The organism is Dendrosporobacter sp. 1207_IL3150 (genome assembly GCF_036763085.1).
In the GTDB taxonomy this organism is placed as follows: domain Bacteria; phylum Bacillota; class Negativicutes; order DSM-1736; family Dendrosporobacteraceae; genus JBAIYU01.
On record NZ_JBAIYU010000010.1, the window covers coordinates 1 to 230,686 of the forward strand.

The 230,686-nt window shown below is 39.5% G+C and carries 207 protein-coding genes, 1 rRNA gene, 1 other RNA gene, 2 pseudogenes and 3 riboswitches (1 of these 214 cut by a window edge); of the genes and pseudogenes, 44 read left to right on the top strand and 167 right to left on the bottom strand.

Annotated features, from left to right (window positions below; genetic code table 11):
* Positions 1-347: ribosomal RNA gene (locus tag V6C17_RS03510) — 16S ribosomal RNA — on the bottom strand; the annotation flags it as partial.
* 549 nt (positions 348-896) lie between these two features.
* Between V6C17_RS03510 and V6C17_RS03515 the strand changes: the two genes are divergently transcribed.
* The gene (locus tag V6C17_RS03515) at positions 897-1,073 is read left to right on the top strand and encodes a hypothetical protein (RefSeq protein ID WP_333521158.1); all 177 of its coding nucleotides are present in this window, start codon (positions 897-899) and stop codon (positions 1,071-1,073) included.
* 50 nt (positions 1,074-1,123) lie between these two features.
* On the opposite strand, the gene V6C17_RS03520 is transcribed toward V6C17_RS03515, so the two are convergent.
* From V6C17_RS03520 to V6C17_RS03555, 8 genes are all read right to left on the bottom strand, one after another.
* Entirely contained in the window at positions 1,124-1,906 is a 783-nt protein-coding gene (locus V6C17_RS03520) for an enoyl-CoA hydratase/isomerase family protein (protein ID WP_333521159.1), read from the bottom strand.
* A gap of 49 nt (positions 1,907-1,955) precedes the next feature.
* Positions 1,956-2,219 carry a GIY-YIG nuclease family protein gene (locus V6C17_RS03525; RefSeq protein ID WP_333521160.1) on the bottom strand — a complete coding sequence of 88 codons (264 nt, stop codon included), beginning with the start codon at positions 2,217-2,219 and terminating at the stop codon, positions 1,956-1,958.
* Positions 2,219-2,824 carry a peptidylprolyl isomerase gene (locus V6C17_RS03530; protein ID WP_333521161.1) on the bottom strand — a complete coding sequence of 202 codons (606 nt, stop codon included), beginning with the start codon at positions 2,822-2,824 and terminating at the stop codon, positions 2,219-2,221. Before V6C17_RS03530 ends, V6C17_RS03525 begins: the two co-directional genes overlap by 1 nt.
* Before the next feature lie 23 nt (positions 2,825-2,847).
* A complete protein-coding gene (locus V6C17_RS03535; protein ID WP_333521162.1) occupies positions 2,848-3,564 on the bottom strand; it encodes an MBL fold metallo-hydrolase in 717 nt (238 codons plus the stop codon).
* A 21-nt stretch (positions 3,565-3,585) separates the two neighbouring features.
* Positions 3,586-4,080 carry an energy coupling factor transporter S component ThiW gene (thiW, locus tag V6C17_RS03540; RefSeq protein WP_333521163.1) on the bottom strand — a complete coding sequence of 165 codons (495 nt, stop codon included), beginning with the start codon at positions 4,078-4,080 and terminating at the stop codon, positions 3,586-3,588.
* Between the two features lie 17 nt (positions 4,081-4,097).
* Positions 4,098-4,895, bottom strand: coding sequence for a hydroxyethylthiazole kinase (thiM, locus tag V6C17_RS03545; protein ID WP_333521164.1), 798 nt, complete (start codon positions 4,893-4,895; stop codon positions 4,098-4,100).
* Positions 4,896-4,958: 63 nt separating this feature from the next.
* Positions 4,959-7,451, bottom strand: a complete 2,493-nt coding sequence (gene hrpB / locus V6C17_RS03550; RefSeq protein ID WP_333521165.1) for an ATP-dependent helicase HrpB — start codon at positions 7,449-7,451, stop codon at positions 4,959-4,961.
* 246 nt (positions 7,452-7,697) lie between these two features.
* On the bottom strand, positions 7,698-7,898 hold the full coding sequence (locus V6C17_RS03555) for a hypothetical protein (RefSeq protein ID WP_333521166.1): 201 nt from the start codon (positions 7,896-7,898) through the stop codon (positions 7,698-7,700).
* A gap of 140 nt (positions 7,899-8,038) precedes the next feature.
* Between V6C17_RS03555 and V6C17_RS03560 the strand changes: the two genes are divergently transcribed.
* A complete protein-coding gene (locus tag V6C17_RS03560; protein WP_333521167.1) occupies positions 8,039-9,178 on the top strand; it encodes a metallophosphoesterase in 1,140 nt (379 codons plus the stop codon).
* Between the two features lie 84 nt (positions 9,179-9,262).
* Here the strand turns inward: V6C17_RS03560 and xdh are convergent, their stop codons facing one another.
* The 7 genes from xdh to dpaL form a co-directional block, all read right to left on the bottom strand.
* Positions 9,263-11,812 carry a selenium-dependent xanthine dehydrogenase gene (gene xdh / locus V6C17_RS03565; protein ID WP_333521168.1) on the bottom strand — a complete coding sequence of 850 codons (2,550 nt, stop codon included), beginning with the start codon at positions 11,810-11,812 and terminating at the stop codon, positions 9,263-9,265.
* A 112-nt stretch (positions 11,813-11,924) separates the two neighbouring features.
* Entirely contained in the window at positions 11,925-12,875 is a 951-nt protein-coding gene (gene arcC, locus V6C17_RS03570; protein ID WP_333521169.1) for a carbamate kinase, read from the bottom strand.
* Positions 12,876-12,877: 2 nt separating this feature from the next.
* On the bottom strand, positions 12,878-13,882 hold the full coding sequence (locus V6C17_RS03575) for an ornithine carbamoyltransferase (RefSeq protein WP_333521170.1): 1,005 nt from the start codon (positions 13,880-13,882) through the stop codon (positions 12,878-12,880).
* Between the two features lie 55 nt (positions 13,883-13,937).
* Entirely contained in the window at positions 13,938-15,182 is a 1,245-nt protein-coding gene (locus V6C17_RS03580; RefSeq protein ID WP_333521171.1) for a YgeY family selenium metabolism-linked hydrolase, read from the bottom strand.
* 195 nt (positions 15,183-15,377) lie between these two features.
* Positions 15,378-16,709 (bottom strand): nucleobase:cation symporter-2 family protein, encoded by a 1,332-nt coding sequence (locus tag V6C17_RS03585; protein WP_333521172.1) that lies wholly within the window; start codon positions 16,707-16,709, stop codon positions 15,378-15,380.
* A gap of 574 nt (positions 16,710-17,283) precedes the next feature.
* Positions 17,284-19,047 carry a sigma-54-dependent Fis family transcriptional regulator gene (locus tag V6C17_RS03590; RefSeq protein ID WP_333521173.1) on the bottom strand — a complete coding sequence of 588 codons (1,764 nt, stop codon included), beginning with the start codon at positions 19,045-19,047 and terminating at the stop codon, positions 17,284-17,286.
* A 107-nt stretch (positions 19,048-19,154) separates the two neighbouring features.
* Complete coding sequence (gene dpaL / locus V6C17_RS03595) at positions 19,155-20,366, bottom strand: diaminopropionate ammonia-lyase (protein WP_333521174.1); 1,212 nt, start codon at positions 20,364-20,366, stop codon at positions 19,155-19,157.
* Between the two features lie 348 nt (positions 20,367-20,714).
* Here dpaL and ygfK point away from each other — a divergent pair, with 348 nt between their 5' ends.
* The 4 genes from ygfK to V6C17_RS03615 all read left to right on the top strand — a co-directional run bounded on the left by ygfK (position 20,715) and on the right by V6C17_RS03615 (position 28,280).
* On the top strand, positions 20,715-23,810 hold the full coding sequence (gene ygfK / locus V6C17_RS03600; RefSeq protein ID WP_333521175.1) for a putative selenate reductase subunit YgfK: 3,096 nt from the start codon (positions 20,715-20,717) through the stop codon (positions 23,808-23,810).
* Between the two features lie 9 nt (positions 23,811-23,819).
* The gene (ssnA, locus tag V6C17_RS03605; protein WP_333521176.1) at positions 23,820-25,142 is read left to right on the top strand and encodes a putative aminohydrolase SsnA; all 1,323 of its coding nucleotides are present in this window, start codon (positions 23,820-23,822) and stop codon (positions 25,140-25,142) included.
* Between the two features lie 70 nt (positions 25,143-25,212).
* Complete coding sequence (gene xdhA, locus V6C17_RS03610; RefSeq protein WP_333521177.1) at positions 25,213-27,495, top strand: xanthine dehydrogenase subunit XdhA; 2,283 nt, start codon at positions 25,213-25,215, stop codon at positions 27,493-27,495.
* 101 nt (positions 27,496-27,596) lie between these two features.
* Positions 27,597-28,280, top strand: coding sequence for a hypothetical protein (locus V6C17_RS03615; RefSeq protein ID WP_333521178.1), 684 nt, complete (start codon positions 27,597-27,599; stop codon positions 28,278-28,280).
* A gap of 100 nt (positions 28,281-28,380) precedes the next feature.
* Here the strand turns inward: V6C17_RS03615 and V6C17_RS03620 are convergent, their stop codons facing one another.
* The 3 genes from V6C17_RS03620 to V6C17_RS03630 all read right to left on the bottom strand — a co-directional run bounded on the left by V6C17_RS03620 (position 28,381) and on the right by V6C17_RS03630 (position 32,262).
* Positions 28,381-29,037 (bottom strand): hypothetical protein, encoded by a 657-nt coding sequence (locus tag V6C17_RS03620; protein WP_333521179.1) that lies wholly within the window; start codon positions 29,035-29,037, stop codon positions 28,381-28,383.
* A 156-nt stretch (positions 29,038-29,193) separates the two neighbouring features.
* Positions 29,194-30,906 (bottom strand): adenine deaminase, encoded by a 1,713-nt coding sequence (gene ade / locus V6C17_RS03625; protein ID WP_333521180.1) that lies wholly within the window; start codon positions 30,904-30,906, stop codon positions 29,194-29,196.
* 27 nt (positions 30,907-30,933) lie between these two features.
* Positions 30,934-32,262 (bottom strand): NCS2 family permease, encoded by a 1,329-nt coding sequence (locus V6C17_RS03630; protein ID WP_333521181.1) that lies wholly within the window; start codon positions 32,260-32,262, stop codon positions 30,934-30,936.
* 578 nt (positions 32,263-32,840) lie between these two features.
* On the opposite strand from V6C17_RS03630, the gene V6C17_RS03635 reads away from it, so the two are divergent.
* From V6C17_RS03635 to xdhC, 4 genes are all read left to right on the top strand, one after another.
* Positions 32,841-34,199, top strand: a complete 1,359-nt coding sequence (locus tag V6C17_RS03635; RefSeq protein WP_333521182.1) for an 8-oxoguanine deaminase — start codon at positions 32,841-32,843, stop codon at positions 34,197-34,199.
* A 65-nt stretch (positions 34,200-34,264) separates the two neighbouring features.
* Positions 34,265-36,571, top strand: a complete 2,307-nt coding sequence (gene xdhA / locus V6C17_RS03640) for a xanthine dehydrogenase subunit XdhA (protein ID WP_333521183.1) — start codon at positions 34,265-34,267, stop codon at positions 36,569-36,571.
* Entirely contained in the window at positions 36,564-37,439 is an 876-nt protein-coding gene (gene xdhB, locus V6C17_RS03645) for a xanthine dehydrogenase subunit XdhB (RefSeq protein WP_333521184.1), read from the top strand. The genes xdhA (V6C17_RS03640) and xdhB overlap by 8 nt, the downstream gene beginning before the upstream one ends.
* A 1-nt stretch (position 37,440) precedes the next feature.
* Complete coding sequence (gene xdhC / locus V6C17_RS03650; protein ID WP_333521185.1) at positions 37,441-37,902, top strand: xanthine dehydrogenase subunit XdhC; 462 nt, start codon at positions 37,441-37,443, stop codon at positions 37,900-37,902.
* Positions 37,903-37,956: 54 nt separating this feature from the next.
* Here xdhC and V6C17_RS03655 read toward each other — a convergent pair whose 3' ends face one another.
* From V6C17_RS03655 to V6C17_RS03695, 9 genes are all read right to left on the bottom strand, one after another.
* A complete protein-coding gene (locus V6C17_RS03655; RefSeq protein ID WP_333521186.1) occupies positions 37,957-39,669 on the bottom strand; it encodes a methyl-accepting chemotaxis protein in 1,713 nt (570 codons plus the stop codon).
* A 105-nt stretch (positions 39,670-39,774) separates the two neighbouring features.
* Complete coding sequence (locus tag V6C17_RS03660; protein WP_333521187.1) at positions 39,775-40,845, bottom strand: nucleoid-associated protein; 1,071 nt, start codon at positions 40,843-40,845, stop codon at positions 39,775-39,777.
* Between the two features lie 518 nt (positions 40,846-41,363).
* Complete coding sequence (mutM, locus tag V6C17_RS03665; RefSeq protein ID WP_333521188.1) at positions 41,364-42,182, bottom strand: bifunctional DNA-formamidopyrimidine glycosylase/DNA-(apurinic or apyrimidinic site) lyase; 819 nt, start codon at positions 42,180-42,182, stop codon at positions 41,364-41,366.
* Positions 42,183-42,242: 60 nt separating this feature from the next.
* The gene (locus tag V6C17_RS03670; RefSeq protein ID WP_333521189.1) at positions 42,243-42,824 is read right to left on the bottom strand and encodes a YitT family protein; all 582 of its coding nucleotides are present in this window, start codon (positions 42,822-42,824) and stop codon (positions 42,243-42,245) included.
* 140 nt (positions 42,825-42,964) lie between these two features.
* Entirely contained in the window at positions 42,965-43,870 is a 906-nt protein-coding gene (locus tag V6C17_RS03675; protein WP_333521190.1) for a DMT family transporter, read from the bottom strand.
* A 123-nt stretch (positions 43,871-43,993) separates the two neighbouring features.
* A complete protein-coding gene (locus V6C17_RS03680; RefSeq protein ID WP_333521191.1) occupies positions 43,994-44,845 on the bottom strand; it encodes a YitT family protein in 852 nt (283 codons plus the stop codon).
* A gap of 41 nt (positions 44,846-44,886) precedes the next feature.
* Positions 44,887-45,366, bottom strand: coding sequence for a hypothetical protein (locus V6C17_RS03685; protein WP_333521192.1), 480 nt, complete (start codon positions 45,364-45,366; stop codon positions 44,887-44,889).
* A gap of 534 nt (positions 45,367-45,900) precedes the next feature.
* Entirely contained in the window at positions 45,901-46,098 is a 198-nt protein-coding gene (locus V6C17_RS03690; RefSeq protein ID WP_333521193.1) for a hypothetical protein, read from the bottom strand.
* Positions 46,099-46,213: 115 nt separating this feature from the next.
* Positions 46,214-48,430, bottom strand: coding sequence for a DNA topoisomerase III (locus V6C17_RS03695; protein WP_333521194.1), 2,217 nt, complete (start codon positions 48,428-48,430; stop codon positions 46,214-46,216).
* 157 nt (positions 48,431-48,587) lie between these two features.
* Between V6C17_RS03695 and V6C17_RS03700 the strand changes: the two genes are divergently transcribed.
* Together V6C17_RS03700 and V6C17_RS03705 are read left to right on the top strand one after the other, a co-directional pair.
* Complete coding sequence (locus tag V6C17_RS03700) at positions 48,588-49,895, top strand: ATP-binding protein (RefSeq protein WP_333521195.1); 1,308 nt, start codon at positions 48,588-48,590, stop codon at positions 49,893-49,895.
* Positions 49,885-51,516 carry a vWA domain-containing protein gene (locus tag V6C17_RS03705; RefSeq protein WP_333521196.1) on the top strand — a complete coding sequence of 544 codons (1,632 nt, stop codon included), beginning with the start codon at positions 49,885-49,887 and terminating at the stop codon, positions 51,514-51,516. The genes V6C17_RS03700 and V6C17_RS03705 overlap by 11 nt, the downstream gene beginning before the upstream one ends.
* Before the next feature lie 66 nt (positions 51,517-51,582).
* On the opposite strand, the gene V6C17_RS03710 is transcribed toward V6C17_RS03705, so the two are convergent.
* The 10 genes from V6C17_RS03710 to V6C17_RS03755 all read right to left on the bottom strand — a co-directional run bounded on the left by V6C17_RS03710 (position 51,583) and on the right by V6C17_RS03755 (position 62,264).
* On the bottom strand, positions 51,583-51,789 hold the full coding sequence (locus V6C17_RS03710) for a hypothetical protein (RefSeq protein WP_333521197.1): 207 nt from the start codon (positions 51,787-51,789) through the stop codon (positions 51,583-51,585).
* Between the two features lie 75 nt (positions 51,790-51,864).
* Entirely contained in the window at positions 51,865-53,592 is a 1,728-nt protein-coding gene (locus tag V6C17_RS03715) for a sulfate adenylyltransferase subunit 1 (protein ID WP_333521198.1), read from the bottom strand.
* A gap of 183 nt (positions 53,593-53,775) precedes the next feature.
* Positions 53,776-54,576, bottom strand: a complete 801-nt coding sequence (gene cysD, locus V6C17_RS03720; RefSeq protein WP_333521199.1) for a sulfate adenylyltransferase subunit CysD — start codon at positions 54,574-54,576, stop codon at positions 53,776-53,778.
* A gap of 12 nt (positions 54,577-54,588) precedes the next feature.
* Complete coding sequence (locus V6C17_RS03725) at positions 54,589-54,903, bottom strand: 4Fe-4S dicluster domain-containing protein (protein ID WP_333521200.1); 315 nt, start codon at positions 54,901-54,903, stop codon at positions 54,589-54,591.
* A complete protein-coding gene (locus V6C17_RS03730) occupies positions 54,887-56,578 on the bottom strand; it encodes an adenylyl-sulfate reductase subunit alpha (RefSeq protein WP_333521201.1) in 1,692 nt (563 codons plus the stop codon). Before V6C17_RS03730 ends, V6C17_RS03725 begins: the two co-directional genes overlap by 17 nt.
* Before the next feature lie 36 nt (positions 56,579-56,614).
* Positions 56,615-57,409, bottom strand: a complete 795-nt coding sequence (locus tag V6C17_RS03735) for an ABC transporter permease (RefSeq protein ID WP_333521202.1) — start codon at positions 57,407-57,409, stop codon at positions 56,615-56,617.
* Positions 57,321-58,163 carry an ABC transporter ATP-binding protein gene (locus V6C17_RS03740; RefSeq protein ID WP_333521203.1) on the bottom strand — a complete coding sequence of 281 codons (843 nt, stop codon included), beginning with the start codon at positions 58,161-58,163 and terminating at the stop codon, positions 57,321-57,323. The genes V6C17_RS03735 and V6C17_RS03740 overlap by 89 nt, the downstream gene beginning before the upstream one ends.
* Before the next feature lie 86 nt (positions 58,164-58,249).
* Positions 58,250-59,290 carry an aliphatic sulfonate ABC transporter substrate-binding protein gene (locus V6C17_RS03745; protein ID WP_333521204.1) on the bottom strand — a complete coding sequence of 347 codons (1,041 nt, stop codon included), beginning with the start codon at positions 59,288-59,290 and terminating at the stop codon, positions 58,250-58,252.
* Positions 59,291-59,612: 322 nt separating this feature from the next.
* Positions 59,613-61,130 carry a collagen-like protein gene (locus V6C17_RS03750; RefSeq protein WP_333521205.1) on the bottom strand — a complete coding sequence of 506 codons (1,518 nt, stop codon included), beginning with the start codon at positions 61,128-61,130 and terminating at the stop codon, positions 59,613-59,615.
* A gap of 699 nt (positions 61,131-61,829) precedes the next feature.
* On the bottom strand, positions 61,830-62,264 hold the full coding sequence (locus V6C17_RS03755) for a YaiI/YqxD family protein (RefSeq protein ID WP_333521206.1): 435 nt from the start codon (positions 62,262-62,264) through the stop codon (positions 61,830-61,832).
* A gap of 165 nt (positions 62,265-62,429) precedes the next feature.
* Between V6C17_RS03755 and V6C17_RS03760 the strand changes: the two genes are divergently transcribed.
* From V6C17_RS03760 to V6C17_RS03785, 6 genes are all read left to right on the top strand, one after another.
* Positions 62,430-62,735: a hypothetical protein gene (locus V6C17_RS03760; protein ID WP_333521207.1), complete on the top strand. Its 306-nt coding sequence runs from the start codon at positions 62,430-62,432 to the stop codon at positions 62,733-62,735.
* Between the two features lie 462 nt (positions 62,736-63,197).
* Positions 63,198-65,453 (top strand): HelD family protein, encoded by a 2,256-nt coding sequence (locus V6C17_RS03765; protein ID WP_333521208.1) that lies wholly within the window; start codon positions 63,198-63,200, stop codon positions 65,451-65,453.
* Between the two features lie 47 nt (positions 65,454-65,500).
* Positions 65,501-66,916: an MFS transporter gene (locus V6C17_RS03770; RefSeq protein WP_333521209.1), complete on the top strand. Its 1,416-nt coding sequence runs from the start codon at positions 65,501-65,503 to the stop codon at positions 66,914-66,916.
* Positions 66,917-67,076: 160 nt separating this feature from the next.
* A complete protein-coding gene (locus V6C17_RS03775) occupies positions 67,077-68,099 on the top strand; it encodes a hypothetical protein (protein WP_333521210.1) in 1,023 nt (340 codons plus the stop codon).
* A 144-nt stretch (positions 68,100-68,243) separates the two neighbouring features.
* Positions 68,244-69,200: an ABC transporter ATP-binding protein gene (locus V6C17_RS03780; protein ID WP_333521211.1), complete on the top strand. Its 957-nt coding sequence runs from the start codon at positions 68,244-68,246 to the stop codon at positions 69,198-69,200.
* Positions 69,197-69,949 carry an ABC transporter permease gene (locus tag V6C17_RS03785; protein WP_333521212.1) on the top strand — a complete coding sequence of 251 codons (753 nt, stop codon included), beginning with the start codon at positions 69,197-69,199 and terminating at the stop codon, positions 69,947-69,949. The genes V6C17_RS03780 and V6C17_RS03785 overlap by 4 nt, the downstream gene beginning before the upstream one ends.
* Before the next feature lie 136 nt (positions 69,950-70,085).
* Here the strand turns inward: V6C17_RS03785 and V6C17_RS03790 are convergent, their stop codons facing one another.
* Both V6C17_RS03790 and V6C17_RS03795 read right to left on the bottom strand, forming a co-directional pair.
* A complete protein-coding gene (locus tag V6C17_RS03790) occupies positions 70,086-70,259 on the bottom strand; it encodes a hypothetical protein (RefSeq protein WP_333521213.1) in 174 nt (57 codons plus the stop codon).
* Between the two features lie 189 nt (positions 70,260-70,448).
* Positions 70,449-71,678, bottom strand: a complete 1,230-nt coding sequence (locus V6C17_RS03795) for an aminopeptidase (RefSeq protein WP_333521214.1) — start codon at positions 71,676-71,678, stop codon at positions 70,449-70,451.
* A 371-nt stretch (positions 71,679-72,049) separates the two neighbouring features.
* Between V6C17_RS03795 and V6C17_RS03800 the strand changes: the two genes are divergently transcribed.
* Positions 72,050-73,486: a sodium:solute symporter family protein gene (locus V6C17_RS03800; RefSeq protein WP_333521215.1), complete on the top strand. Its 1,437-nt coding sequence runs from the start codon at positions 72,050-72,052 to the stop codon at positions 73,484-73,486.
* A gap of 47 nt (positions 73,487-73,533) precedes the next feature.
* Here the strand turns inward: V6C17_RS03800 and V6C17_RS03805 are convergent, their stop codons facing one another.
* Positions 73,534-73,698, bottom strand: coding sequence for a hypothetical protein (locus V6C17_RS03805; protein ID WP_333521216.1), 165 nt, complete (start codon positions 73,696-73,698; stop codon positions 73,534-73,536).
* Between the two features lie 444 nt (positions 73,699-74,142).
* Here V6C17_RS03805 and V6C17_RS03810 point away from each other — a divergent pair, with 444 nt between their 5' ends.
* The gene (locus V6C17_RS03810) at positions 74,143-74,421 is read left to right on the top strand and encodes a hypothetical protein (RefSeq protein WP_333521217.1); all 279 of its coding nucleotides are present in this window, start codon (positions 74,143-74,145) and stop codon (positions 74,419-74,421) included.
* A gap of 3 nt (positions 74,422-74,424) precedes the next feature.
* On the top strand, positions 74,425-74,889 hold the full coding sequence (locus tag V6C17_RS03815; protein WP_333521218.1) for a hypothetical protein: 465 nt from the start codon (positions 74,425-74,427) through the stop codon (positions 74,887-74,889).
* Positions 74,890-75,089: 200 nt separating this feature from the next.
* Here V6C17_RS03815 and V6C17_RS03820 read toward each other — a convergent pair whose 3' ends face one another.
* Positions 75,090-75,308, bottom strand: coding sequence for a hypothetical protein (locus V6C17_RS03820; protein ID WP_333521219.1), 219 nt, complete (start codon positions 75,306-75,308; stop codon positions 75,090-75,092).
* A 252-nt stretch (positions 75,309-75,560) separates the two neighbouring features.
* Here V6C17_RS03820 and V6C17_RS03825 point away from each other — a divergent pair, with 252 nt between their 5' ends.
* A complete protein-coding gene (locus V6C17_RS03825) occupies positions 75,561-76,448 on the top strand; it encodes an RluA family pseudouridine synthase (RefSeq protein ID WP_333521220.1) in 888 nt (295 codons plus the stop codon).
* Positions 76,449-76,459: 11 nt separating this feature from the next.
* On the opposite strand, the gene V6C17_RS03830 is transcribed toward V6C17_RS03825, so the two are convergent.
* The 6 genes from V6C17_RS03830 to V6C17_RS03855 form a co-directional block, all read right to left on the bottom strand.
* Positions 76,460-77,062 (bottom strand): hypothetical protein, encoded by a 603-nt coding sequence (locus V6C17_RS03830; protein ID WP_333521221.1) that lies wholly within the window; start codon positions 77,060-77,062, stop codon positions 76,460-76,462.
* 310 nt (positions 77,063-77,372) lie between these two features.
* Complete coding sequence (locus V6C17_RS03835) at positions 77,373-78,074, bottom strand: SLBB domain-containing protein (RefSeq protein ID WP_333521222.1); 702 nt, start codon at positions 78,072-78,074, stop codon at positions 77,373-77,375.
* 100 nt (positions 78,075-78,174) lie between these two features.
* Positions 78,175-79,092 (bottom strand): DMT family transporter, encoded by a 918-nt coding sequence (locus tag V6C17_RS03840; RefSeq protein ID WP_333521223.1) that lies wholly within the window; start codon positions 79,090-79,092, stop codon positions 78,175-78,177.
* A 198-nt stretch (positions 79,093-79,290) separates the two neighbouring features.
* Entirely contained in the window at positions 79,291-80,694 is a 1,404-nt protein-coding gene (locus tag V6C17_RS03845) for a hypothetical protein (RefSeq protein WP_333521224.1), read from the bottom strand.
* 130 nt (positions 80,695-80,824) lie between these two features.
* Positions 80,825-81,133 carry a hypothetical protein gene (locus V6C17_RS03850; RefSeq protein ID WP_333521225.1) on the bottom strand — a complete coding sequence of 103 codons (309 nt, stop codon included), beginning with the start codon at positions 81,131-81,133 and terminating at the stop codon, positions 80,825-80,827.
* Between the two features lie 53 nt (positions 81,134-81,186).
* A complete protein-coding gene (locus V6C17_RS03855; protein ID WP_333521226.1) occupies positions 81,187-81,720 on the bottom strand; it encodes a peroxiredoxin in 534 nt (177 codons plus the stop codon).
* A gap of 256 nt (positions 81,721-81,976) precedes the next feature.
* Between V6C17_RS03855 and V6C17_RS03860 the strand changes: the two genes are divergently transcribed.
* The 3 genes from V6C17_RS03860 (at position 81,977) to V6C17_RS03870 (ending at position 83,937) form a co-directional block, all read left to right on the top strand.
* A complete protein-coding gene (locus V6C17_RS03860; protein ID WP_333521227.1) occupies positions 81,977-82,510 on the top strand; it encodes a hypothetical protein in 534 nt (177 codons plus the stop codon).
* 141 nt (positions 82,511-82,651) lie between these two features.
* Positions 82,652-82,825, top strand: a non-coding RNA gene (ssrS, locus tag V6C17_RS03865) — 6S RNA.
* Between the two features lie 158 nt (positions 82,826-82,983).
* Positions 82,984-83,937 carry an NAD(P)-dependent oxidoreductase gene (locus tag V6C17_RS03870; RefSeq protein ID WP_333521228.1) on the top strand — a complete coding sequence of 318 codons (954 nt, stop codon included), beginning with the start codon at positions 82,984-82,986 and terminating at the stop codon, positions 83,935-83,937.
* A 47-nt stretch (positions 83,938-83,984) separates the two neighbouring features.
* On the opposite strand, the gene V6C17_RS03875 is transcribed toward V6C17_RS03870, so the two are convergent.
* From V6C17_RS03875 to V6C17_RS04000, 26 genes are all read right to left on the bottom strand, one after another.
* A complete protein-coding gene (locus V6C17_RS03875) occupies positions 83,985-84,152 on the bottom strand; it encodes a hypothetical protein (RefSeq protein ID WP_333521229.1) in 168 nt (55 codons plus the stop codon).
* Positions 84,153-84,403: 251 nt separating this feature from the next.
* Positions 84,404-85,030, bottom strand: coding sequence for a cyclase family protein (locus V6C17_RS03880; RefSeq protein WP_333521230.1), 627 nt, complete (start codon positions 85,028-85,030; stop codon positions 84,404-84,406).
* A gap of 15 nt (positions 85,031-85,045) precedes the next feature.
* Positions 85,046-86,536 (bottom strand): glucose-6-phosphate dehydrogenase, encoded by a 1,491-nt coding sequence (zwf, locus tag V6C17_RS03885; protein ID WP_333521231.1) that lies wholly within the window; start codon positions 86,534-86,536, stop codon positions 85,046-85,048.
* Positions 86,537-86,675: 139 nt separating this feature from the next.
* The gene (locus V6C17_RS03890; protein WP_333521232.1) at positions 86,676-87,287 is read right to left on the bottom strand and encodes a YitT family protein; all 612 of its coding nucleotides are present in this window, start codon (positions 87,285-87,287) and stop codon (positions 86,676-86,678) included.
* Between the two features lie 444 nt (positions 87,288-87,731).
* Positions 87,732-88,538 (bottom strand): D-alanyl-D-alanine carboxypeptidase family protein, encoded by an 807-nt coding sequence (locus tag V6C17_RS03895; protein ID WP_333521233.1) that lies wholly within the window; start codon positions 88,536-88,538, stop codon positions 87,732-87,734.
* Between the two features lie 102 nt (positions 88,539-88,640).
* Positions 88,641-90,401, bottom strand: a complete 1,761-nt coding sequence (locus V6C17_RS03900) for a methyl-accepting chemotaxis protein (RefSeq protein WP_333521234.1) — start codon at positions 90,399-90,401, stop codon at positions 88,641-88,643.
* Between the two features lie 41 nt (positions 90,402-90,442).
* A riboswitch (cyclic di-GMP riboswitch) is annotated at positions 90,443-90,529 on the bottom strand.
* A gap of 206 nt (positions 90,530-90,735) precedes the next feature.
* Positions 90,736-91,740: a biotin-dependent carboxyltransferase family protein gene (locus V6C17_RS03905; RefSeq protein WP_333521235.1), complete on the bottom strand. Its 1,005-nt coding sequence runs from the start codon at positions 91,738-91,740 to the stop codon at positions 90,736-90,738.
* Positions 91,737-92,492: a 5-oxoprolinase subunit PxpB gene (gene pxpB / locus V6C17_RS03910; RefSeq protein WP_333521236.1), complete on the bottom strand. Its 756-nt coding sequence runs from the start codon at positions 92,490-92,492 to the stop codon at positions 91,737-91,739. The genes V6C17_RS03905 and pxpB (V6C17_RS03910) overlap by 4 nt, the downstream gene beginning before the upstream one ends.
* A gap of 123 nt (positions 92,493-92,615) precedes the next feature.
* Positions 92,616-93,407 carry a putative hydro-lyase gene (locus tag V6C17_RS03915; RefSeq protein ID WP_333521237.1) on the bottom strand — a complete coding sequence of 264 codons (792 nt, stop codon included), beginning with the start codon at positions 93,405-93,407 and terminating at the stop codon, positions 92,616-92,618.
* A 32-nt stretch (positions 93,408-93,439) separates the two neighbouring features.
* Positions 93,440-94,672: an NRAMP family divalent metal transporter gene (locus V6C17_RS03920; RefSeq protein WP_333521238.1), complete on the bottom strand. Its 1,233-nt coding sequence runs from the start codon at positions 94,670-94,672 to the stop codon at positions 93,440-93,442.
* A gap of 28 nt (positions 94,673-94,700) precedes the next feature.
* Complete coding sequence (locus V6C17_RS03925; RefSeq protein ID WP_333521239.1) at positions 94,701-95,462, bottom strand: LamB/YcsF family protein; 762 nt, start codon at positions 95,460-95,462, stop codon at positions 94,701-94,703.
* Positions 95,463-95,727: 265 nt separating this feature from the next.
* Positions 95,728-96,681, bottom strand: a complete 954-nt coding sequence (locus V6C17_RS03930) for a biotin-dependent carboxyltransferase family protein (protein ID WP_333521240.1) — start codon at positions 96,679-96,681, stop codon at positions 95,728-95,730.
* Positions 96,635-97,432, bottom strand: coding sequence for a 5-oxoprolinase subunit PxpB (pxpB, locus tag V6C17_RS03935; RefSeq protein ID WP_333521241.1), 798 nt, complete (start codon positions 97,430-97,432; stop codon positions 96,635-96,637). The genes V6C17_RS03930 and pxpB (V6C17_RS03935) overlap by 47 nt, the downstream gene beginning before the upstream one ends.
* 26 nt (positions 97,433-97,458) lie before the next feature.
* Positions 97,459-98,355 carry a LysR family transcriptional regulator gene (locus V6C17_RS03940; protein WP_333521242.1) on the bottom strand — a complete coding sequence of 299 codons (897 nt, stop codon included), beginning with the start codon at positions 98,353-98,355 and terminating at the stop codon, positions 97,459-97,461.
* 155 nt (positions 98,356-98,510) lie between these two features.
* Positions 98,511-99,581, bottom strand: coding sequence for an ABC transporter ATP-binding protein (locus V6C17_RS03945; RefSeq protein WP_333521243.1), 1,071 nt, complete (start codon positions 99,579-99,581; stop codon positions 98,511-98,513).
* Positions 99,578-100,279: an ABC transporter permease gene (locus V6C17_RS03950; protein WP_333521244.1), complete on the bottom strand. Its 702-nt coding sequence runs from the start codon at positions 100,277-100,279 to the stop codon at positions 99,578-99,580. Before V6C17_RS03950 ends, V6C17_RS03945 begins: the two co-directional genes overlap by 4 nt.
* An 11-nt stretch (positions 100,280-100,290) precedes the next feature.
* Positions 100,291-101,160: a substrate-binding domain-containing protein gene (locus V6C17_RS03955; RefSeq protein ID WP_333521245.1), complete on the bottom strand. Its 870-nt coding sequence runs from the start codon at positions 101,158-101,160 to the stop codon at positions 100,291-100,293.
* Between the two features lie 13 nt (positions 101,161-101,173).
* Entirely contained in the window at positions 101,174-101,905 is a 732-nt protein-coding gene (locus V6C17_RS03960; protein ID WP_333521246.1) for a HesA/MoeB/ThiF family protein, read from the bottom strand.
* Positions 101,905-102,141, bottom strand: a complete 237-nt coding sequence (locus V6C17_RS03965; RefSeq protein ID WP_333521957.1) for a MoaD/ThiS family protein — start codon at positions 102,139-102,141, stop codon at positions 101,905-101,907. Before V6C17_RS03965 ends, V6C17_RS03960 begins: the two co-directional genes overlap by 1 nt.
* 31 nt (positions 102,142-102,172) lie before the next feature.
* Positions 102,173-102,457 carry a MoaD/ThiS family protein gene (locus V6C17_RS03970; RefSeq protein ID WP_333521247.1) on the bottom strand — a complete coding sequence of 95 codons (285 nt, stop codon included), beginning with the start codon at positions 102,455-102,457 and terminating at the stop codon, positions 102,173-102,175.
* 10 nt (positions 102,458-102,467) lie between these two features.
* A complete protein-coding gene (locus V6C17_RS03975; RefSeq protein WP_333521248.1) occupies positions 102,468-104,432 on the bottom strand; it encodes a molybdopterin biosynthesis protein in 1,965 nt (654 codons plus the stop codon).
* 12 nt (positions 104,433-104,444) lie between these two features.
* Positions 104,445-105,689, bottom strand: a complete 1,245-nt coding sequence (locus V6C17_RS03980) for a molybdopterin molybdotransferase MoeA (protein WP_333521249.1) — start codon at positions 105,687-105,689, stop codon at positions 104,445-104,447.
* A gap of 157 nt (positions 105,690-105,846) precedes the next feature.
* Positions 105,847-107,568 carry an aldehyde ferredoxin oxidoreductase family protein gene (locus V6C17_RS03985; protein ID WP_333521250.1) on the bottom strand — a complete coding sequence of 574 codons (1,722 nt, stop codon included), beginning with the start codon at positions 107,566-107,568 and terminating at the stop codon, positions 105,847-105,849.
* A 32-nt stretch (positions 107,569-107,600) separates the two neighbouring features.
* The gene (moaA, locus tag V6C17_RS03990; protein WP_333521251.1) at positions 107,601-108,584 is read right to left on the bottom strand and encodes a GTP 3',8-cyclase MoaA; all 984 of its coding nucleotides are present in this window, start codon (positions 108,582-108,584) and stop codon (positions 107,601-107,603) included.
* Positions 108,585-108,844: 260 nt separating this feature from the next.
* A complete protein-coding gene (locus V6C17_RS03995) occupies positions 108,845-109,411 on the bottom strand; it encodes a nitroreductase family protein (RefSeq protein ID WP_333521252.1) in 567 nt (188 codons plus the stop codon).
* 36 nt (positions 109,412-109,447) lie between these two features.
* The gene (locus V6C17_RS04000) at positions 109,448-110,440 is read right to left on the bottom strand and encodes an NADH:flavin oxidoreductase (protein ID WP_333521253.1); all 993 of its coding nucleotides are present in this window, start codon (positions 110,438-110,440) and stop codon (positions 109,448-109,450) included.
* Between the two features lie 332 nt (positions 110,441-110,772).
* Between V6C17_RS04000 and V6C17_RS15950 the strand changes: the two are divergent.
* From V6C17_RS15950 to V6C17_RS04020, 5 genes and pseudogenes are all read left to right on the top strand, one after another.
* A pseudogene (locus tag V6C17_RS15950) lies at positions 110,773-111,168 on the top strand (sugar diacid recognition domain-containing protein); the annotation flags it as partial.
* A 153-nt stretch (positions 111,169-111,321) separates the two neighbouring features.
* A pseudogene (locus V6C17_RS15955) lies at positions 111,322-111,633 on the top strand (methyl-accepting chemotaxis protein); the annotation flags it as partial.
* An 84-nt stretch (positions 111,634-111,717) separates the two neighbouring features.
* Positions 111,718-112,083, top strand: coding sequence for a transposase (locus tag V6C17_RS15960; RefSeq protein WP_442891434.1), 366 nt, complete (start codon positions 111,718-111,720; stop codon positions 112,081-112,083).
* Positions 112,084-112,133: 50 nt separating this feature from the next.
* Positions 112,134-112,910 carry an IS3 family transposase gene (locus V6C17_RS04015; RefSeq protein ID WP_442891452.1) on the top strand — a complete coding sequence of 259 codons (777 nt, stop codon included), beginning with the start codon at positions 112,134-112,136 and terminating at the stop codon, positions 112,908-112,910.
* 201 nt (positions 112,911-113,111) lie between these two features.
* A complete protein-coding gene (locus V6C17_RS04020; protein ID WP_333521255.1) occupies positions 113,112-114,260 on the top strand; it encodes a hypothetical protein in 1,149 nt (382 codons plus the stop codon).
* A 38-nt stretch (positions 114,261-114,298) separates the two neighbouring features.
* Here V6C17_RS04020 and rarD read toward each other — a convergent pair whose 3' ends face one another.
* From rarD to V6C17_RS04065, 9 genes are all read right to left on the bottom strand, one after another.
* The gene (gene rarD / locus V6C17_RS04025; RefSeq protein ID WP_333521256.1) at positions 114,299-115,252 is read right to left on the bottom strand and encodes an EamA family transporter RarD; all 954 of its coding nucleotides are present in this window, start codon (positions 115,250-115,252) and stop codon (positions 114,299-114,301) included.
* 74 nt (positions 115,253-115,326) lie between these two features.
* Positions 115,327-116,589 (bottom strand): sensor histidine kinase, encoded by a 1,263-nt coding sequence (locus V6C17_RS04030; protein WP_333521257.1) that lies wholly within the window; start codon positions 116,587-116,589, stop codon positions 115,327-115,329.
* Positions 116,590-116,591: 2 nt separating this feature from the next.
* Positions 116,592-117,266 carry a response regulator transcription factor gene (locus V6C17_RS04035; protein ID WP_333521258.1) on the bottom strand — a complete coding sequence of 225 codons (675 nt, stop codon included), beginning with the start codon at positions 117,264-117,266 and terminating at the stop codon, positions 116,592-116,594.
* 350 nt (positions 117,267-117,616) lie between these two features.
* Entirely contained in the window at positions 117,617-118,786 is a 1,170-nt protein-coding gene (locus V6C17_RS04040) for an acyltransferase family protein (protein ID WP_333521259.1), read from the bottom strand.
* Positions 118,787-118,961: 175 nt separating this feature from the next.
* Positions 118,962-120,650: a methyl-accepting chemotaxis protein gene (locus V6C17_RS04045; RefSeq protein ID WP_333521260.1), complete on the bottom strand. Its 1,689-nt coding sequence runs from the start codon at positions 120,648-120,650 to the stop codon at positions 118,962-118,964.
* 267 nt (positions 120,651-120,917) lie between these two features.
* A complete protein-coding gene (locus V6C17_RS04050) occupies positions 120,918-121,469 on the bottom strand; it encodes a glutathione peroxidase (protein WP_333521261.1) in 552 nt (183 codons plus the stop codon).
* A gap of 143 nt (positions 121,470-121,612) precedes the next feature.
* Positions 121,613-122,053: a MarR family winged helix-turn-helix transcriptional regulator gene (locus V6C17_RS04055; protein ID WP_333521262.1), complete on the bottom strand. Its 441-nt coding sequence runs from the start codon at positions 122,051-122,053 to the stop codon at positions 121,613-121,615.
* A 47-nt stretch (positions 122,054-122,100) separates the two neighbouring features.
* On the bottom strand, positions 122,101-122,886 hold the full coding sequence (locus V6C17_RS04060; RefSeq protein ID WP_333521263.1) for an EFR1 family ferrodoxin: 786 nt from the start codon (positions 122,884-122,886) through the stop codon (positions 122,101-122,103).
* A 157-nt stretch (positions 122,887-123,043) separates the two neighbouring features.
* The gene (locus V6C17_RS04065) at positions 123,044-123,313 is read right to left on the bottom strand and encodes a hypothetical protein (RefSeq protein WP_333521264.1); all 270 of its coding nucleotides are present in this window, start codon (positions 123,311-123,313) and stop codon (positions 123,044-123,046) included.
* Between the two features lie 108 nt (positions 123,314-123,421).
* On the opposite strand from V6C17_RS04065, the gene V6C17_RS04070 reads away from it, so the two are divergent.
* A complete protein-coding gene (locus V6C17_RS04070; protein WP_333521265.1) occupies positions 123,422-123,922 on the top strand; it encodes a hypothetical protein in 501 nt (166 codons plus the stop codon).
* Between the two features lie 116 nt (positions 123,923-124,038).
* Positions 124,039-125,028 (top strand): asparaginase, encoded by a 990-nt coding sequence (locus V6C17_RS04075; RefSeq protein ID WP_333521266.1) that lies wholly within the window; start codon positions 124,039-124,041, stop codon positions 125,026-125,028.
* A 120-nt stretch (positions 125,029-125,148) separates the two neighbouring features.
* Here the strand turns inward: V6C17_RS04075 and V6C17_RS04080 are convergent, their stop codons facing one another.
* The 10 genes from V6C17_RS04080 to V6C17_RS04125 all read right to left on the bottom strand — a co-directional run bounded on the left by V6C17_RS04080 (position 125,149) and on the right by V6C17_RS04125 (position 136,906).
* Complete coding sequence (locus V6C17_RS04080; protein ID WP_333521267.1) at positions 125,149-125,556, bottom strand: response regulator; 408 nt, start codon at positions 125,554-125,556, stop codon at positions 125,149-125,151.
* Between the two features lie 27 nt (positions 125,557-125,583).
* The gene (locus tag V6C17_RS04085; protein WP_333521268.1) at positions 125,584-128,982 is read right to left on the bottom strand and encodes a PAS domain-containing hybrid sensor histidine kinase/response regulator; all 3,399 of its coding nucleotides are present in this window, start codon (positions 128,980-128,982) and stop codon (positions 125,584-125,586) included.
* A gap of 40 nt (positions 128,983-129,022) precedes the next feature.
* On the bottom strand, positions 129,023-130,045 hold the full coding sequence (locus V6C17_RS04090) for a protein-glutamate methylesterase/protein-glutamine glutaminase (protein ID WP_333521269.1): 1,023 nt from the start codon (positions 130,043-130,045) through the stop codon (positions 129,023-129,025).
* Positions 130,046-130,048: 3 nt separating this feature from the next.
* Positions 130,049-130,867 (bottom strand): CheR family methyltransferase, encoded by an 819-nt coding sequence (locus V6C17_RS04095; RefSeq protein ID WP_333521270.1) that lies wholly within the window; start codon positions 130,865-130,867, stop codon positions 130,049-130,051.
* Between the two features lie 59 nt (positions 130,868-130,926).
* The gene (locus V6C17_RS04100; RefSeq protein ID WP_333521271.1) at positions 130,927-132,621 is read right to left on the bottom strand and encodes a methyl-accepting chemotaxis protein; all 1,695 of its coding nucleotides are present in this window, start codon (positions 132,619-132,621) and stop codon (positions 130,927-130,929) included.
* A 13-nt stretch (positions 132,622-132,634) separates the two neighbouring features.
* Positions 132,635-133,123 (bottom strand): chemotaxis protein CheW, encoded by a 489-nt coding sequence (locus V6C17_RS04105; protein ID WP_333521272.1) that lies wholly within the window; start codon positions 133,121-133,123, stop codon positions 132,635-132,637.
* Positions 133,124-133,147: 24 nt separating this feature from the next.
* Complete coding sequence (locus tag V6C17_RS04110) at positions 133,148-135,205, bottom strand: chemotaxis protein CheA (protein WP_333521273.1); 2,058 nt, start codon at positions 135,203-135,205, stop codon at positions 133,148-133,150.
* A 20-nt stretch (positions 135,206-135,225) separates the two neighbouring features.
* Positions 135,226-135,585: a response regulator gene (locus V6C17_RS04115; protein ID WP_333521274.1), complete on the bottom strand. Its 360-nt coding sequence runs from the start codon at positions 135,583-135,585 to the stop codon at positions 135,226-135,228.
* A 15-nt stretch (positions 135,586-135,600) separates the two neighbouring features.
* Positions 135,601-136,197, bottom strand: coding sequence for a TetR/AcrR family transcriptional regulator (locus V6C17_RS04120; protein ID WP_333521275.1), 597 nt, complete (start codon positions 136,195-136,197; stop codon positions 135,601-135,603).
* A 214-nt stretch (positions 136,198-136,411) separates the two neighbouring features.
* Positions 136,412-136,906: a CBO0543 family protein gene (locus V6C17_RS04125; RefSeq protein WP_333521276.1), complete on the bottom strand. Its 495-nt coding sequence runs from the start codon at positions 136,904-136,906 to the stop codon at positions 136,412-136,414.
* 285 nt (positions 136,907-137,191) lie between these two features.
* On the opposite strand from V6C17_RS04125, the gene V6C17_RS04130 reads away from it, so the two are divergent.
* Entirely contained in the window at positions 137,192-137,431 is a 240-nt protein-coding gene (locus V6C17_RS04130) for a hypothetical protein (protein ID WP_333521277.1), read from the top strand.
* A 190-nt stretch (positions 137,432-137,621) separates the two neighbouring features.
* On the opposite strand, the gene V6C17_RS04135 is transcribed toward V6C17_RS04130, so the two are convergent.
* From V6C17_RS04135 to V6C17_RS04210, 16 genes are all read right to left on the bottom strand, one after another.
* Positions 137,622-138,563 carry an HlyD family secretion protein gene (locus V6C17_RS04135; RefSeq protein ID WP_333521278.1) on the bottom strand — a complete coding sequence of 314 codons (942 nt, stop codon included), beginning with the start codon at positions 138,561-138,563 and terminating at the stop codon, positions 137,622-137,624.
* Positions 138,556-140,988 (bottom strand): FtsX-like permease family protein, encoded by a 2,433-nt coding sequence (locus tag V6C17_RS04140; protein ID WP_333521279.1) that lies wholly within the window; start codon positions 140,986-140,988, stop codon positions 138,556-138,558. Before V6C17_RS04140 ends, V6C17_RS04135 begins: the two co-directional genes overlap by 8 nt.
* Positions 140,981-141,742, bottom strand: a complete 762-nt coding sequence (locus V6C17_RS04145; protein WP_333521280.1) for an ABC transporter ATP-binding protein — start codon at positions 141,740-141,742, stop codon at positions 140,981-140,983. The genes V6C17_RS04140 and V6C17_RS04145 overlap by 8 nt, the downstream gene beginning before the upstream one ends.
* A gap of 782 nt (positions 141,743-142,524) precedes the next feature.
* Entirely contained in the window at positions 142,525-143,283 is a 759-nt protein-coding gene (locus tag V6C17_RS04150) for an amino acid ABC transporter ATP-binding protein (protein ID WP_333521281.1), read from the bottom strand.
* Positions 143,284-143,295: 12 nt separating this feature from the next.
* Complete coding sequence (locus V6C17_RS04155) at positions 143,296-143,946, bottom strand: amino acid ABC transporter permease (RefSeq protein WP_333521282.1); 651 nt, start codon at positions 143,944-143,946, stop codon at positions 143,296-143,298.
* Positions 143,947-144,021: 75 nt separating this feature from the next.
* Positions 144,022-144,804 (bottom strand): amino acid ABC transporter substrate-binding protein, encoded by a 783-nt coding sequence (locus V6C17_RS04160; protein WP_333521283.1) that lies wholly within the window; start codon positions 144,802-144,804, stop codon positions 144,022-144,024.
* A gap of 293 nt (positions 144,805-145,097) precedes the next feature.
* Positions 145,098-145,883 carry a short-chain-enoyl-CoA hydratase gene (locus V6C17_RS04165; protein WP_333521284.1) on the bottom strand — a complete coding sequence of 262 codons (786 nt, stop codon included), beginning with the start codon at positions 145,881-145,883 and terminating at the stop codon, positions 145,098-145,100.
* A 43-nt stretch (positions 145,884-145,926) separates the two neighbouring features.
* On the bottom strand, positions 145,927-146,784 hold the full coding sequence (locus V6C17_RS04170; RefSeq protein WP_333521285.1) for a 3-hydroxybutyryl-CoA dehydrogenase: 858 nt from the start codon (positions 146,782-146,784) through the stop codon (positions 145,927-145,929).
* Between the two features lie 12 nt (positions 146,785-146,796).
* Positions 146,797-147,978, bottom strand: coding sequence for an acetyl-CoA C-acetyltransferase (locus tag V6C17_RS04175; protein WP_333521286.1), 1,182 nt, complete (start codon positions 147,976-147,978; stop codon positions 146,797-146,799).
* Between the two features lie 349 nt (positions 147,979-148,327).
* The gene (locus tag V6C17_RS04180) at positions 148,328-148,927 is read right to left on the bottom strand and encodes a hypothetical protein (RefSeq protein ID WP_333521287.1); all 600 of its coding nucleotides are present in this window, start codon (positions 148,925-148,927) and stop codon (positions 148,328-148,330) included.
* An 18-nt stretch (positions 148,928-148,945) separates the two neighbouring features.
* Positions 148,946-150,229 carry an acetyl-CoA hydrolase/transferase family protein gene (locus tag V6C17_RS04185; protein WP_333521288.1) on the bottom strand — a complete coding sequence of 428 codons (1,284 nt, stop codon included), beginning with the start codon at positions 150,227-150,229 and terminating at the stop codon, positions 148,946-148,948.
* Positions 150,204-150,515, bottom strand: a complete 312-nt coding sequence (locus V6C17_RS04190) for a hypothetical protein (protein ID WP_333521289.1) — start codon at positions 150,513-150,515, stop codon at positions 150,204-150,206. The genes V6C17_RS04185 and V6C17_RS04190 overlap by 26 nt, the downstream gene beginning before the upstream one ends.
* Positions 150,499-150,798: a NifU family protein gene (locus tag V6C17_RS04195; RefSeq protein ID WP_333521290.1), complete on the bottom strand. Its 300-nt coding sequence runs from the start codon at positions 150,796-150,798 to the stop codon at positions 150,499-150,501. Before V6C17_RS04195 ends, V6C17_RS04190 begins: the two co-directional genes overlap by 17 nt.
* Before the next feature lie 5 nt (positions 150,799-150,803).
* A complete protein-coding gene (locus V6C17_RS04200; protein WP_333521291.1) occupies positions 150,804-152,255 on the bottom strand; it encodes a 4-hydroxyphenylacetate 3-hydroxylase family protein in 1,452 nt (483 codons plus the stop codon).
* A gap of 37 nt (positions 152,256-152,292) precedes the next feature.
* The gene (locus V6C17_RS04205; protein ID WP_333521292.1) at positions 152,293-153,705 is read right to left on the bottom strand and encodes a hypothetical protein; all 1,413 of its coding nucleotides are present in this window, start codon (positions 153,703-153,705) and stop codon (positions 152,293-152,295) included.
* 279 nt (positions 153,706-153,984) lie between these two features.
* Positions 153,985-155,403 (bottom strand): sigma-54 interaction domain-containing protein, encoded by a 1,419-nt coding sequence (locus V6C17_RS04210; RefSeq protein WP_333521293.1) that lies wholly within the window; start codon positions 155,401-155,403, stop codon positions 153,985-153,987.
* Between the two features lie 328 nt (positions 155,404-155,731).
* On the opposite strand from V6C17_RS04210, the gene V6C17_RS04215 reads away from it, so the two are divergent.
* Both V6C17_RS04215 and V6C17_RS04220 read left to right on the top strand, forming a co-directional pair.
* A complete protein-coding gene (locus V6C17_RS04215; protein ID WP_333521294.1) occupies positions 155,732-156,142 on the top strand; it encodes a surface-adhesin E family protein in 411 nt (136 codons plus the stop codon).
* 156 nt (positions 156,143-156,298) lie between these two features.
* On the top strand, positions 156,299-157,114 hold the full coding sequence (locus V6C17_RS04220; protein WP_333521295.1) for an alpha/beta fold hydrolase: 816 nt from the start codon (positions 156,299-156,301) through the stop codon (positions 157,112-157,114).
* 143 nt (positions 157,115-157,257) lie between these two features.
* Here V6C17_RS04220 and metA read toward each other — a convergent pair whose 3' ends face one another.
* The 9 genes from metA to V6C17_RS04265 all read right to left on the bottom strand — a co-directional run bounded on the left by metA (position 157,258) and on the right by V6C17_RS04265 (position 168,777).
* A complete protein-coding gene (gene metA / locus V6C17_RS04225) occupies positions 157,258-158,214 on the bottom strand; it encodes a homoserine O-acetyltransferase MetA (RefSeq protein ID WP_333521296.1) in 957 nt (318 codons plus the stop codon).
* Positions 158,215-158,477: 263 nt separating this feature from the next.
* Positions 158,478-160,328, bottom strand: a complete 1,851-nt coding sequence (mrdA, locus tag V6C17_RS04230; RefSeq protein WP_333521297.1) for a penicillin-binding protein 2 — start codon at positions 160,326-160,328, stop codon at positions 158,478-158,480.
* Positions 160,329-160,637: 309 nt separating this feature from the next.
* Positions 160,638-161,339: an SIMPL domain-containing protein gene (locus V6C17_RS04235; RefSeq protein WP_333521298.1), complete on the bottom strand. Its 702-nt coding sequence runs from the start codon at positions 161,337-161,339 to the stop codon at positions 160,638-160,640.
* Positions 161,340-161,434: 95 nt separating this feature from the next.
* Positions 161,435-162,391, bottom strand: coding sequence for a hypothetical protein (locus tag V6C17_RS04240; protein WP_333521299.1), 957 nt, complete (start codon positions 162,389-162,391; stop codon positions 161,435-161,437).
* Between the two features lie 15 nt (positions 162,392-162,406).
* Complete coding sequence (locus V6C17_RS04245) at positions 162,407-162,964, bottom strand: RNA polymerase sigma factor (protein ID WP_333521300.1); 558 nt, start codon at positions 162,962-162,964, stop codon at positions 162,407-162,409.
* A gap of 251 nt (positions 162,965-163,215) precedes the next feature.
* Complete coding sequence (gene lysA, locus V6C17_RS04250; protein ID WP_333521301.1) at positions 163,216-164,502, bottom strand: diaminopimelate decarboxylase; 1,287 nt, start codon at positions 164,500-164,502, stop codon at positions 163,216-163,218.
* Positions 164,503-164,602: 100 nt separating this feature from the next.
* Positions 164,603-164,777, bottom strand: a riboswitch (Lysine riboswitch).
* 169 nt (positions 164,778-164,946) lie between these two features.
* The gene (locus V6C17_RS04255; protein ID WP_333521302.1) at positions 164,947-165,711 is read right to left on the bottom strand and encodes a hypothetical protein; all 765 of its coding nucleotides are present in this window, start codon (positions 165,709-165,711) and stop codon (positions 164,947-164,949) included.
* A 40-nt stretch (positions 165,712-165,751) separates the two neighbouring features.
* Complete coding sequence (gene gmd, locus V6C17_RS04260) at positions 165,752-166,717, bottom strand: GDP-mannose 4,6-dehydratase (RefSeq protein ID WP_333521303.1); 966 nt, start codon at positions 166,715-166,717, stop codon at positions 165,752-165,754.
* A gap of 254 nt (positions 166,718-166,971) precedes the next feature.
* Positions 166,972-168,777: an MASE3 domain-containing protein gene (locus tag V6C17_RS04265; RefSeq protein ID WP_333521958.1), complete on the bottom strand. Its 1,806-nt coding sequence runs from the start codon at positions 168,775-168,777 to the stop codon at positions 166,972-166,974.
* 256 nt (positions 168,778-169,033) lie between these two features.
* Between V6C17_RS04265 and V6C17_RS04270 the strand changes: the two genes are divergently transcribed.
* The gene (locus V6C17_RS04270) at positions 169,034-169,591 is read left to right on the top strand and encodes a flavodoxin family protein (protein ID WP_333521304.1); all 558 of its coding nucleotides are present in this window, start codon (positions 169,034-169,036) and stop codon (positions 169,589-169,591) included.
* 191 nt (positions 169,592-169,782) lie between these two features.
* Here V6C17_RS04270 and V6C17_RS04275 read toward each other — a convergent pair whose 3' ends face one another.
* Positions 169,783-170,403, bottom strand: a complete 621-nt coding sequence (locus tag V6C17_RS04275) for a LysE family translocator (protein ID WP_333521305.1) — start codon at positions 170,401-170,403, stop codon at positions 169,783-169,785.
* Positions 170,404-170,481: 78 nt separating this feature from the next.
* The gene (locus V6C17_RS04280) at positions 170,482-170,913 is read right to left on the bottom strand and encodes a hypothetical protein (protein WP_333521306.1); all 432 of its coding nucleotides are present in this window, start codon (positions 170,911-170,913) and stop codon (positions 170,482-170,484) included.
* A 203-nt stretch (positions 170,914-171,116) separates the two neighbouring features.
* Here V6C17_RS04280 and V6C17_RS04285 point away from each other — a divergent pair, with 203 nt between their 5' ends.
* Positions 171,117-171,473, top strand: coding sequence for a hypothetical protein (locus V6C17_RS04285; protein WP_333521307.1), 357 nt, complete (start codon positions 171,117-171,119; stop codon positions 171,471-171,473).
* A gap of 95 nt (positions 171,474-171,568) precedes the next feature.
* Here V6C17_RS04285 and V6C17_RS04290 read toward each other — a convergent pair whose 3' ends face one another.
* The 3 genes from V6C17_RS04290 to modA are packed head-to-tail and all read right to left on the bottom strand — an operon-like array spanning position 171,569 to position 173,719.
* The gene (locus tag V6C17_RS04290; RefSeq protein ID WP_333521308.1) at positions 171,569-172,216 is read right to left on the bottom strand and encodes an ATP-binding cassette domain-containing protein; all 648 of its coding nucleotides are present in this window, start codon (positions 172,214-172,216) and stop codon (positions 171,569-171,571) included.
* A complete protein-coding gene (gene modB / locus V6C17_RS04295) occupies positions 172,204-172,899 on the bottom strand; it encodes a molybdate ABC transporter permease subunit (protein WP_333521309.1) in 696 nt (231 codons plus the stop codon). The genes V6C17_RS04290 and modB overlap by 13 nt, the downstream gene beginning before the upstream one ends.
* A gap of 31 nt (positions 172,900-172,930) precedes the next feature.
* A complete protein-coding gene (modA, locus tag V6C17_RS04300) occupies positions 172,931-173,719 on the bottom strand; it encodes a molybdate ABC transporter substrate-binding protein (RefSeq protein ID WP_333521310.1) in 789 nt (262 codons plus the stop codon).
* Positions 173,720-173,994: 275 nt separating this feature from the next.
* On the opposite strand from modA, the gene V6C17_RS04305 reads away from it, so the two are divergent.
* Positions 173,995-174,453, top strand: coding sequence for a hypothetical protein (locus V6C17_RS04305; protein ID WP_333521311.1), 459 nt, complete (start codon positions 173,995-173,997; stop codon positions 174,451-174,453).
* A gap of 81 nt (positions 174,454-174,534) precedes the next feature.
* Positions 174,535-175,878: a Na+/H+ antiporter NhaC family protein gene (locus V6C17_RS04310; RefSeq protein WP_333521312.1), complete on the top strand. Its 1,344-nt coding sequence runs from the start codon at positions 174,535-174,537 to the stop codon at positions 175,876-175,878.
* A 59-nt stretch (positions 175,879-175,937) separates the two neighbouring features.
* On the opposite strand, the gene nadC is transcribed toward V6C17_RS04310, so the two are convergent.
* From nadC to nadA, 3 genes are read right to left on the bottom strand one after another with little or no spacing between them, the layout of a single operon-like run.
* The gene (nadC, locus tag V6C17_RS04315) at positions 175,938-176,768 is read right to left on the bottom strand and encodes a carboxylating nicotinate-nucleotide diphosphorylase (protein ID WP_333521313.1); all 831 of its coding nucleotides are present in this window, start codon (positions 176,766-176,768) and stop codon (positions 175,938-175,940) included.
* Positions 176,761-178,347: an L-aspartate oxidase gene (gene nadB, locus V6C17_RS04320; RefSeq protein ID WP_333521314.1), complete on the bottom strand. Its 1,587-nt coding sequence runs from the start codon at positions 178,345-178,347 to the stop codon at positions 176,761-176,763. Before nadB ends, nadC begins: the two co-directional genes overlap by 8 nt.
* Entirely contained in the window at positions 178,344-179,252 is a 909-nt protein-coding gene (nadA, locus tag V6C17_RS04325; protein WP_333521315.1) for a quinolinate synthase NadA, read from the bottom strand. Before nadA ends, nadB begins: the two co-directional genes overlap by 4 nt.
* Before the next feature lie 306 nt (positions 179,253-179,558).
* On the opposite strand from nadA, the gene V6C17_RS04330 reads away from it, so the two are divergent.
* Positions 179,559-180,434 (top strand): hypothetical protein, encoded by an 876-nt coding sequence (locus V6C17_RS04330; protein ID WP_333521316.1) that lies wholly within the window; start codon positions 179,559-179,561, stop codon positions 180,432-180,434.
* A 269-nt stretch (positions 180,435-180,703) separates the two neighbouring features.
* Here V6C17_RS04330 and V6C17_RS04335 read toward each other — a convergent pair whose 3' ends face one another.
* The 7 genes from V6C17_RS04335 to V6C17_RS04365 form a co-directional block, all read right to left on the bottom strand.
* Positions 180,704-182,140, bottom strand: coding sequence for a carbon starvation CstA family protein (locus tag V6C17_RS04335; protein ID WP_333521317.1), 1,437 nt, complete (start codon positions 182,138-182,140; stop codon positions 180,704-180,706).
* Positions 182,141-182,268: 128 nt separating this feature from the next.
* Positions 182,269-183,042 (bottom strand): LytR/AlgR family response regulator transcription factor, encoded by a 774-nt coding sequence (locus V6C17_RS04340; RefSeq protein ID WP_333521318.1) that lies wholly within the window; start codon positions 183,040-183,042, stop codon positions 182,269-182,271.
* A 25-nt stretch (positions 183,043-183,067) separates the two neighbouring features.
* Complete coding sequence (locus V6C17_RS04345; RefSeq protein WP_333521319.1) at positions 183,068-184,828, bottom strand: LytS/YhcK type 5TM receptor domain-containing protein; 1,761 nt, start codon at positions 184,826-184,828, stop codon at positions 183,068-183,070.
* A gap of 179 nt (positions 184,829-185,007) precedes the next feature.
* Positions 185,008-185,382, bottom strand: a complete 375-nt coding sequence (locus V6C17_RS04350) for a hypothetical protein (RefSeq protein WP_333521320.1) — start codon at positions 185,380-185,382, stop codon at positions 185,008-185,010.
* A gap of 33 nt (positions 185,383-185,415) precedes the next feature.
* Positions 185,416-186,399, bottom strand: a complete 984-nt coding sequence (gene floA, locus V6C17_RS04355; RefSeq protein ID WP_333521321.1) for a flotillin-like protein FloA — start codon at positions 186,397-186,399, stop codon at positions 185,416-185,418.
* Positions 186,400-186,416: 17 nt separating this feature from the next.
* Positions 186,417-187,715: an NfeD family protein gene (locus tag V6C17_RS04360; RefSeq protein ID WP_333521322.1), complete on the bottom strand. Its 1,299-nt coding sequence runs from the start codon at positions 187,713-187,715 to the stop codon at positions 186,417-186,419.
* 304 nt (positions 187,716-188,019) lie between these two features.
* Complete coding sequence (locus tag V6C17_RS04365) at positions 188,020-188,214, bottom strand: aspartyl-phosphate phosphatase Spo0E family protein (protein ID WP_333521323.1); 195 nt, start codon at positions 188,212-188,214, stop codon at positions 188,020-188,022.
* Between the two features lie 209 nt (positions 188,215-188,423).
* Here V6C17_RS04365 and V6C17_RS04370 point away from each other — a divergent pair, with 209 nt between their 5' ends.
* The gene (locus tag V6C17_RS04370) at positions 188,424-188,801 is read left to right on the top strand and encodes a helix-turn-helix domain-containing protein (protein ID WP_333521324.1); all 378 of its coding nucleotides are present in this window, start codon (positions 188,424-188,426) and stop codon (positions 188,799-188,801) included.
* 102 nt (positions 188,802-188,903) lie between these two features.
* Here V6C17_RS04370 and V6C17_RS04375 read toward each other — a convergent pair whose 3' ends face one another.
* The 13 genes from V6C17_RS04375 to larA all read right to left on the bottom strand — a co-directional run bounded on the left by V6C17_RS04375 (position 188,904) and on the right by larA (position 203,698).
* Positions 188,904-189,743 carry a TIGR03915 family putative DNA repair protein gene (locus V6C17_RS04375; RefSeq protein WP_333521325.1) on the bottom strand — a complete coding sequence of 280 codons (840 nt, stop codon included), beginning with the start codon at positions 189,741-189,743 and terminating at the stop codon, positions 188,904-188,906.
* On the bottom strand, positions 189,740-191,059 hold the full coding sequence (locus tag V6C17_RS04380; protein ID WP_333521326.1) for a putative DNA modification/repair radical SAM protein: 1,320 nt from the start codon (positions 191,057-191,059) through the stop codon (positions 189,740-189,742). The genes V6C17_RS04375 and V6C17_RS04380 overlap by 4 nt, the downstream gene beginning before the upstream one ends.
* A 214-nt stretch (positions 191,060-191,273) precedes the next feature.
* The gene (gene gabT / locus V6C17_RS04385) at positions 191,274-192,593 is read right to left on the bottom strand and encodes a 4-aminobutyrate--2-oxoglutarate transaminase (RefSeq protein ID WP_333521327.1); all 1,320 of its coding nucleotides are present in this window, start codon (positions 192,591-192,593) and stop codon (positions 191,274-191,276) included.
* 181 nt (positions 192,594-192,774) lie between these two features.
* Positions 192,775-194,007 (bottom strand): PucR family transcriptional regulator, encoded by a 1,233-nt coding sequence (locus tag V6C17_RS04390; protein ID WP_333521328.1) that lies wholly within the window; start codon positions 194,005-194,007, stop codon positions 192,775-192,777.
* A gap of 28 nt (positions 194,008-194,035) precedes the next feature.
* Positions 194,036-195,454 (bottom strand): aldehyde dehydrogenase family protein, encoded by a 1,419-nt coding sequence (locus tag V6C17_RS04395; RefSeq protein WP_333521329.1) that lies wholly within the window; start codon positions 195,452-195,454, stop codon positions 194,036-194,038.
* 206 nt (positions 195,455-195,660) lie between these two features.
* Positions 195,661-196,548, bottom strand: a complete 888-nt coding sequence (locus V6C17_RS04400) for a substrate-binding periplasmic protein (protein ID WP_333521330.1) — start codon at positions 196,546-196,548, stop codon at positions 195,661-195,663.
* Between the two features lie 165 nt (positions 196,549-196,713).
* Complete coding sequence (locus V6C17_RS04405) at positions 196,714-197,403, bottom strand: amino acid ABC transporter permease (protein WP_333521331.1); 690 nt, start codon at positions 197,401-197,403, stop codon at positions 196,714-196,716.
* A gap of 12 nt (positions 197,404-197,415) precedes the next feature.
* Entirely contained in the window at positions 197,416-198,135 is a 720-nt protein-coding gene (locus tag V6C17_RS04410; RefSeq protein ID WP_333521332.1) for an amino acid ABC transporter ATP-binding protein, read from the bottom strand.
* 415 nt (positions 198,136-198,550) lie between these two features.
* The gene (locus V6C17_RS04415) at positions 198,551-198,934 is read right to left on the bottom strand and encodes a hypothetical protein (protein ID WP_333521333.1); all 384 of its coding nucleotides are present in this window, start codon (positions 198,932-198,934) and stop codon (positions 198,551-198,553) included.
* A 79-nt stretch (positions 198,935-199,013) separates the two neighbouring features.
* Positions 199,014-200,765, bottom strand: a complete 1,752-nt coding sequence (locus tag V6C17_RS04420; RefSeq protein WP_333521334.1) for an ABC transporter ATP-binding protein — start codon at positions 200,763-200,765, stop codon at positions 199,014-199,016.
* Between the two features lie 151 nt (positions 200,766-200,916).
* Positions 200,917-202,077, bottom strand: a complete 1,161-nt coding sequence (locus V6C17_RS04425; protein WP_333521335.1) for a UxaA family hydrolase — start codon at positions 202,075-202,077, stop codon at positions 200,917-200,919.
* Between the two features lie 4 nt (positions 202,078-202,081).
* Entirely contained in the window at positions 202,082-202,381 is a 300-nt protein-coding gene (locus tag V6C17_RS04430) for a UxaA family hydrolase (RefSeq protein WP_333521336.1), read from the bottom strand.
* A gap of 39 nt (positions 202,382-202,420) precedes the next feature.
* Positions 202,421-203,698 carry a nickel-dependent lactate racemase gene (gene larA, locus V6C17_RS04435; protein WP_333521337.1) on the bottom strand — a complete coding sequence of 426 codons (1,278 nt, stop codon included), beginning with the start codon at positions 203,696-203,698 and terminating at the stop codon, positions 202,421-202,423.
* Between the two features lie 260 nt (positions 203,699-203,958).
* Here larA and V6C17_RS04440 point away from each other — a divergent pair, with 260 nt between their 5' ends.
* Positions 203,959-205,146, top strand: a complete 1,188-nt coding sequence (locus V6C17_RS04440) for a CdaR family transcriptional regulator (RefSeq protein ID WP_333521338.1) — start codon at positions 203,959-203,961, stop codon at positions 205,144-205,146.
* Positions 205,147-205,285: 139 nt separating this feature from the next.
* On the opposite strand, the gene V6C17_RS04445 is transcribed toward V6C17_RS04440, so the two are convergent.
* From V6C17_RS04445 to V6C17_RS04485, 9 genes are all read right to left on the bottom strand, one after another.
* A complete protein-coding gene (locus tag V6C17_RS04445; protein ID WP_333521339.1) occupies positions 205,286-206,614 on the bottom strand; it encodes an FAD-binding oxidoreductase in 1,329 nt (442 codons plus the stop codon).
* A 163-nt stretch (positions 206,615-206,777) separates the two neighbouring features.
* Positions 206,778-207,617, bottom strand: coding sequence for a DUF2935 domain-containing protein (locus V6C17_RS04450; protein WP_333521340.1), 840 nt, complete (start codon positions 207,615-207,617; stop codon positions 206,778-206,780).
* Positions 207,618-208,022: 405 nt separating this feature from the next.
* The gene (locus V6C17_RS04455) at positions 208,023-209,768 is read right to left on the bottom strand and encodes an ABC transporter substrate binding protein (RefSeq protein ID WP_333521341.1); all 1,746 of its coding nucleotides are present in this window, start codon (positions 209,766-209,768) and stop codon (positions 208,023-208,025) included.
* Positions 209,769-210,460: 692 nt separating this feature from the next.
* The gene (locus V6C17_RS04460) at positions 210,461-211,363 is read right to left on the bottom strand and encodes a putative bifunctional diguanylate cyclase/phosphodiesterase (protein ID WP_333521342.1); all 903 of its coding nucleotides are present in this window, start codon (positions 211,361-211,363) and stop codon (positions 210,461-210,463) included.
* Positions 211,360-212,622: a PTS sugar transporter subunit IIC gene (locus tag V6C17_RS04465; RefSeq protein WP_333521343.1), complete on the bottom strand. Its 1,263-nt coding sequence runs from the start codon at positions 212,620-212,622 to the stop codon at positions 211,360-211,362. Before V6C17_RS04465 ends, V6C17_RS04460 begins: the two co-directional genes overlap by 4 nt.
* A 303-nt stretch (positions 212,623-212,925) precedes the next feature.
* A complete protein-coding gene (locus V6C17_RS04470; RefSeq protein ID WP_333521959.1) occupies positions 212,926-214,302 on the bottom strand; it encodes an amino acid permease in 1,377 nt (458 codons plus the stop codon).
* Between the two features lie 288 nt (positions 214,303-214,590).
* Positions 214,591-214,923 (bottom strand): hypothetical protein, encoded by a 333-nt coding sequence (locus V6C17_RS04475; RefSeq protein ID WP_333521344.1) that lies wholly within the window; start codon positions 214,921-214,923, stop codon positions 214,591-214,593.
* Positions 214,924-215,057: 134 nt separating this feature from the next.
* Entirely contained in the window at positions 215,058-215,591 is a 534-nt protein-coding gene (locus V6C17_RS04480; RefSeq protein WP_333521345.1) for an ECF transporter S component, read from the bottom strand.
* Positions 215,592-215,909: 318 nt separating this feature from the next.
* Positions 215,910-217,064, bottom strand: a complete 1,155-nt coding sequence (locus V6C17_RS04485) for an HD domain-containing phosphohydrolase (protein WP_333521346.1) — start codon at positions 217,062-217,064, stop codon at positions 215,910-215,912.
* Between the two features lie 138 nt (positions 217,065-217,202).
* Positions 217,203-217,288: riboswitch (cyclic di-GMP riboswitch) on the bottom strand.
* Positions 217,289-217,610: 322 nt separating this feature from the next.
* Between V6C17_RS04485 and V6C17_RS04490 the strand changes: the two genes are divergently transcribed.
* Together V6C17_RS04490 and V6C17_RS04495 are read left to right on the top strand one after the other, a co-directional pair.
* The gene (locus tag V6C17_RS04490) at positions 217,611-217,763 is read left to right on the top strand and encodes a hypothetical protein (protein WP_333521347.1); all 153 of its coding nucleotides are present in this window, start codon (positions 217,611-217,613) and stop codon (positions 217,761-217,763) included.
* A 781-nt stretch (positions 217,764-218,544) separates the two neighbouring features.
* Positions 218,545-219,162, top strand: a complete 618-nt coding sequence (locus V6C17_RS04495) for a methyltransferase (RefSeq protein WP_333521348.1) — start codon at positions 218,545-218,547, stop codon at positions 219,160-219,162.
* A gap of 64 nt (positions 219,163-219,226) precedes the next feature.
* On the opposite strand, the gene V6C17_RS04500 is transcribed toward V6C17_RS04495, so the two are convergent.
* The 12 genes from V6C17_RS04500 to V6C17_RS04555 form a co-directional block, all read right to left on the bottom strand.
* A complete protein-coding gene (locus V6C17_RS04500; RefSeq protein ID WP_333521349.1) occupies positions 219,227-219,730 on the bottom strand; it encodes a hypothetical protein in 504 nt (167 codons plus the stop codon).
* 260 nt (positions 219,731-219,990) lie between these two features.
* Positions 219,991-221,319 (bottom strand): amidohydrolase, encoded by a 1,329-nt coding sequence (locus V6C17_RS04505; RefSeq protein WP_333521350.1) that lies wholly within the window; start codon positions 221,317-221,319, stop codon positions 219,991-219,993.
* 354 nt (positions 221,320-221,673) lie between these two features.
* A complete protein-coding gene (locus V6C17_RS04510; protein ID WP_333521351.1) occupies positions 221,674-223,245 on the bottom strand; it encodes an AbgT family transporter in 1,572 nt (523 codons plus the stop codon).
* 19 nt (positions 223,246-223,264) lie between these two features.
* Positions 223,265-224,476: a M20 metallopeptidase family protein gene (locus V6C17_RS04515; protein WP_333521352.1), complete on the bottom strand. Its 1,212-nt coding sequence runs from the start codon at positions 224,474-224,476 to the stop codon at positions 223,265-223,267.
* Between the two features lie 332 nt (positions 224,477-224,808).
* On the bottom strand, positions 224,809-226,140 hold the full coding sequence (locus V6C17_RS04520; RefSeq protein WP_333521353.1) for a GTP cyclohydrolase: 1,332 nt from the start codon (positions 226,138-226,140) through the stop codon (positions 224,809-224,811).
* Positions 226,141-226,554: 414 nt separating this feature from the next.
* Positions 226,555-226,785, bottom strand: coding sequence for a pyridoxamine 5'-phosphate oxidase family protein (locus V6C17_RS04525; protein ID WP_333521354.1), 231 nt, complete (start codon positions 226,783-226,785; stop codon positions 226,555-226,557).
* Between the two features lie 370 nt (positions 226,786-227,155).
* Positions 227,156-227,452 (bottom strand): Dabb family protein, encoded by a 297-nt coding sequence (locus V6C17_RS04530; protein ID WP_333521355.1) that lies wholly within the window; start codon positions 227,450-227,452, stop codon positions 227,156-227,158.
* Positions 227,453-227,513: 61 nt separating this feature from the next.
* Positions 227,514-227,849 (bottom strand): nuclear transport factor 2 family protein, encoded by a 336-nt coding sequence (locus tag V6C17_RS04535; protein WP_333521356.1) that lies wholly within the window; start codon positions 227,847-227,849, stop codon positions 227,514-227,516.
* Between the two features lie 53 nt (positions 227,850-227,902).
* Entirely contained in the window at positions 227,903-228,733 is an 831-nt protein-coding gene (locus tag V6C17_RS04540; RefSeq protein WP_333521960.1) for a nitroreductase family protein, read from the bottom strand.
* A gap of 76 nt (positions 228,734-228,809) precedes the next feature.
* Positions 228,810-229,718: a helix-turn-helix transcriptional regulator gene (locus V6C17_RS04545; protein ID WP_333521357.1), complete on the bottom strand. Its 909-nt coding sequence runs from the start codon at positions 229,716-229,718 to the stop codon at positions 228,810-228,812.
* A 226-nt stretch (positions 229,719-229,944) separates the two neighbouring features.
* Positions 229,945-230,517 carry a class I SAM-dependent methyltransferase gene (locus V6C17_RS04550; protein ID WP_333521358.1) on the bottom strand — a complete coding sequence of 191 codons (573 nt, stop codon included), beginning with the start codon at positions 230,515-230,517 and terminating at the stop codon, positions 229,945-229,947.
* Positions 230,518-230,558: 41 nt separating this feature from the next.
* Positions 230,559-230,686 carry the final stretch of a YeeE/YedE thiosulfate transporter family protein gene (locus V6C17_RS04555; RefSeq protein WP_333521359.1) on the bottom strand. 397 nt of this gene lie beyond the right edge of the window, so only the last 128 of its 525 coding nucleotides appear in the window; the start codon falls outside the window, past its right edge; it ends in the stop codon at positions 230,559-230,561.

Consider the following 230,686-nt stretch of genomic DNA (forward strand, 5'->3'; position numbering starts at 1 on the left):
AGTCTGGGCCGTGTCTCAGTCCCAGTGTGGCCGTTCATCCTCTCAGACCGGCTACTGATCATCGCCTTGGTGAGCCATTACCTCACCAACTAGCTAATCAGACGCAGACCCATCTTCTAGTGGTAGCTTATATATAGAGGCCACCTTTAGTATCATACCCATGCGGATTTAATACAACATTCGGTATTAGCGTCCCTTTCGGAACGTTGTCCCCATCTAGAAGGCAGGTTGTCTACGCGTTACTCACCCGTTCGCCACTAAGAATCATTGCTGATTCTCCGTTCGACTTGCATGTGTTAGGCACGCCGCCAGCGTTCGTCCTGAGCCAGGATCAAACTCTCCATAAAATTTATTTATGAAGAACCTTGATGGCTCTTTATAATTTAAGAAATTGTGATTTACCGAAGTAAATCTTGTAAATTGTGCTCAATGAGCACCGCACATCTGGCATTAATTCTTCTTACATTGTTTAGTTTTCAGAGAACACCGTTGCCTATGAGGCAATGGATACGATACCAGATTATCTATCACTTAAAAGCTTTATTCATCTGCATCGCTCGCCGCCATTTGACTTCATCTTGTGGCGACTTTTTACATGTTACCACATTTAACTCAATGTGTCAACATGTTTTTTCTGTTAATTTTTGTTATCTCTTTGGTTACTGAGTTATCAATGACCAAGAAATTATTATTTTTTACTACATCGCTTGCTGCGACTTACATAGAATATCACGTTCAATATTTTATGTCAATTAGTATTTTTTGCATAATCCGCTAATCTAAAAAGTAAGCCATTGGTTGCTGCATATCTGCTTTTCAAAAGGTAAAAACTTTATAAAAATATATAACTTGTTTTAATTGTTTTAGGAAACACTATTAACAAGGAGGTGATGATGTTGAAAAAAGAAGTTAGTATTTATGATACACCAGCTACAAACTATTCCCCAGCATTCCAATCCGACTATGCACCTGAACTTCCTGATCCACAATTCAGTTCTTCTGCCTATACCCAAAATGTTAACAAGCAGCCAAAAGTTGAGGCTTCGGTACAATCATATAATGATAATTTATAAAACGTAGTATAAAAGCTACTGTTCTAATTAGAACAGTAGCTTCTTTGTAGTTATATACCTTTAAAAGAAGGCATCCTTTTTTCTTTAAAAGCACTAACTCCTTCTTTGTGATCTTGCGTTTGCAAACAGTATGCTTGCATATCAGCCTCGTGCTCAAGCAAGCTATTCAAAGTCATGGTATCGTATCTATTGAGCGTTTTTTTAATCAGGCCGACCGCAATAGGTGCTGAATCAGCGATCTTTTTTGCAAATGCTTTTGTTTCTTCCTCTAAGCTCTCATTAGCACATACTCGGTTGACAAGCTTTAATGAATGAGCTGTTTTCGCATCAATTAGATCCGCTGTAAACATTAGTTCTTTAGCTTTGTGCAAACCTACTATTCTAGGCAGCAAGTACATTCCGCCGCAGTCTGGAATTAGTCCAACTTTAGCAAAACTTTGGGCGAAACGAGCGGAATCAGCACAAAAAATAATATCGCATGCTAAAGCTAAGTTGAATCCTGCGCCTGCCGCTACTCCATTAACCATTGCAATTACTGGTTTGTCCATTTCCATAATAATTGAAACAAATTGACCAACTTGGGCAATGAAGCTTCTTGCTTCAATTATATCTTTTAAATTTTCAATATACGATAAATCACCGCCAGCACAAAATGCTTTTCCACTGCCTGTTAGAATGATAGTTTTAACCGAATTGTCATTTTTCACCAAATTAAGGCATTCAATAAGCTCATCTGCCAACAACTTATTAATAGAATTTAACGCACTTGGACGGTTGAGCGTAATAGTAGCAATCCCATCATCATTACTAAGTAGTACAGCTTTATCAGTCATATTTTTCTCCTTTTGAAGCTACGCTGCCAGTCTTCGAGCTAAGACTTAATTATTCTTTGTTAGTCATATTTGAAAAATTACTAATCAGCTGCTTCTTTTCAATACGAGGGAGCTTTTTTATAGCACATTCTCGTTCACGGGCAGTTTTACTATCCGAGAATTCTTCATGATATACCAGTTTGACAGGACCGCGACCTCTCGTATATTTTGCCCCGTTGCCACTATTGTGCTTTGCGATGCGGTTATCCAAGTCAGTCGTCCATCCGGTATAAAGAGTACCGTCTGAACATTCGACTATATAGGTAAAAGCCACTATTTTACCTCTTCAATAGTTATCTTTTTGACTACAACATCTTCAATAGGTTTATCCTGAGCCTTTGTCTTAACCTTACCGATAGCTCGGACCACTTCGATACCTTCTACAACTTTACCAAAGACAGAATGCTTATTATCAAGCCAAGGTGTTGCCTCTAAAGTAATAAAAAATTGAGAACCTCCAGTGTTTGGTCCAGCGTTAGCCATCGATAGAATACCTTCCGAGGAATGACGAAGGCTGCTGTCAAATTCGTCAGGAATGGTATATCCAGGTCCGCCAGTTCCATTTCCCTTAGGATCTCCGCCCTGAATCATAAATCCGTCTATTACCCGGTGAAAGATTAAACCGTTATAAAATCCTTTATTAACTAAAGTGATAAAATTCTTTGTTGTCTTTGGCGCTTTGTCTTCGAATAACTCTACTTTGAAACTACCCTTGGATGTTTCAAATACAGCAATGCTATTCTTTTTGCCTGTTACTTCTGTCTGTTTAGGGCTAATATCAGGTTGAGTTGGTGATGGAGGCAGATTTCCCGTATTACCAGAACACCCTACAGTAATCATTAACATCATTGCTACTAAAACCAAGATAATTTTTTTCATTACATACACGTCCTTTGCTTCAATTAATTACCTTTTAAAACAATACTTTCTCCCGGATTTGCTGGACACCATACTGATACTTTCTTATTATTACCAGGGAATAATGAAGGTGGTACCCATGTTTCGCCGCGAGTATGCATAGCTACTAAGTTTCTAACCTCGACATTGCGGCAAAATTCTTCTGCACCAATTGCTCGATAATCACCTAACCGACTATCAACTGGAAAAAAAGCCACGTCAAGTTTTAAATGGGCAAGCTTATCAATTTCGGTCTTAAAATTCGCTTCAGCCAACCTAATGTTTTCGTCCGTGTCGCCTACCCAATGCCACCAGTTTAAATCACCAGCGTGAAAGATTTTCCAACCATCTAATTCGATATAAAAAGAAACTCCTTCATCGGTTGAGCCATAGGTTATAACTTTTAAATTATCTTCTACTGATTCCTCATAAGGCTTCATAAATACTAGCTTTTCTTTTTCTATAGTGTTAATACCATCCTCATACTTGATATCGTCACTAAAAAAATATTTGGTAACGTTATTTTGCCATCTGCTAATTTGAGGATTGAAATGATCGGCATGGCGATGTGAGCTAAAAACCCACACGTTTTCACTTTCATTTATTAATCTTTCCAAACCAACAGTAGGATTAAGATAGTAATCAAAAACCAGCAGATTCTTGCCGTTTTTCAAAACGAATCCACTATTGAATAAGTAAGTAATCTCCAAACTTTTCAACACAAACACCTCCTAGGAGCTTTATTACTTCTCACTAATCTTTGAGCGGAAAAACTTTGTAAGCGGCGTTAGATAAATCAAGTAAGCTATGATACTGCCTCCGATTGAACTAACTAAAAAAGGAATAACGAAAAAGAAAGCCGCAACCTTTGTTCCTAGAATAAATTTCGCAATCGGATAAGCTAGCAGCCCGCCAATAATACCAGTGCCAATTACCTCACCTAAAATAGCACCCAATATATGATTAGTCTTCCTATATAGTATTCCAGACAACGCAGCTCCTATCATACTGCCTGGAAAAGCTAACAACGAGCCTGTGCCCAACAAATTTCTTAAAACAGAAATCCCGAATGCAGCACTTACTGAGTAACGAGTTCCTAAAAAAACAGCTAATAATATATTAATGGCATGTTGTACCGGAAAACATTTTGCTACAACTACCGGTATATAAATGAGGTGTGCAGAAAGAACGCCAAGGGCTATAAACAAAGCAGTAAAAGTTAGTTTTTGTAGATTCACTTTATCCTCCAAACAAGTTAGCTAAGGCGAATTTTATCTCTAAGTATTTCGCCCGATAAATTATAAATAGCGTCAAACAGCCGGATTCTAAAACTACCAATACCTTCGTCCGGTTTCAAACCACTACTTGCTAATTCTCCTGCTATTCCCATCATAGCAATACCTGTTACTGCGCCGACAAATGGATTGGCAACCGCTGCACAACTCCCAACAAGCGATGAACTCATACAACCTGTACCAGTAACATTAGTTAACATTATATCACCATTATCAATTCTGCAGACTTTATTACCATCAACAATAATATCTGTTTTTCCGGTCACTGCAATTACACAGTTAAGTTTCTGAGAAAGCTTTATTGCTATATTCTCACCATTAGTCTCATCGGCAACAGAATCAACACCTTTTATAGCTGCACTAATACCACTTAATAATTTAATTTCTGACATATTACCACGGATAATCGTAGGCTTTACTTCTCTAATAATCCGCTCCGCGACAGCCGTCCTATATGAAGTCGCTCCTACGCCGACTGGATCAAATATTATTGGGATACCTAAAGACTGAGCTTTTTTTCCTGCAACGATCATCGCCTCAACTGTTGGAGCGTTTAGTGTACCAATATTTATCACTAAAGCCGAGGCATGTGCTGCCATCTCTTCAACTTCGAGTATTTCACTGGCCATAACTGGCGATGCACCAATAGCTAAAGTTATGTTTGCAGAATCATTAGCTGTGACATAATTAGTTAAGTGATGAATAAGAGGTTTTTGATTTCTTATCTTCTCTATCACTGAACATATTTCATTAATCATTGTTTCACCTCTTCTATATTTAGATTAAAAAATACCATATTTTACCTAGGTTTTCAATACTGATTATTTCCGTGGTTTTGCTTTACTTGTTGCTGCTGCTAAAAGCGGATTATCGGGCCAGAAATGCTTAGGGTAACGCCCCTTTAAATCGCTTTTAACTTCATGATAACCATGTTTCCAAAAACTTGCTAAATCTGTTGTTACTTGGACCGGGCGAAAAGCGGGCGATAGCAAGTGTAACGTTAATGGGACCTTCCCACCAGCAACACACGGAGTTTCTGATAACCCAAATAGTTCCTGCAAGCGTACAGCTAAAACAGGCTTTGTCGGAATACTATAATCTACCATTATGCGCTGTCCGCTTGGAACTAAAACATGAGAAGGGGCGATTCTATCCATTATTTGTCGCTGTTCCCACGTAAGCAAAGACTCAAAAATTTCATTTAAATTAATCCGCTGTAGGTCTTTTTTATTGCTAATTCCAATTAAATGAGGTCCTAACCATATATCTATTTCCTTTAATAGTGCTTCATCCGATATATCCGGCCATGTACAATCTATGTTATTGAGAAAAATAAGCCGTTCCTGAAATCGCCGTGCTGCTTTTGTCCATGGCAGTATTTCTAATCCTTCGGACTTAATTCCCTGCACTAACTCTTTCTGCACATCAACTGAGTTAGTATTTGAAACTGGCTCTTCCTTAAGACATATGCTTCCCAGGCATATTTGACGACGCGCGCGTACACTTTGAGATGCTTTATCCCATTTAACAGTTATATCTACTTCCAGCTGATCACTAAAATAGTTTAGTATATTCTCTAAATCAATTTGAGCAGCCCTATGAATGTAACCTTCTTCGCCTTTATCATCCAGTTCTATGACAACTATATATGCCGCCTCAGAAAGGAGCTGAATACTCCCTAGCCTAGCGCCTCGACCATTGCGCATTAAAAATCTTCCATTACCTCTATTTTGAGCTATTCGGTCTGGATACGCAAACGCAAGTAAAATACCTGATGCACCTGTATCATGTTTATTATTGTTTTCACTTATCCCTAAACACATTTGCCAATATTTGATTTCTTTTCCAATTCGGCGATATAACGATAATTCGATACTTTGCTTCTGATTATATCCACTTAAGTTGTTACGCAGTGCTTCAATACGCAGTCCTATATCAGCATCATATGTCTGACCACGCAGAATATCTCGTTCGCCTAGTATGGCAGCAATTTCACACGCTAACTGTCCTAAACCAATCTCTGCTGATTTAATCAGCATATGGGCAAGACGAGGATGGCATCCTAAAGCGGCCATATCCCGCCCATGCTTTGTTATTAGCCCATTCTTATCTAAAGCGCCTAGTTGATAAAGCAGTTCTCTGCCTTGATTATATGCAGCTAAAGGTGGATCATCCAGCCAGCGTAATTCTTTTGGATCAACCGTTCCCCACGCTGCTAATTCAAGAGCTAATGGTGTCATATCCGTATCATATATTTCGGGGGTATTGCTTTGGACGAAACCTGCTTCTTCTTGTTTTGTCCACAATCGGTAGCAAATCCCCGGCCCCTGTCTCCCTGCACGGCCCCGACGCTGCTCGGCTGCAGCTTGCGACACCCGAATTGTCTCGAGACGAGTCATTGCCGTACGAGGTGAGAATCTAGATACACGCATTAGTCCGCTGTCGATAACAACTTGGACACCTTCTACGGTTAAACTTGTCTCAGCAATAGATGTGGCTAAAACTACTTTTCTTGAACCCGACGCTGATGGCTTGAGTGCAGCATCCTGTTCATCAAAAGTTTGACTGCCATATAGGGGCAATACTTTTACATTACAGCCAAGATTAGCTTGCGAGAGACGCTGTTCCACCCTCCTGATTTCGCGTATACCTGGCAGAAAAACCAATATGTCACCCTCATAGTTTTTTAACGCTTCATTAACTTTAATCAAAACAATAGATTCAATATTTCCCTCTAGCCTGGATGAAAGGTGAAAAGTTTCGACCGGATATGATCGACCTTCACTTTTAAGCACTGCACAATTCCCAATCATAGCAGCTATTGGTTCTACATCCAGAGTTGCTGACATTATAACAAGTTTTAAATCTTCCCTAAAAAGATCTTGCGATTGCAAACATAGGGCCAGACCTAAATCAGCATGTATACTACGTTCATGAAATTCATCAAAAATTACCATGCCGATATTTTCAAGCGCGGCATCGTCTTGCAGCAGCCTAGTAAGAATACCTTCGGTAATTATTTCTATTTTAGTGTCAGGACCTGCTTTTGTATCAAGCCTTACACGATAGCCAACTGTTGATCCAACTTCTTCGCCAATTAAACTTGCCATATAGCGAGCTGCTGATCTAGCAGCAATTCGCCGAGGCTCTAGCACTAAAATTTTTCGTCCTTTGAGCCAAGGCTCGTTCATTAATGCTAGTGGAACTTGTGTTGTTTTACCCGCCCCAGGTGGTGCAACAAGTACAACCTTCGAATAACTATTAAGAGTATCCTTTAATTGTGGCAATAAATTTATTATTGGGAAATGGGTCATAAATCGACACCTCATTGTATATTTCCGGGAAATAGTTTATAAAATCAGACTAATTTGGGTGGAGTTTTAACCCCGCTCTTTACTACTTTGAACCTTTGGACGCGAAATTAGTACCTATAGCATAAATTACATATTTTGGGTAATACTAATATTCCTTGGCATAATTACTCTTTCCAGAATAGCAGCATAACAAAAACAGAAAAGTTAAATTGGCTCGACTTGCGCCGAGCCTCATGCTAAAATATCTTACTTTTTGCTTGCTAATATGTAGTACTTGGCAGCAATTAAGGCGCCTGTTATAGTGAACACCACATCTAAGACTGTTTGCAGAGTATCTCCCCAAGGCCACTGACGATTATATAGGTGAACAACTACGATAACCGCAAACAGAATATCATTAAATTTACTTGTTTTATTCATATAATGCCGAAGTGATGTTGATATCACTTCTTTTCGTCACCCCCATTTTATTATAACATTATAAATAATAGTTACATATAATTTAATACGTCTTACGTCGTTTTCTATGTGATTATATTCAAAAGTCCTTTTGTCAGGACTATATGACCAAATTTAAGGAGAGATACATGAAAACAGCTTTCGTTAGCATCTTTTTAGCGTTTTATGGCGCAATAAACTACTACATAGGTCTTCGAACCTGGGATTCTCTAGGACACTTTTTTCCATTTTCAAATACAGTCTTTTGGTCTTTGCTATTTGTTTTGGCAATGTCCTATTACATAAATAAAGCCTGGGCTTCTCGTTTTCCAGAAAAACCAATACACCTTTTGGCTTTAATAGGTTCCTATTGGCTGGCTATTACTTATTTTGCATTCTTCTTTTGGTTATTAGCTGATTTTCTTACAGTTATAAATTATTGGCTAATTTGGGTTCCGGCACATATTAGCAGTCATTTTATAACTGGTTTTGCTGTATGGATCGGCGTTTTTTTACTACTTTTCTATGGCACCTGGAACGCAACACACCCGATAACGAGCCGCTACAATATTAAAATCGACAAATCTGCAGGAAATCTTTCAAGACTGCATGCAGTCTTTGTTTCCGATATACACTTAGGTCCGCTGGTTGGCACAGACCGTTTAAGAAAGCTAGTTCAATCAATAAACAGTTTAGATCCGGATATCGTGTTTTTAGGCGGCGATATAATCGACGAAAACGTAGTGTTTTTTGCAAATAACCATATGCCAGAAATACTCGGTCAAATTAAATCTAAATTTGGTGTTTATGCAATACTGGGAAACCATGAATACATAGGCGGACAAGGTGAACAAGCTGTAGAATTTCTCACTAAAGCTAACGCCACAGTACTTCGCGACAATTACATAAAAATCGCTGACAGCTTTATTTTAGCAGGTCGCGATGATCGCAGCAGTCCGTACTTTAATAAAGTAAATCGCGCTACTGCAGCTAAGCTTTTCGAGGGAGTAGATTCCTCACTGCCGATAATTTTACTAGACCATCAGCCGTCTAATCTTGATGAGGCTAAAGAGCAAGGCGTGGATTTGCAGTTGTCTGGTCATACCCACCGTGGGCAATTCTTCCCCAATAACTTAATAACTAAGTCGGTATTTGAAATCGACTGGGGCTATTTGAAAAAAGGCAATCTAAACGTAATTGTATCATCCGGGTATGCGACCTGGGGTCCGCCAATTCGTATCGGCACCAAACCAGAACTCGTCGATATATTAATTGAATTCAAAACTTAATTTATCCATGTATTTTAATAAAGCAATACTTTTTTCTCGTCAAAAAACTCAGGTAGTATTTGAACTATCTGAGTTTTTTTATATTTATTTCTTATATGCTGTTCCTTTTAGCGGCAAATCGTATCTGTGTTGTTTATCAAAGTTGTAATAAGCAGAGGCTACTGCTGGAGCTATTGGTATAGCAGCAATCTCCCCTACACCCTTAGCTCCATATGCCAGTTCAGAAGGGCTTTTCTCTATTATAATAGTCTCAATTTCAGGCATATCGATCGATCTAAATAAACCTAAGGTTCCATATTTCACCTGAGGAACACTATTCTTTAAGGGAAAATCTTCTTTCAGCGCATATCCAAGCCCCATTGCGATTGCACCTTCGATCTGTCCTTCAATTGCTTTAGGATTGATAGCCTTTCCAACATCATGGGCAGCCGTAACTTTTTTAACTTTGCCCTTTTCATTCAATATCACAACATGAGTTGCATAACTATATGCTACGTGGCTTATTGGGTTGGTTTTTTTTGAGTCTAGCCGATCAGTACTTCCCAAAAACTCACCATAAAACACTTGACCTTCAAGCTCCAACAATGTTTTGTCAGCTACAGCCTTCCGGAGAGCTAAAGCAGCTTGCCGAGCGGCTTCTCCGGTAAATAGTGTTTGCCTGGACGCTGTTGTTGTTCCTGCATCAGGTGTCTGCCAAGTATCTGGTGCCGCTACTTCTATTAAATTTAATGGTACACCCGACGTCTCACAAACTATCTGAGACACAATAGTCGCTAATCCCTGGCCAATGCAGGCGGCACTAGTCAGCACAGTAACTTTTCCATTATTCACTTGTAGTTTAACTCTGGATATATCGGACAGACCTACCCCAATACCCGTATTTTTCATAGCACAAGCTATTCCAGCATAACTCGCATTCTCAAATTCTTCCTTTACGGCTAGAAGAGTTTCCTTGATTGCAGTTCCAGCATCACAAATTTGCCCGGTAGCATTAACCACTCCTGGTTCAAGTGCATTTCGATAACGCATCTCCCAAGGAGATATCCCTGCCTCACGGGCCAAAAAATCCATGTTTAACTCACAAGCAAAAGCAGCCTGAGTAACTCCAAAGCCTCTGAACGCACCAGCAGGAGGATTGTTTGTATAAACACATAAACCTTCAATGTCAATATTAGCTACAGCATACGGTCCGGCAATATGGGTACAAGCCCGTTGCAGTACTGCTGGTCCAAGCGATGCATAGGCTCCTGTATCGGCAATAATACGAGCAATTACTGCTGTAATCATTCCGTCTTTATCACAGGCTGTAGTTAATTCTAATTCCATTGCATGTCGTTTAGGATGGACAAGTATACTTTCTTGGCGACTTAGCGTAAGTTTAACTGGTTTTCCTGTCTTTTGAGCCAGCAAAGCGGCATGATGCTGAACGCTCAGATCTTCTTTTCCGCCAAAGCCGCCGCCTACTAGCTTACTCACCACTCGCACCTTATCAGCAGGAAGTCCTAGAATAGCCATAATGCCGTGCTGATCCTCATAAACGCTTTGACTGCCTACATAAACAGTAAGACAGCCCTCCTTTTCCGGTACAGCTACCGCACTTTCCGGCTCCATGAATGCATGCTCGCTAAAGGGTGTGGTGTACCGCTTACTGACAACGTGCGCCGCTTTTTTCAAAGCTTGCTTAGTATCACCGCGGCGAATTTCAGTTTTACTAAGTAAATTTCCGTTAGGATGAATGCTATATGCTCCTTGGGTTAAGGCCTCAGAAGGTGAGGTGAGAGGTTCAAGTTCCTCATATATAACGTCAATCAAATCTGCAGCCTGCCTAGCTAAACTTTTTGATTTAGCAGCAACCAAGGCAATTGCATCACCAATGTAGCGAGTTTCTTCACCGACTGCTACTAGTGCAGGCCAGTCTTTCGCAATAAAGCCCCAATATCGCTGTCCAGGAATGTCCTCCGCTGTAATAACAGCTTCAACTCCCGGAGCAGCCTTAGCTGCACTGATATCTATCTTTTTGACTAAAGCTCTAGGAAACTTTGTCCTTAGAACTGCCCCATATAACATACCTTCTATATACATATCATCGACATACTGACCTGTTCCAAGTGTTTTTTCAACTGCATCCACACGTTGTACACTTATGCCCACGCCACACTTATTTAAGGGTTGGGCCGATATTTCTCCTCTCAGTCGCTGCGCTGCTAAAAGAATAGCTTGCTCAATTTTCACGTACCCTGTACAACGGCAGATATTACCTCGTATTGCCTCTTTGATATCCTTATTTGTCGGATTACTTTTCTGGTCTAATAATGCTTTGGCGCTTATTACCATACCAGGAATGCAAAATCCGCATTGTACTGCTCCAGCCTCGGCAAAAGCCCAGGAATAAATTTCCTTTTCGCGCTCAGCCAATCCTTCAACAGTAAGGATCTTTTTTTCGTTCAATTTGGCTGTTGTAAGTAAACAAGCCCGTTGAGCTTTTCCGTTAACTATTACCATACAAGCTCCGCAAGCCCCTTCACCGCAGCCATTCTTTAGTGAGGTAATCTGAAGTTCGTCCCTCAAATACTCAAGCAGATTGATATCTTTGTCAATTCGGTATTCCAGACCGTTAATAGTTAATACAGACATAGGAGCGCCCCCTTAAAGATTTAAAAAGGTCTGCGCATTGCTAATAGTCGTTAATAGAGATTAGGACGTAAGTTTGCCTAAGTTTAATTCAAACCTACGTCCCAGCATGTTATTAGGGGTAAATATGAGTACCGGCTTGTTCTGCCAGCGCGGCTTCTAAACTCTCCGGGTTAGTTATAATAGCTTTTTTCCCGCCCTTTTCAAGGAAACATATAACTGCCTGAATTTTTGGAAGCATACTTCCGGGAGCAAAATGATTCTCAGTGACATATTGTTTGAGCTGAGCCAGTGTTACTCTATCCAATGCAAGCTCATCATGTTTTCCATAGTTTAAAAAGACTTTAGGAACACCTGTTGAAATAATAAGAACGTCAGCATCTACCTGGGTAGCTAGTAAACTTGAAGCAAAGTCTTTATCAATAACCGCATCTACTCCAACTAGTGTGCCATCAGCTTGGCGAACGACGGGGATACCACCTCCGCCGACACTAACTACGCAGTATCCCTGATTGGTTAATAATTTTACAGCCTCTGTTTCGACTATCTCCTGCGGTACGGGCGATGGAACTACCCGGCGATATCCTCGCCCTGCGTCATTAACCAATACCCAATCCGGATTGGTTTGTGCAAGCATTTTTGCCTGATCTTGGGTGAAAAATGAGCCGATAGGTTTAGTAGGATTGCTAAAAGCAGGATCAGCAGCAGAGACAACAACCTGTGTTACGATGGTTACGGCAGCTTTTGCAATACCACGTTTTTTAAACTCATTATCCATAGCTTGCTGAATTTGGTAACCAATTGCCCCTTGAGTATCTGCTCCACAATTTACAAGAGGTACATGATGCATTCTAGCAACTTCGCTGGCTATTTCCGACCGTCGGAGGATGAAGCCTACCTGTGGACCATTCCCATGGGTAATGATGACCTCATATCCTTGTTCAATCATACTGGTAATATGTTTTGCTGTTTCACAAACAGCATCATATTGATCCTGCACCGTTTGGTGGACGTTGTCGCGGATAAGCGAGTTTCCGCCTATAGCTACAACCGCCAGCTTATTCATACTTATCGACCACCCATCAATAAAGTCATAACGCCTTTAGCAGTGTGAAGGCGGTTTTCAGCCTCGTCATATACAATTGAATGGGGACCATCAATAACAGAATCCTCGACTTCGTTATTTCTATCAGCCGGTAGAGCGTGCATATACATTACGTCTTTATCTGCTATTGCCATCTTAGCCTCAGTACATTTCCAGCTTCTGTTGGCTATTAGCTTATCATCAATTACTTTTGTGGCCCCGGAAAGTGCTGCCCCAGTCTGGTCAGTTACCCAGTTGCCCCAATTTTTAGGAATTACGATGTGAGCTCCCCGATACGCTTCTTCCTCATTATCAGTGATCGTTACAGTACCGCCATAGCGGGCAGCGTTAGCTTTAGCCTTTTCAATTACCCAATCTGGCAGCTCCCAGCCCTTAGGATGAGCTAATGTTACATCCATTCCATACCGAGGAAATAGCAGGACCTGGGATACTGGAACTGAAATTGGCTTTTTATGACTTTCCGCATAGGCCCAAATTATAGATACTTTAACTCTTTTTAGATCGCCAATTTTTTCTTTCATTGTCATCAGATCGGCTAAAGCCTGGAATGGATGATATAAATCGCACTGAAGATTCATAATAGGCACTGTTGACCACTGAGCCATTTCATTTAAATATTTGTTACCGCGTTCCCAGTTGCAATAACGGCAGGCAATTGCGTGGCCAAAGCGGGAAAGAATTATTGCTGTATCTTTAGCACTTTCACCATGGGCAATCTGCATGCTGCTAGAATCTAGAAATCCAGCATGACCACCTAGCTGAGCTAAGCCTGCTTCCATTGAATTGCGAGTGCGTGTAGATTGCTCAAAAAACATCATAAACATCGTCTGAGATTGAAGATATGGAGTAGGCACACCCATAGCAAACTTCTTTTTAAGGTCAAAAGACGCTTCTAACATTGTGTCTACTTCTTCTTTGTTAAAATCCTCAAGATCGATGAAGTGTTTACCCCGAAATACTGAATGCACTGTAAAGTCCCCCTTAATTTATAATAAATATCTTTGGCTTATATCTAACTTGGAGCTATTTAACTAAATTAGCTGTGCTTTCTGGCATTTTGGCAGCGTATTGCTTTACATATATCAATGGAATTACAGCATACATAGCTGTTGCATCAACTAATTCTTTTTTCCAAGTACGCTCATTTGGTGCATGAGCCTGATCTTCATGACCAGGTCCAAAACCAATACAAGGAATACCATAACGCCCCATTATTGAGACACCATTTGTCGAAAAGGTCCATTTATCAACAACTGGAGAACGATCAAACAGACCCTGATAAGCATCCTCTAGCGTAGAGCATACAGGATGACCCTCTTCAATAAGCCAGGTTGGGAAGTAGGCATCTGTGGGATAAACCAAGCCAGTATAGGACGGGCGTTCGTAGGTATACATTTCAACCTTTGCGTCAGCTGCCTTTACACTAGGCAAGTTTCGTATCTGACTTAGTGCAAGTTCAGCATCTTCGCCGTCAGTCAAACGCCTATCAATGGATATCCAGCAGCTATCTGCAACCGCACAGCGCGACGGCGATGTATGGAAAATTTCTGAAACTGTAAGACTTCCTTTTCCCAGAAACTCATGATGTTGAAGATTCTCATGCAAGGCACGCAGTTCACTTAGTATTGGTGCCATTTTATAGATAGCATTATCGCCGCGTTCTGGAGCAGAGCCATGGCAGCTAACGCCTTTTGCGGCCACTTTAATTTCCATACGCCCTCTTTGTCCGCGATAAATCTTTCCATCTGTTGGCTCAGTAATCACAACAAAATCCGGGCGCAATTTATCTTCATTGATTATGTACTGCCAGCAAAGACCATCGCAGTCTTCCTCTTGAACTGAACCGACAATCACCAGCGTGTAATCATCTTCAAGACCTAATTCTTTAATGATTTTTCCGGCATATACCATGGAAGCCATACCGCCCAACTGATCGCTGGCTCCCCGTCCGATAATAATTTCGTCATCCTCATAGCCTTCATAGGGGTGATATTCCCAATTAGCAATATTACCAATACCGACCGTGTCAATATGAGCATCCATAGCGATAACATTCTTACCGGAACCGATATAGCCTAATATGTTGCCCATCGGATCAATTTCGATATGATCGAAACCAACCTTTTCCATTTCTTCCTTAATGCGTAACACGACTTGACTTTCACCGCAGCTTTCGCCAGGTATTGAAATTAAATCTCGTAAAAACCTCGATATATCCGGCTTATATTTTTCTGCCATTTTAAGCACCTGTGAAAATGTCTGTTCCAAAGTTTAGATCCCCTTCCTCTTAAAGATTTGTAGGTCAAAACCTTATAAAGTAAGACTTGATTCAGATGGAGTTGCCAGTGCCCTTTGGGTATAACTCCATCTGAATCTTAGTCGCTCTGATCCAGGGACTTAGCCGCTCGCCTGTGCCCTTTGGGTATAGAGCGGGTTAGTCATCGGATAATTTTGTTTTAACGCCTAATTTAGCGTTTCACTACTAGCCTTAGCAGACTGTTCTGTTCCATTTAATACTGCGTTTAATACTATTGCAGCAATACTTCCTGCTGTAATTCCGCTGTGCAAGATAACTTGAGCCCAGCTTGGGAAGCTATGATAGAAACTTGGGACCGCGAGTGTTATCATGCCTATTCCAATACTAATTGCTACGACCATGATATTGTGGGTGCCGTCGAATTGAACTTTAGATAGGGTTTTTATGCCGCTGGCAGCTACCATGCCAAACATTGCAATGCCCGCTCCACCAAGTACAGGACTAGGGATAGAAGCAATTATCGCCGCTAATTTAGGAAATAACCCTAAAACAACCAATATTGCGCCGGCGGCAGCAACAACATAACGGCTCTTAACTCTTGTCAAACCAACGAGTCCGACGTTTTGAGCAAAGGCGGTGTATGGGAAACTATTTAAAATACCCCCAAGCATTGTCGAAAAACCATCAGCTCTTAAGCATCTGCTTAAATCATCTTGAGTTATAGGTTTCTCGATTATTTCACCAATGGCGATACAATCGCCGGTCGTTTCGGTCATAACAACCAACATTACTAAAACCATCGCAACAATTGATGCAAAATCAAAGGTCGGCATCCCAAATGCAAAAGGTGTAGTAATACCTATCCACGCGGCAGTCGGCACTTGTGAGAAGTTAACTACCCCAAAAGGAATTGCAATGATTGTGCCGCAAATTAGACCTAAAAGAACGGCAATGTTACTTAAAAATCCTTTAAAGCGGCGGTAAAAGAATAAAACCAACACAAGAGTTATAAGTGCCAGAACAATATAATTGGCGCTTGCAAAATCCTTTGCTGCTGGATTTCCGCCCCCGGCCCATCTAACAGCGACAGGCATCAGCGTAATACCGATTATCGTTATAATTGTTCCGGTTACAACAGGTGGGAAAAACCTTAGCAGGCGGCTGAAATAAGGAGCAATCAAGAAAGTAACAATACCGGCGACAATGATTGAGCCGTAAATCCCTGTTAAGCCATGAGTCTTACCGATAATTATCATCGGTGTAACAGCAGCAAAAGTTACCCCCTGAATGATTGGTATTCTAATCCCCATCTTCCAGAACCCCAGTGTTTGAATAAGTGTAGCTATCCCGCAGGTAAATAGATCCGCATTAATAAGATAAATAAGTTGCTCATGTGACAAACCAAGGGCGTTTGCAACTATAAGCGGAACTGCTACAGCTCCAGCATACATTGCTAAAACGTGTTGTAAGCCATAGGTAAACAATTGGCCAAATGGGAGCATCTCATCAACCGGGTGGCGAAATTCCTGATCATGCATTTTTCTCACCTCTTTTTACTTTTAGGGCACCCGTGGCATAGTCGAAAACCTCTATGTTACTCTTTACGCTTCACAAATATCTTCTATTGCAAAATTTATGCCAGAGAATAGGTTGTCAGCACACCAAAATTACGTCAAATTCAGAGAAAACCCGTCTTTCATCGCGCAATAAAATTTCTAGTTTATTCATGCTTATAAAAATGCAGGCGTTCTTTCGCAACCAAGGCTAGATAAAGGCATTATTATAAGCGTAAGTCAGCGCTAGCGTTGGAGCATTAATTATGCATTTACCTAGCCTGTTCAACTAATAAAGAAAATGCGACTTGCACCGAGTCTAGCGAACATCGAAGGCCAATACTCAATACTTATCTTTGTTTTTAAGAATGTTATTTTTTTCTGATAGAATAAAAAAAGCGATGCCGCCTAGGGAATAATTCCTAGATTGCATCGTTTTCGTTATTTCAGAGTTTCGCCTATTCTCAAAATGCTACAAACGTCTCATTAATCAAACTCATAATTCACTGTTATATTTGGACGTTTTTAGCATCAATCTCAATTTGATACAAAGGTCGCTTTATGAAAAAAACTTGCGTTCAGCAATATTATATTCTTTAATTTTGCGATACAGAGTTGCCCGGCTGATTCCCAGAAGTTTCGCTGCAATATCCTTATTCCCTTCCGCCGCTGCCGCTTCCAAAGCTTTAGTAATCAACTCTCGTTCTATTGCTTTTATATTAAGGCTGCCTGATACTAACGTACTTGGCTCTTCCTTTTTAATTCTTTTTGGCAGTACTTCAGCACTAATATATTCTCCGCTTACCATTGTTACTGAGTACTCAATGACATTTGCTAATTCGCGTACATTACCAGGCCACGGGTAACGGCTAAGAATTGCCGCTGCATCAGGCGTGAAACCCTGCACCTTCTTCCCAATTACGGCGCAATAATGCTGAAGATAATAGGAGAAAAGCAGCGGTATATCTTCCTTGCGCTCTCTAAGGGGCGGTATAACTAGTGGTATCACATTAAGACGATAGTAAAGATCTTCCCGAAATTCACCCGAAGAAACCATTTTTTCTAAATTACGGTGGGTTGCAGCTATAACACGAACATCAACGCCGGTAGCACGTGAGCTGCCTATTCTTTCTACTTTCCTTTCCTGCAGTACCCTTAATAACTTCACTTGCAAATGCAACGGCATGTCGCCAATCTCATCAAGAAAAATGGTACCGTTATTAGCAAGTTCAAATTTACCTAGTTTTCCGCCTCGTTTTGCACCAGTAAATGCTCCCTCTTCATAACCAAACAATTCACTTTCTAGAAGACTCTCAGGTATCGCCCCACAGTTAATGGCAATAAATGTATTGCTTTTCCTTTTGCTGCTATCATGGATTGCACGCGCTAAGAGCTCCTTACCAGTACCACTCTCTCCTTGAATCAAGAGCGTTGAATTGGTCGATGCCACCCTGTAAGCCAATTCTTTAAGTTCACGTATTTTGCCGCAATTACCGATGATCTGCGAAAACTCTGTTGCAATATCACTTACTGTGGCATCATTTACAAGTCGCTTAATTTCCTGCACATCCTTAAGTGTAATTACCGCCCCTTCTAAAACACCGCTCTTAATAATCGGAAAAGCATCACAATACCAGTGGGCAGATACACGTCGTCCTTTTACCTCGCCTGAAAACTTTTCACCCTTTTCAATAGACTTCCACAGCCTTTTATCATCCATTATCTGAGGTAAGGCCACACTCTGACCTTCGGCAATATCAACCATACTAGCACTAAGGTTATTGTTGTGAATTACCGTTTTATCCGAGCTCACTACTAAGATACCGTCGTGGAGCAGATTGAGTACTGTTACCAATTGTCGTCCTAGTGTTTCTCTCTCCCGACCTTCAGTGTACTCAGTTATTTTACTTGTTAATAGCTCAGCCATCTTTTCTAGAAAACGCAGCAGTGAATCTTTTCGCTCACGCAGACGTTCGGCTTGATTGATATCAAGACAAATCAGACCAATAACACCTAGTATTCGCCCTCTTATCCCAATTGGCACAGCAACTTCGGCTGCTTCAGGACAATTATCCTTGGCAGTGCAAGGCTGACATAACTCATGATAGCCTGGACGATCAATTATCACCGGCCCGCCAGTATTAATAACATGCCGATAGACAAAGCCATCTTCCAAAACCTTGCCGCACTGACCTCGATACCTCCCTGTACCAGCGATGCGTATTAAGTCACGGTCAGCTATCTCTACCTCCATAACGAGTGCTTCCGCAATAGCATCGGCAGTCTGTTGTACTGTTTCTCGGATGTCCCGCAGCGAATACATAAGTCTCACCCCTGCATCAATGAACTGAGGCTGTTAATAACATTTTAGCAGTCATAGCATATTAACTTGCCCATATTATTTGATATTCAGTTAACGCTGGATAAGACCTAATTATTCTTGCCATCCCATACTATATCCAGATACTTTTCTGGGTCAGTATTACCTTCAGTACTAACTAAAAGAATGGTTGAATCAGCATTCAGGCCAAGTGCAGACTTGGCTTTTTCGCTATCTTTATTTGTCATTAAATAATAAAGCAGTCCTAGTGTAACAGCTCCCGATTCACCTGAAATTATTCGCTGATCATTACCATTTGGATTACCTAGAACTCTCATACCCCTCGCGGCTATAGAATCAGAGCAGGACACGAAAACCTCACTGTAATCGCGTAAAAAATTCCACCCGATCGAATTCGGTTCACCGCAGGCCAGGCCAGCCATAATTGTCTTCATATCGCCACCGACATTTCTTGGCTTTCCATCGCCAGCTAGTACCGACTGATAGAAACAGTCAGCCTGATTTGATTCCACAATGGTCACCTTAGGCCGCTCATCCTTAAATAAGTCGGTTAAATACGCCTGCATCGAGCCAGCTAAAGAACCTACGCCTGCTTGCATAAATATATGGCTGGGCTTTTCTACATTAAACGTCTCAAGCTGTTCAAACGCTTCTGCTGTTAGTGTACCGTACCCCTGCATAATCCAAGTTGGAATGTCTTCATAACCGCCCCAAGCCGTGTCTTGTACAACTACCCACCCCTTTTTACAGGCCTGCTCTGCCGTCAGCCTTACTGTATCGTCATAATTAAAGTTAGTAATGGTCGCGATTGCTCCTTCATTTCTAATTGCCTGAAGCCTTTCATAAGATGACCCTTTAGGCATATAGACATTCGCCTGCTGCTTAAGCTGTTTCGCAGTCCAGGCAACCCCTCTGCCATGATTGCCGTCGGTAGTTGTCGCAAAGGTAAGATTCCCAATCAATTCTCTGATCTTAGGTGAAATCAGGACATCATATGGTAAATCACTAATATCGAACTGCAGTTTTTCGGCAATGTATCTTGCCATTGCATAAGAACCTCCTAAAACTTTAAAGGCATTTAAGCCGAAGCGCTTAGATTCATCTTTAATATAAATCCCAGCAACGCCAAGTCTCCGGGCTAAGCACGGCAAGGTATACAGTGGCGTTGGATTGTATTGAGGAAAACTTTTATGAAACTCTTGAACCTTCTTAATTTCATTTTTACTGAAAAGCGCTGTGGAAACTCCCATTTTAGCGTTTTTTATCATAGTGTTTGTTTTCCACTGGATAGCTTCAGTCATGTGTATTCCTCCTTTTAATTACAGAAAGCTCTGGCCTTGGGTGACGGCAAAGCGGAGTATCACCACTTATTAAGGCAAAATTTTCGCTTTCAGATCACACTAGAAATAACACATGCAAAACACGCGCCAGTTAAATAAGCATAGTCAGTAATTTTTTTGAGAAAAAGCCTTAATTCATCTAAATATGGCATAGTTTTTGCATCTAAAAATTGGCAATCAGCAATATTTATTATTAGAGCTTATTTACTTAATCCAAAAACCAAACAAATGCGATTATTAAAACATTAGGCATATTTATTAACTCGAGATTGAAATTACTCAAACCAACGAATTATAGGGGGAACGAAAATGGGAGATATAATGCGGCCACTGCCTTTTAGAGAAATCATTGCAAGAATGTTTCAAGAGTTTTCAGTCCAGCGTTCTATATTCTCACTGCCAGAGTCTAGTTTTTTCAGGAAAAAATCAGCTAAAACAGTAAATTTCTTTGGCGAATGCTGTGAGACTCCAGTCGGCCCTGCAGCAGGCCCACATACTCAGCTAGCCCAAAATATAATAACAGCCTATTTAGCGGGGAGCCGCTTCATGGAGTTAAAAACAGTTCAAGAACATGAACCTCCACTGGAAAAACCTTGCATTGATGCCGAGGATGAGGGCTTTAATACCGAGTGGTCATCTGAATATAAGGTAGAAAAGGCCTATGATGAATATATAAAAGCTTGGATTTTGCTGCATCTGTTGGAAGAGGTTTTTGAACTTAAAACTGGAGCTCAGCGCTCATTTATTTTTAATATGAGTGTTGGCTATAACATGCAAGGCATCAAGTCTCCTCGCATGGATAGTTATATAAATAATCTTATGGATGCTTCGAAACATCCATCGTTTAAAAACTATCTTAACGAATTATCATTAGTGTTAAAAGACGGAAGCCTACTTACTAAAAATGGTTTAGGTCATCGCCTGCCTCATGTAAAAGATTTACCTGACCGAATTTCCCCTGCTGTCTGCAAGTCAGTAACTTTATCAACAATGCACGGCTGTCCACCCGCTGAAATTGAAAAAATCTGTGCCTACTTGCTTACAGATAAAAAGCTTGAAACCTATGTAAAGCTTAACCCCACTCTGCTGTCTTATCAGACTGTTCGTCAGATATTAGATAATCTTAACTTCGACTACATACGACTTTCTGAAGAATCTTTTGCTCATGACCTGCAATATAAAGATGCCATTCCTCTTTTGACCCGACTTAAGGAGCTGGCTAAAAACAACAATCGTTTCTTTGGCGTTAAATTAACCAATACTTTAGGTACCGTCAATTTCAAAAATAGACTCCCTGGCGGCGAAATGTATATGTCTGGGCGAGCCCTTTTTCCTCTTGCCATAAACGTTGCAGCAAAGATTTGTCAGGAATTTAAAGGCGAGCTGCCCATTTCTTTCTCAGCTGGTATCAGCGAACATAATGTTGGTGAAGTCTTTTCCTCAGGTATTAAACCAATTACCTTAGCAACCGAATTATTAAAACCTGGTGGATACAACAGGTTGTCAGCGATTTCAACTAAGCTTGAAGATATGGATGGATGGGATAAGAAAGAAATTGATGTCCAAAAAGTAACTGCTTTGGCTGAAAAGTCTTTAACAGTAAACTACGCTAATAAATATTATCGCGGTACTAATAGTGTTAACATTCCAGGTAATCTGCCACTTTTCGACTGTGCCGAAGCACCCTGTAAAATTGCTTGTCCAATAAATCAAGATATTCCTGAATATATAAAGCTAGTTGCCGAAGAACGTTATGCTGAAGCATTAGCACTAATTTACGAAAAAAATGCTTTACCTTCAATTACCTCGCACATATGTGATCATGCTTGTCAATATAACTGTACCCGTATGGACTATGAGGGCTGTATATTAATAAGAGAAGTAAAGCGAATTGCTTTCAAAAAAGGCTTTGCAGAGTATAAGAAGCGATATGCCTTTCCTAACTGTAAAAACAATATCAAAGCCGCCATTATCGGGGCTGGTCCAGCAGGCTTATCCGCAGCTTTTTTCCTAGCACGCGAAGGTTTTAGCGTGACAGTTTTTGATAACAAGTCTGCAGCAGGCGGAACAGTAAGGCATATAATTCCCCGCTTCCGAATCAGCGATGAGGAAATAGATAATGATGTCAACTTCATTAAAGAGCACGGAGTGGAATTTGTCTTTAACTGTCAACCAGATATAACACCAAGTTTATTGCAGGAGCAAGGCTATAAATATGTCATTGCAGCTATTGGTGCCGGAGCTGAAAAGAGTTTTAAAGTTTTAGAAAACACACATGCTCCAAGAGTTATCTCCGCTCTTGAATTTCTTGAACAGTATAACAGCCAGCCTGATAACCTATCGCTTGGTGAGCATGTAGCTGTTATCGGAGCAGGCAATACCGCAATGGATGCCAGTCGAACCGCCCTTAGAGTTCCAGGAGTAAAAACTTCGAGTATTATTTACCGCCGTACCGAAAAAGAAATGCCAGCATATCGCGAGGAATACGAACTGGCTTTAGCCGATAATGTAAAATTCCATTTTCTCCTCAATCCTGAGTCTTTTGCAAATGATAACACCCTTATGTGCCGTATTATGAAACTTGGTCAGCCTGATTCTAGCGGCCGAAGAAAGCCAGAGGCCACAGACCAACTTCAAAATATCAAAGTTGATACCGTTATAACAGCAATCGGTGAAGATGTTAATTATAAAGAAGTTAATCGGCTTGGTTTGCAGCCGGATCAATTCAATCAATCAAATAACGTATTCTTAGTCGGTGATGCTTGCAGCGGTCCATCCTCTATTGTTAAATGTATCGCAGATGGACGTAAAGCAGCCGATGCAATCTGCTTATCAGAAAACAGTTCTTGGCAACGCAAAATCTTTACACCCAAAAAAGCAACTGCTGAACAGCATAGACAAATAGACCAGAAAAAACTCGGTCTAAGCTGGCAGTCCGATGTCCCGGTTGAGGGATGTGCCACAGTAGATACAGCTGTAGGTCAACATGAATTCCAGCGTTGTTTAGAGTGCAATTATGTCTGCAACAAATGCGTTGAGGTATGTCCCAATAGAGCTAATATAGCCATCCCAATTGAATCCTTCCGTAATCACTATCAAATTGTCCATCTTGACGCCTACTGTAATGAATGCGGAAATTGTGCTACCTTCTGTCCGTGGGATGGTAAACCATATACCGATAAGATAACTGTTTTTAGTACTAAAGCGGACTTCGACAACAGCAGTAATTATGGTTTTTTCCTTGAAGGTGACTTAGTCCAAATTAGATTCAATAAAGAAATCTATGAAATAAATTTAACTGAAACAGCTGTAAGTTCAGCATCTGACGAACTTAGAGAAATGTTATTAGTTTTAAATGAGCTTCGGACTAAGAGACCGTCTATCTTCGGTCCAGTATATGAATAGAGGTGCGATATGCTTATATTAAAAAACGCTATGATCGTTGAGTTTAGCCCGCCAGCAGTAAGAAACGGCATTGATATCGTTATTGAAGGAACTAATATCATCGAAGTTAGCCCTGGTGCAGCTGAAAAATATAAGGCTGAAACAATAATTGATTTGAAAGGTTCATTGGTGATGCCAGGTATAGTCTGCAGCCATAATCATTTTTACTCCGGTCTTGCTAGAGGTATTATGGCTAATATTAAGCCATCACCTGATTTTATCTCTATTTTGCAAAACTTATGGTGGCGGTTGGATAGGGCAATCGATGAGGAGATACTTTATTACAGCGGATTAGTATGCTCACTTGAGGCTATCCGCTGCGGAACTACAGCAGTAATTGACCACCACGCCTCTCCAGCCTATATCAAAGGCTCGCTTCGAGTTCTCAAACAGGCCTTTGAAGAAACAGGTCTGCGGGGAATAACCTGCTATGAGACTACTAACCGCAACGGCGGTATGACCGAAGTCGAAGCAGGAATTGAGGAAAATGTTGAGTTTGCCGTATTGTGCGACAAAGATAAACGTGACTCAAATAATACCCATCTCGTTGAAACGATGATTGGCGGTCACGCCCCTGTAACAATACCTGACGATGCTCTTCTGTTAATGAAGGAGGCAATTGATGAAACAGGACGCGGTATCCATATCCATGCAGCAGAAGATCGTTATGACGTATCGTACTCCCATCACGTATACGGAAAAGATGTAATACAGCGATTAGCTGATTTTGGCTTGATAAATGAGAAAGCGCTTATCGCCCATGGTGTTTTTCTTTCCGACAACGATATTGAACTTTTAAATAAAAGCGATGCCTACCTTGTACACAATGCTCGATCTAACATGAATAACAATGTAGGCTATAATACTAAAATTCCACAATATAAGAACTTCGCTCTCGGCACTGACGGCATAGGCAGCGATATGCTGGAAGAATTTAAATTTGCCTACTTTAAACATAAGGATATAGGCGGCCCGCTTTGGCCTGATAGTTATCTGCAATTTCTTTTTAGCGGTAATAACCTGCTTGAGCGTTACTTTGGTGCTAACTTTGGTAAAGTTGCTAAAGGCTATAAAGCAGATCTAACTATTTTTGACTACAACTCTCCTACTCCGCTGCTTGAGCAAAACATAGGCGGACATATTGCCTTCGGCCTCGACTCACGCGATGTCGACACCGTCATTATTAATGGTAAAGTAGTGCTAAAAAACCGCCAATTCACCTTTGACGTAAAACCGATATATGACAACGCCCGTAAAGCCGCCCAACGCCTATGGGATAAAATGGACACATAGAACAGCAAGGCGAGGAGGCGCGCTCCTCGCTTAAACTGCATTAAGAATCACTTGCTTAAGGAGTGAGTTTATGCAAATCATCGGCACAAGTGTCCCTCGTATAGATGGGCTTAGTAAAGTGTGCGGCAAAATCCAATATGTTGACGATCTTTATCTACGTGATATGCTTTACGCAAAAATTTACCGCAGTACAATAGCCAATGGGCGGGTTAAAGCTATAGACGTAAGTGAGGCTAAACGACTGCCAGGAGTTGAAGCAGTTATAACTTTTGAAGATGTTCCAGCTCATACCTTCCCCACAGCTGGTCATCCTTTTAGCCTAGACCCCACCCATCAGGATGTTGCCGACCATAGCATCTTAACTGGTCGTATCCGCTACTGGGGTGACGAAATAGCCGCAGTAGTCGCCGTAGATGAACTAACGGCCGAAAAAGCTCTTAAGCTGATTAAGGTCGAGTATGACGAATATCCCTCGGTATTAACACTATCTGATGCATTAGATGAATCGGCAGTCGAAATTCACCAGGGAAGTAATAATATTATCAAAACTACCAGTTATAAATTCGGTGAATTAGAGCAATCTTTTGTGGAATGTGATTATATTTTAGAAGGCCAATATAAAACAAGTATAGTTCAGCACTGTGCCATGGAAAACCATAGCGCGTTTGCCTACACTGACCAGAGAGGCCGAATCATAATTTACTCTTCAACCCAAATACCCCATATCTGCCGGCGCATTGTCGGTCAGGCACTTGGTATGCCCTGGGGTATGATTCGAGTTGTTAAACCTTATGTTGGTGGCGGATTTGGCAGTAAACAAGATGTAATTGTTGAACCAATTGCTGCCTTTCTTAGTACAAAAGTCGCTGGGCGTCCAGTGAAACTTGAGTTAACTCGCGAAGAAACTTTTATTGCGACCAGGACCAGACACGCGATGGAATATACTCTCAAATCAGGTGTAGCTAAAGACGGCACACTGCTAGCCCGTAAGGCGAACATTTTTTCAATAAATGGAGCATATGCATCACACGGTCATTCGATAGCCAGCAAATGCGCTGCAACCATTCGTGTGCAGTATAAGCAGCCAGCCATCGAATGCAGCGCAACAACGGTTTATGCTAACCTGCCTGCCGCTGGTGCGATGAGAGGCTATGGTATTCCACAGGTAAATTTCGCTTTAGAGTGTCATATGGATGACTTAGCTTATGAACTTGGTATTGATCCAATTGACATTCGCTTAAAAAACCTGCATGAGGCAGGGTTTGTTGACCCATTATCTGGAGTCAAAGCACACACCAACGGCGTAAGAGAATGTATCCGAAAAGGAAGAGAACTTATCAATTGGACTAACAAACGTTCTTGTTATAAAGAGCAGTCTGGTAATAAACGGCGCGGTGTAGGCATGGCCTGCTTTTATTACGGAACAGCTACGTACCCAGTAGGCCAGGAGATTGCTGGAGCAAGAATAGTGTTAAATCAAGACGGTTCTGTTCAACTGCAGATTGGCGCTACCGAAATTGGGCAAGGAAGTGACACCGTATTCGCCCAAATGGCTGCAGAAACTATCGGTATTACTTTTGATAAGGTCCATATTATTACTGAGCAGGATACCGACATTACCCCTTTTGATACCGGTTCTTATGCCTCGCGTCAAACTTATGTTTCCGGCGCCGCAGTTAAAAAAGCAGCGGAAGAAATAAAGGCAAAAATTCTTCAGCGAGCATCTTCTATGACTGATATTCCACTCCAAACGCTAGATACCGATATGGACTGGATTGTTTATAAACACAGCAGAGAGAAAATTAAACCACTGTCAGATGTAGCACTAGACAGCTACTATAACTTAAAGACTGCTGCTCCTATTACAGCTGACGTTTCTAATCTCACTCGAACTAATGCTTTTGCCTATGGCTGTACCTTTGCCGAAGTTGAGGTAGATATCTTAACCGGAAAGGTTGCTGTCATGGAGCTGTATAACATCCATGACTCAGGTAAAATCATTAACCCTCAACTCGCCGAAGGGCAAGTTCACGGCGGCGTCAGCATGGGTTTAGGTTATGCCTTATATGAACAACTGCTATTTGACTCAAAAAGCGGTAAGCCGCTAAATAATAACCTGCTCGACTACAAACTAATGACAGCGTCTGACACACCTGAGATCGGGGTCGCGTTTGTTGAAACCTATGATCCAACTGCTCCATTCGGCAATAAAGCACTCGGCGAACCGCCAGCAATCTCCCCCGCCCCCGCAATACGTAATGCAATCCTTAATGCCACAGGAGTTAAAATAAACGAAGTTCCCATGACGCCACAGCGGCTTTTCGAAGCCTTTAAAGAAGCTGGACTGATATAAAAAAATGCCTGTAGACAAATGGTCTGCAGGCATTTTTAGTTGTTTGCTAGTATATTCTCTTAGAAAGGTTAGTTTTGTACCATAAGTGGGAGGGTTATAGAATGAACATCGTTAGTGATAAAATCATCCAACGTGCAAAAGAATTAGGAGCAGATTTATGTGGGATTGCATCAATAGAACGTTTTACTGATGCTCCCTTGGGATTTCACCCTACTGATGTCCTCAAAGACTGTAAAAGCGTGATCGTACTGGCGGCACGATTTCCACTTAGCACCCTTTCAACTCCTTCGCCAGCTGCCTATACTTTTGTAAGGCACAGGCTGGTAGATAAAATTGATACAATTACATTTCAATTGTCTTCTGAACTGGAAAACATAGGAGCTTGCGCTGTACCTATTCCATCTTCCGATCCTTATGATTATTGGGATGAAACTAGAAAACACGGACAAGGCATACTTTCCTTAAAACATGCAGCAGTAAGAGCAGGTTTAGGGAAACTAGGCAAAAATACGCTGCTTATTAATGATAAATACGGAAATATGATTTGGCTGGGTGGAATCGTTATAGATATAGAGCTTGCCCCTAGTTCTTTCGCTGATTACCAAGCCTGTATTCAAGATTGCCATATATGCCTGGATGCTTGTCCTAGTAAGGCCCTGGACGGTATCACAATAATCCAGAGTAAGTGCCGCAGCATCTCAGGTAAATGTACCGATGGCGGGGGCTTTGTCTATGCCTGTAATCTGTGCCGAAAACTTTGCCCGAATCATAAGGGCATCCTATAGAAACAAGCCTGCAAATCAATCGATCTGCAGGCTTGTTTCTATAATAAATGAGTTATAATAACTGATACCTTTTTCTTAAAAACTGCAAAATTGGCTCCACTTAAAGATTTTTATTCCCGCTCATTATTAGAATTATCAAAGCCACAATTAGAGTAATAGATAGATCTCGTCTATTCTGTAATTGTAGATTGTTTAAGCTCGGGAAGAATTTGCCAACCACCTCGTTATCTTTATTTCGGATTATAAAATGGGTTGGTCTTTCAAATCTGAAGTCGAAAACTAGTAATTTATATAGATTTGAAAACAAATCACTTTCGGAAAGTTGTTTCTCTCTGGCAATTTGATACATTGTAGTACTATCTAAGTTTTTTATACTAACTAGCGAATTTATAAACTCTATGCAGCCGATATGTTCCTTGTCTTTTATTACTTTGTATGATCCATTGCCTTCAGAATAAACTTCTATAATTTTATCTTGGTAAAAAAGTCTAATATAGCTGTCTCGCCCAGAAGGTTCATGTTCTGCAATCGCAATTGTTTCTTCAACGCTATTTACTTCATATTTCATAACCGCATCAGTGCATTCTAATCTTTTAATATCGATTTCAAAAGTATCGTTTACTAATTTTTGGGTCGGTTTATTTGCCGTATTAAATATTTTATAGATTATAAAAGTTATACCCACTATTATTAGAACAGCAATATCTGTGCTATACCAGATAACATCGACAAGTCTCGGTGTATATTTGTAGCCCAAATATATTACTCCCATAATACTAGTTAGCAAAATAATGTATTTAATAACTTTAAGTCACCCCCAATTATTTCTTTTTTACCATTATTAACCTTATTTTACAACAATTTATTATTTAGATAAAAACGCCTGCAAATCAACCGATTTGCAGGCATTTCTTTATACCGAAACTGAAACAATTTTAGATTTATTAACATCGACCAGCCCTAAATCTGTCAGCTTTAACGCCGGTATTACCGGCAGGCTTAAGAAGGCTAACGTCATAACGGGATCATATTCTTCCTTCACACCCAGCGATCTTGCAATACTTTTTATAGTAGCTAATTCGGCTTCGACATCGTGAACTTCTTGGTCAGACATTAGTCCAGCTATGGGGAGAGGTAATGATTTAAGGACCTCACCATTATTTACAATGGCTACACCGCCTTGAATTCTATTAACCTCCTTAATTGCCAGCATAATGTCCTCGTCACTAGCACCAACAACGATAAGGTTATGCGAATCATGAGCTATTGTTGTTGCAATTGCTCCGCTTTTTAGCCCAAAGCCATGTACTAAACCTACTCCAACATTACCTGTATAATTATGTCTTTCTATAATGGCAATTTTTAAAATATCGTCGCGAAAGTCTGGTCTAAATTCATTGTCAATAATTCTAACAGGCAAACTTAACTCTTTAGTAATAATTTGATTTGGTATTAAACCTATGACCCTAGCATTATTAGATACTGCTGGAATTTTTAACTGATCTATGGACACCTGACCTAAGCGCATTGTATTACGCACGACCTTATCTGATGAGCTAGTTGGCGAAAATAGTGCTTTGTTATGCTCAGCAACTAGCTTACCGTCCTTAAACACAATACTTGGAGCCCAATTAACAAGGTCATCGAAGACTAAAAGATCAGCTTTATAACCAGGTGCGATTGCCCCTATATCACGCAATCCGAAATATTGAGCTGCGTTTACAGTTGCTAGCTGCAAGACTGTAGCTAGATCATAACCGGCATCAACCGCAATTTTAACCATGCTGTTAATGTGCCCTTTAGATATAAGATCTCCTGGGTGACGGTCATCGGTAACAAATAAACAGCGGCGAGCTGTATACTGATTAACTACTGGCATCAAGTCTAAAAGGTTCTTAACGGCAGAGCCTTCTCTAATCATAATGTGCATTCCAGCAGTCAGGCGATCCATCGCTTCTTGTGCAGTAACGCATTCGTGATCAGATTTTATGCCAGCTGCAGCATAGGCCATTAAATCTTCTCCAAAAATCCCAGGTGCATGACCATCAATTATTTTATTACTCGCCAGCCTAATTTTTGCTAGGATAGATTCTTCGCCTTCTAACACGCTCGGAAAGCTCATCACCTCCCCAAGTCCAAGAACTCGCGGATGATTGATAAATTCAGCCAGTTTGGCAGCATCTAGGCTGGCTCCAGAACTCTCCAAATAACTAGCCGGCACACATGATGGCAGCATAATATAAACATTCAGCGGTAAAGTTTCCGTCGATTCTAAGATGTATTTTATCCCTTCGACACCAGCAACATTGGCAATTTCATGAGGATCGGCAATAACTGTGGTAGTTCCACACGGAACTATCGCTTTAGCAAAATTCAGCGGACTTACCATTGAGCTTTCAATATGAACATGCCCGTCAATAAACCCAGGTGTGACGTACTTACCCGTTAAATCAATTTCTAGGTGGCCACGATAACTGCCGACCCCTGCAATATATCCGTCTATAACAGCAATATCGCCACAGATAAACCTTCCTGTAAATACATCAAAAACCGTTGCATTCTTTAATACTAAATCAGCTTTAAGTTTGCCTTTGGCTGCTTCAATTAAATTTTTAACAGGCTTCATCTTCATCACACCTTATCAGCGTTCTAATCAATGAAGCCGCATATAAAAGTTTGCTAAAAAAGCAAGTGAAACCAGCCACATAATTAAGCTTACATCTTTAGCACGACCAGCAATAGTCTTTATAAAGGTGTAACTGATAAAACCAAAAGCAAAGCCGTTAGCAATACTAAAGGTTAAAGGCATCATTATAATTGTCAGGAAAGCAGGTATCCCTTCTGTGAAATCAGAAAAGCTCACATGGGCTATTTCTGCCATCATCAAAGCACCAACTAGGATAAGTGCTGGCGCTGTAGCAAAGCCAGGAACAATTCCAACTAAAGGCGCAAAAACTAGTGAGATCAAAAATAGTGCTGCTACGGTCAAAGAAGTCAGCCCTGTCTTTCCTCCTTCGGCAATCCCAGCAGCGCTTTCAATATATGAAGTAACGGTCGATGTACCAAATCCAGCGCTAATTACAGTGCCAACGGCGTCGGTTGTAAGAGCTTTATCTAGATTTTGTATTTCACCTTTATCATCCATAAGCTTAGCTTTACGAGTCAGACCAATTAAGGTTCCCATATTGTCAAATAGTTCAACAATGGTAAAGGTAAAGATTATCGAGAATATACCATACTCCCAAGCACCCCTTACGTCAAGCTGCATAAAAGTTGGGCTGACATCAGGCAGTTTAAAGCTCATTATATCCCCAATACCTTTTGGCACGGGAACAACACCAAAAAGCATGCCTAAAATCGTTGTTACCAGAATACCTATTAGAATAGAACCTTTTACACTACGAGCCATTAGCGCCGCCGTAATGATTAAGCCAATAAAGGCAAGCAGCGGTTCAGGAGCTGTCAGATTACCCACACTCACAAAGGTGGCCTTGTTAGCGACAATAATACCAGAGTTTTTCAAGCCGATAAAGGCGATAAATAAGCCAATACCGACACCAATAGCACATTTGAGATTCATAGGTACGGCTTTAATAATTGCTTGCCGTATGCCGCCAAAGGTCAATATTAGAAATAGTATCCCCGAAAGAAATACAGCGCCAAGTGCAACCTGCCAAGAAAGGTGAAGAGCACCCACTACATAGTAAGCAAAAAAGGCATTAAGTCCCATTCCCGGTGCTACAGCAATAGGGAAGTTTGCCCATAAAGCCATTAATGCTGTAGCTACAGCTGTTGCATAAATAGTTGATGCTATCGCCGCTTCTTTAGGTATGCCAGCATCCGCTAAAATGTTGGGGTTAACAAAAATTATATAGGCTAGAGCAACAAACGTTGTAAGCCCAGCCAATAACTCAGTTTTTACGGTTGTTCCTTTTTCTGTTAGCTTAAATATTCTTTCCAGCGTATCTTGCTTAGCAGCCATTTCCTATCCCTCCTCAATTAAGTGGATCTCAGTGAGTCGACCGATTATAGTGTACATGCGTAATTCAACTCCCCCTTCCACAAAAATTAATCTGGAATAAAGATAGAACCTAACCATTTACCTGTTTTTCTATGAATATACTACCGTAAAGCACTAATTAGACCCGATTACTCAAACGCCGCTCCTATAATTAATGTTTGCAAATAACGTGCCATGTTTTTTTGCTTTATTCATAAGACTTAGCCCGCTGTTATTCTTAAGCAATCTCATTTTGATACGGCTGACAGAAAGGAATAACGAAATCATTTAAACCCCAAACCTTAAATCTCATTAATCTAGGGCACGAAAAGCCTAAAACATAGAAAGCCTTGTTAAAAGTTTATATAATTAAAATATATCTAAGAAATAAACTATAATCTCATATTGAGAATTTCATCAAGGATTTCTCAATTGCCCTGCTTATTAATTTAGTCTATTTTGTTCTTTATTCTTTAGATATTAAAACATTTACAGGATAGACTGGCATGATTTTTGCAGTCAAGTATATTAATGAATAACAACTAATCAGGAGGCCTTCTGTGAAAACTTTACTAATTAAAAACGCTCAAGCCATTGTTACTATGGACGATTTCAACACAGTACTCGAAAACACAAATATATTTATTGAAAACAATGTTATTACCTATATAGGAGAAAAAGAATTTGCGGCTGACGAAATAATTGACGCCTCTCACCATTACGTTTATCCAGGGCTTGTTAATACACATCACCATCTTTACCAGACCTTCACCCGCAATTTACCGCAAGTGCAAAAACTAGAGCTCTTTGATTGGCTTACAACTTTATATGAGATATGGCGTGGCATAACACCCGAAGTTGTCTATTATAGTTCGCTGACAGGAATGGGTGAACTCCTCAAATATGGCTGTACTACTTGCTTTGACCACCATTACGTTTTTCCGAGCAGTTTTGCTGGTGAATTAATCGATAGGCAGTTTGCCGCTGCAGCTGAGCTAGGCATTCGCTTTCATGCTTCACGAGGTAGTATGTCTAGAGGAAAAAACGACGGCGGACTCCCTCCCAATGATTTAGTACAGTCAGTTGACCAGATTCTAGATGACAGTCTGCGGTTAGTCGAGAAATATCATAATCCTGATAGCTTCTCAATGCAGCAAGTAGTTTTAGCACCTTGTTCCCCCTTCAGCGTTACCAGTGATTTAATGGTTAAAACCGCCGAATTGGCCAGACAAAAAAACGTCCGATTACACACCCACCTGGCGGAAACTAAAGATGAAGAAGACTATTGTATTGAAAAGTTTGGCATGAGACCGCTTGCGTATATGGAGAGCTTAGGCTGGATAGGCCCAGATGTCTGGTATGCTCATGGTATCCATTTTACCGATGACGAACTGAAAAAGCTGGCAGAAACACAGACTGGTGTTGCTCATTGCCCAGTCTCAAATCAAAAGCTCTCCTCTGGTATAGCCCAGATTCCGCGCATGCTGGAATTAGGTGTTCCTGTTGGCTTAGCAGTTGACGGCAGTGCAAGCAACGACTGCTCAAATCTCCTGGCAGAACTGCGTGTAGCTTATTTGCTGCATAGACTTAACTCGAGCGAAAGTTCACCTGAAGGCAATGCGATACTGCGATTAGCCACAAGAGGCGGAGCTAAGTTGCTGGGGCGTGACGATATCGGCAGCATTGAATTAGGAAAAGCCGCTGATTTATTTCTAATCGATATTAATCGTGTCGAGTATGTAGGTACCCAGTTTGATCCTCAATCATTACTGGCAACAGTCGGGGTGAACCGTCCTACAGCTTATACAATTGTAAACGGAAGAGTTGTGTCAAAAGCCGGAGAGCTTTGTTTGGTTGACGAACACGCCGTTGTCCAGGAGGCTAATAGGCAGGTAACTCATTTACTTAAAAGACTTTAGTTTTTTGAAGGCAACCTGGTTATAGGTTTTTAACATAAACTGCTCTAACAAGGCGGGGTGAAAACATGTCCAAAATCGGGACCAATTCTTTGAGAGTGGATGCTAATAGTAAAGTTCGCGGTAAAACCCAGTATGTAGATGATATCTTTATTAGAAATATGCTGCACGCTAAAATTTTACGAAGCTCCATTGCTCACGGCCGAGTAAAGCATATTGATACCTCAAAAGCCCTTAAACTTCCAGGAGTAGAATTAATACTAACATATGAAGATGTTCCTAAGCACACTTTTCCGACAGCTGGTCATCCCTACGCGCTTGACGCTAGCCACCGCGATGTCTCCGACCGTAATATTCTAACAGGACATATTCGTTATTGGGGTGACGAAATTGCCGCAGTTGCCGCAGTTGACGAGCATACAGCTGAAAAAGCACTCGCACTTATTGAGGTTGAGTACGAAGAGTATATTCCTATTCTTCAAGCTGAAGCGGCGCTGCAGAAAGATGCAGTTGAAATTCATGAGGGTACTGGTAATATAATTGGCTGCCACGAATATAACTCTGGCGAAATGGAGCAAGCTCTTGCCTCAGCCGATTTTATTTTTGAGCAAGAATATAACACAAGTATTGTTCAGCATTGTGCTATGGAAAACCACAGCGCCTTTGCTTATATAGTTTCCAACGATAGAATTATTATCTATTCTTCTACCCAGATTCCTCATATTTGCAGGCGGATAGTCGGTCAAGCATTGGGACTGCCGTGGGGGCGGATACGGGTGGTTAAACCTTATATCGGTGGTGGTTTTGGCAGTAAACAGGATGTAGTTGTTGAACCGCTGGCTGCGATCTTAAGCTTAAAGCTGCAAGGTCGCCCTGTTAAGGTTGAACTTTCCCGCGAAGAAACTTTTATTGCTACGAGAACAAGACATGCCATAAAATCACTCCTTAAGTCTGGAGTGACTAGCGAAGGACTCTTTACAGCCAGATCGGGCAGCATTATATCAACCAACGGTGCCTACGCCTCTCATGGTCATTCAATTGCCGGAAAGTGCGGTGATACTTTCTGCGTGCAATATACTCAAAGAGCAATTCACTTTGATGCAGTTACCGTCTATACCAATCTCCCTACAGCTGGAGCCATGCGGGCTTATGGCGGCCCTCAAATGCTTTTTGCTATGGAATGTCATATGGATGACCTTGCAAAAAAGCTTGGGCTTGATGGTATAGAGTTCAGACTAAGAAACCTGCCTGAGCCTGGCTTTACAAATGAACTGGCAGGAATTACTGACTATAGCAATGGTCTTAGAGAATGTGCAGCAAAAGGAAAACAGTTAATTGGCTGGGATGAAAAAAAAGCCCGTTACTTCGGGCAGACAGGATCAATGCGCCGTGGTCTAGGTACAGCATTTTTCCACTATCCGGCTGGAACCTATCCTCATGGTCAGGAACTAGCATCTGCACGCATCATCGTCAACCAGGACGGTTCGGTTCAACTGCAAGTTGGCGCTACCGAAATCGGCCAAGGCAGCGATACCGTATTTGCCCAAATGGCCGCCGAAACCATAGGCATACCACTAAATAATGTACATATTATCAGCGAGCAAGACACTGATGTGACTCCGTTCGATACAGGATCTTACGCCTCACGCCAATCTTATGTATCGGGAATGGCCGTAAAAAAAGCAGCACTTGAAGTTAAAGCTAAGCTGCTCGAGCGCTGCTGTATTATGACTAATCTCCCTATTCACTCACTAGATACAGCCGATGGTTGGGTAGTATTTAAACACAATCAAGAGAAACTGCTGCCTATTGCAGATGTTGCACTAGACAGCTACTATAACCTCAAGACGGCCGCACCGATTACTGCTGATATTTCGCACAATACGCGGATTACTACCATTTCATATGGATGTACCTTTGTAGAAGTTGAGGTAGATATCCTTACAGGCAAGGTTGCAATAATCGAACTATATAATATTCACGACTCAGGCAAAATTATAAATCACATCCTCGCCCAAGGCCAAGTCCACGGAGGTGTCAGCATGGGATTAGGCTACGCACTGTATGAACAGCTGCTTTTTGATACTAAATCAGGTAAGCCGCTTAATAATAACCTGCTGGATTATAAACTTATGACTGCTACTGACACACCTGAGATAGAGGCGTTATTTGTTGAAACGTTCGATCCTACTGCCCCTTATGGCAACAAACCACTTGGTGAACCTCCGGCGATAGGCCCTGCTCCTGCCATTCGCAATGCAATTCTCGACGCAACAGGAGTACATATTAATGAATTACCCCTCACCCCGCAACGTCTATTTGAAAAATTCGTACAATCAGGCTTAATTAGAATGGAGGCTCGTGAAAATGTTTGATATAGCCTGTTATGAAGAAGCCCAGTCTGTTGAGCATGCTATAGAGCTTATGCTGGCAAAGCCCAAAGCCAGACTTATTGCTGGAGGAACTGACTTACTTCTGCACATACGTGAAGGCAAACTTCCTGACGCAGAGCTTATAAGCCTCCACGACCTGACTGAGCTTAAAGGTATCGAGTTGGAGCAAGACGGCACAATAGTAATTAAACCGGTTACCACTTTTAGCGAAGTTTCATCCCATCCACTTATTAAACAGCATCTGCCCTTTCTTGGTGAAGCCGTCGACACTGTAGGCGGTCCGCAAACTCGCCATGCCGGAACGATAGGTGGTAATATCTGCAATGGAGCAACTTCTGCTGACAGTGCTTCTACTCTTTTTGCTCTTAATGCACAGCTCCAGATTGCCGGTCCGTCAGGTATTAGGGTAAGCTCTATCTTGGATTTTTACAAAGGTCCGGGCAAGGTTAATTTGGCTGCTGGTGAAATCCTGACGGCTATCAGAATATCTTCAGAAAACTATCGCGGCTTCGGCGGACATTATATAAAATTCGCAATGCGTAATGCAATGGATATAGCAACATTAGGCTGTTCGGTTATTTGCAAAGTGAGGGACGGCAATATTATAGATGATTTTCGTTTAGCCTTAGGCGTAGCTGCACCGACCCCCATGCGCTGTTTTAAATCTGAATCAGCTGTCAATGGGCAGCCTTTCAGCGAGGAGCTATTATTAAAAACTGGCCAACTAGCAATAACGGAAGTTAACCCGCGTACATCTTGGCGTGCATCTAAAGAGTATCGATTGAAATTAGTAGAGGAATTGAGTAAACGAGCCTTCCGAGAAGCTTACCAAAAAGCAGGGGGATTGTAAGATGCAAACAAAAAAAATAACTTTTACTGTAAATGGGCGCGAAGTAACCTTGGAGGTTGATATTCGAGAATCACTCCTAGAAACGCTCAGAAATAGACTACAGCTAATCGGCACTAAAAAAGGCTGCGGAGTTGGCGAATGTGGAGCATGTACTGTGCTAATAGATGGCGAAACAATTGACACCTGCATCTATCTCGCCGTCTGGGCAGATGGCAAAGAAATCCGAACTATTGAAGGCGAAGCAGTTGATGGCAAGCTGTCCAAAGCTCAGCAGGCAATGCTGGATGAAGGAGCGGTACAATGTGGCTTTTGCACTCCAGGTTTTGTAATGTCGATCACCTCGATGGTTGAAAGCGGAAAGCAGTATACCCGCGAAGAAATAAAAAAGGAAATCTCCGGTAATATGTGCCGATGCACAGGCTATCAGAATATCGTAAATGCCGCTGAGCGAGCTTTGAAGTAGTAGCTGCAAAAAACAAAACCAACTCCGCCTGAAAGCTGAGTTGGTTTTTGTTTTTTACATTCTGAATGTTTTAATGGCTCCTTGGAGTTGTTCTGCCATTTGAGCTAAACTTTGGCTTGATGCTGCAATTTCTTCAAGCGCGGCAGATTGCTCTTCCGTTGAAGCTGAAACGGTCTGCGTCTGACCAGCAGTGTTTTTACTAACTGTCTCTATAGTTTTTACTGCGGTTACGATCCGCAGACTATCCTCCGAAATGTTCTTAATAGCTGCTGTTACATCGGCAATTTGCTCAGAAGTCCGCTCAATCTCCGTTGAGATACGTGAAAATGCTTCACCTGCCTTGTTCACAATCACTGTACCGTTCTTAGTCTCTTGAGTTCCCTGAACCATTGATTCAACTGCTTTTTCGGTTTCAGCTTGCACTTCGCTAATCAAATTAGTTATTTGATCGGCGGCTGCTTCAGCCTGTTCTGCTAGTTTTCGGACTTCCTCTGCTACGACTGAAAAGCCGCGTCCATGCTCACCAGCTCTTGCCGCCTCAATTGCAGCATTTAAAGCTAGTAGATTGGTTTGCCCCGCAATATTTGTAATTGTGCCTACGATTTGCCCAATTTTGACGGAACGTTCATTCAATTTAGCAATTACTTGAGCAGAATCCGCGACCGAATGCTCTATTATATTCATTTGACGGACTGCATTTTGGATTGCCTGTCCTCCTGAATTTGCAGCTATAGCAGTTTCATTAGATGCCGCCATCATCGACTGCGCGCTTAACGAAATCTTACTTATCCCAATAGACATATTAGCTACAACTGCTGATGTTTCGGCTATAGCGTTAGCCTGTTCACGCGCTCCATCGGATACTTCCGTTATAATCGCAGCTACTTCATTAACCGCTGTTGCCGATTCGTCAGCACTTGCAGTTAACTGCTGTGCCGATGCGGCGACTGTATCGGCCGAATCAGATGTATTATTAATAAATACACGGATTTGCTCTGTAACCTTATTTAATGAGTTTGCTAAATCGCCAAACTCATCTTTTGTATTTATATCAATAGCTTTAATAGATACATTTCCATTGCTATCTGTTTGAATGCTGTTTTGAATTAATCCTAACTGGCTTGTCATAGATCTAATAATAATAACTCCGATTAATGCACACATTCCTAATCCACAAAGCAAGGTAACAAGAAATATTAACTGCATTTTTTGGTATGCGGCTTGCGCATTTGAATACTCCTGTTGCGCGATACTAAGCTGAAGTTCAACAAGTTCTGAAACTTTTGCTGAAATTGGATCAATATTTTGATACAATTCATTAACCGTATAGCTAGCTAAAGCCTCTTTGTCCTGTTTTTGTAATATTCCTTCCAACTTAACTAATGAGGAATTTGCCTTATTCATCTCTTGCTCTGTTTCGTCTACCAACTTGTTTTCCTGCGGAACTAAATAGGTTGAGGTATACTGCCGCCACTCATTATCTATAGTGCTCTTAGCCTCATTATACTGTTTCATAGCTTCCTGCCAGGATATATTTCCATTTCTAGCCTTATGAGATGCGTCAACAATGTTAACAGCATACATATCTGCAACAACCTTTAGCTGCTTAAGACATACTACTCTATCTTCATAAACAGTACGTAGACTATCATTAGAACTTCTAACACCTATTAAACCAACGAAACCGACTATTATTGCTAGCAATGCGGCTACTGACATAAGTAAAATAAGCTTACTTTTGACCTTTAAATCGTATAGTATTTGCATTATGAACTTCTCCCTATGTAACCGTTTTTTAAGATTATATCATTTTAAAAAACAGTCTATCAAGATAATAATTATATTTTAAGAATCCATATCTGGCGTAATAAGTTATTCTTCATCATTAAAATAAACCTTGTAAAAATACATACCCTTTTGCTCATCAAAGCCTCGTTCAATAAATTCATCGGCAGTAACTTCAGCGGCAGCGGTTTTTATTCTTATCTCAATTTCGGTATCTAATTTGATTAGATTATTAAACTTACGTCTAACTGTTTTAACGGCTGGTCCTGATATGCTAAAACTTTCAGCCTGATCAATTCCCTGATTTATATCATATAGCTGCTTGTGTTCTTTAAATTGTTCAATAAGCTCCGGCTTTTTTACAACATTATGAGCAAAATCTTCAAGATTGAATTCATTATTATTACTAAAATAAGAAATTGCTTCATTCATAAATACTACCCGATCTTTCTTATCAGCCTGATAAACTGGCCCGTAGATGGTATCGGCAAAGTCCTGGCACATATCCAAGCAGTTTTTGGTATGAAAGTAATTATTCTGTACATCAGATAGGCGGAGAAATTCTTCCTTCCAATATAAAGCTTCATTATTTCCACCTTTATTTACGTTATCCACTATTGCAACTCTAAAGCCGTCTACTGATTCTGAGTTGAAAATAATACAGCCTTTATCTAATTTTTTAATATTAATGCCTATATCTGATCCGACACTGAATGAGTTTCGGCTATTTGCAATCTTTAGGTAATTTTCTTTTCTTTCAGTCTTAAAGATTCCAATTGCATCAGTTTGCTGCTCATTTATAACACATCCACTGAAATAAACTACATAAAATTCCCCTCCCTTTATCTGCGGGTGTGAGGACTTTTCATAGAGATGTTTTAACATATTTATTGATTGGCTATAAAAGGTATCGGGGCTAATAAAAGCTTGGGCCGCATACATATATATTTCATTTAGATGGATATCTGTTTCGTGAAAAAACTTATATAAAACCTTTTCGCGGAAAGACGACAAAAAATATTTCATAAGCAGTTCTTCGACATCACCGTCTGTAATTTGGTATAATTCCGGAGAAATTACAATTCCCTCGTCTTTTAACTTATTACCTACCTTATGAATGACTAACTGCTCCATTTTCAGCTTTGATACATCAAACATCGGTTACTCCCTTTCTTGTACAACCATAATTCTTACACTAACTCCCAAAGTTATATTGTAACAGATGCAGGCTGTAGTGTGGAGTAAATTCTAAAAATAAGAAAGGAGAAGGTTTCCCTTCTCCTTTCTGAAACAGCACATCCTTATAGCATTTTGATATATGGCACTCTTGAAAAACCTCACTCAAACGAACCTGATCATAATTTTAGTCGGGACGGCTCACAAATTTTACTTACATAAACAATCTTGTCACTACTTACTTACTTACTTACTTACTTACTTACTTACTTACTTACTACTTGCTTACTTACTACTTACTTACCGCTTATCCTAAAACTGTAAAACAAAAAACACAACCTGATAGACTAGCAATCATCGTCGCAATAACTTGGAACTAAAATCCCTGCATCTTGCTTACTGATATAATCTGAGTCGCTATAAGGAAAGTGCTTACTTAGATAATAGCACATCATCCCTATTTATGCAATAGTCAAAATATTGTAATTATAATATTTTTTTTAATGTTGGCAGGTCGGGCAATAAAAAGCATTTCTACCGCCTACCTTTTCCGTTTTGATTATGTCTGAGCAAACAAAACACTGCTCACCGGTACGATAAGCAACTTGCAGCTTTGGTTCAAATCCGCCAGTCAAAACATCATCTGACGTAAACTTTTCCTCATATACTCCACCAAGCTGTATTGCTCTGTTTAATAAGTCTTCGAGGCAATAAAATAACCTAGTTTGCTCTTGTTCGCTTATCTGAGAAGTTTTTCGCGTGGGTAAAATCCCACTGCAAAATAGTACCTCATTAGAATAAACATTGCCAATACCAGCTATAAACTGCTGGTCCATCAGAAGCGGCTTAATCATACCTTTTCGCTGACTTAATAAGCTTAAAAAATCTTCAAGCTTAAATTCAGGATCTAGCGGTTCTGGCCCTAACCCTTCCAATTCAGGCATGACTTTTAAATTAGTAGTATTAACCAAATGAATATATCCAAGATTTATCTTAAAAAACGCTAAGTTTTCACCAGTGTCTAAACTAAGAATAAGCGATGGTCGGCCAACTAATTCTTCGTTGGCGTAAAATAGCCGGACATAGCCCTCCAGCATAAAGTGAACAATTATAGATTTTGCATTGTTCAAGCTCATGATTATTTGTTTTGCTCTTCGTCGTACAGAACTAACCTCTTGGTTGATCACACTATTAGCAAAAACTTCAATTGGCACGTTAAGAGCCTTATCTCGGTTAACTATAACATGCTTTATTGTTTTACCCTGCACATGTTTTTCTAAATGATATCTAACAGTCTCTATTTCAGGAATTTCTGGCATGATATCCCCCCAATAGCTTAGTCAACTTATTAAAGAACTATTTTACCTTCTTCTAATCTATTATTCCGCAGCACCGGCAATTGTAGTATCTGCAGGAATAACTTTCTCAGATATACGTTCTCTAAAAAAGCTGATTACGCTGGCAATAACAATTATCGAAAGTACAGAGGATAGTCCTTTGAAAAAGCCTACGCTATAGACGCCTGACATAACTATTAAAAAATCAAACGCGAAAGTTATTTTACCAACGTCCCATTTGAGTTTTTGATGCAAATACAACACTAAAATAGTAACTCCACCAAGAGAAGCACCATTCAAAAACAACACTGATAACCCACAACCCACAAACAGACCACCGATAATCGCCCCCAGCCAGTCTGGAAGCCAAAAATAGGGAAGCAAGTGATCCAACGAAGTAAGCAGGGATAAAGTGTTAACAGCCAGGAGTGTATACAGCGTAAATTGCCAGCCCATACGAATAAAAGAAAGCACGTAAAAAGGTACATTTATCCAAAAAAATGAAGCAGCAAATGACAAACCTGTGATATAGGAAAGACTAAGTGCCAGGCCAGGAGTACCGCCTGTGACCAAATGTGAATGCCGTAGAATTACTACCCCGATACTCGCCAACAAACATCCCAAAAATATATTTAATAACTTATTTAAAATAAAAATCCACGTCCTTTAAAACCTTAAAACTCACAACCACCATTATAAGCTACTCTATATAGTCTTAGTCAATATAAAAGGGTCATAATTCGAATTAATGGCCCTTTTATATATTATGTAGTTTGAGGCTCCATGCTAGACCTCCGAGTGGCAAGATATACACCCGTGATTATCCATAAACCGCCGACAATCTCACGCCAGCCGATATGCTCCTGAAGAAAGGCCACTGAAAGAATCATTCCAGCTACAGGTATTACATTAGAAAATATCGCGGTTCTATTTGGTCCCACACTAGAAACACCTTCGTTCCACCAATTAAACGCAAGGATACCACTCCCTATTATCATATAGGCCATAGATAGCCATGCAAAATTTGAAAGCTGAAATGTAACACCAGTTCCTTGGTACAACACCGCTATAACCATAAAAAAGGTTCCTGCAACCCCTGCCCAAGCGGTGGTTGCCATTGGTGAGAGATCTTCCATTACCCCTCTTCCCAACACTGAGTAAATCGCCCAGCTTATCTGACTGGCTAAAAAGAGAATATCGCCTCTGTTAAACGACAGATTCTTTATAACCTCTAATGATCCATGAGCAATTAGATAGATAACTCCAAGGAAGGATATTAATATCCCAAGCCATTGCCTTAGTTTTAGCTTTTCATGGAGAAAAACGACTGCCAATACAGCAGTTACCGCCGGACTAAGTGCAGCTACCAACGAGCAGTTAACAGCAGAAGAGTATTGCAGTCCTGTAAATTGCAGGCCATTATTTAGACCAACACCAGTAAACCCCATGAGGATTAGCGTCGGTACATGCTTTCGGGGCGGCAGGGCAGCCTTTCCGTACTTATAAAACATAAAGAATAATAAAATCATGCTTATGCCTAAAAATCTTAGAAGAACTATCATGGTAGGCGACATCTCGCCCAGCATACCTTTCACAGCAACCGGGTTTCCTCCCCAGAGTACCGCGGTCATAGCTAGAAAGAAATATATCTTCTGCGAGCCTTGCTGCATTATTAAACCATCTCCTGTAATTATAAAGAAAACACGGCTTGCGCCGAGCCTTAGCGACAGCGGAAGTCGATGTTGCCCTTATGCATGTAAGAAAGTTTTATACTTTCTTATCGTATGAAAATATTATAAATCTTTAGATCCAGGCAATGTAAACCCACGCCCCATAACCTCAGCTGCATCACTAACAATCATGAATGCACTGGGATCGGCTTCCTGAACCAATAGCTTAATTTTTGCTATTTGGGTTAAGCTTACAACAACAAAAATAACTTGCTTTCTTTGCCGCGTATAAGCTCCTTCACCTTGCAAAATAGTTACCCCTCGTCCAACTTCCTTCAATATAGCCTCAACAATTTCCTGCGTCTTATAAGAAACAATATGTATTGTCTTTCTCCTGTTAAAGCCTTCCACGACCTTATCGGTAATATTTGCGCCAACAAACATAGCTATCAGGGTCAATACAGCTAGTTTTAAACCAAACAGTGCTGCTGATAAAAGCATAATTATAAAATTGATGGAAAATCCAACTGCGCCAAAGTTTAAAGAATAATATTTTTTAACTATTGCCGCAATAATATCTAAACCACCACCGCTGCCGTTGACTCTAAAAATAATACCTGATCCCAAACCGCTAACCAAACCACCTGTTAGTGCTGCTAGGATTGGTTCATCAAGCAAATTAAATTTGGTCAAAAACTGCGTTGCATCAACTGCTGCTGAGAACATGATTGTGCCGAAAATAGTTGTAATTGTATAATCTCTGCCTAAAAATTTGTAAGCAGCATAAATCAGAGGTATATTCATGATAAGTATCTGTAACCCGATTGGAAACCCAAATAAAAAATAAGAAATAATAGCAAGTCCGCTAACACCTCCGCTTAGCAAGTGGTGTGGAACGAGAAAAAGATTTATTGAGGCACCGCAAATCAAACAGCCAAGTGCGACCCAAAAATACTGCAATAATCTATTTTTCAATTTATTCCCTCATCTCATTTCGAATGCTTAAATCAGATATTTTAAGGTGTATTCGGTAAGCTGGTAATAATAATGCGGCTCACATACCCCTCACTCATATCAAAAATCAGTCGCTTTTCAGGCGAAGAGTCAGTTTTGTATATAAAGTATCGATGTCCTTTAATTGTCTGACGTTCAGGGTCACCGTACTCTTTAATTACTTTGTAACTTGTGCCTCCGACTCTAATACCGCGCTTAGTTTGAAATTGATCATTATCAACTAAAATAAAGGCAATTTTGTTTGTGTCAATAAAAGTCCAGACACGCAATCCAGGATAAGTAAGATAATTTAACGGTGGCTCACCTTTTTCATCACTCGTCTGCCTTTTTGGAGGGCCGAGCTTAACCAATACTTCTTCATAGGTATTATTGATAAAATCAATTTCGTTAATCAAGAAGTCTTCATTTGGTATACCGGCACTGCATGTAGAGTGGGTAAAAAATAACACAGCTAAAAGTAATAAGAAGAATTGTTTTTTCATAACTACTCCATTGTTATCACATTATTAAATTCTAAACCAATACTTTATCCTATATACAGAAGCAAATTTCCTTCTTGCAAAAAAAAAAATAGTTTCTCGTTAAAGAAACTAAAAAGAGGGTACAACTTATGAAGCTTATATAGAAGATTGTTTGCTCTAAGATTTTATCATACATATTATGGAAAATTCAATAATAATATTTCATCAAAATCATAGTTATGTCAACACTATTCGACACAAAAATGAAGGGCTACTTTACAGCAGCCCTATTCTTGTCATTATTAAAATAATCTACAGTAGTGAAAAAAGGATTCCTAAGTTTCTGATCTTTTTTAACCGAGCTATAGAGCTCCAATAAATTTTCTAACTCCCTGAGATAAGGAGAATTACTCTTCATATTAGTAGGAATTCTATCTAGCTCTTCTAAAACATACGCAATCCTAGCAATAAGATTATCTGTTGACAAATTTTCCAATCCCTTCCATGGAATATTATCATAAGAATAATAAATTTTACAAATATTGTCAAGTAAAATTAAGATATGACTTTTTTCTTGGGAATTAGAGTTACTCGGACAACATTATCGTCTTCATCTAAGTCGATTTTTAGTATTTTACTTGCATTCTCTTCAATACTAACTCGATATCCCCTTTCATCTAGCCAATATTCCTCCGTAGAAGCTATTTGTCCAAAATCACTGTTTTGCTTACTGCCTCCGTCACCATCTGACATCGCCCGACCTCCTAGTATCATCTTCCTCTCTAATACTTTTTCCATTTATTGAAATTACAAACTCACTTGTAAAGAAAAAAAAGCTAAATGGATTATATCCATCAGCTTTAAAAATTTAAATTATTTTTATGCAATTAACTCTGCAATCTAATTTCAGCTTGGCGAGTGCTTCGGCTAAAGAATTATTTATAGGTTGATTATCAGTATTAGTCTGGGATTTCAGGTATTTTGCAACATCACGTTTACTAAGTTTGTCACTTTCTTTCTTTTTGCGCTCATTGAAAGCCGTAAGCTTTTCACGGTGACCACAGCCGCAGACAAATAACCGTCCATCTCCTTCACCACGCAACTCAAGCTTTTTATGGCAGTTCGGGCAGCGAGAATTTGTGACTTTCGCCAAACCCTTTCGATATCCGCACTCTCGATCCTGACATACTAACATTTTTCCTTTTTTACCGTTTACTTCTAGTAGATATTTACCACACTCCGGACATTTACTACGAGTCATATTATCATGTTTAAACTGTTCGCTGCTGTTTTTTATTTCATGAACAACTTCTTTTGCATAACGTCTCATCTCTGCAATAAAATCATTCTTAGCCAGCTTCCCTTTTGCTATCTCACTTAGTTTTTGCTCCCACTCCGCTGTCAAAGCCGGGGACTTTAAGTCTTCAGGTACTAACTCCAGCAATTGCTTGCCCTTAGAAGTTATGAAAATATCCTTATTCTTTTTTTCAATTAGAAAGCTACTGAAGAGTTTTTCTATAATGTCAGCCCTAGTCGCAACAGTGCCCAGCCCACCAGTTTCGCTAATTGTTTTCCTTAGATCTCCGCTTACATCCGCCATATATTTTTGCGGACTTTCCATAGCAGTAAGCAGCGTAGCTTCAGTAAAAGGGGCTGGCGGTTTAGTCTCACCCTTGGTAATACTTAGTTGTGAGATTTTCAGTGTGTCGCCTTTACTGATTGCCGGCAGCAGCTGTTCAGCAGGCTGATCACTCACTTCATCATCTTCTTGGCTGCCTTGATAAACTTCTTTCCATCCTTGTGATATTACTGTCTTGCCTTTTGCTGAAAAGCGTTCGTCTCCAATTTCAGCGATAATAGTAGTCTGCTCATACTCAAATGGCGGATAAAGTACAGCTAAAAACCGTTTGACAACTAAATCATATATTTTTCGTTCCTTATCGCTTAGAGCAGAAAAATTAACATATTGCTCAGTTGGAATAATCGCATGATGATCTGAAACTTTACTGTCGTCGACAAAATGCTTATTTGCTTTAATCGGGCTTTTACCAGCCTTAAAAGCTAGTTTAGTATAAGGTCCGCTGCCGCAAGCAGTTAAACGGTCTTTTAAAGTGTCAACTAAATCGGATGATAAGTACCTGGAATCAGTTCTTGGATATGTTAGAATTTTATGAGTCTCATATAATTTCTGCATTATTGAAAGTGTCTCTTTAGCCGAGAAACCAAATATCTTATTGGCGTCACGCTGCAATTCTGTCAAATCATACAACTGGGGTGCGTAAGCTTTTTTAGCTGCCTTGGTAACATCAATAACACTAGCACTTTTATTGCCTAGAGCTTTAACAATATCTTCGCAATTAGCTTTATCAAAGGTCTTAAAATCCTTGGTCTTTTTATCTTGCCAAAAGAGCTTTAATTTATCAACTAAAGCTGTTATTCCATAATAGGACTGCGGTTTAAAGTTTCTAATCTCTTCTTCTCTTTTTGCTATGATAGCAAGTGTTGGCGTTTGTACCCTGCCACAAGATAGCTGAGCATTGTACTTACAGGTTAACGCTCTTGTGGCGTTTATTCCTACCAGCCAATCAGCTTCTGCTCGGGCAACCGCTGATGCATATAAATTCTCATATTCTCTGCCCGGCTTAAGCTTACTAAAACCATCTTTTATAGCCTTATCTGTAACCGACGATATCCAGAGACGCTTTACCGCCTTTCTAGCATGCGCTTTCTCAATAATCCATCTCGCTACAAGCTCGCCTTCCCGCCCAGCATCAGTAGCAATTATTATTTCACTGATATCTTTTCGGTTAAGCAGCTCTTTAACTGTATTAAACTGTCTTGCAGTCTGTTTAATGGCAACAAGCTTCAATTCAGCAGGCAGCATCGGCAAATCTTCAAGCCGCCAACTTTTGTAACTTTCTCCATACACTTCAGGATCAGCCAAAGTTACAAGATGCCCTAACGCCCACGTTACTATGTATTTATCACCTTCAAAATAGCCGTTTCCATTCTTGCCACAATTTAAAACGCGCGCTAAATCACGACCGACCGAAGGTTTCTCTGCTAAAACTAATGCTTTACTCATGTCGATATCCTCTCAGAAAAAAGTAGTATTAATATAGTATCACAGATTTTAAGAAAACTTAAATAAACTAACAACAATCCCCCTCCTGCATCTATGAATTTAGCAATTATTCTCAGGCTATACTATGCTTATCTTGATTGTTTTTGAGGAGGGCGCAATGAATAATTACCATAATTTAATCCGGCATCACGGTGTCGAGCCGCTCTTTCACGCTATTGAAATGTCAGTTACTGCAATCTGCAATGACCATCCACTCCATCTACATACTGAGGGTCTAAGAGGTACGGGTAAAACCACAGCTCTGCGGGCCGCGAGAGATATATTGCCGCCTATTACCAGAATAAAAGACTGTGTGTACAATTGCTTCCCTTCTGCCCCTCATTGTCCTTTGCATCGTAATCTATCACAAGATGAAATTACTAAACTAGGAACAGAAATTGTTCCTCGCCCTTTTTTAGAAATCTCTCACTCAGCCAAGCCAGGCTCTATTGTTGGCTGTATTGATCTAGCAAAATTAACAGACCCTGCTAATTCAGTTGCTGCACTCTTGCCCGGCACTATACCGCAAGCACATCGGGGAATAATTTTCATTGATGAAATAAATAGATTAGCAGATACCTCACCGGAAATAGCGGATATATTGCTTGACGTTATGGGTACTAAACCAGGCCGAATACAAATTGAGGAGCCAGGACTACCTACAGTTGAAATAAATGTTTGCATAAGTATTTGGGCAGCATCCAATCCGGACGAGGAGCCTGGACAGCTGCGTCAAATTCGCCGCCAATTATCTGATCGTTTCGATTTAACAGTACCCGTAAGCCAGCCAACTGACCAAGACTCAATTGTTAATATACTAAAAGGAACTCCGCCAAACCACTTAATTAGCAATAACAAGCCCTTTCCGATTTCTTCAACAGATACGATTACTATTACTGATAACATTCGAAGTATCCTTGCTGATATATATGTAAAATTCAAATTGGAGAGTTTACGCGCAATTAAGGCCGTAGAGACTTCAGCTTGTCTTGAAGCAGTGTTATCACTACATAATTGTGTCACAATTGACCATATCATACGTGTTATACCAAACACTTTAGGACACCGCGCAGACGAAAAAACCATTAATGAAATACTCAAATACTTAACAGACTTGAAGAATGGCTCTTTACGTACAACCAGCGCCGCAGCCTTACCAGTAAATTCTATAGAAAACAAGATAACTCTGCCGCGTGAAGCCTGGTGGAAAAAATGGCTTCGTGCATTTGCTTCAAAATTAAAAATCAATCACTTCAATCAGGAAGCAAACAGTTCTTCCTATTCAAATAAAGAATCTCAGGCAAACAACATGAAGGTTGTTAAACCAGCTGAAACCACTATAACAGCACCGCCAACAACAGCAGCACCCTTAAGCAGCTTAGCTGACGAAAAACTGATAACTTATCCAACTAAACATGATGATTAATATCGACTATACTGTTATACCGCCTGATAGAGTAATTAGCCCTACCGAACAACTTATTAGTGCTTTCAATAGTAACCAAGGCTGTAGAGTTGGTGAATGTACAGTTGCCAGCAGAAAGATGCATATTTATAATGTACAAAATCCAGGTGAAATCCAAATTCTAAAAAACGTTGATGCCGGGCGGCTATTTTATAACAAAAGTGATTGTGATAAAATTGTTCACTTGGATATTTTTCACGAATGCGGACCTGTTGATCACCGTCTAGTTGCCGCAGCAATTACAGACTCAATTATTCATTTTAATTCTACCATTACTGGCAGTGAACAAGTAAATTCAAACCTAATTGACATCCAGACAAGTACAGGCGGGGGACGGATTACAGGGAACTTAACATTCGGGCAAAAACGCTCCTTACAACAAGCTCACCAAAATCATGTTCATGTGGCTGCTATGTTACTTGATAATAGTCTTTCGAGCATATTTTATATTACGCTCGCCGTTGAAGCTGCCATCTTACAATGCGGGTTGGAACTAAGACGAATTGATACAATAACTCCCTTGTTCAGCAGCGGCGAGCAGTTAATGGACTTATCTGATTTTACTGACCAAAACGACTCATTGCTAAAAGAAAGCGAGCCCGACTTAAATCCGGTAATTTCTCAGCAAACTTCTGATATTACTAGTAATGATGAACAAACTTACGCTATAAGCAACGCAAAGCAAAATTCCGGTCTAAGTAAAATCAATGCTCAAAAGAACTCGGTAGAAGGAAGCTGCAATCAACAATGCCTTTTATCTCTAGGTGATAATAACTCTGCCTCAATATTACAATATCTTACATATAAAAATACCAACCCTAATCTTGCGTATAAACACCTTTCTAATATTGAGCGTCATATTCGCAGGCTGTTGAAAAATTTCTTTAAAGGCAACATATCTACTTCGCGACGTTATAGCACCTACGCAAGCTCCGGCACTTTGCAAACTATAAGTAAACTTTCTTCGAACGACTATTCTTCTGGAATATTAGACATTAGCGCAACAGTTCAAGCTGCGGCTGTAAGAACAATTAGTGCTAATAATACTAGTTTAGCTATTAGCTGTGGTGACTTAAATTTCAAGAAACTAATCCCTTCAAAAAAGATTGATATATGCTTCATTCTCGACGCTAGTGCCAGTATGGAAGGCCCCAGAATACAAATTGCGAAAGCACTGATTCTGCGCCTGCTTAATACTACCGCTGCCCGAATCAGCCTAATATCATTTCAAGATAATGAAGCTGTTGTTAAAACAACACTCACCCGCAGTAAAGAGAAAATTAAAATAGGTTTAGCATCTATCAATCCTTATGGCGCAACGCCGCTTGCCCTTGGACTTAAAACCTGTTTAACCCATCTAAAAGAAAATAAAGCTAGCAATCCGCTCTTAGTACTAATTACCGACGGTCTGCCAAGCTATGCATCAGGTATTACTGATGATCCTCTTAATGACGCCCTGAAGATTGCCGATGAAATAAGATCTTCTAACTATAAATTTACTTGTATTGGTTTGGATTCGAGTCAAGATTATTTAAGTACACTTGCATATATTGCAGGCGGATGCGTATATTACTGCAAATAAACCGTTAAAGCCTCTCTATAAGCTTTATTGCTTTATAGAGAGGCTTTAAAATTTAAATGTCTTATATTATCCCCTGTTTAACCAACGTTGGTAACTATAATGAATGATGGAGTCAATTTCATAAAGTTTACCGCCTTGTTTAATATGACTAAGTACTGGCGATAATGCATGACCGACTGTTCCCTTTAATTCTTGCTCAGTAGGATCATGTCCCAATTTTTCCGATAGAACGGCTCTCGCCTCGTCAATTATATTACTAATAAGCAGACTCATATTACGAACCCCCAGCTAACATAAACTATATATTTCAATTGTATTCTGGAGGTTACGTAATTATACTATTAATTTTTAAATAGAGTAATCCATATCGTCTGCTTCTAAAGTACCAATGTAACGAATTGTTCTAAACTTCGAGAAATCAAGCCATTTATTAGCTTGCAATGCTGACTTCTTGTTTTCCCAGTTAGTCAGCAACTCTAGGTCATGTTTGAAATTAACATAGTCATCATTGGAAGCTATTTTGATATAAGACCCCTTTGAATCAATCACAGGTACTGACTCGAAGGTGTATTCGCTTAACGGAACCAAATCTTGCAGTTTGAAATTCCTAATCTTAGCTGCAAGTTTTGCTTTTAAATCAAAAACATCAAAGTTTTCGGGATAGTCGTATGTTTTGCCTGCAGTCGGTATAACATCTCCAACCTTGAAGATTCTCGGCCGAGCTTCTATTCTTCTGATAGATCCTTCAGAAAGAATAAAGTAATACTCGTCAAAACAGTTAGCAGTTATTTTTAATTCATTATTTATAAACTGGGTGGTAGTTTGGATTTCAGTGACTAGACCAGAAACTATCCCCCCGCCGCTGACATCATAGCCATCTACTAATACAAACCGGCCGGTAACTTGATTATTTTTGAATTCATCAAAACTAATCGGACGTTTGGTCTTGATTATTACCTCTGCAACATCATTTGTTTTAACTTGACTTGCATTTTCTACTGTTTCTAAATTTGTTGCATCAATTACCTTGCTGATAGCGTGAATTTCACACTCAACTTCCTGAGTAACTAATTTAAGCTTATATTCCTTGTTCTTAACTAGTTCCTTCTTCCCCATCCAAAAAAGATTGGCCTTAAACGTATCTGATACTAATGGTGCAGCAGTAGGGTGAACTATAAATTCACCTCGTTGATTAAAAAACTCATCTTCAACAGTAATCCCGACAGACATTCCGGCATAAACACTGTCAGTCTGGTCTTTGTCAGCCCAGTATTCGATGCTTTTAACCTTTGTAGTTTTATTGCTTGGCGAAATTAGAACTTCATCACCCTTTTTAAGTGTGCCTGTTTCAATTCGACCAGCAATAATTCTGCGATTATCAAACTTATATACATCCTGGATCGGAAACCTTAAAGCTCTACCTTCTAACCCTTTTTCCTTCTCAAATAGATCTATTGCTGTAAGTACAGGCTCGCCTTTGTACCAAGGCATTTTGTCTGATTTTACTATCATATTCTCGCCAAAGAAAGCAGAGATAGGGATATATTTTAATGGAAATACATTTAGATTATTTAAAAATTCGTTCATATCATTGCGAATTTCATTAAATTTATCTTCAGAATAGTCGATTAGATCCATCTTATTAACTAACACATAAGCCTTCTGAATTCCTAGCAATGACAAAATGTAGCCATGTCTTTTGGACTGCTCCTGAATGCCCTCATTTGCATCAATTATCAGCAGGGCCGCTTCGGCGCTTGCCGCCCCGGAAATCATGTTTTTTAGAAATTCTTTGTGTCCCGGTGCGTCAATAATTACATAATCCCGTTTATCGGTACGGAATTGCAACTGGGTAGTGTCGATGGTAATACCCTGCTTTTGCTCTTCCTCGAAGGCATCCAGCAAATAAGCATACTCAAAGGGCTTACCCTTTTCCTTTGAAATCCTCTTTACTCTGTCAATCGCACCCTCAGGCAATGATTTTGTATCATATAATAATCTGCCAATCACCGTTGACTTACCGTGATCGACATGGCCTACTACAACTATATTAAGAACTTCTCTAGCTGCATCCATTCTAATTCTCCTCCCCATATGTTAATTATAAAAAAACAACGATTAACCGCGGAGTACGCGGAGACCGCGAAGGGTTGCTTACGCAAGTATTTTATATTTTAATGCGTGATAGCATCGCGCCATTCCTTCCGTAAACCCTCTGCGTACTCTGCGTACTCTGCGGTTAAAAATCGTCCCTACGGTTTACATGTACCCGTCTTTACGTAGTTTTTGCATTGCATAGGAATCCTCTTGGTCCTGGGCTCTGCCTGCCCGTTCGCTTACTTTGGTATTTTTTAATTCTTCAATAATGTCTGCAACAGTTGTTGCGTTAGAATCGATTTGTCCCGTGCAAGGCGCACAGCCCAAACTACGATAGCGTTTGCCGTTTTTAGCAAAATATAAATCTACTAACGGAATATTCTCGCGCTCGATATACGCCCAAATATCAATTTCGTTCCAATGGAGAATTGGGTGGACGCGGATATGGTTGCCTTTAGGAAAATCAGTTTTAAATTGATTCCATAGTTCTGGCGGCTGATTTGTATAATCCCATTCAGAATCCTTAGTTCTTTCACTGAAAACTCGCTCCTTAGAACGTGAGCCTTCTTCATCACGCCTTATTCCTAAGATTAGTCCTTCAAATTCATAATTAGTAACAACTTGCTGCAGCCCATCCGTTTTTAAAGCTTTGCAGCAAACTAGGCGGCCTTTATCTGGACCCATTCCCTCATCGATTGCTGGCTGGTTTGTGTGGACAATCAAATCAAGCTTATATTCTTTAGCCATTCTGTCGCGGAACTCAATCATTTCGGGAATTTTATATTTGGTGTCGACATGGATAAACGGAAATGGGCAATGCCCGAAAAAGGCTTTCTTAGCAAGCCATAAGAGTACTGTAGAATCTTTGCCAATCGACCACAACATTCCCAGCTTGCCAAATTTCTTATAGGCTTCACGCAAAATATATATACTCTGGGCTTCTAATCTATCTAAACGATCCATATCCAATACCTCCTAATATGCATTAGCTTGACTTTTATCTATGGAAATAACTTTTTCTGTTCCGTCTGGAGCTACGATAATCCAATGCAGCAGATTGCCCTCTTGTTTTGTATACATAAAGCTGCCTCTGCCACCAATATCAGCCCCTAGATAGTATTTAATTGCATTAAAATTGCATTCTTTGACACATGATGTACAGCCCCAGCAGTCCTTAGGAAACTTTATTTCAGTTTTTCCTTTAGAGTTTTTATAAAGTAGGCTGCCTGGACAAACCTCTCGGCATTTTCCACATCCGTTGCATTTTTGTGTATCAATGAGTATGCTCATAGATTTCATCCCTCTTTACCAAATCTCGCAGGATTAAGTTAACTTCACCATTTACAAAACGTGAGTTAACATATTTAAGCCAATTAGTGTCGTCTTTATCTGGATAATCAGCATTCTCCTGGAATGAATGCCATCTGGTCTCTTTCCTGGCTGCCAAATGCTCTATCAGCACTTTACATACATATAGCCTATCAATAACTTCATAGATACTCATTAATTCATGCAAGTCTTTAGCCTTAAGCGAGTTACTTAACTTAATCAATTCATCAATACGTTCCCGAGCAACCTTAAGTTTTGGCAAGTTATAGGTATAGCCTGATGAAATACCGCCAGCATAGTCATCCATTACTTTTTGCATAGCGTCTTCGACATCTTCTATATTGTAAATGCCCTGTTCACCTGATAAATAATTATCAATACTTGCTTTGCTCTCTTCAACTTCGGCATTGCTAGGCCACTCGTTAGTTTTTTCTTCTATATATTCTAATGCTGATAGTGCCGCAATCTCACCCTCAGCAAAACAGCCTGTTACATATTTTTGAGGACATCCACCGGCTACATCACCAGCTGCATAAAGCCCTGGGATAGTAGAAGCCCGACGCGTATCTACCCAATAGCCGCTGGCAGTATGGCCTCCTACGATATAAGGCTCAGTACCCTCAATTTCTACATCGGCTTCAGCCGGCCCACAGCCGTTTTCAAACCAACGCAAGGTCTGGGCCGGAGCCATATTTAGATAAGCTTTAAAAAGTTCACTCTCTTGATTCGCGGTAATTCCTACTGTATTCAAATAACAAGGTCCCTTACCATTTTTGTTTTCCATAACTGTCGAGTATAAACGATTACAGGTCTTGGGACTGCCATAGTTTTTTTCGTATTCTTCACCTAAACTGTTGATCTGTTGGGCTCCTACCCCTTGCGCAATCGTCCCTGTAGGGGCAATTGTATCCTTACACCTGAGGGCGATAAAGCGCATCTCAAAGGTGGTCATTTCAGCACCAGCCCTGATTCCCATTGCATATCCAGCTCCAGTATTAAAGGGACTATACCACATTTTATGTCTTGATAAGCCTGGATTGTTAGGTCGATAAAGCCCAGCCGCTCCTCCAGTTGCACAGATAACTGATTTTGCCGATATTACATAAAAGTCGGCTGAATCTAAGGAAAACCCATAAGCACCGATTATCTTGCCTTCTTTAATAATGTAGTCAGTAATGTTAACTCGATTTAAAACTTTAATATTAGGTTTCTGAGTAACCGCATCAGCCAAAATAGTTTTTATGTTCTCACCATTTATTTTGATGTTCCTATTACCTCTGGCAACATATTCACCATTATTGTCTTTTTGAATAACTAGACCAAGCTCTTCAACCTTTTTAGTCACTTGGTTTAACCTTGCTGCCATCGAAAGAACAAGATCTTCACGTATTAAGCCTTCTGCATCATTCTTTACATACTCTAAGTAACTTTCAGGAGTCTGGCCTGGCACAATATACGCATTTAGAGCATTCACACCTGCCGCAAGACAGCCGCTGCGTTTAATATTAGCCTTCTCAGCGATAAGCACAGTAACTTCTGCTTGTCGTTCAGCTATAGTTAATGCAGCATAACAACCTGCCGTTCCGCCTCCAATAATAAGAATATCGGTTTCTATTTTTTGTGCCGCTAGTTTCATAACTGCTCACACCCTTTCCAACCAGATGGTACTTTGTTATGCTCGATCTAAACCCCATCTGCGTCTGATGTTAACTTCAATTCTGCCAAATATCAGCTTATCTACTGTAACCCCTAAAACAACAATAACTATCATAACTGCCACTACCTGGCTAATATCAGCTAAATCACGCCCTACCATCAGCACTTGACCAAGACCTTTAGTGGCAAATAGCATCTCTCCAGCCATCAACGCCCGCCATGCAAATGACCAGCCTTGTTTTAACCCGCTAACAACTGTCGGTAAACTAGCCGGGATGATAACATTCCAGTAAACCTTTAAACCACCTGCACCCATGGTTTTAGCTGCTCTCAAGTATAGTGGATTAACATTTTTTATGCCGGATTCTATTGCAATAGAGACGGCAAAAGCGGAACCAATAGCGATTACAAATATAATTGCACTTTCATTAAGACCGTACCAAAGTATAGCAAAAGGCAGCCAGCAAATACTTGGAAGGGTTTGAAGCCCCAGGATAAGCGGGCTTAGATTTTCATCTAGCGTCTTGAATCTTACTATAGCAAACCCGACTATTGCTCCGATTAGGATGGAAATAGCATATCCGATGACAATGCGTTTAGCACTTGCTAATACCGCAATACCCAGTGTGCTATCAGCTATCAAGTCAAGCATTGTTTTAAAAACTGTTATTGGAGAAGGAAAAACATATGGTTTCCATAGCCGTAAGTAGTCAACACCTAGTTTATAAGCCAATTCCCATATTGCTATCAGTATCAGATAAAAGGCTATCTTTTTTAACAGTCCAGTCATTGTCGAATTCAGCTTTAGCAACCTTCTCCACCTCCTCTTTAAGTTCTTTCATAATCCCTGCAGCCAAGTACGCTAAATCAACATTCTCAGGCTCGCGTGGTCTGGCCAGCTGAATTTTGAACTCTTTCTTAACCTTTCCAGGGTTAGCCGCCATAACAATTACTCTATCTGCCAGTAAAACGGCTTCCTCAACACTATGAGTAATAAAAATTATTGTCTTTTGCGTTTCCAACCATATTTGCTGCAGTTCTGCCTGCAGTATTCCTTTAGTTTGACTATCCAGTGCCGCAAACGGCTCATCCATCAGCAGTATTTCCGAGTCAAGAGTTAATGCTCTTGCTAGAGCTACCCGCTGTTTCATTCCACCGGATAGTTCATGAATATAAGAATTTTGAAATCTAGATAGATGAACCATCTTCAAATATTTAAGCGCTTTTTCATGTCGTTCATCTTTCGGAACTCCGGCCATTTTCATGCCAAATTCTACATTGTCAATTACTTTTAGCCAAGGAAATAACGCTGATTCCTGGAACATAACTACACGATCCGGCCCAGCACCTTTAACCTCGTGACCATTAAGTATAACGCGCCCTTCGGTCGCATCCTCAAGTCCGGCAATAATGTTGAGTAGAGTTGATTTGCCACAACCTGAAGGTCCTAAAACGCAGATAAATTCACCTTTATTAAACTCGAGATTGATATTATCAAGCGTCTGAACGCTATTCTGCTTACTATTAAAACTTTTGCTTACTTTCTCAATGAGTAGACTCAACATTAACACCTCTATTCCTAGATTTAACTATTTTAAATATATTGAAAAGCCAGCTTATGCTGTTTGAGCACAAGCTCTTGGGCTATCATTTATTGAATTTCGTTAAGTCCTTTTTCTTTTAGAACTTTATTAAGCAGCTTCAAGTTAAATAGACCTTTTAAATCAGGCTTTTCCTTGATGAAGCCAGCCTTTAGCGATAGATCAGTAAAATCTACTACAGAATCTTTTTCTGGATCATAAGTTACTTTAAGTCTTCCAAATGCCGCCTTTAGTACATCAGCAGGTATTGGCTTACCAGTAAGATCTTTAATTTGCGCATTTACTGTTGCACTAGCTTGTTCTGGATTCTTATTGATATAATCAGTCAGTTCAACATGAGCTTTAAGAAACTTCTCAACTACATCAGGATGATTCTCGATAAATTCTGTCCTAGCAATAACAACTGCTGTTGTATATTTGCCCTCACGCCATACTTGATCATAATCCAATAGAACATTAGCTTTTACTTCGTTGATAAGTCTCGATCCCCAAGGCTCAGGTACAATTGCTGCATCTATTTCACCTTTATCTAGTAAAGTTTTGATATCTGGATTGTCGGCCTGTCTTATTTCTACAGATCCGCCTTTAGTTGTATCTTTAAGTCCGTGTTGCTGAAGTATATGTCTTAAGGACAAGTCTTGCGTGTTACCGAATTGAGGAACGGCAATTTTCTTTCCACTAAGTTCTTCAACATTGTTAAGTACTAGATCTTTTCTTGTTACCAAAATAGCTCCCGCATCGGTCGCACCAGCAATTATTTGAATATCACCTCTAGATTTGGCATAGCCAGTGATTGCCGGGCCTGGTCCTATGTAACCAAGATCCACTTCTCCGGCAAAGAATGCTTCAATTTCAGCCGGTCCAGCATTAAATGATTTCCATTCAACTGTTGTTGCGTCTCCTAGTCCCTTTTGAAACTGGCCTTCAGCACGGCCAATAAGAGCTTGCGAATGGGTTATGTTAGGGAAATGTGCAACTCTTACTTTTGAAACAGGTCCACCAACACTTTTAGTGTCTGTTGAGCAACCAAGTATACCTAACGATGCACTCATAATTACTAGGGATAAAATGATCAACTTAATACTTTTCATTTTTTGGCCTCCTTAACAATTTAGATCTTGGGAGGATTAGTCTAGCTTTTTTAACAAACAAAAAAGGCCTAGACTTTTCCCAATTTAGGAAATTGTCTTAGCCTTTGGTTTTTCCAATCAGCACTCGTTATTTAATTATTCAGTAGTTTATCATTATATTTTTCATGTGTCAATAAAAATCATGTATAGAAACTACTTTCATACTATTGTACAATATTTTAATTTTAGTCCACTATAGCAATACATAATCGTAAAATTGAATCATAATTATAAACAAGCATAGGCACCAATTCCTTATGGACGGTGCCTATGTTTTTATAATCTAACCACTTACTTGCTGGATCAATATAGAAGCGTTGGCGTTGATTTGGGTTCCGCCTGCTAGAGTTTGTAAAGTTACTGCTGCCGAACTTGTATGGTTTCTCACCGTTAACACATCACCAGCGGCAGCAGTGATGATTACCATACCAGGATTTGGCTGCGTCCCGGCCCCGGAACCGTAAGTTGCACCAGCAACGGGAGCACCATTTTGGTAGAGTGTGAACTGGTTCGGCTCTACACCTGCGGCATTGAACCATATTGCATAGTCACCAGCACTACCAAGCGAGATCGTAGTTGTTCCCGGCGCATGGGTAATGTCGCCTACAATGACACCGTTATCACTAAAATTTATATCAGCTTCTAATGCTACAACTTGAGCAGCTAAATTATAAATATAGGCATATGCGGCTAATCCGGTCCCAGTAGCACCAGTTGCTCCTGTCGCCCCTGCATCACCTGTTGCACCTGTGGCTCCAGTTGCTCCTACCGCCCCTGCATCGCCTGTTGCACCTGTAGCTCCAGTTGCTCCTACCGCCCCTGCATCGCCTGTTGCACCTGTGGCTCCAGTTGCTCCTGCCGCCCCTGCATCACCTGTTGCACCTGTGGCTCCAGTTGCTCCTACCGCCCCTGCTTCGCCTGTTGCACCTGTGGCTCCAGTAGCTCCTACCGCCCCTGCATCACCTGTTGCACCTGTGGCTCCAGTTGCTCCTGCCGCCCCTGCATCGCCTGTTGCACCTGTGGCTCCAGTTGCTCCTGCCGCCCCTGCAGCGCCTGTAGCTCCTGAAGGACCTGTTGGACCTGTTGGGCCAGTTGCTCCTGCTCCTGTTGCTCCAGTAGCTCCTGAAGGACCTGTCGGGCCTGTCGGACCTGTTGCTCCTGTCGCCCCAGTTGCTCCTGTAGCTCCTGAAGGACCTGTTGCTCCTGTCGCCCCAGTTGCCCCTGTAGCTCCTGAAGGACCTGTCGGACCTGTTGCTCCTGTAGCCCCAGTTGCCCCTGTAGCTCCTGAAGGACCTGTCGGACCTGTTGCTCCTGTAGCCCCAGTTGCCCCTGTAGCTCCTGAAGGACCTGTCGGACCTGTTGCTCCTGTCGCCCCAGTTGCTCCTGTAGCTCCTGAAGGACCTGTCGGGCCTGTTGCTCCTGTCGCCCCAGTTGCTCCTGTAGCTCCTGAAGGACCTGTCGGGCCCGTTGCCCCAGTTGCCCCAGTTGCTCCTGTTGGGCCAGTAGGGCCGCCTGCGGGACCAGTAGGACCAGTAGGTCCAGTGATTCCAGTAGGTCCCGAAGGACCAGTTACTCCAGTAGCTCCAGTTGTTCCAGTAATACCTGTAGGACCCGTAGGACCGGTAGGTCCAGTGGGACCAGTAGGTCCTGTGATTCCAGTTGCGCCAGTTGTCCCAGTTATGCCAGTTGGGCCAACCGGCCCGGTAATTCCAACAAAGCAACATGGATTAGGCACACATTTACAATCACATCCACAATTGCAATTATTATGTTTGTGATAATATCTTAAGTCTCGATCCATTGAAAAGCCTCCTTGCTAGTTACTATGTAATATATTATGTAGTAACTAGCTAAAGGGGGACATTGTTAGTCATACCGTTAAATAAACTATCTCTTAAAGATCAATACGAATTTGTTAACAACTTAGGAAAACTAATCTTTTATGTTCAAAAAACAAAAAAAGCCAAGATTCCATCTATAAAAAGATTGGATTCTCTTAGCCCTTAATGGTCATCTCAGCATAAATATCAGAATTTAGCTGTCCGATTAAAGAAGTAAACGCCATTTTCTCTCCTTTTCTCACTATGCATGTTATCCTTAGTCTTAAGCCATGACCCATGTTTTCGCTTAATGAGCTTTATTCTTTCTAATAATCAAATTACTATTAAATTCTTTATTAACCTTTGCTAACATCTCAGCTAAATCATAAATATGCCGGAAGGATACACAATTTTTCATCTCATTCACTCTCCTAATTTAATATTTTCCCCTTAGATTATTAAGCCCAATTGAAAGGATGTAAGATTTTTGGACCAAAATCAGAAAAGGCCAAGACCTCATCCAAATTGGATTAAGCCTTGACCTCCGGTGGTCTATTTTTAGGGATTTATATTATAATAATACTACAACATACACATCTGTATTGTCAACATAAATATTTTTGTAACTTTACGTGTTTTTTCAACTACTAAACCATGTGCTTTTGTAAACATTCATTTGATTACATTCTCGCCAAAATATTACTAATACTTATTTCAAAATTCTGGTCATCTTCACCTGTTCTTTTCTTAGGACCTTTGGTTCTGCCTCCTCCGCGGCGGTATTTAGCTTTAACTTCTCGAACTTCCAATAAAAACGCAATATCATCGGAACGGTATTCTCTACCCGATGGACTCAAGCATATAGCCTGCTTTCCTAAAACCATTGCGGCTAGGCCCCAATCCTGAGTAACGACTAAGTCGCCTTTTTCGGTTAAGTTGATTATTTTTATATCCGTTTCTTGGGAATCACTTCCTACTACTATATGATAATCTGATGAAATATTATGGTTAAAGCTGGCTACCGTCCAAATTGGAATGTTATAACTACGTCCAACCTGGAAACATAATTGTAACACTGTTTTAGGACAAGCATCGGCATCTATTAAAATTTTCATATTACCTTCCTTAGATATATTCATGATGGAGCTTTTTCTATAATTTTAATTAAAGAAAACTAAAGTAAGTCCTTCATTTCTTATTAGTAAAGAGCACTTAATTTGTTAAGTTTGCCAAATTAATATACAATAAAGTAAAATCATTAAAATGGGAGCATGATATTTATGACTAACGATAACATTAATGAGTTTTATGGGCAGCTTGGATTTGAGCAGATAGAGGTTGAAGACAGACTAACAGCTCTATTTATCGAAGTCAGTCCTGATGGCGAATATGCTTTAGTAACAGATGATAATGGCGTAATGCCTGAAACCCTTAAGCAGACAGTAGTTTTCGCTTGCTACACTTCTGAAGGTGCTTTTCTGTGGAGCACAAGCTTTAAAAACTCCTATCTATTAAGAGATGCTTGGTCTGAAAATCAACCTATTGAAGAAAAATTCCTAGCTGTAAAAAATAAGCGAAAAGAATAACTCAAATACTTTTGTGCCGCTCTAAATTATATCGTAAGGATATTAGGGCGGCTGATTATTGTGCAAATTTAGTCCATTTGATGCAATGCAAGCAGAAGGATAAGCCAATTACAACAGTGTAATAATAAAGTAAACACGGCTTGTGTCGAGCTTCGCGATGACAGAAGCCGATACTTATCTCCTTATGCATGTAAGAAAGTTTTACTTTCTTATCGTATAAAGTAAACACGGCTTGTGTTCAGCTTCGCGACGGCAAAGCCGATACTTATCTCTTATGCATTAAGAAAGTTTTACTTTTCTTATCGTACAAAGAAAAATACGGCTGTGCCGATTAATAGCACCTGTTTTTTAGGTCTCTTAAAAAAACACTATAATATTCTACTTACTTCGATAATATTTATAATTTAAAACTTTTAAAAGCCAAAACACATCATTAAGTAAACAAATTAAAGGGAGACTAACATGACAGAAAGCGAACGGGAATACGAAATTGCCAGACTAAAGCGGACACTTGAGGAGATTAGCTGGCAGTTAGCTAAGGCAAATAACAAGTGCGAAGATTCTCGAGTCGAACTACAGACTAACTTAGCTGATTATTGGGAGAATTATGGCGGCAACGCCTTGGATGAAGCTCAGATGATAGAAGCGCTTGAACGCCAGCGCGGCATTTCAGCTGTCATCCATAAGGGGCAGCAGACACTTCAAAAGGCTGCCGTTTCACCTTATTTTGGCAGAATTGATTTTATTGAGGAATGGTCTGGCGAAACTACTCCAGATGAAATATATATAGGGATTACTACTTTAACAGACCATCAGACCGATGATCTGCTGGTTTACGACTGGCGGGCACCAGTGTCAGGAATGTACTATGACTTTGAACGCGGGAAAGCCTGGTATAAGGCTCCAATCGGCACAGTTACAGGTACAATTACGCTTAAACGCCAATACAAAATCATCAATGGTCAGATTAAATATATGTTTGATTCAGACATAAAAATTGATGATGAGATATTACAGGAAATCCTTAGCAAAAGCGCTGATGATAAAATGCATACCATTGTCACAAGCATCCAGCGTGAACAAAACCAAATTATCCGCAATGAAGAGAATAAACTTCTGCTCGTTCAAGGTCCTGCCGGCAGCGGCAAGACCTCGATTGCTCTGCACCGCATTGCTTATCTACTCTACCGCGATAAAGCCTCTATAAACTCTAAAAATATTTTAATATTTTCACCAAATCATATTTTCAGCGACTATATTTCAAATGTACTGCCCGAAATGGGAGAGGAAAATGTCCTGCAAACCACTTTCCACGACTATACACTACCTTTCAAAGAAATCCTTCCTGTTGAAATTGAAGATAGAACTACCCAACTAGAATTTATTCTTTCTAATTTAGATAGTAGAGAATTTAACACACGGGTGGCATCTATTTACTACAAAACATCAGCTCATTTTGAGCAAGTTATTGAAAATTATCTAGCCTATTTTGAAACAGAACTAATAAACGATTACCCAGATATTCAGTTTAATGGTCAAACTATTTTCGCCTCAGAAGAATGGAAATCATATTATTTAAACGAACTTGCTTTTCTGCCTCCGGCCCGGCGTCTTGCTAAAATTCGCGAGATCATTAATATCAGAATTCGACCTATTACCCACGAAATACGCCGCAAGAAGGAAAAAGAAATTGATGAAAGAGCCGAAGAAGTTAATAAAAAAACTATTAAAGCCATGGCGAGAATTGCTGCAAGACAAGAGCTTGGTGACTTAATTAATCACATAGAGAAATTAACCAGATTAAATCCTTTTGTACTTTATCGCAAACTTTTTGATAATCCTGAGATATTTCAGCGATTTTCTTCTAGTACTGTTGTTCCTAAAGAGTGGCAGTACATTCGCAAACAAACTATTTCCTCTATTGCCCGTGGAACCTTACCCTACGAAGATTCGTTCGCCTTTTTATATTTCCAAGGGCGATTGGAAGGCTTTCAGCCGCGGAATAGTATTAAGCATTTAGTCATTGACGAAGCACAGGACTATACAACGCTTCAGTATAAGATACTAACTCGTCTTTTCCCCAAATGTTCCTGGACTATCTTAGGAGACCCGGTGCAAAGAGTTCATCCTTATATCCAAGGAGCTTGCTTTGACTCGTTAAACAAGATTATAAATCTTGAAAATCCTCGAATAATTAAGTTAACGCGAAGCTATCGTTCAACACTAGAGATACAGGCTTTTTGTAACTCTCTTTTACCTAGTAGCGAACCTGCTGTATATATTAACCGGAGCGGAACACTACCACTGCTTGTAAAATCTGCTACCCTTAAATTGGCTCATGAATATATCAATAAGGCAATTGCTGAACTAAAGTCCGAAGGCTGCCGCTCAATAGCGATAATATGCAAGACTATAAGAGAATCAGTGATACTGCGTGATGCCTTGCAAAATCCAGATATCAGCCTCATTATCAGTGAAACTGCCGAATTCAGGCGAGGAATAGTTATTATGCCTGCATTCTTAGCAAAAGGTCTGGAATTTGACGGAGTAATAGTCGCAAACGTAAATGCAAATTCCTACCGGCGTGAAGCAGAAAGAAATATTCTCTATACTGTATGTACTAGAGCACTACATCGGCTAGTACTCTGCTATCATGACGAAATATCTCCATTTATTCAGTCAATTTCTCCGGCATTATATAATTCTATTGAATCCTAAAATAATGCCCTCACTATGCAATTTCAAAGTTATTCTGGAGGCAATTAATGAAGGAAAAACTGCAGTCATTAAGCTACTATCGCTGGCTTATTTTCGGCGTTACTGTCCTAGGAACGTTTATGGCAACACTTGATGCGAGTATAGTAAACGTTGCACTTCCAATAATTTCTGGCGAACTAGGCAGTCAGCTTACTACCGTACAATGGGTGGTCACAGCCTACCTTCTGGCTATATCGAGTTTACTGCCGCTATTTGGCCGTGCTGGTGATGTATATGGGCGTAAGAAAATATTTACAAACGGTTTTTTAATATTTACAATCGGTTCAGCACTGTGTGGAATCTCAACCGACATAAAGCTATTAATAGCCTCTAGAGTTATCCAGGCAATAGGAGCCTCAATGATAATGGCTAACACGCAAGCTCTTGTCGGCGCAGCCTTCCCTGGAAAAGACCGCGGACGCGCCTTAGGAATAGTTGGCACTGTAGTAGCTTTAGGCTCAATGACCGGTCCAAGTTTGGGCGGTATATTGGTAGGCACTGTAGGGTGGTCTTCTATCTTTTGGATAAACTTGCCTATAGGCATAATTGCATATATATTAGGACAGATTGTACTGCCAACAGGCGAAAATAGACGTGATGAAAGTTTTGACTTCTTTGGCGCCTTCTTATTTTCCGTAGGTATGATTAGTTTGCTGTTAGTACTAAGCGAAGGACATGAATGGGGCTGGCGTTCTTACACGACTATAAGCACCCTGCTCATAAGTGCTGTCACATTAGCATGGTTTGTCAATTATGAAGGAAAGCTCAAATACCCCATGATCGATCTAACATTATTTCATCGCTGGCCCTTCTTAGCTGGTACATTATCAGGTTTATTTTCATTTATGGCTATGTTTTCGAACAATATGCTAATGCCTTTCTATTTGGATAATGTCCGCAACTTAGCGCCAACCCATATTGGGCTGTTAATAACTCCATTTCCGCTCATGATGGCTGTCGTTGCACCTATTAGCGGCTACTTATCTGAACGAGTAAATCTCAAGCTGCTTACTGTAGGCGGTTTATCAATAACGATTACAGGGCTATTATACTTATCCGGCATTGCTCCTGAAACCGAATTGTGGAAAATTGCCCTTTGCCAGGCATGTCTTGGTATTGGTACTGGCTTATTTCAATCACCAAACAATAACAGTATCTTAAGTTCAGTCTCAGCAGAAAAGTTGGGAGTTGCCGGCGGTATAAATGCGCTTATTAGAAATGTCGGTATGGTTAGCGGTACTGCTGCTGCAGTGTCAATTTTTGAATTCAAACGACGAATTTTCCTTGAAAACATAGCAGTACCCACATCTACTCAGCTGACTGAGGCTTTTTTATCAGGTTACCATATTGCACTGTTAGCCGGGGCATGCTTTGCTGCAATATCTGCTATTATATCTTTAAACAGACAAAGCCATATTAGATAAGCAGCAAGATAATTTTAAAATAGTAATAACATAAAATAAGCTTTTTGAAAAAAATAAATACCTAGGCTTTTGAGAAAGGTGCGCTTAGTAAATGGGCCTTGTAGGGAAGCCTGCACATAATATAACCCTTGTGAATAAACTATTTACTGGGGTGATTCTTATGAAACCAGTAATACTCTATCCTCCTACTATTGACTGGGATTATCTTCATCAACGGCCTCAGCAGCTATTAAAAGCACTTTCGTCATTAGGCTGTGTTTGCATTTTCTGTAACCCTAATCTCCACAAACAACGTATACGTGGTATACAATATTTATCTGAGAGCATTATACTTGCAAATGAAGTAAGCTACGATACAGCACTTCAATGGGCAAGAGATAGTTTTCCAAGCACTCCAATAGCCGCGTATTTTACATATCCCCAGCATATAACTTATATTGCTCAATCAAAAGTTGACCTTATTATTTTTGATTCAGTAGACAAACCTGTGGACGAGTTTGCGGTTTGGAACACACATTATAAGTACGCAGTACAAAACTCTGATATTCGGTCAGCCTCTGCCCTTTCGCTGGTTAAACGGGCAAGTACATATACGGATGCACCAATTCATTATATACCTAATGGCTGTGACTTCGAACATTTTAAAAAAGCACAAATACATCAGCAGTTAAATGGCAAGCCTTTTTCCTCCGGCAAATCGATAATTGGCTATATTGGCGCTATCGCTCCTTGGGTAGATTGGCAGCTAGTTAATTATATGGCTCATTGTCTTCCAAGCTATGAATTTGTTTTTATTGGTTCGGCGCTGCTGCAAAAAGGTATCTGCATGACTAATAGCAATATGCATTACTTAGGACATAAGGATTATTCTGAACTTCCTGTATATATGAGTAATTTCGATTTCTGTCTTCTGCCATTTAAAATCACGGACATGACAAGAGGAGTTAATCCGATAAAATTCTGGGAGTATCTAGCTAGTGGTAAGCCAATATTGAGTACTGCCTTGCCAGAAATCCCTCCGGCCCATGTATCTATTATTAATGAAGATCTCTTCCCCGGCTATCAGCCAAACTTGGACGTTGCTGGGCGTGAGTCTAGAATAGAACTTGCCCGAAATAATTCCTGGAAAGAACGAGCGGCAAAACTTTTGCAAGTTATATATGAAACATTAGAATGTGGTTAGCGTAAGGCTGCCGATAAAGGCTCATTTGCGTCCCTCAACCTCAAACCCATTGCTTGCGTACACCGTGTACTCGGTGCTGCTGGGTTTTGCGGTACCATTAGCAACTGAACTTTCTCAACAGCCTGGATAGGTTTGTCAACAGACATGGTCCACGTTAGAAAGGATGAGATTATACTGAACAATATTATTACAGCTCAAGCCCTCGGGAAAAGTTATGGCGGATTTCGAGCACTAAAAGGAATTTCCTTTAACATTAAAGAAGGCGAGTGTTTTGGCTTTTTAGGTCATAACGGGGCTGGAAAATCAACAACAATGAGAATGATTTATGGACTCTCCACAGTTGACGAGGGAACACTTTCAATGTTTGGTCAAAAGATAATACTTACGCCCCCCGAGATAAAAAGCAAACTAGGAATAGTCCCTCAAGAAGATAATCTAGACCCAGACTTAACTGTAATCGAAAACTTAGAGGTTTACGGCGCTTTGTTCGGACTTGATGGCAGTAAGTTGCGCGAAAGAAGCAAAGAACTACTTATATCAATGGGCCTGCAGGATAAAGAAAACTCATCAGTAGAAAGTTTATCCGGTGGATTAAAGCGCCGCTTAGTTATTGCTCGTGCTTTAATAAATGCCCCAAAAATTGTTGTCCTCGACGAACCAACTACAGGTTTAGACCCGCAGGCCCGCCATTTAGTATGGCAAAAACTGCGTAGTCTAAAAAGCATTGGTGTTACCTTGATTCTAACTACACACTACATGGAAGAAGCCATGCAAATATGCGACCGACTTGTAGTAATGCATGAAGGAGAAATTTTGGCCGAAGGAAGTCCGCGAGAATTGATAGCTCGCTGCGTACTTCCTTATGTAATTGAATTGCACATGCCTGCTGACTCTGTTCCAAGCGACCTACGCGAAAAAGTTGAAAAAGCTAATGGTGAAATCCTCCAAGTTGCTGATGGCATATTTTTGTATTGCGAAAATGGACAACTGCTTTGGGAAAAGCTAAAAGACTGGGGTATTCCCCAGCATGCCTGCCTATTGCGCCCATCAAATTTAGAAGATGTCTTTTTAAAGCTTACCGGTAAAGGAGAAGAAGAATGAAGGGTGCATTTAAAATACTTAATAGACATCTAAAAGTTTTCGCGCGAACCTGGCAGCATAACTTAATGTTCAATGTAATTGAGCCACTATTATATCTTTCTGCTATGGGCTTTGGCCTAGGTGCCTTTGTACAGCAAATTGACGGTATGAGCTATATTCAGTTTATTGCCCCTGGAATGGTTGCGCTTTCATCAATGTATTCGGCAACCTTTGAATGTACCTATGGTACCTTTGTCCGCCTGCACTACCAAAAAGCTTTTCAGGCCTTGCTGGCAGGGCCAGTTACAGTAAAAGATGTCGTAATTGGTGAAATATTATATGCCACTTTTAAAAGCGTTGTTTTTGGTGCAGTAATATTACTTGTTGTAACGGCCTTAGGGCAAATAAAATCTATATACGCTCTATTAATACCGTTATTCTTAATACTTCCCGGCATCTTATTTTCCACTATGGCATTATGCTACACAGGAGTTACCAGCAATATTGATTACATAAATTACTATATAACTCTAGCCATAATGCCGTTTTTCCTCTTTGGCGGACTCTACTTTCCAGTTAGCGCCCTACCGGTATGGGTGCAGAAAGCAAACTTGATAAATCCCCTTTTCCATAGTGTTGAAGTATGCCGAGCGTTAGCTCTAGGGCAATTGTCAGACACCCTTTGGTTACATGTACTCACTCTTGCTGTCTTTGCAATAATTTTACTGCCTTTACCAATAAAACTAATGACTAAAAAATTAATTTCATAAAGAAAACACGGCTTGCGCCGAGCCTTAGCGACAGCGGAAGTCGATACTTATCTCCTTATGCATGTAAGAAAGTTTTATACTTTCTTATCGTATAACAAAAAACCGGCAGAGCAATTTTGCTCTGCCGGTTACCTTTTTAAGTCATGTAGTCGGGGCTGAATTCAGCAAGACACATCCATGCTTGCTCAATCGCTTCCAAATCATCTGGGTTTAGACGATGCAGAACTGCCCCAATATTTTCGTTAAAATGGGAGAAACCCTCAGTTTGATCTTTTACCTCAGGAATTGATGGTGCAATAAAATGTGTCATTAAAAACGCCCCTCCTTAAAGGCAAAAAACTCCCTCGCATTAATTTGCGGGGAGCTTCTTTGCTCATTTTTATTATTTATTTATATTGTATGTTATTTAATAATAAATTGCAACATGTCCCCACGTTTTTTAGATTATATTTATTATAAGTCAAAAACGGATTAGCTATTCATAGCTAATCCGTTCAGTTTAAAATGAAAAATTTCCATTTTTAAATACAGCAATCTCTTTTCCGTCTGCTGTAATTCCAACTATTTCAAGATCAGAAGTACCTATCATAAAATCCTCGTGAACTAACGAGTCATTCACGCCATTTTCTAACAATTCCTCTTTACTCATCTTCTCACTATCTTTTATACAAACAGGATATGCTTTACCTATTGCCAAATGACATGAGGCATTTTCATCAAAAAGTGTATTATAGAAAAGAATATTCAAACGAGAAATCGGCGAGTTAAATGGAACTAGTGCAACTTCCCCGAGATAGCAGGAGCCTTCATCGGTTTCTACAAGGTTCTTTAATACTTCATAACCTTTTTTAGCCGTATATTCAACAATCTTTCCATCTTTGAACTCTAAAGTAAATTCGTCAATAAGATTGCCATTATAATTTAGAGGCTTGGAGCTGACTACCTTCCCATTTACCCCTGTCTTTTTAGGAAGTGTAAATACTTCTTCAGTTGGCATGTTGGCAATAAACTCTAATCCCTCTGGTGTTGCCTCAGCTCCACCAAGCCAGATATGGTCTTCAGGGAGCTCAATTTTCAAATCCGTACCTGCAGCATTTTTATATTGAAGATATTTGAAACTATGCGAATTCAAGAGGTCCATGCTCTTCTTTAAATTAGTTTTATGTTCTTCCCATGCAGCGACTGGGTCGACACTAGTTACTCTTACCACTTCAAAAATCGCTTCCCATAGCTTAGCAATTGCTTCGCCCTCTGGAAGATTGGGGAATACTTTCTTGGCCCACGATTTAGTTGGAATAGAAATAACGCACCAGGCGTTTTTGTTGCTCATAAGTTTTTCACGATATTCTTGCAACGCTATACTGCCAGTTTTTTGGGCTTTAGCTACTCTGTCGGGATTAACATCTTTCAGCAGTTCTGGATCTGAGGCTGAAATACTCAAAAATGCCGCCCCTTTATGTAAATAACTTAAATAGAATTGTCTTTGCCATTCAGGAAATTCTTCAAACACTTCTTCGGGAGCTTGAAGAAAACGTATTTTCGAAAACAACTCATCTTTCCAATTTATAACAACATCTCTTGCTCCTTCTTGGTAAGCCGTTTGAGCTATTAGGCGAGTGAACTCGGCACATTCAATCGGTGCATTTATTACTAAAATTTGATCCTTTTGAATATTAACTCCTGTTTTAACTATTAGGCGAGCATATTTTTCAAGTAAATTTTGATTCATTTAAGAACTCCTTTCATATACAATGCCTACACTTACCTTTAACTATATATAACATATTTAGAGAAATTTATTCATTCTTTATTGAGCATATTCCTGCCCAATGATTTACCTGATAGCCTTCCATATATAGTTCCAGGTCTATCCAAAAACCTTTAGTCTCTCCACTGAAAACATTAGTCCATTTTTACGAATATATACTTACATTTATAATGATTTTTTGTGTATTATTATTGCATTAATCTATTTCAAGTGTTAATATTGGTTTGTATTCATTGTACACATTCCTTTAGCTAAACAAATTGTATTTTATAACGTTTGTTAAAAGGCTTAGGAATAGTTCGTTTGAGACCAATTTATTTAGGAGGGTTACTGTGAATATACCTTTATTAATAGTGATAGCATATATTGTAGTTTTATATGCGGTGTCCTGGTATTCAACTAAACTCAACAAAGGCGGGTACTTAGGGTATCTTTTGGCCGGAAGAGGTTTTACAACAAGTATCATATCAACAATGGTCGCAGGTTTGGCTATCGGCGGTGCTTCAACAATCGGAGTTGCGGAGCAGGCCTATAAAGTTGGTATATCTGCCGGCTGGTATAATGGTGCATGGGCAGCAGGCGCGGTGGTTGTTGGTTTGGTAATGGCTTCAAAGCTTCGTTCCCTTGAAGTAACAACAATCCCTGAACTGTTTGAGCGATATTTTGACACTTCAGGACGGATAGTCGGTGTTTTCGGACAGGTAGTTATTCAAATGGTTATTACCGCACTTCAATACGTTGCTGGGGGAGCTATTCTAGCCGCATTAATGCCTGAGTTTTTCACCTTCAAATCAGGTATGCTAGTTAGTGCTGTAACCTTTATCGGTATAACACTAGTTGGCGGCTACTGGGCTGCAGGCTTGAGCAATTTTATAAATGTTATTGTTATATATATCGGCATAGTCACCGGAGCGATCTTGTCCATATCAAAAGTTGGCGGTTTTTCCGGTTTGTCAGCAAGTCTGCCTGCTAATGGTCCTTGGTTTTCAATGTTTGAAGGCGTAGGTATGGCTATGATAATCGCCTGGTTTACAGTAATGATAACTCAGGCATGTTCTAATCAAGCGGTGACTCAAATTGCTTTTGCTGCAAAAGATGGTAAAAGCGCCAAAATGGGCTTTATCATCGGTGGGCTGATTATATTTCCAATAGGCTTTTTAAGTGCAATATTGGGAATAGTTGCAGCCGCAAAATATCCGAACATTGCTCCAGCAATGGCATTGCCAAAAGTTATTTTAGATCTTGATCCTGTTTCAGCAGGCTTGGCATTATCAGGTCTATGGGCTGCTGACGTTTCAACTGCTGTTGGACTGCTGCTAGGAAGTTCAACACTCATTGTAAACGATATCTGGAAGCGCTTTATCCAGCCCGACATGAGCGAAAAGAGACAATTGATGATTTCCCGGGGTATTGTACTGGTAATAAGCCTATTAACGTATTGGATGGCTACTTCAGTATTAGGAATTATTAAGACCTTATTAATTGGTCTCACTTTGACAACATCATATACAACTGTACTTTTATTCGCGCTATTCGCTCCAAGTCTATGCAAAAAGGGTTCTGCTTTCTGGACAGTATTAGTAGGTATCCTTTTCCTAGTGGCATGGCAGTTTGTACCTGCTATCCGCGTAGTTTCTCATCCGATATATCTAGCATGGCCGATAAGCGTATTAACCTTTGCTATTGTTTATATCTTGGACCCCCGTCCAGCTAAGATACCATCTATTAACGAAAAGACTAATAGTGTGCCAGAGGCAGCTGTCGGGTAATATAAAAAATGAGCATCACCGCTTTCATTAGCGAGGATGCTCATTTTTCATTCGACATCACTTTTATTATCTGATTTAAAATCTGCGGTAAAACCGCCGCAGCTTGTTTTTCGTGCATCACAGTCTTCACAACAATTACAGGTAACGAATGTACAGACCCTTCTGTGGCAATCACGGCACTGGCACCCATCACAAATAATCAATTGTTTCATCCCCTCCTACTTTAGTAATAAATTTATAATTTAATTAGAATAATTATATTATTTTGAAATCTAAATATCACAACTAAACTTTAAAATAATCTTGATATCTCTTCTATATGCAATTTAGATTCCCTTTTATGTTTTAAGAATTTTCTTAATATTTATATTTGTTTTTTCAATTACATAATACTTGCTTGACAGCTAACTATATAGTAAGTATACTATCATTAACAGTATATTTCGCAAGGGGAGTAACCGTTACAGCACAGTCGTCAATACGGAGCAATTTATTGCCCCGGCTCTGCTGGCATTAATTTGTTGGTAAGACCTTGCTTATATGAGTAATCATATAGGCAAGGTCTATTTTATTTTAATTTTGGCAAAATAACTGCAAGGGGTGAGTAAATCTAAATCTAATTATTCCCTGCCAATAACTGAAATGGAGGATTAATCATGTCAGAAAGAATGAGTTTACAAGATATTCTTCGGGAATACGGTGTGCCTCTAACAACTCTCAGTGTTGTTGCGTCTAAAGAAGATTGCTTAAGTCTTCGCGAACGTCTGATTGCAATTAGAGATTTAAGCCAAGGTAAAGAACAGGGCTTTATGGAAGTTACCTGTAGCTTCTATATTGATGTGCATGATATTGATCGTTACCTGTCTGGTGAGCTTCCTAACCTTGCCGAGATATACACCTTTCCAGAAGATATAAAAACATTCAAGGAGGTATAAATAATGAAAAAACTTTTAATTTTAACTTTGGTATTTGCTTTTGCTTTCAGTTCAATAGGGTTTGCAGCTAAAAGCAGTTCAAAACCAAGAATGTCCGCACCGGCTCCTAAAGCTTCTACATCACAGACAGCACCAAGCAACTCCTCGGATTATAAACCTTCGGCACCTGCCAACAGTTACAGCGACAAAGCTCCTGCTGCTAAATCAGCAACCCCTCAAAGCACTCCACAACAAGCAAATACCGGAAGCAGCTTTATGCGCAACGTAGGTCTGTTAGGCGGCGGTATGCTTCTAGGCAGTATGCTTGGCAGCATGTTTGGCTTTGGCAATTCAGAGCTCTTTGCTTCTATCTTTGGCATGCTGTTTAATGTCATGATAGCAGCTGGTGTTTTCATGGCAGGACGCTTCTTGTGGAATAAGTTTAAAAATAAGAACAAAGAAGAAAAGCGAGATACACGCGATCTCTAAACCTTATAATACACACAACGAGTTCCTTTTGGGACAAGTTATCGATTCAAAAACTGCCCTCATTTATCTTTTAGTAAAGAAAACTATCGCGCTCGAACCTTTGGCGTAAGCTAAAGTCGACGTTGCACTTTGGAAAATTTAAAATGACTATGCAAAAAACTGCGAGGCCACCGGCCTCGCAGTTTTCTAGTTGTACTTAATTAGTCACTGCATTTATTTTTAAGCAGACAATAGATTCTGCCTGAAACAAAGCAAAAAACAATAGCTTGAGTTGCTACGATTATTTCAAAAAGCTGCAAGTAGTTTGAATTCTGCCTTATTTGAGGAATAAAAAGTAATGGTATAATCATTAAAATTGCAATAGGCATAAAAGTAAAAACACACTGCTTGTATCCTATATTTAAAGCGAACTTTAGCATAATTCACCTCCTTCTATACAACGTGACTATTTTAACATAAGTCATTATGTAAACTCAAGAGGGTTTTAGAACCTCATCATAATTTTGTTAAGTGCTGATACTTTCAGGCGAAAACGGAGAAAATATTGCCATATCTTGTATTTGTCCGATGACTAACCCGCTCTTCAAGTCTTTACTTTATCATATGAGTGTTATAATATTTGGTATATTAAATAGAAACAGCTTTCATAGCTGCCGAAAGAAGGCTTCATTTTGAAATCTTTTAGTACTTATATAATTAGCGAAGAACACAATGGCTTCACTGTCGAAAACTATCTAAAACAAGTTTTACAGTGTTCTGGCCGTAAAATACAAAAGCTTACCCGCCTAAAAGGTATTCGCTTAAACGGTAAGCCGGTTTTTCTGCAAAGAACTTTAAAAAGTGGCAGTTCTTTGCAAGTTATGAATTTAGAAGATACTTCTTATGGCGTTATTCCTGAACCAGGCAATGTGGATATCCTATATGAAGATAGCTATATGCTCATCTTAAACAAACCAGCCCGCCAGCTGGTTCATCCGACAGGCCAAACGCAAAGCGGAACCTTAGCAAATCATTTAGCGTATTTTCTACAAAACCGCGGTACTCTAACTACAATCAGAGCAATCCACAGGCTTGATCGTGATACTTCGGGATGTGTAATATTTGCTAAAGATTCAAAAAGTCAATCCATTCTCGAACAGCAGCTAAAATCAAATACACTTAAGCGAACTTATATCGCGTTAGTCAAAAGCTTCATTACTCCTCCATCAGGAATAATAGATGCTCCTATTGGCCCTCATCCAACAATGCCTAACAGACGAGCGGTAGCCGAAAACGGCGAACCGGCAGTTACACACTATAAGACAATACGTACCTTAAACGAGGCGTCTTTACTTGAACTGCAGCTTGATACCGGACGTACACATCAAATTCGTTTGCACCTTGCATATCAAGATTGTCCGATTATTGGTGATGGAATGTATGGTGTTCGTTCGCCAGCAATTTCACGTCAGGCTTTACATGCTTCAGCTGTTACTTTTAATAACCTAAAAGATCATGGTGAAATTACTATCGAAGCACCTTTACCTCCCGATTTTATAAATGCCTTAAGCAAACTGTGAGAAGATCCAATTTATTTACTAAGCCTCATTCCATTATTTTCGAGATACATTAATACACCCTCGCGTTTTGACTGTTCACCCAGTGAATATAACTTTTTCTCTTGATAATAGAAAACATCCTGTTTCACTCGTCGATTCATTTTGAATGGCTTGTCTTCTATATAATCAAAATGGCTTGTCTTCAGTTTGGCGGAGGAATAGTAAGGATCAAAAATATATACATAATCCTCATCTATTGCTGTAACAAGTACATAATGATCCGCTTTTTCTAGACTTACACATGCCAGCATTACTCCATCACGTTCAAGACAATGAGTTATTCTTTCACTAGTAGGCGTTATCTCTTCGCCTTCTAAAAACTCACAAATTAAACCAAATTTTTCTTTTCTGCTATACTGATTGATCCACTCCACAAGGGACCTAACTCCTACTTTTGAAGTTCCGCATCTGCCGGGATGACCGTCGTTGTCAGGATTATCCATTGAAAAACTATATATTGCTTTGATAAGTTCCGGCCTAATTTCCGCCCGCTCAAAAAGATAACTTAGTCCATTCAGGAATGTTACTGGCACACAATCGTAATCAGACCTTTGATAATTAAGTGGTATTTTCAAAGTATCTCTCCTTTAGGTATACTTAAAAACCGCCAAATTATTATTGACCGAGACATCTGAATTTATTACCTCCCTCAATAAGCATACTGCACTAAAAAAATACACCCTACTAGGGTGTATCTCACAAGCTGTCGATAAAGGCCCATTTGCGTTGTTGCTCCTCAAACCCATTGCTTGCGTACGAACGCAGTACGCGGCGCTGCTTGGTTCTGCGGTGCGCCTAGCAGCTGAACCTTTCTCGACAGCCTAAATAATAGGTTTTCAGCATACCAAAAAATACACCCTGTTAGGGTGTATTTCATTTTCTAAACTATTTAACTTGTACATTATTTTTGCTTGGAATTATAATTTCCTCACAGTCCGTTATCGCCTTCGACATACTTACCTTTTCCAGATCAGCATTAAGCCCTGGCCCGCCAGCTGCATTAATTGCATCCGCTATATTTGAATCGCCAGGCATTTTATATACCCCTGGTTTCATTACATATCCTTTTACATAAACAACTACAGGATCAGGTTGAGCAATTACTATTGGTTGTGCTGGTCGCGAAAAGCCTACAAGAGGAAATATAACCAGCGCAAAAATCAGCATGCAAGCATAGCTCAATTTTTCCCAAGATTTAAAAACGGCTTCTTTTCGCCTTGCAGTTTTACCCTTAAAACGAAACCTGCTACTACCTTTAGAAACTGACACTTCAATACGACGCCAAGGCGTTGTCATTACCTTAAGACTGTCTTTATCTGAAGAGTTGTACTTTACCTCAGAAATATCGAATTCGAAACCTGGTGCAACGGTATCAAGAACAGAACTAAATTGCTGATTTATTATATTTATTATTGTTTCATCAGAAGTTTCAACTTTTAGGTTGTCTCTTTCTAACCAACTTGCCAAAACTGTGCTATCCCGCGCAATCAAAGCGTGTATTGTATCACCCTCGCTATAATCTGGCATAGTGGCTGCAATGTTATTTAGAACTTCCAGCAAATAATTGGATTCATTATTAATTAACATCGCTACACGTCATTCTCCTTGTACTTCAAAGTCATATATTATCTATTCTTGAAAAAAATTGTAATACCTTCAATAAATTGTAATTTTTTATCATATTTAATTATACTAGTTCGCTCATTTTAGTCTCACTTTTTTGATCCGGCTTTAAGCTGCAAAGTTGTGATACAAGCATCCCGACCATCATTAGTATACAGCCAAAAATCTCACGTGCACCTAGATATTCATTAATAATAAGCCATCCGCCTATTGCTGCAAAAACCGTTTCCATACTAAGAATAATTGCAGCATGCGACGGCGAGGCTTTTTTCTGGCCAACTATCTGTAATGTATAAGCAATACCGACGGAACAAATACCGCCGTATAGTATCGGAATACCAGCTTGAAGAATATCGTTTATAACTAAACTTTCAAAAATTAAAGCTGTAGCTAGACTAAAGATCGCACAAGTTACAAATTGAAAAAAGGCTAACTTAAGAGTATCAATTTGCTTAGAAAACTTATCTATTACTAAAATGTGCGCAGTCCAAAAAAAAGCGCCAACTAATTCAAGCAAGTCACCATACGAAATAGTTAAACTTTCTTTGACACACAGAAAATACAAGCCGATAACGGCTAAGACTGATCCTATCCAAGTACTGCCCGGAATACGCTGATTTAAGAAAATACCAACCATAGGTACAAGCACGATATATAAGCAAGTTATAAATGCCGCTTTACCTGCCGTCGTGTATATTAAACCAATTTGCTGGAGGGAAGCAGCAATAAATAGAATTGTTCCAGCAAGAATGCCGACTTTTAATGAGCTTTTAACACACTTAGGCGATTCACATCTGTCTATCTCCTTTGAATCCTCCTTAAAAAAGAACATCAGCGGTAACAACGACAGACTTCCCAGGGCAAATCTTATACCATTAAAGGTAAATGGTCCAACATGCTCCATTCCTACTCTTTGAGCAACAAATGCGAACCCCCAGATTGCCGCTGCTAGCAATAGCAGCATATTATACTTAAGTTTCATCTCTGGACTCCTTTGATCACACTTAGAATATTGTGATTGTAAACTATTAGAATTTTTAAGTCAATAACTTTCGACTTGTGTAAACTTGAATTATGCTAACAACAAAGAAAAACTCAGTAGAATTATTGTAAACTTCCCAATAAATTCAACTGAGATCTCACGGTCATATTTATTTTTAATTCTACAGCTATTTTTTACTTATATCAAAAAAATTGCTAATAACGTCATCGCCAAGAATCCTGATATTACTGGTATTAAGTTTCGCCTTGCAAGTTCAAATGGACTTACATTACAGATTGCCGCTACAGCTATTAAACTCCAGGGTATCAAGGTTCCTCCGCCTGTAAATATACCTGCAATTTGCCCTAATGCTGTAAGTGTTGCGATTCCAGAACCGGTGGAAACGGAAAATAACTTAGCTAAGGAGCCAACTAGTGATATACCAGAAAATCCTGAGCCATCTAGCCCCGTTATGACACCCACAATAGTCATTGTAAATGCGCCAATTACAGCATTTATCGGCACACTATTTGCCATAGCTATACCTAAATCATTAACTAATCCGCTAGAACCTGCCGGAAGAACTTTGCCATAGATAGCTGTAAAACCACTATCTCCTAGATAGAAGAAAGCGGCAATAGGAATAATTGGTCCAAAAACTGTAATACCAAATTTAAAACCCTCTACTAGATAAGTCGTTGTCTTCTCAAGTACTTTAGTTCTATGTACCACCAATGTAATTACTATTAGTATTAAAATCGCAGTTCCTCCTATGAGTGCTGTTGCATCACCACCTCTTAGCTCTAGTAGATACATTACCAGCACATCGACAGCGAATAAAATAGGCACCATTGCAGCTAATATCTTTTTCGCAGTTTCAGATAAAGAGGCATCTTCTTCATTTCTTTCTACAGTAATAATATCTGGTAAAGCGGTGTCAGGCTCCACAGATAATTTACCAAAGGCAATATCACGCTGAAGCATCCAATAAGCAACACTCACCGTTACTATACCCATCACAAAAAGCAATGGAATACTGGCATTTACTACGTCTTGCACTGGTATGCCAGCAGCTCCGGCTGTCAGTTTTGGAGCAGCTTGAATAACCCAGTCACCCGATAAAGCAATTCCATGACCGAATAAATTCATGGCCATTGCCACACCGATAGCCGGTAAACCGACCCTACGGCCTACTGGAAGCAGAACGGCCCCCATAAGGGCTGCCGCTGGTGACGGCCAAAAAAACCATGAAATAACCATCATAAATATCCCGATAACCCAATACGCAGCTTTTTGCGATCTAATAATTCGAGCAAATGGTGCGACCATATACTCATTTACACCCGTTATTGCTAACGCTGTGCTCATTGCAACAATAAGAGAAATAACTAGAATTGTCCCAGCCAATTCATTAATTGCGTAAATAAAACTGTTAAAGATTCCAATTATAGCTTGACTTAAGCTTCCTTTAGCAAAAAATCCGATTAATAATATTCCAATAATGCAGACTAAACTGCTGTCTCTACGCATTACCATTGCGGCAATAATCAGTAGAATAAACATTGAAAACGTCCAATGCAGCAAGGTAATTTCAATATTCATTGATATCCCTCCCCTTTCAAGAAGTTTATTCTCCATGACATTTTATGATAAGGAAACTTAAAGGAGACACCCCGAAAATAAAAAAACTCTAGAATTAGGATAATACCTCTTTCTAGAGTTTTCAAGCTATTTATTTAGGCTGTTCAGTTTTAGCAAAGCCTTTACCAGGACCGTCAGGTAAAGCACAATCCTCTGGAGCTATATCATTACTATCAGTACGTGCAAAACCTTTTCCTGCAGTACTGCAATCACGCTTTCCGTTAATACCGCATGCTTGCCCTATTTCTTCATCAGCATCGGTTCTAGCAAACCCTTTTCCTTGTCCCGATGGTAGTGGGCAATTTTCTGCCACTATATCATTATCTTCTGTCCGTGCAAAACCTTTACCAGCACTGCTGCAATCATTAACTATAGTTTCTTTTTCTTTAACCTCAGACATTCTTAACACCCTCCTAAAATTTTTTTAGTTTTAAACATATTAACCACTATGTATTAAATGGTTCTTTCACCTGGCTGCCAGTCGATTGGGCAAAGACCGCCTGTCTGGAGTGCCTGCAGAACACGAAGTGTTTCTTCAATACTTCTTCCTACACTTAAGTCTGTAACGACTTGATAACGCAGTATTCCGTCAGGATCTATTATATACAGCCCACGAAGCGCTATTCCTTCTTCTTCAATTAGAACACCATAGTCACGCGCTACCTGCTTTGTAATATCTGATGCTAGAGGATAATCTAGTCCGCCTAGACCACCTTCATCGCGTGATGTTTTTACCCATGCTCTATGTGAATAAACACTATCAGTACTTACTCCCAGTACTTCCGCCCCAAGTTGTGTAAACTCGGCAATCCGTGAATTAAAGCCCCTTATTTCTGTTGGGCAAACAAATGTAAAGTCGAGAGGATAGAAGAAAAGAACAAGCCACTTACCTTGATAATCCGAAAGACTTACTACATGATCAAGCGACTCAAGATTTTTTGTAGTCGACATTGAAAAATCTGGTGCTTTTTTACCCACTTTAAGCATTATATTCTAACCCCTTCCATTGATAATTATTATTAATTAAATAATATTATCAATTTATTTGTTTGTCAATATTTTTTTAATAAAAATTACCAATTTTTTTAAAATTTTGTATATAAAAAATACTATGGCATATTAAAAGAATTTATTCTTTTTTTTAAAACAGTCAGTTTAAATTACCAGGAATCATAGGGCTTAAGAAAAGAAAAACTATTATTAAGTGCTAGCTTTTTGACATTAAAAATTGGAGGGATTCAAAATGGAGAAAAAATCAGCTAAAAATAAGCAGCTACGCCGCAAATCAAAACGTGCAGCAGCAGCTTTTGCCGTTGCTGCAATTATGGCTGGAGCTGCTTTACCTGGAATTCCAATGGCTCAAGCATCTGCCGCTGAAGCTCCTCCTGTCACCGTGAAACATGTTAAATCTGATAAAGCCGAAAAATCCAAACCACCAGGACGAGGCTGGCATGAACACAAGCACGGCTGGCCTAGCTCAGACGAAAATCAAGGCTGGTATGAAGATGGACGAATATATTATCGCAGTGACAATTATAACCATCACACTAATTGGCGTTTGGCTCACCAATACTTTAACCCAATTTCGTTTGTAAAAGATGCTGGTTATAAATATGGTTTTGATCGATACAGAGATTCCTTTACTCTAGTATCACAATCCCGTGATAGTGCTACAGTTATGGTAGAAAAAAACCTAACTGGTGAAAAATATATTGTCGACTTAGATCGAGACTATTATAATGATTGGAGTGTCGAAGACGTAAAACGAATTAAGTAGTTTTCAACAATTTGTATGAATGAGTATTACAACGTATAACTAAGCTAGATCGTAGCAAAATATAAAAACTAATAAAGATGGCCGATAGGAAAGATTGAGCAGACTCAACTTATGTGATATCATAGCTTTTACTTTAAATCATGTGGCCTGCGATACGCGTCAACTAAATATGTCCAACCTACTTTATTATATAGGGAATTTGATGATATGCAGCTGTCGCGCCTCCTAAGCGTGGATGACAAAAACATATCTTATAATACCCACCTGCGAGCAGCAGGTTTGGACATATAAAGAAGACGGTATTGCGGGCTTTCTTATTAAAAGAAGGGATTTACCAAAATGGTAAATCCCTTCTTTTAATAAGAAATAAGTCCTTTTTTTAGGCTTATGTATTAGAAATTAGTAAAGATTGACAGGCAAACACTGTAGGAATATACTTATAGTGTAAATATTCTAACTTTAGGGGGGCAATTATGAAAGCCGTATTTCTTAATGCCGCAAAATTGGATTTTGATAACAAATTAGATTTTTCACCACTTACTACTTTAACTACTTTAACTAATTATGACTCCAGCGAAAATGATGAGATTTTAGCAAGGGTTCAAGATCAAGATATTATTATTACCAAAGAGCTGCCAGTAGGCAGAGATGTAATTTCTCAGTTTCCTCCCTCAGTTAAGCTTATCTGCGAAGCAGGCACCGGTTACAATAATATTGATATCGTTGCCGCTAGAGAAAAAAATATTGATGTCTGCAATATACCAAGTTATAGTACTGAAGCAGTCGCTCAGTTAGCTATTACTTTTGTGTTAAATTTAAGTGCTTCATTACCTCAACAGCATCATATGTTATCGCGCAAAGATTTCAGTAATTTTACTAATTTCTTGAGCGTTCCGCATTTCGAGCTGCAAGGGAAGACACTTGGGGTTATAGGCGCTGGCGCTATCGGCCGAAACACTGTACGGCTTGGTCTAGCTCTCGGAATGAATGTCATTATATATGATCCGTTTCCAAAAACTTTTGGAGAAGACGTTAAGTTCGTTTCAATAGAAGAAGTGCTTAAGCAAAGTGATTTTATCTCTTTGCACTGCCCACTGACTGCCGATACAAAACATATCATTAATAAAGAAAGACTCAGCTTAATGAAGCCTTCTGCTTACATAGTTAATACATCAAGAGGAGCACTTATTAATGAAGCGGATTTAATTGAAGCTCTCCGCAACGGCCAAATCGCAGGAGCTGGACTTGATGTTCAAGAAATTGAGCCGCCATCTACGGATAATCCTCTTTTTGAGATGGAAAATGTTATAATGACACCTCATATTGGCTGGCGCCGTTATGAGTCCAGACAAAGACTAGTTAATTTGATGGGTGATAATATTAATGCTTTCATCGAAGGCAGCCCGATTAATGTTGTAAATAAATAGTTGTTGATTTCAAATATAAAGATAAAAGTGCGTACTAATAGGCACTTTTATCTTTTTTCTTTAGAATAATCTTCTGGATTTAACCACTCACCATTACCACGAGTTTCAAAGCTAATTTTTGCTTCATGGGTCAATTGTCGTAAAATACTTGGCAAGTCTCTTAGTAGTTCTTCTATTTCTTCCTCAGTTAGCTTTATATCAAAGTCGTTACTCATAAAACCTCCGCCAAATATGTAATATAGTTCTTTATAGTTGCTTTATTTTATTTAAATGTAACATAAGTTTTTAATATATATGTTAAAACAAAGTTAATTTAAGATAATGATTTCCCTAAATTTAAGTTTAAATATTCGTTAAGTGACTTAATCGTTACCTACCAAATCAGCTGACTACTCTAAAAACAGAAGGATTTAGCAAATGCTAGACCCTTCTGTTTTACGGTACCATAATATTACATGATAGTAATTTAACCAACAACATCAATTAATAATGCCCTAGCTGGCGCTGCTTCAGCTCCAGCAATATTAATTGGCGCTGCTACAAGTAAATATTCTCCTTCCTTGACTGAGCTAAGCCTAAGCCCCTCAATTATTACAATATCTGCACCGAATAACAACTTGTGAGTATCATGGTCTGCTTGGTTCCGTTCAATTCCTAATGCATCAATCCCTACGCCCTTAATGCATTTTTTTACCAAATATTCAGCTCCTGATTTGTCTAAATAAACAAAATCACCTTCAAGCAAGTTTTCAAAAGAATTCTTAGTCTTCAACAATATAAAATCACACTCTTGAATATTTTGGTCTATCAAGTGATCTTTTGTAATTTTCTCTTGAATAGCCTGTAAATCTAAGACCTTACACTTAGTTACAACCTTATCTAGCGGTAATTTATCAATTGTATATCCATTCAAAAGCATATGAAGCGGGGCGTCTACGTGTGTTCCTGTATGCAGATTCATTTCAATTTTACTTTCATACACCGAGTTAACGATAAAATCACTTTCAGTCTTTAGCGCAGGTCTTTTAGTGTTTTTACCTTTATACACTGGCATATCGTAATGAACACTCATAGATACGTCAAATATTTTCAATTACCTCTCCTCCTGTCAATCCCACCACTTACGGCCGTCACACTCTATTAGCTCGTTAGCTTGCCTTGGCCCCATAGTACCGGCTTGATAATTAGGATATTCAAGGTTCTTCTGCTTTTGATGCTCTATAATTTTATCGATAAAACCCCAAGCCGCTTCTACCTCATCCCATCGTGAAAACAAAGTATTGTCACCGCGCAATATGTCTAAAATGAGCCTTTCGTAAGCTTCAGGTGTATTCCCAGTGGTACTGCATGCATTACCTGTATCCATTCTAGTTGATATTATTTCTCCTGTTGTTCCGAATTTTCTGGTATTAAATTGAAAGCAAACTCCAACCTCCGGCTGTATTTTTATTACGAGAACGTTAGCATGATGATCAAATTTGTCCTTGAAGTATAGAAGCGGTGGAGCTGCTTTAAACTGAATAACAATCTTTCCCTCGTTACTTCCTAATCGTTTCCCTGTACGTATGTAAAACGGTGTACCAGCCCAGCGAAAATTTTGAACAAACAATTTCATGGCAACAAATGTTTCGGTTGTTGATGATGCTGAAATTTTCTCTTCTTCTTTATATCCAGAAACTGCTTTGCCTTCCACTAGTCCGCTGCCATATTGCCCAAAAACTATATTGTGGTCAATTGAATTAGACGAAAATGGCTCAATGGCTTGAATTACTTTCAGCTTTTCAGTTCTTATTGAGTCAGGGGTAAGTTGTACAGGTGGTTCCATAGCAACTAAGGAAAGCGTCTGAAGCACATGATTCTGTACCATATCTCTCATGGCGCCGGAAGTCTCATAATATCCGCCCCGACTTCCAACACCTGCTTTTTCACTTAATAGTATTTGGATATTGTCAATATACTTGTTATTCCACACAGATTCAAAAACAGAATTGCAAAACCTGAGTACCATAATATTTTGAATCATTTCTTTGCCAAGGTAATGATCAATTCGATAGATATTCTTTTCACTGAAGGCACCGCTTAATTTATCATTAAGGCTTTTTGCACTTTTTAAATCCTTTCCAAAAGGTTTCTCTATAACAAGTCTCTGCCAAGAACCGCTTCTTTTAGCAAGTTCATAACAGTGCAGCCCATTAACAATTGGCTCAAAATATTCAGGTGCTACAGCAAGGTAGAATGTCCTATTACCAGCTGTATTGTGTTTTTCATCTATTGATTCTAAATATGCCTGTAATCTCACGTATCCAGCCGAATCCAAAAAGTCAAATTGCAAATAATAAATCAAACTGCTCAATTTATCCCAAATATCTTTAGCTATTTTGTTACGGGAATACTTATTAATAGCTTGGAATGCCTCTTGCCGATATTGTTCAACAGTTTTTTCTTTTCTACCAATTGCGACTACTGCAAAACTTTCAGGCAGTAAGCTTTCACTGACAAGATTGTATAATGCTGGCAGCAGTTTTCTGTTAGTCAGATCACCAGTGCCGCCAAAAATGACAAGGATAGATGATATTTCTTTATCACTACTCACTAACACAGTTGTTTTCACCCCCTAGAAAGATTCCTAGAGAAATTAATACTCCTTCTAGAATATGTAGGGATTAGCTAAAAGTGTTTGTTCGTTGTTTTAAAAAAGAAAAACCGCCCAAAGAGGGCGGCGTAGTAGCAAAACAAGGTTAATTAGTTGTAGTCGTAGCGCGAGTTACTTTGACCTTTAATAAACTAATTACACTTGATAGTACAGCAATAGATAAAACAGAATATAAACCTTGTACTAGCCCCACAGCATAACTTCCCGATAGCACGACAGCAAAATCTATTACAAAGTTAACCTTTCCAGGATCCCAGTTAAATTCTCGCTGTAAATATAATGTTAGAATATTAGCCCCTCCAAGCGATGATCCATTTGAGAAAAGAAAGGCTACACCTGCCCCTATCATTACGCCACCTAAGATCGCACTTAAGAATGGATGGATAGCAAAACTAGTTATCCAACGATCCATTTCTGTCATAAACGATAAACTTACCACCGAAAAGATGGTCGAAAGAGTAAAGTTTACTCCCATCCGCATAATTGAAAGAATGTAAAACGGAATGTTTACCAATATAAACACAGTAGAAAAAGGTATTTGCCAGAAGTAAGAAGCGCTTAGGGCTAATCCCGCTGTTCCACCAGTTACTAGTTGCGCATGATGCATAATCAAGATGCCTACGCTCACAATTAAGCAACCTATAAGCATCTTAGTTACCTTCACCAAATTATTTAATGTCAAAAGTTTGACCATCATTATCATTCACCTCTCTCATCTATCAAAAATAAATCTTTATAATAAAAAAAGCCTATGCAGTTAATGCATAGGCCACATTGCCTTATCCAAATACTTGAACGAACGATCAAGTTTTTTGAAGCGTATTTCTTATATGGCCTTAATAATAACAGGAAAAAGACTATTTTGCAATATAAAATAAATTCCAATAACAAATAAAATATATTATTTAATATCTCTTCTATAGTATATGTTGCTACTTAATTTATTGACAAATCACTTCTGCCATCTTAACCTAAAATTATATTAGAAGTTGGATTTTTGAAAAATAATACTAAATTCAAAGGATTATCTGCTAAAATTTCTACAGAAACAAATTAGCATCTACGCATGTGACAATATATACTTTCTTACATGCATAAAAAGACAGCTCTAGGATAAGCTGCCTTTTTGAGTGAAATATTTTTATAGGCCTAACTGCTGAAAGCCATAATCCAAAAGTTTAGCCGCATCAGACCATCGATAATCGCTGTTAAGAATTACTGCAACTAGCTGAACATTTTTCCTTGTCGCCGATGCCACTAAACATTCGCCAGCCGCATTAGTAAAGCCAGTTTTTACTCCGTTTGCGCCTTTATATGTTTTTAGAAGCTTGTTAGTATTTGTCACATGACTGACAGCACCACTAGTAAAACGAACATCATGTTCACGGCTTGCAACAATTTGGGCAAATAGCGGATTTGACATTCCGTAAGACGTAATCAGCGCCAAGTCATAAGCAGTAGTAAAATGATTTATCGGGTCTGGCAAACCATGCGGGTTTGTGAAATGAGTGCGGGTTGCCCCAATTGCTTCAGCCTTATCATTCATCTTTTGGACAAACTGTGGCACTGAGCCAGCAACGTTTTCGGCGATGACTTCCGCTGCATCATTTCCGGAAACCAACATCATTCCATACAACGCTTCCTGCAAAGTTAACTTGTCGCCCGCTTTTAATTCTAGACTAGACCCGTCACACAAAGCGGCTTGTGGGCTTGCCACTACAACACTGTTGAGGTTACCTTCTTCAATTGCGGTAATAAGCGTAACTATCTTTGTAGTACTTGCTGGATACATAATGTCATTTGCTTTTTTGTCAAATAGTACTTGGAGATCATCTGCCTTCATTAAAACAGCCGCCTCAGCTTCTATTTTAGGTGGTGATGATGCAGATACGAGATTGGCAATAACCACAACAAGAACTATCGACAGTAATATAATCCGTTTTAGCATTAGCTCTTTCTCCCGAAAATAGTATTTTTATTAAGATCTACTTTCGATCAGAGCATCTTATTTTCCTTTTTTTTACTTTTATAGTAGTCTTGTTAAATTTTACTAAAAAGTAAAGCGTTTAAGTAAGGTCTGCAATTCACCAGCCATCAAGGATAAGGATTGACTAGAAGCAGCAATCTCTTCCATTGATGCAGATTGTTCCTCGCCCGCTGCAGAAACAGTAAGTGTCTGATCGGCCGTATCTCTGCTAATTCTATCTACTGCCCTAACTGATGAGACTATTTGTTGGCTTCCTGACGCCATTTGTTGGATAGCTGCCGAAATATCTCGAATTTGTTCCGACACCTGCCCTATTTGTGTTTGAATTTCAACAAAAGCTTGGCCTGCGTTATTAACTACCTCTGCACCAACCTTAGCTTCTTTAGTGCCTTCACTCATGGCAAAAACCGCTTGCTCAGTATCAACTTGCACGGCACTAATAAGATCGGCGATTTGCTTTGCTGCCTGTTGCGACTGTTCAGCCAGCTTCCTTACTTCTTCCGCAACAACTGCAAATCCACGACCTTGTTCGCCCGCCCGTGCGGCTTCAATCGCTGCATTTAACGCCAAGAGATTAGTTTGTCCCGCAATCCCTGAAATCGTCTCAACAATTTGTCCAATTTCTTTAGAGCTTTCCCCTAGTTTAGCAACAACATCTGCTGAGCGAGTAACAGTTAATTCTATGCTCTGCATTTGATTAATAGCTTTTTCCACTGTTTTTCGCCCATTAGCAGCAGCGTTATTGGCATTATCTGAAACAACAGCTACATTATTAGAGTTTGCAGCAACCTGCTGTATACTTGCCGACATCTGCTCTATAACCGCAACTGCTTCGTTGATAGCTTCTACTTGTTGCTGCGTTCCTTGAGAAATCTCTGTAACAGTTGAGGCTACTTGGTTTACAGCCTGTGCTGACTGTTCTGCACCCATTTTCAATTCACCCGATGAAATATTGACTTGCTCAGCTGCATTTGAAACTTGACTAATTAGATTTCTTAGATTTGCTGCCATAGTATCAAACGCCGTAATTAGCGCCTGGATTTCATCATTACCATTATAGGAAATTTGCTTCACTGTTAAATTCCCGCCGGCAATTGCTGCTGCCACTGAAACTACTTCTTTCAATGGTTTAGCAATACGGCGCGAAAACCAAATACCTAACACAATAGAAATAATTATTACTAAACAAGAGATACCTATAATCAGGTTTTCAATTGACTGCTCAGCTTCTTGACTTTGCTTAACCCTTAGATCCATCCGTTCTGTTAGAAAAATAGCAAAATCTTGGAGCTTTGCTTCTGCGTCAAAACTCGACTGAGCAGCTGTAGCTACGTAGCTGAGGGCCTCCTGTTGACCCTTTTGTTTATATATTTCAATAGTTTTATCGGTTACTTTATGATAATTGCTTAATGCTGCTTTGGTCTCAGCAACTTTTTGTTTTCCTTCTGGGGTAGTCAGGTTTTTCTCTAAAGACGCGAAGTACTTATCCATTTTTCTCCGAGATTCTTCATACTGCTGAAGATAAGTAGGGTTGCCTGATAATAAATAACCCCTTGCTTGATATCCTTGATTCTTCAGTTCGACTGTTACATCTTTAACATCAAAAACCAAAGGAGCACTGCGTTGCACTAGACCTACATAACCTTTTTGAACTTCATCATTTTTAATTTTGCTGTAAATAGTTAACCCTGAAAAGATTGTGGTAATAAATAGAATAAGAATGATGATTTTTGCCCCAATAGTCAACTGAAACTTACTTTTACTTAACACTTGCTCAATTACCCCCATAAATTTGATTAGATAAAAAACAAAAAATGCAGCCATGGCATACTCCCCCGACTACATTTTAACTAAAAGTTACTACAAAATGCAGTCTGGCAGTCATAAGGCATCAGCCTCTTAGACCCATAACTTTGCGTCATTACCTTTCGATAATTTTGCCAAATATTTAGTTTTTGTGACAAATTTTTGCACAACGTTACAAATTATACCAGGTGTAAAGTTGTCTGTCTACTATTTAGTTTATTAGTTGTCCTAATACTTATAATTAATTTAAATTAACTACTATTTACTTTGAATATAAAATAGCTTCAATAAACAAAAGATGAGCCAATACATGTTTGTTTTGGCCCATCTTTATTTAGATTGCGCAGTAAATTCAAAACAAATTTCCATCGACTGCAGCCTTAACGTCCTGAATTAGCTGTTCTCTTTCAATATACAATATTTCCGCTTCTTTCAAAGATATTTCTTGAAATACTATTAGACTTTCCGGCTTAAGCTGGCCTATTACAGCTATATCGACATTAGCGGCTTGGGCTATCTTAGGATATCCGCCCACTGTCTGACGATCAGCTAATAGTATGATAGGGCTACCATCAGGAGGTACTTGAATAGTACCTAGCGAGACGGCTTCTGAGATCATCTCTAGAGATTCCTTAAGTCTTAAGAGTTCACCAGACAACCTATACCCCATTCTGTCTGATTGAATTGTAACTTTGAATTCTCTATTAAAAAAGTTATATATGCTTTCTTCAGAAAAGTAATCAAATTGGATGCCGCGAATAACCCTAATCACTACAGCTTTCCCCTCCTGTGGAAGGTGGTTTCTACCAAAGAACCAGGAAGATGTCAAAAAGGCTTTACTTGTGCTTGCCATTGATAACTGCTTAATTAGACGGCTAGATTTTTTACTAATGGTATTTGTTGTAATTATATCACCTTTAGCTATGGCCCGCCCTTGAAAACCGCCAATTCCTGCCCGCAGATATGTACTTTTACTGTTCATTACCTCATATACATTGAATCCGCCAGCAACAGCGAGATAAGCGCGGCAGCCTTGTGTGCAGGCGCCAAATTCCAAAATACTGCCTCGTTTAATAAGGACAGGACGCCACATTGGTATTGACTCGCCGTCAACAATAGGGGATAAATCGCCACCAGTAATTGCTATTAATTTATCTTCACTAAATTTGAGTGCCGGTCCCATTATAGTAATTTCCAGTGCTGCTTCACCTTCGTCATTACCTATCAAGATATTGGCGATTCGCATGGAAAAGGTGTCCATTGCCCCACCGACTATAACTCCATGTTTTTGGTAGCCATACCTGCCTAAATCTTGAATCGACGATTGCAGACCCGGTCTAATAACTTCTATACTCATTGTTTTCCCTCCCTAAGCTTTTCATACTCTTTAAGAGAAATAGGGCGAAAACGAACAATGTCTCCTGCTTGAAGCAAACTAGGAGGATCTTCAGTGGGACGGAATAATTCCACTGGTGTACTGCCGATCAGCTGCCACCCTCCTGGTGTTGTTATGGGATATATTCCTGTCTGCATACCAGCAATACCGACAGATCTAGCCGGAATAGCAGTACGCGGAGATTGACGGCGCGGCGCGGCAATTCTTTCAGACATCCCCCCTAAGTAAGGAAAGCCTGGTGCAAAACCGATCATATATACTAGATATTCACCGCTTGAATGAATTTCGATCACTTCATCTATATTAAGCTTATTCTGCTCAGCTACATACGGCAAATCCGGTCCAAACTCACCACCATAACAAACCGGAATTTCAACTACTTTAGGATTACTTTTAAAAGAGCTCCCCAATTTCCCAACCGCTTCTTTCAAAATACCTGTCACTATCTGATGTGCCATACTATATTTGAGTCCTATCGCTTGTTTGCAATTCTTCATTACCACTAAAGGATTATAAAACACAGTTACACTAGAAAACGCTGAAACATATTCAATCATACCCGGGAAGGAATTTCTCTCAAGATATTCTCCTAAAGATTTAACTTTACTATTGATTTCTGGGCTGATACTTTTACCAAACTCAACCAAAACCGCCGTTTCACTTAGCGGTAGAAATTGAATGTCGATATTATTTTCTTTATTTACCTGATCCAAAAATATCACCTCTTTAGCTGCGAATAAGAATACTTTTGTTAATAAGTTCTGTCAGCAGCATTAGAAGGCTGACGGCAAATACTTTTATGTATTGTTCTTGCCGTCAGCCACACCTTTATTGCTCTATAGAACTCCAAGCTGTTCGTCGCGAACATCTGTTATAAACATATGCCCTGGAGCGTGGGTAATCATAAGCTCCGGTTTTACATGCATAGCTACTGCTTGCGGAGTTGCACCACATGCCCAGAAAACAGGAACTTCCCCAGGTTTAATTGTAACAGAATCTCCAAAGTCAGGTTTATATATATCCTTAATTCCAATACTTTCGGGATTACCGATATGTATTGGCGCTCCATGAACAGCTGGGAAACGTGAGGTAACCTGTACAGCACGAACTACATCTCTTTCAGGAATGGGTCGCATACTAACCACCATTGGTCCTTCAAATCTTCCTGCTTTGACACAAGAAATGTTGGTTTTGAACATAGGGACATTGCAATCTTCCTCAATATGACGAACTGAAATTCCATTATTCATTAACGGATGTTCAAACGTAAAGCTGCAGCCGAGAAGAAAGGCAACCATATCATCTTCCCAATAATCAATAATATCAGAAACTTCTTCGGCTAATTCGCCTTGCCGATAAATTCTGTATTTCGGAATGTCTGTTCTTAGATCGGCTTGTGGAGCTACAATTCTAGGAATAGGGCAACCTGGTTCAGTCACATCAAGAACAGGGCAGGGTTTGGGATTACGCTGACAAAATAAGAGAAATTCAAAAGCCAAATCTTTTTTAAGAATAGCGAGATTTGCTTGGGTAAAACCCTTAGCCATCCCTGAAGTTGGCTTTATCAATTCGTTATTTCGAATTAATGCACGTACCTGTGCTGACCTCATATTGGCAAGGTCTCTCATACCTTCACCTCTGCTATTAATTTTAAATTTATCTATTTAAATAATTTAGGAAGCTCATTTATTAATGTGTATCCGCCCATATAGGTCATAATCACTACAACGAAAATACCGAATATAGTCATCCAGATAGGATGCTTATACGCACCGACAATCTTTTTATTATGTGCCGCCAGTAAAATAGTACCTAGTGTTATAGGAAGAATAAGTCCATTTAGCGCACCCACCATTACTAATACTTTGACCGGTCTGCCAATTATTGCGAAAACTAGTGTCGAAATAATTATAAATCCGATAATAATGAAACGATAATTCGACTCCAATTTAGGATGGAAAGTACGGATGAAAGAAACAGATGTATAAGCGGCTCCAATAACTGAGGTAATTGCTGCTGCCCACATAACTATGCCAAATACTTTATAACCTGCAGCTCCAGCTGCCAGTTTGAATACGGATGCTGGTGGATTTGCTGCATCTATTGCTAAACCTTGGGAAACAACTCCAAGTGCCGCTAAAAATAATACAACACGCATAACTCCAGTAACTAAGATTCCTGTTACCGAACTTTTAGTTACTTCAGGTAAAGCATTAACACCTGTAACACCTGCATCCAATAGTCGGTGACCGCCAGCAAATGTTATATAGCCGCCCACAGTACCACCTACAAGCGTAACAATTGCCATCATATCAATCTGATCAGGAATTATACTTTTAACCATTGCTTCACCTACCGGCGGAGCAGATGTTATAGCTACATAGACAGTAAGAGCAATCATTACAAAACCAGCAACCTGGGTAAATCTGTCCATAGCTTTTCCAGCCTCTTTAACAAGGAAAATTGCAATTGCAACAACCGCACTAAAGATTGCACCATGTATTGGTGAAACACCAAGTATAACGTTTACACCAAGCCCCGCTCCAGCTATGTTCCCAATATTAAAAGCTAGGCCTCCCATTACAATCAAAAGTGCTACAAAATACCCTAGACCCGGAAGAACGCCATTTGCAATATCTTGACCGCGTTTGCCTGAAACAGCAATTATTCGCCAAACATTCATTTGCGCCCCGATATCTAGTATTATTGACATCAAGATAACGAACCCAAAGCTTGCTGCTAGCTTTTGTGTAAATACCGTAGTTTGAGTTAGGAAGCCTGGGCCTATGGCGGACGTCGCCATTAAAAAAGCCGCTCCTAATAGTAGATCCCAATTTGATTTTACGGTCATCGTCGGTTTAGTATCGTTTGCACTCCTTTTTACTGGTTCCATAATATTTCCTCCCTTAATTATTCAAAATTTACTTTCCTATAGCCTGTACAGCTACACTTGATTCGAGCAAATGCTCACGAATCTTACGAGCAAATTCCAGTGCATGGATTCCATCACCGTGTATACAGACTGTATCAGCCTTTATCGCAATTTCCTGGTCTTGCTGGGTCATTACCGTACTTTCCTTAACCATACGAATGACCTGACTTATAGCTTGATTATCATCCGTAATCAAAGCATTTGGTTGATTCCTGGGAGTAAGAGTTCCATCAATTTGATATGTTCTGTCGGCAAAAACTTCATGCGCCGTTCTTAGGCCAATCCGCTCGGCAGCACTAACTGAATGACTGCTGGAGAGACCAAATAAAATCAGCTCCGGGTCAACCTTGTATACAGCTTCGGCAATTGCCTCAGATAGAACCAGGCTTTTCGCGGCCATATTATATAGGGCTCCATGTGGCTTCACATGCTGCATTCTGCCCCCTTCTGCTTTTACAAAGGCAGCCAATGCCCCTACCTGATAAACAACCATATCATAGGCTTCTTTCGGAGAAATATCCATATTACGTCTGCCAAAGCCTGCTAAATCAGGCAAACCTGGGTGAGCTCCAATTGCAACATTATTTGCGAGAGCAGCCTTAACTGTCTTATTCATTACGCCCGGATCTCCGGCATGAAAGCCACAGGCAATATTTGCAGATGTAACAAACTTCATAATCTCTTGGTCTGACCCGATTGTATAAGCTCCAAAACTTTCTCCTAAATCACAATTTAAATCAACTCGATACAATGTCCATTCTCCTTCCTATGTAGCTCTTTGATTTTACTGCCTTCTATTTCAACCACCTCCGAATAGATGCAATAGCACTAGTTAAAAATTCACCTTGATTTTAGGGTAAAAAAATGCACTCCAAACAAAGATAATATTTGTTCGAAGCGCCTTTGCTTCAAATTACTATTTGTAGTGAATGCTTTACTGTCACTAATCATAGCATTGAAACTAGCTAGCGTAAAATTGAAATTTTCAATAAGCCCATTCAATTTTATTGAAACTGTTACTTTTGTCTATTAACATTACACATTTCTACTATTTTAGCATAACAATGTTGTTCATTTCTCAGAACTTCAACAGCCGCATCTTCGGTGACAGGTTTAAACCGCACTACATCTCCGGGCCTAGCCTGTCCTAACTTAGGCAAATCCCCCCAAATAACCCAGCCTATTTTGGCAAAGCCTCCAGTAGTCTGATGGTCAGCACCCATGATAAAAGGTAAACCGTTGGCAGCTATTTGAATAGCACCTTTACACATGGCATCAGACACTATATCTGCTTTGCCAATTGGAAAAACTTTAGGTCCTTTTAGGCTGTATCCAAGTCGATCGGACTTTTCTGTAATCTTATAACTGCTCGTAAACAAGATATTTATGGCTTTATCAGAAAACATATTCTCCTGCGGTCCAAGTATTACTCGCAGTTCAATCTGGTCAGCATATAGCGGAACATACTGGCTATCCATTATATGTGGGTGGACTTCATAAAAAATATCCCGTCCAATGCGTAAAACATCGCCCTGCCGTAAAGCTCTACCTTCATGCCCGCCCACTACAGCCCTGGAACACGTTGCCCTGCTTCCAAGCACTTTAGGTACGTCTATCCCCCCACGAATAGAAAAATAGCATCGATAGCCTGCTTGCGCTTGCCCAAATTTTAACTCACTGTTTTTAGGTACCAAAAACGAGGACCAGTTATGTATTGGCTTGCCATTAAGAGTTGCTTGCATATCGGCACCACAAATGGCTGCGATATTATCGCTATCGAATTTAAATACACCGCCAACTGCCGTCATCTCCATAACGGCGGCATTCGATGAATTTCCCACCAACATGTTAGAAACTCGATAAGCATACCTATCCATAGCTCCTGCGATAGGCATACCGTAAGCTTGATAACCCCATCGTCCTTCATCTTGGATTGTTGTAAAAACCCCTTGTTGAATGGTTGTAATCATTCGAATCACCGTCCTGCAAATAACTGACTTCAAGCTGATATGTTCCAGCTTCAATAGCTCGACGAATAATAAAATATTCTTCAATTGTAATCTCTGTGAAATGAAGATAATCTCCTGCCGAAACTAAAAATGGGTTAGGACTTAGAGGATTAAAAGCCTTTATTGGGGTCCGACCAATTAGCCACCATTCGCCAGGACTTTCAATTGTATAGAACCCAGTTTGATTGCCTCCAATACCGACTGAGCCTGCTGGAATCTTTGTCCGCGGTTTTTCCTGCCTAGGGACTGATATTTGCTCAGGTAATCCTCCAAGATACGGAAACCCAGGAGTAAAGCCAAGCATATACACAAGGTATGGTTTAGATGTATGCAGCTTTACTACTTCATTGGGTAATAGACCAGTATAACGGGCTACAAACTCTAAGTCTGGTCCCATTACTCCAGAATAGCACACCGGTACGTAAACAACCCTCGATGGTAAGCTTTCCTTGAAGTGTTTTATTCCGCTTAGAATTTCCGATACGTAATTAGAAAGCTGCGGACGGGTAATTATGAGAGGATCAAAATAGACAGTTACTGACCTATAAGTAGGAACAACCTCTATTAAACCCTTTAGTTGCTGATCATTTAGGTATTTAGTAAGCTGTTTCACAATTTGATTGATATCCGCACAAATAATATCTGCAAACTCTACTACAAGGCCATGGTCTCCTGCAGTTCGAAACTTAACCTTAGTTGTCCAATCGTTCATGTACCACAACTCGCTTTTTACGTGCTTCACACATTATTTTTTAGCAAACGCTCTTCCGTTAGTTTAATAAAAGACTTAATAGTATTAGAAAGCCATTTTTCTTTATGGTAAACCAGGTAAGCATCTGTCTTTAAGTCGATTCCCTGCCAAGGAAGTGCCGCCAAAGTCCCTTCAGCTAGTTCATTTTTTACTGCAGCCTCAGGGAGAACGGTAATACCCAATTTACTTATAACAAATTGCTTGATGGTCTGAATCTGACATATTTCTAAAACGGTTCGAGGTTTTACTCCTGCTTTAGCCAAACCTTCTTCCAATACTGCGCGATATCCACTGCCTGATTCAATAAAAATCAGTGTTTGATCTTTTAAATCTTTTGGCTGAACAATTTCTTTTTGTGCAATTTCATGTTCTGGCGAAGCTACTATAACTATTGGCTCCGGCCATAAAAAGTTAGTAATCAGATCAGCATCCCGAATATCTTTTTCAAGGAAAAATGCAACATCCATCATGTTTTTACGCAAAAGATTGCGGAAATCGCTGCTAATGCCAAACTTTAGTTTAATTTCAACATCAGGATAAAGCAGACTATATTCTTTTAGCAAGTCAGTTAAGTGATATACGCATAGTGATTCAGGCATACCGATAGTCAAAGATCCGCATGGCACAGCAAAATTACCAAGTTCGTTCTTTGCATCTTCGGAAATCCTAAGTATCCTTTCGGCATAATCATATAGCCTTTCACCATCAGTCGTAAGCATTAGCTGATGACCAAACCTTTCAAAAAGAACAGTATTTAATTCTTTTTCTAATAACTGAATATGGGTAGTAACTGAAGATTGTGTATAGCCAAGATACTGGGCAGCATGAGAGAAGTTGCCTAATTTTACAATACTCAAAAATGTTTTCAATTGGCGAATTTCCAAAAAAACAACCCCCAAAACAGTGCTTCGCTGCATTGCTAGTTTACATTATTAGTATAATTATACAGAAGTATGACTAAAAATACTATAATTTCAAAATTGTATTACTATATTCAAAAGAGCACTGACAGTTATAACCTATCTAGTGCCCTTGTTAATTATACGATATGTGCTTCATCGGGATTAAACGCTAAACTAATTTTGTTATACTGTTTTATAAAGCCTTCAACCTGACCACGAGGCAATCTTGCTGTTATTATTTGTTCACTTATCTTAACTATTACTCGGTAAGCTCCGATATCAGGTATTACTCTATCTACTATACCTTCTAACCTTACCCATTTATCATTCTGTTTTTCATTATCGGAGATTAAAAAAGCATCTCCTGGTATACAACACGTGTGCTCCTCACCTTTTACTTCTGCACTGTGAATAAATTGCCAGCTGTTAGCAATGCATATTATCATTCTTCCATCTTGGCCTTTGCTGACTTTACACGGCATAATATTGTCTACCCCAACTAATTTGGCGACATCTTTATTAATAGGCCTACGCATAAGTATTTCCGGCTTGTCGTCTTGAATTATGCAGCCATTCAACATTGCAATTGCCCGTTCAGCAAACAACAATACATCCGTAAAATTATGACTTACTAACAAAACTGCTATTTTTCGCTCTTTAGCCAATTGTCTGATTTCTTCAATCATATTACGGCTTGAATCTGCATCCAGAGCAGAAAAAGGCTCATCTAGCAGTAGTAATTGAGGATTAGTTACCAAAGCCCGAGCAATACTGACACGCTGGGTTTCTCCCCCTGAAAGCAGGCGGGCTGGGCGATCTGCCAGGTGGTCACAGCGAAAATCCTTTAAAGCTTGGTATGTAAGTTTTTTAATATCGCCGCCAGATATGCCGCGAAATTTTAATGCCAAAGCAACATTATCAAATACTGACCCTTCAAGCAGTATAGGCTCTTGAAAGACCATTGCTGACCGACGGCGCAATTGCGTTTTATTTGCTTGTCTTACAGTCTGCCCAAACAAACTAATTTGTCCCATGGCGTCATTTAGAAGATTAACAGTCTGTAGTAACGTGCTTTTTCCTGCCCCATTCGGACCAATCACAGCCGCAAGCTCCCCGTATCGCAGAGAAAACCGATCTATATTTAGAACTTTATTCCTATTTCCTCGCTCTAAGGAAATATTTTTCATATCTAATAAATTATCACTCATCTTACACTCTTTCCGCCATGCTGCAAATAAGTCAGCAATACTACAATACTATAGGCAGCTACAAGTAAAATAAAGCTGATCGCCATAGCCATATCGTAATTCCCCTTACCGACCTCCATGACAGTTGCTGTCGTCAGTACTCTTGTTTGACCTTTAATATTTCCGCCAACCATCATAGATGCTCCAACTTCAGATACAACACGTCCAAAACCGGCAATTACTGCGGCCATTAAACCTAATCGCGCCTCTTTAACAAGCAACCAGCAGGCTTGAAGTGGTGTCGCCCCAAGTGATAACAGCTGCCAACGAAACTTTGGGGTTATACTTAGAATTGCCGCAAAGGTAAGCCCAGCAACAATCGGCATAGCAATAACTGCTTGCGCAATAACCATTGCTGCCGGTGTATACATTAGCCCGAGCCCACCTAGAGGACCATATCGCCACAATAGCAAACTAACTACCAAACCGACCACAACTGGCGGTAATCCCATACCAAAGTTCACCAAACTGCTGAAAATATGCTTGCTGCCAAAATCCCTAAAGGCCAGCCATAACCCAAAAGGTACGCCAAACAGTACACTAATGGCAGTTGCTGATAGTGATACTTTTAGAGTAAGCAAAGCTACCTCAAAAATTTCGCTGTCAGCACTTGCAAGCAATTGATATGCACTTATAACGCCCTGTCCTATCATATCCATAAGCTTAATCCCTATAGTCCAATATCTTTCTCCGTTTTTCCGCCATCAGCAAAAAATAGTGGCTGGCCAAACTTATCTTTTCCAAAAGTGCTTATTAGGGACTGACCTTCGGCCGAAAGTAAGAAATCAATGAATGCTTTAGCTCCCGCGTTATTGGCCTTGGAAAATTTAGCAGGATTTACTTCCATTACATGATATATGTTTAATAGTTTTGCATCACCTTCAACTAATACCTCTAACGAAAGATTTTTCTTTTGAGCTAAGTATGTCGCTCTATCACTTAAAGTATATGCCTGTTTTTCATCGGCAATTTTTAGTGTCTGGCCCATACCTGCTCCAGCTTCCTTATACCATGGGCTGGCTGGTGTAATATTTATCCGCTTCCATAAACTTTTTTCCATTTTATGTGTCCCTGAATCATCACCACGGGATATGAAAGATGCTTGTATTTTGGCTAGTGCAGTTAAAGCTTCGGTAACATTCTTCCCTTTAATTAAGGCAGCATCATTCGGTGGCCCAACCAGAATAAAATCATTATGCATAACAAGCTTCCTATTAACAGCCGATCCGGCTGCGACGACTTTCTTTTCAGCATCGGGAGCATGTACCAGTAAAATATCCGCTTCACCCTTTTCTCCCATTGCTAAAGCTTGCCCTGTACCAACTGCAATAGTTTTTATTTTATAGCCTGTTTTGCTTTCAAAAACCGGGAGCAAAACATCCAAGAGGCCGCTGTCTTGAGTGCTTGTTGTGGTTGCCAGAATAATATCTTTATTTGCTGGTGCTGGAGGATTTGTCTTACCTTGTTGTGAAGTGCTCATAGCACAGCCAGAAAAAACAATAAGCATTAGCATTAAAACTAAACTACATAGTTTACGCACTAAAATCCCCTCCTCATCTGATATCTAAAAGCTCAAAAATATTTAATTCTGTATCAAAATACAAAAGACGCTGTCTAAGTATTTCACCCACTCCGGTCAAAACTTTTATTACTTCTTGGACCTGAATCGCAGCGGCAAAAGCTGGAGTAGCAGCTGGGTTCCCTAATGCAGTTTCTATTCCCTTATCAGAGCCTGCAGTAACTTTATATATCGATTCTAATCCAGCATCTTGAGGCAATAAAGTAGTAACTTGTCCGGTAAAGCCTGCAATTGCGCCATGAACTAAGGGGATGCCTAGTTGCCTGGCTGTTTTCGACACTAGTAACCTACAGCTTATATTATCTAAAGCATCAATAACGACATCAACCTCCGCCAGCAGCTCTAATGCGTTTTCAGCATCCAGCATCTTCGACACAGCCTCAACATGCACGTCCGAATTTACTTCAGCAATACGATCAGCGGCTGCTAATGCTTTGTTGACACCTAGGTTACTCTCTGTCGCAAGCAATTGACGATTAAGGTTATGAGGCGCAAAAACATCCCCGTCAATTACCCGGATATGCCCAACTCCCTGACGAGCTAATAATTCAATAACATTTCCCCCTAAGCCCCCAGCTCCGATAACTGCCACCCTTGCTTTCAGCAAACGAAGCTGACCATCAATACCGATTGTACCAATATTTCTTAAATACTTTTCTGGAACTAAGCCGGCTGATAGCATCTCGATTGAATCCTTACTGCTCATCAGCCGCCTCCAACTGGGGGAAACAGCCCAACTCTATCACCTTCGCTGAGAATACGATCAAGTTCTGCACTGGCCCCATTAACCATTAAGAGATGCACGTCCGAAGGTGATATTCCTATTGCTGACAGTAACCCTTTTACAGAACTATCTTCAGGCAGAGTTAATGTAAAAACCCCTGCCGTTGAAGCCTCGGGGGAAAACCTCCTCAAGGTAGCATAAAGTCGAACTTCTATCACCAATAAAATCCCTCCACTCATGTCGATTGTTTTAATCTTTTTTCTGCACAAAGCCGAGAAGCACTCGGTACGGTCCTGGTGTTCCAGGAGGGACAAGGGCAACACGGTCTCCAGGTATTATTTCAGCCTGACAAGGCAGAAATACTTTACCATTAATAAACAATATTTCTACTTTATCCTTTGTTATATTTAATCTGAGAAGCAGTTCTTCACCCGATATTTTTTCTTCCAATTCCCAAAAAAGCGGCATTGGCCATTTCCTGTCTTTAAAAATATCTGCAATGCCCATAAACCCTCGGAGTTCGATTGTACTCATATACTCCCTCCTAAAGAAACTGACTATCTTTACTGCAAGTAATTACCCTACCAGCATCACTCAAATCATAACCGCCTAATGCTTCAACCTCATTGCGAAATTCTGGAGATTTAAGAATTTCTAAAATAATATCTTGTGCTTGATCGTTAGATTCAAAATTTAGAATTATATCATACTGCTCCTGAGCAATAGGAATAAAATCTAAGTTTAAAGCGTTTGCAGCCGCTTCAACCCCAATAGCAGCATCCGCTGCACCTGCCAAAATGGAAGCAGCTGCAGCCATATGTGTTCCAACTTCCTTTTCATAACCATATATTTCGCTTGGAGAAATATTCATCTTCCCTAGTTCAAAATCAAGCAGCATTCGAGTGCCCGATCCTCTTTGTCTATTAACGAATGTTACATCAGGTCTTGATAAATCAATTAGGCTATGTATATTTTTAGGATTGCCTAATGCTACTATGAGACCTTGTTGACGCATAGCGAGATGAACTAATTGCCATGTATTGCTTCTGTTTGCTAATAATTTTTGGGCAAATGATAAATTGTAAATCCCTGTTTTGTCATCAAGCAAGTGTATACCAGCAATATGAGCCTCATTATTCCTTATAGCCATGATGCCAGCCATACTGCCGACATTAGCACAAGACAGCGAGCTATTTTCCGCCCTCCTGCGTAAAAATGATCCCAAAATCTCAAGAGCCATATCATGACTTCCAACTGCTAAAAGGTTATTAATCGGCTGGTTACCCCTTAGCAATTTTACAGGTACCACCGTTCCGGCACTAATGCCCGCACAGCTCTGTTCTAAACGTACAAGCCCTTGCGCCTTGGTAAGCGAAGATATTATACCAGCACCCCTGTTTAGCGGAACTGCCACCAGCCTGCCCTGTATATTTCCCACCGATACTCTAATAAATTCCTCTACGCCAATATTTGATACCAGTTGCTTAGTTAAAACAGCTTCAGTTTTTACTTCATCTAACACTTGCATTTTATGCTTAGCTAATATTATTTCACGAACAAATAAGTCAGCCGTCAGCATAGCTGAAACCGGATAGCCTGGCAATCCAATAACAGGCTTCCCTTGACATATCGCCAGTACTACCGGCTTGCCAGGTTTAATTGCTACACCATGAACTATCACTTCGCCTAACTCCGCAAGGACCGCAGAGGTAAAGTCCTCCGTTCCAGCCGAAGTGCCAGCATTTATTATGATCACATCAAACTCTTGCAAACAGTTAGAAACAGCTTGCTTAAGGGCCTCTCGCTTATCCTTAACGATTGGCATTCGTACTGGCTTTCCACCCCATTCAGTCACTGCCGCCGCCAGCATGTGAGAATTAACATCTAAAATAGTTCCTGGCTTAAGTTCGGCGTGGGTAGCCACAATCTCATCACCGGTAGGTATAACAGCAACTTTGGGCTGCTGCACCACAGGTATATGTTCAATTCCCGCTGACAGTAGTGCAGCAATATCAACAGGAGTAATTTTGTGATATTCCGGTAATACAATTTCGTTTGCTGCTATATCTTCGCCAATAATTCGCACATGCTGCCAGGGTGCTGCCGCAGAAATAACTTCTGCTGTGTTACCATCTAGATGAACGTCTTCTATCATAACTACTGCATTTGTCCTCGCTGGGATAACATCACCCGTATCAACAATATAGCAACCGCCAGGAACATATTGTTCGCCTTTCTCTAACAACCTAAGATGCCTCGGCGAAGTTTCTGTGGCCCCATAAGTATCCTCTGCACAAACAGCAATACCATCCATTGCCGATCCGTTATAATGAGGAACAGACTGTTTTGCATAAATAGAGGCTGCTGTTACTCTTCCAAGTGAAGTTTCTGATAACACAGTTTCTATTCGAGGATTCTCAAAAAATCCGTACTTTACTAGCTTTTGCTGCCAAAGTGCTTGGGCCTGCTGACGCTGAACACAATTTAGATATGATTTATTTCCACGCAAACTCTCACCCCATCAATCAGCATCTTTCATGAGAATGACCTCAACCATTTCATCGCTGTACAATCCACTTTTTTCGGATGGAATGTGCACTACACCATTGGTCTGAACCATAATGCTGATTAGGCCCGATTTCCCTAATATTGGTTCAGCTGTTATTTTATCTGCGTTCTTAGCAATTCGTACATTAACAAAATCGTCCCGTCCCGGTGCCGAAGCAAAACTGCGGACGAATTGAGCTTGGATAACATAAGGTTTAACTTTTTCATCTTGTCCGTAAAGTTTACGTACAGCAGGTTTAACTAGCTGTTCACAGACAGTCATAGCCGCCGCTGGATGTCCAGGAAGTCCAAAAATCGGTACATTACGAATAATACCGAAAATCGTTGGCTTACCCGGTTTTATTGCCACACCGTGGAAAAGCACTCCAGGAGTACCAAGCGCACCTATCGCCTTTACCGTGTAATCACGAGTGCCAACTGAACTCCCTCCTGAAATTACAACAAGCTCGCAATTGGATATCGCGTTTGCCAAAACATCTAGGAGATTCTGGTAGCTATCTCGGACAATGCCAAATCGTGCCACATTGCAGCCCATGTCTTCAAGCATAGCACCGACTGCATACGAGTTAATATCTCTAATTTGTCCAAAGCCTAATGGCTCATCAATGTCGGCAAGTTCATCGCCTGTCGAGATTACACCGACTGTCGGTCGCTTTCGTACTAGTAAGCTGGAACAGCCGCAAGCAGCAAGTGCGCCTAAATGTTGCGGCTTGAGTTTTTCTCCGGTTTGCACTACTATATCTCCAGACCTAAGATCTTCTCCTTTAAATACGAGGTTTTCTCCGGGAGGCGCAGACCTCAGTATCAAAAGAGTATCTGTATCAGGCTGTTCGGTATGCTCTATCATAACTACCGCATCAGCTCCTGCCGGCAGCATAGCACCAGTAGGTATAACGACTGCTTGACCTGGCAAGAGTTCTAATGTCGTCGCTTCCCCCATAACTACTTCTCCGATAATTTCAAAGAGAGCTGGTGCTGTTTCGCTTGCCCCGAAAGTATCGCAACTGCGCACGGCGAAACCATCGACAGTAGAACGGGTAAACGGCGGCAAGTCTTCCTGGGCTAAAATATTTTCTGCAGCAACTCTGCCTAGCGCGTTACTTAATCGAACGGTTTCACTACCCGTCATACAGCCATTAAGACTATCCGCAATTAATGCTCGCGCCTTTTCAAGAGATACATATTCAAAGAACTCCATCAGACTACCCTCATTTCTATCGCCTGCAGACTCCGTATTGACAATCGCCTGGCTAGGTTATTCCCAGCCAGGCTTTTGTCTTAAATATAACTTTCTTAAATCAGGAAGAGCTACTTTGACTTTAGCCCCTAATAAACATTCTAAAAGGTAATACCCACTAGAAATTATATACTTTATCCAATTCTTCTTTTGGAATGTCAAATATTACATCATGCGGGGATAAAGGTTCAGTGCGGAAAAATTCAGGAAGTTCATCTGCTCCATCACCAATTCCGGCTGATTTATTAAATCCTCTCTCATCTCTTAGTACCTGTTTGCCCATTTCGAGATAATCCTCGATTGTCTTATTCCAACCAAAGCGGGCATTACACATTTCCACAATACCCTCTAACCCTTCAGCAATGTCAAGTATCGCAAAAGCAACGAACAGACACAAGCCTGTGCTATCAATGAAAGCTGTCGCAATCTGCAGATTGCGTGATAGATCTACTTGCCCTTCAGGTTTAAGAGGATCAACTTTTCCGCCAACACCTAAAATATTTGCGGTAACCGAATAGCCAGCAGTATGATCAGCCCCCATAGTAGTAGTCGCATAGGTTACACCAACGCCCTTTACTGCCCGAGGATCATATGCCGGAATTGCCTGACCCTTAACTGTTGGAACTCGGCGTACCCCAAATACTTTGCCGGTAACTTCGGCCCCTGCCCCAAGAATTCGCCCAAGCGGAGTAGCCTTACCCATTTCGTGAAGCAGATTAATTGCAGCCTGGCTATCACCAAATTTAGCAACGCCTGCTTCCATAGCAACACCTATTGTAACTCCCATTTCAATACTATCTACCCCGTAATCATCGCAGAGACGATTCATTAGAGCGATATCATCTAGATTATTAATGCCGAGATGAGCTCCTAACGACCAGCAGCTCTCATATTCGAACCCGCCTGTTAGAACCTCTCCTTTTTTATCCTTGTAAATTTGCGAACAGCGGATAATACAACCTGGCGAACAGGAGTGACCTGTCTTTCCGCCCCGTTCTTTGATTACAGCCGCTAACGTTTCTCCACCAATATCATTAGCCCCTTCAAATCTGCCCGTGCTAAAGTTTCTTGTAGGCAAGCCGCCTGCCTCACTGAGAATGTTAACTAGGACGTCTGTACCGTATGCAGGCAAAGCCTGGCTGGTAACAGGATGGGTAAGAAGCGCGTTTGCAAGCTTCTTCGCACCTGCTCTGAAAGCTGCTTCATCAGCAAATGATACCATTTTGGTTCCACTGTCATCAGCAACTATAGCCTTTATCTTCTTGCTGCCCATTACAGCTCCTAAGCCCCCGCGACCGGCTTGACGAGTTGGTGCCCCTTCCATGTCAGTAAAACCGACACAAGCTGATACCATTTTATTTTCACCAGCTGTACCAATACAGCCTATAGCAACCTTTGTTCCAAAAACTTCCTGAAGTTTGGCGACAGTATCATAAATGTTCAATCCTTGCAAAGCTGGCATTTCTTCAACAAATAGACCTTCGGTAGAAACTCGTAAGATATAAGCAGTATCTTTTTGCGGCAAACCTTCAACAATTATCCCTCTAATTCCCAATCTTCCGAGCTTTGTCCCCATTGCTCCGCCAACATTACTCTCTTTAACTGTGCCAGTTAAAGGACTCTTAGCACCTAAAGACATTCTGCCTGCATTAGGAGCTCCAGTTCCCGACAACAGGCCGGTAACAAATACCAGCTTATTATTTTCGCCAAGCGGATGCGCATTTGCCGTAACCTCCTCAGCAACAATTCGAGAACTAAGCGCACGACCGCCTAAACCCTGATATTTTACCCCTTCATCCTTAGTTACTGCTAAATTAGCCATGTCAACACGATAAAACATTTTTTCTCCTCCTCACCACATTCGGATATGTTTTAGCCGCCTACCTGAAACATGCGCCTGGTCAAATCATCCTCCTCCCGTCCTTCGCTTAACCGATGCCGGCCTGGTTTTTCTTGTAGCGCTTTTAAAAATAGCTCATAAAGCTCTATATCGCTTCCACCGCCGCGCATGCAAGCTTTTATATCTATCTCGTTATTTAATAATAAGCATGATTTTATCTTACCATCAGCTGTTAAGCGAAGCCGGTTACAGCTAGGACAAAAATGTTCAGATATTGGCGTAATAAAGCCAATAACACCTTGCGCTTTGGGCAGCCTGAAATATTTGGCTGGTCCATTACCTTTAACAGCATCATCCTCTTGTAAACAGCCATAACCAGCTTTATTTATAATATTTTTTATGGCAGCAACATCTAACCCCGGTTTTATTCCAAGTCTTCCGATAGGCATATATTCAATAAATCTAACTGCAATCGGGCTGTTATAAGTCTGCTCGACTAAATAAAGCAAGTCATCTTCCCATAAAGCTTCCGTTAGTACAACATTTAATTTAACAGGCGTTAATTGAGCCTCAACCGCCCGTCTAATACCTGCCAACACTTCGGTAAGATGTTTTCTTCCTGTAATGTCGGCAAATCGTTCATGGTTGACTGTATCTACACTAACGTTTACGCGATCCAGCCCGGCAGCTTTTAGCTGATCGGCCATACCACTTAACAAACTTCCGTTAGTTGTCATAGCTAAATCTTTAACGCTTTCAATTTTACGGACATTCCGAATAAATTCTACTATTCCTTTGCGAACAAGAGGTTCTCCCCCAGTAATGCGAATCTTGCTTACACCATGCTGACCAAGCAGGCGAACAACTCGGAGTATCTCCTCATAAGAAAGTATTTCATCATGCGCGAGTAAACTGACACCTTCAGGCGGCATACAGTAAACGCAGCGAAAATTACATCGATCAGTGACAGAAATTCTTAAGTAATCAATTATGCGACCATAACCGTCCCGCATCATATTCACCTCACAACATTATATTTTGTTAAGTACATTGTAAGTACGGATTTCATAATAATACTTGAGTTTTAACCATTATAAAGAATTTTCTTCAACTGCTTTCATTATCCCTGCCACTTTATAATCTTGAAAAGCATATTCTTACAAACTAATAGAACATAGCAATTTTTTACTATCTTTAAGTGCATAATGAAGGTTAAACTAAACAGCCCACAATCTTCGCATGAAGACTGTGGGCTGTTTAGTTTAACCTATTCCGCTTACCTAATATAATTGACTACGTTTTGCTTCCGAGAAGGAGCATTTATTGCCTCAACTTTTTTATAGCCTAATGTTACCGAGTGGAAAGGCTTATATCCTTCCGGTATACCTAGTTGTTTTTTATATTGATCCCCTTTATCCCCTGAAAAAGCAAATAATATAAGATCAACCCAGCAGCACCCCAAACCGATAGATTCTGCTGCCAGTAGCATATTTTGGGTAGCTGCGGCACAGTCAGCCTCTATCATCAGACCGTCTTCTTTACCAGATATGACAATTACAGTTGGGGCACCGTGAAAAATATTATACTGCTCATTCTTCGCCATCTTACTAATATGTTCATTATCAATGTTTACAGCTGTTAATTTAGCACTTTTGTTTATATCCGCTAGTATTGCCTGGTCTTGGATAACTGTAAAATGCCAACTCTGCTGATTACCTGCACTGGGTGCGTATATACCAGCTTCCAGTATTGCTTGTAAATCTTCCTGAGATATTTGCTTATCGAGATAGCTTCTTGTGCTCCTTCGCTTCTTAATCGTCTCCAGTACAAGATTATTCACCACTATAAAACCCTCCATACTTAAAATAAAATTTCATATTTATGAACTAATGCTTTCAATAGCTTCTCTAGCCCATTGAGAATTTTGCAGGACTGCTCTTCCTACACCAATAAGATCGGCCTTGCCCTCCTCAATAAGCCTTTCAGCTATATGTACATCTGTAATTCCCCCTGTTAGAATAACGGGAATATCTACTACGTTCTTAATAGCTAAACTTAGCTGAGCGAAATACCCTTGTTCACTATTCTCAGGGTTAATATATCCAGAAAACCCTCCTGAAATGTCAAGTATGTTTACACCAGCTTTTACAAATTCTTGAGCGGCAAATTGACTGTCAGCTATTGTCGTCCCACCTTCTGTAAAGTCACAAACGCCTAAACGTAATAGAATAGGAAATTCTGCACCGACAGTCTTCCGAACTGCCTGTATGACTTCAAGGTGTATGCGAATTCTATTCTTTAAGCTGCCACCATATTCATCACTTCGTTTATTTGTTAGGGGTGAAAAGAATTGATTTAGAAAATAACCATGAGCTGAGTGTATTTCTACACCGTCAAAACCAGCATCTTTGGTTCGCCGCGCAGCTTCACCAAATGCCGCTACAATATGTTGAATTTCCTTCTTAGTCAGTTCACGGGGCTTTCCCCCGCGACGCGGATTCGCAACTGCCGATGGACCTACTATATCCATACCTGTTATTTCGGAAGAAGTTGCGCTCCCGGCATGGTTAATTTGCATTACCGCTTTTGCACCATTACCATGAATAACTTTTACTAGCTGCCCAAGTCCAGTAATAACGCTGTCATTTTCAATCGAAAGCTGGTTTTCACTAGCTTTCCCTGCCTTTTGTATGTAACTATGTTCAATAATAATTAGGGATAACCCTCCAGCTGATTTCTCGCGATAATAATCTAAAATAGCAGAGTTAACGTTGCCATCTGCATCGGCTTTGGCTGTAGCCATTGGCGGCATTACTAGTCTATTAGCCAAGTCTAGATTGCCAACTTTTAATGCTTGCAGTACATATTTCATAGAACCCCTCCTCATAACCCAATACCCTGATTATTTCTGTATATAATGCTAAACAACAAATTGCCGCTCCGCAAGAACTTACTTAATAGTACTATAGTATCCAATTTAATACTTAAGAACACCGACATATAATGTTTTTTCAACGACTATATTAAGAATATTCCATATCACCTTACAGGTTTGTAAGTTATATCTGTACACCATTTGTAGGATTATCACTTGTAAGCGATTTTTTTTATTTTTTTGAAAATTCCTTCCTATTTTCGACATTTTATTTAATATTATTTACCTATAATGATGTCAGCTTATACAATGTAAATCGGAGGGCTTTTATGTTAAAAATTGATGTTGAAACCGCGGAAAGCATTGTAAATTTTATTTACACTAATTCAAATTATCACGCTATAATCTGTGATGAAAATGGCGTCATAATCGGAGACTCAGCTAAAACCAGGCTTGGAGTTACCCATGCCGGTGCCAAAAAAATTCTTACTACAAACATTGATCGAATCGTTGTTACAGAAGAAGAAGCCAAAAAGTTGGGTGGTACTGTTAAGGCTGGTACAAACTTAGCAGTAAAGGATGGAACCATTAAAATTGGCAACTTTGGTATAACCGGCGATCCTTTACACACTGAGGCTCTCGCCAATATTGCATCAGGCCTTGTGATATCAAGACTAAAAGAAAAAGAAAACAATGCTTTATTACATCGATGTGCTACCGATGTTGCATCCTTTATTGAAAAAGCCGCCCTTAGTATACAGCAGCTCTCTGCAAGCTCCCAACAACTAGCCTCATCAAGCGAAGAAGCCTCCCATGTTACCAAAATAGTAACTCAAGATATTAATAGCACACATGACATCATTAAATTTATTCAACAAGTCGCAGCTCAAACAAACCTGCTTGGCCTTAACGCTGCAATTGAAGCAGCCCGAGCTGGTGAACACGGTAGAGGATTTGCGGTTGTCGCGGAGGAAGTTAGAAAGCTGTCAGATGACAGCAGGAAGTCTGCCTCTACAATTAACGAAATGCTGAATAAATTCCGAAATTCTATTGATGATGTACTCAAAGTAATACAGACAAATAACAAAATTGCGCAGCATCAAGCATCGTCTATCCAGGAAATTGCATCCACAGTTGAAGAGGTTAGAGTTATTGGTGCTTCCTTAGTACAAATGGCCCAAAGATACTAAATACAAAAACAGGTAAATCTATGATTGAAGTGACCCCTTATGTTAGACAAGATAGTATAATGTCTAACATAAGGGGTGTTTATTATGCCAAAAGGAAAACCAAATGCAAGGTACACAGGTGAATTCAAACAAGCAGTTGTTGAAGATATGAGAAACAATGGCCTTAGTCAGAATGCTACGGCAGACAAGTATGCTGTAGCGCTATCCGTAGTACAAAGATGGGAACGAATCTATTTGGAAGATGGACCAGGAGGTCTGTATATTGAACGTCGAGGCCGTGCTAATGCCGCAATAGGTATTAACAAAGGCCGACCACCAAAACTAGATAAAAAAGTTGAAGGAGACCTCATAGCAGAAAATCAAAGACTTAGGATGGAAATAGACTATTTAAAAAAATTACATGCCTTAGTACGGAAGGAAGAGCAAGCGATAAGCAAAAAGCTCAGGTGATCTACGAACTGGCATAAATATAAGGTCACCGAATTAATTCAAGTGGCGGGATAGCCCGCAGTACCTACTACTACCAGATTAAAAGAATTGATGGACCTGATAAATATGCTAAGATAAAAGAAATAATTTTCACTATCTTTGAGGATCACAAACATCGTTATGGCTACAGACGCATCACACTGGAACTGCATAACCAAGGGTATTGTATCAATCACAAGACAGTGCAGCGACTAATGCGAGAGCTAGGATTGTTTTGTCTCGTAAGAATGAAGAAGTACAAGTCTTATAAAGGCACGATTGGGAAGATATCTCCTAACCGATTAGAACGGAATTTTAAGGCGGAAAAACCTAATCATAAATGGGTTACTGATGTCACGGAGTTCGCTCTTTTGGGTCAGAAACTTTATCTGTCGCCTATTCTCGATCTGTATAATGGCGAGATCGTTGCCTATAATATCAGAGAACGTCCAAATTTTGCACAGACTATGGACATGTTGAACAAGGCTTTTAGTAAAAGACCAAACTTGAAAGGTCTGATTTTTCATTCGAATCAGGGCTGGCAATATCAGATGAAAAAATACCAACATAGGCTTAAAGCGAAAGGTATTCTGCAAAGTATGAGCCGAAAAGGAAACTGTTTAGATAATGCTGTCATGGAAAACTTCTTGGGACATTTAAAAAACGAATTGCTCTACTTGAAGGATTTTCCCTCTATAGACCAGTTTAAATTCGAGCTAATAGATTATCTTGATTATTACAATAACCGGCGAATCAAAAGTAAACTTGGCGGTCGATCGCCTGTTCAATACAGACTGCTAGCAGCATAAAAAACAAGGCAGCCGGCTTGACCGACTACCTTGGTAAAAACGATTCTCTTTTTGTCTAACTTTTTGGGGTCACTTCAGATAGATATACCTGTTTTTTATATTTTCTATTTCTTACCCACTTAGCATACCGTCAACTTTTTATGTAACTTTTATATTATAGAAGAATATAATGTAATATATTGCGAACGGAGGTTTATGCTAATGGGTTTAAGACGCACGGACTTTTCAACTACTTGGCTGCCAATTCCCTCAGGATTCCTGCTAGCAGACAAAAATGCCTACTTTTGGGTTTTGCCCTATAAAGCTGATTCCTCTAAAGAAATAATAATCCAAGGTAGATATCCTTTATGCAGATATATTTCTTTTTCAGCACACACAGGTGCAAATTCAATAACTACAGCTTACGACCAAATAATTATGCCTGATTTAGGATGTACAAATCCTTTTTTGCCTAATGCGGACTTTAACGCAACTAATAGAGACTACACTTTGAAGATTAGTTTTACAGATCCACCCGATAAAAACCATCCCTATACGCCATCTCCCGAAAACAATACACTTTATGTCGGTTCCTCCACAACACTGCCTGACAACATCGGTTTTATTGTATATCGGTTATATGTACCCAGCGATAAAACAAATGATACCGGTGGCGTAGGGCTGCCCACTGTGCTTATTCAAGACCTGACAAGTCGCGAACTACATCCTATAACATCAATCAATGAAGTATTACTTGGTTTTCAAATAGAGAATAGCTCTATTTTAAAAAACATTGAATTATTTCATCCCCCATCGATGATACAGATTACGCAAGAAGAGATGCCTTTAGGCTTCAATGATCTTAATTGGAGCATTCAGCCACAAGGTGTTGTACCAGTGAAAAGTCTATTATCTGTATATATATATACTTTTATAAGAAATGATCCTACCATGCTTTTATATATCAAATGGAAAACACCGACCTTTCCCGACACGTTTCACAAAAAAGATATTTCAGGTACTGAAAATATGCGATATTGGGGGCTGTCCTTCGGAACATTGCTGAATCAGACAACTCATTATTCTATAGCTGATTATGAAGTAACTACATTAGACAACATTGCGAAGGTAGTCGTCAGCTTCGGGGCTTCCCGCCCTAGCTTTGTAACACCCGAAAATGGATTTACCTGGATTGACCTTAGCGGATTAAATCCCGATCTCCTAATCTATCGCAATTCACTTTCTGGAGGCTTCCCTTTTACGTCCAGCGGATTACCTGAAAGCAGCCCAGTAGGGCACTCGCTTGGATCTTATCTCCCGATTGGCAAATATTTGCCGGCGAAAGCCATATTCCATGAAGATTTCAGCTAAAAAAGTAAAGTAGAACCGTTGGTTCTACTTTACTTTTTTTATTGAGCTTTATGCTGCTCTATATACCATTTTTTAACTATAGCTGCTTCTATCGATGTGAAAAGCGTGGTTTTAGCTAAAGAAAACACAAGTAGCGCCAACCAGATAAACCCAAATGAAACCATATGAATAAGAGTGAACGCTTCATGATACAGAAATATTCCTAACAATAGCCCTATACTTGGGGAAACATACTGGATGAATCCCAGTAAAGACAACGGCAGCTTATTAGCACTGCTAGAAAACAAAAGCAGCGGAACTGCCGTAACGATGCCAGTTCCTATTAGATAACCGGTAGTTACAGATATCGTCAATGGAAAACCATTGCCTTGATAATGTATATAGGCTAAATAAATACCAGCAAATGGTGCAATGATAAGTGTTTCAAGCGTAATACTAGTGATTGCCGCTAAGCCTGCCTTCTTTTTGCACAATCCATATATTCCAAAAGATATGGCAAGCACTAAGGCTACCCAGGGTAACGATCCAAGATTTAACGCCATGTTCACTACTCCAAGCGCGGCTAAACACACTGAAATTAATTGCCAAAACGATAATCTCTCGTGCAAAACAACAATGCCGATAATTACGTTAAATAATGGGTTTATATAATAACCTAAGCTGGTCTCAATAACCCGATTATCATTAACAGCCCAAATATAGATAAACCAATTTAGACTTATAAGCACTGCTCCCAGTACTACCCAAGCAAGCTTTTTCTTCTTAGCTAATAAGTCCCTAAATTCGGCGATAAAGTCATTGCCCTTATTGAGCGCAAGAATTATACAAGCCATAAATACAAACGACCAAAAAATTCGATGCGCCAAAACTTCATGGGCTGGAACCTCAGAAACAAGCTTCCAATAAATCGGCAGTATCCCCCAAATAACATAAGCACCAAGAGCGGAAAAAATTCCGCCAGCCATATTTTTCGAACTTTTAATCTGTCCCAAAGCAAATACCTCTAATTATTGATAATCCCATTCTAGACCTTTTTAGGGGATGATTCAATAAATTTTTAATATCCTTATACTCTTGCGACAGGAATTAATATGGTAACTTTAGTTCCTCGGCCCAGTTCACTCTTTACTATTATTCTGCCGCCGTGACGTACGACAATCCATTTTGCTATTGCTAACCCCAGTCCCGTTCCACCGCTGTCACGCGATCGCGACTTATCCTCACGAAAAAAACGATCAAATATACGTGGCAGATTTTCTGGTGCTATACCGACCCCTGAATCTTGAACACTTATCAAGATTTGCTTATCTTGTTTAAGACAGGCAATATTAATGGTCCCGCCAGCAGGTGTGTATTTAAAAGCATTGTCTAATATTATTACAAGCAACTGATGAATACGATCTTTATCCGCCATTATTTCTATATTTGCTTGGATATCACTTGTTAGGCTGATATTGTTCAATTCCTCCATGGCCTTAAACCGCTCTACAACTACCTCTATAAGCTCACTTATATCTATAGTCTCAAGCTGTAATTCAGCCTGATTAGCGTCAGCTCGGGCCAAAGTAAGGAGACTAGATATTAGTTTAGTCATCCGTTTTGATTCTTTCATAATTGTATTTACTCTGTGGCTTTCTTGCTCAACAGTATGATCCGGGTGTCTGAGCATCAATTCAGCATTGCTGTAGATTCCTGTTATTGGAGATCTTAATTCATGAGAGGCATCAGAAACAAATTGCTGCTGCTTTTCCCATGCTTCTTGAATCGGAATCATTGCACGTTTAGCTAAAAAATAGCCTGCAAATAATATGCTGATTACCCCCAAGATACCGCCGCCAACTGTTATCCAAAACAGATTGTTAAGCAATTGAATTTCAGAATCTACAATACTTACTGCGATTACTTCTGATATCAAGAAACTAGGATCGTTTTTGAGTCTTTTTTCCTCATATTTATATGGAACACTGATAATCCGGTAATAATGATCTTCATAACTTTTTGTTTGTATTTTATCTGTCTTTATGGTTGCAGCTATTTCTTGCAGATTGCTTGCCTCATCAGCCCGAAATGGATTCGGGTTTAAAATTCGGCCGTCTTCACTGCGCAGTAAAATAAAAATCCGTGGATCAAAAAGTACCCGCAGGCCTCCTCCTCCTATTCTAGGAGTCTGCAGCCTAAATGAGGAAGCTTGGTGCATCATGGCATCATCTACTCGATCAAATAAACGGAAAGATAAATAACCGTATAAAGTTGAGGTAAAAGCAACAAAAATCAGTAGAAATACGAGGGAGTTTAATGCTGTTAACATGCGAAGCGTATTATTAAACATTATTACTTCTCCCTCAAAATAAAGCCAGCCCCACGCACTGTCTGTACAAGGGTATCACATCCTACAGGAACAAGCTTCTTACGTAGATAGTGAATATATAAATCAACAATGCTAATGGCAGCATCAGAATCATATCCCCAAATACGATCGAAAATCTGATCTCTGGTGAGGATTTGTTCCTTGTTTAAAATGAAAAACTCCAACATATCATATTCTTTGCCGCCTAACCCCAACGGCTGTCCCCCCACCAAACCATCTCGCACCTTACTATTTAAAGTAATACCACCATAGCTCAAGGCCCCTTCCAAGACAATATTACCTTTTCGTCTCATTAAAGCCTTTATTCTTGCAAGTAATTCTCTGATCGCAAAAGGTTTCACAAGATAGTCGTCAGCACCCGACTCTAATCCAACAACACGGTCATCAACACTATCTCGTGCAGTTAGCAATAATATAGGTATAGTACAATTATTAGCTCTTAGTTTTTTTACAATCTCTAAACCATTTATCTCAGGCAGCATAATATCTAATATAATTAAGTCATGAATGCCTTGTTCGGCAGCATATAGGCCTTCGTCACCTGACGCAGCTTCATCTACGATATAATGTTCTTCTTTAAGAAGGCTTACAACAGCTTCTCTAAGCACATTATCATCTTCAACAACTAAAATTCTCATTGTATATCCTCCTTCACCCATAGCAACATAAATATTCTGCCAGTACTTATAAATCTTAATACTCGTCATTTTGATTATTTACTACTGTTAAATATACTATATTGCCCTCATTTAAACCTTGTAAAAATTCCTTTCTGTCACTACTAACTTATATTGTCTAAATAAAACATTTATCATTTCAATCTGATAACCTCTGATAACCTCTGATAAAGGTATCTGTTACACTTATTATAACAAGGCTTCTTTTAATTTTTCTTTTGAAAATGACTTCTACTGCTAATATTCAATTAATAATTGAAATAAAATTCGCGGTGATCTAAGTCAGATCACCGCGTTTGCGCTTCCATATTTCACCTTTGACTTTGTCTCAATCGGTGCCTTTCTGCACTATCTACTCTAAAAATTATGTTTAGTAATGAAGAAAAGTAATAACATAGTATTACACAAACAACCGAAACAATAAGGTATTTTACCCCAACGGGATATATCAGTTTTTGCGCAATATAAGTTATTGGCAGCACAATTAATTGATGAATATAGTAGATAATGTACGAGTTGCCAGAATGATTTTTCCATGGATAAACATCGGTGTTAAGGTACTTTTTAAAAAAGGCTAAAAGACTAAAAACAGCCGTTAAGCAGAAAAGAGAATGAAGAGCGGCATGGCCTGCTTTTAATTCTATTGAAGCAGGACTTATATATGTAATCCGATAATAAGTAAACATTATGATAGTTATCAAAAATGCAATACTCCATCGTCCGAGATGCGGGCTGTACCCCAAATCAGTAAACCACCGATGTCGCCAAGCATAAATGCCTAACAAGAAATAACTGAAATTAATAAAAAGTCGTGTCGGTTGAAATGAGATAACATATAGTCTGCTATACCAAGCATCTGCATGAAAAAAGAGATTCGGAATAAAAAATGCTGCTGCAGTAACCACACTAAACCAGATAAACAAAGTAATAGAGGGCTTCCTGCCTTCGGTCTTTATATGAAGATATGCTGGATATGCTTTAACCGCAATTGCAAGTCCCATAAAAAACCACATTAAATCACCTAAGAACCAATAGTGTGCGTGATTAAAGGTTCCGGCAGTGAAGAATATCGTCTTTAAATAAAAAAGATAATTCGGAGGAGTATCGGTACGGCTGTACCATATCATGTAAGTTATTGCCGGCGCAAAAATTAATACTCCAGCTATCCATGGAAGGCCAATACGCAGTAGTTTTCCTATTAAGAAATCTGAAGTACCTTTGCGCTTAAGCACTGGCAACGCAAAATATCCTGCTATGAGAAACATAATTGGCATGATAAACACGTCGGTATTCATCACAAAAATATTAAATAGCTGGCTCTTTTGTGTGTCCACTACATACCACCACTGTGGTGCCGGATCCATAAAGCCAATCGCAACATGAAATACTATTACTAACAAAATAATAAACGCCCTTATATTATCTAAAAAATGAACTCTAGTGCTATAATTCATTTTAGTGATTACTGGACTATCTTTCATGCTTACACCTCTAACCACAGATTTCATTACCTTATTTTATCTTACATCAACCAGTAATAAACTTTTTGTCTAAAGGGGCAGTTTGTTAATTTTATTCTATTGTTCAACAAAATTTCAATATATTGTAATTATAAAAGGACTAATATAAGTTAGTCCTTTTAATTACTAAAATTTTCTATATGGAAAACTTTCGGATGTTAAATTGCAATTCTTCAGCCATATTTGCTAGTGCCTGACTTGACGCTGCTATTTCTTGAGTCGAAGCAGCTTGTTCTTGTGTAGCTGCTGAAACAGTTTCAGTATGTTCCGCAGTTCTTTTACTTATTTCTCCGATTGTTGCAACAGCTTGAACAACCTTATTACTACCAACTGACATTTGCTTAGTTGCAACTGCAATCTCATCAACATTGGATGAGACTTGCTCAACCAATAAAGAAATATTGCTAAAGGACTTAGCGGCATAGTCAACTACTTCATTTCCAAGCATAACTTCACGAGTCCCCTCCGCCATTGCTAAAACTGCGTTGCTTGTATCTGTTTGGATTTCATTTATTAAGCCTGTGATTTGCTGCGCTGCCTGTCTTGATTGTTCGGCTAGCTTTCTTACCTCTTCTGCTACAACTGCGAATCCCCGGCCCTGTTCTCCTGCACGGGCAGCTTCGATAGCAGCATTTAGAGCTAAGAGATTTGTTTGTCCAGCTATCCCAGAAATAGTATCGACTATTTGACCAATCTCTTTAGAACTTTCGCCAAGTTTTGTCACAACAAAACCAGATGATTCAACTTTTTGCTTAATGTTATCCATCTGCTTGATAGCTTTTTCCACTGCTACGCTTCCATCTAAGGCTGCAGTGGAAGTCTTCTGAAACATCGCTACCAATTGCTCAGAGTTCAATGCAACCTGCCGAATATTTTTCGACATTTCCGCTACCGATAAACTCGCCTCATCAATAGCCTGCACTTGAGATGTACTACCTTGAGCAACATCTGTTATTACAACAGCAACTTGGTTAGATGCCTGAGCCGACTGCTCTGCTCCAGCAGTTAACTCCTCGGACGATGCCGCTAACTGTTCAGCTGAACTTGCAACTTGCTGAATTAATTTCGTTAAATTCGCCTTCATTGTATTGAAAGCGAAAGCAAGCTGTCCAATCTCATCAGATTTATTATAATTAATATCCTCTTGAGCTAAATCACCTTGGGCTATTTGTGAAGCCATAGTTGCGATCTGCTTTGTGGGATTAGCAATGCTGCGGCTAACAGCCAGACCCAGAATTATAGCGATAACAGCTACTACAATATTTACAATTAATAGTATATTTTGGGTAGTATTCGCATTTTCTAATTGCTTATTTTGTTCATGATGAACTAGTTCTTTTACTAACTCAACCAAACTTAGTGAGGCACCCATAGCCTTCTTATAAGGTTTACCAGCTTCGTTCATATATCGGCTGACTTGATCAAGTTTGTTTGCTTTTTTTGCTTCAATTGACATTGCAGCAATGTCTTCATACTCGCTTTTTTCTTTTTTCATTACTTGCATAACAGCTTTAGCTTTGTCCGTTGTGAAAACCTGCTCTAATTCTTTAAGCTTTTTATCAGAGTCATTTTTGTATTGGTTAAAAACTTCAATATCCGCCAGATCACCTGTAAAGTTAAATCTTCTCATAGCCACAGCTTCATTCGCTAAATCTGTAGCAAAGCCTTGAGCTAGTTCGACCTTTTTGAGACTTATGTCGGTAAGATGTTCTGCATCTTCATTTAATCGTCCTATCTTACTATATGTAAATAAACTCATGATACCAAATAAAACAATTACAATTAAAAATCCACCTGTAATTTTGCGGCCAATTGTTAAATTCATTACTACATCTCCTTTTAAAACGCTGTGCTTTTTTATTTAATTCTACATTTTTCGACAAATTTCCTGTTTACATATTATTGAATATTTATTAATTATTGTTAATATAGTTTATTTTCTTATTTAATTCTAAACCCTATCGCACTTTATTGTCAACGGATAACGATTATTAGTTGTGTCTATTTTGTATTATTTTTTAGCTTCATATAAAGAAGGAACATAACTCAATAATAGAGTTTATGTTCCTTCTTTATCCAAATTATTTATTGTTTATAGACCCAAAAGTTTCTCGATATCTTTAGTCATACTCAAGGGAGACGTAGTTGGCTCATATCTACCTATTACATTACCTTGGCGATCAACTAGGAATTTTGTAAAATTCCATTTGACATCATTACCTTCTAGTAATTCTGGAAATTTCTCATTTAAAACAGAATTCAATTTTTCACTGATAGGGTGGTTCAAATCAAAGCCTTTAAATGGTACTTTGTCAGTTAAATATTCAAACAAGGGATGTGCTGTCTTGCCTCGTACATCGGTTTTCTCAAATAGCTGAAAGCTGACACCATAGTTAATTTTGCAAAAGTTCTGAACTTCTTCATTGCTGCCAGGTTCTTGCTCGGCGAACTGGTTACTAGGAAAACCAAGAATTTCTAAGCCTTCAGCCTGATATTTCTTATATAATTCCTGAAGTTCCTCATATTGGGGAGTAAATCCGCATTTACTCGCCGTATTGACGATAATTAAAACCTTACCTTTGTATTGAGACATCGAAATTTCTTGACCCTGGATTGACTTGAGCTTGAAATCATATATACTCATGCAACTCACTCCTTATTAATTGTCAATATTTAGTATTATTTTAAAACTTTGCAGATATACTATGATTTTATCAATTCTTTGTAATAACTATCTAGAATAGTTTAATAAGCTAGATGATAAGGTATCAGCCAAACTGCCCTCAGTCACTTGGCTGAAGGCAGTCTATTAAGGACCTTATGAATTTGTTCACGTAAAGATATCGCTTCGTCAATACTCATTTGGGTACTGCAAAAGGCTTTTTGAGGTATATCATATGCCTGCTTTTTTAATTCTTTGCCTTTGTCAGTCAATTTAACAATTAGGCTTCTTTCGTCTTCCTTGCTTCGCTGCCTGCTTATCAAGCCCGCAGTTTCCATTTTTTTGAGTAAAGGGGTTAGTGTCCCTGAATCCAAGTAGAGTCTTTCACCTAACTCCTTTAGCGTAATTTCAGGTGTTTCCCATAGAACTAAGAGCGTAATATATTGAGTATAGGTAATTCCTAACTCTTCTAAAAAAGGCCTATATATCCTCGTTATTTCCTTGGAACAGGCATATATTGCAAAACACAACTGATTATCAAGCTTTAACATTTCATCTTTATCCATACTATCAGCAACACTTTCATATTTTTTTGTAATGAATTATAAAGTAACTATAACTTATTCCTTGAGGCAATTATTTCTCCAACCGAAACTTTGGGATGGTGATATCGCTTCCTGCCAATTGTTTTCTTGCCAAACTCTATACATTTATCAGGACAGAAATGCAGGCATGCCAGGCACTCTTGGCAATCTTTCCCCCATTTAGGCTTGCCGCTTTCCATAAATATATTATCAGTTGGGCAAACCTTTTTACATATACCACAAGAAGTGCAGGCTTGTGAAACCGAAAACTTTTTTGGTGCTTTACTTAGAAGATTTTTTAACCAATATTTATTTATTACTCTCGAAAGAAGACGTAAAAACTCAGCACTAACCTTCTTTTCCTTACTAGAAATAGTATTGGCAATGTCAGCTATTTTTTTATCGGCGTCAGCCAATCTCTTTTCCGTTTTGTCCGCTGGCGGAATATCTGAGAGTGGTATATAACTTGAGACCATCTCCAAATGAAAACCAGCATCCAATTTGCTGTTTTTTTCCTTTAGAACCTTGTCGACCTGGTTTAAAGAACTATTTATGTGGCGAAAGCCACAAGATGCGACAGCAAAAACATACTTTGCTTGTTGTAGCTTAAGCTTCTTTATAAATTCAAGGACGACAGGCGGAGCGCCGAAATAATGCGTTGGAAAAACAAAACCAATCCCTTCTGTATCGGCAACAGGCTTTTGCGAATTACTCGTCATAGATACCAATCTGCACTCTGGCAGCTTTTCAGCAAGTTTTTTGGCTGCATGCAAAGAATTACCCGTGTTTGAATAATAATAGATTGTAAAAAGCATAATATTTTCCCTTCTATTTCCTAAAATTTAATTGTATTAAATTTAATTTTACAAAATCATTATATCAATTCTCTTAATTATGTCAAGTTTATTAGCTATAATAATAAAAGCAGCAACCTAAGTCCCATACTAGAACTAGTTGCTGCTTACTTATTCACTAACTTAAATATGCGTCTACTACCTTAGCTACATAGTCATCTTGGCCAGATCTAGCTAAAACTACAATGTCTAGACTATTGTCTCCTGATATTTTGGCAGTATATCCGCGAGCTCCATTTTTATCTAAGCTGTGTTCTCTAATAACATTTATGTCACTTTTGTTCGCAACTTCATAATATAGCAGGATCCCAGCAACTCTCCTTTTGATCGCCGTTGTAGGGCATTCGAGTGCTCGTATCCTATCAAGTGCATCTTCGATATTTGGCATAAAATACTCCCCCCGCTAAAAATTATTTATTCTTATTATTTCCGTTCGAGCTTCTTTAATGCTCCTAATCAATCCCCGTCATAATTTAAACAAAAAAGGTGATTGAACGTGAATAAGTCTGAAACTTCCTGGTGTATAGAAGCGCGTGCCTTTAAAATAGCCTATACTCCATTTACGCATAACTTCTGGGTACTTGTTGATCAAAAAAAGAAAATAGTTGAACAAATCCACGGTTTAGCGGTTAATCCTATAACTGGTTTAACTAAAGCTGTCGGCTGCTCGTCCGATCTTCTGCAAGTAGTTCATGGGTCGAATATTTTGTGGTCTATACAGGAAAACCAACCGAAAGTTTCTTGCATAACTAATGATACTAAAAGAGTGTGGCAGGCAGCACTTAAATCAATTCCGGAAATTAACTCCCTAAGGCTTCCTTATCCTGATCTGTGGCAGCATTTTTACTGCATGAATAGTAATACGATATTTAATACCATTGGGCAAATTATGGGAGTTATTAAGCCTGCCAATCTATTATGCACCTTAGCTCCTGGGGTACGCCGAGTAATTTCCCAGGACATAATTGAAAAATATCGCTATTCATCTGACAAATGATGATGCATTTACCACTTTTAAATATATTTTGACAACTAGACAAATAGATATAAAACTGCTATTTTACTGTCCTATGTTATTATAAGCTAGTACTAACTTGTGAAAGGATTGGTAAAATGAAGAACATTGTGATTCTTGGGACAGGTGGAACCATTGCTGGTGTATCCCAATCATCAACCGTAACAACCAGCTACAACTCTGCCATTTTGCCAATTGATGATATAGTTGCTAAACTCGGACCGATAAAGAATATTGCAAATATAAAAACTGAACAAATAACGCAAATAGATAGTGCCGATATGACACATGAAATTTGGCTAAAACTTGCTAAGAGAGTAGCTGCGCTCTTAAATCAGCCTGATATTGATGGTGTTGTAATAACTCATGGAACAGATACACTTGAGGAGACCGCCTATTTCTTAAACTTAGTCTTACATAGCACTAAACCAGTAGTTCTTGTAGGTGCAATGCGCCCAGCGACCGCGGTAAGCTCGGATGGCCCTATGAATCTTTACAACGCGATCATACTAGCGTCTAGTCCTTCAGCTCAAGGTAAAGGAGTTCTAGTTGCCCTGAATAATACGATAAACTGCAGTCGTGATGTAACTAAAACTAACACTGCGCTCCAAGATACCTTTAAAGCCCCTGAACTAGGATATCTCGGCTATATTGTTGATGACTATTCCCATTTCTACCGCATGCCGACAAGAAAGCACACATATATGACTGAATTTGATATTAATACCATTTCTGAATTACCTCAAGTTGATATTATCTATGGATACGTCGGTGATCGCGGTACATTGGTCGAATCAGCAGCAGCAAACGGTACGTCTGGCATTATCTATGCGGGACTAGGAAACGGTAATATGTCTAATAACATAAAAGAGATTTTTAAGAGAGTGCAAGATAACGGAGTAGTTATTGTTCGCAGCACTAGGGTCGGCAACGGTTTAGTTACAAGAAACGGGGCCGTAAATGATGACCTCTATAAATTCATTGCTAGCGATACGCTAAACCCCCAGAAAGCCAGAATACTATTAATGCTTGCATTGACTAAAACTAAGGACGTTAAGAAAATACAAGATATATTTTGGACTTATTAAAACAGAAAAAACTCAATATATAAAGAATGTGGCCGGTTTAAAGTAAGTTTAATTAGCGTTAAAAATGTTAAACAAAAATGACCTTAGTCCCAATAGACTAAGGTCATTTCCATTTTCATTTTATTGGTTAGCTATTGGGCTAAAACCAAGTTTTCTCAGCACTTCTGTTAGTTTTACTGTATCGACAGGTTTAGCAGCATATGCTTCACAACCGATTTCAAACGAATTTTTAACATATTCAGTCTCGGCAAGGGCAGTAATCATAATGACTTTTGCCTTTTTCTCATCAGGGACTGCTTTTTGTTTCTCATAATCACGTATCGTTTTTAGTACCTTTACACCATCGACTTTGGGCATCATGATATCTAAACAAATTAAATCATATGGTTCGCCTTCACGTAGTGCAAGAAGGTAAGCATCTAAAGCCTCTAGTCCATCAACTGTGACATCACATTCCCCATATTGTGATAAAAATTTCAACAAAAATTTTCGACTAACCAAATCATCTTCTGCAATTAGAATCCTCATTATACTCCCCTCCTTAATTAAAGCATTTTAGAATATAGAACTCATTATCGAAATAAACTTCTTAGCCTGTACCATGTTGCCTCGACGAGCCGCCAGTTCTACCTTGAAAGCTTGGTCTTTCAACTCGTCCAACCCTGCCTTATTTGCAAAGTTTTTAATATGATGTGCTGTACTCTCTATCATGTCAATATCATCTGCTGTAGCTGCGGACACCATCTTAGCTAATAGTTCTCCTAGCTTACCTGCCTGATGGGTATCCTCACTCCGATTAACCCCATTGAAGTCAACATACGGATTGCCATTATGGTCAAATCGTATCAAAGAATCATTTGTCAGCAAGGCATTAGTAATATATTCGATCTTATGAAATAGTACATTAATATCAACCGGCTTAGAAATGTATTCATCGATGCCCAGCCCCATAAAACGCTCACGATCTCCCTGCATAGCATACGCAGTTACAGCTATTATCGGGATTCGTGGTCCTCCAAAAGCTTCTAGGCTTCTAATGCACTTAGTAGTTTCAATACCGTCCAAGACTGGCATTTGAATATCCATGAGGATAAGATCATACGACGACATTTTTAGCTTTTCTAAAGCCTCTAGACCGTGTATTGCAGAATCCGCAAAATGCCCCATTCCTTGAACCATTCTAACAATAAGTGCACGGTTAACTTCATTATCTTCGACAACTAAAATATTTTTAGGGTTGCTGGTTTTGGCTTTTATATAAGCAGGTTCTAATTTTTCGTATGTTTGAACACCTATATCACAGCGAATAGTGAAATAAAAAGTACTCCCTTTACCATATTCGCTTTCCATCCATATTTTTCCTCCCATCATCTCGACAAGCTGTTTAGAGATGGCAAGACCGAGACCAGTACCTCCGAACTTTCTAGTAATAGTACCATCAACTTGGCTAAAAGTCAGGAATAATTTGTTCATATCCTCTTTTCTTATGCCGATTCCAGAATCAGTAACTGCGCACAAAAGTTCAATTCCCTCGCCTCTTTGCTTACACATTTCTACGGATAGGTTCACTTCGCCACTTTCAGTAAACTTTATACCGTTGCTAAGCAAGTTATTAAAAACTTGGCGCAGGCGGGTAGGATCACCAAGAAGTACTGTCGGTATTGCGGAGGATAACATGTAGTTAAACTCCAATCCTTTCGCAGCCGCTTGCGGCGAATTAGTCCTAACAACTTCTTGAATAAGATCCTTAATACTAAAGTTAATTTTTTCGAGTCTGAGTTTCCCAGCTTCGATCTTTGAAAAATCTAAAATATCACTCACTACCGCCAGCAGAGAATCAGCACATGATTTAGCTGTGACAAGGTTATCTCTTTGTTCTCTGTCTAGAATGGTCATAAGGGTCAAATCAATCATACCCATGATCCCATTAATAGGTGTGCGAATTTCATGGCTCATATTAGCTAAAAATTCACTTTTAGTTCGGCTGGCAGACTCTGCTGCTTCTATCGCTCTATTAATCTCGGCTTCAGCACGTTTTCTTTCAGAAATATCGTTAAGTATAAAAGCGAAGTAGCCTTTCTCCGGGCTATATATAGACATTGAAAACCATTTCTGAGAAATCTTTGAGTAGTGCTCGATCTCCCGACTGTCTGAGCCTAAGGCAACTTCTTTACAAATATTTATTCGATCTTGATAAACCCTTAAATACTCAGGAAATGCTTCCGAAAAGCGCTTGCCTATAAGATGCTCTTTTCGTGTTCCCATCAGTGTCTCATAGGCCGTATTCACTTCTAGATACTCGTAATCTATATAGTCCTTGTTTTCCAAGCAGATTCGGCAATAGGCAAAGCCGCTATTCATATTTTGGAAAAGCGATTTATACTGAGCTTTGCTGTCAATGATGAGTTTTTCAGCCTTTTTTCTTTCACTTATATCCCGTACTACACTAAGCAGTATGCTATTTTCGCCCGTACCTATCCCCCTAGAACTAACCTCAGTTGGAAAACATGAGCCATTTTTTCGATAATGATTTACTTCAAAAGTTATACCATTACGTCGTGCCTCATTCATATGTTCCTCTACTTTATTATCTGACCTCCGTAGGTTGCGAACATTGAGTGAAATGAGTTCTTCGTAAGTATATCCGTACGCTTCAACAGCAGCCCGGTTTGCCTCTATTATATTGCCGTTGCCATCCATAAAAAGCATGATGTCACGCGTATGTTCTGAAAGAATTCTATAGCGCTGAAGAACTTCTGCCGCTCGATTTCGGTCTGTTATATCAACAGCCATCCCGATTAGTCCTTCCAACTTGCCATCGGGATTATAATACGGCCTAGTTATACAATGAAATGCCCCATAGGTACCCAACTTACTAAGTATCCTTATTTCATTCTCCTGGGTATTTTGCGTTTCTAGAACCGCATTTAATGACGTAACGTAAGATTCTCGGTCTTCAGGATGTATATAATCTAGCCACCCAATTCCTAATAATTTACTTACTGGATGCCCCGTAAAGTTATCCCAGTATGAATTAACATATAAGCCTTCATGATGCATACCAGTTCGCCATATAAGCGCCGGAAACTTATCAAAAATTCCGAAGAAAAAATCACGCGATTTCTCTGCTGTAATTTCTCGCTCCTTGTTGGCCGTTATATCAATAAAGGTTAAGACAATCTGCCTATCGCTGCCTACAACTATTGGCGTAGCTACTACTCTAAGCCAAATCTTCCGGAGAGAATTGCCTACCTTCTGTTCCTTCTCGCACTCAGCTTCTGGCCCTTGCCTGCCCCCGGCGGCTACTTTTATTGACTGTCTAACAATACATTCACTGCACTCTGGGCTAAAACCACATCCTCTAATATCTGTAAAACAGCTCGTACATCCGAAGGCATCACCAAACAGCTTATCTAATGACTCTTCCAACTTTCTATTCATCATTTGGAGCGCGGCATTATTAGCCCGCCTTATTTTTCCTCGACTGTCTAGAGTCATTACACCAATAGGCGCAGCATCAAATATACTTTGAAGACTCTGCTCTTGCTCCTTACACCTAAGCTCGTATGTTTTAAACCTTGTGACATCGCGAAATGTTAAGATTATGCCAATTCTTTTCCCATTATCCACTAATGGTGAACAACTTGCTGAAAGATATATAAGTTTTCCTTCTTTACTTATCATTCCAGAATTATCTTCAAGTCCCACTGTGCAATCGCTTTTAAGGGATTTTTCAATAATATTTCTGACTGGTACACCTGTATGCAAGTTTATAATATTAAGTACATCATAAAGGCCTTTCCCAATAGCAAAAACTTCGCTGGTCTCAGCAATTTTAGCACCTTGGTAATTTATAAATGATATTATCCCTTGAGTATCAGTTACGATGACACCATCACCTATTGAATTTAGGGTCGTCATAACGAACTGGTTTTTTAGATACTCTTTTATCATACATTTCCTCTTTCATCACTAAATAGCAGCTTAAATATCATTACTCTTGGGTAGGACGCGTTAATGAACAGATAAGCTCTGGGATTTTTGAAAGTGGTGCTTGACGCGCTACCGCTCCAATATTAAACGCACTCTTAGGCATACCATAGACAACAGATGACGCCTCATCTTGTCCAATAGTCTGTGCGCCTTGTTTGCGCATTGCAAGGAGACCTTTCGCCCCATCATAGCCCATTCCCGTAAGTATTACGCCAACTGATTCTCTACCGACCTCACGTGAAATCGAATCAAAAAGGACATCAACAGATGGGCAATGGCCGTTAACAGTACTTCCATCAAAACACTCTACTCGCAATATGCCGCCAACTTTAACTACCTTCATATGTTTATCGCCAGGAGCTAGTAAGACCTTACCTCTCTCGATGATATCACCGGTTTTAGCTTCACTTACGCTAAATGCAGTAGAATTATTTAACCGGTCTGCAAACATTTTGGAGAACACAGGGGGTATGTGTTGAACAATTACGATACCAGGCAGATTAGTTGGTAATGCTTTTAATATATTAAATATAGCTTCAGTGCCACCTGTAGAGGCCCCAATAGCTATAAGCTTTAGATTACTCTTACTCTCCGGAACAGTTTCTTTCTTAATCTCAAGCTTACTTTGCTTTACCTTCGCCAAACTCGCTGTTTTAACTTTAGCTGTAAATTCTTGCATAAACGATTCCACACTACTAGGAGACTGAATATTCGGCTTAGTAATAAAATCTACTGCTCCCGCCTGCAAGGCATCAAGCACTGCTTCACTAAGAGTACTAACAACGATAACTGGCATAGGATACTGTGGTATTAATCTTCTGAGAAATTCTATACCATTCATCCGCGGCATCTCAATATCAAGAGTCATAACGTCCGGGCGGTATTTTAATATCTTGTCTCTGGCATCAAAGGGGTCGGATGCAGTTGCAACCACCTCTATGCCATCGTCGGACGAAAGTATTCTAGATAATACTTCCCGAAACAGCATTGAGTCATCAACAATCAGTACACGCACAGGCTTCATCACTTATAATTCCTTTCGATATACTGCAGGCATTACGTACTTGAACCGAGTTTGATCTCTCGCTATTGATTCAGAATGCCCGATAAACAGGTAGCCCCCATTTTCAAGCAAATTATAAAATTTATCAATAAGCTCATTTTTTGTACGACTATCAAAGTAAATCATGACATTTCGGCAAAAAATTACGTGAAATTTCTTCTTAAAAGGGAAAATCTTGGTCATAAGATTAAATTTGCGAAAAATTATTTCGTTCTTAATCTCATGGCAAATTTCGCTAGTGTCAGTTGTAGTAGACCTGGAGTATTTTTGTTTGAAAAGAGTAGGCAGCGGTGCAAGTGATTCATTGCTGTAAATCCCCTTCTGAGCCACATCCAACACTTTAGATGACAGGTCAGTAGCCAAAAGCTTACGATCCCAGCGGTTCTTTTCCTCACCTAGAAATTCATCAATAATCATCGCAAGCGTATATGGTTCTTCACCAGATGAACAGCCTGCACTCCATAACCTAAGATCATAGTCTTTTATTGTTGCCTTAAGATAAGGCAATACAGTACCTCTAAAATAATTGAAATGATCAGTCTCCCGCATAAAAAAAGTATGATTTGTAGTGATGAGGTTTACTAGCGATATATCGGCACTACCCGATTTATCCGCCAGGATATATTCATAATACTGTGAGAAGTTTTTGAACTGCTTCTGTACAAGTAAGTTTCCAAGCCTTCCTACTATTAGTGCCTTCTTTTCTGGTCCTAGCTTGATACCATAGTTTGCATGAATATACTGAGTTAATTGGCTAAATTCATTATCTGTTATAGTGATCATAATTCTCACCCTTAAAATTGAGCCAGAAAGAGATATCCTCTTCCTGGCTCAAAGCCTAATTAGTACTTGCCGAAATCTCTGTCACTAAGATCAATTGTCCTCGCTGACACTGCTTCACTTCTCGAAACAGTCCTGCTTTTTTTTCCATCAATAACTTTGAGAACATCGGGATTAAGTCCGTTAATTTTTCCAACCTGTCCATTGGAATTAAGTTTGAAGCGACCTACCATCTCTCTGAGAACTTCTGATTGGCCAGAAAGTTCTTCGCTTGCTGCCGCGCTTTCTTCCGAGGTCGCAGAGTTGTTCTGTACAACCTGTGAAACCTGCATTATACCTTGGTTAATCTGAGCTATGCCCGCAGCCTGTTCATTTGATGCCTCAGCAATATTACCAACAAGTGTAGCAACTTCCGCAACACCTTCTACAATACTATTTAACGCAGCCGCTGTTCCATTGGCTATAGTTGTTCCATGCTCAACTTTCTTAATTGATCCTTCAATCATTGAAGTAGTTTCCTTTGCAGCGTTAGCTGAACGAGCAGCCAGATTGCGTACTTCCTCAGCAACAACCGCAAAGCCTTTTCCATGCTGACCAGCACGGGCTGCCTCTACTGCAGCATTTAAAGCTAAAATATTGGTTTGGAAGGCAATCTCATCAATAACCTTAATTATTTTGGAAATATTACCTGACGATTCATTAATATCCTTCATCGCTTTTAGCATTTCCTGCATTTCACCATTGCCTTTTACTGCGTTAGATCTAGCAGTCTCAGCTAGTTGATTTGCATTGCTGGCATGCTCTGCATTCTGCCTTGTTTGTACCGCAATTTCCTCAATTGATGCCGTTAATTCTTCAATAGAACTTGCCTGCTCTGTGGCCCCTTGAGAAAGCGCCATACTTGAACCTGATATCTGTTTTGCCCCTGCCGCTACCTGCTCAGATGCAGCACTGATATTTATCATAACTTCATTCATATTATCAGACATCTTTCTAAAGGTCTGCGCAAGGACTCCAATTTCGTCCTTACCTGAGGCTGTAATATTTACATTCAAATCTCCATCTGCAATCTTTTCAGCTGCAGCTACAATTTCTGAAACAGGTTTGCCAATTAGTCTAGACATGAACATTCCCAGGCCAAAAGCTGCTAACATTGCGCCAACTGCGATTGCCGCCATTAGATAAATAGTACGACTTGCGCTGGCACTTAATTCATCCGACCGTATTTGGCCTTGCTTGATATTATATGCAACGATTTGATCGATATTTTCAGCAATATCACCTGCTATCTGGCGTCCGTCACCAGTAAAGATCAGCAAATACGCCTGATCTTCCTGACCGCTAGCGGCTAGTGTCACGATTTTATCACGAATAGGCTTAAACTTTGCGAGATTTTCTTTAAGATCATTTACTAGCTTTTTTTCCTCGGGCGAGTTTAGTTTCTTTGCATATTTTTCTAGGTTTTCATTAACTATTTTATCATTTTGGTTTACTCCATCAACATATCTTTGCTTAAATTCCGGATTCTTATTTAATACAATATCACGCAAATTCACCCTTATCCGCTGATAACTCATAGCAACTAGACTTATATCACCAAGCGATGCGCCATAGTTCTCGTACAAGCCCGAAAATTCATTATCCATATTTTTAAGATTATATATACCAATTGCACCGACTAAACCCGCAATCAAGGCAACAGTCATAAAAGCGGCAATTAACTTTCCACCAAGCTTCAAATTATAAAACCATTTCATAGTTCCCTCTCCTTTATATCTCACTTAAGCTTCCGACTTCTTCTTCACTTAACAGTCTCTGGCAATCTAAGAGTAGTTTTACTTCATCTCCAACCTTACCTATGCCCTTAATGTATCGATTCTGGACTGTTTTTAAGTCGGGCGGCGGAACAATATTTGCTTCTGATATAGATAATACTTCTGCAACGCTGTCTACGATTAGGCCAACTGAAACATCCTTAATATCAACAACAATAACGCAAGTCCGATCAGTGTATTCGCGCGGAGGCTTTCGGAATCTCAGCCTAACATCCATAACAGGAATTATCTTCCCACGAAGATTAATAATACCTTTTACATAATTCGGCAATTCCGGAACTTCGGTAATAGGCTGAATCCCAATAATCTCGGTAACATTGGCAATCTCGATACCATAGAACTCATTTCCGATTGAGAAGGTTAAAAACTTTCCTCTTTGCGTATCCTCCTCCATTAAGTTCTCTTCACTAATTAATTCAGCCATAAACATTTCTCCTTTTTCCTGACCTTATGCAGAATATCCGAACCTCATAAGACCAACAACATCTAGAATTAAACTAATACTGCCATCTCCGAGTAAAGTACAGCCAGCTAAGCCATCCACTTTAGGGAATATTTTAAAGTAATTTGGCAGTGATTTAACAACGACTTGCTGTTCACCGATAAGTGCGTCTGCAAACAAAACTACCGATCTGTTTTCGTTTTCTACCACTACTAAAATTCCTTCACTAATCTCTTGAACTTCTGTTTTCACTCCAAAGTACTTATGCAAACGTAAAATTGGGTAACACTTTCCACGTATAAGAATCATCTCATTGCCGTCAACATCCTGAAATACGCTTTGTGGTGCAGCTCTGAAAGATTGCTTAATCGAGATAGTTGGAATTGTATACCGTGCACTGCCAACACCAATTGTCATTCCGTCAATTATTGCAAGCGTTAAAGGTATCTTTAAAGTTATGGTTGTTCCTTGTCCAGGGGTGCTGTTAATCTGTAATGTTCCGCCTATTGAGTTAATGTTTTTGGCGACAACATCCATCCCAACTCCACGGCCTGAGAATTCAGTTACCTGATCTTTTGTTGAGAAGCCTGGGCTTAAGATAAAGGCATAAATTTCCTGATCGGTCAGTTCATTTTCCGGCTTATAAACTAGATTGTTACGCTTGGCTTTTTCTAATATCTTCGTTTTATCAAGACCACGACCATCATCTTTGACGATTACTAAAACTTCGCTGCCGACATTCCTCGCTTCAAGCAACACCTTCCCATATGCCATTTTGCCTGCAGCTAATCTATCTTGACTAGTTTCGACTCCATGATCGATAGCGTTGCGAATAATATGCATAAGAGGATCTGATATATTTTCAATGATGTTTTTATCAACTTCGGTCTCTTCACCTAATAATTCCAGCTTTATTTCCTTATTAAGTTTCTTAGACATATCTCGAACTACACGATGCATCTTTTGGAAAGTATTCGAAAGCGGCACCATCCGAATTGACATAACTGTATCCTGTAATTCTCCCGTTATTTTACGAAGCTGCCTAGCTGCTTTTGAAAAATTATTTAGCGCTAATCCTTGAAGGTCAGGATTTTGGGTAACCATAGCTTCAGATATAACTAGCTCGCCTACTAAATCCATAAGCTTGTCCAACTTTGTGACACTAACACTGATTATACTTTGCTGGGTTGAGGACTTTTCTTCCTGAACTCTATCCTCTTTTTTGGTTAAAACCGAGGTATCTGGAGTATCTTCTAAAATAATTTCAATTTTTCTTGTTTGTGAACTTTTAAACTCACTTATATCGCTGATTTCTTGCAAATCGAAATTTTTCAGGAAAATTGTATCTTGAAAAAAAGCCTGCATCTCAGAGTATTCGCAATTTGTAGTACAAGCGATATGGAAGCCGCTATCACGAATTATTTCCGCTGAACTATCATCTTCAATTATGTCTTCAGGAAAATGGTATATCTCTTCAGCAAAAGCCTTTAAGTTATGTATTATGGTAAATGCTCTTATGTTTTCCATCTCGCAGCCTTCTTCAAAGAACACTGATGCCTTAAAAGACCTAGCTGCTGGTTGTGCTTGCGCTTTGCTTTGCGGAACATAATACTGCTGTTTTTTTTCCTTGTGCGGCTTGGCGCCGACAATTTTATTAGTTTCCTTAAGATGTGTTAGGAAAGCTTTTAATTGTTGAAGGAGCATTTCTGCACTTCCAACTGGCTGATTACCAGACTTTATCTGTTCGAGTTCGCTTTTAATAAAATCAACAGTGCTCAAGATTAGGTCTGATAACGAAGCACATTCAAGCTTAACATCCGGAAATTCCCGCAGGAAATAAAATACATCTTCTACTGCATGAGCGAGACTTGATACTTCGTTCACCAGCATCATCGCTGATGATCCTTTGATTGTGTGCATTATCCTAAATATCTCATCAATTGCCGACCTACTAAAGCAGTCCTCCTGCTCACTTTCCAATATGAGTTGCTCAAGCTGACCAACCAGCTGAGTAGTCTCAAATATAAACATTTCTAGCATTGGCTCATGTACTAAACCTGCCAATTACATCGCCTCTTTCTCAACTACCCTAATATCTTAGTTAAAGTTGATATAACCTGCTCTTCCTTAAATGGTTTTACAAGAAAATAACTAGCTCCATTTATGACAGCTTCTTTAACATGACTTTCCTGTCCCATTGCAGAAACCATAACTACTTTAGCATTGCGGTCTATCGTCTTTATCGCTTTGAGCGCGCCTATACCATCTACTTCTGGCATGGTTATATCCATCGTAACAAGATCAGGTTGATACTCTTTAAACTTTTGTATAGCGATTGCACCATTTTCAGCCTCAGCTACAACATCAAACCCATTTTTTTCGAGCATGTTTCGCAGCGCTAATCGAATAAAGGCCGCATCATCTACAATTAATACGCGTTTCATCTGAACACCTCATATTTATTCATGATTTGAACTAAAAGCCTGAAGAACAGTTCTTAATGTTAAAACAACCCTTTCCCTAAGAGAGAAGTTATTTTGTTGCATTCGCCAGTTAAAACAGATATTTCTAAATGACCCAATAATAATATGAAGTAGTATCTGACTGTCAACATCTTGCCTTAATTCACCGGACGCTTGAGCAGCTTCGATAATCTGCTTTATGGATTGAGCACGAAAATCGAGTATCTGATTCAACTTCTGTCCCAGCTCATCATCATGAGCTAAAAATTCATACAATTGCGGTATTGCTGTAATTGCCGGGTAATTCTCGTAATAGGATGCACACGAATCAGCCACGAACAAAAGTGCCTCAGATGGCTTTAAATTCTTTTTTGTACAGGATTCAAAAATATCTTTATCATATTTGGCGAAGTGATCTAATACTGAAAGGATAATTTCATTCTTGCTTCTAAAATGTTTAAATAACGTCCCCTCTGATATTCCTTGCCTTTTTGCTAATTCCTTAGTAGAAAGCCCCTGGATTCCAAGCTCATTTATTATGTCGATTGCAGTTAGGACTACGCTTTCTTTACGATGGAGAAAAACAATATTCATAAACACCCCCAGAGGTAGCGAGCGCTCGCTCACCTGTTCCCTATTTTTAATATAAATGGAATTAATTCCTATGTCAATATAAATCGAAATTTATATAAATTCAGAACATTTTGTAATAAAAGAGAGTATTTTGGTGTAATAATGAGGAAAACGACCTAAAACATTAGGTCGTTTTCCTCATTTACTCTACAAAAATTAATAATAATAATTTATTTCAAATTTTTTTTGGCTTTCTATCAAAATAATCACACCCCCACCTAAAGAAGGCAATAAATGATCGGGACATCAGGAAAGTTATAATCAAAGTGTAGAATGTTGTAAACCAAGTCCAATCTTTATATTTAATAAGATCTGTATATAATTCAAGAGGATATTCAACGGCAGTCATGGCAGCACTAAAAATAACCGCATATAAAACTATGCCCCATAGTCCCCTCTTCCTTGTCACCTGGTTATACCATACGCATAACACCGGAAAAATCCATAATTCAAAATATATACAGGTATCATAGTATCTCGGCAACAGTCTGACAGGATATTCAATTAGTTTCAAACTAACAACAGGGCTGCCCCAAACAAAGTCCAGTAAACCTTTAAATAACAACACAACAACCCAATCCCGAAAATATCGCCAATCTATAACAAATATTAAAATTAGCAAGTTTATTAGCGAGAAAACTACCATAATTATGTATTCAGTACTTATCATAGCTGCCTCTATTTCTCGAACGTATTTTATTCTTATTCTACTTTTTTTGGCGACATTTATCCCTTAATTTTTACGATTATCATTAAATCTTTGAGATTCATCCGTACACCCACTTTTGGGGCGATGTATACCTTATTCTGTAACACAGATCGCCGCAATTACATATTATATAGAAAACACGGCTTACGCCGAGCCTCAGCGACTGCGGAAGTCGATACTTACTCCTTATGCATGTAAGAAAGTTTATATTTTCGTATAAAAAAGCACTTAAAAGGAGGTTTACTTATGGATTATCGCTGTAAAAATTGCCCGGCATATCGATATATGAGAGATCATGACCCTGGATATTTTTATCCTTCCGAATGTTGCTGCCAAAAAAAGAATTATGGCAAACATCCTTATCATCATCCTTGGCATGACAAATGGCCAGGCTGGGGACATAATCACAACGCCTATACCCACCCTTGGAGCAGCGGCAAGTATTCTAGCTCAGATAAAAGCACTTGGCGCAAAGGCTGGTACTAATAAAATGAATAAATCCCCCAAATGGGGGATTTATTCATTTTGTTTGAAAAACCTATTATTTAGGCTGACGAGAAAGGTTTAGTTGCTAGGCGCACCGCATAACCCAGCAGCGCCGCGTACCAGTCGTACGCAAGTAATGGGTTTGAGGAGCAACAGGGCAAATGAGCCTTTATCGTCAGCCTGTCATTATCTAGTAGGAAGGTATAATAGCAATCTGTGCTGTCATATTCCAACGAAGCCGTTCATCCCAGCGATCAGGGGCAATTGTAACGGTATAAGTGATATCGCCTCGCTTTTTTTCACCAAAAGGCCGGATGAATTTTACTTTCCCAGGTATTTCCAATCCAGGTATCCCGTCAAAGGTTAAAATAGCTTGATCACCTACCCGAATCTTAGCTATTGATAATTCAGTCAAGTCATCACTGCGAATTTCCCACGAGTTTTCGTCGGCAAGCCTTATCAAGACTGTACCAATTGTTGCGTGCTCCCCGACCTTCACATCTAAGTATGCGACAGTACCATTAATAGGTGACTTTAGCTCAGTCTTTTCTAACTGACCACCTGCTTCGGTCAGCCTGCTCTGCTGTACTTTCATATCAGCGTCAGCCTGAGATAGAGCTGCCGTGCTGCGTTCAACTGCAGTCCGCGCCTGATCTAACTGTTGGCGCGACACCGCTCCGACAGCAGCTAATTGCTCTTGTCGTTTAAGCTCCCTCTCAGCATCTGCAAGATTTACTTTACTCTGTTCAATTAACGCCATAGCACGTGCCAAATCAGCGTTAGCACTTCCAACCCTTGCCTCATAGTCCTGACGGACAAGCTGGATAAGGGGCTGTCCAGAGCGCACCTTATCACCTTCTTTTACATTTATTGCACCAACCGTACCATCGACAGGCATGACCATTTGGGCATAATTAACCGGGAAGACTATACCTTCAGCCAGTACACGGTTGTCCGTTTTAACCGCAGGTATTTCCTTTTTATCACCCTGCTGACCGGCCATATACCACCATATACCGCTTGGTATCAAAAGCACTAGTAGTGTAATAAACCAATGTCTTATCATAAAATTCGCTAAGGATTTTAACATAACTGTTATCGCCACCTTCTTGTTTCCTTGCGGACTATTCATAACTTAATACCTCCCTGACACTTAACCTTGCAGCATTCCGGGCAGGCAGCAAGCTTGCCAGCACTGATAACAAAGCTGATAACATAAGCCATATCCCAACACCTAAAATACTGAAAGAAAAAGTTAGTGGCGTTTGTAGAAACAACATTCCAACTTGATAGCTTAATAAAAATGCTGCTGGCAATGCTAGAATCATACCTATTAGGCCACTAAGCATACCAATCGAAAGTGCCTCCAGAATGAATACCTTTGAAATAACCAGACTAGACGCACCAATAGCCCTCATCACTCCAATTTCCCTGGTGCGTTCCAGAACATTAATACTCATAGTTCCGGTCAAACCTAACGCTCCTACAACAGCTAAAAGAACCGCCATTATGAGCAGAAAGGTAGTTAGAATATCAAACTGAGACCTGATTCGCTCTTTTTGCTCCCAAGTAATATCAACATTCTGTATTCTCAAGTTGTTTTTCTTAAGATGCTCTTCTAACTGACGTCCTAGGGCCGTCTGTTCTTTAGGATCAACCGATTGCGTCACAATCTGCACCGTTCTTGCTCGTCCTGACTGTTGAATTGCACTAGTAGCCCATTCATAAGGAGCATATACAATAGGACCAGTCATAAGACTTTGAGCAATTCCTACTATTGTAAACTTGATTTTGCGACTACCTGTTTTTATTACTACCGTTTCTCCTACTTTTAAATGAGGACTGTCTTTTAATATCTCGGTATTGATTACCAATGCACTCTCGTCCTCACTCACTAGCCAACGTCCATCTATAATTTTAGGATTAATCATTTTTGTATCAACAGGTGGAGCTAGAATAAAGACATTTTTACTAGCCTCATCCTCTGATTCTTTGCGCTCATCTCTAAGGATGCGGCCAGAAGTCATTCCCCACGATTCAGCCGCTTTTACACCTGGTATCTTCATTACTTCCTGTTCAATACGACTTGCTCGGTAGTTTTGAGTAAAACCAACCGAGATGTCATATTGAAAATAGTCTAACGCCTGATCAAGTGTAGAGTACAATGATGCTCGCACAGAAAAAACTGCCATAAATACAGTTCCAGCAATTGTTAGCGTCAACATTGTTAATAGTAATCTTCCTTTGCGCCTAAATGTATTTCTTACTGATAAGCGCTCAGGACGTGAAATCCTTTGAAATCTGCTTAATAAATTCTCTAATAATCGATCTATCCTACCACTTCCCGCTAGGCCTTCAATTCCATAACTGCTTACCGCCTCGCGCACTGTTACGCCAGTCCCATACCAAATAGGCCAAAGTGACGCCGCTAAAGGAATAATTATGGCAACGGCAGCTTCCAGAATAAACACCTGCAGCGGCAGCTCAATACCTCCGGAATTAAAATTAAATACTTGCGCCATAAATCCAGTAACTGCACTTGCTGCAACAGCCCCTAGCGGCGCTGCAAATAGCAGAGACAATATACCATAAGCCCCAACCAAAGTCAGATACATCCTTAGAATCTGACCTCGCTGTCCGCCAATTGCCTTCATTATTCCTATTTGCCGCGTTTGTTGGGTTAGTATCGCCGACACAGTATTTACCAATAGAAATGTACTGAGAAATAACGAGAGTATCCCCAATACAGCCAACAGCATAATCAAAGCATTGATGGCGCTTTGCATTTGGTGTTCACCTGGTTTATTAACCTGCAGCCAAAATACAGTTGTATCCCCTTGCTCAAGTTTACTCCAAGCGCGCCGTCCAATAGCTTCAATCGGCGCGGTATCTTTACCCTGCAGTACTCCAGGCTGCACTACAAAGTTAACTTGATCCAGCTTCCGAGGTTCATCCAATTTCTCCAAAGTGTCCATATTTATATAACCATAAGATCGACCGCTGAATAAAGACGGAATTTGACTAGGATCATAAACAACACCTGTAACTTTTAAAGACCGTTTTTTTCCGGCAGGTGTTTCAACTATAATACTTTCTCCGGTTTTGATACCAAGTTCCTCTAGGGAAGAACGCTCGAGTAATACGTCCCCGTCTCCGGGAGGCCAAGCGCCGGACTGGGCTTTAACTATATTCACTTTTTGTTTTGAATAATCTGGAATGGCTGTCAAAAACATCTGCTTCCATTCATTATCTGATGTGCGAACTCGTAAATCTACATTTCGACGTCCTTCAGCTTCACTGACACCACGAAGGCTGCGCACACTATCAACTAATTCTTCGTCAAAAGGATCTGCATAAAGACTTGCACTTGCGGGTGCCGCTGAACCCCAGCTGTTCGCTAAATCTCTCTGGAACATTAAATAAGAACTATACACCATCCCTACTGAAAAAACGCCGACAGCAATTGATAGTACTACTAGTAGAGTCCTCAGTTTATTGCCCCATATGTCGGCCCATACCTTACGCCAGCGCGGTGACAACAAACTGAATTTAGTCATAAGCATCCCTTTCTGCATCTCCTGAAGCGGCGATCTGACCTTCAGTGACAGTTACTATACGATGACACCGCTGAGCTAAATCTTTGTCATGTGTCACCATTAAAATCGTTTTCCCGCCAAGAGCAAGTTCACTAAATAAATCAATCATTGCAGCAGCCGTGCGACTGTCCAAATTGCCAGTTGGTTCATCAGCAACCAAGAGCGGCGGATCATTTGCTAGTGACCGGGCAATAGCTACCCGCTGTTGCTGCCCGCCTGACAAATTTGCCGGAAGCTTATCAGCTTGGTCCTTCACCCCTACTAAATCCAGCAGAGTAAGTGCACGTTCTGGCCGTTCGCTGTAGTCATAAATGTTGCAAAAGTCCATCGGCAGCATAACGTTTTCCAATACTGTAAGGGTTGGAAGCAGTTGAAAAAACTGAAAAACAACCCCAACTGTTCGACCTCGCCACACAGCTATTTGATTCTCATTTAATGTATGTACTGGAGTACCAGCTACCCATAGTTCTCCTGTTGTTGGTCTATCGATACCGGTAATCATATTAATTAAAGTAGATTTTCCACTGCCTGATTTACCAACTACTGCTGCAAATTCCCCATTAGCAACTTCTAAATTAATTCCCTTAAGTGCCTCAAACTCTCCCGCCCCAGTTGTGTAAACCTTACGAACTGACTTAAGGCTTACCGCCGGAGCATCAGGTTTAGGTTGAGGCAAATCAACTGCTATAAGTCTTGAAAACCATTTTCCAATCATTGAAATCCCCCAAGTCGGCCTCAGCCTTACGATAACCTACATTCATTAATAATACTTTTCTTTGAAAAATCTTGTACTCCTGCCGAAGAGTTTCTAGCTGCATTTAAATAGTTGAAATAATTATTGAACCTAGTAATTTCTTTACCAAACTTCTAATAGTATTTAAAATATAAAATCGCAAAGAATATTGCTAGCTAATAATTCACTCAGTACTGAAGCGCCGTATATGACTGGTACAAAAGGTGTTACCGAGAACCCAAATGCCCCGAAACAAAAGAACTCCATGTTTTTGAGCCGCCAAAACATTCAACTAAACATTTTTAAAATAAGCTGGCTAAATATAAGCCAGCTTTCTCGTTATTTAGCATTGCTGTTTTTACAATTGAAAAAAAAGAAATACTTCCTGTTAGGACAAGAAAACCGACCTTCCCAAGGCCGGCTAAAAAACTTGCTTCTCATTTAAGTTAAAAATAAACTTTATTTCCGAGTCTGTAAATGTATATAAATATATCCACCAATTAAACAGGTCGTGAATATACCAGCTATCATGCCGCTTACGAAGCTGTACATATATAATTACCTCACTTTTATGTGTTAGTAATAACATTCGGTATCAAGTGAAGTATTCCTTAAGGCAAAGGTACCATTTCTAAGGGAGCCAAGTCCTAATTAAATAGTGCGTAAGTACTACTTGGAAATCATACTAGTCCTTTATAAACATTCCCATATCATAAAGAATGACCATTTAGTGATCTAAATGGTCATTTTATTACAAATTTAGTTTAAAGCATACTATTTAAAAAGGCTTGAGTGCGTGCCTGCTGAGGGTTATTAAAGATTTGTTCGGGAGTTCCTTGCTCTACTATATCACCATCATCCATAAAGATAACGCGATTTGCGACCTCGCGGGCGAAAGCCATTTCGTGTGTAACAACAAGCATAGTCATGTGTTCCTGAGCTAGCTGCCGCATAGCCTTTAATACCTCGCCAGTTAGTTCAGGATCTAAGGCCGAAGTGGGTTCATCAAACAGCATAATATCTGGTTTCATTGCCAATGCTCTAGCAATTGCAACACGCTGTTTTTGCCCACCTGACAGCCTCGACGGATAGTTATCCCGCTTCTCGAACAGCCCAACCTTTCTGAGTAGTTCTTCAGCCTCGGGAATAATAGTGTCTTTTTTTACACCCTTAACAAGCATCGGTGCTTCGATAACGTTTTCAATAACCGTCATATGCGGGAAGAGATTAAACTGCTGAAATACCATCCCCATCTTATGACAGATTTCTCGAGCTTTATCCTCTCTGACATATTGACATCGTCCATCTGGCCCTTCAGCGGCAAGAACTTCGCCCTCAATTTCGATAGTTCCGCCATCAATTATCTCCAGCCTGTTTAAACACCTTAAAAGAGTACTTTTCCCTGAGCCTGATGGTCCGATAATAGCAACAACTTCACCTTGCTGGACTTCTAGGTTAATACCTTTCAGAACCTCAAGGCTATTAAAGCTTTTCCGTATATTGGTTAAGTGTATCATTTTCATAAACTGTCACTCCTACTCATCATATGCCGCGTAGCGCTTTTCAAGCTTATTAAATATCCAAGTTAACACCAGCGTCATTGCTAAGTAAAATACAGCCGCTACTGCAAATGGAGTCATATCAAAATCACGCTGTACAATAGTTCTTGCCGTGCGCAGTAGATCATTCATCGCCAAAACATATATAAGTGAGGTATCTTTGACAAGGGTAATTGTTTCATTACTAACCGGCGGAAGTACTCGCTTAATCATTTGCGGCAGAATAATTCGTTTCATTGTTTGAATATAAGTCATACCTAAAGCTTTTCCTGCCTCATACTGACCACGTTCGATAGACTGAACACCCGCCCGGAAAATTTCCGCAAAATAAGCTGCATAATTCAACACAAAGGCTAGGACAGCCGCTGGGAAATCCGGCAGTTTTATTCCTATATAGGGGATGAGCGGTAAAGCATAGTAGACAAACAATAGCTGCAGCATCAGAGGCGTTCCACGCATCAGCCATATATAAGTCTCGACCAGAAAACTTAAAGGTTTATACTTTGATAGACGAGCCAATGCCAAAATCAAGCCTAGAGGTAATGATAGCAGTAATGTTATAAAAAACATTTGCAGCGTAACATTAGCTCCATCCATCATTGGCCCAAGCATTGCTGTTATTCCCATAATTATTTCTCCTCTTTTAAAACCTAGGACTCTACAAAATAGAAGGCTAATGGCAATTACCATCAGCCTCTATACTTACTTAACTATATCTGCTCCGAACCATTGTTTAGATATTTTTGCAGATGTACCATCTTTTTTCATTTCGTCTAATACTTTTTGGACTTTATCGCGTAGTTCTTTATCTTCTTTCCTAAAGCCAACTCCATATGTACCAACTTCACCTAAAGCTTGTTCAATAGCAATGAATTTACCCGGTTCTTTAGACATTAAGTAACGGCCAAGAATTTCATCTGTAACAACCGCATCTACTCTGCCTGTTTTAAGATCCATAAAAGCAGCTATAAAATCGGCATACTGTTTAAAATCTTTTAAAGAACTTTTGAGTTTAGTATCTTTTACTACTACTTCTTCACCAATGCTGGCCTGCTGAACACCTACTACCTTACCTGCTAAGTCAGCTGCACTTTTTATTGGTGATCCTGCTGGTACAAATATCAGCTGCTTGCTTTCCATATATGGCTCACTGAACAATACATTCTTTTTGCGTTCTTCAGTTATATTCATGCCATTCCAAAGAGCATCAATTCGCTTGCCATTCAATTCAGCTTCCTTACTGCTCCAGTCAATTGCCTTAAATTCTACTTCCATACCTAGTCTTTTAGCAGCTTCTTTAGCCATATCGATATCGAAACCTACAATATTATTTTTTTCATCTCTAAAGCCCATCGGCGGGAAGCTGTCATCCAAACCTATTACGATCTTCTTAGTGGATGTCGCCTTAGTAGCAGTACTTCCACAGCCTACTAATACTAACCCAGCCATCATTACCAGAAGTATAAATGCAACTATTTTCTTCATTTCTTAATCCCCCTCAGATAAATTCCTCTCGTAACTCCATGTCACTATTTTACTTTTATGCGCTAAAATATGAAAGTATTAAATTAGTGCAATTATACAGCTATAAAGGGCATTTTTCTTTCATAAGCTTTTTTTTGCTCAATAAATTGCTGTATTTCATTTTTTTATAGAAAACACGCTTGCAAGCCTTAGCGACGGCAAAAGTCGATAATTACACCTTATGTATTAAGAAGGTTTAAACTGGTAAGGCCAAAAGCAAAACCCTCCAGTCATACAAACTGAAGGGCATAGAATCATTGACCAGTAAAATTTGCTTTACGCTTTTGAACAAAGGCCGCCATGCCCTCTTTCTGATCTGATGTTGCAAAACACCGGCCAAACACCTCTGCCTCATAAGCAATGCCTGTGTCAAGGTCGGTCTCAATCCCTTTGTTGACTGCAGCTTTGCACATCTGTACGGCTAAAGGAGCGCAATTTATAATTTTCTCTGCCATCGTTATGGCAGCTGTCATTAGCTGCTCTGGCTCCACCACTTTGTTTACCAGCCCAATACGGTAGGCTTCCGCAGCATCTATCATCTCGCCAGTAAATAGTAATTCTTTGGCTCTCCCCTTACCGACAAGGCGCGGTAATCGCTGCGTGCCACCATAGCCGGGAGTAATTCCGAGAGATACTTCCGGCTGGGCAAACTTCGCTTTAGCAGAAGCAATACGTATATCACACGCCATTGCTAGTTCACAGCCTCCGCCTAGAGCGAAACCATTGACTGCTGCGATTACTGGTTTAGGCAGTTTTTCAATTTTACTAAATACACTCTGCCCTAATTTTGCCCATTCACATCCTTCTTCTACTGAAAGCGGCTGCATTTCACTTATATCCGCTCCTGCTACGAAAGATTTAGTTCCACTGCCTGTGATGATAATAGTTTTTACTGAATGATCTTTTTCAAGTTCATCCAAAAGATCATCAAGTTCCCTTAACATCGCTTCATTTAGGGCATTCAACGCTTTGGGTCGACTCAGAGTGATAGTAACAATACCACCACTAACTTCACATTGTAAGTTCTCGTAAGGAGTCATATGCTCCCTCCTTCTTTTGTTACATCAATGAGCAAAAACGTGCTCATTTAGAGTAGGTATAGAACCCTTTTCCGCTTTTGCGGCCAAGATAACCAGCCTGAACCATTTTTCTAAGAAGTGGACAAGGCCGATATTTAGGATCACCAAAACCGTTGTACAACACTTCCATAATGTATAAAACGGTATCATTACCAATTAGGTCAGAAAGAGCTAAAGGCCCCATTGGATGGTTAAAGCCAAGCTTTGCACAGTTATCAATATCCTCGGCAGTTGCCACACCCTCCATCAATGTATATACTGCCTCGTTAATCATAGGCATCATTATTCTGTTACCAACAAAACCTGGAGCATCAGATACCATAACAGGAGTCTTACCTAGTCTTATTGCAAGAGCCTTCACCGCATCGCTCGTCTCTTGGTTTGTTGCCAATCCATTAATAATTTCGACTAGTTTCATAATAGGGGCAGGGTTGAAAAAGTGCATTCCAACGAACTTATCAGGACGTTTGGTAAATGCAGCCAGGGCAGTAATAGGTACAGATGATGTATTGCTAGCTAAGATAGTATGAGCCGGGCAAAGATTGTCCAGCGTTTGAAAGATATTTCGCTTGATATCAACATTTTCAATAGCAGCTTCTACTACTAAATCAACATTGCAAGCATCTGAGTCTAATACTACAGCACCCGAGATTCTAGCCATGATATTATTTTTTTCGTCAGCCGTAAGTTTTCCTTTTTCAATACCTTTGAGCAAATTTTTCTCAATTGAGGCAATTCCTTTATCAACCAGATGCTGGCTGATATCATTAAGAATTACGGTAAGACCGCTTTGGGCCATAACATGAGCAATACCGCTCCCCATTTGCCCTGAACCTATTATCAGAACTTTGGTAAAGTCCATTTAGTTTTCCCCCTATACCCTTTCGATGATAGTTGCAACTCCTTGACCACCGCCAATGCAAAGGGTTGCAAGACCACGCTGCGCTCCTCGCTGCTGCATGGCATGAATTAAGGTAACTAATATTCGGGCACCGCTGGCACCAATTGGATGGCCTAGAGCAATAGCTCCGCCATTAACATTAACCTTTTCTTTGCTAAAGCCTAACTGCTGCCCAACTGCTAGAAACTGAGCGGCAAACGCCTCATTTGCTTCAATAAGATCAATATCTCCTATGTCTAGACCAGCCTTGCTAAGAGCTTTTTGCGTCGCAGGAACCGGTCCCATCCCCATGATCGCAGGGCTTACACCACCCGATGAATAGCTGACAATGCGTGCTAGAGGCTTTATGCCTAAACCTTGCGCTTTTTCGGCAGACATTATAACTAAGGCAGCGGCTCCGTCATTAATGCCGGAGGCATTGCCTGCTGTTACAGTGCCATCCTTTTTAAAGGCTGGCTTCAATTTTGTTAGTTTTTCAAGCGACGCGTCTGCCTTGGGGTATTCGTCAGTGTCAAATACGACATCAGCCTTTTTCCCTTTGATTGTTATTGGTACTATTTCATTGCGGAATGCACCATTAGCGATTGCCTGTACGGCTTTGATTTGAGATTCATAAGCAAGTTCGTCCTGCATATTCCGGCTAATAGTATATTTATCTGCTACATTCTCGGCAGTAATACCCATATGATAATCATCAAAAGCACACCACAAGCCATCAGTAATCATTACATCTGTTAGTTTGCCATTACCCATACGATAGCCCCACCTTGCTTTGCTATCAAGCAAATACGGTGACTGGCTCATATTTTCCATACCGCCTACAACAACAGTTTCGGCCTCACCAGCCATGATTGATAAGGCGGCAAGATTGACTGCTTTTAAGCCCGAACCACAAACTTTGTTTATTGTGTATGAAGGTATTTCAACAGGCAGCCCCGCCCTAATCGCAGCTTGTCGTGCAGGATTTTGCCCGAGACCGGCCTGAAGTACATTACCCATAATCACTTCATCAACCGTTTCAGCAGTTACACCAGCGCGATTAAGGGCTTCTTTTATCACAATACTACCTAACTCTACTGCACCAACATTAGCAAGTGCACCATTAAATGAGCCAATTGCCGAGCGGACTGCACTTACGATAACAGCTTGTTTCATTCTCCCACCACCTTAGTCTATAATTGGAATTGCCTTTGCCCCTTTTAGCTCCAGCCAACCCCACCATAAAACTTTCTTTAATGAAATTTGAATATGTGAATTACCTTCTTTTATACGAAGTTTCGTATTGTAAAATATTTGCACACCCTGACAACTAGCAACTATAAACCTCTCTTGATCTGACGATTGCGGTTGCCCCAGCGTTATCTCCGGTACGTAACTACCTGTTACGCTATTTTTTGAACAAGCTCAGCCACCGATAGCTGGATAAAATATAAGATCTATAGTAACGGCCTTGGTGCGCGTAATTATATAATGCTCAGCATCTTTGTCTATCTCAAACATTCTATCACCCTGCTTTTGTTAATCTAATATTACGTAAAATAGCAGCTAGATCATACGCCAAAGAGTTTTCAAAGACTATAAGCTCATCAGGTTGCAGCTGTTGGTCTTCACTAAATAGACCATCTATTATGCAAGAGCTTGCAGACTTTGCTAATCCTTCAAACCCTCCACTTTTAAACGCAGCCAAAAGCGTATCATTAAAAATCTTCTTATCATTAATATTGTAGTCGTAAACACTGCACCACTTTGTGAGCAGCTTCTGCTCATCAAGCTCAGTATTAGCCAATATTTCGTCACGATGACTCCCTAACAGTACAAGAAGAGCAGAAAGATACACTTTCATCACCGACAAAACTTTTACTTTCGAAAACTTGCTGGTTATTCTTGGTCGATACGCTTTCTCTAATGCTGGCCCTATTCCTAGCAGGCTGGCAATCGTCTCATCGGCAGCGGCTGCAGCAACAAACAGCATTCGTCGCTGTTGATTATTCGAGGATTGATTGGCCGCTCTTTGACAATATAGCTGGGTATGCCTTGCAACCTTGTAATAGTAGGATCCTCTGGCCTTAGCCACTATGTCTTTGATAAAAGTTATTATTGGCATAACCATCCTCCATCTTTATTAAATACCTGCTTTTTCGGATAATGCTGCCCGGAAATCCGGATGGGCTATGGCAATAAGCGCACGAGCTCTTTCTCTTAGGCTCTTGCCGCGAAGCTCAGCAACTCCATATTCGGTTACAACATAATGCACGTCATTTCGTGATGTTGATACAGCTGCACCACAGTCAAGCTCTGCTGCGATTCTTGATATCTTGCCATTTGCCGCAGTAGCTGGAAGGGCAATTATCGATTTGCCGCCCAGTGAACGACTTGCCCCTCGTACAAAGTCAACCTGTCCCCCAATACCGCTAAACTGCTTGGTTCCGATCATCTCAGCATTTACCTGCCCCATAAGGTCAACCTGTATGGCCGAATTGATTGAGATCATATTATCATGCTGACCTACTATATATGGATCATTAACATAATCAACAGAACGCATCTCAACTGCATGGTTGTTATTGACAAAGTCATAAAGCTTTTGTGTACCCATTAGGAAAGTTGCGATGAATTTTCCTGTATTTATATTTTTTTTCTGATTAGTTATTACTCCTGACTCAGCAAGAAAAACGACTCCATCACTAAACATCTCGGAATGGATTCCAAGGTTTTTCTTATCCCCTAAAAACAGCAGCACAGCGTCAGGTATTGCCCCAATACCAAGCTGTAGAGTAGCTCCATCAGGGATAAGACTTGCTACATGTTCACCAATTTTCCGCTCAATTTCCCCTATTTGCGGGGGCTTTAGTTCAATCAGCGGCTCAGTTTGTTCAACGATGTAGTTAATATTATCTAGGTGAATCTTAGCACCGCCTGTACAAGGAAGATTGCTGTTGATCTGACAAATTACTGTAGCCGCACTCTCGGCTGCAGGCTGAGTATAATCAACAGAAAGTCCGTAACTGCAATAGCCGTCTTGGTCCGGTGGTGTTATCTGCAACAAAGCAACATCTACCGGTAACAGCTTATCGCGAAAAAGACGCGGTACCTCGGAGAAAAAACACGGCGTATAGTCAGCCCGTTTTTCCTCTACTGCTTTTCTGGTTGAAGCACCCACAAATAGAGCATTATGACGAAAGCTTGCTTCCATTCCTGGTTGAGCATATTTAGCCTTTCCCATAGCTACCATATGAACTATTTCAACATCGTGCAGCTCAGGTGCACGCTTAACCATAGCTTCTACAAGAGTTTGCGGTTCGCCGCAGGCATGACCGATCACCACTCTGTCCCCAGATTTAACGATTTTTAACGCCTCATCGGCTCCCATAATTTTATGTTTATAGAGGTTTCTCCAGTTTTCCAAGGTAATCCCTCACTTTATTGATTACTATTGAGCTTAAACTCTTTTCACCAACTGCTAGATCATCAACACTTTCGCCAGCAATAAGTGCGGCGGGTTTGTCATATTCAATTCCTTGCCTAGCACAGCTTGCGGTGCAGCCGCTAATACATATAATAAAGTCCGCCTCAGTACTGTTATAGACTACCCTAACGCCGTGAGCGTTAAGGTAGTCTTCTATTTCTTTCGCCAGCCTTCTACGGTCAATCCTAGGGTTACAACCACCGCAAAATTTAATGCTCGTTAACATTTCTGTCATTATCCTTGCGCAATATCTTAAGTGCCATATCAATTAATTCATCATTCACCTGAAATACTGGCTGAACTCCTTTTATTTCAGGGCAGGCGTCCTTAATCTCACATTCAATAAATTCTGTAATGGTATGCTGGGCACCGGGGCATGTGCTGCATGCCCCAGTCAGCTTGATTTGCACAAAACCATCGCTAGTAACTCCAACTAATTCGATATCACCGTTATGAGCTTGAAGCGATGGCCTGATTTTTTCGTCGATTACTTTTGCTAATGAGTTCATAGAAATTAACCTTTTGCAGGAATACCGGCAATTGCCTTAGCCAGTTCTTTTTTCTGCGCAATATTACCTTGGCGGGCAATCATAATACGCTGAGCTTGCGGTGAGCCAGCGCCGTGCATTGACTCTGTACGATACCCTACAGCTGCTGTACCAAGAGTAATGTTTTCAATAAGACGTAAAATCCTCATACGATACTCGGTAGGTACCGAAGCAACACCTTTGAAGTATTTCTCTACAACCTTACCAATGACTGGGTGATGAAGATCCTTCTCTGACGGCATGGTCACCATTAGTCCACCAGCTATATCTTCAGCAAGCCTTGCAATCTCATAAGGGAATCGAGTAACGTTTTGCTTACAAACATTAGCTAACAGTAAATCAATTAGATACGTACCAGATGCCGTCTTATATCCTTCGGCTGAACAGGCAATACCGCACGCATACAGAGTTTCGTTGAGATGTACCATTTCGATAAGTTTATCTTTTAAGTGTGAAGCCTTCTGCGCACCATTATAGTCAGCGGCTAGGGCAGCGGCGCCAATAAGAACATCACCTACACCGACTTTACAGCCGCCATAACTTTGGCGATGATAGCCGGCAAAGCGTTCAACTAGCGCACCGCTGAACTCATATTCGCCGCACATGAACACGTTTTCCCAAGGAATAAAAACATTATCAAAGACCATTAGGGCTTCATGTCCGCCAAACTGTTTATTACCAACATCTATATCTCCGCCCTCAAGTTTACGAGTATCGCACGATTGACGTCCATATATATAGAAAATTCCCTCTGCGTCAGCTGGTGCTACGAACGAAACTGCATACTCGGCGTCTTCCTGCGTCATAGATATTGTTGGCATTACTAAAATCCAGTGAGAATTAAGAGCACCTGTCTGGTGGCATTTAGCGCCGCGAACAACTATACCATCGTCCCGTTTTTCCACAATTCGAACATACAAATCAGGGTCAGCCTGCTTACTTGGACCAAGACCGCGGTCACCTTTTGGATCGGTCATTGCTCCGTCTACAGTCCAATCTTCTTGCTGCATCTTAAGAAGAAAACTATTAAATCTATCATGATAATTTGTGCCAAGCTTTTTATCCATTTCGTACGTAACACTGTCAACGGCATTTATTGCGTCCATCCCAACACAGCGCTGGAAGCAGGCCGCAGTTTTCTGACCAAGCAGGCGCTGCATTTTTACCTTTTTAACCAAGTCTTCAGTACTCTGATGCAAATGACAGAAGCGGTTAATTTTATTACCAGTTAGATGAGAAACAGCAGTCATCAGGTCCTCATATTCAGGCATCTCTGCCAATTCATAAGTAGCTTTAACTGAGTTCATAGATGGTCTGATAATTGGATGGTCGACCGGGTTCTCTATTAGTTCTCCCTGTAAATAAACTTTAAAATTTAACTGACGCAAACTCTCCTCATATTGCACTGCAGTTTTCATTTCACTACCCCCTAAATTTTATAAATAAGCATTTTGCTTACTCTTCACCAATGCGGCTATTGAATACTGGGTCCTTGGTTTTATCGTATTTATTCCAATTGCGGAAGAAATCTTTACCGTAGATCAACGCACAAAGGACTATTCCAACCCCGAAGGCTGCTGCTGCTTCACGGGTAATAAGTACAGCGGCCACAATTCCAGCTACACCAAGATCATTGAAAGTACGGGCTTTCAATATTCCAACCCGCACGGCAACATAACCTTGAACAAGCATAGTCAAGGACAGAGCAATCGGCAAAATAGGTTTAACTAGTGTTACGATTGGCGAAAAGAAGTAACCAGTAAACGTTCCCCAGCGGAAGGAAGCTACTCCGCCGAACAAACTATCCATAGCTTCCGGACCATGTTTATATCGTTCACACTCAACTACCTGCATTGCAGCCCACATTGGTCCGCACATCGAGGCATCTGGACCAATCATTGACATTCCGATGTTGCGGATACCAACGATCATATTATTGCGATTAGCATCAAAATGGATATCTTCATCACCATGGCGAAATTCGCGGGCTTCGTCAATAAGTGCTTCAGCCTGGATTAATTCACCAAATAAGACTATGTATACGGCGAATACTAGCGGGGCGGCACTCATATAAAGACTAAAAGGCGGCCAGCCAATACGATCTGCAAAAGGAGTCCATTCAGTAAAAAGTGTATAGAATTGCGGAATGGTAAAACCCCATTGTATTGTCGGCCATGGAAGTTCTTTAACCAAAGGTGCAACAAAAATCGCCAATACTAAGGCCGGCATTAAGCCAAGATCGGAAAGATGCTTAAGTAACTTGCTTTTGTTGCGCAGCGTTTTAAAATGGTTCGAAAAGAGAATATAAAACGCAAAACCAATTGAGATAGTGATAGTCCACGGATAGAGGTCAAAACGTCCGCCATGCTGGAACACCAGACGTACAGCGGCAATACCTGCACCTAGCAAAATTCCCGACTTAAGTGCATCTGGTACAAGATCGACAAAACGCTTAGCCAATCCTGTCATACCCAATAGCAATGAGAATAGGCCCAGCTCGAGTTCAAAAGCAATGAGGGCATGCATCCTCGGAACTCCCTCAGGGAAAGTTTTAAGCCAAAGTAAGAGCAGCGGAATAGCTGGTGTAATCCAACCTGGAACAACTGGATCACCGAGATGAGCATGCCACAAATAGAAAAATCCATTGAGAATTACAATAGTAATGGCAATTTCAAACGGCATACCGAGATATTCTTGAAGCACCGGGATAATTCCAAGGCATACCGCACACATCAATAAACCTTGGATAAAGTCGGGTAGTTCAAAACGATAATGAATGAAGGGCAGTCTTAATTGAAACGGGCCAAATGGGATAAAAGGCTGAGGTTTTCCAAACTCACGCTTGTAAACAGGTCCTAACCAACTCATTTCAACTCACCTCTTTATTATTAATAGAACTCAGAAAAATTTGGGGCTCTAGTTCGGCACCTCATTTACTACTCCGATGTTCTACTAATCTATATTGCAAATTGCATGCCAACAGGATAAGCTCATACCATATCTACATTTATAAAAATTTATTAGCTATCAAACTGTTAAAAGCGTGTGCAGCTTTGCACACACTTTATCTTAAAAAACTGCTCGTACTGCTAAGCTTACGGGTGTGCAAAAATGCACTGTATAGTGCATTTTTGCACACCCGTCTATTTAATTGTTATTTGCAACTAATCCATATTTAACAGCTTTACGAAAACAAGTGCTGCGATCAATACCAAGTACATTCGCGGCCAGCTGTAAGGTTCCATATTCTTTTAGAGTAGAGGCAAGCAAATATTTCTCAGTCGACTCAACTGCCTCTCTAAGCTTTGCTCCAGGTTTAGGCAAAGTTTGCTTATTAGCTAGTGAAGCTGGCACTGCAGTACTATCAATTTCATCGCCAGGGGTAGTAACAACCAGTCTCTCGATAACGTTTTCAAGTTCTCTAACATTACCCGGCCAGGAGTACTCAGTTAATCTGTCGATCACGTCGGGGAGAATAGTTTTATAAAAACCAAAACGCTGATTAAACTTGTCCATAAAATGCACAACCAGCAGAGGTATATCTTCTGCTCTTTCGCGCAACGGCGAAATATGAATTGGAACAACCATTAATCTATAATAAAGATCTTCACGGAAATTCCCTTCCTTCACCATTTGAGCAAGGTTACGATGGGTTGCTGCGACAATCCGTACATCTATTTTTATTGGCTCAACACCGCCAACGCGAGTAATCGTTCTATCTTGTATTGCTCTTAGCAACTTAACCTGGAGAAAGGGTGGCATTTCCCCAATCTCGTCTAAAAACAGCGTACCATTATTGGCTAATTCAAATAGCCCTGGCTTACCCTCTTTTTTTGCTCCTGTAAAAGCGCCGCGATCATATCCAAACAGCTCGGATTCTAAAAGATTCTCCGGTATGGCGCCGCAGTTAATCTTAATAAACGGATACTTATCCCCTTTACCATGCTTGTGAATGAATTTAGCAACTAATTCTTTACCAGTTCCTGATTCGCCCGTAATTAGTACTGTTGAATTTACTTCGGCAACCTTTGCCGCTAACTCCAACACTGAAGCCATTGCCCTGCTCCGATAAATTAGATCAGATTCTTTTATATGAAGTGATCTTAGATGTGATACTTCAGTCTGGTATTTGAGCCTTTCTTCCCTTGTCTTACATAATCTCTTTTCCAGCTGGTTAAGCTCTGTCACATCACGCACATTTGTAACCACTCGAAATAGCCGCCCTCGTTCATTAAAGATTGGGTTACCTGTCACCAAAATTTGCTTATTGCTTCTCTGAACTGTTTGACTAATTGTTACACTTTCTCTTTTCTCCATAACAATAAGAGTGACGGACTGATCAAACACCCCTTCACTTACCAGACTAGCCATACTCTTGCCTATTACTTCGTTAGCTTTGATACCAGTAATTCGCTCATAAGCCTCGTTAACTCTAAGTACAATCCCGCCACCGTCCGTAATGAATATGCCGTCATAAGAAGAATTGATAATAGCCTCAAGTTCAGTGATCAATCCCCTTACAAAACCTATCTCAATTGACCGATCGGCTGTTTCTGATTGTTTCAAGTAACTTCACTCCCTTGCTTAAATTAAAAACCAAATTTCTGTCCAAGCATTTATACATATTTATTAGAGCTTGTACAAATTTATTACCATAAAAACTTGTTATGCAGCGCTGCATGCGAGCTAGGCCTAAAAATAATGCAAGTTTTGTTATGACGGCACAAAAAAAGGTAACTCGCACCTTAATGGTGAGTTACCTAAACATTTATCTTTTATTTAGCACCCGTATGTTAATACTTCATATTATATAGGGAATACGGCTCATGCCTAGCGTTGGTAAAGATAATGGGTTATAACCAGTAAAAGAAAATGATCTTTGCGAGGTGCGCTAATGCGTAAATCGGTAATTGTGGCGGTTACGCTTGTCCTATGCTTATTACTTCAGACTACATTTGTATTCGCTGCTTCTTGGAATATTGCTGCATCATCAAACAACCAAAATTGTTATTTTGATACTGAATCAGTTAGGTATATTAAGGTAAATCATGAAAAACATATCGAAGTCTGGGTTCATTTTGTCCTTCATCGACCTCTAAGTGATGGCACTAAAACTTATATCCAAAAACTATGGTATCAAACCGATACTAAAATGTTCTCGATAAAAGCCGAACATTTATATGATATCAACGGAACCCATCTGCGAAGCAATTCCTATCCTAATGTCTGGTATGACATTATACCAGGCACAATGGGTGAAACGATTTACGATAACATAAAGAGCTATTGTGAGAGGAATCGTTAGCCTTTAAAAATGTTAGCATCCCTTAGCAGCCATTTGTTAGTTAAGCCTGCCCCCTTGTCTGCATTTTACAAATTAAGCTTAATTTAGTTATGTCACTGATTTTAAGACACTTGAATATCATAACTAATAAAGAGACTTTTGTGGGGGGATCTATGGGTGGGACATTATATTAGGGTAGAAGCCAACGTAAAAATCTATGTAGAGGATCTGAACCCGGAAGGTAAAGAAACAATTTTATTTATTCACGGCTGGCCTGCAAATCATAAAATGTTTGAATATCAGTATAACCAATTATCTTGTATGGGCTATCGCTGCTTAGGATTAGATTGTCGAGGCTTTGGTAATTCGGATAAACCTGCCACAGGATACGATTATGACAGATTATCGGACGACATTCTTTGTGTAGTGCAGGCACTCGATTTACAGAATATAACTCTAGCTGGTCACTCTACAGGGGGAGCTATTGCAATTCGCTATATGGCTCGCCACAATGGCTATGGTGTTTCAAAACTTGCTTTGTTTGCAGCTGCAGCTCCTAGTCTTATAAAGCGCCCTTATTTTCCTTATGGAGTAGATAAGGACATTGTTCTAAAAATAATTCAGGGAACATATTCAGATCGTCCTAACATGTTGCAAGGCTTCGGAGACATTTTTTTCTTCCAGCATATTACCAAACCATTTTCAGATTGGTTTTTCCAATTGGGTCTGCAAGCTGCCGGCTGGGCTACAGCTGAGATCGCAAAAACATGGCTCGGCGAAGAACAATTGTTTGCCGACCTTGAAGAAATACATGTGCCAACATTAATACTACACGGCATACATGATAAAGTAGTTCCTTTCCAATTAGGCGAAGTCCAAAACCAGTGTATTAGGAACTCAAGACTTGTACCTTTCAGGTTTGGAGGTCATGGGTCATTTTACGACGAGCGTGAAAAATTTAATAATGAATTGATAAAGTTTATTGAAGAATAATAAAGAAAACACGGCTTGCGCCGAGCCTTAGCGACAGCGGAAGCCGATACTTACCCCTTATGCATGTAAGAAAGTCTATACTTTATTATCGTAAAAGAGGGAGTCAGATCCGCACTTTACCTGCGCAGATCTGACCCCCTCTTTTATATTCCCTCACCATTAAGACCATTTAGATCATCTGTATCATTTAGCTTATCAAGATTAAAAGGTGTGCCCTGATAGACATAATAGTTAAGCCAGTTTGAGAAGAGTAAATTCGCGGCACTGCGCCAGCGTACTACTGGCATCTGCTGAGGATCATCGTTAGGATAGTAATTCACTGGAATGTTAATTGGCAGACCTTGCGCAACGTCACGATCATACTCTGCTTTAAGGGTCAGGGGATCATACTCCGAATGTCCAGTTATAAATAATTGGCGGGATTTTTTAGCCACAACTGCATAGACACCTGATTCCTCTGACTCAGAAAGTATTGTCAACTGAGGTACTTTCTCGATATCTTCTCCTTTAACTTCTGTATGACGGGAATGTGGAACATAGAAGATATCATCAAAACCACGGAATAGCATCTTCTCTTTAATGTTGACTTTATGGGGAAATACACCAAAACATTTTTTCGGTAAATTATACTTTGGAACACCATAGTGGTAATATAACGCCGCTTGTGCTCCCCAACAAATATGAAGTGTGGAATAGACATTTTTCTTACTCCATTCCATAATTTCACATAGTTCATTCCAGTATACAACTTCTTCGAACGGTATTTGCTCTACTGGTGCGCCGGTAATTATCATGCCGTCATATTTACGAGTCTTAATTGAATCAAACGTCTCATAAAATTTGACCAAGTGCTCCTGAGGAGTATTTTTGGGTTCATAGGTTGCCGTATACAAAAAATCAAATTCCACCTGCAGCGGGGAATTGCCGAGTAAGCGAAGCAGCTGGGTCTCAGTAACTATTTTGGTCGGCATCAAATTAAGCAGCAATATGCGAAGTGGACGTATGTCTTGTGAATAAGCTCGATCCTCGTCCATTGTAAATATATTTTCCTTTTCGAGGATATTTACGGCGGGCAGATTATTAGGAATTTTTATTGGCATAAAATCCACTCCTTCAGCTTAAGTATACTTAAAAACGCATAGTCCTTCTAATAAACACTAATGTGTATACCCAAAAGGCTTTATTTGCCACGATAGACAAATAAAGCCTCGTATTTTACAATTATACTATTTACCTTACCAGATATTCAACTCATTTTTCATTAACGAGCGCGGCTTGCTCTTTTGCAATAAAAGCCGCTGCGCTCGCTAGGAATTAATTGGCTAACCTACTTTATTAACTTCTTACTTAAGTGGTTAGCTTTTTATCTTGTGGTCAAGCCTTTAGCCCGATTTTCTTCTTCAGCCAAAGCATCTGCAGCATCTTTAGAAGGTGGCAAGCCGAAAGCTGCTTCCATTATCTTTCTTGCAACCGGAGCAGCTGAATCTGAGCCGTAGCCGCCTTGTTCTACAATTGCGGCGATAGCAATTGTAGGGTTATCATATGGACCATACGCGACAAACCATCCATGGTCATCACCATGCGGATTTTCGGCTGTACTGGTTTTGCCGGCGATTTGAGCATTGAAGCCTTCGAAAATGTACCCAGCTGTACCGCCAGGCATAACAACCTCGCGCAAACCATTCCGAATAGCGTTGATATTTTTCTCAGTCATGGGTATTGTGCCTATTTCTTCTGGTGCAAAGTTTTTAATCGTCTCCCCATTCGGCGAAACGATTTGTCGTACTAGGTACGGACGATAACGGTGCCCGCCGTTTGCTATCTGACTTATAACTGACGCCATCTGCAGAGGTGTTGCCAGATGAAAACCTTGACCAATAGCTGCATCGAAGGTTTCGGATAAATACCAATCTTCACCATATACCTTTTCTTTATACTTGCGGTTAGCAACTAGCCCATCATCTTCGCCGTTCAAATCAATTCCAGTTGTTGCACCTAGTCCAAATTTCCGTGCCCACTGTTCTAGGTTATCTATTCCCAATCGATTACCCAATTCGTAAAAATAAACATTATTTGATTTGACCATGGCTTCATTAAAGCTTATATATCCTAGTGCCGCCCCATGAGCATTTCCTTTGGGTACAAGCCAATGTCGACCGGTGTCTAATATCTTTTCTTCAATACCTACTTTACCCATTTCTAGAGCAGCTGTGCCTGTTACAATCTTAAAGGCCGATCCAGGAGGATATGCAGCGCCGATAGCTCGGTTTTGCATCGGGTTAAAAGGGTTATCATTTATTGCTTTCCAGTCTTTTACTGAAATACCGCCGTTAAATAAATTTGGGTTAAAACCAGGACGGCTTACCATTGCTAATATCTCACCAGTTTTTGGATTCATAACCACTACAGCTGCACCCTTTGCATTGGGATTTCCCAGCCTTTTCTGTAAGTAGTTAAGCCTATCATCCAAGGCCTTCTCTGCGGCCTTCTGAATCTTTTCATCTATGGTAAGTATCAGACCATTACCAAGCGTTGGTTCCTTTTTACCTAGCATTCTGACAGGTCGTCCAGTTACATCAACCTCTACCTGAGCCCCGCCATTAACCCCACGAAGCTCTTTATCATAATATTTTTCTAGGCCAAATTTGCCAATAATATCGCCTGTTTTGTAACCTTCGGACTTCTTTTTTTCTAACTCAGCATCGCTGATTTCGCTCACATAGCCAAAAATATGCGCACCTAATTCATTATTAATATAATTGCGGACTGATTCAATCTCGATTACTACGCCTGGAAGTTCATAGCGGCGCTCCTCTATCTTAGTAACAATATCCTGCCCAACATCGCTTTTAATTCTTATTGGGGACAAGGGGTTATCCTGCTGCTTAATTTTGGCCTTAATATCAACCAATTTCATATCCAGAATGACCGACAGTCTTTCCAGTACATCATCAGGTATTGGGCCGGATATAGGAACTAAGGAGACCGAAAAACCTGGACGGTTGGATACTAGCAGCACACCATTTCGGTCAAAAAAACTGCCGCGCGGCGCCATCACAGGCATAAGTCTAATTCGATTGCTGTCTGCTTGCTGATGATACTCTGCTCCCTTAGCTATCTGTAAATACCCCATCCTGATTACAAGAGCGGCAATTACAAGCATAACGATATAACCTAATATATCCAATCTACGATTTCGATGTTTCCCAACCATCTCGCAGCAGCATCCCTTCATTATTATCTACTATAAAATTTCTCACAGGATGGTAACATAACGGGAATGGAGTAAGCTGCCAAACTTGACTCCTCCTGAGCTACCCACATTTCACTCTCTATAATTATACTACATTATGTTAACAATTTGGCTTAAAAATTTTCTTTTGCCCTTAGTTAAATTTATCCACTATATCTAGTCCTGCATAAAATAAACCTGGCTCAATACAGAAAGGCTGCCTAGATATGGTTAAATTAAAAATGGGACCATTAACTCCGACGATGAAGTTAACAGTCCCATATAGTAGCTTTATTTTAATTGTACCGTTACTTGCACATTCGCCCCTACAGTTACCTTACCCACTAGAATATTCGGCGGTGCAGCCGCATCCATATTTGCACTCTTTAACATCCTACTTTCCATTATAACTGGGTTATAGTAAACACCAGATTCATTTACCAGTGTTACTCCTGCAACCTTTTTATTTAGAGCGCTCGCAATTATATCAGCTTTGTTCAAAGCATCTTGGATAGCATCTTTCAAGGCGTCTTTTCTGCTTTCTGATTCATTTTCAGATTCAAATCTTACCCAGTTTATCTCAACGGCGCCAGCTTTAGTGACTTCGTTTACTACAATGCTTGCTTTATCTATAGCAGTAACGACTTCTAACCGCTCAGTTATACGGTAGCCTTTTAGCTTAGGCAAACGATCATCCTCATAGCTATATATTGGATTTACTTGATATGTATCTGTTTTAATTTTTTCTTCAGATACTCCTTGTTCTTTCAAAGAAGCTAGAACTTTGTTAACTGTTCTGTTATTTTCAATTTTAGCGTTTTCGATATTCGAATTAAATGTGTTAATCGCTATTGAAATCCTTGCAATATCAGGAGCAATTTCTTTCTGACTGCTGCCGCTAACCTGTACGACTGTTTTTGTAGCCTCGCTTGCAAAAGCCGGGGTAATAAGCATTAAACTCACTGCTACAAGCAATAGTATCTTTTTAAACATTTTTATAACCTCCAAAAAATAATTTATTTGTTTTGTTGCATCTATTAGGTAAAACGTAATACAACCTCAAAAGGTAACGGCTTGTATTACGTTTTTTATTTATTTTCAACCTTTTTTTCTATTAGAGAGCCAGCAATTTGCTGAAGCTCCTCTATTGGCCTTACCCCCTCTATCTTGAGAACATACTTCTCACGTTTGACTATAATAGCCTTCCTATCAGGATCGTTCAAAACAACAATATCTGATACCGATTTTTCTATCGTCGCTTGTTCTTTAGTTTTTTTCATATCCTGATCCAATTCGCGGGTTGTCTGAGTAATAATAATTTCGTCTTTTGTGCCCTGGTTGTATAACTGGCGAATAATCCCGTTATTTTTATCTATTGTTACTGAGTACGCTTCTTGATTTGGGATTACCATCATAATAATTGACTTGTTTTCAGCATCTTCGGACTTTGTTTCTAGCGGTAAATCACTTGCTATTCTGGCCATTAGAATATTTTCATTTTCTGTTTCACTTGAGTCTTGTTGCTTTCGCATAGCTACATAATTAGTCCTATCTTCAACTATCGGCTCTGAAATCACAGCTTTTTCAATTAATTGAGGAGTCTTACTAACTTTATTTTCCACGACCTCAGACTGAGACTTACTTGACGACGAATCAATAGTTTTTGCATATTCTTGCGAAGGCTGATCGGATACTTTTGACTCGTCTGCAATGGATATTTGCGGTGATATATCGTCAGCAGGCTGAGGTGGTAAAACGTGAACGAATGCAACTACAAATCCGGCGGCAACTGCCGCAGCAAAGCTGCCATAGAGCCAATGTTTTTTTCTTTTTGGCTTACGACCTCCTAATTCAAATGCTAGCTTGTCCGCCATTTCTCCGATAAGTTTAGTTGGTACGTCTTCGTCGGTATATGACTTCTTAACAACTGCCGCCACATCAATCAGTTCTTTTACATCAGCTGATTTGATGTTAGGATGTTTCCCTTGATTTAAGTCATCTAGACAATTTGACAGTTCTTCAATTTTCATGTTTTCTTTATTCATACTCAGTCCACCTCCTCATTTAACTATTCCGATATTCAAGCACATATTTCGCAAATTCTTTAATGCGCGCTGCTGAAGCATTTTGATAGCGGATTCAGTTTTATTCATCTTTATAGCTGCATCACGGATTGACAATCCTGAAATGACTCTTAATTGTATCGTTTGGCGCTGCTCGTCAGGCAGACTATCAACCAAATTAAATATTTGCTTTTCACCTTCAAGCCGAATTGTATATTCTTCCGGTTTTTCTGCCTTGTCCATTATTGCTTCGCTATACTCTGTTATATCCAATAACTGGGGCGAGCGGCCAGTTTTACGCCAAAAATCATTTACTAAATTCACAGCTATTTTAACTAAATAATGTTTAAAAGGTATGTTCAATATTTCGTAACGTGGTAAAGATCTGAATGCCTTCATAAATGTATCTTGGGTTATTTCCTTAGCGTCATCTTCATTGCCAAGTTTAGAGTATACAAGCCTGTAGATAGGCTGCCAATAGTACGATATTAAGGTATTTAAGGCCTCGCGATCTCCCGTTTGTGCTTTTGTTATAAGTAAATTCTCATCCTTCACTTAAGAAATCACTACCTCCCTTCTAGACTGCCTTATCATACTAAAATTCAGGTGTAATAAAAAGTTCACCTGCTCAAGTCTCACTTTATAAATAACGTTTAAATTCTTAAAAAGTAACGCTTCATCCTAATAATATATTACCTTAGCATGTTCTCAATGTACATTTAGTATTATGCTTTACGCATCGTAACATATAAAAAAAGCACTATTCATCTATCCGCTAGATAAATAGTGCTTTCGCTTTTTTAGGTCTAGTTTTGTGATTTAGTTGCTGCTGCTTTACTTAAGCCGCAAGCAGGAACATCAAGAGTTGCAAAATAGTCTGCTATTGTTTCAGCCCTGCGAATTAAATCCACTTTTCCGTTAGGTTTTAGCAGCAACTCAGCTGAGCGAAGTTTGCCGTTATAGTTAAAGCCCATTGCGAAACCATGTGCACCTGTGTCATGAATAACAACAGTATCACCAATGTCCATAACCGGAAGCTCACGATCAATAGCAAATTTATCGTTATTTTCGCACAAAGAGCCAGTGACATCATAGACATGGTCTAATGGAAGATCTTCTTTGCCAACTACAGTAATATGGTGATATGAACCATATAATGCAGGACGCATTAGGTTAGTCATACAAGCATCAAGTCCAACATAGTTTTTGTGAATTTGTTTTTTGTGAAGAACAGTTGCAACAAGATAACCATAAGGCCCGGTAATCATCCGTCCGCACTCCATCGCTATTCGTAATGGATGCAGACCGTTAGCGGTGATTTTTTCTTCATAGGCTTTCTTAATGCCTTGTCCGACATATTGTAGATCAACTGCTTGCTGCTCTGGCTTGTAAGGAATACCGATACCGCCGCCAAAATTAACAAATTCGATGGCGACGCCAACTTTTTGCTTAATTTCTACGATAAGATCAAACATCATATTTGCAGTTCCGATAAAACAGTCAGGGTTTAGTTCATTTGATATTACCATTGTATGAATACCAAAGTGTTTAACACCCTTCTCTTTCATAATACGGTATGCTTCAAAGATTTGCTCTTTAGTCAAACCATATTTCGCTTCTTCTGGATAGCCAATAATGGTATTACCATTTTTCATTAACGGACCAGGGTTGTAGCGGAAAGATATTGTTTCTGGAATACCTGTATGCTTTTCTAGATAATCGATATGACTTATATCGTCAAGATTGATAATAGCTCCCATTTTACGCGCGGCTTGGAACTCATCTGCTGGGGTATTATTAGAAGAAAACATTATGTTTTCACCAGTTATGCCAGCCATTTCAGCAAGCATAAGCTCAGGTAAGGAACTGCAGTCTGCGCCTATTCCTTCTTCTCGCAGAATTTTTAAAATTGTTGGATTTGGAGTAGCTTTGACGGCAAAGTACTCTTTAAACTGAGGCGCCCATGAAAAAGCTGCAATCAGTTGGCGGGCATTTTTACGTATTGCTTCTTCATCATAAATATGAAAAGGGGTAGGATACTGTTGGATAATTTCTTCTAATTGTGATTTTGTAAAAGGTAACTTTTTAGCCATTTGATTGCCTCCGGTAAATAAGATTTTTTATTTTACGAATATTAAAGCGGTTTGCGAACCGTCTCGCAAACCGCTAATAAAGAACATAATTATTCTAGCAGTGCAAGACAGCGCTCCATACACTTTCGCGTATGACAGTTCTGGATTTGTTCAACACAGAACCAGCATGGTTTTCAGCCAAAAAACCATTACTTCGGCGGCTAATCCTTCCTGTACCCATCATTGCTGGCAGCTCTAGGTACATACTCTTATTATGCCGCACCTCTATCTTAAGACCATATAATATTGGATTAAATTTTAAATCATTTGGCGTAGAATGTCAATGCCATAAATGCCAGTAATTTATAATCATTCTCAACTTGATGAAATAGTACTTTAGTTCATCCAATTATTAAAAGCTCCGCCCATATCTCAAATGCTCTCTTATTCGTTAAAAACGTATTCTTATACCATTATATTCTTAGCTTTAAAATCTTCCTCAGTATCACAAAAAGTTAATTTTCCATAACATCGTCGATTATCAATATACTGTGGTATACCCGCCTTACGCAAGTTATGACTAAATATTACATAATCATACCGACCGCTATTATCGATATAACTAGCATAATTAAGAACTTCTTTGCGCACCAAATAAGTACAGTGGATTACTTCAACCTCAATCAAGCCTTTTATTTTTTGCTGTAATATTTCAAAATATAAATTAGATGGTTTAAAGTAACCATTGCTGTCTGTAACAAAATGATAATTAGAATAATTGCTCAAGGGGTTATCACCGTTTCGAAGATAAGGTCCAATAACTGGCATTCCAGTTTTTAGAAGCACTTCAAGTGTATCTTCAGCTATAAAATTATCACAGTCTACAACAAAGTAATGAGTTCCCCTGGCTCTCGCCCATTCGATTGATTCCTGGCGTATCTTTATTAATACATTCAATTTTAACGCATTCCAGTCATGAGGATTATATTGCTGTACAGGTTCTGCCACATCGCTGGGGTCATAGTAAATTTCTGAATATCTATCCTTTACTTTTTCAATCCACTCTTCTAATACATTAGCTGAATTATCGCGGTTATTGTTTGTCCTTATATACAGCTTAATCTTAGAAGCAGGATATGTCTGATTTTCTATTTGCTTTAGATAAAAAGGTAAAACGTGTCCCTTATCTTTTGCCAGAATAGCAATTGTAACAAAATCATTTGATTCCATTTATAAAAAACACTCCTTATTTAAAGTTTAAGCTTTGACTTCATTCTTTAGAGCGGACAATATCAGCATCTACCATCATTTCTATTAATTCCTTAAGGGTTGTTCTCGCTTCCCAGCCAAGGATCTGTTTAACTTTTGCCGGGTTGCCAAGCAAGATATCAACCTCGGACGGACGATAGAATGCCGGATCAATAACAACGTAATCTTCATAATTAAGGCCTACATATTCGAATGCAATTTTACACATATCCCTGACGGTTGTTGTTCTTCCAGTCGCAACAACATAATCATCTGGTATATTCTGCTGAAGCATCAGCCACATGGCCTCAACATAATCTCCTGCAAACCCCCAATCACGTTTTGCATCAATATTACCTAGTCGCAATTCCTTCTGTTTTCCCAGCTTAATTTTAGCTACAGCGTCAGTTACTTTTCTTGTGACAAACTCAATACCTCGAATCGGTGACTCGTGATTAAAAAGAATTCCGCTGCAGGCAAACATATCAAAGCTTTCACGGTAGTTTACTGTCATCCAATGCCCAAATAACTTTGATACACCATAAGGACTTCGTGGATAAAAGGGTGTCGTCTCGGATTGAATTGGTTCTCTAACCCAACCAAACATTTCACTGCTTGATGCTTGGTAAAACTTTATAGCCTGGTCAGTTTGGCGAATTGCTTCTAATACATTTAGAACTCCAACTCCTGTTGTTTGGGCAGTTAATGTTGCCTGCTGCCAGGATGAGCCAACAAAGCTTTGTGCACCAAGATTATATACTTCACAAGGCTTCGCTGTATTTATCGCTCTAATTAAAGAAGCTATATCTGTAAGGTCACCATTAATAAGTTCTATCTCATTTTCAATCCCAAGATATTGTAATCGCCAAGTCGTTGGCGTTGCTCTGCGGGCAATAAGTCCATAGACCTTATAACCTTTACCTAAAAGAAGTTTAGCTAAGTATGCACCGTCTTGCCCGGTTATACCTGTAATTAATGCAGATTTCACCTAAACACCTCCAAGCGTTTATTACGCTCGCGCTTCGCATAATACGGCTGCTTTTATATAGTTAGTTCATGTAGGCTCAGCGAATACTTGCTCAACTACTAACCGTACGTAATATTGTATGCAAAAGCTCTGAATGTGTGTGCGAAGCCAATAGAAGAGTGCTAGTAGGCGGGGCTTTACAATACATATGAAAGAAGCTTCTATGGCGATCCCAGCCATAGAAGCTTCTTTTTAAAAATAGTTTTTTATTATGCTTAGGCTAAGTAAAAAATTAACTTAAATGTTGTTCCTTTAGGACCAGTAACTAAGTCAATTTTTGCGTTATGCCGCTCTGCAATTCTGTAGCAAACTGGTAATCCCAGCCCTGTTCCATTTTCCTTTGTTGTAACAAACGGAGTTCCTAGCTTTCTTACAACCTCTGGGGGAATCCCTGAACCATTATCTCGAATTGATAGCAGGATACTACCTTCACTATAGCTGGTGTGTATCATTACTTCACCGGACTCACTCATGGCTTCGAAAGCATTGCGTACCAAATTTAGCAAAATTTGTCTTATTTCATTTTCATTAAACTCGGTGTCCGGTATATAATTAATGTCAGTATAAATTTCATGACCTAATCGAAGTGCATCGGCTTTTAAAAGTGGTAGTAACGAACGTATTACGTTCATCAGGTTACCGCGTTTCATTTCCACAGCTTTATCTTTTGCAAGAGAGAGAAATTCGGTGATTATTGAATTTGCTCTATCGAGTTCTTCTATCATTGTATTAATTTGCTCATGATACTCGTAAAACTGCTCCCTCCTCTGAAATATTTGCAGATATCCACGCACAGTAGTCATTGGATTACGTACTTCATGGCCGATTCCAGCAGCAATTTCTCCGACTACGTTCAGACAGTCGTACCTTGCCATTTCCTTTTCCAATCTTGTCTTGTCGGTAATATCAGTTGCTACAACCAATACAAATTGAGTGTTATCAATTAAAATAGTATCGGTAGATACCATAATTTCGCGCGATTCACCGGAGACAGTTTGACAGTTCAATATATCGTTGTGAAGTTTTTCTCCAACGAGCGAATCTTGTCTAATGCCCCAATTAACTTTTTCATTATTATCCTCAAAAAACGATTGACGAATTATTTCCTGGCGTGAGATACCAACTAACTTAGCATAACATTCATTCACATCCACCACTTTACCATCAGGCGTTGTGATCATCATCATACTAGGATTCATGTGAAAAGCTTTATGAAAGCGATCTTCTGAGATTTGAAGTTTCTTGTATGGGAATATGATAAATGCAGCAACAACTGCTTTAAGAAAGAAAAAATAATAGGATATCTTAAGAATATGACCGAGTACATTATAAAAATCTGTAATAGTTGTAAAAATGGTAAAACATAATTCAGCTGGAATAGTAATAATAGTTGCCAATATCAAATATTCTTTTGTAATTATGTCTTCATGAAAGTGCCCTTTTTGGACTCTAAAAAGAAATAAAATAAACATGCTTATAATTATATACTCAATCGCTACTTTTAAAGGCTTTACACCTTCCGGTGTTATCAGTACTGGAAATATACCCGGCGTATAATAGAAATCAAAAGCGACAGTGGACGAAGCAATTATCGTTAAAGCTAACCCCAGCCATCTATGTATTGACAGTTTAACAATCGAAGTAGTACTGAGAATTAGAAACAATGCTTCAGCAAATCTGCCAGCTAACCAATATTTCGCGGACAAATCATAGTAGCTTCCTGGAAATAACCCTAACCCCTGCCAGAAGAAAGTGTGAAGAATATCAAAAATGGCCACGGCTAAGAAACCAAATCCTAATATAAGATTGGTTTTCCTGATTTCACTAACGCACCAAACAACAAAAAAGGAAGATACTGAAATAATAATACAAGAAATTTCTAAAACTGTGTGAATTACAGCATATGATTTTTGCCAATATGGAGCTAATAAAAAAGAGGCAGCTACTGCCATAATTACTGCCAAAGCAAATTTAATAAATATTCTTCTGACATCTCCGAGTATATTGCTAAAGGCTATCATAGTCACCTCGATAGCTCATACAATCTAAGAATGCATATATGCACAGGCAGTCACTTTGTATACTGGTGAAGTTAAACTTCATACTTTTCTACTTTACGATCGTTTCTGTATATATTTTCTCGTATTTTTGCTCAATCCCCTTCCTCAACGAAAACTATCATCTTGAATTAATAGTTTTACTTAATGAAGGATTGACAGAACCTTCTACAACAAGCTATCGTTTTAATAGAACATTTATATGTTGGAGGGAATTGAAGTGAAAGTATTGGCGTTTGTTGGCAGTCCTAGAGGTAACGGAAATACAGCTCGTATGGTAGATGCTGTATGCAAAGGAGCAGCGGCAGTTGGGCACGATATCGAGACTATTAATGTCACACGTCTTAACATACATGATTGTACTGCCTGCTGTGCCTGCAAAGTCGGTAAAGTTGAATATTGCGCACTAAATGATGATATGCAAAAGCTATATCCAAAAATCATAGAAGCAGATTGTATTGTTGTAGGAACACCGGTATATATGGGGCAAATGTCTGGTCAGTTAAAAAACTTTTTCGACCGGTGGTATACTTTCATGGATGCCAGCTATAAGATCCGGTATATTCCAGGTAAAAAATATATTACAGTTACTGCAAGCGGCGCACCGGCGGAAATTTTTCAATCATTAACAGATTATCTGAATCATTGGCTGGGAACTTTTTTCAAAATGGCTTTAATTAAAAATATAGTAGCTGGAGGCTTAGGCCCCCCTGATGCTATAGATGATCAGCCTGAAATTCTGGCAATGGCTGAGCAGACTGGTCGCGCACTTAGATAGATAATGCCCAATAGTTCAAATTAGCTGAACTATTGGGCATTTAATATAGTGAAATACCTTTATCCACTGCTAACTTATACATTTTATCTCTTAAAAATTCGATACTTTTTAACACCTTTGCATTCACAACCATCACCCCTTTATTTTTATTGTAAGGGATAATTATCTATTGCAAGTGTCTTTTATTAGGACTAAATTCCTGCACTAATTAAGGCAAAAACTCCAAATAAAACAATTATCACGCCAGAGATCTTGTTAATCCAATTCAGCCTATTTTGATCAAATTTTTCTCGAAGCATGTTCACGGCTGCACTCAATACCAGCCACCACAATATTGATCCGATGAAAACACCAATAACCATGAATGCTGCATTAGTATAATCACCACCTGTTGTACCTACACCTAATCCGGCAAAGACTGCAGCAAAAGACATTATTGTCATGGGATTGGTTAATGTCAGGAAAAATGTAGAAGTATATGCGCCCAGACCATCAACTCTACCAGGTAACTTAGCAGATTCCTCTGCAGGCGTAGATTGAAAGGTTTTATAACCTAAGTAAATAAGAAAAAGCCCTCCAAGTAATCTTATTATTAATTGATTACTTATTATCAGTGAAGATACCGCAGTTATCCCAAAAGCAGCTATGAAACCATAGACAGCGTCAGCTGACGCCGCCCCTAACCCGGAAAGGAAACCATTCATTACTCCATTGGTAAGAGTACGGTGAATGCAAAGCAGACCAATAGGTCCTACAGGGGCAGCTATCGAAAAACCTAGAATTATTCCTTTTATAAAGAAATATAGTGCCATAACACCATTCCCGTCCCTACAATATATGTAGATTACACTTATAGTTAGATTATTAATTTCTATGTAACATTAGCAATATTAGAATTTTTTCTCAAGCAGAACCTTGTACTCCTTTGACCGATAGGTATTGTCCCGCTTAATTTTAATATAATCCTCGTCATTCGAATTATCTATCATTACACCCTCCCCGGGCCGAATAAGTACATTAGGTGCTAATGTGATATCTCGATTTTTGTGTTTGATTGACATCGATTGCTTCTCAAGATCATCTTGCTGACTAGTAGTGGCTTTAACACGCTCAGGTGATAGCCTAATTTCACTATTTTCTGGTTCACTTGCTGCATCACTTTTTTTATCCGCATCCTTACCCTTCAAATCTACAGCATCTTTACTATTATTAGGTAATGGCGAAGGTACTTTGTTTTCAGGAGAGTTTCCGTTTTTAACTAAATAAATCCCAATTAACAAAAACAATAACAGAAAAAATATTACTATTAATCTTGATTTCATTTTAATATTCCTTTCTAACTTAAATTCCAGGAATGTATATTCGGAACAGATCATACTCTATTGTCTTTATATTTTTTCCAAAAGACAAATTCCCTCTAAAACGCTAATCTTTTTTAGGATAAAAACAGATAGTAGGCATACAACAACATAAATCCCCGTACAATTTTATAAACTTCTTATTTAAGAAATTAGGGGGCTTTTATGTGTATAAAACTAACCTACTTTATCAATCGACAGTGCTAAGCACCCTGACACGTATGGATACGCCCAATGGTCATAAAACTCATAAAAGCTACCCCATCGAAATAATCATGCTGAGCTTAACATCGCTTGAATATATAAGTAAATTCCCAATTCCAGTTGGAACTAAACTGCAAATAAATATCGCTGCCCAAGATCATGAACTCTGCTTAAAATCGATTGTGTCAAACAGCTTGTACAATCTAGACGGAAGATATAAAGTATATTGCGCCAATGATTTTCTACTTTGGAGCGCTAAGGATAAACTAACAAGCATAGAAAAAAGCTTAAAATATTCACTTTCCAAATACCTTAATTAATGAAAAAACTAATTAATATAATAACAAAGGCGCAAGTCACTTAATGTGGTTTGCGCCTTTGTTATTATATTAATTAAACCTTAACTCCTCATTACCTAGTTAGCTTCTAATCTAACAGGACAACCCTTCTCCATAAATAGAATTTGGTCGCCAAGCGCCTTGGCCTCCTCTATATCGTGAGTAACCAATATAAAGGGAATACTCCATATCTCATGCATTCGCTTTAACTCTGTTTGCAATTCAAGTCTAGTTGCGCGATCCAACGAAGACATCGGCTCATCCAATAATAGAATGCTTGGCTCAGCCATAAGCGCACGAGCCAAAGCTACTCGCTGTTTTTCTCCACCCGAAAGCTGATCAATAAACCGGCTTGCGAGGTGTTCTATTCTCAGCAAGTCCATTAATCTTTCATATAGTTCATTAGCCTTAGAATTTTTTTGTTTTACACCGTACCATATATTCTTTTTTACATTCATGTGAGGAAACAGTGCAAATTCTTGAAACATATATCCAACATTTCTTAGCATAGGGGGAACAAAAGTATTTGCCTCCGATGAGTAAAGCACCTTACCATCATGAATTATTACCCCTTCATCTGGTTCCAAAAGCCCAGCAATGCAACGTAACGTAGTTGTCTTTCCGCACCCTGAATCTCCGAATAGCACTAATATATTGCTTTCAACCGAAAACTGCATGTTTAAAGTAAAATCTGCCAGCTCCTTTTTAATGTCTACTTGCAACATTTAGAGCCCCCCCTGGATAACATATTCGTGCGTGATTTTGTCCATAAATTAAGCCAAAAGATCAACGAAAAAGTAATCACACTGATAATAAGAACATAAATGCCGGCAAGCGTTAAATCATTTGACTCTGCTGCGAAATAAATTGCAAGAGGAATAGTCTGTGTCTTTCCTGGTATATTTCCAGCCACCATTATAGTTGCACCAAATTCACCAAGTGCTCTGGCAAAAGAAAGAATCAAACCAGAGACCAAACCATGCCAAGCAAGAGGCAGCGTAATAGTTAAAAACACTCGCCATTCACTAGCACCAAGCGTACGAGCGGCATCTTCTAAATTACAGTCAATTGACTGAAATGCGGCTTTGGTACTCTGATACATTAAGGGGAATGAAACCACTGTACCTGCCAAAACAGCCGCAAAAGGCGTGAAAATAATTTGTATTTGTAATTGGTCGGATAAGAATCGGCCAATTGGACCTTGTTTACCAATTAACAATAACAGCAAAAACCCTGTTACAACTGGTGGAAGTACTAACGGAAGTGTGAACATAGCTTCAAGAGCCGTTTTGCCAGTAAATTCGTAATTTCGCATGACATGCGCAGCAGCTATGCCAAGCACACAGACAAAACAAAGTGAAATAAAGGCTACTTTTAGCGAAAGAATAATTGGCTGCCACTCTATCATGCGATCACTCCTTCCTCTTATGGACGCAAAATCATTTACTCATAGAGAAACCATATTTCTCAAAAATGGCCTTGCTTTCTGGTTCGAATAAATAATCAAGAAACTCTTCTGCTTCCTTAACGTGCTTGGTCGATGATACCAAAGCAATAGGATAAACAATTGGCTGATGGCTTCCCTCAGGTGCCTCAGCAACTACTTTGACTTTCTCACTCGCAAAAGCATCTGTCTTATAAACAATACCTGCTTCAACATTGCCTGTCTCAGTGTACGTTAGAACAGTTCGAACATCTTTGGCAAAAACAACTTTATCCTTTACTTCGAACCATATATTGAGTTTGTCTAAAACTTCTTTGGCATATTGACCGGCAGGCACTGTCCCAATCTCTCCTAAAGCAATTCTCTTAATATCTTGCTGGGTAACGTCTTCATATCTTTTAATATTTATCTTTAATTCTTTTGGTGTAACTACTACTAACTTGTTTTCTACAAGATTTTTTCTAGTTGCTGGGTTAATTAGATTTTTACCTTGCAACTCATCCATTTGTTTTGGAGCGGCTGAAATAAATATATCAGCGGGGGCACCCTGTTCGATCTGTTTCTGCAGCGCCCCGGAAGCTCCCAGGTTAAAGAGAAGTTTTATATTAGGATTCTTAGCCTGGTAACTTTTCTGTATCTCAGCCAATGCGTCTTTCATACTGACAGCCGCCGATACATACAACTCAACCTGTTGAGGGGCCGCCGGAGTACCATTGCCACTGCAGCCGCTAAGTATCACTGCAATAAATAGAAGCACCCCAATTGACGTTAAGATACTTCTCATAGAGACTCCCCCTATTTAATCATTAAATTATTATTAAATATAATAGCCACTCACCTGCAGCGACTTAATCATTTGGAATAACAAAAAAGTCAGCCTTGCCGTAATTACACATAACTACGTTAGCTGACACACCTTTGTATCAAGTTCGCTTGGCACAAAACAACTTAACTTATTAAGACTATTATGGTGTTATTATATAATTTGTTATACTATTAATGCAAGAAGTTTTACATATTACCTTATACCTAAACAACTAATCATAAGGAGCTGCTGCTATGAAACTAAGAACTGTTTTGCTAACTATTACGGCTATTTTCCTGTGTATACTGATTTCACCTTTAAAAACTGAGGCAGCTGTAACTGCCGCCCCCATTAATCATATAATGGCCAATTTTATTAGTGAAGAAGCCGGGTTCTACTCAGCAGATGAAATCTTTCCAATGTTTGAAATTCCTCATGAAAACACAATATTTGCTTTTGATACCCTTGATCAATTTGTTTTCCAACCTGGGGAATATGAATTAAAATGGCAGATTGTTTTTCAAGGTCAAGTAATTGATGGAGCAGGTCCTGTAAAAGTAACTGCAAACCAGACCGGCTATGTTTTTACTCAGCTGTTTCAGTGGAGAACAGATGCAATTAAAAGCGAGGGCTTATATGACATCCGGATTTTATCCAATAATCAAACCATTGCCAACTATCGCTTTCCGGTTTTTGATACAAGACACAACTAATAGCAAGCTGAAGTAACTTCCCATTTATTATAACTAAATGGGGAGTTATAACTTTATAATTGCTTTTTAAAGGGTGATACTGTGGATATTTTGATTGTAATAATACTTTTCATTATAAGCTTGCTCTTTTGCATATATAGCAAAATTTCAATATTGTATCCTCTTCTTCTGGGGCTGTCAGGCTTTATTGTTGTATCAATGAGCCGAGGTTATAATCTAAAAGATTTATTAAAAATGATGCTTAAGGGCTCAAGCAAGTCCTTGATAGTTATTAAGATTTTTATTTTGATAGGCATAATAACAGCCGTTTGGCGGGCATGCGGAACTATTGCCATAATAGTTTACTATGGAACAGCGCTACTTAGTGCAAAGTATTTTATACTATCAGCTTTTATATTGTGCTGCATAGTTTCATTCCTGCTAGGCACTTCTTTTGGGACAGTAGGAACTATTGGAGTTGTACTCATCGTAATGGCAAAGAGTGGAAATGTTGATATAAATGCAGTGGCTGGTGCAATTATTGCTGGAGCATATTTTGGTGACAGGTGCTCACCCATGTCCTCAAGTGCTAATCTTGTTGCGGCTTTGACAAATACAAACTTTTACATCAATTTCAAGAACATGGCTAAGACTTCTATCCTACCTTTTATAATTTCAGTAGCAGCCTATATATATGTATCTTACTTAAATCCTTTAACTTTTTATACTAATGATATAGGTAACGAGATCTTAAATATATTTAATATCAACTTTATCTTATTTGCACCCGCTATCATCATACTAGTCCTAGCGGCCTTTAAGGTTGATGTTAAACTATCGATGAGCATAAGTATTCTTTCGGGAATCATACTAGGCCTATTTGTACAAAACATAACCTTGGTCCAAATGCTTGAGTATATTATTGCTGGTTATAATATCGAAACGAATAGTTTCTTTGCGGAAATCATCAAGGGTGGAGGCTTATATTCCATGCTGAATGTTTCATGTATCGTTTTGATTTCGTCTTCCTTTTCAGGCATTTTTGAAGGTACGGGTTTGTTAGCAGAAATTGAAAAATTTATTGAAAGACTTAGTAAAAAATTTAGGATTTATCCTACTTTAATACTAACAAGTATTGCAACAGCAGCTTTTAGCTGTAACCAAACACTAGCAGTAATATTAACGCATCAATTACAACGTCGAATATACGAAAAAAATTGCCTTAGCAACTATAAACTAGCCCTTGACATGGAGAACACGGTAATCTTAATATCCGCCTTAATCCCTTGGAATATAGCTGGAGCTGTTCCAGCAGCAGCATTATCTGCGGATTCGGGTTTCATAATATATGCATTTTACCTTTTTCTTGTCCCTCTAACAAATTTATTTATGCAGCAAATACCAGTTTCCTCAGAAACGAAAATCAAAACAAGTCTTATTAATTAAAAAAGTAAGTACTCTCCCGTGAAACCACGAAGAGATTACTTACTTTTTGTTTTATAGATTCATTCTAATCTCATACTAATATCTGCGGCCTTAACTGAGTGAGTCAGAGCGCCGCTTGAAATAATATCTACCCCTGTTGCTGCAAGATCAGCAACTCTTTCCTCAGTTACATTACCGGATACTTCGACCAAAGTCCGACCCGCGATAATTTTTACAGACTCTTCAATCATTTCAAGTGCCATATTGTCTAACATTATAATATCAGTTCCTGCTTCAAGAGCCTCTTTTATTTGAGTTAAATTTTCGACTTCTACTTCAATTTTAATAAAAGGCGAAATTTTAGTGCGGGCTTTTGCTACCGCTTCAATTATACCGCCAGCAGCTTTGATATGGTTGTCTTTTATCATCACCATCGAGTTCAAACCATATCGATGATTTTTCCCACCCCCAACAGTAACAGCATATTTTTCTAACATACGCAAACCTGGTGTTGTTTTGCGAGTGTCCACAATTACTGCCTTATGGGCTGCGCAGGCCTCAACATATTGGCTTGTTGTTGAGGCTATTCCTGATAAACGCTGCAAAAAGTTTAGTGCTACCCTCTCTCCTGTCAAAAGAGAGCGAGTTGGTCCGGTTAATTTAGCAAACTTTTCTCCCTCGCTAATTCTAGCACCATCAGCATACAGTGGGACAACCTGCACTCTTTCATCTAGCAGCGAAAAGACACGCGTGAAAACATCCATTCCTGCTAATACCATATTTTGTTTAGCAAGCAGATATCCTTTGGAATGATGATCTTCTGTAAATATAGCTTCACTTGTAATATCACCGTTGCCTATATCTTCTACTAGGGCCCGTTTTAATACTTTGTCCAAAGCTAGCTTATTCATCAAAAACAGCCTCCTTTCCCCATTGGTGTAAAATGTGCTTGTATAAAAAATGTTCATCTTTATTCGGAAAGTCTAAACGGTAGTGACCCCCACGGCTTTCTTCCCTCAATAAAGTTGCTGTAAGCATTAATTCGGCTAGCTGAAAAGCATTACTCATATGATAGGTGTGAATATCCGCCTTAGTATCTTGGCTAGTATTTTTTCCCTTAATCCACCTTAATGTCTCTTTAAGCTCGCTTCCTGAGCGAATCACCCCAGCTGTTGAATCCAATTTTAATCGAAGTTTGTCAACATCAGAGTCACAATAGGCCCCTGAGACACCACTTGCAAAATTCGCATTTTTATTCTTTGCCTTAAATCCGACATTGATATGTGCTGCAACTCTGCGACCGAATACAATTCCCTCAAGCAGCGAATTGCTGGCAAGACGATTAGCTCCATGAACCCCGGTGGCGGCAGCCTCGCCACATGAGTATAAAGATGTTACATTAGATTTTCCCCAAAGATCTGTATTGATTCCGCCTATCGTATAATGAGCTGCTGGAGCAATAGGGATTATATCTTTTTCCATAAAAAAATTATTTTGAGCAAGTTCTGTGTAAACTTGCGGGAATCTGTCAGCCAAATATTCTCTACCAAGATGTCTTGCATCCAAATATATTTGGCTTCCTCCCTGCTTCGCTGATTCGCGCAAAATTGCTCTTGATACTTCGTCACGAGGAGCAAGTTCTGCACTAGCATGATAGTCTTGCATAAATCTTTCTCCAGCCGAGTTTAGTAATACCGCCCCTTCCCCCCGTAACGCCTCTGTTAACAAAAAGATATTACCACCTGTGGTAGAAAATGCTGTCGGATGAAATTGAACAAACTCCATATCGCTGATAACAGCTCCTGCGCGATATGCGGCAGCGATACCATCACCGCTTACCGAATCAGAGTTGGTAGAATGGGAAAACAAGCCGCTGTAACCACCTGTAGCAATAATGACGACTCCCGCTTGCAGATAAAGAAGTCTGCCTTCGTAAATAACTGCGCAACCACAGCAGTCATTTTCCACAGTTAAAATGTCTACGAGAAAACACCGATCATAAATATCAATATTATTACTTTTTTTAACTTCATCTGTTAATAATTCTGCAATATATTTACCAGTATAGTCATAGTAATGAACTACTCTATTACGCGAATGTCCCGCCTCCCTGGTCAATACTAAGCCCTTCTCATCATGGCAGAAATCCGCACCAAGTCCCTGTAGAAATTCTAACGCTAAAGGCCCTTCTCTAACTAATACATCAACTGCATCCTTACGGCATAGGCCTTGTCCCACCCTCAGAGTATCACTAATATGCTCTTCACAACTATCATCATGCCCCACAGCCACTGCCATACCGCCTTGAGCCTTATAAGTACTGCTTTTTGAAGGCTTTTCTTTGCTTATGAGTGCTACTTTAAGCTTACTGTCTAAAGATAAAGCCGCAGTCATGCCTGCTATACCAGCACCAACTACCACAACATCGTACTGTTTACTTATAGCATCAAGTCTATTGGGACATGCAACTAGATATCCGCGTGCTGTCATTGCGCTAACTCCAGCATTCGAGTAAGACTGCGTCTCGCCCCAGCTGCCAAATCCACGTCAACCTGGATTTCATATTGATTTTTTGCTAAAGCCTCATAAACACTTTGCAATCTTGTTTTCTTCATATTTGGACAGACTAATCCAGGATGCAGCAGGAAAAACTGTTTATCAGGCTGGGACGCCCTCAAATTGCATAGCACACCAACCTCTGTACCTATTATAAATACTTTTGCATCAGATTTTTCAGCATAGCGAATGATCTCTGAGGTACTTCCGACAAAATCGGCCTGTTCAACTACCGAAGGCGAACATTCCGGATGTATCAAAACCTTAGCACCGGGATACTTATCTTTAGCTTTGAGTACGTCTTCCGGCTTTACTTTAGCATGGGTAACACAGCAACCTGCCCATAAAATCAATTCCTTATCCGGAAGCTGTTTAGCCACATAATCTCCCAAATGACCGTCAGGAACAAAAATCACTTTGCGTCCTGGTAAAGAAGATATCACCTTAACAGCATTAGAAGACGTACAGCATACATCGCTCTCAGCCTTAACTTCTGTTGAAGAATTTATATAGCATACCACAGGTACACCAGGATGCTGGTTCTTTATATTACGAACGTCTTCATCAGTTATCATATCGGCCAATGGACAGCCTGCATCTATTTCAGGTAATAAAACAATCTTCTCGGGAGATAATATCTTCGCAGTTTCAGCCATAAAACGGACACCGCTAAAAACAATAACCTCACAGTCTATTTCTGCGGCAACTTTACTAAGATAGAATGAATCTCCAACATAATCTGCAACCTCTTGAACCTCGTCAAGCTGATAGTTGTGGGCAAGAATAATTGCATTACGCTCTTTTTTAAGCCGCATTATTTCTGCTTTCAAATCAGTCATGTCTTTGCTCCTCCCAAATGATTTACATCTATTATTTCTAAAAGTTACTTTTTATTTTAGTCCTGTAAAGCCAAGCTGTCAATACACCTGTAAAGACATTAACTGCTCGATCCATACATTAATAAGCCGACACTTTTTGAAGATCACGATTATTTTGAGAAAATATTTGAATTTATGGAAATAGTATGTATATTTTTCTAATATCTTCCATATAATTCAAACGTATCTTCACCTTATGTTTTTTAATATAAGGACAAGTTACGAGAGTGTTGTGTGTGGTGAAAAAAAGTTTTAGGGAGGACTTAAATGAAAAAGTTTGTAATGTTTATTCTATTTTCCTTTGTTCTATCCAGTGTAGCTTTAGCCAGCCCATTAACTGATTATTCAAAAGGAGCAGCAGCTTTAGATCTAAGTTATAGGGTTAGCCCTGACTTTGACGTAAATGCTAAGGTTAATGATTTTAATGTAACAGATGCTGCTAAGGATTTTGGCATACCGACTAATTTCGATGGTGACAGCAATCTTGAATGGGGATTAACTTATGGTATTGGGAACAATTGGGCATTACAATACCGCCAAGCAACCCCTAAAGGAAAACTTACACTTATCGATTATAGCTGGGATGATTACGCAGTTGAAAAGCCAGCTGCTTCCAAAGCAGTTATTAATGATTTACCTTTTTATTCGGCTAACCTAACCGTAGTAAATAAAACTAGAACAGAAGAATTTAATGTATTACATAAACTAGATAAAAACTTTTCCCTGTTTACTGGCTTAGTAAGAGCCACTCCTAGCATTCAGGTAAATGCAGGTGTAGAAGTTTATCCGGGGCAAGCTATAGGTGGCGATATTAGTTTCAATGGCCATGACAAAAACATTTGGCAAATCGGTATCGTTGCAGTCAAATCTTTAAATAATGATTTAACTGCTTTTGGCACCGCTTCATACGGAAACGATTATCGAAATTTTGAGGCCGGCCTTGGTTATAAAATCACCAAAAATATTGAGTTTAACGTAAACTATCGTGATATGAAGATTGAAGATATGAAATTAGCTAGCTTATATTTTACAGATAGCTCTGAAGTTCAGCCACTCTCTGCCTCTAGTGATACTACACGTTATGACTTGACTACTGATACTAGAATCAAGGGTTGGGGTTTCGGGGTAACATATAATTTCTAAATTTCAAAACCAATAAACACTCTCGGAAGCGCTCTATGGAGCGCTCTTTTTTTCGAGTATCATAGTGTCTATGCTGCTGACATAGTCTTGAAATTTTTAATGGAAGGAATATACATTTATTCTATTTCTCAAACTATCTGGTGCAACGTAGAGCCTTATTATTACTGTAACCATCTGGCTTTTTATTAAATAATGTAAACTAAGGCCAAAGACAAATAAAAACAGCCATCGGATATCACAATAATCCCGATGGCTGCTTCTAAACTTAATTATTGGCTTTTCGTTGATGTTACATCAACTGTTGGCTTGAGATTTGTTATATATCGAATGTATGTTATAACAATAACTGCCGTTATTGCTAAGCCTCCAGGGTAGGAAATTTTTGTCGGCAACCCAAAACCCTCTGGGGCTTGTAGTATATAGGTCATACTTACAGCAGTCATAAAAGCTGCAGGTATAGAAGCAATCCAGTGCAATTTCTTCTCTTGATAGAGGAAAGAAGCAGCCGCCCACAGCATAATCATAGCAGTTGTCTGGTTAGCCCATGAGAAATATCGCCAGATAAAGTTAAAATCAATAGTACTTATCAGAAAGCCCACAACAAACAATGGTACGGAAATTTTGAGTCGACTCACCATCTGAGCTTGATCCATATTTAGATAATCTGCAATCAATAGTCGAGCACCGCGGAAAGCCGTATCACCGGAAGTAATTGGCAATACAACAACCCCCAGAATTGCTAGTGTTCCGCCAACAGCTCCTAACATTGAAATTGAAACGTTTCTAACTACGCCTGCTGGCCCTCCCATAGTCGCAAGAGCTTTTTGCAATCCCGCCGAGCCATCGAAAAAGCTCATGGCAGCAGCAGCCCAAACCATAGCAATTGCAGCTTCGGCAATCATCATACCGTAAAATACCCGCCTGCCTTGACGTTCGTTAGCTACACAACGTGCCATCATTGGTGATTGAGTTGCGTGGAAACCAGAAATTGCCCCACAAGCGATAGTAATAAATACTAGTGGCCAGATTGGCAATCCTTTGGGATGCATGTTTGCAAATGTTAATTCTGGAATAGCATGATTTCCGAATATTAGACCGCCGCCAATCCCCACTGCCATAATTAATAAGATCGCACCAAATATGGGATAAAAGCGGCCAATAATTTTATCAATCGGTAACAAAGTAGCCAGGATATAATAAACGAAAATAATAGCGCTCCAAACGCCTACTGTCATCCAAGCAGGTGTCAGAGCGGCCAACAAACCGGCTGGACCAGCTACAAATACAACTCCAACGAGAACTAATAGCAATAACGCGAAGCCGTTAACAAACTTGCCCATAAAACTGCCTAAGTACTTTTCGACGATTTTCGGCAAACTAGCGCCATTATTACGGATGGATAACATACCCGAGAAGTAGTCATGTACTGCCCCTGCAAAAATTGCCCCTATTACAATCCAGACAAACGCGACTGGACCCCATAGTGCCCCGAGTATTGGTCCAAAAATGGGTCCAAGGCCGGCAATATTCAGCAATTGAATAAGCATAGCTTTTTTCTCCGGTATTTGGACATAGTCAACCCCATCTGCACGAGTTGTACAAGGCGTAGACCGGTTTTCATCAATACCGAATACTTTTTCGACAAAACGACCATAGATCACATAGCCTAAAATAAGTGCCAGCAAGCTAAGAATAAATGTAATCATGGATTTGCCACCTTTCTTATTTTATTTCCTAATAAAATTGTAATCCATCGAATGGCACCATAATCCAATTTTTGTCTAAAATGTCGTTTTCCATTTATAAATCGTCGTTTTTAATATTTAAATTGTGCTTATAATGACAAGACATCATATAGGGCCTTTACTTGACTCCTGCTCACTGGAATTACGGATTTGACCTCATCCTTCATAACCAGTTGATAAGCACCGTTAAACCAGGGGGTGATGGCCTCCACATAATTTAAATTGACTAAAAAACCACGGTGAGGCCGAAAGAATTGAAAATTTCTCAGCTTTTCTTCCAGTTCATGTAACGAATAGCTGCAGCGATATTTACCCCGGACTTTGCAGATCCAAACATCACGGTCCTCACGGAATATATAGACAATCTGTTCGGGATCTACAAAAAAAGTCTGGTTATCTTCCGTGACAGCAATACGTTTGCAATTTCCGCTTGAGTGCTTTTGCAGGGTCTTTATAGCATCCGACAAGACATCCATTGGCAAGCGCGCCTTTTCTAAATGCTTTCTCAACCTTTCGACAGTACCGTCAACTCGTTCCGGCGAAAACGGCTTCAAAAGATAATCAACCGCTTCAAGGGAAAACGCCTCAATTGCATGACAATCATAGGCTGTAGCAAAAACCAAATGTGGCGGTTTTTTGTGATTCATTATTTCTTTAGCCACAGTCAAGCCATCGACTTTTGGCATTTGAATGTCTAAAAAAACAACATCTGGCTCTAACCGGTTGATTTGATCCAAAACTTCACTACCATTAACAGCTTCGTCTACTATTACTATGTCATTATGACGTTCAAGCAAATAAATTAGTTCATCTCTAGCAAGCTCTTCATCATCAGCAACAATTACTCTCATCAGTACATTCATACCTCCATCTATTGGTTAATGCTGCTCAGGGTAATTTTCTGGGAAAGACTAGAGTTATCACCGTACCCTCTTGATTTTTAGACTTAACACTCACAGATGTGCTACTACCATATATACCTGTCATTCTTCTAATGACCGAGTATATTCCAAACCCATTTCCTTGCCCGGTGCTGGGATAAATATCCGAAAGGTTCATATTTGCAAAATAAGTATTTTCCATACCCACCCCATCATCGGTGACAGATATCGTTACATAACTTTCACTGGCAACTACTCTAATATCAATTTCACCTGGTCGGTTTAGCGGAGTAATACCGTGCTTTATGGCGTTTTCCACAAGCGGAAGTAGAATTAATGGAGGCATCAATGTGTTTAATGCACTTTCTTCAATATCGTAGTTTACCGAAAGCTTATCTCTAAATCTTACTGTCTCTATTGCTAAATAATCGCGGATATGATCCAGTTCATCCCCCAACGTCCTCCACCGCTGTTGTCCTGCATAAATATTTCTCCTGAGAAACTGTCCAAGCTGAATAGCAATTTGCCTAGCTAAAGGTGGTTCCTTGCGAATAAGTGCAACTATAGTGTTCAGTGCATTAAATAAGAAATGAGGATTAACCTGAGCTTGCAGCGCTTTTATTTCAGCTTCAATCAACAACCTTTGCTGCTCCTCTATGCGAGCCAATTCTAATTGTGTTGAAAACAAATTAGCTAACCCTGTCATCAATTCGATTTGGCTTGGAGTTATTTCTGCAGGAGTCTCAAAATATAGCTTGAGCGTACCAATTAGCTCATCACGCTGCCGCAGCGGCAGTACAATTGCGGCTCGCAGAGGACAGTCCTGATGTGAACAGCCAATGATTTTTTTATCTTCGGCTACATAAGGTTTTCCTTCTCTTATCACACTATGTGTTACATCTGTTTTTAAAGGAGTCCCGGCAATATGATGGTCCGCGCCTTTTCCGACAAATGCCAGGATCATTTTAGTGTCCGTAAGAGCTACTGCCGTTACCCTTGTCATCCGTTGTATGATGAGAGCTGTATTACGAGCGGAGTCTTCTGTTAGACCATGGCGAAAATGGGGCAGTGTCTGATGAGCTATTTCTAGTGCATTATGAGCAAAGTTTGCGACGGCTTCCTGTTCGCGCTGGGTAACGCTTCGCAAAATGGCAAAGAATACGGCTAAACCTATTGAGTTAGCTAAGATCATTGGTATTCCGATAATTTTAACAAGCAGCAGAGCCATATTATAAGGTTTAGCTACGGCTAAAATAATTAACATCTGGCTGATTTCGGCCATTATTCCAATTATAAACACCTGCCATACTGACAATTGCCTGCATTTAAACCAATAATGCGCAATTAACCCCGCAAGCAGACCTTCCCATATTGTCGCTAAAGCGCACGCCAAATCGGTAAAGCCACCAAGAGCATACCGATGCAGTCCGGCCAATAAACCAGAAGCTAACCCCATAGATGGGCCGCCTAATATCCCGGCAATAGCAACACCAAGCATTCGTGCATTAATAATTGCTTCGGTAGAACTCATCCCAACTACACTGCTTGCCGTTTGATTAGTACCGCCCGTATTTACAACAATGCCTGTATATGTTCCAATAATACCAATTAACCCAAAGAGTACTACGAATAGCAGCCGAGCTTTAAATTCAGACTTGTTAACTAAAAGTTCCCGAAACCATGTCCAGCGCGTTAATAAGAATGCGAGAGTTGCAATAACACTTACCCGTTCAATTAACAACCCAATATATGCTACTGTAGCGTCCATAATACTCACTCCTGGTTAAAGTTTACAGTCCATTTTTTACATTCGCCTGAAGCAACTTATTATCCTTGTAAAAAAGCTCTAAAAGTAAAACCATGAAATCACCTGCGTATATGCAAGTAAATTCATGGCTTTATAAGATGGATATTAAGTTTAGTAATTTAAATATCTATTATACTAAATTATCGACGCCTAATAAATTTAGCCTCCAAGGGACGCTTAGCCCTTGGCGGTTGAAGTATTTCGGCAAATATTACACCATTTAGAATCAACGCTGGTTTAAGACTTTTATTCCAATTTGACTCATTATTGCCTAAAGCCGGTTTCACAACCTTTGTTACTGATTCTTTCTCTGGTATATCACTAATAGTATCCTCTTGCCAATATTTTTCCATTATAATTGGCGGGGGTGTTGGAGCGGGCATATAGTCAAAAGTTGGTTCAGGCACATGCTGCTCTGGTATATTGGGAGTCTTTTTTCGTTTTTTGTAATTGCCAATTAAATCGGTTGCGTAATACAGCACCGCAATAATTATAAAAAACAGATCTAAATCCATGGGTTTATCACCTACTTCTCGGATCTACATTTTCTATTCCTCTTGACTTGCTGCCGGTCCTACCTTAGCGATAGTCTCTCTCATTTGTGTATCAGCAAGTACGTTATTCATATTGTAATAGTCCATAACTCCAAGATTTCCATCGCGTAAGGCTTGGGCTAGCGCTTTAGGAACTTCAGCTTGTGATTCTACTACTTTAGCCTGCATTTCCTGAGTATACGCCATCATCTCCTGCTCTTTAGCTACTGCCATAGCTCGGCGCTCTTCAGCCCGTGCTTGAGCTATACGCTTATCAGCGTCAGCCTGATCTGTCATAAGTTGTGCACCAATATTACGTCCGACATCAATATCTGCAATATCGATGGATAAGATTTCAAAAGCAGTACCCGCATCTAGGCCTTTAGAAAGTACAGTTTTGGAGATGTGGTCAGGATTTTCAAGAACATCTTTATGGTCTGCAGAAGAACCAACTGTAGTTACAATACCCTCACCAACACGAGCTATTATCGTTGCTTCACCAGCTCCACCAACGAGACGATCGATATTGGCGCGTACGGTAACCCGCGCTTTTACTTTTAACTCAATACCATTTTTAGCAACTGCAGATACCACTGGTGTCTCGATAACTTTGGGATTTACACTCATCTGTACAGCTTCAAGGACATTACGTCCAGCCAAGTCAATAGCAGCAGAGCGTTCGAAGGATAGTGGTATTTCAGCTCGATGAGCAGCAATTAGCGCATCAACAACCCTATCAACATCGCCACCCGCTAAATAATGAGCCTCTAGCTGGTTGACATTAACTTCTAAGCCAGCTTTGTTGGCTTTGATAAGAGGCAAAACGATTTTGGAAGGAGGCACGCGGCGTAAACGCATACCAACCAATGTAAAAATACCTACATTAACACCTGCTGCAATTGCAGAAATCCATAGACCTAGTGGAACGAAATGCAAGAATAGTGCTATGACCCCTACGACGACAACCATAGTAATTACCGGGAAAATTAATTGAAACATAGTGAACCTCCTAATTTTTATTCAATTGGACGCACAACAATTCGATTACCTTGGACGGCTATAACAATTACTTTTGTACCTGGTTTTATGAATATACCTTCAGAAACTACATCAAGTCTAGCGTCCTCAATAAGGACAGTTCCTGCAGGTCTTAAATAAGTTTCTGCCACACCAGTTTTATTCAAATATGTTTTATAGTCATTTGCACTAACATACCCAGCCTGAGTTGTTTCTGTTTCCTTTAATATAAACCGTGACCAAAACTTGCTATTCGGTAAGTGCTTAGCGATAAACAAGAATAAAATTACGGCCGCAATTAAACTTATAGACATGTTGCTAAAGGCTTGAACATCTCCGCCAAGAACCAGAAATATACTAACAAGAATTGCTATAAGACCAGCAATACCAAAAAAGCCTGCTCCTGGCACAAATAACTCGACAATTATGAGAATAATACCGCCAGCAAATAGAAGTATCTCAACAAAACCAGCGAGACCTGTCAACCACTGGCTGCCGAATAAAAGGGCTGCCGCCGCAATTGCTACAAATCCGGCTCCACTTAATCCTGCTGTTTTTATTTCAGTCATTATCGCTAAAAAAATTATAGATACAAGCGCCGATTGAACAGTGGGATTAGACAACAAGCCTGCAAGTTTTTCCGGCCACTCAGGCGTAAATTCTATAATTGGTGCATCTTGAAGACCGTAATGTTTCAATAAATTAGCTCTATCCTCAGCAACAACATCTGCATAACCGACTTGAATGGCTTGATAATCAGTCAAAGCTAATATCTGCCCAGGTTCGGCATACCCTGTCAAACCAAGAGACTTATCCACCATAGCCTCAGCAACACGGGGATTGCGCCCAGTCCGATTAGCAGTAGCTGCAAATTCTGCTTTTAGTGCCGCAACAGTTTTTTCTGTTGTCGGTATTGGCTCTGCCGCACCGATGCTTCCGCCTGGAGCAATAGCTATATGTTTATGTGAAAGAGCAATTAGAGCTCCTGCTGACCACGCTCGATTTTTGATATAACAAATAGTTTCCACTTGGGATTCTATCATTAGATCACGAATATTGACAGCTGAATTAACAAGTCCGCCGAAAGTATCAATTTCAACTATGACAGCTCTCGCTTGCTGACGTTTTGCTTCAAGCATAGCCCGATGCAGCAGCGCAGCCTGCCCACCATCTATTTCACCCTTAATTTGGACAACTACCACAGGTGAAGGAGTTGCACTGTAACCTATTAGAGTTGTAAATAAGATCAGTAAACAGCACATAAAGACGGATTTACGGAAAACACGACTGAAAAACACGCCATCACCTCGCATTCCTATTGCCGATATCTATTCGCCGCGGAATCGTTCTATTCCTGTACAATAAAAAAAGGCTTTTTCCTTTTTACCCCGAAAATAAGCAATACATTATTAACTTTCCCAGCATATCTTGCCATTATCACCATTCACTTACACCCTAGATTTCCAGGACTTCATACGCAGCAAAAAACCTAATACCAGCATATTTAAGAGTTTAGAATAACACAAGATGGATTGGCGTCCAGCCAATCCATCTTGTGTCTTAAACGCACCCCGGATCTACGGCCAAAATGCTGCAATCTAATTACCCGTCACCATACGTATCTTTAGCGGCTTTTTGATATTTAACAATTAATTCATCTATTTCCTGGCTTAAAAGTATAACTTCTTGATCTAGCAACCGCTCTTTTTTCTCATGAACAAGTCGCTGAAGTTTCTGACGCAGAATTTCAATTTCTTGTGATACTTCTTCTTTTAAAAGCTTTTGCAGATTATACAAAATTATCCTCTTTTCTAAGAAACAATTTGATTATCAAACTTTTACCTGTATCAAAAAATCGTTACTGTGAGGATGAACCCTTAAGTTCCAGTGTCTATATGACACTATTCGCTAGGATATATTTAAATTCCTGCACCGTAGTGTCTTATGCGCACAATAATTGAACTGTTTTCATAGGCACGTTATCGTAAGAGTAAGGAGTGTGACTTATGGAAACTCTTGGCGATAAAATCAAACAACTGCGAAATGATCTAACCCAGGAAGAATTGGCGTCACTGCTGAAAGTAGACCGTTCAACTTTAGCTTCATGGGAAGTTAATCGAAGAGAACCGGATATTGCAACACTTTGCCGCATAGCAAGTATGTTTAATGTAAGCGTCGATTGGCTAGTTGGTCACAGTCCATCTCGAGATTATAAAACTCCAACTAAGCCTGGTATGCTTAACGAGACTTCAAGTACTTATAATAAAGACGAATGCTGGCAGAAAGTAATCTGTACAGCGCAGCAGTATGGATTTGAGCCTGATGCCATACACCAATTAATTGAAGTAAATGCCAAAATAGCTCTGTCTTTAAAGAAGGCATGAAAATTACTGCGCAGCCGTAGAGAAAAACAGATGGTCGTTGACCATCTGTTTTTCTCTACGTGTACCCTTATCAAATTCTTCAACGGCATGAGTGATTTGATATTAACCCCCATCAGCAAAACCCTCTTTAACTTTGACAAGTTCATATTTATCGGCAATTGCCGCAGCATCCAAAGTTCGCCCCAACTTTGGGGACGAAACGGCAAATTCAGTCAGATATTTCCAATAACGTTTGGGCATATGCCCCATGCGGCACTGCGGGTTTTCCCGCCCCTCAATTGCAATGGTATTATAAAACAGTCTCCACAACTCTCGGTAAGCTTGTTCCTCTTCGTCCGGTTCAGGCAATTCCAATTCTTCAATTGGAATAACCATCGATTTATACGGCTTGTATACTAGCGCCATTCCATGCTTTTTATCATAAATTAAGAATCGCTCTTCGGGAAAACGTTCGCAAAAATGCTGCACTAATAACGGCAGTACAAAATTTTTAGGTTCAATTTCTGCTACAAGAACTTTATTCATAACAGAAAACCGAACAAAACCTTTAAAAAGGTGACTCTCCCGTTCTAAATGCCTTACAGCCTTTAGTAAGGTATCTACTGTTTCATCAGTAATCATCTGCATGACAGCTGGGCCACACCGATAGCCCAAACGTAAAAACTGCAAAATTCTCAGTTCCTTTTTGGGTAGGCAGGTAAGAAATGCATGCCTGATAAAATCCAATGCAGCTAATCCGATTTTCTGTGGAATAGACACTAGTACCCTATTGGCTTTATCCGAATCTGTAACGATTACTTTTTCCGAAAAAAGCAGTAAAGAAGACTCTTCCGGCAAAATAATGTCCTCAGGAATTTCTTTTTTGTCATAACTCTCAAACACACAACATAACAGGCCATCAAAGCTCCCGTCATAGCGATAGACTAGATTTGACTTAATCATTTAATTATTCCCTCCAGGGGTAAACTGGGCAATTCCACAGGTGATGGCTCAAAAAGGGTAAGTTGTGCCACCTTTGACTCGGTTAAGCCATGTTCTCGATATAAAGACCACGTCTTTTCTGACATTAAAGCACGGAGAACGGCACTTTTAGTAAAGTTAAGTTCATCCACCTTTTTACCATTGCAAGTAATAAAATACTTAGCTCGTTTAAGAACAACGCCCAGCTTTTTAAGGCTCTCAAACCGCAGCGTAGTCATGCGTCGGGCAATAATAATCTTTTTTGCACTATTTACGCCGATTCCAGGTACCCGCAGCAGATCTTCGTAAGAAGCTCTATTTACTTCTACCGGAAAAAATTCCCGATGATGGAGAGCCCAGTTGCATTTAGGGTCAACAAACGGATTAAAACTCTGGTGCTTATTATCTAAAAGCTCATTTGCTGAAAAACCATAAAACCTAAGTAGCCAGTCCGCCTGATAAAGCCTATGTTCACGCCAAAGGGGAGGAGCTGTATCAGGCGCGGGCAGCAAGGAATTTTCAGCTACCGGCATATAAGCGGAAAAAAACACCCGCTTTAGCTGATATTTCTTATAAAGACTTTCTGCCAAATTTAAAATTTGAAAATCGGTGTCAGGCGTCGCCCCGATAATCATCTGAGTGCTCTGTCCTGCAGGAACAAATTTGGGGGCATGACGATACTTAACGATGTCTGCTGTGTTTTCTTTTATACGATTTTGAATATAACCCATTGGTGCCAGAATTGAATGCTTGGTCTTATCCGGCGCCAAAAGCTGCAGACTTTTCTGTGATGGTAATTCAATATTAACGCTCATGCGGTCTGCCAGTGTACCTAGCTGACTAATCAGCGTACTGTCAGCTCCCGGTATGGCTTTTGCATGGATATATCCATTAAAGCGATACTCCTGCCTTAAAATGCGGAGTGCTTCAATCATTTGTTCACAAGTATAGTCAGGGCTCTTTAATATCCCAGAGCTCAAAAAAAGTCCTTCTATATAATTTCTTCGGTAAAAATTAATCGTGAGGTCGGCCAATTCGCGGGGCGTGAAAAAAGTTCGAGGAGTGTCATTTGAACAGCGGTTGACGCAATATTGACAATCGTAGCTGCAAATATTAGTCATAAGCACCTTTAATAAAGAAATACAGCGACCATCAGCTGAAAAGCTATGGCAAATACCACTAGCTGCCGCACTGCCGATTTGTCCGGCACCAGCTTTTTTATTCGCGCCGCTGGAAGTACAGGCCACGTCATATTTGGCTGCATCAGTCAAAATTTTCAGCTTATCGAATACATCCATGCAAATCAGCTCCTTCGGCAATATTATAATACAGAACATATGTTCTAGGCAAGTTATTACCTAAAGTTAGTAACGCAAAAAAATATCAAAGTATTTGAAAAATATACTACAGGCAGCAACAATAAAAGTATCCATATCTGCGTAAAGCAGTTATGGATACTTTTATTGTGTTTTCTCCCTTGCCATAATTGGACCGGTCGTTGATTAAGTTTTATTAGGCTTCAGCAGCAGCCCTTAAGATACTTTGTTCTAAAACAGTAAGCCCGTGGTCAAGCTGCTCATCAGTGACCACTAAAGGAATCAATAAGCGAATTACATTACTAAAGATGCCGGCACTAATGAGTATTACTCCTTGTTCTAGGCAATACTTTGCCACCTTAGCAGTAAGTTCCTTGGCAGGTTCTTTGGTAATTCGATTCTTTACAAGCTCAATACCAATCATTGCTCCAATTCCCCGTACATCACCAATAACAGGGCATATTTCCTGAAGAGCTTTGAGTCTGGTCATGGTCTTCTTGCCGATTTCTTCAGCCCTAGCACACAGCTTATTTTCTTCGATATACTTAATCGTTTCTAGCCCGGCTACACAAGCTAGGGGGTTACCGCCATAAGTTCCGCCAATGTTGCCTGCGTCTGGTGCATCCATATACTCTGCCTTACCTGTTACAGCGCTAAGGGGAACACCTGCTGCAATTGATTTCGCCGTTGTAATTAAGTCAGGTTCAACGTCCCAATGTTCAACGGCAAACATTTTCCCTGTACGGCCAAAGCCAGTTTGCACCTCATCAGCAATCAGCAATATCCCTCTTTTTTCACAAATTGATTTAAGTCCTGGGAAAAACTCAGGTGGGGGAACTAGAAAACCACCTTCACCTTGCACAGGTTCAATAATCATAGCTGCAATATGTTCAGCATCAATTTCTGCAGTAAAGAATCTTTCAAAGTTTTCTAAGCAATGCATACCACAGCCTGGGTACGTGGAGCGATAGTAGCAGCGATAGCAGTAAGCAGAAGGAACCTTATATATATCCGGTGCAAAAGGACCAAAGCCATATTTGTACGGCTTAACTTTACTAGTAAGACTCATTGTCATGAATGTACGGCCGTGAAAGGCACATTCAAAAGAAATAATCCCTGTTCGCTTGGTGGCGTGCCGAGCAATTTTCACTGCATTCTCAACAGCTTCAGCACCGCTGTTTGCAAACATCGTCTTTTTTAAAGATGGACCAGGTACAATAGAATTCATCTTTTCGGCAAGCTCTACATAAGGCTCATACATCGCTATTGCAAAGAAAGAATGCAGCAGTTTTTCTGATTGTTTCTGTATAGCTTTAACTACTGGTTCTGGGCAATGGCCAACATTTAAAACACCAACTCCAGCATAAAAATCAAGGTACTCTCTTCCCTCTACATCAGTAATTACAGCTCCACTGGCCTTTTCCACAAAAACACCTGTGGAGTTAGCAATCCCACTGGCGACTGCCTTGTTTTTTCTTTCGATAAGCTTTTCCGTCCTACTTTTCTCAGTATTCATTGTAAAACCCTCCCTAATATAAAATTGAAAAGCGCTGAACATATCCTCAGGATAAACTCAGCGCCGTTGCTTTTTTTATAATTTAATTATGTTTAAATAGTATCATAGACGTTCTAAGGCGTCTATGTGAAGGCTTCACAAGATATATAGTATCCATTTGTGAGATTTTACTTGTATATCGTTAGTCAAATGAGAAGATATCATTGGCGATTTGTCTTCCGACAATAACCCCCAACTGCAGCGTTAACCGGTCATATGGATCGTCTAAACTTCTGCTGGTAATTTCCTCAATCTTTCTTAGTCGGTAATCAAGGGTATTACGATGAACAAATAAACGCTTTGCCGTTTTTGCCGCATTACATTTTTCTTCAAAATATACGAAAAGGCTATTCACAAGATCCATTTGATTTTTCCTGTCATATTCATTAAGAGGCTCAATTACTTCTTGATAGTATAGTGCAAGCTTGTCAGAACCAATTTCAAATAACAGCTTGTAAATACCTAACTTCTCATACTCGTATATAGGGTTAGCAGCAGCCTTTAACTTAGAAAAACACCGTAGTACTTGAGTTGCCTGAAGATAACTCTTTCTAGCATCATGCAAACTTTCAAATTTGCCGCCTAATGCTGCTGCAACGGCTAATCCGGGTATTTCTGCAGCTAATCTGTCGAAAACCACTAGCAAAATATCAGAGTTCTTCCGACCTCCAGCGTTTTGATTCTCGTAGGGCATGATCAATACGATATCGTCGGCTAATTGCATTTGAAGAACATTTCTGCCATCAAATCGCAATGTGTCTCGGACAATGTTTTCAAAGCGCGCTTTAAAGGCAACCAAGGATTTTTCATCTTTGACCTTTTTACTCTGCAGAAATTCATTTAAAAGGTCAGGACTTAATATAGCGACCTGATGAGGTTTTGCTAAATCATAACCAAAATAAGCAGCACGCTGAATTAAAACTTCCGGATCAGCCAGCGGGAACAGCAGCAGTTGTTCCAAGAAATCCTTTATCGATCGTTCCTCTGTCTGTTTCATAACAATATGGCTGCATATTTCCCTAGTTACCTCAATAATCTTTACCTCCCAAGGCAATTCAAAAATCGGGAAACGTGCCTGTTCTGCTAAACTGACAACCTCAGCGGGAATTTCTTTTATATAGGGGCCAATATTAACAATAAGCCCTGCTAAATTCTTTCTTATGAGTCCCTTAACAATATCCTTTAGTTTATCTAGGTCGCCGTTCAAACCAATACCAGTTATAATCAAAAGTTCTCCCCCCTGAACCCAGGGGATAACGTCAGGCAAATCGATAAAATGCACCCAGCGTACCAATCTGTCCAAGCCGGACCTTCCGGCCACAATATTCAGTTTGGCTAGGGAAGGCAGACCAATAACTTCACGGCAGCTGATCATACAACCATCCCTCTCTCGATTAAAACGTCTAGAATTTAAAAACGATTAGCTTTTCTTCAGTCATCTCTTTTACCGCGTATTGAGGTCCTTCTCTGCCAATACCACTTTCTTTAATTCCACCGTAAGGCATATTGTCTGTTCTGAAGGTAGCACCATCATTAATTATTACCCCGCCTGTCTCAAGCTTCATGGCGCATAATCTGGCTATTTCTAAGGTATTAGTAAACACGCCAGCCTGAAGGCCGTATACCGAGTCATTTACATAATCGATTGCTTCCTCAATGGTATCATAAGGAATAATTGAAAATATAGGAGCAAAGGCTTCCATACAAACAATATTCATATCTGGCTCAACATCGGTTAAAATGGTAGGTTCAAACCACGCTCCATTCCGGCTTCCCCCTACCAATATCTTTGCCCCTCGAGCAACAGCTTCATTTAGCCACTGCTCAGCTCTTACTGCTTCCTGCTCGCTAATCATAGGTCCAATATCAGTCGCAGTATCCAGCGGATTGCCCATTACTAATTTCTTTGTAAAAGATGCTGCTTTATCACAAAAAGCCTCGTAAACGCTGTGGTGGACATAAACTCTCTGACAAGATATACATACCTGTCCAGCATTAGCAAAAGCATGTTTAGCACACAACTCCGCCGTAACGTTAATATCTGCATCATAGTGAACAATATTAGCAGAATTAGAACCCAATTCCAAAGCAACACGTCTAAATCCGGCATTCTTTAATAAGGTTTTCCCAACAGCCGGACTGCCGGTAAAGCTGTAAAAATTAATACGCTGTTCCTCGGTCAAAAGTTTACCTAGCTTTGAACCTGATCCTGTTACTAAATTTAAGTATCCATCAGGCAGCCCTGCTTCCGCGAAAATTTCACACAGCAATACAGCCGATAGTGGGGTAACAGTTGCTGGTTTATACACTACAGTATTTCCAGCAGCCAAAGCAGGCCCAATCTTATGGCATGCTAGATTCAGGGGAAAATTAAATGGAGTAATCGCGCAGACTATCCCCACTGGCATCCGCATAGTAAAAGCCCAACGATCACCGCAGCCGGGCGCTCCCTCTAGAGGCACCATTTCTCCTGTAATCCTCTTAGCTTCTTCAGCTGAAAGAATCAGAGTCTGCTGGGCTCGCGCTACCTCAGCCATTGCTTCTTTAATAGGTTTACCTACCTCTTTTGCAAGAATTTCCGCCATCTCTACCTGTTTTTCCATTAAAATATGGCTCGCCTTCATTAATATTGTATACCGTTGGTATGGCTCCATTTTTACAGTCTTAAAAGCTCGCTCGGCTGCATCAACTGCCGCCTTTACTGCGGCTTCATCTGCGACAGAAATAAATGCAATGGTATCTCCAGTTGCTTTGTTTATTACGCTAATTTTTTCGTCAGTGATATTCCATTCGCCATTAATAAATAGGCCGTTGTTTTTCATGTCATAACCTCCTTCATACTAATTCTGATTATCTAATTGGGGTAAAAACTAACTAACCTGTAAAATACGCTTTTATCTGTAATTTCTTTTTACTTATCTATTTGAAAAGTACTAGTTAAAAAAATATCCCAGACTTCCTGGCAGCATTCATGCTATCGCGCGTATGCTGCCCATGTGTCCAGGAATGAGATTACTGCGGGCAATAGCTATTTTAAATTATTTGTTTTTCCATCCTCAATTGATACAAAGTAGTCTTGGTTCAATCCAAATTGCTGCAATATATTCATTAGAGTGCCGTCTTTTTTCATATCATTTAATACTTTATTAACTTCAGCATTAAATTCCTTATCCTCAAAGCGTAATGCAGCACCAATTTTACCAGCCGCTTCCGCTTCGTATGGGCTTACAATTCGCAAATTCAAACTTGAATCCTGCTTTAATGTATAACCAGCAACGATTCCATCGGTTACGCATGCATCAACTTTACCTGTATTAACAGCCATCATAAGTTCGGACTGACTGCCAAATATTTTTATATCCTTTGCTTTTCCTTCAGTTACCCATTTTTGAGCTACTTCGAGAAAAGCAGTTCCCTTTTGTCCACCAACAACTTTGTCTTTTAAATCCCCCTTAGTTTGAATGCTGGAATCTTTCTTTACAACAACGGCTTCGCCTTCTTTGTACCAAACGTCAGTAAATAGCGCTTTCTCTAGCCGCTCTGTTTTAATATACATTGCGTCTGTTACCATATCAATACTACCCTTGTTTAGCTCAATCAGTAGGTTCTCAAAAGGGATCTGTTTCATTTCTACCTTGTTAATGCCCAGCCGTTTAGCAATTTCTTTAATAATAACGGCATCAACGCCTGAAAACTCGTTAGTTTTCGCATCAATATATGCAAACGGAGCATCATTGGATGAACCAACAATTAAAACACCTTTTTCCCGCAATTCATTTAGCTTCAAGCTAGCATTAGGATCTTTTTTGACTACAGTTTTTTCAGTAGGTGTCGAAGAACCGCACCCCGTTAAGATCATTGATACTGCAAACATAAGAAGTGCTACTAGCGTAAACTTTTTTAATATATTTCCCATAATTGTCATCCTCTCCTTTTGTTTAATAATATTTGGACTTGTTCAACAAAACTTTTAAGAAATTACTCATCATCGCCTTTCTTTTTTTATTAGCAATATTTAAATGATTATTGTCTCTTTAGAATCACTGTAAAGCGCTAAGACGGCTTTAGTGAAGATCTTGCTTTAATTTTTCAACTTATTTTCAATTATTTTAACAATATATGACAGTGGAATACTGATAACCAAATAGGCTAAAGCCAAGAAGGTATAGGACTCAATTGTCAAAAACGTCTGTGATGCAAAGGTCTGTGTACGGAGCAATAATTCATTGACCGCAACGTAGGCTAAGAGTGATGTATCTTTAACCATCATAACCAGATAGTTACCCAGAGATGGTATTATATTGCGCAATGCTTGCGGCATAACGATACGAAATAGCGCTTGATATTTTCCCAATCCTAGAGCCAATGCCGCTTCAGTCTGGCCGCGATCAACAGAAAGTATTGATGCTCTGATTACCTCTGACATGTAACAGCCATAATTAATCCCAAGTCCTAATATACCGGCAGTCAAGGATGCTATTTGTACATCAGTTTTATAACCAAACATACCAGCTATCAAATTTAATAGCAAAGGAACGACATAGTATATATAAACAAGCTGGACAAGCAGCGGTGTTCCGCGAATCAATTCCAAAAAAAGATATAAAGTCCCTTTTATTACTTTAATATTAGACAGTCTGCCTATTGCAATGATCATTCCTAATAATGTTGCCAGCAAAAAACCAAAAATAGTTGCCTGGATAACAACAGTAAAGCCGTGTAATAGCGAAGGAATTAATAATTCAGCTGCCTTTGTAAAGTTTAGTATCATATCAATCCCTCCTTATAAAACTCTTGCTAAAAATTCCCTAGTTCTCGGATTATCTGGCTGATTAAATATTTTTTCTGGCACACCTTCTTCCACGACATAGCCCTTATCCATAAAGATGACTCGATCAGCTACTTCTCTGGCAAAACCCATTTCATGGGTTACTACGACCATTGTCATGCCCTCGGCAGCTAATTGTTTCATGACTTCCAGTACATCACCGACAAGTTCTGGATCAAGTGCTGAGGTTGGTTCATCAAAAAGGAGCATTTTGGGCTTCATCGCTAAAGCCCGGGCAATTGCTACTCGCTGCTGCTGGCCACCAGAAAGGGTCGAGGGGTACATATGCATTTTATCTGCTAGCCCAACCTTTTTTAATAAATCAATTGCTAATTCATGTGCTTCGTCTTTTTTCATTTTGTTTATTAGGATTGGGGCATAGGTTAAATTCTCTAATACTGTAAACATCGGAAACAGATTGAACTTCTGAAATACCATCCCAACTTCCCGTCGAAGTTTTTTAGTATCTAAATCAGCATCAACAATTGTCCCTTCATAGTACAGCTTTCCGCTTGTCGGTATTTCAAGAAGATTTAAACAGCGAAGAAAAGTACTTTTACCTGAACCGGAAGGACCTATGATACAAACAACTTCGCCTTCCTCAATAAACAAGCTAATACTTTTCAGCACTTCTAAATCACCAAATTTTTTACCTAACTCAGTTATGTTAAACATACTCTCCTCCTCCAATCTAGCTAGTTTTTAAATACTAAGTTTGCCTAAATAAAAACAAAAAAAGCAAAGCACCTTTATAAGCATCTTTGCTTTAGTAATCTCTTATAATCAACTTTTGGGCAACCACCTGTAGGTCTGGCAATATTGGGCCTTGAGTACAAACAAAACGCTATTAGCTGACGCATCAACAATCAGTATGGAATTACCAGAGCTAAAAAATAAAAAAAGCTAAATGACGTAAGATATATCTCTTACCCATTTAGCATCTTTGCTCAGCTTATTTTCTTTACCTATGTTGTGGCTTCATTATAGCAGAGCCAAAACGCAATGTCTAGGTGCATATATAACAATTAAACTTTCGTTTATTTGTGCAAAACATACAAAAAGTTTCTTAAACAGGGGACAGGCATCCAAACTAGAAATAATCTATCCCCCATACAACCTCGCTTTGACTTAAGAGATCCTTTAGTACCTCTAAGACATCCTCTACAACACTAAGTTGATCTTGATGCTCAAAGAAAGCTAGCAAAAATTCATTTACCCCTGCCCAACCCAAAGTTTCGACATTTAGATTGTTGGGAACCCATACCTCATCAACTTCATCATACGATATGCCAATTGAAATATCCGCTGTAGCCCTCTCTAGAAGTGACTTTTCTTGATATTCGCCAAACTCGTCTTCTTCATAGGAAGGTGCTGACTTCAAATATATTTTAATTGTGGCGTCACCCAATCCACTTTGTATAATTTCAAAAGCACCACTCTTACCAGTAAATGACTTTTCCCCTTTGTATTTCATCACTCATGCCCTCCTCTTATTCCTGCGGTTTTCAAACGGAACTGTTACCTTTATGGTTTATATTAAATACCCGAATTACTCAATCATTTGGAAGCTCGTCTAATCCTTCAAACTGCATATTATAATACTTGGCATAGAGTCCATCTAATTTAAGCAATTCTTCATGATTACCCCGTTCTTGTATTCCCTTGTGGCTAATTACAATTATTTCATCTGCGTTGCGAATGGTGCTAAGCCTATGGGCTACCACAATAGTAGTCCTATCCTTCGACAACCGCTCAAGTGAAGCCTGAATAAACTGCTCACTCTCATTATCTAGCGCCGATGTTGCTTCATCCAGTATCAATATTTTAGGGTCTTTTAGAAATACTCGCGCAATAGCAATGCGCTGCTTTTGCCCTCCTGAAAGGCGTGTACCGCGCTCTCCAACATAACTGTCATAGCCATCAGCAAGACTGATAATAAAATCATGGATATTAGCGTTTTTAGCTGCTTCAATAATTTCTTCGTCTGATGCATCTGGTTTCCCATAGGCAATATTATCGCGTACCGTACCAGCAAACAGGTATACGTCCTGCTGAACAATTCCAATAGCATCTCGCAGTGACTTAAGCGTAACATCCCTCACGTCTATGCCATCTATTAGAACAGCCCCCCCACTTACATCATAAAAGCGAGGCAAAATGGAACAAAGGGTTGACTTACCACCGCCGGAAGGTCCGACCAGCGCCACTGTTTTTCCTGCCTTAATTTTTATATCCACTCCGTCCAGCACTTGGCTGTCCTGATTATATCGGAACGAAACATTTTTATATTCTATACGCCCTTTAACATTACTTAAAGATATAGCATTTGGCTTTTCCAAAATTTCTGGTACTGTATTGATAACTTCCATAAATCGTTTAAAACCAGAATAACCTTTCTGAAATTGCTCAGTAAAATTAATCAATACATCTATCGGATTCATAAAAATGCCGATATAAAGAGCATACACAGCAAGATCAGCGACCTGCAGCGTTCCCTGAGAAATAAAATAGCCACCGCTTACCAGTACTGCCGTGTATAGCAGACCTTGGAACAGTCCGTTTCCTGCATGGAAGCTTCCCATGATGTGGTAGCTGCTTACCTTAGAATCCAAAAATTCCAGATTTCTTTCGCCGAACTTTTCGCGTTCTAGCTGTTCATTTGCGAAGGATTTAACAACGCGAATGCCGGAAAGACTGTCCTGCACTCGGGAGTTCACTCCCGCAATTTTCTTCCTGTTATCCATAAACACGGCTTTCATCTTTCTGTTCTTATAAATACTGAATACTATCATGATTAAAGTTACGCACAAAAGTATCAAGGTCATCTTAACATTAAGAAACATAAGTAAAGCAAACGAGCCGATTATTTTTAGCGAACAGATAAATACGTTCTCAGGTCCATGATGCGCCAACTCCGAAATGTCGAACAAGTCAGATACCAGCTTGGACATCATTTCGCCAGTGTTATTACGATCATAATAGGAAAAAGAAAGCTTTTGATAATGGTCAAACAAATCCTGCCGCATATCACTTTCCATTCGTGCCCCCATTATATGTCCCCAGGTAGTTATATAATACTGGCAAGCATAGCGTATTAAGTATAAGGCGACCATTCCAATAGCTACAAAGCCCAGAACCTGCCTAATCTCCTCCACACTGCGGTTAAACACTTCGTGAGTCAAATAATATAGAATCTGCGGGAAAGTAATATCTACTAGCGATACTACCGTAGCACAGACGAGATCCGTAATAAACAACCATCGATAAGGCTTATAATATTGAACAAACTTTGACCACATAGACATACAAGACCTCCGAAGAAAAAAACTTATGCCGTTTACTTAATAGACATATCTTACCACATTACCCATTTCACTGCAAAAAGGCCCGCCATTTAGCGGGCCTTAAGCTTGAAGGACGTACCATTAAAAATTAACTAGCTTAAGTTATCTAGAATTAAATAACCGGTCCTAACATGTAAATGTCCATAGAATTAGTATAGCCGGAAATCTCCGCTTTTGTCATAGCTCCCGACGCAATGACAACAAGTTCTTCAAGAACTCGCTGTCCAGCATCAGGAATAGTATCTCCGCCATCAATTACAGCACTCAAATCCATATCAATGTGGTCACTCATCTTTTCAACTGCTGTTCTGCTGCCAGTAATCTTTAGCACTGGTACAAATGGAAATCCTTGCGGTGCTCCTCGGCCTGTAGCAAAAACGATTACATTACACCCTGCCGCGGCCAATCCTGTAAGAATCTCCGGCTCCCGGCCTGGCGAGTCCATAACTACAAGCCCCTTAACCAGGGGTTTTTCGCCATACTCGTATACGGCTTGAATGGGCGCACTTCCAGCCTTAGCAATAGCACCAAGTGACTTTTCCTCAATGGTAGTCAAACCACCTTTGATATTTCCTCCGGTAGGCTGCCCGCCGCGAATATCTTCTCCAACCGCAATAGCTCTTTTTTCCATGCGTGTAACAAGGTCTAAAATTCCTTGTGCTACCTCTTCGTTTACAGCGTGGCTGGCCAGAATATGCTCTGCTCCAATAAACTCAGTCACTTCGCCCAATATCGAGGTGCCGCCAGCAGTCACTAGTAAATCTGAAGCAACACCTATAGCTGGGTTTGGTACTAGTCCTGAGGTAGTATCTGAACTGCCGCACTTCATTCCCATTACTAATTCACTAATAGGAAAAGGCTCGCGCTGCAGCAGCGACGCTTCTCTTACCATTTCCTGCGCCAATAGAATACCTTGAGCTGTAGTTTTTGCAGCTCCTCCTGTTTCCTGCACAATCAGATGTTCTACACGTTTGCCGCTAGCTTGTATCCCTGAGATAACTTCCGCCAGGTCAGTGCTTTCGCAACCTAAACTTACAATAATCACCGAGTGCAAGTTTGGGTTGCGTCCCAATCCAATCAGGGCATGATTGACCCGTCCAATATCAAGAGGTGTTTGACAGCATCCCTGATGATGCGTAAAGCGCACTGTCCCCTGCACCTTTGACGCAATAGCCTCGACCACTTCATTAACACATACTACTGCCGATAAAATTCCCACATAATTTCGCGTACCTACTGTTCCATCAGCACGACGGTATCCGAGAAATTCCATTTTTCTATACCCCCTTTTGCAAGTCGCCTCGTCCGCGGAGGCTTTCAATATTCTGCACATGTGCATGACACCCGATAGGAATAGCAAGTGTTGCTCTCCCTATAATTTCACCGTACTTGATAATATTTTCCCCCGCTATGATTGAACGTACTGCAAACTTATGTCCATAAGGAATGTCTTCGGTAATTGTAGTCTCTTGAATTTCACGCCCAAGACGTACTTTTGCTTTTTGCCCTGGTTTTAAAGCTTGTACTGCTGTCGCCACATTATCTGATTTATTTAAGATAATCGCATCAATAGCCATTACTTTTCCCCCTCTAACATTTTAGACTTTCTGCTAAACCTATTTAATTATTACAGCAACCCCGTCCGGAATTACTGTAAATGAAGCATCAGCTCCTGCGATTTTTTGGGCAGCTTCAACTGCTTCTTGAATTGTTGAGGCTGCCTGAAAGCCCATATCTTTTATGAGCTGATGATCACACTGATCTGTGACAATAAATACTGTATGCTTTAATTGGATGCGTGCAATAATTTGAGCTGCCCATTGATCGGGAATAGTGGAATTTCTATCGATTCTCATGATCTTGTCCATTATTTCCTTTGCCCCGCCTGTTGCCTCTTTATACCACCGGTAAAAAGCTTCTCCGCCGTGACCGTCATTGCAGGCAGCACAAATAATAATTATTCCACCTCGTTTACAGGTTGCCTCACCCGAGGATAATCCTTTTACTAGTTGATATATATTCTGGTCAAGTGGATAGCCGCCATTGGAAGTTATTACAATATCAGCAGGCTTTGGCTCGACTGAAGCCAACTCTCCAACAAACTTACAGCCTGCCAAGTGAGCTTGCTCCATATCACCGGCAAAAGCACCAATTATTTTTTTATCGGCATCTATAACAACATTGATAATAAACGCTAGCTTTGCCTCTTGCGCGGCATAAAGCATATCTATGTGAATTGGATTGCCATCTAGTATTCCGGCACGAGCTTTTTCATGAGCAATAAATTCAGCGCAGTGGTTAACTTGAATGGTTTCTCCGCTGACCACTCCTGGCAGAATACTTTTCCGCCCCCCAGAAAAGCCTGCAAAAAGGTGAGGTTCAATAAATCCTTCAGCTATAACAAGGTCAGCTTCCATAATAAGCTTATTAATATGCAGTTCTCCGCCTGATGGCAGTTTACCGATAGACACGAGAGAGTCGGCATCCCAGCAATCATGCATAACGATCTTTTCTGTTTGCAGCAATTCTTCGCCAAACTTTGCGATGAGTTCACGTTCAGTGCTTGCTCTGTGAAATCCAGTAGCAACTAAAAATGTTATATCCGCCTGAGGATTAGTACGGCGAATCTCTTTTAACAATAAGGGACTAATTATTTTAGTGGGAACAGGCCGTGTATGGTCACTTGTTATAATTACGATTTTTTTATGACCTTGCACAAGTTCGCTAAGCCTTGGTGATGCAATCGGATTAGCTAGCGCTCTCTGTACCAATTCCTCCTCACTGGCCTCCGGTGTGTAGTGGTGAGCGCGGGATTCTAAAATACCGTTTAACCGCTCTTCTGGTATGGCAACAGTAATGTGGTTTGTACTATACGGAATTTGAATATTTGTCATTGGCACCTCCAAATTATAAGAAATTTATAACTCCTTAGATTAATTCGCTCACAATAAAGAATGTGCCTTTGTTATCAATTCATAAAAATCATACTGAATAAAAGTATTCTATTGTCCACTGTGAACATGTTTGCGAAATTAATTACATCTTAAAGCACCTTTTCAACGGCATTATTACTGCATTTACTAAAAACCCAAGAACTGCTAAGATGTTCTTGATAGCTAATTTGTAATTTCCTTCTTACAGGGGGTTTCGGAATATGATTATTTCTACGGAAATGGCACAAAGCATTGTTGATCAGCTTATGGATATAGTTCAGAGAAACGTCAATATTATTGATTGTAACGGAATTATTCTCGCTTCCGGACAAGGTCATCGAATTAACACATTTCATCAAGGCGGTCTGGCTGCCGCAAACACAAAAAATGTAATTGAAATCCAGGTTGAAGACGTTGCTAAGTACACCGGAGCCTTGCCGGGAGTTATGTGGCCGATTAATATTAAAGGGAGGATCGTTGGTGTAGTAGGGGTAACTGGCGAGCCTTGTGAGGTACGCAATACTGCAAAACTTGTCAAAACGGTTACAGAACTTGTTCTCGAACGAGAAATGTTTCTGGCAGATTACCGGTCTGAAAATAGGGTAAAAGCCCAACTAGTAAATTTGTTGTTTTCCGACAACCCCGACTTAATTTCTGATGACGTATATACCTTAGCTGAGATGCTCAACTATACAATCAAACTTCCTAGAAGGGTAATGTTAATACAGCTAGAACCACTTAACAATTATGAATTTTCGTCTGATGGCCTCCAAAATCTATATTCAGACCGTATTAGAGAAACAGTCTTAAATAAAGTTAAAGAATCTCCCTTTTTAAATAAGGAAGACATCTGCTTGTTTTATAAAAAGAATCTTTGTCTTATTAAATCAGAGTCTGAACAGTGGGAAACAAAAAAACGCGACAATTTTGCCGAGCAGCTTGTAACTATGCTTAGTTCCATCCAACCACACCTAAAAGTTCAGGTAGGGCTTGGCGGCCGAGCACTGAATGAATCCCAGCTTCGCCTCTCCTTTAATGAAGCAAAGTGCGCATTGGACTTCTCTAGCGATAACACCATCCGTTCAATTCATGATCCTGAAATTTTACTAAGCTATTTATTTAAAGCAGATCGTGTTAGTTACGACGATTCATTAATACTACAAGAACTAAAGCTTAATTTCGACCAAATGAAAGACAGCTGCGATATGTCTAAAACGCTAGATTACCTCCTAAAAAACAACCTAAATGTTTCTTTAACGGCAGACAAGCTTTTCATTCATCGGAATACCTTGAAATTTCGTCTAGAAAAATTCAAAAAATTTGTAGGCCTAGATCCATGCCATTTTTTCCAACATGCCATGCTGTGTAAAATTATCCTTTATATGGAGAAAACTGATTGCTCCCATTAGTCATTCCATTACTTTATCTGTTTATATATAAATTCTTTTAATTTCTATATAAACATGCTAATATAAAATCCCCTTTAGACCGAGAAAAAGTAACTATAACTTAACTCGTCCTAAAGGGGATTTTTCTGGCTCAGTCTTTTCACGATGGTAGGCTTATGCTTTGAGGAAAGCAGAAAATATTTAAAGGATCATACGTTTTCTTGATATACTGCAGCCTGGTTAGGTTATGCCCGAAATATGCTTGCTCATAGTCGGGGGTTTTGCTATATGGGAAGTTTATATATGATCCACAAGTAATTGTGTGTACATATTTATACCCAACACCAACCCATCTCCGATGTTTTTCGGCTTCTTCTTTGCAATGCCATGAAGATACTAGCGCTATAATATAGTCGGCCTGCCTATAGGAGAAAGCTGTCTCGTGTGCTTTGATATCGCGCACAGCTCCCCCCAGAGAATATACACGTATCGAGGAATTATTCTCGGAAGGAGCTTTATCAACTATATCAATCAGTCTCCCTAATTCTTCTCTCGAGAAAAACCTTTGGACAAATCTTCCTGCTGCTTGAAAGGCTTCCTGCTTTGGATATATCGCTCCGATAGTTTTTATGGCATTAATAAACGGAACGTATTTAATAGTGTCAAGAGTTAAACCAGGTATATCCAGTAGAGGTTGCAAAATACGTCTCGCCTCTGAAACTGTACCATAGAAAAAAGCATTTACCCAGGCTCCAGCTTTATATATCCCACCAAATAAGCTGATCCGGCGGTCTAACTGATACAGCATCTCCTGCCACACCTTTAGAAAGCTGTTTCTAGCCAGTATGTTATTATCCCATCTTAGCTGAACCAGCGTTATGTTATCTACTTTACTTTTTAATTTAAACTTATAATCACTTATAACACCAAAATTACCGCCCCCAGCCCCTCTTAATGCCCAGAACAAGTCTGAATTGCAGTGGTAATTTGCCGTTATCTGCCTGCCCTCGAAATCGAGCATATTCGCTTCTAACAGACTATCAGCCGTTAAACCTAGATAACGGGTAGATAATCCAATGCCCCCTCCCAACACTAAGCCCGATATTGCTACTGTTGGACAGGTTCCTCCTGGGAAAGTGTAACCGTGTTTATAGACACATTCATATAGAGGTAATAACCTAGTTCCGGCTTGGACTTCAACAGTGCCTTCTTGATTATTTACTTCTATCTTGTTCATTGTTGATGTATCTATAACCATTTTTAGTGTGCCGTTCGAATACCCCTCATAGTCATGACCTCCCGACCTAACCCGAAGCTCAATCCCATGTTTTCTTGACCAAAGTATTGCATTAGCGATGTCGCCTGCATCAGAACAATAGACAATAACTGAAGGATATCTATTTATTGCGATATTATAATCTTCCCTAGCTTGAGCATATTCAGGATCACCTGGTACTACAATTTTTCCGGTTAATCCTGTATATTTCATTTTCTCACCGCCTAATTGCTTTTATATATACTATGTAAATTAGTTACTCGCGGAAACTTATCCTTAGAACCCTAGACGCGACAAAGCCAGTCGACCAATGGCCGCTGGCTTATACTCTTTCAGATTGCCACGCGCTTTTTTAAAACGTAGCAAATTGTTTTATTTAATAGTCGCACGTAATTATGTTAGTACCGCAATTAAAATTGTTCGTTGCCGCTAAGTCTTCTTTAATTTGTTCCAAAATTTCTAAGAAGTGTTCAGCTTCACGGAGTACGTGATCTGCTAGCAACGGTGGTATCAACGATACGACCTTGCATGCTTGGATTAAATCTCTAGCCGCTTCTTTAAAATCTCGTATTTGATTAACGGCTTCTGTTACATCGCCTTCGAAACGAACTAAGTCATTATTAGGACGGAAATGCCAAAGCATACTATCTAGATCGCGAGCGTGCAGTTGTAATTGCTCAAACTTAACTGTAAAGTCGTTTGCTTGTGTTATAAAGCCTCTCTCTGAAGGATCAAGTAACCCAGCGATGAATTTAGCATGATCTCCCATTATTCGCAACCAGAAGATATTATCGCTTACAATTGAATCTACTGGATATTTCATATCACCATCATTGATTTTTTCCAAGAGTTTCAGAAAGTACAGTGCCTCACGAGAAATGTGATCTACAAGCAATGGATAATTTGAGCCGCCAATTTTACATTCGATTAATAAATGCAATACGTGCCGTTTAAAAGCAAATATTCTTTTGACTGCAACCATAACCTCACAAACAAAATTTCTAAAGTCATCTTCATTACAAATTCGTTGCGAAAGCCGTTGTAAATCCTCGAACAGGTTATAAAAGCATTCCGCTTCTTCAATTAGTTTAGTATCATCACAACTAAATCCTAGTTTCATGAACAAGGAATGTTCTTTCATTATTCGAAGCCAAAATTGAATCTGCTTCATAGTCAAATCTTCGTAAGGCTTTACCTCTTTACAGAAAATATCCACTAAAAACCCCTCCTTAATCAATACTATATTACATAATATGTGTGCTTGATTAGCTAGGTGAATTTTATAATTTCTAGAACGAACGTTGGGTAATCATCGTTATTGTTCAGCAATGCAGCAGTAGATCAGGGACAGTTCAACCGTCACTAGTTAACCTAATAAAAAATTTAAAATAGGTAGTCCGCTGTTACGACCTATAACTACATCTGAAATGAATTCCTTCCCAGCTCTGGCCTCTCAAAACACCTACAACATATGCTTTACGTTCATAAAAAAACAGCGGCTACCCCTTTGGTAGACGCTGCCTTTTGGAATATATTCACATCTATATTGAAATATAAGTATACCATTGTCTGTCGCAATGATTAGAGACGCTTTTCTGCGACTAATACTGTATTAAAAAAATCATCGATTCTTAGTATAATTGTCCATCATCGATGCAGTATCTAAAAAAACTACACAGTTTCGTCCTGCACGTTTTCCTTGATACAACGAATAATCTGCTCTCTTTATGACATTAGCTATAGTATCATCTTTGCTAATAACAGATACGCCTAATGTCAAAGTTACCGACAAGCGTACTTCTCCGCAAAAATATACCTTCTTCTCCACCGTACTTCTAATGCGTTCCGCTCGTTCCTTGGCGTTTTCCGAAACTGTAGCTGGCAACAGCAGTAGAAATTCTTCGCCTCCCCACCGTGCAACAGTATCAGACTTTCTAACCAATTTTCTAATATCTTCCGATACACAGCGTAATAAACAATCTCCAGCATCATGTCCATACACATCGTTTACCTTTTTAAATGAATCGATATCAGCAATTATAATAGCAAATTCAGATCCGTTGCTAAGATACTTTGCAAATTCTTCTTGAATTTTGCTTTCCATATGTCTCCGATTATAAAGACCGGTCAACGCATCCGTTCGCGAAATCAGATCTAATTGCTGATTCAGTAACTCTAATCCTTGATGAGCCATCTTTAATTGAACGTTTTTATCCTGTAATTCTTGGGTCCGCTCCGAAACTCTATTTTCTAGTGTCATATTCAAGTGCATCAAGTTATTTTCCGCTTTTTTTCGCCTTGTCCTATTAGCCAAAAGCGCTAATATTAACGCAGTTTCAATCAAGAACAAAATTATGCCGCCAATAATATACCACTTATATAAATCCCAAATACTGCTTTCCCTATATTCAATTATACTGCCTTGGGGAAGGCGCTTCTCAGATATGCCCCACCGTTTTAACGCTCTCCAGTCAAATACATATTCATTTGGTGAAACATTCTCCAGAATAACCTCGGACGGCTGTCTTCCTTCAAATATTTGCACTCCATATTGGGCGATATTACGCCCGACCAATTCATAATTATAGAGATGACCACCAACAATTCCCTTACCAATAGCATGTCTGATAGTTGCATAAACAGGAGCTTGCACTTCTCGGCATATCGCTTCAAGAACTTGTTCGGGAATAAAATTCTTTCCCTTTACATCCGTAACCCACCTTATAAATAGAATTGCCGAATTGTCACTGGCATTACCGACACATTCCAGCATTTGATCATAGGGGAGCTTATTCAAAAAGGCGAATTCCACTTGGGGATACTTACTTATGGTTTGTTTTAATTCCCCAACAACTCTTTGTTCTTCAGATGAATCACCAACGACAATATATATTTTGGCAGTTAATGGATTAAGCTGCAGGATATTTCGAATATTACTATTATAATTATCTGTTTCAATACCGGTAACCACAGTAACATCTTCCGGTATCTCCCTCAATTCCTTTGTATCTTGATCCCATACTATGATCATTGGCACAGTTGGGAATACATTTTTACCATAATTGAGAATAAACTGATTTAATTCCCCGCCGGCAATAATCAAATCTGGCTGATGTCTTTCATATTTGGCTTTAAAATATTGCGCTGTATCAGCAAGATACTTCTCATTGGTGTGATGCGCTAAGCCAAAATATTCATACGAATAATTGACTTTATATTGAGTATTATTCTGAAATCCTTGTTGCAGTCCTTTGTTAAAATCTGTATGCAGTGGAAAGTCCGGGGTGTGCGGGAGCAGCACAAGTATATTTTTTTCTATTTGAGCAGCCGCGTTGCAAAAAGAAATAGCATAACAAAAGATTAACAAAGTAAAACCCAGTTTTTTAATTGATATTAATCTAGTAAAAATTATCTGATCCTCCACCAAACTTTGTTGAAATCCAACATAAAGCTACTGATAATCAACAGAAATGAATATCCCAAGTTCATTTCAATATAACTTGAGCTTAATAGTATTCTCCTTTATGGGGAATTATCCATTTATTCTCTCTAATGGATTGTTCCCCCTGCCAAATTAATAAAAGTTCGACAAAAAACAATTAATTAATATCATAAGCTCTTCAAAGAAACATTTCAAAGGCACTGACATACTAAGATATCAAAATGCATCTTAGCATGGACATAGAACGAGGGGCTTAAGATCTTCGTAATAGCGCTGCTTATTTTCTTTTTGACTCCAGAATTTATAGCTTTTTCTATATATTCATCTTTTCCAAATTAATGTCTTCAAGAAGTATTACATTATGGATTTCTTTGTCAATTGGCCTAAAAGAAAAGGACGGTTCTTGCTTGCTAGTTTTCAAATTTCCAAAGAAAGCTATCTCTAAACAAGTATTAGGTATGAACACAAATACTAAAATTAATAGCTCCACCCCAGTCTTAACGATTGGTGCGGAGCTATTTGCTTTACCAAAAAAAATTCATTTTTATCCCAACTATCATTTTAACCTAAATATGTTTAACACCATTAGCTCTACCATAAAGCCCTAGCAATTGAGACTAACTATTATTTATGGCCGCCGCTACAGCTTCGACCTGTTCCTCACTGCTATTATTAACATAGTTCATTAACTGTTCAGCTGTTAGTGGAGGACTGTAGTAATAGCCCTGATATTGCCTGCATCCAAGTTCTTGTAACATATCTCGCTGCTCTTGCGATTCAACATATTCGACAATAGTATCAATTTCAAGCGAAGAGCACAGTGATACGATAGAATTAATTATCTCTTGACAGTTTTTATCATCAACTACGTCCTTGCTTAATATCTGATCAATCTTGAGAGTATCGACTCTATAGTCCTTTATATATCGTAAGGAAGTATGCCCCATCCCAAAATCATCAATGGCTATTCGTATGCCCGTTTCCCTCATTTTATCAAGGTTGTGTCTTGTCCGAACATCGTCGTTAAGTGCTATGTTTTCAGTAATCTCAATTTCAAGGTCGCTAGGTCGTAGTCCATTAATTTTAATTGTAGCCAATAAATCATTTGTAAAATCTTTGTCCTGCAACTGTACCGCTGAAACATTGACCGACATTCTGATCCTATCAATGCCACTTCTCTTCCAGTCACGCAATTGCCGACAAGCAGCACTAATTACCCAATTTCCAATATCTCTAATTAATCCCGTTTCTTCGGCAATTGCAATAATTAATAATGGCGAAATGCTGCCATATTGTTTATGCGACCATCTTAATAGTGCTTCAACGCCAATCATGCGATTAGTGGAGTCGAACTGAGGCTGATATACAAGTGTGAATTCCCCTTTGGCCAAAGCAATTTTAATATCATGCACAAGAACCCGTGCCAATACGCCTACACTATCATTTCTTGTCAGAAGTTGTTCACGAAGGTGAGGATAAGATTTGTTTACCTCCCTGAGAAGTATACTTAGGGATTTCATATCTCGCCTTTTTTTTGTTTTTCATTTATTATTATAAACGGCAAATAGATCGCTGAACCAATTAAAATTTGTACTATTTGTAACGCTACGCCGCTCCAAGAATTAGTAGCAATATACCCACTAATAAATGGTGGTGTTGTCCAATGTACACTTTCGACAACTATTGAGATTAATCCCGTACTAATCGCTGAGTAGGACACACAAGTAAGCACTAAAGGTACCGTAATAAAGGGAATTAGAAATATCGGGTTAAGTACAATAGGTAACCCAAATATTAATATTTCATTAATATTAAAGATTGCAGGAACTATAGAAAGCTTAGTCAGCCACGCCATATTACCTCGCCTTGAAACAAGATAGAGCGCCAACATTAAGCATATTGTAGAACCCGCTCCACCGATTAATACGAAGCTATCCATCAACGTTTTTGTAAATGCTTCACCTGCGATGTTACTACCATCAGCAAGTTTGTATATCATCTGTAAATCTTCTAATTTTATATATTGTAAAAAAGGTTCCATGATATTACTTCCATGTAAACCTAGGAACCAAAACACATGAATTAACAGAATCAATACAATCATTTTAGCTAAAGGGCTTTCAATTTCCTGAATTACCCCTGCAAACCAATTGTAAAAACCACTATTTAAATATTCTATATTTGGACCAACTAGAAATATATTTAATACGGCAATAATTACGATTGTCCCAATAGCTGGAATAATACAAGATAATACTTGCTGTAAAATTGGATCTGCTATATCGGTAAATAGCTCAATATTAAGTTTATTAATTGATAATAAAAACAGAAAGATTTCCGTCGATATAATAGCGGTAACAATGGCACAAAATACACAGCCTACTCCTAGAGATGAAAAAGAAATTTCCCAAGAGACATTGTGTAGATAGGTCTGCACAAAAGTTAAATAGCAGGCGAAGGATACTATAGCAACGGCTAATGGGTGTACTTGCCCCCTTTTAACCTGTTCAGTTTTTTCACATAAAAAATAACTTATTGATAGTACCAGCGAAATTGAAATTCCATTTAACGAGGCACTAGTAACTGAATGCCAAAATGCAGACCAGTTAGCCCCAAACCACGCTAGCATCAATTGCTGATACCACAATATAGTCACTTCAGATAGCATTGTTGAAAATGCACCTATAACGAAAATTGGGATATTAAGCAAAACTGCCCTGCGCACTGCTGCAATATGCCGTTGATTCGCTATAATATCCACCAGTTGAACACTATTCATTTTTCCGAAACCTCTCATCCATTGTTTGCTCTATATTGATAAAACTTTAGATGGAAACATTACTCGTTATAGTTGCAAATTATAGAATTATTTTATGATTTATATTTCGCCATCGAATTATCATCAATATTTAATTTCCATACCATAACATTATATCCTTAAATTACCTTATTCGACAATAGATAGCAAAATATTTAACACTAGAAATATCGCGCATAAAATTCAGCATAGGCGCGATACTTGCATAAAAGAAGGCCGCCTAAAGTAAATAGATATCTATCTACATTGGGCGGCATTTTATATTTATGATTCTACAATTAGCTGTTTACGGCGCATAGCTACCATGCGGTAAACAATGATCGGTATAACCAATAGTGGAATTCCAATATACAGTGATGTTCTAAGTTCTTCGGTAAAGGCGACAAATATAAGACAGGCAATCTGCGCCCAAATACCAAATTGAGTTACATATGGAAAGAGCGGAGCCCTATATTTAAGAGACTCAACCTCAGATGGTTTAAGCTGACGACGGAAATTAAGCTGGCTCCAGCAGATGGATATCCAAGCAATTGCACCGGTAAAGCCGGATAGTGCTAATAAATAAGTGTAAATACCCTGATCTTGATCAAACGTATATAAAACTACGCCTATCCAACATACGAAAATTGAAAGCACTGTGGCATTCTGAGGTACACCTTGATTATTGAGTCTACCTAACCACTTTGGGGCCATCCCCTCTTGAGCTAACGCATACATGGCCCTAGTACAGCCATATAATCCCGAGTTTGAACATGATATTGCAGCAGTAAGCACAACAAAGGAAAAAATTGCGCCTACCCATTCCAAACCATAAGAACTAAGCGCTGCGGCAAATACACTGGTCTCCAGGCTAGCCTTATCCCATGGAAAAATCGTCACTAAAAGCAGCATAGGGATGATATAGAGAGCAATAACCCTAACAGTGACTTGCTTGATTGTCTCGGGAATAGCCTTTGCAGGTTCTTTGCTTTCCCCGGCTGCCAAACCAATAATTTCTGAGCCCTGAAAGTTTACCAAAATAATTACCATAGTTAATAAGACTGCCCAATAACCCTCAGGTGCAAAACCACCACTTGACAATAGTACACTGGTTCCGAGCATCTCGCCCCCACCACCAATGACACCAAAAAAGATTAAAATTGCTAATCCAGTAAACATAACCAATGCGGCGATTTTAATTAACGCTAGCCAAAATTCCATTTCACCAAACAGGTTGACCCGTGACAAGTTAATGAACGTTATAGCCAAACCAAACAGCACAGCCCACCACATCGAACCGACTACTGGAAAAAAACCATTCATAATAATGCCTGCTGCAATCATCTCAGATGGAACATAGGTAACCCATGTCATCCAGTAACACCAGCCTACACCACATGCCCAAGCTGGTGATATATAATCTCTGGTGTAGCTAATAAATGAGCCAGTAACTGGTCGTGCAACAGCAAGCTCACCCAAACAAACCATTACAGCATAAACAATAAGACCACCCAGTAGATACGCCAACACTGACGCTGGGCCAGCTTTCCCTATTATATAGCCACTGCCTAAAAAGTAACCGCTGCCGATAATTCCACCCAAGGCAATCATCTGCAAATGTCTGCTTTTTAGCCCGCGCTTCAATTCTTGATTTGTTGCCATTTCTTTCAAGTATCATTCCTCCAGTACTCTTTAATTGTTCTATGTAAATGATTATAATCATAATCTTTTTCCCAATCAATGCCAAAATGTAAAAAATACAAAATTATTCCTGATTTATTCAAATAACAAATTAGGTGTCAGTGGAAGACAATCAACTGCCTCCCACAGGACCTATCTTAGTGATACCGGAAGGCTGATCTTAGGAATGGATTCCACTACTTCCGGCCGATAATAGCCATTATAAAAAATGCCCTACAGCTCTTAAAGTGAACTGTAGGGCATTATTAATTATTTAGTAGTTTTTTCTTTCCCGCCATTCAAAGTTTTTTGCAGCATTTCAGCGGCAGCTTGAACAGCTTTCTTCGTCTTTCCACCAACTACAATATGATATTCTGGTTTCCACCAGGAGCCGCCCGACTTCCCAAAAATAATATTAGTCTGGGGGTATTTTTCTAATGTTTTTTTCACGCTACGAGAAATATGAGATTTAAATAGAAAAAAGACCGACAAGGATAGTTCGCTGCGAACAGGGTTCTGAACACGGTATATTTTATTATCCGCTTTAATTAATGGCTTATCATTCATTTGCATTTGCTTTTCTTGCTTATATTGGTATTGCATGTTTGTCCCCCCTTTTTTATTATATTTTGATTTTATCAGGTATTACCAAGAAAACATATAGCAAATTTTTCAGTTAATCTCATTGCAAAAATATATTCATCAAAAAGGGGCTTTACCTACTGAAGCTTTGTCTTTTATTTACGGGCCACCGCCAGGGAAGAAGCTGCAAGATGCTTTCTAAGTTTTGATACTACAGGCAACACAACAACTGCCGCTACTCCAATCTGAACAAGATTGCCAGGAATAGACGTCATTGGTGCCAGCCAATTACCATAAATAATACCTTCGGCTATATAATAACCGACCACCTTTATGAGACAAGCAGCCGCTAGCGCCATAACATAAGCTGAGAGAGTATGGCGCTTTTCGCATATAGCGCCAACCGTATACCCCATAAGACCGACAATAATCAGAGTAAACGGGGCCCATAAAAACCATCCGCCTATTATATCAAAAATCGCCATACCGATTCCACCCGCCAAAGCGCCGAACCGCCGACCATAGAGAATAGCAATAATAAATAGGGGTACATTTCCCAAATGAACCAATCCGCCGTTAGCGGCAATGGGCAGACGAACATTTACAAAAACTGTACAAATAAAAACGAGGGCAATGCCCAATGCTGCATAAACTAGTTGTTTTGTTTTACTAAAAGATTGCTGTTCCATCCGAGTCTCCTACCTTTCACTAAATGACAATTATTTCTTTTAAAATACTCAAATGCTTCCTACAAATAATATATAAGATAACATAGTAACAATTTTGATGCAACACCCATTACAAAAACGTTCATTCTGTATACAATAAAATATGCTATTTAGATAGTACTATCTTTGAATTTTTCGACTTAGCTAAGCTTCCAGTCTAATAATGGCAAAAACTATATGAACATAAAACATGTTACTAAGAGTTTTTATATAAATAGTTGGAATATCCAAAAATAAAAAATCACGCCTCCTACATCTGCACAGAAAGCGCAACTTTTGTTAACAGATTTGTTTTATCTTTTTCGTATATACTAGCTCAAATAATGCGTCAACAACTCTTGGATCAAACTGTCGTCCCTTTCCTTTGCCTATTATTTCCACAGCTTGTTTAGTACTCATTGCCTTACGATATACTCTATCAGAGGTCAATGCCTCATATACGTCTGCAACAGTGAGAATTCTGGCAATCATAGATATTTCATCTTTCTTTTTACCATTAGGATATCCTTCACCATTATAATGTTCGTGATGATCTAGAATGGCTTCGCTAACCACTTGCAGTCGCTTGATATGCTTTATTGCATTGTACCCGATCTGAGGATGACGCTGTATTATCAAAAACTCAACAGCATTAAGGCGCTCTGGTTTATTTAGAATTGATTCGGGAATCCCTATTTTCCCAATATCATGGAGGATAGCTGCAATACTCAGTTCTTTTAAAACCGCATTATTTAGTCCCATGATTTCACCAATTAATAAGGCTATTCGTTGTACGTTGATACAATGGGTTCCTGTTGACGGGTCTCTAGTTTCGATAAGATGAGCCAATGAGGTTACAATGTCCATTAGAATCTCTGAGTTTTCCTTTTCTAAAAACACTTCTTGCGTTATATCTGTTACTATCTCATAAAGATACTCAATATTTCCACATTCATCCCTAATTGGAATAACTGTTTGTTTTCCGTATATTGTTTTGCTATCTTTCTCGTATTTTATCCTTGTACCATACTGAGGTTTTCCAGAGGCCAGCGCGGTCTGCACAAGGCAATCACAACAAATGTCACCATTGCCTAACACGTCGTAACACTTTTTACCTTGAATTTCACTGAGATTGAATCCTGTAGCACTTTTGACTAATTCGTTGACCTCAATAATAGTAAAGTCTTTCTTTAAAGTCATAACAGCACCTGGCATATGCATAAACAGCGATTTCATCGCATCAAAAGATTCCTTAATTTTAGATTGAGTATTCCTCGCTGCTTTTCGATTTTCAACAAAAGTAGTATATGCAATTAACAAAAGTAGCAAAAAGCTTAAGCTATGTAATAATATAAAAAAATTATTACCATGGTAATCAACCAATTCATGTATTATAGTGCTGAAAATATTAATTGAGACCACCACGAAGCATAATAGTACTGCATTTTTTTTCATCTTAATTCCCTTCACGACCTTCCCAAGCTAGGCTTATGAGCAGAATTACTAGTCACTTTCACATATTAATGCTTTGCCGGTATTCGGCAACCGTCAAAAAACACACCCAGGCGGACCCAGGTGTTACTTAACGAATTAAACAGCAACCTGGCAATCATAGTCTCCACGACCTTAGACCCATAGCTTTGCGTCCTTACCTTTCAGTAAGTTTGCCGAATATTGTCTAATTTTACATTCTACTGTCATCATGTCTATTCCTCTAGGGCAATTGTCCAAAATTAAAACTTAACCCAAATCTTCCACGGATAAAACTAAATAAGTCACCACAATATATTAATAGTGTTCATGACGGTTTATCGCGCTTGATAGGCAAAATTAAAGTGCAGGCAAGATAATACACGATACACGTTAGTATGAAACAATTTAAGACCATATCTTCTAACTAACCCTAACTACGTCAAAGAGTTTTTTAGACACGCTTATGTTAACTAACAAAGTAGCAAGACCAGACGAAATCACTAGTATTAATAAACTGGAGGAGATAATATGTCTAAGCCCGAAACTTATCCTGTAATTGATCCGTCAAATGAACCTATACATGCAAAGGATAACGACCACCATATGCGTGAGCCGAATACCGGATCAAAAAAACTAAGAAATCAGCACCACACTGGCGAGCGTCACGGAGAAGGCTCCTAATTTTGTATTTAATAACGAGTTCATAGAAGAAAATGCCCTCTAGCTCAGCACTGAGCTAGAGGGCAAAACACTTTTATGGAATAGCTAATAAATCAATTGATGTAGCATCTGTAAGTGACTCATACAATCTGAATGCATACTTATATTACTGCTACCTCTATATCACCTATCTAAACATGGCAAAAAAAACACCATCCAAATATTTGGTGGTGTCTTTTCATTGTCATATATTTGTCAGTTTACTTACCTCACAATTAAATTGCGCCAGTTAAGTGAACTAAGTTTAGCACAAATAAAGAAGCTGCAATAAAAACCATTGCGGCTGCGCCAATCTTAAATGCCATAATACCATCCCTTTCTTTACCACATTTTTCAGTCAATACTTAACAATTCATCAAGAAAAGACTGAATATAACAGGAAATGTAACAGAATTTGAAGTAATATATGACTCTTTTATTGTACTCCTGTTAAAAACTTCTTGCAAAGACACTTAAAAGACATTTAGACTGTAACCGGGGTTTAAAATTAGGTAAACTTAAATTAGGTACTATATGATTAAAATAACGCCCGCTTAGTTCTGATTAGAGCCATACCGAGCTTTAAAACTACAAAATCCGACATATTTACAGTATCTGTAAATACATAAACGCACAATGCTTCCACAAATTAGATAGAGGTATGAGAATATAAACCGTTTTGATCTTTTTATTATTTCTCTCTATATTTAAAAATTAGTATAAAATAACACTTAAATAAAATCTCGAATTAGAGGTACTATAAATGGATGAACAATATTATGAAAAACTATTGAACATAAACACCTCAGGGGAACAAAAAATATTCAATGACTCATTGCACTACAACAGATATGAGCCAACCTCCTACTCTGTATTAGAAATATTAGATAAGCATTATAATTTCAAAGCAGAAGATAATATTGTCGACTTTGGCTGCGGAAAAGGAAGGCTTAATTTTTACATAAATCATTTTTTCAACTGCACTGTTACAGGTATAGAAATGAATAACTTCTTCTATAAACAAGCTATGGATAATAGAAAAGATTATCTAAAGAAACACAAAAATAGCATGAACAAAATAAATTTCTTAAATTGCTTTGCAGAAGAATATAATATAAAACCCTCAGATAATAAATTTTACTTTTTTAACCCTTTTTCAATACAAATATTTATTAAGGTTATCGGAAATATTTTGATTTCTGTAGAAAGCTTTGAAAGAACAGCAGACATTATATTGTATTATCCATCGTATGACTATATATACTTTCTAGAAAATACCCCCTTCGTGCTTGTGAATGAAATAAAAATACCTTATCTATATGATAACGACCCTCGTCAAAGTGTTTTAGTGTACAGGCTAGACTATAAAAAATGTACTTAATAAAAAAACCACTATGCGTTCGCATAGTGGTTCTTCTGTAGATAGTGCTTGAAATACTCCACTCTTATATCATGTAACATAAAGTATTCTCGCTGCTAAATGCCAAACGACTAGGTTGTCTTTCATAAATCATATAGGCCATTTCACCGGAGTAGCAAATGACTTTAAAGCCTGTCTGCTGCCAAAAACATATAGACTCTTCGATTGATAGAAGTAGAATGTCGTAAGAACATCTGCTCTTGATCTGTTCTACAAACATTCGACCATAGTTATATCCTTGATGTATAACTGCGATTTCAAGCACGTCAATCCATACGACTTTACCTTCTATATCACATTTTAGCTCTCCGACAACCTCAAAGGGAAATCCCACAGATATAATGCAATATCCTATAAATTCACCCTTTTTATTTGAAGCAATATACATAGTTTTTTTACGCATCTTTGCGTTATTTAGCTCATCTATACTAAAGACAAAAGAATTATTAATTATGTCTAAAACCGCATCAGGAATAATAGTCTCCGGTGATAGCATAATTTCTGATACTTGTAAACCTGGTTCCACCACCCACAAGTTCCCCCTGCTATAAGGTAATATCTTATTATCTACAATCATGGCAATACCCATGCAGCAAGAATTCGTTATGTTTCCTAACATTGCCATAGAACGTGGTTCGGCAACTTGCAAAAACCCGTCTTCTTGGTCACTTTCTCAAATTCACTTCATATAAAGACCAATCACAGAATAAAAGCAAATGACTCCACCTTATATAGGTGGAGTTGAATATATATTTTTGGTGGAGGCTATCCGTTACCTCGCAAATCGATCTAAGGATTACATTGTTTATTCTGCCCTGTTAATAGATCAACCGCAGAGGTTGCTAACATCTTTGTTGCAAGATCCAATGCAGTTTCGTCGAAATCAAAATAAGAATCGTGATGTCCTGCCGCTAGTTTCGCTCCAATCATCATGTAGCACGCTTGACCAGCATTGTGCTGAACCCTTTCCATGAAGTACGAGAAATCCTCACTCCCGCCAGCATCGCAAGTATCAATAATATCATCAAATATTTCTAATCTTTTAGCTATCTCATTCAGTTTTTCAGCTAGCTCAATAGAATTATTACCGCCTACCGCACTGCCCATTCGAGTAATTTTCACATCTACATCATACATATTTGCCGCTGATCTTACAACTCTTATCGCCTCATCTACTATATATTGGTTGATTTTGCTAGTGGCTCCCCGCGTTTCGAACTTTAATAAAGCATTGGCAGGAATAACATTGCGTCCACTTCCCGCTTGAAGTACACCGACATTGATTCTAGATGATCCCTCACCATGCCGGGAAATAGCATGCAAATTCAATGCAGCACATGCTGCAGCAAGTAATGCATTTTTGCCCGTTTCTGGGGCTGCACCAGCGTGAGCAGGCATCCCGCTGAACTCAGCGTCATATTTATTAGTTGCTAAAAAACCTGTAGCATTACAGATCAATTGCCCTGTCTGTTTTGCTTTAAACCCGAGATGAGCTCCCAACAAATAATCCACATCATCAACAATGCCTTGTGCTACCATGGCTTTTGCGCCTCGTACACCTTCTTCGGCCGGTTGAAAGATAAGTTTTATTGTTCCTGCAAGCTGATCCTTTAGTTCTATTAAGATTTCCGCGACTGCAAGACCAACTGAAATATGCCCGTCATGACCACACGCATGCATTGCATCCTTATTTACAGAGTTAAATCCGGCCTTATATGGATAATGGCGTTCTTCTTCGGCCTCACAAGTGTCATTAGCATCCATATCAAACCGAAGTGCGACAACTGGTCCTTGCTTATCAAAACTAAAACTAGCAACAACGCCAGTTTTGCCTCCAGCCATTTGATTTATCCATTCTGGGTTCGCTCCTTGATCTATAGCCCGCTTCATATGTTTAGCAAGTTCATTTTCATTTGGAACACCCATCATTTCCTTCTCAGCTAATACTTGATTCCCTGTTTGTACCTGATACCCTATCAATGTTAGAGTATCAGCAACAAAAGCTGCCGTACGAAATTCCGTCCACGCCGCTTCAGGATACCGGTGTAAATCGCGCCGTCTGGTAATTGTAACTTCCCGTATTTTATCAGCTATTTCTATAATTTTGTTTACTAACATTTATTCTGCTCCTTTTTAATATTAAACAAGAACACTTCTATATGATCGACTTATACGTGTTTATACACAGAACCTTAATAAATTGGCAAAGACTTTCCGTCTTAGATATTTCTCCATTGGATTTCATCCATAGCTTGCAAAATCCCGTGAAACTTTATAATATAGCACAATCGCTATCGATAATTGGTAAAGGCTAAACATTGTTACAAGTCGTGTTTCTTCAATTTTATTTTTGGTTTAGCTATTTTCATATAACAAACCTAAAAAAGTTCATGTTTTTAAGCTTACAACATATCACATTTCAATAGAAGAAACTCGCCATCCTTCTAGCAAGTTTCTTCTATTGATCAGATTCTACAAAAATATTTTTGCCCCCGGACCAAGCGGTAAGTTCAAGAACATAAATACAAGCAGCCAAAGTGTCCAAGCAACCAGGAAAGCTAAGGCATAAGGTATCTGAGTAGCCATTAAAGTACCCATTCCAGCTTTATCCTCAAATTTCATATATCTACTCATTATACCAAGCATAACAGGAACATAGTAGTTAAGCGGTGTCACTGAATTAACCGAGCTTTCCCCAATTCGATACGCTACCTGCGTTAAGGCAGGTTCATACCCCAGAAGGCCGAACATCGGCACAAATATCGGTGCAAGAATGAGCCATTTAGCCGAACCGCTTATTACAAATAAATCTACAAACGCAGATAGCAAGATCAATGCAATAACCAATGAAACGCCGGTAAAATCAAGAGATTGCAGAAGATTTGCTCCTTTGACAGCGATAACTGTTGCTAAATTAGTTTTGTTAAACCATGCAATGAATTGAGCAGCAGCAAAGGCTGTAACGATGAAACTGATAGCACCAGCTAGTCCTTTGCCTAAATAATTGGTAATATCTTTTTCTTTTTTTATTACTCCTTTACCGATACCAAATGCAGTTCCAACAAACAAAAAGAAGAAGAATAATATTGGAATGATACCGTCTAGGAATGCTGATTTAGGCAAAATTGTATGGGTCTTCGGATCACGCAATACACCATAATCCGGGATTAACAACATCGCTAAAATTGCCAAATATACTAAAGCCGCCCAGCCGGCATACTTCAAACCCTTATTTTCTTCTGCGGTTAGCTTATGCTCATTAACACTTAAATCTACATCCTTAAGTTCCATATGAGCCAATCTGGGAGCAACAACCTTTTCTGCAACAATGGTTCCGACTATTGTTAGTATTATTACTGAAGAACTCATAAAGTAATAATTGATTAGTAAATGCGAAGGAGACGCTGCGGTTGCAGCAACATTACCAATTGCCGTCTGAGTGATCCCAGCGATTAAAGCATCTGTTCCAGCTGGTATTAAATTGGCACTAAACCCAGCTGCAGTAGCAGCAAAAGCAATCGACATACCTAAAATCGGATTTCGCCCCATCCCCGCGTAGACTGCTGCAGCTGCGGCAGGTACAAACACCATTGATGCATCAGATGCCAGGTTGCCATTTATACCAATAAAAAATATTGTTGCAGTAATAGCCCAGGGAGGTACTCCCATCATTATTTTGCGAACTAGTGCACTTACAAATCCAGTAGATTCAGCTAATCCCATTGCAAGCATCATTACAACAACTAACCCCAACGGTGGGAAGTTCACAAAATTTTTAACCATATCGGTTAGCATATAGCGAAAGCCTTCGGCATTGAACAAGCTAAGAACCTTTACATCTACCATCTTCCCGCCTTTACCAACATAAGAAACGGCTGTTCCTTCAAATACTTGAGATATTAACAATACAAAAAGTGCTAATAATGCAAACAGCATAAATGGTGAGGGAAATTTGTTACCGACAAATTCAATAAAGTCCAGTGCTTTTTGAAAAGTACTGCTCGTTTGGGGATTAACAATAGTACGTCGTTCCAGATTTGACATATTATGCCTCCTTATCACTTTAATTTATTTTATCTTGAGGATTACATTTATCACCTCCAAAATAACAATACTCAACAGCTTCCAGGGCAATCTGATACATCAGCTTAGCACCTGTTAGCAATGCAGCTTCATCAATGTCAAACCTCGAATTGTGCAAGACCTGCGGGTGTAGATCATGTTTAGCGCATCCCAACCAAAAGAATGCCCCTGGTATCTTAACTAGATAGTTGGCAAAATCCTCAGCCCCCAAAGTTGGTTTGATATTGCTATGTATTGACTTATCACCGATTACTGCTGTTGCTGCATTATTAACAATTCCAACAGGGATACTGTAATTATTTAATACAGGATACCCTGGCTTATAATCAAAGATATATTTACTACCTTGAGCTTGCGTTAATCCACCGAGAATACTTTCCATATATTTAGGAATTTCATGGCGTACTTTTTCACTTAAGGTACGTATCGTACCTTCAAAACATACTTGTTGCGCTATCACATTGTATCTCTCGCCACCTTTTATTGTGCCAATTGATAAAGTTGCTGCTTCTACAGGATCAATCCGGCGACTAATGATATGGCTAAAACCTTGAATAGTATCTGCTGCTATTGTTATAGCGTCTATACCCTGATGCGGATAGGCGGCATGAGCTCCACGTCCTTTAATTGTTACAGCAAATCTGTCAGATGCCGCCATTAACGCACCTGTTTTTATCCCAATGTGACCAGCCGGCAGCTCCGGCCACAAATGCAGTCCAAAAATTGCGTCAACATCATCTAAAATTCCATCCTGCATAATTGTTGTTGCTCCCCCCTTCGGAGATGCTTCTTCTGCAGGCTGAAATACCAGTTTTATAGTTCCGGATAAGTTAGAGCAATTTTCCGCAAGCATTGCTGCCGTGCCTAATAAAATTGCCATATGACCGTCATGTCCACAGGCATGCATAATACCTGAATTTAGGGATTTATACTCTACGTCATTTTCCTCAGTTATTGGCAAGGCATCCATATCAGCCCTCAGAGCAATAACCGGTCCCTTTTTTGAGCCTCTTATAATACCACATACCCCGTAATTATCATTGCACCTATATACTTCAATCCCTAGGGATTGAAGAAAATCAGTAATTACTGCAGCAGTTCTTTCTTCTTGTCCGCTCAACTCAGGATAGCGATGAAAATCCCTGCGCATTTTAATAATCATTTGTTCTAACTCTGCTGGACATTCCCACATAGCATAACAAACCACCTTTATTTACCAGATTTTATATGTAATTTCGGTCATTATATGGACATTTCCTTTTTAGGGTAAAAAAATCTACTTCAACTTGTTCTCACAGTACGCCATTACTGCTCTATTAATTTACTATAAACTCCATTTATTTGTTTATTTGCTTCAATAAATCAAAAAATGAGGCCTTTACGATCGATCATAAATTGATTGATAGCAAAAAGCCTCATTGCTTTTACCTGCAATATTATTATATTAATTCACCACAAGATTATGATAACATGTTTTTAGGACTTTTAAAAGACATTTCCTTAATCATTTTTTTATTTTTTATATCACTTAACTAATGCGACTAATTTATTTAACAGTACTTGATATAGTTTGCGCGGTCTACCTTTACCAACCCCTTCTTCCCCTACCAATTCAGCAAAATCATTGTCAACTAAATTTCCTAGTAAGCGCCGCGCACTGCGGGTTGTTATATTTAAATATAATGCAATGTCATCAGCGTTTACTACTTTGTTTTCCAACTTAGTGAATACAGCAATCAGTTTATTTATTGTAGTTATGCTTACATTTAATTGTTCAGCTAATTTCCGCACATCCTTATTTTCACATCTTATCTCATACTTGATATGCACAGCTGAATTCAAAGGTCCTAAAGCAACTTTATTATCAAGAACTACCATCCATTTACCATCGCCTGCCTGTCGTGCCAAGCCCAGCGCAGCATGAGCATTTTGGTCAGCGGCATGTGCAGTTTGACCAAAACCGATACCTCCACTTACATTAATTGCTAGCTTTTGCGTTATATCCTCGTGAACTGGAATAGTGGTGAAAGACTTAGTAACCTCTTCAACACTTCCCCTGGTAGAATAAATAGTATATCGCCCATTATCGTGCATCAAAATCGAACCTTTAACGGCTTCTGTATATTTAATAAGAATATCATATAGCTGTAATTCTTTTCTCTTAGCATCGTAACCGGAAGCAGCCTCCCTTACGAAATCATCATAGCCTCCAATGACAATATGATGTATAGCAATTTGTCCACCTTTAAACCTGGCCGCTTCCACCTTATTAATAGCAGTAGACAGCATAGATCGAATATTACTCCGCGTCGGCCAGATACGAAAAGCCGGTATACCTAACTGCTTAAGCTTTCGAAAACTGGAATGGAAACAAGTTACAGCTATGCTAGTCTTGCTATCTTGCCATAGATCATAGTGATATTTAGTCAATTCTTCTCCTGAAATCGTACCGCTGTATTCATTCGTATAATACTCAGGCATATCTAAGGATATATCGGTAAATGTTTCTTCAATTTCTTTAGCACTAAAAGTATCAAAACTAATTCTATCTATCTCAAGTCTTTCTATATAAAGAATTTGAATGAGCACTCTATATAGGCTGGACCCTGTATGCGGTATATATAACAATGGTTTGGAAGTCTTATTAGATTTTAAGGCGTACATATGTGGAACTTTACCTGAAAACAGCCACGCATCTACTCTATCGTCATTTTGCGCAATTATATCTGGAACCTCTGGTGCATCCTGATAAATAAAAGGTAAAATATTTATTTTATCAGCTTTTTCCTGTGCTACATCACAAATAAGCGCTACAGAATCGGACGGACCTACTACCGCAATATTTATCTTCGCCACTTCAATCACCGTGTCCTTAATAATCTCTTAACCAATTATACCACATAAAGAAAACTATTCTTCTTTGCCCTATCAAAAATCAAAAGCTCACGACTACCAAATGGCAACCGTAAGCTTAACATCACATTCTTTAGCGAAGTTTACCGGAACAGCTCAAATATAATTGAGGGCTCTTTTTAGAAAATAGCTTCTGCGTAAATTCTACACTGACATATCTCCATATCAAAATCCGTAATATTCATTAAACTAACAATCAAAACTTAATTATACGGGGTTCATCGGTGTATGAGTAAACCGTAGCTGTAGCATCTTGCAGATATAGTACCTCTGTGTTTTCATCTTTAGACTGATAAATTTTCTGCAAATCAGGGTATGCATCAAGCATATTTTGCTTCGCTTCTACCCTGTCATCTCTTACTGCAGTTGCAGCGACACGAATCCTTCACTGCCATCTACAGCACAGATTTCAATTTTAGGATTTACCTGCATCTGTTTTGAAGCATTTTTATCTTTGCCTGTTAGGATATATAATTTGTCTTCATAAATATTTACAGTTCCAAAAGGGCGCACTCTTGGCTGGTCACCGTCTACAGTAGCCAGATAATACGTATTGCATTTCTTAAGAAAATCATATACTTCTTTCACGATTTAACCTCCAATATAAATGTTTATGCTTCGCTTATTATGTTAGAAACCATGTGCCGCTATTCATTAATTTGTCTTCCATATGTGACAGCCCGCTTCAAGCTATTTATAAAGCTAATTCGCGTATATGCTCATTTTTATAAACTCCTCTTCACCCATTTCATAAATATATTGTCCACGAGACTGGCACAAATATTATGCTTTTCAAAAAAGGGAGCCGAATGCAAAGTACAAAATAGTCAAACGCTATTAGTTGTAGTAAAAAGAATAAACCCATAGACATCCCTGACCTTAGGGCTGCTATGGGTTTTATTTAATTTAATTCACTTCCTACCGCCTTTTTAAATCCTTGACCTCAATGCGCCACTCCTCAAATATCTTCACACTCATAACATACTGCTGCACTATTTTCCAACACACTTGCGATGTGTTTTCCTACTTCAATGTGAGCTGGATGAACTAGATAAGCCTCTAAGTCCTTCATCGAACGATATTTAGCAATCAGCAAAATATCATATGATGATGCTCCTGAACGTATATTGACTTCTACCTTCAGATCGATAAGTTCTTCTATCTTTCCCTTCATGCTTAGAAGCACATCTTTGGTCTTCGCAATGTTTTCTGGACTTCTGTCTTTCAGCTTAAGCAGCAGATTGTTTATAATCATTTTATATCTCCTTCACAAAAGTATAATAGTTCGCGCATTTTTCAACGCTATTTTTACAAGCTCACTCCGTCAATTTAATACGCAAACGACTGATCTTATTTTCGCCAATCACAAAATGATAATCAAATAAAACCGGGCTCCCTTCAAAATTACCAGATACTTGTGCGGTAAGAACAGTTTCATTGTCACGCTCAATAATCCTCTTGGCCGCGACAGTAACTCTGTATTTTTCAATGCTGGCCTCAATCCAATTTTTAATAGCAGTTTTTCCGCAGATCTCCCGCCCTTCATCCTGAACAACGGCGTCATCAGTAAAACACGCAATGAATTCCGTACTATCATAATCGTTTTTTGCCTTAAAAAAGGCTTCTATAACTGGTACCATTTTTATTTCCATAGTAGTTCACCCCTAAATATCTTTTACTCGGCTAGTCAGTTTATTAGCGATAATTAACAATACTGCCAAGTGACCTGTAATGGATTTCTTTCCACCAATCGATGATAGGTATGTTTTGGATAGCCAACCATCATTCCACTAGTTACTTGCATATTTATCGGTATATTTAACAATTTAATGAGAGGCTCATAGCCTGACGCGGCGCAGTACTCAAACAAACCAGCCCAACACGTTCCCAATCCCAAAGATGTTGCAAACAGTTGCAGGTAGGAAAATGCGATATAAGTATTATCCCTCCCTGTGGCAAAAGAATCCTTATTGGTTACAGCTATAATTAAACATGGCGCAGAGCGGAGGACAACGTCTTCACTCCGCTGACGGTATTGCTCAACCATCATTGCCGTATGTGGTGCATATTTTGATGCTGCCATCACTGGAGAATTTTTCAGTTCACTCGCCGTCCATTCAATAACGGTCGCCGAAATCTGTTGCAGAGTATCCGGATTATCTACTATGTAATAGGCGATTCCCTGCGAATTACATGCAGTCGGTGCCATCCTAGCGATATCCAAAAGCTGCACTATCTTATCCCTGGATACACCCTTTAGCTGATAGTTGCGTATGGACCGGCGCGACCGCAAAAACTGAGCGACTATATCCGAATTAAGAACGGAGTCTTCTACAATGGGAACCTGCCTGTCCAACGGTGAATTCTTATTATCCAGAGCTCCCTCAGGACAAACAGTCACACATTGTCCGCAGCTAATGCAAAGATTCCGTATTGCCTGCGGTCCAGTTTCCCTCATACCAATAACACCTGGGCAAATGGCAACACATGTGCCGCATTTGGTACATTTGCCTTGGTCGACTTTGATAAAATCCATAGTCATAACTGCTTATCACCTCATGTTTTTCTCAATTATACACAAAGTAATAAGACAACTGTATGTCATATTAAAACTATGGATTATAAATATTTGAGGCTAGCCTTATTTTTTCCACTATGGCTATTCTGACATGTTCCGGTTCTAACACTTCTACCAAACTGCCAAAAGATAAGATGTAGCCATAGATCCATTCGCCTTCGGGTAAAGCAACGTCCATAGTAAAGCTGCCGTCATCATTCTGGGTAATATAAGTGTCATCAAAATAATCATATAACCGATTCAAAGCCTTTGGCTGAAAGCGAAGTTTTAAATTAATAAGTGGTTGGGAAAAATCTTTCGTCTCGAAATGTTGCCGAGAAGTCCTTCTGGTCTCAAATGTTTCCGGTAATACTTCCAGCTTTTTTAATCGGGAAATTCGAAATGTTCTATGCTCTTGGCGCACTCGGCAAAAGGCCACTAAATACCATGCATTGTCTTTAAAAATCAATTTTTCTGGTTCAGCCGAACGACTACTTTTCTGCCCTTCGGCATTCACATATTGAAAACGGATTACTTTACGATGGATCAAGGCCTGCCTTATGTCGTTGAACTTATTTTTTTCTTCCGCCCTGCTACCCCAAGGCGAAAAGTCAACTTCAACCCAATCGTGACTCAAAGTGTCTTTAAATATTGCCCCCAACTTTTCCAAGACCCTATCTAATTCTGGATATTGAGTCGCCTGCATGGTTTTTATCGCTAGCAGCAAACTTTCACTTTCCTGAGTTGAAATAAGGGTCCGGTTGATCGCATAGTTTTCGAGAAGATATATACCTCCTCCGTTGCCCTTGCTCATATACACAGGAACACCAGTTGCGGAGAGAACATCTATATCGCGGTAAATTGTCCTCGTCGATACACCAAAGCGATCAGCAAGTTCCTTGGCTGTGACAGTTCCTTTATTAAGTAAGATAGTCATTATTTCAAATAATCGGTTCATTTTCATTTTTTATCACCCGAAATAATTATAGCATTAAATATGACATAAATACGTCATATTTAATGCTACCTGCAACGCAATGTTAGACTGTAGTGTATTATTTTATGATAAGTCATCCATGCATCTGATGGACGCGATCTTAAAGTAAATAAAGTAGCTTGTGTTTTTTTGTATTAAACTAACACTCAGCATAGTTGATGAAATATTTAGTACGTACTGAAAATAATAACCCTTATTCCTTAGTCGCCAATAATCCGTAAAAATCTTCTTCTACTTTGATCGGTCTGACTACAAACCCAGTTTGTGTTAACCATAAATGTACATCTTCCTGAGAAACTCGATGACTTACAGGAGGACCCTGATTCATCTCTCGCTTATCCCATTCAATTATCGCTAATTTCCCACCTGGCTTTAATATTCGGTGTATCTCAAGTAAAAAGCGCTGTAAGTCATTTGCTTCGTGAAGGACAAAAAAAGCTACTGCAAAATCAGCTGAGTTATCGGCTAACAGAAAATCATTTTCCCTAATCTGTACTATCTCAATGTTTTCTACTCCGGATTGCCGAATTCTTTCGCTTACCATATTTAGCATTTCATCCGAAATATCCATTGCATATACTTTGCCATTTAAACCAACTAAATTACTTGCTGGGATAGTAAAATATCCAATACCACAACCAATATCCGCTACTATATTTCCTTTTTGAATACCAAATCTTTTTAGAACTTCTTCTGGTGGCAGTTTTTTTCTACGCTCAGGATTATCAAGTTTTGCAAAAGACTTTACGTCGAATTTATGATGCATAGTAACCTCCATCAGCTATACTAACTCTTACAATTTAGTATTTATAAATCTTTTTTCTCCAACCAGCGAAACAAAAGAATTGTAAAAACTATAAATATCAAAATAATGATCCAATGATTTATACCGAATACCTGAGGTATTGTAATTTTTCCAAGGTTACCCCATGTTA

Coding starts and splice junctions, on each gene's coding strand:
- V6C17_RS03520 (WP_333521159.1), bottom strand. CDS start 1,906: ATGACTGATAAAGCTGTACTACTTAGTAATGATGATGGGATTGCTACT.
- V6C17_RS03530 (WP_333521161.1), bottom strand. CDS start 2,824: ATGAAAAAAATTATCTTGGTTTTAGTAGCAATGATGTTAATGATTACT.
- thiM (WP_333521164.1), bottom strand. CDS start 4,895: ATGATTAATGAAATATGTTCAGTGATAGAGAAGATAAGAAATCAAAAA.
- hrpB (WP_333521165.1), bottom strand. CDS start 7,451: ATGACCCATTTCCCAATAATAAATTTATTGCCACAATTAAAGGATACT.
- V6C17_RS03560 (WP_333521167.1), top strand. CDS start 8,039: ATGAAAACAGCTTTCGTTAGCATCTTTTTAGCGTTTTATGGCGCAATA.
- xdh (WP_333521168.1), bottom strand. CDS start 11,812: ATGTCTGTATTAACTATTAACGGTCTGGAATACCGAATTGACAAAGAT.
- arcC (WP_333521169.1), bottom strand. CDS start 12,875: ATGAATAAGCTGGCGGTTGTAGCTATAGGCGGAAACTCGCTTATCCGC.
- V6C17_RS03585 (WP_333521172.1), bottom strand. CDS start 16,709: ATGCATGATCAGGAATTTCGCCACCCGGTTGATGAGATGCTCCCATTT.
- V6C17_RS03590 (WP_333521173.1), bottom strand. CDS start 19,047: ATGTATTCGCTGCGGGACATCCGAGAAACAGTACAACAGACTGCCGAT.
- dpaL (WP_333521174.1), bottom strand. CDS start 20,366: ATGACTGAAGCTATCCAGTGGAAAACAAACACTATGATAAAAAACGCT.
- ygfK (WP_333521175.1), top strand. CDS start 20,715: ATGGGAGATATAATGCGGCCACTGCCTTTTAGAGAAATCATTGCAAGA.
- ssnA (WP_333521176.1), top strand. CDS start 23,820: ATGCTTATATTAAAAAACGCTATGATCGTTGAGTTTAGCCCGCCAGCA.
- xdhA (WP_333521177.1), top strand. CDS start 25,213: ATGCAAATCATCGGCACAAGTGTCCCTCGTATAGATGGGCTTAGTAAA.
- V6C17_RS03615 (WP_333521178.1), top strand. CDS start 27,597: ATGAACATCGTTAGTGATAAAATCATCCAACGTGCAAAAGAATTAGGA.
- ade (WP_333521180.1), bottom strand. CDS start 30,906: ATGAAGCCTGTTAAAAATTTAATTGAAGCAGCCAAAGGCAAACTTAAA.
- V6C17_RS03630 (WP_333521181.1), bottom strand. CDS start 32,262: ATGGCTGCTAAGCAAGATACGCTGGAAAGAATATTTAAGCTAACAGAA.
- xdhA (WP_333521183.1), top strand. CDS start 34,265: ATGTCCAAAATCGGGACCAATTCTTTGAGAGTGGATGCTAATAGTAAA.
- xdhB (WP_333521184.1), top strand. CDS start 36,564: ATGTTTGATATAGCCTGTTATGAAGAAGCCCAGTCTGTTGAGCATGCT.
- xdhC (WP_333521185.1), top strand. CDS start 37,441: ATGCAAACAAAAAAAATAACTTTTACTGTAAATGGGCGCGAAGTAACC.
- V6C17_RS03655 (WP_333521186.1), bottom strand. CDS start 39,669: ATGCAAATACTATACGATTTAAAGGTCAAAAGTAAGCTTATTTTACTT.
- V6C17_RS03660 (WP_333521187.1), bottom strand. CDS start 40,845: ATGTTTGATGTATCAAAGCTGAAAATGGAGCAGTTAGTCATTCATAAG.
- mutM (WP_333521188.1), bottom strand. CDS start 42,182: ATGCCAGAAATTCCTGAAATAGAGACTGTTAGATATCATTTAGAAAAA.
- V6C17_RS03675 (WP_333521190.1), bottom strand. CDS start 43,870: ATGCAGCAAGGCTCGCAGAAGATATATTTCTTTCTAGCTATGACCGCG.
- V6C17_RS03685 (WP_333521192.1), bottom strand. CDS start 45,366: ATGAAAAAACAATTCTTCTTATTACTTTTAGCTGTGTTATTTTTTACC.
- V6C17_RS03690 (WP_333521193.1), bottom strand. CDS start 46,098: ATGTCAGATGGTGACGGAGGCAGTAAGCAAAACAGTGATTTTGGACAA.
- V6C17_RS03695 (WP_333521194.1), bottom strand. CDS start 48,430: ATGAGTAAAGCATTAGTTTTAGCAGAGAAACCTTCGGTCGGTCGTGAT.
- V6C17_RS03700 (WP_333521195.1), top strand. CDS start 48,588: ATGAATAATTACCATAATTTAATCCGGCATCACGGTGTCGAGCCGCTC.
- V6C17_RS03705 (WP_333521196.1), top strand. CDS start 49,885: ATGATGATTAATATCGACTATACTGTTATACCGCCTGATAGAGTAATT.
- V6C17_RS03710 (WP_333521197.1), bottom strand. CDS start 51,789: ATGAGTCTGCTTATTAGTAATATAATTGACGAGGCGAGAGCCGTTCTA.
- V6C17_RS03715 (WP_333521198.1), bottom strand. CDS start 53,592: ATGGATGCAGCTAGAGAAGTTCTTAATATAGTTGTAGTAGGCCATGTC.
- cysD (WP_333521199.1), bottom strand. CDS start 54,576: ATGGATCGTTTAGATAGATTAGAAGCCCAGAGTATATATATTTTGCGT.
- V6C17_RS03725 (WP_333521200.1), bottom strand. CDS start 54,903: ATGAGCATACTCATTGATACACAAAAATGCAACGGATGTGGAAAATGC.
- V6C17_RS03730 (WP_333521201.1), bottom strand. CDS start 56,578: ATGAAACTAGCGGCACAAAAAATAGAAACCGATATTCTTATTATTGGA.
- V6C17_RS03740 (WP_333521203.1), bottom strand. CDS start 58,163: ATGTTGAGTCTACTCATTGAGAAAGTAAGCAAAAGTTTTAATAGTAAG.
- V6C17_RS03745 (WP_333521204.1), bottom strand. CDS start 59,290: ATGAAAAGTATTAAGTTGATCATTTTATCCCTAGTAATTATGAGTGCA.
- V6C17_RS03750 (WP_333521205.1), bottom strand. CDS start 61,130: ATGGATCGAGACTTAAGATATTATCACAAACATAATAATTGCAATTGT.
- V6C17_RS03755 (WP_333521206.1), bottom strand. CDS start 62,264: ATGAAAATTTTAATAGATGCCGATGCTTGTCCTAAAACAGTGTTACAA.
- V6C17_RS03760 (WP_333521207.1), top strand. CDS start 62,430: ATGACTAACGATAACATTAATGAGTTTTATGGGCAGCTTGGATTTGAG.
- V6C17_RS03765 (WP_333521208.1), top strand. CDS start 63,198: ATGACAGAAAGCGAACGGGAATACGAAATTGCCAGACTAAAGCGGACA.
- V6C17_RS03770 (WP_333521209.1), top strand. CDS start 65,501: ATGAAGGAAAAACTGCAGTCATTAAGCTACTATCGCTGGCTTATTTTC.
- V6C17_RS03775 (WP_333521210.1), top strand. CDS start 67,077: ATGAAACCAGTAATACTCTATCCTCCTACTATTGACTGGGATTATCTT.
- V6C17_RS03780 (WP_333521211.1), top strand. CDS start 68,244: ATGGTCCACGTTAGAAAGGATGAGATTATACTGAACAATATTATTACA.
- V6C17_RS03785 (WP_333521212.1), top strand. CDS start 69,197: ATGAAGGGTGCATTTAAAATACTTAATAGACATCTAAAAGTTTTCGCG.
- V6C17_RS03790 (WP_333521213.1), bottom strand. CDS start 70,259: ATGACACATTTTATTGCACCATCAATTCCTGAGGTAAAAGATCAAACT.
- V6C17_RS03795 (WP_333521214.1), bottom strand. CDS start 71,678: ATGAATCAAAATTTACTTGAAAAATATGCTCGCCTAATAGTTAAAACA.
- V6C17_RS03805 (WP_333521216.1), bottom strand. CDS start 73,698: ATGAAACAATTGATTATTTGTGATGGGTGCCAGTGCCGTGATTGCCAC.
- V6C17_RS03810 (WP_333521217.1), top strand. CDS start 74,143: ATGTCAGAAAGAATGAGTTTACAAGATATTCTTCGGGAATACGGTGTG.
- V6C17_RS03815 (WP_333521218.1), top strand. CDS start 74,425: ATGAAAAAACTTTTAATTTTAACTTTGGTATTTGCTTTTGCTTTCAGT.
- V6C17_RS03820 (WP_333521219.1), bottom strand. CDS start 75,308: ATGCTAAAGTTCGCTTTAAATATAGGATACAAGCAGTGTGTTTTTACT.
- V6C17_RS03835 (WP_333521222.1), bottom strand. CDS start 78,074: ATGTTAATTAATAATGAATCCAATTATTTGCTGGAAGTTCTAAATAAC.
- V6C17_RS03840 (WP_333521223.1), bottom strand. CDS start 79,092: ATGAAACTTAAGTATAATATGCTGCTATTGCTAGCAGCGGCAATCTGG.
- V6C17_RS03845 (WP_333521224.1), bottom strand. CDS start 80,694: ATGAATATTGAAATTACCTTGCTGCATTGGACGTTTTCAATGTTTATT.
- V6C17_RS03850 (WP_333521225.1), bottom strand. CDS start 81,133: ATGTCTGAGGTTAAAGAAAAAGAAACTATAGTTAATGATTGCAGCAGT.
- V6C17_RS03855 (WP_333521226.1), bottom strand. CDS start 81,720: ATGCTTAAAGTGGGTAAAAAAGCACCAGATTTTTCAATGTCGACTACA.
- V6C17_RS03860 (WP_333521227.1), top strand. CDS start 81,977: ATGGAGAAAAAATCAGCTAAAAATAAGCAGCTACGCCGCAAATCAAAA.
- V6C17_RS03870 (WP_333521228.1), top strand. CDS start 82,984: ATGAAAGCCGTATTTCTTAATGCCGCAAAATTGGATTTTGATAACAAA.
- V6C17_RS03875 (WP_333521229.1), bottom strand. CDS start 84,152: ATGAGTAACGACTTTGATATAAAGCTAACTGAGGAAGAAATAGAAGAA.
- V6C17_RS03890 (WP_333521232.1), bottom strand. CDS start 87,287: ATGATGGTCAAACTTTTGACATTAAATAATTTGGTGAAGGTAACTAAG.
- V6C17_RS03895 (WP_333521233.1), bottom strand. CDS start 88,538: ATGCTAAAACGGATTATATTACTGTCGATAGTTCTTGTTGTGGTTATT.
- V6C17_RS03900 (WP_333521234.1), bottom strand. CDS start 90,401: ATGGCTGCATTTTTTGTTTTTTATCTAATCAAATTTATGGGGGTAATT.
- V6C17_RS03905 (WP_333521235.1), bottom strand. CDS start 91,740: ATGAGTATAGAAGTTATTAGACCGGGTCTGCAATCGTCGATTCAAGAT.
- V6C17_RS03915 (WP_333521237.1), bottom strand. CDS start 93,407: ATGAGAGACCTTGCCAATATGAGGTCAGCACAGGTACGTGCATTAATT.
- V6C17_RS03920 (WP_333521238.1), bottom strand. CDS start 94,672: ATGGAACCAGTAAAAAGGAGTGCAAACGATACTAAACCGACGATGACC.
- V6C17_RS03930 (WP_333521240.1), bottom strand. CDS start 96,681: ATGATTACAACCATTCAACAAGGGGTTTTTACAACAATCCAAGATGAA.
- pxpB (WP_333521241.1), bottom strand. CDS start 97,432: ATGAACGATTGGACAACTAAGGTTAAGTTTCGAACTGCAGGAGACCAT.
- V6C17_RS03945 (WP_333521243.1), bottom strand. CDS start 99,581: ATGAGTGATAATTTATTAGATATGAAAAATATTTCCTTAGAGCGAGGA.
- V6C17_RS03950 (WP_333521244.1), bottom strand. CDS start 100,279: ATGGATATGATAGGACAGGGCGTTATAAGTGCATATCAATTGCTTGCA.
- V6C17_RS03960 (WP_333521246.1), bottom strand. CDS start 101,905: ATGAGCAGTAAGGATTCAATCGAGATGCTATCAGCCGGCTTAGTTCCA.
- V6C17_RS03970 (WP_333521247.1), bottom strand. CDS start 102,457: ATGAGTACAATCGAACTCCGAGGGTTTATGGGCATTGCAGATATTTTT.
- V6C17_RS03980 (WP_333521249.1), bottom strand. CDS start 105,689: ATGGAGTTCTTTGAATATGTATCTCTTGAAAAGGCGCGAGCATTAATT.
- V6C17_RS03985 (WP_333521250.1), bottom strand. CDS start 107,568: ATGTTTTATCGTGTTGACATGGCTAATTTAGCAGTAACTAAGGATGAA.
- moaA (WP_333521251.1), bottom strand. CDS start 108,584: ATGATGCGGGACGGTTATGGTCGCATAATTGATTACTTAAGAATTTCT.
- V6C17_RS04000 (WP_333521253.1), bottom strand. CDS start 110,440: ATGAAATATGTACTGCAAGCATTAAAAGTTGGCAATCTAGACTTGGCT.
- V6C17_RS15960 (WP_442891434.1), top strand. CDS start 111,718: ATGCCAAAAGGAAAACCAAATGCAAGGTACACAGGTGAATTCAAACAA.
- V6C17_RS04020 (WP_333521255.1), top strand. CDS start 113,112: ATGGGTTTAAGACGCACGGACTTTTCAACTACTTGGCTGCCAATTCCC.
- V6C17_RS04030 (WP_333521257.1), bottom strand. CDS start 116,589: ATGTTTAATAATACGCTTCGCATGTTAACAGCATTAAACTCCCTCGTA.
- V6C17_RS04035 (WP_333521258.1), bottom strand. CDS start 117,266: ATGAGAATTTTAGTTGTTGAAGATGATAATGTGCTTAGAGAAGCTGTT.
- V6C17_RS04040 (WP_333521259.1), bottom strand. CDS start 118,786: ATGAAAGATAGTCCAGTAATCACTAAAATGAATTATAGCACTAGAGTT.
- V6C17_RS04045 (WP_333521260.1), bottom strand. CDS start 120,650: ATGAATTTAACAATTGGCCGCAAAATTACAGGTGGATTTTTAATTGTA.
- V6C17_RS04050 (WP_333521261.1), bottom strand. CDS start 121,469: ATGAGTATATATGATTTCAAGCTCAAGTCAATCCAGGGTCAAGAAATT.
- V6C17_RS04055 (WP_333521262.1), bottom strand. CDS start 122,053: ATGGATAAAGATGAAATGTTAAAGCTTGATAATCAGTTGTGTTTTGCA.
- V6C17_RS04060 (WP_333521263.1), bottom strand. CDS start 122,886: ATGCTTTTTACAATCTATTATTATTCAAACACGGGTAATTCTTTGCAT.
- V6C17_RS04065 (WP_333521264.1), bottom strand. CDS start 123,313: ATGCCAAATATCGAAGATGCACTTGATAGGATACGAGCACTCGAATGC.
- V6C17_RS04075 (WP_333521266.1), top strand. CDS start 124,039: ATGAAGAACATTGTGATTCTTGGGACAGGTGGAACCATTGCTGGTGTA.
- V6C17_RS04080 (WP_333521267.1), bottom strand. CDS start 125,556: ATGAGGATTCTAATTGCAGAAGATGATTTGGTTAGTCGAAAATTTTTG.
- V6C17_RS04085 (WP_333521268.1), bottom strand. CDS start 128,982: ATGATAAAAGAGTATCTAAAAAACCAGTTCGTTATGACGACCCTAAAT.
- V6C17_RS04090 (WP_333521269.1), bottom strand. CDS start 130,045: ATGAAGCCTGTGCGTGTACTGATTGTTGATGACTCAATGCTGTTTCGG.
- V6C17_RS04095 (WP_333521270.1), bottom strand. CDS start 130,867: ATGATCACTATAACAGATAATGAATTTAGCCAATTAACTCAGTATATT.
- V6C17_RS04100 (WP_333521271.1), bottom strand. CDS start 132,621: ATGAAATGGTTTTATAATTTGAAGCTTGGTGGAAAGTTAATTGCCGCT.
- V6C17_RS04105 (WP_333521272.1), bottom strand. CDS start 133,123: ATGGCTGAATTAATTAGTGAAGAGAACTTAATGGAGGAGGATACGCAA.
- V6C17_RS04115 (WP_333521274.1), bottom strand. CDS start 135,585: ATGAAACGCGTATTAATTGTAGATGATGCGGCCTTTATTCGATTAGCG.
- V6C17_RS04120 (WP_333521275.1), bottom strand. CDS start 136,197: ATGAATATTGTTTTTCTCCATCGTAAAGAAAGCGTAGTCCTAACTGCA.
- V6C17_RS04125 (WP_333521276.1), bottom strand. CDS start 136,906: ATGATAAGTACTGAATACATAATTATGGTAGTTTTCTCGCTAATAAAC.
- V6C17_RS04130 (WP_333521277.1), top strand. CDS start 137,192: ATGGATTATCGCTGTAAAAATTGCCCGGCATATCGATATATGAGAGAT.
- V6C17_RS04135 (WP_333521278.1), bottom strand. CDS start 138,563: ATGAATAGTCCGCAAGGAAACAAGAAGGTGGCGATAACAGTTATGTTA.
- V6C17_RS04140 (WP_333521279.1), bottom strand. CDS start 140,988: ATGACTAAATTCAGTTTGTTGTCACCGCGCTGGCGTAAGGTATGGGCC.
- V6C17_RS04145 (WP_333521280.1), bottom strand. CDS start 141,742: ATGATTGGAAAATGGTTTTCAAGACTTATAGCAGTTGATTTGCCTCAA.
- V6C17_RS04150 (WP_333521281.1), bottom strand. CDS start 143,283: ATGAAAATGATACACTTAACCAATATACGGAAAAGCTTTAATAGCCTT.
- V6C17_RS04155 (WP_333521282.1), bottom strand. CDS start 143,946: ATGGGAATAACAGCAATGCTTGGGCCAATGATGGATGGAGCTAATGTT.
- V6C17_RS04160 (WP_333521283.1), bottom strand. CDS start 144,804: ATGAAGAAAATAGTTGCATTTATACTTCTGGTAATGATGGCTGGGTTA.
- V6C17_RS04165 (WP_333521284.1), bottom strand. CDS start 145,883: ATGACTCCTTACGAGAACTTACAATGTGAAGTTAGTGGTGGTATTGTT.
- V6C17_RS04170 (WP_333521285.1), bottom strand. CDS start 146,784: ATGGACTTTACCAAAGTTCTGATAATAGGTTCAGGGCAAATGGGGAGC.
- V6C17_RS04175 (WP_333521286.1), bottom strand. CDS start 147,978: ATGAAACAAGCTGTTATCGTAAGTGCAGTCCGCTCGGCAATTGGCTCA.
- V6C17_RS04180 (WP_333521287.1), bottom strand. CDS start 148,927: ATGCCAATAATAACTTTTATCAAAGACATAGTGGCTAAGGCCAGAGGA.
- V6C17_RS04190 (WP_333521289.1), bottom strand. CDS start 150,515: ATGTTAACGAGCATTAAATTTTGCGGTGGTTGTAACCCTAGGATTGAC.
- V6C17_RS04195 (WP_333521290.1), bottom strand. CDS start 150,798: ATGAACTCATTAGCAAAAGTAATCGACGAAAAAATCAGGCCATCGCTT.
- V6C17_RS04200 (WP_333521291.1), bottom strand. CDS start 152,255: ATGAAAACTGCAGTGCAATATGAGGAGAGTTTGCGTCAGTTAAATTTT.
- V6C17_RS04205 (WP_333521292.1), bottom strand. CDS start 153,705: ATGAGTTGGTTAGGACCTGTTTACAAGCGTGAGTTTGGAAAACCTCAG.
- V6C17_RS04215 (WP_333521294.1), top strand. CDS start 155,732: ATGCGTAAATCGGTAATTGTGGCGGTTACGCTTGTCCTATGCTTATTA.
- metA (WP_333521296.1), bottom strand. CDS start 158,214: ATGCCAATAAAAATTCCTAATAATCTGCCCGCCGTAAATATCCTCGAA.
- mrdA (WP_333521297.1), bottom strand. CDS start 160,328: ATGGTTGGGAAACATCGAAATCGTAGATTGGATATATTAGGTTATATC.
- V6C17_RS04235 (WP_333521298.1), bottom strand. CDS start 161,339: ATGTTTAAAAAGATACTATTGCTTGTAGCAGTGAGTTTAATGCTTATT.
- V6C17_RS04240 (WP_333521299.1), bottom strand. CDS start 162,391: ATGAATAAAGAAAACATGAAAATTGAAGAACTGTCAAATTGTCTAGAT.
- lysA (WP_333521301.1), bottom strand. CDS start 164,502: ATGGCTAAAAAGTTACCTTTTACAAAATCACAATTAGAAGAAATTATC.
- V6C17_RS04255 (WP_333521302.1), bottom strand. CDS start 165,711: ATGGAATCAAATGATTTTGTTACAATTGCTATTCTGGCAAAAGATAAG.
- V6C17_RS04265 (WP_333521958.1), bottom strand. CDS start 168,777: ATGATAGCCTTTAGCAATATACTCGGAGATGTCAGAAGAATATTTATT.
- V6C17_RS04275 (WP_333521305.1), bottom strand. CDS start 170,403: ATGGCACTATATTTCTTTATAAAAGGAATAATTCTAGGTTTTTCGATA.
- V6C17_RS04280 (WP_333521306.1), bottom strand. CDS start 170,913: ATGAAATCAAGATTAATAGTAATATTTTTTCTGTTATTGTTTTTGTTA.
- V6C17_RS04290 (WP_333521308.1), bottom strand. CDS start 172,216: ATGTTGCAAGTAGACATTAAAAAGGAGCTGGCAGATTTTACTTTAAAC.
- modB (WP_333521309.1), bottom strand. CDS start 172,899: ATGATAGAGTGGCAGCCAATTATTCTTTCGCTAAAAGTAGCCTTTATT.
- modA (WP_333521310.1), bottom strand. CDS start 173,719: ATGAGAAGTATCTTAACGTCAATTGGGGTGCTTCTATTTATTGCAGTG.
- V6C17_RS04305 (WP_333521311.1), top strand. CDS start 173,995: ATGAAACTAAGAACTGTTTTGCTAACTATTACGGCTATTTTCCTGTGT.
- nadC (WP_333521313.1), bottom strand. CDS start 176,768: ATGAATAAGCTAGCTTTGGACAAAGTATTAAAACGGGCCCTAGTAGAA.
- nadB (WP_333521314.1), bottom strand. CDS start 178,347: ATGACAGCACGCGGATATCTAGTTGCATGTCCCAATAGACTTGATGCT.
- nadA (WP_333521315.1), bottom strand. CDS start 179,252: ATGACTGATTTGAAAGCAGAAATAATGCGGCTTAAAAAAGAGCGTAAT.
- V6C17_RS04330 (WP_333521316.1), top strand. CDS start 179,559: ATGAAAAAGTTTGTAATGTTTATTCTATTTTCCTTTGTTCTATCCAGT.
- V6C17_RS04335 (WP_333521317.1), bottom strand. CDS start 182,140: ATGATTACATTTATTCTTAGCTTGCTGGCACTTATTTTAGGCTATGTG.
- V6C17_RS04340 (WP_333521318.1), bottom strand. CDS start 183,042: ATGAATGTACTGATGAGAGTAATTGTTGCTGATGATGAAGAGCTTGCT.
- V6C17_RS04345 (WP_333521319.1), bottom strand. CDS start 184,828: ATGGACGCTACAGTAGCATATATTGGGTTGTTAATTGAACGGGTAAGT.
- V6C17_RS04350 (WP_333521320.1), bottom strand. CDS start 185,382: ATGGATTTAGATCTGTTTTTTATAATTATTGCGGTGCTGTATTACGCA.
- floA (WP_333521321.1), bottom strand. CDS start 186,399: ATGTTTCAATTAATTTTCCCGGTAATTACTATGGTTGTCGTCGTAGGG.
- V6C17_RS04370 (WP_333521324.1), top strand. CDS start 188,424: ATGGAAACTCTTGGCGATAAAATCAAACAACTGCGAAATGATCTAACC.
- V6C17_RS04375 (WP_333521325.1), bottom strand. CDS start 189,743: ATGATTAAGTCAAATCTAGTCTATCGCTATGACGGGAGCTTTGATGGC.
- V6C17_RS04380 (WP_333521326.1), bottom strand. CDS start 191,059: ATGGATGTATTCGATAAGCTGAAAATTTTGACTGATGCAGCCAAATAT.
- gabT (WP_333521327.1), bottom strand. CDS start 192,593: ATGAATACTGAGAAAAGTAGGACGGAAAAGCTTATCGAAAGAAAAAAC.
- V6C17_RS04390 (WP_333521328.1), bottom strand. CDS start 194,007: ATGATCAGCTGCCGTGAAGTTATTGGTCTGCCTTCCCTAGCCAAACTG.
- V6C17_RS04395 (WP_333521329.1), bottom strand. CDS start 195,454: ATGAAAAACAACGGCCTATTTATTAATGGCGAATGGAATATCACTGAC.
- V6C17_RS04400 (WP_333521330.1), bottom strand. CDS start 196,548: ATGGGAAATATATTAAAAAAGTTTACGCTAGTAGCACTTCTTATGTTT.
- V6C17_RS04405 (WP_333521331.1), bottom strand. CDS start 197,403: ATGATACTAAACTTTACAAAGGCAGCTGAATTATTAATTCCTTCGCTA.
- V6C17_RS04410 (WP_333521332.1), bottom strand. CDS start 198,135: ATGTTTAACATAACTGAGTTAGGTAAAAAATTTGGTGATTTAGAAGTG.
- V6C17_RS04415 (WP_333521333.1), bottom strand. CDS start 198,934: ATGAAATACAAAGGGGAAAAGTCATTTACTGGTAAGAGTGGTGCTTTT.
- V6C17_RS04420 (WP_333521334.1), bottom strand. CDS start 200,765: ATGTCTATGTGGTCAAAGTTTGTTCAATATTATAAGCCTTATCGATGG.
- V6C17_RS04425 (WP_333521335.1), bottom strand. CDS start 202,077: ATGGAATTTCTCGGATACCGTCGTGCTGATGGAACAGTAGGTACGCGA.
- V6C17_RS04430 (WP_333521336.1), bottom strand. CDS start 202,381: ATGGCTATTGATGCGATTATCTTAAATAAATCAGATAATGTGGCGACA.
- larA (WP_333521337.1), bottom strand. CDS start 203,698: ATGACAAATATTCAAATTCCGTATAGTACAAACCACATTACTGTTGCC.
- V6C17_RS04440 (WP_333521338.1), top strand. CDS start 203,959: ATGATTATTTCTACGGAAATGGCACAAAGCATTGTTGATCAGCTTATG.
- V6C17_RS04445 (WP_333521339.1), bottom strand. CDS start 206,614: ATGAAATATACAGGATTAACCGGAAAAATTGTAGTACCAGGTGATCCT.
- V6C17_RS04460 (WP_333521342.1), bottom strand. CDS start 211,363: ATGAAATCCCTAAGTATACTTCTCAGGGAGGTAAACAAATCTTATCCT.
- V6C17_RS04465 (WP_333521343.1), bottom strand. CDS start 212,622: ATGAATAGTGTTCAACTGGTGGATATTATAGCGAATCAACGGCATATT.
- V6C17_RS04470 (WP_333521959.1), bottom strand. CDS start 214,302: ATGGCAACAAATCAAGAATTGAAGCGCGGGCTAAAAAGCAGACATTTG.
- V6C17_RS04475 (WP_333521344.1), bottom strand. CDS start 214,923: ATGCAATACCAATATAAGCAAGAAAAGCAAATGCAAATGAATGATAAG.
- V6C17_RS04480 (WP_333521345.1), bottom strand. CDS start 215,591: ATGGAACAGCAATCTTTTAGTAAAACAAAACAACTAGTTTATGCAGCA.
- V6C17_RS04485 (WP_333521346.1), bottom strand. CDS start 217,064: ATGAAAAAAAATGCAGTACTATTATGCTTCGTGGTGGTCTCAATTAAT.
- V6C17_RS04490 (WP_333521347.1), top strand. CDS start 217,611: ATGTCTAAGCCCGAAACTTATCCTGTAATTGATCCGTCAAATGAACCT.
- V6C17_RS04495 (WP_333521348.1), top strand. CDS start 218,545: ATGGATGAACAATATTATGAAAAACTATTGAACATAAACACCTCAGGG.
- V6C17_RS04505 (WP_333521350.1), bottom strand. CDS start 221,319: ATGTTAGTAAACAAAATTATAGAAATAGCTGATAAAATACGGGAAGTT.
- V6C17_RS04510 (WP_333521351.1), bottom strand. CDS start 223,245: ATGTCAAATCTGGAACGACGTACTATTGTTAATCCCCAAACGAGCAGT.
- V6C17_RS04515 (WP_333521352.1), bottom strand. CDS start 224,476: ATGTGGGAATGTCCAGCAGAGTTAGAACAAATGATTATTAAAATGCGC.
- V6C17_RS04530 (WP_333521355.1), bottom strand. CDS start 227,452: ATGATTATAAACAATCTGCTGCTTAAGCTGAAAGACAGAAGTCCAGAA.
- V6C17_RS04535 (WP_333521356.1), bottom strand. CDS start 227,849: ATGGAAATAAAAATGGTACCAGTTATAGAAGCCTTTTTTAAGGCAAAA.
- V6C17_RS04540 (WP_333521960.1), bottom strand. CDS start 228,733: ATGGATTTTATCAAAGTCGACCAAGGCAAATGTACCAAATGCGGCACA.
- V6C17_RS04545 (WP_333521357.1), bottom strand. CDS start 229,718: ATGAAAATGAACCGATTATTTGAAATAATGACTATCTTACTTAATAAA.
- V6C17_RS04550 (WP_333521358.1), bottom strand. CDS start 230,517: ATGCATCATAAATTCGACGTAAAGTCTTTTGCAAAACTTGATAATCCT.